Below are 230,686 nucleotides of genomic sequence, written 5' to 3' on the forward strand. Positions count from 1 at the left end.
ATGGCCCGCGCCACCGCCTTGGCCAGCTCGGTCTTGCCGACGCCGGCCGGACCTTCGACGAGCAGCGGCTTGCCGAGCCGGTCGGCGAGGAAGACCGTCGTGGCGATGGCGTCGGAGGGGATGTAGTCGGCCGCGGCGAGGCGGGCGGCCACATCGTCGACCGAGTCGAAGCGGGGTGTCACGGGAGCGTGCACCCGGTCAGTCTGGCATCCCCACCGTCCCCGACTACCGCTGAGGTCTGTACTTCTCGCTGAGGTCGTACGCGCGGAAGGACGACCTCAGCTGAAAGTACAGACCTCAGCCCCGGGATTTGGGGTCGGCGGGATCGGGGGCGGGGCGAGGCCGGGGCGTTCAGGCGCCGGGCCAGCCCTTGGGACCGCCGGAGCCGGCGGCATACGTTTGCATGGGGACCTTGCCGGCGGACCAAGCCTTCAGGACCGGCTCGACGATCCGCCAGCATTGTTCGGCGCCGTCGCCGCGGACGGTGAGCAGTTGGGAGCCGTCGAGGATCTGGCCGAGCACCTCGCCATAGGGCTGCATCCGTGGGGGTGCGAGGACGGCCTCGAGCGTCTTCTGCTCCAAGTCGAGCGGGTCGCCCTCGGCGTTCATCGTCAGCGTCAACGCGACCGCGCCCGGTTTGAGGCCGATGACCAGATGGTCGGCGCCCGAAGCTCCGGCGAAGCCGTTGGGCAGGTGGGCGACGTCCCGGAAGGTGACGATGACTTGTTTGCGCGGCACCCCGAGCGCCTTGCCGCTGCGCAACACAAAAGGCACGCCGGCCCAACGGTTGTTGGCGATTTCGACGGTCAGCTCGGCGAGGGTTTCGGTCATCCGGCTGGCGTCGACGCCGGGCTCCTTGATGTAGTCGGGCACGCGCCGGGTGCCGATCCGGCCGGCCGTGTAGCGCGCACGCCGCGAGGAGGCCACCGGATCATCGCCCCAGATCCGCATCGCGCGCAGGACCTGTCCCTTTTGATCCTGCACTTCCTGGGCATCCAAGGTGGCGATCGATTCGACGGCAAAGAGGGCGAGCACTTGGATCAGGTGGCTTTGAATCATGTCCCGCAACGCGCCGGCCCCGTCGTAATACCCGGCCCGGCCCTCGAGGGCAAGGTCCTCGTCATAGACGATCTCGACCTTCTCGATGTGCTCGGTGTTCCACACCGGCTGGAAGAGGCGGTTGGCGAAGCGCAGACCGATGAGGTTGAGCACGGTATTGACGCCGAGGAAGTGGTCGATGCGATAGATGTCCCGCTCCGGGACGACCCGCGCGAGCAGCCGGTTGAACCGCTGTGCCGCCGCGAGGTCGGTCCCGAACGGCTTCTCCAGCGCCAGCCGGGTCGTGTCCGGCAACTCGATGCGGCGCAGCAACTCACAGCATTTCATCGTGACCGCCGGCGGCAACGCGAAGAAGATGACCAGCGGCCCGTCGCCGCAGGCGGTGATCAGGCTCTGCAGGCTCGCCGCGTCGAGGATGTCGGCCTTGATGTATGCCGTATCCCGCGTTACCTTGCGGGTGATCGCCTTAGGCGTCTCGTATTTCGCGAACGAGTCCTCGACCCGCTCGAGCCACTGCTGCGCCGTCAGGTCGACCCGGTCGGACCCGACGACCCGCACCGTCCGCTCGCGCTCGGCCATCAACAGCGTCGACAGGCCTGGCAGGAGTAGCCGATGGGTCAGGTCACCTCCGGCACCGAGGATAAGCAGGGTTGTCGTCGGCTTGGCCGCCTTCGTGGTTGTCGCCATGGACGTGAGGATGCCAGGTCCGGCGGCCCGTGGCGGGCTGCGACTCCCGCTGATTGCGAAGCCGGCCGGGCTCACGAGCCGTGACCCGGGCTCGACGCTGTGCCCCGGGGCCAACGGCAGCCGAGTCGCTGACCAGGCCCGCCAAGTCGAGAGCTCTCGACCCCGCCGGGCCGAGCCACCTCGCCGAGGTCTTCGAATCAGGGTGCTTTGACGACCAGAACCGGAATCATCGACTCCAGCAACACCTTTTGCACCGTCGAGCCGAGGATGAGCTTGCCGATCGGCCGCCGCCGCCGCGATCCCATCACCAGCAGCGAGGCGTCGAGTTCGTCGGCAAGATCGAGGATAGCTTCGGCCGGGTCGGTGCCCTCGGGGGTGGAATGGACGTCCCACTCCAGGGTGGCATAGCCGGCGAGGGCCCGGCCGAGCTCCTCGCGCAGCGTGGGGTCGTCGTGGGGCTGGTCGACTCCGCCGGTGATGCGCAGCACGGCCAGGGGTTCCCCGCGCAACAAGGCTTCGTCGGCTGCTGCCCGCAGCGCGGCGGTCGTGGCCAAGACGGCAGCCCGCGCCTCGATCTCGTGGTCGACGCCGTGCTGGGTGTAGCGCACGACGACGGAGCTGGGTCGGTGCACGATCTCCTGCACCGCCGCACCGAGCTGCACCCGGTCCCCGAGGGCCACCGAGATCCCCTCGGTCAACGTCGCGGGGCCACCGACGATATTGCGATTCAAGCCCTTTCCAGCGAAGAGCACCAACGCGAAATACCCGACGCCGCAGCCCGCGGAGATCTCGTCCATGTCCCCGGCCGAGCGGGTGACGACGGTCTCGAACAGCTTGGCGGCATCCGGGGGGAGCTGTCCGATGAGATCGGCGAAGGTGCGCTCGTCCTCGAAGTCGTAGACGTATTGCTGCCGGTTGGCCGGAGAGTCGTGCTCGTGCCGGCGGGTCAGCAGGTTGTAGCGCAAGGCGCTGAGACCGAGCTTCGCCCCGGCGGTGAAGATGCCCGCCCGGTCCCGGTTCGACATCGGGATCCGGAACGGATAGCTCGCGATGTGACCCGGGTCAGGAGCACCCCGTTCATCCCCATGCCCTTCAGCGAGCCGGGAACGGTGACCGCGTTGATCCCGACCTCGGTGAACAGGGCGTCGCTGGCGCTTCCGGCGCCGGCGAAGACGTGCCCGCCCCAGTTCATCCAATAGGTCCCGCGGCGCTCGGACTTGATCCGGCCGCCGACCCGGGGACCGGCCTCCAACACGGCGATATCCCAGTGCCGCAGCCGCCACGCGGCCGCAAGTCCGGCGATTCCGCCTCCGACGACGACGACATCCTTCATGACCGACCCCTCGAGTGTGGTGACTACCTCGCTGTGTTATTCATGGTGTCGGGCAGGGGTATCCGGCCGCCTCCGACCATCCGGGGAAAGACCGACGCCGCTTTGCGACGATTGTTCAATCGGCCCGGTCAGAGGGCCTCGACCAGCCGCCGCAGCTTCAGCCCCTGATGCAGGCACAGCCGCTGGGTGCCGTCGCGCAGATCGGCGCCGGCGATCTCCTCGATCCGGCCGAGCCGGTAATACAGGGTGGAACGGTGCAGGTGCAGCGCCTGGGCGGTCCGGGCGGCGTCACCGCCGCAGTCGAGATAGGCGCTCAGGGTCTCGATGAGCACGTCGGCGACCGGCGACGACGCGATGATCGGCCGCGAGCAGCCGCGAGACGAGCTGGTCGGCAACGTCGCGGGCCACGCGGGTGGCGCGGCCGAAGAGCAGCACGACCGCCTCGCCGGAGCGGATCCAGCTCGGGCTGACCTCGCGGAAGCGGTCGCGGGTGGTCAGCTCCACGGCGGAGTGCAGGTCGGTCTGCACGGCATGGGCCGCATTCGGCTCGATCACCCGGACCAGCACGGCGCACGCCGGATCGGTCGCGATCAGCAGCCGGTCGTCCCGAGCCTGCTGCGCCGCCCGCACCTGCGTCCGCGGATCGGGTGAAACAAACTTGCGCACAAGGACTTCCGCGCGCCGCTGGGCATCCTCGTGCAACGCCAGCCGCCGATACATCACCTGCCCAATCTGGACCGTGGCCGCCACGGCCTCCTCGATCTGGGCGTCGGTGACGTCCTCGTCGATGAGGAAGAGGTGGCCGAAGAGGATGTCGTGATCGCGGATCGGGCAGCAGACCCGCGCCTTGAACTGCATTTCGGGGTTCTCCGGAATCCGTCCGGGCTCGGTCCACGAATAGATGCCGTGACCCTTGAAATGCGCCATCACCCGCGGGTCCGAGTAGCGGTGGACGATCGCCCAGACCCGCAGCTCGTCCTCTTCGCCGAAATGCCCGTTCGCCGCGACCAACCGGCCCTGCGCATCGTCGATGGCGACCGAACGCTGCAGCGAGCCGGCCAGCCGGTCGACGATCTGCTGCAGGTCGTCCAGCGCGGCGCTGTTCGAGTGGGCCATGGTCCATCCTCCCGCTATTGCTCTAAGTTCGTCGGATGAGCGCGAGCGGCGACGAGCATTACGACATCCTCGTCCTCGGGGCGGGGTCGGGCCGGATGGTGCTGGACGAGGCTGTGGTGAGCGGGCGGCATACGGCGATCGTCGACCCCGGCCCCTATGGCGGGACCTGCCTCAACCGGGGCTGCATCCCGACCAAGATGTTCCTCCACGTGGCCGGCGCCGCCCACGGCGTGCCCGACCTGGCCCGGCTCGGAGTCGATGCCCACGTCGATGAGGTGCGCTGGGCCGACATCCGCGACCGGGTCTTCGGGCGAATCGATCCGTTTGCTGCCGCCGGCCCCGAGGGCGCGCAGGGCGCCGGCATTGATGCGTATGCCGCTCCGGCCCGGTTCACCGGGCCGCGTCGCGTCGTGATCGGCTCGGGTGACGACCGTGTGGTCGCCACCGCGGATCAGGTCGTCATCGCGACCGGCGCGCATCCGCTTGTCCCCGAGGTGGTTTCGCGCAGCGGGGTTCCGTTCCACACCTCCGACACCGTCATGCGGCTGGACAAATTGCCGCGACGAATGCTCATTCTCGGCGGGGGAGTTGTGGGAGTCGAGATGGCCACCCTGTTTGGCGGTCTCGGCGTCGAGATCACGCTCGTGTCCCGCGGGCCGTCGTTGATCCGCGGGATCGGGCCGGACATCGGGCGCCGGTTCACCGACCTGATGGGTCGGCGCTGGGCCCTCCACCTCGGCTGCGAGCTGACCGCTCTGCACCAGGAGGAGGACGGCATCCATGCCCGCTGCGGGGACGGCACTGTCCTGCTCGCCGACGTGGTCCTGGTTGCGACCGGACGCTGGCCGACGACCGCCGACCTCGGCCTGGAAAGCGCGGGCGTCGACGTCGATCCGGGCACCGGCCGGGTGCTCGTGGACGAATTCGGGCGCACCTCCGCCGAGGGAGTGTGGGCACTCGGCGACGTTTCGTCCGGGCGGCAGCTGAAGCACCTGGCCAACGATCAGGCTCGCACGGTGCGGCACAACCTGCTCCACCCGGACGCATTGGTTCCGTTGCGCACCAAGGCGATTCCGTCGGCGGTCTTCTCCGATCCGCAGCTGGCGCGTGTTGGCGACACGCTCGAGGAGGCGATCGCCGCAGGAACGGACGCGGTGGCGTTCACCCAGCGGCTGAGCGACACGGCAAACGGCTGGGCGTTGGAGGACACCACCTCGGTGTGTACGGTCGTCGCCGAGCGCGACACCGGCCGGGTGCTCGGTGCCCAACTGATGGCCCCGCAGGCCTCCTCGCTCATCCAGCCGCTGATCGACGCCGTCGCGCAGGGCAGGAGTGCCCGCGAGGCGGCGACGACCCAGATGTGGATCCATCCGGCGGCGATGGAGCTGGTCGAGAACGCCCTGCTCGGCGCGGCGGGCGCCGCGGCGACTCGACCGCAGGGGTAGCCGGATCAGGCCCGATCGAGCTTGTTCAGGTCGGCTCGGCAGCGCGATTCAAAGGTGCCCAGCTCGGCCAGGGCGTCGTCGATATCGCGGCGGCGCTGCTCGAGGTCGGCGCGGCGATCGTCGATCTGGCCGAGGACATACTCCAGCTGGCTGCGCTTGCCGCGCGGGGCGTCATACAGGTCCACGATCGTGCGGATCTCTTCGAGGGGGAAGCCGAGGCGCTTGCCGCGCAGGATGAGGTTGAGCCGGGTGCGGTCGCGCCGGTGATAGATCCGGGCGGTGCCGCGCCGCTCGGGGGTGATCAGCCCGAGCTCCTCGTAGTGGCGCACGGTCCGGTGGGTGACGCCGAACTCGTCGGCGATCTGTGCGATCGACCACGTCGGCCCGCTGCCCGTCGCTGCCATGGCATCCAGTATGCTTTACGTTGACGTAAACGGAAAGCTGGCGGGCGAGAGGTATCGAGATGTTCGAGCTGGACAAGCACCACGAGGATTTCCGCGCCACCGTGCGCGACTTCGCCGAGCGCGAGGTCGCGCCGCACGTCGCGCAGTGGGACCGCGACGAGCACTTCCCGGTCGACCTGGTGCCCAAGATGGGCGACCTGGGGCTCTTCGGCCTGGTCGTTCCCGAGGAATACGGCGGCCACCTGCACGACGACTCGGGCCCGTTCACCGCGCTGTGCGTCGCGATCGAAGAACTCGGCCGGGTCGACCAGTCGATCGGCATCACGCTGTCGGCCGGGGTCGGGCTGGGCATCAACCCAATCCTGACCTATGGCAACGAGGAGCAGAAGCAGCGCTGGCTGCCCGACCTGGTGGCCGGCAAGGCGATGGCCGGCTTCGGCCTGACCGAGCCCGAGGCCGGCTCCGACGCCGGCAGCACCCGCACCCGGGCCACGCGTGAGGGCGATGAGTGGGTGATCAACGGCGCCAAGGCATTCATCACCAACAGCGGCACGCCGATCACTTCGGTCAACACCGTCACCGCGCGCACCGGCACCAACCCGGACGGCTCGGCGCAGATCAGCGCAATCATGGTCCCCAATGGCACCCCCGGCTTCACCGTCGAACCGGCCTATCACAAGCTCGGCTGGCACATCTCCGACACCCACGGGTTGACGTTCGAGAACTGCCGGGTGCCGGCGGAGAACCTGCTCGGCAAGGAGGGGGAGGGCTTCAAACAGTTCCTCAAGACCCTCGACGACGGCCGGATCGCGATCTCGGCGCTCGCCCTTGGGCTGTCGCGCGCCTGCCTGGAGCAGGCCACCGACTACGCCAAGACCCGGATGGCGTTCGGCAAGCCGATCGGCGTCAACCAGGGCGTCTCCTTCCACCTCGCCGACCTGGCGACGATGGTCGAGGCCTCGCGCGTGCTGACCTACAAGGCCGCCTGGCTCAAGGACGAGCACGACCAAGGCCGGCGCAGCGTCAAGGAGGTCAAGCAGGCCGCCGCGATCTGCAAGCTCTATGCGACCGAGGCGGCCGTGACCGCTACCCGGATCGCCACCCAGATCTTCGGCGGCAACGGCTTCATGGAGGAGTTCCCTGTGGCGCGCTTCTATCGGGACGCCAAGATCCTCGAGGTCGGCGAGGGCACCTCCGAGGTGCAAAAGATGGTCATCGCCCGTCACCTCGGTCTTCCGCAAGGATGAGCCGTATGCCGAATGCCTCCACCCCCTTTGCCACCGGCGCCGACTCGGGAACCGATGCCAAGGTGACCGACGTGCGCGAGCGGCTCGCCGCGGCGTACACCGCCTCGGAGAAGGCCCCCGAGCCCGCTGCGGCCAAGCTCGCCCAGCAGAACAAGATGTATGTGCGCGACCGGATCGCGCTGCTGCTCGACGAGGGCAGCTTCATCGAGGACGGCCGCTACGCCAACGCCCTGGCCAAGGGACTGCCGGCCGACGGCGTCGTCACCGGGCGCGGACGGGTCGAGGACCGGCCGGTCATCGTCATCGCGAACGACCCGACGGTCAAGGCCGGCTCGTGGGGCTCGCGGACGGTCGAGAAGATCGTCCGCGCCACGGAAATGTCGCTGCGCGAAGAACTTCCGGTCTTCTGGTTCATCGACAGCGCTGGCGCCCGGATCACCGACCAGGTCGAGATGTTCCCCGGACGCCGCGGCGCGGGGCACATCTTCCACAACCAGGTGGCGCTCTCGGGCAAAGTCCCGCAGATCTGCTGCCTGTTCGGACCGTCGGCCGCGGGGGGTGCCTACATCCCGAGCTTCTGCGACATCGTGATCATGGTCGAGGGCAACGCGTCGATGTATCTCGGGAGCCCCCGGATGGCCGAAATGGTTGTGGGGGAGAAGGTTACGCTCGAGGAGATGGGCGGCGCGCGGATGCACTGCACGGTCTCCGGTGTCGGTGACCTGCTCGCCCACGACGATGCCGAGGCGATCGAGCTGGCCCGGCACTATTTCTCCTACGTCCCGCAGAACTGGCAGACCCCGGCGCCGAGCTATCACGCCGAGGAGCCGTCACAGCCGTTGACGCCGCATACGATCCCGGAGCGGGAGAGCCAGCCGTTCGATGTCCACGAGGTCATCGACGGGCTGGTCGACGAGGAGAGCTTCTTCGAGATCAAGCCCCTCTTCGCCGCCGAGCTCGTCGTCGGCTTCGGCCGCCTGAACGGCGAGAGCGTCGGCATCCTCGCCAACAACTCGATGGTCAAGGGCGGGGTGCTGTTCACCGACAGTGCCGACAAGGCAGCCCGGTTCATCTGGCTGTGCGACGCGTTCTCGATCCCGATCATCTATCTCGCCGACGTGCCCGGTTTCATGATCGGCTCCGAGGTCGAGCGCGGCGGCATCATCCGGCACGGCGCCAAGATGGTCTCGGCCGTTTCGTCGGCGACGGTGCCGCAGTTCTGCGTCGTCATCCGCAAGGCCTATGGTGCCGGTCTGTATGCCATGGGCGGGCCCGGCTTCATGCCCGACGCGACGATCGCCTTGCCCACGGCGCGGATCGCGGTCATGGGACCGGAGGCTGCAGTGAATGCGGTCTTCGCCAACAAGATCGCCGAGGTCGAGGCCGCCGAGGGCGCCGCTGCACGGGATGCCTATGTCGCCGAGCGCCGGCGCGAATACGAGGAAGACGTCGACATCGAGCGGCTGGCCGCCGACCTGGTCCTCGATCAGGTCATCGAGGCCGACCAGCTGCGCGCCGAACTCATCGCCCGGCTCGCCTTCGCCTCCCACCGCGACCGCCACTTCGCGACCAAGCGCCGAGACGTGCCTCCAGTTTAGGGGCGTGCCACCGTCTCAGCACCGAGACGCCGGACAAGAGTCGGCACTAGAGTCGCTCCCGAGGGACGGTGTCGGTGCTGATCCGGCGCACAAGCCTAAGGAGGCCGTGGTGACTGAGCGGGAACACGATGATCTGACTCCGCTATCGGCGTTGGGCAGCGGGCGCAAACGCTCCGGCCCGGTGCGCGAGCAGCGACCGGTCTATGTCGACCAGCTGCCGCCGTGCAACGCCGGCTGCCCAGCCGGGGAGAACATCCAGGCCTGGCTCGCGCTGGCCAAAGCGGGCGACACCCACGGCGCCTGGCTGCAGCTGACCGCCGACAATCCGTTCCCCGCCATCCACGGCCGGGTGTGCTACCACCCTTGTGAGACAGCCTGCAACCGGGTCCTCATGGACGGCGCCGTCTCGATTCACGCGGTCGAGCGGCACCTCGGCGACACCGCGATCGAGCAGGACTGGCAGTTCGCCGGATCGGCCTACCCGAGCGGCAAGCGCGTCCTGATCGTCGGCGCCGGCCCAAGCGGGCTGTCCGCGGCATACCACTTGACCCGCCTCGGTCACCAGGTGACGATTCGCGACAACAGCGAGCTGCCCGGCGGGATGATGCGCTACGGCATCCCGTCCTACCGGCTGCCACGCGACGTCATCGACGCCGAGATCGGTCGGTTGGAACGCTACGGGGTGACGTTTGAGCAGAACCACACGGTCCACGATCTGCAGGCCGAGCTTGCCGAGGGCTTCGACGCCGCGTTCGTCGCGGTCGGGGCCCACCTGTCCAAACGGGTCGACATCCCCAATGGCGACGCCGGCCGCGTGCTCGACGCCGTCTCCTTCCTGCGAGGGGTCGAGGAAGGCGAGCGGACCGAACTGAGCGGACGGATCGCCGTCTATGGCGGCGGCAATACCGCGATGGACGCGGCCCGGGTTGCGCGCCGGCTCGGCGCGGACGACACGATCATCGTTTATCGCCGGACCCGCGAGCAGATGCCCGCGCACGAGGAAGAGGCCGAGGACGCCGAGCAAGAGGGCATCCGGATCAACTGGCTGCGCACGATCTCCTCGATGGGCGCCGACGACCTGACCGTCGAGATCCAGGAGCTGGACGAGAACGGCCGCCCGCGGGGCACCGGCCGCTATGAGACCCTCGAGGCGGACACCGTCATTCTGGCGCTTGGCCAGGAGAGCGACACCGGCTTCCTGCGCGGCATACCCGATGTCGAGTTCGACGGCGATGTCGTCCAGGTCAACCCGGTCACGTTGATGACCGGCTCGCCGGGCATCTTCGCCGGCGGCGACGCCGTTCCCAGCGAGCGCACGGTCACCGTCGGCGTCGGGCACGGCAAGAAGGCCGCCAAGGCCATCGACGCCTACCTCGGCGGCGGCGCCTTCTCGCCCGGCAAGAAGCATCCGGTGGCCACCTTCGACAAGCTGCACCTGTGGTATTTCGGTGATCACGGCCGCCGGCAGCAGACCGAGCTCGACCCGTCGGCGCGGGCCAAGGTGTTTACCGAGGTCGTCGCCGGGCTCACCGCGCAGGAGGCGACCTATGAGGCCGGCCGCTGCCTGTCCTGCGGCAACTGTTTCGAATGCGACGGCTGCCTCGGCTCCTGCCCGGATGACGCGATCGTCAAGCTCGGCCGCGGGCACCGCTACCGCTTCGACTACGAGAAATGCACCGGCTGCGGCACCTGCTTTAGGCAATGCCCGGTCCATGCGATCGAGATGATCGGCGAGCACGACCGGCTGCCGAGCAATGTCTTCCTCGCGCCCGGACAGGAGGCATAAAGCCATGCCCACCCGCACCACAATCGACGGCAACGAGGCCACCGTCCACGTCGCCCACCGCCTCAGCGAGCTGTGCGCGATCTATCCGATCACGCCCAGCTCCACGATGGCCGAACTCGCCGACGACTGGTCGGCCAAGGGCCGGACCAACATCTGGGGGACGGTGCCGACCGTCATCGAGATGCAGAGCGAGGGCGGCGCCGCCGGCGCCCTGCACGGGGCGCTGCAGGGCGGGGCGATGAGCACGACGTTCACCGCCTCCCAGGGGCTGCTGCTGATGATCCCCAATATGTACAAGATCGCCGGCGAACTCACGTCTGCGGTCCTGCACGTCGCGGCGAGATCCCTTGCCGCGCAAGGATTGTCGATCTTCGGTGACCACCAGGACGTGATGGCCGTCCGGCAGACCGGCTTCGCGCTGCTCTCCTCCGGCTCGGTCCAGGAAGCGCACGACCTGGCGCTGGTCGCCCACGCCGCGACGTTGCGCACCCGGGTTCCGTTCGTGCATTTCTTCGACGGCTTCCGGACCTCTCACGAGCTCAACACGCTTGACCTGCTCGACGACGACGTGTTGCGGGCGATGGTGCCGGAGAGCCTCGTCCACGAGCACCGCATGCGCTCGCTGTCGCCGGAGCGGCCGTTCGTCCGCGGCACGGCGCAGAACCCCGACGTCTACTTCCAGGCGCGCGAGACGGTCAACCCGTTCTATGCCAAGGTCCCTAGCGTCGTCCAGGAGATGTTGGACGAGCTGGCCGGTCATGTCGGGCGCCACTATCACCTCGTCGACTACGCCGGCGCGCCCGACGCCGAGCGGGTCATCGTGATCATGGGCTCCGGCGGCGAGACCGTCGAGGAGACCGCGGCGCTGCTCAACACCACCGGCGAGCGGGTCGGCGTGTTGCGGGTGCGCCTGTATCGGCCCTTCCCCGCCGAGGCGCTCGTCGCCGCGCTGCCGGCCAGCGCCAAGGTCGTCGGTGTCCTCGACCGCACCAAGGAGCCCGGCAGCGGCGGGGAACCGCTCTATCTCGACGTCGTCAACGCGCTCAGCACCGCATACGCCGATGGCCAACTGGAGTCAATGCCCCGCATCGTCGGTGGCCGGTATGGGCTGTCCAGCAAGGAGTTCACCCCGGCCATGGTGGCTGGGGTCTATGCCGCGCTCGGGCAGGACAAGCCGCCGACCGGGTTCACCGTCGGGATCAACGACGATGTGTCCGGCACCTCGATCGACTACGACCCGGACTTCCACATCGAGGGTGACAAGACGCTGCGAGCGGTCTTCTTCGGGCTCGGCTCTGACGGCACCGTCGGCGCCAACAAGAACACGATCAAGATCCTCGGCGAGGACCCGAACCGGTTCGCCCAGGCCTACTTCGTCTATGACTCCAAGAAGTCCGGTGGCACCACGGTCTCGCACCTGCGCTTCGGGCCGGACCCGATCAAGGCGCCCTATCTCGTCGGCCAGGCCGGGTTCGTCGGCTGCCACCAGTTCACGCTGCTGGACAAGCTCGATGTCGTCGGCCTCGCCCGCCCCGGCGGCACCTTGCTGATCAACGCGCCGATGCCGGCCGAGGAAGTCTGGGACTCCCTCTCCCGGCACGTGCAAGAGCAGATCGTCGCCAAGGGCCTGCGGGTCTTCACGATCGACGCCGGCACGGTCGCCCGGGAGGCGGGCCTGCCCGGGCGCACCAACACCGTGCTGCAGACCTGTTTCTTCGCGATCTCCGGCGTCATGTCCCGCGAGGAGGCAATCGAAGAGATCAAGAAGTACATCCGCAAGTCCTACGGCCGCCGCGGCCAAGAGGTCGTGCGGCGCAACGAGGCCGCGGTCGACGGCTCCCTGGTGCACTTGCACGAGATCGAGGTGCCGCAGGCGGCAACCTCCGAGCGCGCGCCGCGTGCGCTGGTTCCCGACGACGCGCCCGAGTTCGTCAAGACCGTGACCGTGGCGATGATGGCCGGGCGCGGCGACGACCTCCCGGTCAGCGCGATGCCGGTGGACGGGACCTTCCCCAGCGGCACCACGGCATACGAGAAACGGCGCATCTCGGAGTTCGTAGCGCAATGGGATTCCGCCGGCTGCATCCAGTGCGGCAACTGCGCGTTCGTGTGCCCGCACAGCGTGATCCGCTCCAAGTTCTATGACGGCGCCGCGCTGGGGGATGCCCCCGAGGGCTTCGAGTCCGCCCCGCTGAACGCGGCCGGTCTGCCGGAGGCGCGCTACACCCTGCAGGTCTACACCGAGGACTGCACCGGCTGCGGTCTGTGCGTCGAGGCCTGCCCGGTCCACCCGGTTCCCGGCTCGCAACGCAAGGCGATCAACCTGACCGACGACGAAGCGGTGATGGAGCGCGGCGTCGACAATGTGCCGTTCTTCGAGTCGATCCCGGCCAACGAACGGGCCCGGGTCGACTTCGGGACGGTGCGTGGTGCCCAGTTCCTGCAGCCGCTCTTCGAGTTCTCCGGCGCCTGCTCGGGCTGCGGCGAGACGCCCTATGTCAAGCTGCTCAGCCAGCTCTTCGGGGACCGGCTGACCGTCGCCAACGCCACCGGCTGCTCCTCGATCTATGGCGGCAACCTGCCGACGACCCCGTGGACCCGCAATGCCGAGGGCCGCGGTCCGGCCTGGTCCAACAGCCTCTTCGAGGACAACGCCGAGTTCGGGCTCGGCCTGCAACTCGCCGCCGACCTGCACGCCCGGCTGGCCCGCGAGCGCCTCGAGGCGCTGCGCGAGCAGGTGGGTGGGGAGCTGGTCGATGAGATCCTGGGCGCATCCCAGATCCGCGAGTCGGAGTTCGCGGCCCAGCGGGACCGGATCGATGAGCTCATGCGCCGCCTGGAGGGCGTCGAGGGCCGGGTTGCCGAGGACCTGCGCAGCGTCGCCGATCACCTGATCCGGCGCAGCGTGTGGATCGTCGGCGGCGACGGCTGGGCCTATGACATCGGCTCCGGCGGGCTGGACCACGTCCTGGCCAGCGGGCGCAATGTCAACATCCTGGTGATGGACACCGAGGTCTACTCCAACACCGGCGGCCAGTCGTCCAAGGCGACCCCGCTGGCGGCGGTCGCGAAGTTCGCGGCGGCGGGCAAATCGGTGGCCAAGAAGGACCTGGCGCTGCAGGCGACGGCATACGGAAGCGTCTATGTCGCCCGGGTGGCCTTCGGCGCCGACCCGCAGCAGACGCTGCGCGCCTTCCGGGAGGCCGAGGCGCACGACGGCACCTCGATCATCATCGCCTACAGCCATTGCATCGCGCATGGCATCGAGATGAGCAAGGGGTTGGAGCAGCAGAAGCGGGCGGTCAACTCCGGGCACTGGCCGTTGATGCGGTATGACCCGACGGTGCGTGACCGCGGCGAGAACCCGTTCTTCCTCGACTCCCCGCGCCCGACGATGCCGCTCTCGGACTACATCTACAAGGAGCTGCGCTACCGGATGCTCAAGGCCTCGGCTCCCGAGGAGGCCGACCGCCTGCTCGAACTGGCCCAGAACGCCGTCGACCAGCGCTGGGCCGTCTATGAAGAGATGGCCACGCGCCCGGCGAGCCAGTTCATCCCGGACTCCAGGAGGAAGTAGCCATGGACCTCTCGACGAGCTATCTCGGGCTGTCGTTGCGTAGCCCCTTGCTCGCCTCGGCCTCGCCGCTGTCCCAAACGGTCGACGGGGTGCGCGAACTCGCCGACGCCGGGGTCGGCGCGGTGGTGCTCTATTCGCTGTTCGAGGAGCAGATTCGCCGCCAGGAGATCGCCGACTTCGAGGTCATCGCCGAGCACGAGGACACCTTCGGCGAGGCGACGTCCTACTTCCCAGACATCGACGTTCAGGAGGGGGAGCGACGCCCTACCTGCGGCACCTGGAAAGTTGCGTTGCCGCCGTTGACATTCCCGTGATCGGCAGCCTCAACGGCGCCAGCCTGAGCGGGTGGGCCGAGACGGCCCGACGGATGCAGGAAACGGGTGCGGCGGCGCTCGAGGTCAATCCGTATGCCGTGCCGGGCGACCTCGGTGTCCCCGGCTCGGCGATCGAGGAGCGGCACGTCGAGATCGTGCATGCGGTCAAGGACGCGGTTTCGATCCCGGTGGCAATGAAGCTCAGCCCGTTTTTCAGCGCGACCGGAACCGTCTGCCACATGTTGGATGCGGCCGGAATCGACGGGCTCGTGCTGTTCAACCGGTTCCTGCAGCCCGACATCGACATCGAGACGATGCTGGTGCGTCCGGCGGTGACCTTGTCGGCGCCCTACGAGGCCGGCCTGGCCCGCACCTGGATCGCCATCCTGCGCGGCCACGTGCGGGCGTCGCTGGCCGCGACAACGGGCGTGGAGACCGGGGCCGACGTCGCGAAATACCTGCTCGCCGGCGCCGACGTCGTGATGACCGCCTCGGCCCTGTTGCGACACGGACGCAGCTATGCCGCCACCCTGCTCGCCGACCTGTCGGCGTGGATGGAGCGCAAGGACTTCGCCACCATCGATGACTTCCGCGGCTTGCTGGCAATCGGCACGGATGTGCATGCCGGCGACTTCGAGCGCGCCGGCTATGTCGCGGCCCTCAGCCACGCCAAGGAGACCTACGGCGACTTCCTCGTCCGCGCCTAATCTAACGCCACGAAGTTCTTCGCCACCCACGCAGAGCGTGGGCCCCGGCTCACCGCAGGCCCCTAATGCGCTGACGTGCGCAGGTCGCGCCAGTGCAGGCCGAGCTCGGCGAGCAGGGCGCGCAGCAGCGGCAGGGACAGGCCGACGACCGTGGTGTGGTCGCCCTCGATGCGCTCGACGAAAGGCCCGCCGAGGCCATCGATCGTGAACGCCCCGGCAACCCGCAGCGGCTCACCGGTCGCGACATACGCGGCAATCTCCGCATCATCGATGTCGGCGAAATGCACGATCGTCGACGCGGTCGCGCCGATCAGCCCGGCGCTGCCGCCGAGGCGGTTGTCGATCAACCAATGGCCGGTATGCAGCACGCCCCGGTTCCCGCGCATCCGCTGCCACCGGGCAATCGCCGTCGCGGCGTCGGCGGGCTTGCCGTGCACCTCGCCGTCGAGTTCGAGCATCGAGTCGCAGCCCAGCACCAGGGCGTCGGCGGCGTTTGCGGCGACATCCTCGGCCTTGGCCCGGGCCAGCGCGAGCACCTCGTCGGCCGGTTCCAGCTCGCTGACGCTCTCCCGCAGCGTCGACAGCACCGCGTCCTCATCGACGCCGCTGGCCTGGACGCTCGCCTCGATCCCCGCCCGGCGCAGCAGCTCCCGGCGCCCGGGCGAGGCGGAGGCCAAGATCAGGTGCGGCGGCATACGGGCAAATCTAGATCTAGAACCAAGCCCGTCAGCCGAGGGCCTCGTCGACGAAGCACCAGCGCCACGCCTCGCCCGGCTCCAGCGAGCGCATGACCGGGTGCCCGCTAGTCGCGAAGTGCCCGGAGGCGTGCCGGCCAACGGAGGAGTCGCAGCAGCCGACGTGACCGCATTCGGTGCACATCCGCAGGTGCACCCAGCTCTGGCCGATCTCCAGACACGCCGGACAGCCTTCGGGCGTGTCCGGGACGACGCACCCGGCCGGGGCCTGCAGGTGATCGCACGCGGCGAGGACCGCATCGGGTGGCCGTAGCGGTGTTTCGCGCAGGGCGCCGGCGCGGCGCACGCCATAGGTGAGCGCGGCTTCCTCCGCGTCCATCGTGTTGAGGACCTGCTGCAGGACGTGCTGGTCGACCTCGCCGCCGGAGCGCATGCGCAGGACCTCTGCGCGCTCGGCAGCGATCATCTGCAGCCGCAGCCGCCGCAACAGCTCGCTGGGGGTCTCGGCGCTCGCGCCGAGCCGTTCCCAGATCCGGTTGACGCGTACGGTCGCCTGCTCACGCAGGGTCTCGACCGATCCCGGGTCGGCGTCCGGTGCCGATTCGATCTCCCGCAGGCCGGCCCCGATGGCCGCACCGACCACGGTCGCCTCGACCAGGGCGTCCTCGCGCGGATCGGGACCCCGCACGTCGAGTGCGCGGGCGAGCGCGGGCAGGGTCAGCCCCTGCAGCAACAGCGTGCCGACCGTGACCACGAGCGCGATCAACACCAGGACTGACCGGTATGGCGTGTCGTCGGGCAGGGTCAACGCCGCGGCCAGCGTGACGACGCCGCGCATCCCGGCCCAGGAGGTGACGAGCATGGACGGCAGGCGCGCCCGCAGCGGACCGAGATCACGGGTGGTGAGGGTGGCGACCGGAACGACCCACAACGGGCGCAGCAGCAGGCAGGCGAGCAGGACGGCCAGGCCTACCAGGACGCTGTGACCCAGCGTCTGCTCGCTGTCCCGGACGCCGTCGATGATCCGCTGCATCTGCAACCCGATGAGGAGGAAGACGGCGTTCTCGAGGAGGAAGGTGACGCTCGCCCAGTTGATCCGCTCCGATAGCCGGGAGGAGGCACTTTGCAGGCGGGGCGCCTTGTGGGCGAGCAGCAGGCCGGCGGTCACCGCGGCGAGCACGCCGGAGGCGTGGACCTTCTCCGCCGGGATATAGGCCAGATAGGGCACGGCGAAGGACAGCGCGGTGTCGGCCGCGGTCTCGGTCAGCCGGGTGCGCACCGCGGCGACGATCAGGAAGACGAGGAAGCCGATCCCCACCCCGCCCAGGACGGCGCGGGCGAAGTCGACGGCGACGCTGGTGACATCCACCTCGGCGTGCCCCCCGCCGTGCCCGATCGCCAGCCCGGCCGCCCCGACCGCGGTGCGCAGCGACACCAAGGCCGTGGCGTCGTTGAGCAGGGACTCGCCCTCCAAGATCGTGGTCATCCGCCGGGGCAGGCCGATCCGGCGCGCGACCGCGGTGGCCGCGACAGCATCCGGCGGGGCGACGATCGCGCCGAGAGCGAACGCGATCGCGAAGCCGACCGGCAGCAGCCACGAGACCAACAGGCCAACACCGAGCGCGGTGAACAGCACCAGGCCGACCGAGAGGCTCAGGATCGGCCCGAGATGTCGGCGAACGTCGATCAGCGAGGTGCTCAGCGCCGCGGCATACAGCAACGGCGGCAGTAACCCAAAGAGCACGACATCGGGGGACAGCGCGACCTCACGGATGCCGGGAACGAAGGAGGCGGCAATCCCGACGCCGAGCAGCCCGAGCGGGGCCGGTATGCCGGCCGGCTCACACGCTCGGGCGACCAGAATGACGGTGGCGGCGATTGCGACGAGAGTCAGGGCCAGGTCCACGGCGGCATTCTGCCCGGTGGGGCGCGCCGATGGCGGGGGCTTGCGGGTGCGCGGCCTGCCGGCAACCGCCAACCTACCCGCGAGTAGCAATTCGTCGAAGGAGTCCCCCATGCCGCGCTCGCTCCCGTATGCCGTCGCGCTCGCCCTCGCGGCGGCCCTGGCCGCGACCACTACCTTCGCCGAGGTCTGCGTTTCTGGCTGAGGTCGTACGTTTTTTCGTACGACCTCAGCCAGAACCCCAGACCTCAGGGCAGATTGCTGGTCACCGGGGCGAACCAGGTGGTTCCGGCATACGCGAGCGCCTTGTCGAGCCGGAAGGCCGAGGACGGGCGTAGCTGCGGCAGGGCATCCAGCGCGAACCAGCCGACCTGCTCGTTCTCCCCGTCGAGCGGACGCGCCGAGCCGGCCAGATAGGTGCAGGTGAACGTGAAGTCGAGGTAGCAGGCGCGGTCGCCGTTGGGATAGGTGATCTCTCCGGTCGCCGAGACGGCGACCAGCGCATCCACCGTGACGCTCACCCCGGTCTCCTCGGCGATCTCGCGGGCCAGGGCGTGCGCGGGCTGCTCGAACGGTTCGATGATCCCGCTCGGCAGCGCCCAGTCGCCGGTGTCGGCGCGCAGGCCGAGCAGGATCCGGCCCTGCGGGTCGCGCACGACGCCGGTCGCCCCGGCCATCGGCAGCAACTCGTGCCCGACCCGCTCGCGCAGCCGCAGGACGAACTCGGGGACCGGCATACGGCCCATCCTGCCTGCTCCAGACGAGCGCTGGCGCCGCTAACGCGTCGCGGCGGCCAGCGGCACCTCGGCATCCGGTTCGTGAGTGATCCGGTTGCCCAGGTCGCGCCGGACGATCTCGATGCTCCACAACCAGACGATGGGCCCGAAGAACTCGGAGAAGTGCTCACCGAAGGGCTGATGCCACGGCGCCGGGACGATGCCCATCGCCGGCATGACGATGACGTGGAAGAGGACATAGACGACGATCCCGAAGGCGGCGCCCTGCCACAGCTGGCTACACCGATCCGGCGCCGGGCCGGATCGGTGCGCGATGAGGAGCCAACTGCCGTTGTGGTGGACATGAATTCAGCGTATAGAGATTCCTCCCCGGCCCGGCCAGGACCCGTTGTCATGGCGTTGCCCACCCGGCTCGATCCGGCGACCCGCAGCACCCGAGCCGCTCCGCTCCCGCCGACGACGCGAGGACCGGAAGGGCTAGAGTGCCAAGGGTGAACGATCCGCGCGATGCGGCCCGGATCGAGGCTGCCGTCGACCTCGCCGGCCGCCTCCTGTCCGTCGCCGCCGAAGCCATCACCCCCAACGAGCGTCGCCGTCAGGAGCGTCTGGCCCGGCTGATCGACGATGCCGAGGGCCGCGAACTGGTCCAAGCCCTCGCCGACGAGGTGTTGCGCATCGAGCGCCCCAAACGGGCGGCCAATCGCTTCGCCCGCATCGTCGCCGAGCACGGGGTGCCGCATTCCCTGGGGCTGCTTGACCGGGGGTTGATGGCCGTCGGTGCCCGGCTGGCCCCGAACCTGCCGCCGGTGGTCATGCCGCTGGCCACCCGGCGGATCATCGCCGAGACCCACGGGCTGGTCATCCCGGCCGAGGATCCGGCGCTGGAGTCGCACATCGCCGCCCGCCGGGCCACCGGGGTCGACCTGAACATCAACGTCCTCGGCGAGGCGATCCTCAGCGACGCCGAGGCCCAGGCCCGGATGGACCGGGTGCTGGCGACCATGTCGCGCCGCGACGTCGACTATGTGTCGGTGAAGATCTCGGCGCTGTGCGCCCAACTCGACGTCGCCGCCTTCGAGCACAGCGTCGAGCGGATCTGCGCCAAGCTCGAGACGATCTTCCGCGCGGCCATGGACGCCCGTCCGCCGGTCTTTGTCAACCTCGATATGGAGGAGTATGCCGATCTCCACCTGACCGTCGAGGCGTTCACCCGGGTCTTGGATCAGGAGGAGTTCACCGCGGTCCCGGCCGGGATCGTGCTGCAGGCCTACCTGCCCGACTCCCACGCCGTGATGGACCGGCTCGCCGACTGGTCGGCGCGGCGGGTGGCCGCGGGTGGTCCGCCGGTGAAGATCCGCATCGTCAAGGGCGCCAACCTGGCGATGGAGCGGGTCGATGCCGAGCAGCACGGCTGGGTGCAGGCGCCGTATGCGCTGAAGTCCGAGGTCGACGCCAGCTACAAGCGGCTGCTCGACGTCGCTCTGGCGGGGGTTGCCGCGGGCACCTTGCGCCTCGGCGTGGCCAGCCACAACCTGTTCGACATCGCCTGGGCGCTGACCCTGCTCGGTGAGTTGCCCGCCGCCCGCCGCAGCGGCGTCGTCATCGAGATGCTCGAGGGTATGGTGCCGGCCCAGGCGCGCGCGGTGATCGCCGAGGCCGGCTCGCTGCTCTTCTATTGCCCGATCGTGCGGCACGACGAGATCGAGGCGTCGCTCGCCTATCTCGCGCGCCGCTTCGACGAGAACACCGGACGCGACAACTTCCTCCGGGCGATGTTCACGATGACGCCAGGCTCGGCGAGTTTCGACGAGCAGGCCGAGCGGTTCCGTGCGGCGGTGGCCGAGCGGCATACGGTCTCAACGACGCCGCGGCGACCGGCGGTGGCGCACACACCCGAGGGCTTCCACAATCAGGCCGACAGCGACTTCACCGCCGCAGAGGTCCGCGAGCGGCTGGGCGCGGCGATGGCAGATCCACTTCAGGTTGAGGTCGAGGTGCTGACCAGTGTCGAGCAGGTCGACGAGGTGGTCGCCCGGATCGTCGCGGGTCGGTCGGGCTGGGCCGCCCGCTCGCCGCAGGAGCGGGCCGCGCTGCTCGGCCAGGTCGCCGACCGGATGGAGGCCGACCGGTTCGCCACGCTCGCGCTGATGGCCGGCGAGGGCGGCAAGACCGCCCGGGAGGGCGATCCCGAGATCAGCGAGGCGATCGACTTCGCCCGCTATTACGCGAGCGCGACCATGCCGGCGGGGACGACCGAGCTCGGCTCGGTGCTCGTGGCGAGCCCGTGGAACTTCCCGTATGCGATTCCGGCTGGCGGCGTTTTCGCGGCGCTGATGGCGGGCAATACGGTGATCCTCAAACCGGCGCCCGAGGTGCGCCGGATCGCCAAGTGGCTGGTCGAGCAGTGCCACGCCGGCGGCATACCGCAGGATGCGTTGCAGTATCTCGCCTGCAATGACGACGAGGTCGGCCAGCACCTGGTCACCCACGAGGCCTTCGGGACGCTGATCCTGACCGGCAGCTATGACAGCGCCAAGCTGTTCCTGGGCTGGAAGCCGCGGCTGCGGGTGCTCGCCGAGACCAGCGGCAAGAACGCGCTCGTCGTGACCGAGGCGGCCGATCAGGACGCCGCGATCCGTGACATCGTCAAGTCGGCGTTCGGGCATGCGGGCCAGAAGTGCTCGGCCGCCAGCCTGGCGATCATCGAGGCGCCGGTGTATGACGATCCGGACTTCCTCTCCCGGCTGGCCGCGGCGGTGCAGACCGTGCGCGTCGGCTGGGGTGAGGATCCGGCGACGATCATGGGGCCGCTCATCTCGCCGCCGGGCGAGACCCTGCGCCGCGGGCTGACCCGGCTGGATGCGGGCGAACGCTGGCTGGTCGAGCCCAAGCAGCTCGACGAGAGCGGGCGGCTGTGGTCACCGGGCGTGCGCGTTGGCGTCAAGCCGGGGTCGTGGTTCCACCGCACCGAGTGCTTCGGCCCGGTGCTGGGTGTGATGCGGGCGAGCAACCTCGACGAGGCGATCGCCTTCCAGAACGGCACGGCATACGGGCTGACGGCAGGCCTGCACTCGCTCGACAGCAAGGAGATCGACACCTGGCTGGCTCAGGTCCACGCCGGCAACCTCTATGTCAACCGGCATATCACCGGCGCGGTCGTGCGTCGTCAGCCGTTCGGCGGCTGGAAGCGCTCGTCGGTCGGTGGCGGCCCGAAGGCCGGCGGTCCCGACTATGTCACCGCTTTTCGCCGGGTGCCGGCGGAGCCGGTCGACCCGGCTGCTGCGATAACCGCCTACCGGGCGGCTTGGAGCGAGCGGTTCGGGACAGAACTGGACCCGAGCGGGCTGGTCAGCGAGGCCAACGTGCACCGCTACCGCCCGCTGCGCTCGGTGATCATCCGCGTGGGCGAGGACACTCCGGCGGGCGCCCTGGAGGCGGCGCGGGCCGCCGCGGACGTCTGCCAGACGGCCGATGTGCGTGTTTATGGGCTCAGCCACGACGACGGGGCGCTGATCCGGGCGCTGGAGAGCGACCCGCCCGTCCGGTTGCGGCTGCTCACCGAGGCCCGCGACCCCGTCATCTCGGCCTGCCACCGCTTGGACGTCGCCGTGATCACCCAGCCGGTCAGCGCCGACCCCGCCGCCGAACTGCCGCTCTGGCTGCACGAGCAGGCGCTGTCCATCTCGCGCCACCGCTACGGCCGCGTCCCGGGCGTGGAGGTCTAGATCGACACCGGGCGGCCGTGACCAGCCGGCCCGATCAGGCGGCGGCGCGGGCGCGAGCGCCCTTGACCTCGCCCTCGATGTCGGGGCCGTCACCGACGAGGAGCGCATAGGTCGCGCCGGCGATGACCGCGCCGACGATCGGGGCGACCCAAAACAGCCACAGCTGGCCGGGCGCGCCGTCGGCATTGAAGAAGGCGACACCGGTGGAGCGGGCCGGGTTGACCGAGGTGTTGGAGATCGGGATCGAGATGAGGTGGATCAGGGTCAGGCACAGGCCGATCGCGATCGGCGCGAAGCCCACCGGGGCCCGGCCGTCGGTCGAGCCGAGGATGACATAGAGGAAGATCGCGGTCAGCAGCGCCTCGGCGATGAACACGGCCGCCAGCGTGTAGCCGCCCGGGGAGTGGTCGCCATAACCATTGGCGGCCATGTGGCCGACTCGGTCGAAACCGTCCTTGCCAGACGCGATCGCCAACAGCGCGGCGCCGGCGACGAAGCCGGCAACGACCTGGGTGACGATGTAGGCCGGGACATCCTTCCACGGGAAGCGCTTGCCGACGGCCAGGCCGATGGTGACGGCGGGGTTGAAGTGGCCACCCGAGACGTGGCCGACGGCATACGCCATCGTCAGGACGGTCAGACCGAACGCCAGCGCGACACCGACAAAACCGATGCCGAGCTGGACATCGGAGGCGTCGCCGCCGAGGAAGAGCGCGGCGAAGATCGCGCTACCGCAACCGCCGAAGACCAGCCAGAAGGTGCCGATGAATTCGGCGCCCAGCCGCGCAGGCAGCTTGGGGGTGAGCATAGAAAACTCCTTGACAAGGAACTGTGAAATCTCGGCCGAGCCCCTCTGCCCGCCGAGGCGGCACGGTCTGCCGCTGGATGCCCCGCGCCAGATCGGCCGGACTGCACGACTAATTGTATGCCGCCGCGCCCCCGGCACGCCGCAAGCGAGCCCTCGACTTGTGCTCCCGGGCGTGTCGGCGCCGGGTGGGCCCGGCGCGAGTGACCCGTGCCCGGGTCAGTCCCGGTTGGTCAGTCCGGCGAGGACGTCGTTGAAGGTGGCCGACGGCCGCATCACGGCCGTCGTCTTCGCCGCGTCGGGCCGGTAGTAGCCGCCGATGTCGGCGGCAGCTCCCTGGACGGCGAGCAACTCGGCGTCGATCGCGCCCTCGTTGGCCGTCAGCGCCTCGGCGACCGCCGCAAACGCCGCCGCGAGGTCGGCGTCGGCGGTCTGCTTGGCCAGCTCGCGTGCCCAGTACATCGCGAGGTAGAAGTGGCTGCCGCGGTTGTCGATCTGGCCGACCTTGCGCGCCGGCGACTTGTTCTCGTTGAGCAGGGTCTCGGTGGCGGCGTCGAGGGTGTCGGCGAGGATCTCGGCGCGGGCGTTGTCGCTGGTGCGGGCCATGTGCCGCAGGCTCTCGGCGAGCGCGAGGAACTCACCCAGGCTGTCCCAGCGCAGGTAGTTCTCGGCGACCAGCTGCTGGACGTGCTTGGGAGCCGAGCCGCCGGCGCCGGTCTCAAACAGGCCGCCGCCGTTCATCAGCGGGACGACCGAGAGCATCTTGGCGCTGGTGCCGAGTTCGAGGATCGGGAACAGATCGGTGTTGTAGTCCCGGAGCACGTTGCCGGTGACTCCGATCGTGTTCTCGCCCTTGCGGATCCGCTCGACCGAGAAGGTCGCCGCCTCGATCGGGGACAGGATGCGGATGTCGAGCCCGTCGGTGTCATGGTCGCGCAGATAGGTGGTGACCTTGTCGATAAGGACGGCGTCGTGGGCGCGGCCCTCGTCGAGCCAGAACACCGCCGGGTCGCCGGAGAGCCGGGCCCGGCTGACGGCGAGCTTGACCCAGTCCTGGATCGGGGCGTCCTTGGTCTGGCAGGCGCGCCAGATGTCGCCGGCCTCGACCGCGTGCTCCATCAGCACCTCGTCGGCCCGGTTGACGACCTGGACGGTGCCGGCGGCGGACATCTCGAAGGTCTTGTCGTGGCTGCCGTACTCCTCGGCCTTTTGGGCCATCAGCCCGACATTGGGCACCGAGCCCATCGTTGTCGGGTCGTAGGCGCCGTGCGCCTTGCAGTCGTCGATGATCGCCTGGTAGACCCCGGCATAGGAGCTGTCGGGGATGACCGCGAGCGTGTCGGCCTCCTGGCCGTCGGGGCCCCACATGTGGCCCGAGGTGCGGATCATCGCCGGCATGGAGGCATCGACGATGACATCGCTGGGGACGTGCAGGTTGGTGATTCCCTTGTCGGAGTTGACCATCGCCAGGCGCGGCCCGTCCTGGAGGGCTTGCTCGAAGGCGGCCTTGATCTCGGCGCCGTTGTCCAGCTCGTCGAGACCGGCCAGGACGGCGGCGAGGCCGTTGGTGCCGTCGAGCCCGGCGGCGAGCAGCTGCTCGCCGTGAGCGGCATACACCTCCTTGAAATAGGCCCGGACGACGTGGCCGAAAATGATCGGGTCGGACACCTTCATCATCGTCGCCTTGAGGTGGACGGAGAACAGCACGTCGTCGGCGAGCGCCTGGGCGACCTGCTCGGCGAGGAAGTCGTCCAGGTGGGCGGCGCTGATGAAGGTGCCGTCCACGACTTCGCCGGCGAGCACGGTCAGTTCGGGCTTGAGCACGGTCTCGGTGCCGTCGGCCGCGACGTGCTTGATCGTCAGGACATCGTCCGCGGCGAGCACGACCGACTTCTCGTTGCAGCGGAAGTCGTCGTGCCCCATCGTCGCGACCCGGGTCTTGCTGTCCGGGCTCCACGCGCCCATCGAGTGGGGGTGCTTGCGGGCGTAGTTCTTGACCGAGGCCGGGGCGCGGCGGTCGGAGTTGCCTTCGCGCAGAACGGGGTTGACCGCGCTGCCCTTGACCTTGTCGTAGCGGGCCCGCGCCTCCCGCTCGGCGTCCGTCGCCGGCTCGTCGGGGTAGTCCGGCAGCGCGACGCCCTTGCCCTGCAACTCTTTGATGGCGGCGACCAGTTGCGGCAGTGACGCCGAGATATTGGGCAGCTTGATGATGTTCGCCTCGGGCGTGGTTGCGAGCTTGCCCAGCTCGGCGAGCGCGTCGCTCTCGCGCTGCTCGTCGGGCAGCAGGTCGGAGAAGGCCGCCACGATCCGCCCAGCGAGCGAGATGTCCCGGGTCTCCACCTCGACTCCGGCCGTGGAGGCGAATGCCTCGATCACCGGCAGGAACGAGTAGGTCGCCAGCAGCGGAGCCTCATCGGTCAGGGTGTAGATGATCTTGGCCATCTCCGGGACGTCTCCTTCGGGCTGAGCGCGGGCGCGTGGGCTGCCAGGCTATCCAACCCGGCGGCTCGCAGCGTCGCTCAGCCGAGGCCGACGCGCTGCCGGATGGGTCGAGCGGGAACCCCGACATAGGTCTGTCCGCCGGCGAGGGGCCTGGTGACGACCGCCCCGGCGCCGATGATCGCGTCCGCACCGACGACCGCATGCTGGATGAGCGAGGCGCCGATGCCGATCCAACACCGGTCCTCGACGGTGACGAGCCCGCTGATGTGGGAGCCCGGCGAGATCGTGACGAAGGCCCCGATTGTGCAGTCGTGGCTGACGGTGGCGCCGACATTGAGGTGGGTATGCCTCCCGATCGCGACATTGTGGGTCACCCGCGCGCCCGCCGCGAGGATGCTCCCAGCGGGAACCCCGACATAGGTCTGTCCGCCGGCGAGGGGCCTGGTGACGACCGCCCCGGCGCCGATGATCGCGTCCGCACCGACGACCGCATGCTGGATGAGCGAGGCGCCGATGCCGATCCAACACCGGTCCTCGACGGTGACGAGCCCGCTGATGTGGGAGCCCGGCGAGATCGTGACGAAGGCCCCGATTGTGCAGTCGTGGCTGACGGTGGCGCCGACATTGAGGTGGGTATGCCTCCCGATCGCGACATTGTGGGTCACCCGCGCGCCCGCCGCGAGGATGCTCCCTGCTCCCAGCGAAACCACGCTGCCGGTCGTGGCGCTGGGATGCCGCAGGCTGGCATAGCGCACCGAGGGGCGCAGCCGATTGACGATGGCCTCGCGCACCACCGGCGAGCCGATGCCGACCACGACCCAGGCATCGTTCGAATCCAGCCAGTTGGTGCCGCCGAGGACAGGCACGTCGAGGGGCTCGGCCAGCGACCCCGGCTCGCGGCCGTCGTCGAGGAAGCCGAGCATCTCCCATTCACGCGAGTCGGCGTTCATCGCCGAGACGATGTCGTAGGCCTCGCGGCCGTGGCCGCCGACGCCAATGATGACCAGCGGTTTCACCACCGGTTCACCGCTTGGCCGGGCCGTCGTCGAGGCGTTGCGGGAATGATGCTCACGGTCCTTCGTCGGTGTGTCGGGCAGGCGGTCCCTGGATATCGGCTCGGCTCCATGCCACCACGGGCGGGAGCGTTGTCCATGGTGACACGCGGGACGCCCAGGATGCGCGTCGACCGCGACGTTTCGCTGGGCGATCACAGCCGGGCTATGATCGTCGGTCGGCTCAGGAACGGAGAAGTGGTGACTGGATATCGCGGCAAGCGCTGCCTCGATCTCCTGCTCGGCGTCCCCGCCCTCGTCGTTTCGCTTCCGGTTCAAGCGGCGATAGCGCTGGTGGTGCGGGGAAAGCTCGGCGCGCCGGTCCTGTTCCGGCAGCGCCGGCCGGGCCTGCACGGCGAGCCGTTCGAGATGATCAAATTCCGGACCATGCTCCCCGTGGACGCTGATCGCGGGCTCGTTTCCGACGAGTCCCGGATGACCGGTGTCGGCCGCTTCCTGCGGGCGACCAGTTTGGACGAGCTGCCGACGCTGTGGCACCTGCTGACCGGGCGGATGTCCCTCGTGGGTCCCCGGCCCCTGCTGATGCAGTATCTCGATCGCTACTCGCCCGAGCAGGCTCGCCGCCACGACGTGCGTCCCGGGCTGACCGGTCTGGCTCAGATCAACGGCCGCAACGCCATCGCCTGGGAGGACCGGTTGCGCCTGGACGTCGAATACGTCGACACGGTGTCGTTGCGCCTGGATTTGCGCATCCTCGCCCGGACCGTGGGGCAAGTGCTCGCCCGCGAGGGGATCGCTGCCGAGGGATCATCGACGATGCCCGAGTTCACCGGATCTGCAGGTAAGGAGAAATCGTGAGATTATTGGTCACTGGTGGCGCGGGTTTCATCGGATCAAATCTCGCCGTGGCAGCCCTCGCCGAGGGACATGAGGTCACCGTCGTGGACGATCTGTCGACCGGTCGGGCCGATGCCGTCCCGGCCGGCGCGCAGTTCATCGAGGCCTCCATCGAGGATCGGGCGGTCCTGATGGCCGCGATGGACGGCGTCGACGCCGTCGTGCACCTTGCTGCGCTGGGCAGCGTTCCGCGCAGCATCGCCAACCCGGTCCGCTCACACGCGGTCAACGTGGACGGCACGATCAATGTGCTCGAGGCGGCCCGCGCCCAGCAGATCCAGCATCTCGTGTTCAGTTCGTCCAGCTCGGTGTATGGGCTGAATACGAAGCTGCCCAAGAACGAGCGCGACTGGGTGCGCCCGATGTCGCCGTATGCCGCGGGCAAGCTCGCCGCCGAGCAATACGTCTTGGCGTATCAGACGGTCTACAGCCTGCGAGCGCTTGTCTTCCGGCTGTTCAATGTCTACGGCCCCGGCCAGCGCCCCGGGCACGCGTACTCCGCCGTCATCCCGACCTTTGCCGACCGGATTCTGCGCTCCGAGCCGGTGACGATCAACGGGGACCCGCAGATCTCGCGCGACTTCACCTATGTCGGCGATGTTTGCGGCGTGCTGCTCGACGCGCTCCGGCGCCGGGTCACCGCGCCCGAGCCGATCAACCTCGCCTTCGGGAACCCGACGACGCTGACCGACCTGATCGAGTCGCTGGCGGCCATCTCCCGGCGTGAGGCGACGACGATTGTCGGCCCGCCCCGCACCGGAGACATCCAGCACTCGCTGGCCGACGGCCAGCGAGTGCGGGAAGTGTTCCCGGCCATTCGCCCGACGCCCATGGACACCGGGCTCAGCGAGACGCTGGCCTGGGTGGCCAGTGTCCTCTCCAAGGGCTAGGAGATCCCCAGCCTCGCCACGGCGGCGAGGATCTGCTCGGCCAGCTCCGGGCGGCATACAACCAGATCGGGCAGCAGCACATTGGGCTGGTTGTAGAGCAGCGGCGAGCCGTCGACCCGGCTGGTGTGCAGGCCGGCGGCGGAGGCGACGGCAACCGGCGCGGCCGAGTCCCATTCATACTGCCCACCGGCGTGGACATAGGCATCGGTGCTCCCGTCCAGCACCGAGACGGCCTTGACCCCGGCCGAGCCCATCGGGACCACCTCGGCGTCAAGTGCCTCGACGAGCGCTGGCAGCCAGGCCGGCGGGCGCGAACGCGAGACCGCCAGGCGGATCTTCCCGCCGCTCGCGGCCGGGATCGCCGGCGGTGCGTCGGTCGCGAAGACCTGCTCGCGGGCCGGGAGGGCGACGGCGCCGGCGACGAGTTCGCCGCGCTCCCACAGGGCCACGTGCACCGCCCAGTCGTCGCGGGGCCGTTCGGAGAACTCGCGGGTGCCGTCCAACGGGTCGACGATCCACACCCGCTCGGTGGCCAGTCGCGCCGGGTTGTCGGCCCCCTCCTCGCTCAGGACGGCATCGTCGGGGCGCGCCTGGGCGAGCATGGCCATGAGGAAGTCGTGCGAGCCCAGGTCGCCGGCGTTCTTCAACGCCAAGGCATCGCCGTCGGCGGGGTAGTCGCCGCGGATGCGCAGCAACACCCGCCCCGCGTCGACGGCCAAGTCCTTGGCGAGCAGGTCATCAGTGCGTGGGTCGACCACGTCAACTCCGTTTCGGTAGTGCGGTGACGCGCCGAGGATGGCGCAGGCACCAGGGGCGAGCCGGCCGTCAGTGACGCGGCTCGGGTGGGCTGGCGTCGGCACGAGGGTGCTCGGCGGCTGGCTCCTCCCGGATCCCGATCGGGATGTGCAGGAAGGCCGGGCGGCCATGCAAATGCTTGATCACGCCCCACAGGGCCGGCCCGAGGATGACCATTGCCGAGCCGATGATGCCGACCCACACCGGCGGGACCTTGAGCAGCCCGAGACCGGTCAGCGTCAAGACGATCGCGATGCCGCGTCGCAGGATCGATTGCGAGACATAGTTGGCCAGCCGCGCCCCCACCCAGGTGCCCGGGCTCCCGCCGATGATCAGCGGGATCAAGACGGCCCAGTCGATGCCGGTGACCATCATGTGCGAGATGGCGGCGGACAGCACGAGGGGGATGGCCTGGACCAGGTCGGTGCCGACCAGTTTGCGGGCCGACAGGGCGGGATAGAGCAGCAGCAGGCTGATCATGATCAGCGAGCCCGAGCCGACGCTGGTCATGCCGACGAGCAAGCCGCCGAAGGCGCCGACGAGCAGCGTGGGGAGGGCGCGGATGCGGGGGTCGGGACGGTCGGGATCGTCGGGCAGATGCCGGCGCATCTCGAGATAGATCCGCAGCGTGAACGTGGACGCGGTCAGCAGCAGGGCCACGCCGATCGCCCGTTTGAGGAAGGACTGCTGATCGGCGTCGCTGCCGATCAGGTCGATGATGAAGGCACCCGCGAAGGCCATCGGGACCGAGCCGATGATCAACCACTTGGCGAGCTTGAGGTTCGGCGAGCCGTGCTTGTAGTGCACAGCGGCGCCGACCGTCTTGTTGATGGCCGCGGCCATCAGGTCGTTGGAGACGGCCGCCGTCGGCGGGATACCGAGGAAGATCAGCGCCGGGGTCATCAGCGCGCCCCCGCCCATACCGGTCAGGCCGACGACGATGCCGATGAGGAAGGCGACGGCGAGCAGGCCCGGGGTGTCGCCGGTGATCAGATCGCCCATTCGAGCACCTCCTCGTGCTTAAGGTGCCCTCGCGCGCGCAGCAGCGAGACGACCCGCTCGACCGCGGCGTCGATGGTGATCCCGGTCGTGTCCAGGACGAGATCGGCGTCGGCGGGTTCCTCATACGGGGAGGAAATGCCGGTGAACTCGGGGATCTCGCCGCGGCGAGCCTTGGCGTAGAGGCCCTTGCGGTCGCGGCGTTCGCATTCGGCGAGCGGCGTGGCCACGTGGATGAGCAGGAAGTCACCGCCGGCCTCGGTGACCATCTGCCGGACGGTTTCACGGGTGGTGGCAAAGGGCGCGATCGGGCTGCAGATCGCGATGCCGCCGTGCCGGGAGATCTCGGCCCCGACCCACCCGATCCGGCGGATGTTGGTCTCGCGGTCGGCGGCCGAGAAGGTCAATCCGGCGCTCAGGTGCCGGCGGACCAGGTCCCCGTCGAGCAGCGTGACGCTCCGCTCCCCTTCCTCGAGGATCTGGTCGCGCACCGAGCGGGCGATCGTCGATTTGCCTGACCCCGACAGGCCGGTGAAGAACAGGACGAGGCCGTGCCGGCGGGCTTCGCCGGGCATCGGCTCGAGGGAGATGACCTCGCCTGATGCGTATGCCGCGACTGCTCGCTCGCGCTTGGCGCGCGCGGCCCGCGGGTCGATCGGCAGGGCGACGACGTGCCCGCGGCGCAGCCGAGAGACGGCGGTCAGCGCCGAGCGGATGGTCGTGACGGCCGGGGAGTGGGGAGAGTGGCTCGGGCCGGCGAGCACGAGGAATTGCAGGGGACGCTTGCCCGCCGTCGCGACGATGTCGAGCAGGTCGTCGGTCTTGATCGGCCGGTCGACGACGACCGAGACGGTGTCGGCCGCCAGGTCCGCCGCATTGTCCTTCGGGGAGACATAAAAGCGCTCGAAGGTCCGCGGCGAAGGCCGGCCGGTCCACTCGGGTCGGGCCTGCAGGTCGAGGGAACCGTCCTCGCGGGAGGTCCCAGTTGCCGCGAGGCGTGCAAATGGAACGCCCTCCGGGTCGACGATCTCCACGCCGCCGGCTCCTTGGGCGGGGACGGCGACCTCGGCGGGTAGGTGCACCGAGACGGGGCCGCCGGGGGCCACATCGTGCTCGGGGGCGAGGATGCCGCTGCGCAACAACTCCAGATCGTCCAGGACGTCGTGGGGCGGGCAGAACTGCGGCAGGCTCGGGTTGGCTGCAGTCACAACCGACCATTGTGCCATTGCCGCGTGCGTGCCCTGGTCACGTCGCCCGCGTCACAGGGTCAGCCGCGCTCCGGGAGCAATGAATGTCTCGATATTGCGTTCGAAATGACTGAGGACTTCACAGCCGAGGACCGGTTCGTCGCCCGGCTGAGCGGACAGTGGATCGAGCAGGCTGGTGAAGCAGGCCATCGCCCGGACCTTGTCGGCGAGGGCTCCGCGGGCCAGTCGCACGCGGCATACGTCGGGCCAGGGGACATCATCGATCTGGCCCCAGTGCCACAGTTCGACGGGCATCTCCCACAGCATCACGCCGGCGTCGGCGGCGACCTTGGCAGCAATCAATCCGCTCGAGTCGTGGTCTGCCCAGCCGTCCAGCCGATAGGGCGCAAGCAGCAGCGTGTCGTCGCCGCTGCCGCGAAGGGCCGCCGCCAGCAACTCGGTGACGGTGTCGACCTGCTGGGCGATCTGGCCGTCGGGCAGCCCGGCATACGTGGCCCGCGCGGTCGGGGCCAAGATCGCCAACGCTTCCCGCGACTCGTATTCGTGGCGCTCGGCGAGCGCGGCGGGGGAGTGGGTGGGGGAGAAGGGGTGCGACGCCTCGCCCGCCGTGAGAACGAGCAGGTCGATCTGGGCGCCGAAGTGGTGCGCGGTCGCGATGAAGCCGCCCGCGGCAAAGGTCGCATCGCCGGGATGGGCCGCACAGACGACCACCCGACGCAGGCTGCCGCGCTGCTGCCAGCGGACCGCCGGGGTGTGCTGCCACTGCGGCGCGCGACGCCAGACCTGCTCGTCGGTGGTGGGTGGTCCGTCGCGGGGGACTCGCACGGGCGGGCAGGGCGCGCCAACGGCTGTGTTTCCCAACAGCCTGTCGAGGTTGTGCGTGATCTCGTCCTCCTGGAGAACAGCGGGCGTGGCCGGCGCGGCTCGTTCGGGCCGGCCTGGCTACATCCGGTGGCCGGACGACCCGGGCGGGCGCGCCGTTTTCGTACAGTGTAAAACACCGGGAAACGCGATAATGTTCCAGGACCTCGGACGCTGGCGGGAGAGGGCGTCGGATTCAGGTCCGTGGCACCCGGAGCGAGGAGCGGTGGCGTGAGCGGCGGGCAGAAGGCAACGGCGGCTCGACGAGCCGGGCTCTCGCGGGCCAAGATCTTGCACGCGGCGATCGCCTTCGTCGATAAGCACGATCTCGCGGCGTTGAGCATGCGCCGCCTTGGGCAAGAGCTGGGCGTCGAGGCGATGGCGCTCTACTACTACGTCAACGGACGTGACGACCTGCTCGAGGGAATCGTCGAACTGCTCATGGAGGAGGTCCGCGTCCCGCCGCGCACGCCGCTCGGTCCGGCGGATGGCTGGCAGGCCTATGTGATCGCGTTCGCCCAGAGCGTGCGCGAGAGCGCGATCGAGCACCCCAAGCTGTTCCCGCTCGTCGCGACGCGGCCGCCGGAAGCCCCGTGGTTGCGGCCGCCGCTGCGGCACCTGCCGATGGTCGAGGACTTCCTCCAAGCCCTGGTGATCCGCGGCCTCAGCGACGACGCCGCGGCCCAGGTCTACAAGATCTTCGCCGCCTTCCTCCTCGGTCATCTCCTCCTGGAGGTCAGCCTCCGCGGTGCCGAACTCGTCGTTGTCGACGACCTTGATGACGGGCAGGGCCAGGCCCCGGTGAGTGATCTCTTCGCCGACTACCCCACGCTGACGCGTTTGCAGGGACCACTGGCCGCGCACGACCCGGATGCCGAGTTCGGCGATGCCCTGGAGGCCCTCTTGGAGCGCCTCGAGCGCGAGGTCGGGATCTAACCATCGGAGAACTCCCCGCCAACTCCCCGCCAGGGCTCGCGGTGTCCCCAAAAAGGAGGTCTCGAGGCCGCTTCTAACCTGCGCGTCCGCAGGCTAGAGTGCTTACTGCGTGCTTCTGTTGGTCGTTCCGTTGGGTCATTCTGGAAACGCGCTCGGGTGGGGTTGCTGGATTGTGCGCATATCGGAGTACCATTAATGCCAGGATTGAAGACTGCGTTGTCCGTCGGGCAACACGTCTGGAATCACCCTTCGAACCGGGGTCACCGCGGTAGCGCGTTGGCGCGCGCCGTCCGCTACCAGTTAATGTCGCGAGTCAGTCAGCGCCCCGTCCGGGCAACCGTCGGTCGAAGCGGTGTCTTGCTTTGTTACCCACGTTCACATGGCGCGTCCGCCGCGCTTTACGCAAATCCGCCGGACTACGCTGAGATGCTTTTCTGGCGGCGAGTATTGCGACCGGGCGACCAGTTCTTTGATATTGGCAGCAATGTCGGCACCTACGCTTTATGGGCTGGCGACTGCGGTGCCCAGGTGTTGGCGTTCGAGCCAGATCCCGGCGCCTTTCAGCGATTGAGTGAGAATATCGAGCTAAACCACTTCGACATTCAGGCCCGACGCATTGCTCTCGCCGACAAGGTCGGCACGATGAGGCTCACCATGGGGCGCGACACAGTCAATCAGCTGGTGCTCGACCCAGATGCCGGGGATGGCACTCAACATGTGGAGGTTTCCACCCTCGACGCGATCGCCGATGACCGGCCCATTAGGGGAGTGAAGATCGACGTCGAGGGCGCTGAGCGGCTGGTCATCCAGGGCGCCGAGCAGTCGCTGAGAGCACAGCGAATTGACCTCATACAAATGGAATGGAACAGGATGAGCGAGGTGACGCTGGGCGAGTCGCGTGCGCCTGTTGCCGATCTCTTGGCCGGGCACGGATACGCCCTATTCCGCCCGCATCCACAGGGGATAAAGTGCCTGGATTCAATAGATTTCGGCTCTGACGTGTTTGCGGTTAGTCCGAACGCCGCGGAAAGCCTTCGCCTTGACTAGCCACGACGTGCTTCTATGATGAATACGCAGTTACGCCTGGCCTCACAGGATGCGCGTCCACAAATAGCGATGACCCTCATCCATCGCCATTTCTGGCCGGACAAGCCACCCTACGCCTCGATCCTGCGGACACTTGCCGCCCACTTCGTGGCCGACGGGGCCGACGTGGAGGTCCTCACCGCCCGGCCGACCTATACCGAGCAGATGCGGATGCTTGCGGTTCCGCAGGGGGAGACGATCGAGGGGATCTCCGTTGCTCGCCTCCCGGTCTTGACCCGGCCGGCGAGGCTCGCGGCACCGGTCAATTTGCTCGGCTTTCCGGTGCAGGTTGCCTGGCGGGTCCTGACCGGACCGCGCCGGGACCTCGTGATGTGCTCGACCGCGCCGCAGATCTCACTCGGATACGCGGTGTCGCTGGCGGCGCGGGTTCGCCGCACTCCCTTCATCTACCACTGTATGGATCTGCACCCCGAGATCGGTGCCATCTCCGGCGAGTTCGCCACGCCCGTGGTGTATCGCGCACTGTCTCGCCTCGACCTGGCGACCATGCGCCGGTCCGCCCGAGTCGTCGTGCTCTCGGAGGATATGCGTCGCGCGGTGCTTGCTCGGGATTCGGGACTTGCCTCCCGGATCGTCGTCCTCAACAACTTCTCCCTGCCCGATCACGCAGGAGGGCAAACCGAAGCCGCATCGCCTCTCGGCCCGCCGGCCGATGGGGTGCTGCGCATCGTCTTCACCGGCAATGTCGGCCGCTTTCAGGGACTGGACCGCGTGATCCGTGCCCTGAGCGGCGCGACTTCTGCCGAGCCCGTGGAACTCGTCGTGATGGGCGACGGGAGGGCCCGGGAGACGCTCAGCACCGTGACGTCGGCAATCCCCGACGCCAGCGGGTTGACCGTCCGGTTCCTTCCTGCTGGGTCGGTTGCCCAAGCCAAAGCTCTCATGAGAACGGCACACCTCGGCCTGGTCAGCCTGATCCCGGGGGTCATCAAGTACGCCTTCCCGAGCAAGACAATGACCTATCTCGAGGAAGGGCTCCCCCTTCTGGTCGTCTGCGAAGGGGAAAGCTCCCTGGCTCGCGATGTTCGTCGCCACGACCTTGGCTATGCCGTCCCGATGGACGATGCTTCCGGACTGCTCGCAGCGGTGCGAAGGGCCCGGGAGCGAGTCGCGGAGCGGGATGCGGCGCAACGTTGGCGTGATCAGGTGGCGCGGTGGGCGACGTCGCAGGTGAGCGAACAGCTCGCTCTGGACCGATGGGATGACCTCGTGCGCAGCGTGACCACGTCGGCGCCAGTCCAGGCCGCTCGCCTCACGAGCCGGCCCAACTCGCCGGATGAGTCTGCCCCCGGCGCGGCGCCAGTGATCATCGTCGGAGCGCCGCGGTCGGGGACGAACATGCTGCGGGACGTGCTGGCCTCCCTGCCGGGATTCGCGACCTGGCCGTGCGACGAGATCAACCTGATGTGGAAGCACGGCAACCTCGATGTCGCGCACGACGAGCTGCGGCGGCAGGACGCCACTCCCAAGGTGAAAAGGTATCTGCGCAAGGCGTTCTCGCGGTTCGCCCGGCAGGCGGGCGCGGACGTGATAGTGGAGAAGACCTGCGCTACCTCCTTGCGTGTCGATTTCGTCGACGAGGTCTTTCCGCGTGCCCGATTCGTCTTCATCCGGCGCGACGGGATCGACGCTGCCGCCTCATCGGTGCGGCGCTGGAATGCCCACTTCGACCTGCCCTACACCCTCAAGAAGGCCCGCTACGTGCCGCGGGCCGACCTGCCGCGGCATCTGGGCAGCTTCCTCGGCCGACGGGTCCGGCTCAAGCTGAGCAAGGACGCCGGGTCGGTCGCGGGCGAGCGCAATGTGCAGACGTGGTGGGGTCCGAAGCCGTCGAACTTCCTAGACCTGCAACGCGAATACTCGCTGGATGAGATCGCCTTCCTGCAGTGGCAGCGCTGCGTTGCGGCCAGTCGCCGTGGCCTGAGCCGACTGCATCCGGCGAGAGTGCATGAAGTCGCGTATGAGGACTTCGTCACCGATCCGTCCGGCGAACTGCAGCGCATTCTTGCCTTCTTGGGCCGCCCGGATGCGTTTGACCCGCGCGCGGTCGCCTCGGTCAAGGACGGCAACATCGGCAAGGGACGCCAGCAATTTGGCCCTTCCGTCGTCGAGCGGCTGAAACGTCTGTCCGACGGGACGCTTAGTGAGCTCGGCTATGGCTGAGGGGTTGAGCGCGCGGCAGCGGGCCGTCAAACGCGGCCTCGACCTCGTCATCGCGGTGCCGGGCCTGATCGTGGCCTCGCCGGTCATCCTGGTCGCCATCCTGGTCGCGACGGTGGACACCCGGGAGTTCGGCCTCTTCGCGCAGGCGCGAATTGGCCGGGACGGTGTGCCCTTTACGACCTACAAGATCCGCACCATGCGCTCCTCCCGCGACCTGACCACCACCGTCACCCACGCTAACGACACGCGGATCACCCGGTCGGGCAAGGTCATGCGTCGGGCGAAGCTCGACGAGCTGCCGCAACTGATCAATGTGGTGAGGGGTGACATGAGCCTGGTTGGGCCACGGCCGGATGTCCCTGGGTTTGCCGACCAGCTGGTCGGCGAGGACCGCGTGATCCTCACTCTGCGACCGGGCATCACGGGACCGGCCACCTTGGCCTTCCGAGACGAAGAGGCCCTGCTCGCAGCCGCGGCTGACGCCGAGAGATACAACCGGGACATTATCTGGCCACAAAAGGTGGAATTGAACCGGCGATATGTGGTGCACTGGTCGTTGCGCCGAGACGTTCGTTATCTCCTCCGGACCCTTGTGCCCACTCGAGTGCCACGGCGGCCCTTAGAAGCGCATTCGTGCTCGGCACTATCCTCTGCCGAAGCACGCCGAGGGCGGCATCCCAAAACCCTCGACGTTCCCCACACCCGCGCCGCCACTCGTGCGCGGTCCGACTCCTGGAGACTGCATTGAACCCCCGAAGCCTGTTCATCACCACGCGCTCGACCGCCTATCGGACGCTGAAGGGCATCCGGCACCGGCACGCGGACCCGTTCGCGACGCATCTGCCCGTCTTGATGGCGGTGGCGGCGGCTCAGCCCGTGCGGGACATCCTCGAGCTTGGCTCGGGTGTCTTGAGCACGCCGGCCTTCCTGGACCGTTCCTTCTTCCCGGATGTCGAGCGGTTGGTGTCGCACGAGGACGACCCGGCGTGGTTCACTGACGTGAAGTCGGCCGTGGGCGGTGATCCCCGCTGCGAACTTGTCCTCTTGGGCAAGGTGCGCGATAGCGTTCCCGACGACCTGTCCGCGTTCGACTTGGTGTTTATCGACGACTCGCAACGGGTCACTGAGCGATCCCAGACGATCCGTTCGGTGGCCTCGAGGCGTCCCCGCGGCATCGTTGTCATCCACGACTTCGAGCAGCGCTTCTATGGACGGGCGGCCAGGGGGGCCTTTGACCATGTCCGCCGGGTCAAGACCTTCACCCCACAGACGGGCGTGTGCTGGAACGCGACTGTCGCGATGGACACCGATCGGTTGGAGCGTGCACTGGAGATAGTGGAGGCCAACCGCTCCGTTGCTCCTCGTGACCTGTCAGCCTGGGCCGGGCTCCTGCAACCCGTACGCGCCGGCGTGTGAGCGGATGGCGACCGCCTCGATGGCACGTCTGGCGCTGTGGGTTGCCAACCTGGTGTCTGCCAACTCGCCAACCACGCGGCTGTTCGGCCTGCGTTCGCATCTCTACCGTCGTGGGGGGGTGGAGATCGGTGAGGGAACCCGGATCGCCGGGGGTGTGCGCATTCCGTTCGCTCTCGTGGCCATCGGGCGCAACTGCTGGATCGGGCCCGGCTCTCATCTGATAGCTGCCACGGGAGCGCCCGTGCGGATCGGCGACAACTGCGACCTGGCGCCGGAGGTCATGCTGGTTGTCGGCAGCCACGAGTTGGGTTCCGAAGATCGGCGCGCGGGTGCTGGGACAGCCCGTCCGGTCACGATCGGGAGCGGTTGCTGGCTCGGTGCGCGCGCGACGGTTCTCGGTGGGGTCACGCTGGGGTCTGGCAGCGTGGTTGCGGCGGGGGCGCTCGTCGTCGACGATGTGGACCGCAATGTGCTGGTCGGCGGTGTCCCCGCCAAGATGATGCGGAGGCTGTGAACCCGCGTGGTGACGGCATGAGGTGGCCGGTGCGGCCCGGGGCGACGCTACGCCGGGTAGCGATCAACGGGTTGTGGGCCTATCTGTTACAGGCGACGAATCTGCTGGTCTCCCTCGTCACGCTCCCGTATCTGACGCGCGTTTTGGGCAAGGCTGGATTCGGCACCTTCGCTTCGGCCTTGAACCTGGTCACCTATCTGACGATTGTCACCGTTTGGGGCTTCGACATGTGGGGCTCGCGTGAAGTGGCGCGGGCATCGGACCCGGGTGAGATTCGCAGCCTGTTCCGCCGCATCGTGCTTGCCCGAACCTTGCTGCTGGCGGCGTCACTCGTGCCCTTCGCGATCATGGCTGCCACGTCACAGGGCCGGGCTCGAACCGCGCTGCTTGCCATGGGCCTGACGCTCGTCGGGCTCACCTATGGCCAGACGTGGCTCTTCCTGGGGACGCAGCAACTGCGGCTCGCGGCGCTGTCGGCGCTGATCAGCAAGGGCCTTTTCCTGGCCGCGGTGCTGCTGCTCGTCAAGACGCCCGCCGACGCGATCCGCTATTGCGTGCTCTATGGCGCCTCGCTCGTCCTGTCCGCTGGCATTCAGGAGTGGCTGGCGCGCCGGACCTTCCAGGTCAGCCTGGGCTTAGCCTCGCTGGGCGATGTCTGGGGTGTCATCCGGGCGGCGGCACCGCTGTTCCTGGCGAACATCATGAGCACCATCGCCAATGGGATCGGGGTCACCGCGCTGACCGCCCGTGCCAGCGCCGCTCAGGTCGGGGAGTATGCCGGCGTGCTGCGGATCGCGAGCACCCTGCTGCTGCTGTTTGCCCCGATCTGGACCGCGCTGTATCCGCAGGCCTGCCGACGGTATGACGTTTCGCGGGCCGTCGGCAACGGCTTTGCTCTGCGGGTCAGCGCACTGCTGATTCCCACCTTCGCGGTGTTGTCACTCGGCGTCGTCGTGCTGCGCGACCCCCTCGTGCGAACCGTCCTTGGGCGAGACTATGCCGACGCCGGCGGCGTGGTCGTCCCACTGATGGTGTGGGTCTTTGTCGGGATCGTCTGCAATGTGATCGGCACCCAAGTGCTGGTCGCCTCGGGCCGGCAACGGCAGTACACGGTCGGCCTCGTTGTGGCGACGGCCGCGACGGCTGTGTTCACCATCGTCGGTGTGGGTGCCGGGCCGATCGGTGTCGGGTGGGCAACGGCTGCGGGTCAAGTCGTCCTGCTGGCTTGCCTGGTGGGTGCCATCTGGACCACGAGGCGCATGCCGAACGACTCTGGAGGGGCCTACCTCGTGCACGATCCGGACGCGGTAGCCACCACGAGCAGTCCGGCAACCCTCGACCGGTAGCCAGGCACTCGCGCGGCCTGCGCGTGGCACCGACCGCGCGAGGTCAGCCCCAGCTCAGACCGAGCGCGTCTGCGACGCTGCGCCATTCGTCGGTCACGCTCGCCACGCCGAGGACGGGGCGACCACCCGAGGGGAATCCCAGCCCGTCGGCGGTTATCCACGACGGGGAGACACCGAGTCGAGCGGCCATTTCGGCGTGGGGCGGAATGCGTGCGGCGATGACGTCCGGACAGGCCAGTAGCGCCTCCACCAGGCCGAAACCGAGGCTCTCCAGGGCGCTTGGCAACACGCACGCGCCTGCCGACCGATAGAGCGCCGCCATTTGCGCGTGCGGCACCTGCACTCGGCGCACAGTCAATCCGTAGCCGGCCGCGTGGTGTTGCACTACGTCCCAACAGCCGGAGCCGTCATCACCGCCGGCAAAGACGATTTCGCGCAGATGCGGCCGGTGACGATGGATGACATCCAGCGCCAGCCAGGGACGCTTGAACCAGCTCACCGTCCCGACGACCAGCGCGTGCTCGCCGCGGCCGATGTCTTGCTCGGCCGACTGCTCGGCCAGGTCGGCCCAGTCTTGCAGGCCGGCGGTCACCGGAGCGACGATCGGGGTGCGGCCGGTCGTCTGCTCGACCAGGGCCGCTACCGATTCGGTCAGGGTGACCACTCGCCGGGCTCGCCGGATTTGCGCCTGCGCAAGTGCTCGGCGCGCGCTCGCTATCGCTTGCATCCGGGCCGGGTACGGGCGCAGCAGTTGCGCGAAGATCGTCATCGGGACGACGTTCCAGGCGCTTTGCACCAGGATGGCATCCAGAGCCCGGCGGGAGCGCGCGGTCTCCACCAGTGAGACACGGTCTGGCCACGCCGTGACTCCCGCTTCGGCAAGGGATTCTCGGACTACGCCGCCGCCGGCGCTTTCGCGACGCTCGGTCACCGCACTCCTCCTAGGCTGCGCAGGTCGGCGACCATGTCGGCGGTCGGATCGTAGGGGGCGACCGGCACGCGGTGCAGATGGTCGCGGCAGGCAAGCATGGCAGCGGCCCAGGCACTGACGTCGCCTACCGGTAACACCGCCCCCCGCTCGGGGTGCCCCGAGACGAGTTCCGCGGCACCACAGCGTTCGCTCACCAGCACCCGGCAGCCGAAGGCAAGGGCCTCGTTGACGACCAGCCCCCAATTGTCATATTGCGACGGGAGAACGAGCACATCGGCAGCCGAGTAGTGCTGGTCGAGGTTGTCGTACGTCCTTGATCCGCGAAATGCGATCCGCGCATCACCTGAGGCTTGCTCGAGGAGGGTCTCGTAATGTGGCCCGTCTCCGACGATGTCGAAGCGCCAGCCTTGCGCGATGTCGAGAGGAAGGGTGCGGAATGCTCTGATGGCCGTGTCGATCATCTTTAGCGGATCCATCCGGCCCACGAAGAGAAAGCGCAGGCGCGCGGGATCCGACTCTCTGGCTGCGGGATTCAGACCATGTCCACTGGGCAGTTTAGGTGTGCTGTAAGGGATTAGTCGAGTGTTGTGGCGGCCGACATATTCCCGCCAGAAGCGCTCGTTCTCGTGACCGACCGTCCAGACCCGCGTGGCCCTGGGAAAGGCGGCCCGCATGGCCAAGCGACGCACGCTGGTCCGCAGCCGACCGCGATCCGCGACGAGTTGCACGCTCGAATCGGAGCGGGTGACCACCCCAAGGCGGCGAGCGCGCGCGAGCAGGAGCAGCGTGGCTCGCACGGGGCCGCGGTAACCGAACGGAGCGGCGACCTTGAGATCGGACGTCCTGAGGCCATAGCTGGCGAGTGCCCAGGCGGACGCCGGCGAGTCATCGACGAAGTAGTGCGGGTGCGTGATTTCGACCTCTCCCCACCCGTGCACGCGGCTGCGCGGTGCCAGGTAGAGCACTCCCACGTCGCGGGTCTCCCGGGCGATCGCGTTCATCACCGGTGTCCGCTGGGGAGAGGGCAGCGCCAACACGAACAGCGTCCGCGGTCGTGTTGTGCGCAGCCAAGACGACAAGCCAGAAGCTGACGAAGAGCGCGGAGACACCGGCGAAATACCATCCTTCGAAGAGGGAGCTGAAGATCCCGAAGACGGCGCATGCCGTGACCGACGCGCCCGCATGCTGCCCGACGAGCAGAACCACGGCATACGTCAGCAAACACAGGAGCGCGGCGATCCGGCCCTCCTCGGCGAGCCACCGCAGCGGGGTGGACGCCAACTCGACCGGCGATTGGTTGTAGCCCATCCCGCCGAGCCACTTCAGGTCCGAGTCGTGCAGCGCGTAGTCGAGCCCGCCCTGGCGACTGTTGTTAGTCCGCAGGAGCGCGCTCATGGTGTCCCAGGCCCAGAGATAGGCGACCGTTCCGGCGATCGCCGCGAGGACAACCAACCGGCGTGCTCGAGCCGCGTCGGCAGTGTGCAACACCATGAATACGAACACGAGGAACGCGGTGGCCAAGGCCGCAGCGGAGGACCTATTCCCAGACAAGACCAGGGCCGCTAGGGGAAGAACTGACAGCAGTGCCGTGCGCGGGCCGAGCCGGCGCGTCGTCATGGCGTGCAGCAGCCACAGCGCCGCAAAGAAGCCCAGCGTATTCGCACTCACGAAGAAGCCCTGCAGACGCCCACCGACCAGGGCAACCGACGGGCGGGCGAGCATCAGCACGAGGCTGACGACCAGCGTTGCCATCGTGGCAGCCGCGTAGCCGTTGACGAACTGCGCCGCCTGGCCACTTCGGTTGATCCCGGCGAGGGTCAGGACTGCGACCACGAAGGCGAGGCCGGTGACGACCGTCAGCGGCGCGAAGTCATCCATCACGGTGGCCAGCCCATACAACAGCGTGCCGGCGAGCAGGAGCATGCGGATGTCAGCGGGCGGTCCCGGCCGGGTGGGCGCATCCGGCGCCAACGCGCCCGCCTGGCTCTTCCCGGCGCGTCGCAGGCTGACCAGAACGAAGGCGACGGCCACGACCAAACCACCGAAACGCAAGCCGATGGCGGCTTCGGAGTTCCCCCGGAAGGTCGAGTGCCCGGACAGCAACAGCAGCCCCGACCAGAACCCCCACGTGCCGGCCCCGGGGCGAAGCGCGATCAGATGCAGCACAATGGCGAGCAGCACGAGCGAGCCGAGGGCGAGAGAAGAACTCATGCGCCTGCCCGTCGAGCAAGGGCAAGCAGCTTCCCCGCCCAGATCGTGTTGGTCTTGCTGGTGAGGACGAACTCCTTGCCACGCTCGCCGCGGCGGTGCAGTTCCCCCCGGCCCAGCGCGAATGCCCGCTCCAAGGCGCCACGCACACCCGCTGGGGACGATTCGTCGATGAGCATGACGTGCGGGTAGTACTCCGGTGGCATGCCGGGCAAAGGCGTGGTGAGCACTGCGGTTCCGGACGCGAGATACTCCATGTTCTTAGACGGAAACGAGTATTTCGTGAACTCCTGGTTCGCCGGACGTGGGTTGACCAGGACCCATGCGCGTTCTTCGGCCTCGAGAACCACCTCGACCGGAACTGTGCCCGCGAAGGTGATCCGGGTGTCCTCGGCGGCGTGTCGCCGGACCTCCTCGGCATAATCGCCCTGGCCATAGATCTCCAGGCGCGCCTGCGGATCGGGGATCGACCGGAACCCAAGGACCAGGTCTTCAACACCATATTCGCGCCGCAAGGCGCCCGCATAGAGGGCGGTGGGATGGGTATGCCGGTTGGCGAGGGATACCGCGCGCGCCGACTGGTTGACGTCCACCAGCCCCTCCATCACCACCGACGGCTTCGATTCGCGGTTGATCAGCGCATCCATCGCCGAGGTGAGCACGACAACAGCGTCCAGGGAATCGAGACACCGCCGGACAACACGCCTGGAGATCTTGTGCACGGTGTCGACTTGGCGGTCGCTGGCGTCCGCGACATCGGCCATATACGAGTAGAGATCGGCGAAGATCCCAACCCGGGGCGCGCCGGCGCCCCACAGCGCGAGGAGAACGCCCGGCATGGCAGACACATAGGATCCATCCACAAACACGGCGCGGCGCAGTGATTGCCGAGTGTCCCTCCGCCAGCGCCACGTCTGCCTGGCCAGGCCTGCGGCAAGGCCCACTTGCTTAACGACCGGGCGATTGACGAACGCCGGATGAATCACCCGGACGCCGCCGCGTGCAGGTTCCGCGCTCCGTGGCCACCACACCGGGGCGTGGAATCTGGGGGAGACCGGGCGTCCGACCACGGACGTCACGCGTGCGCCCGCCGACGCCATTCCCTCCATGATCAAGGTGTGAAAGCGGAAGCTCGCCGCCGCCATGCCGTAGGAGACCTCTTGGACTCCGGGTTTGAGGGCCGACCGGATTCGGTCGAACTCCGCGCGTGAGGGAACCGAGGAGACATACAAAATGTCCCACGGCTCGTTCGCCGCATCCACACTCATCGGCGTATTCCCGCCCAGGCATGGTGGCGGCCAGCAGTGGACAAGATGTATTTCACAGTCCGCTCACTGGTGTTGTCGATCAGGTAGTCCGCCGGAGCGATGTCGCCGAGACCCGTAGCGCGTCGGGTGGCCATGGCGAGGTCGACGGCAGTGACGATATCGTCCGCGTCCAGTCCGGTCATCATGATCGCGCCGGTGTCGAGCGCCTCGGGCCGCTCGATGGAATCCCGGAGGGTGACCGCGGGAAAGCCGAGGATGGCGGACTCCTCGGCAATCGTCCCCGAGTCGCTCAGGCAGCACGCCGCCGACAACTGGAGCTGGTTGTAGTCGTGGAAGCCCAAGGGCTCGGAGAAAGTCACGCCCTCTGGCGAGGTCCAGCCGGGCAGCGCCTCCAGACGCTTGCGGGTCCGCGGATGGGTGGAGACAAAGACCGGCAGCCCGTGAGCGTCCCGGACCGCAACCAGGCAGTCAAGCAGTGCCCGCAACCGGTCGGGGGAGTCGACATTCTCTTCCCGGTGCGCGCTGACCAGGAAATAGCCTCGCGGAGCCAGGCCCAGGCGGGTCAACACATCGGACGCCTCGATCTGACTCCGGTAGGTGTCGAGCACTTCGCGCATGGGCGAACCGGTCTTGAGAATCCGGCGCGGGTGCAGTCCCTCGGCCAGCAGGTTGCGGCGGGCGTGCTCGGTGTAGACGAGGTTGAAGTCGGCGACGTGGTCAACGAGGCGGCGGTTGGTCTCCTCGGGCACGTTGAGGTCGAAACACCGGTTGCCGGCTTCCATGTGATAGACGGGGATCTTCAACCGCCGGGCCATCAACGCCGCGATGCAGGAGTTGGTGTCGCCCAGGACCAGCACGGCATCCGGTCGCTCGGCGAGCATCACCCGCTCACTCTCGATGAGCGTGCCGCCGAGCACGCTGCCGAGCGAGGAGGTGTCGACCCCGAGCATGTGGTCCGGCTGGCGGATGCCGAGGTCGTGAAAGAACACCTCGTTGAGGGTGTAGTCGTAGTTCTGCCCGGTGTGGACGAGCACGTGGTCGATGCCGGTGGTGGCGTCCAGGCGATGCAACACGCGGGAGAGCCGGATCAGCTCCGGCCGGGTCCCGACGATCGTCATGACCTTGAGCATCAGGACTCCTGCGGGTGTGGCCGAACGCGTTCGGGGAAGGTGTCGGGGGCATCCGGCCGGAACAGCTCGTGACTCCAGAACTGGGTGAGCAGGACCTCGGTGCCGGTGTTGGTGATGTTGTGGACCCAGCCGACCGGCATATCGATCGCCGCCGGCTGGTCGCCGCAGACGTCGAAGTCGACGATCTCGTCCGAGAACATTCGCCGCAGGCTCATCCGCGCCCGGCCGGAGATGACCGCGAACCGTTCGATCTTGCTCAGGTGATAGTGCTCGCCGCGGGTGATCCCGGGAACGGTGGTGGAGAAGGACGTCTGCCCTTCACCGCCGCGGCAGCGCACCGTCTCGACGAAGGTCCCCCGGGGATCGGTATGAGGGGCCAAGGCGATCGGGTAGTGGTCGGGGAAGAGCGCCGCCCGGTAGGTGTTGAACAACTCGATCCGGAACTGGCTGGACAGGTCGGGGAACTCGCCCTGATCGTAGCTGCGCTTGAAGTCGTGGAGCAGGTCGAGCACCTGTTGCACGCCCACCGTGGTGACGGCGGGATCGATGCGGTGAGCATCCGTGGCCAGGCCGTCAATGAGCGCCTGCGCGGCGCCTTGCGCGTGCAGCAGCCCCACCGGGCGATCGGCGACCTGGGGGTCGTGGCCGTCGCGGACGGCGGCGACGAAGGTCGCCACAAAGCTGTTGTAGTTGGGGCGGCCGTGCTCGCCGAAGAGATTGGGCAGGCGGACATCGACGAGCCGGCCACCCCCCGAGGCTGCGGCCCCCTCCAGGATCTCTCGGGCTCCCCTTTTGCCCAATCCGTATGGCGTGCCGTTGCCGTCCTGGACCGAGTTCGCGTAGACGATCCGGGCGGGGTGCCCGGCCGCCGTGACCGCTTCCGCGAGATCGCGGGCGAGCTCGAGATTGCCGGACTCGACATCGGCGGCGTCGCCGCGGTTGACGCCCGCGACATGAATCACGGCATCGGCGCGCGCGACCAACTCGGGCAGCCGGGTCCAGGTGGACCGGTCGACCGCCGCGACGTCATGGTCGGTGAGCGCGTGCAAGCGCAGCCGCGTGTGCCAACCCAGGAAGCCGCCGGCTCCGGTCAGGACGACCTTCATGCGGGCAGCTTGGTGAGCAGCCCCTGGATCTCCGGCAGGGTGCGCAGCAGATCGCAGGTGGAGTCCACGGTCAGTTGTTCGGTGGTGTTGGAGTCGTAGTCACTCACCTCGGCGGCGCCATGCTCGCCCTCTTCGACGTACAGTTCATACTCCAACGACCGGGCGTCGAGCGGCACGCGGAAGAAGTCGCCCTGATCGTCGGCCTTGAGCAGTTCCTCGCGGGTGAGCAGCGTCTCGAACATCTTCTCCCCGTGGCGCATCCCGATCTTGCGGACGGGCGGGTCACCATGGCCCAGGGTGAGAGCGACGGCCCGCGCGAGCGTCTCAACTGTGCTCGCCGGGGCCTTTTTCACGAATAGATCGCCGGCTCGGGCGTGCAGAAAGGCATGCTCGACCAGATCGACGGAGTCGCGCAGCGACATCAGGAAGCGGGTCATGCTCGGCTCGGTGACGGTCAACGGCCGGCCTTGCCCGAGTTGCTTGACGAAGAGGGGGATGACCGATCCGCGCGAATACATGACGTTGCCATAACGCGTCACGGAAACGACGGTCTGGGAATCGGGGTTGTTCCGCGCGAAGGCTTGGGCCGTCTTTTCCATCAACGCCTTCGACATGCCCATGGCGTTCACGGGATAGACGGCCTTGTCGGTGCTGAGACAGACCACCGAGCGGACGCCATTGCGGTGCGCTGCCTCGATGACATTCTGCGAGCCCAGCACATTGGTCTTGACCGCCTGGTCGGGGAAGAACTCGCAGGAGGGGACCTGCTTGAGGGCGGCGGCGTGAAAGACGAAGTCGACGCCGGTGACCGCATTGTCGACGCTCGCGTAGTCGCGCACATCGCCGACGAAGAACCTCACCCGCGAGTCGGAGAGGCGCTGGCGCATGTCGTCCTGCTTCGCCTCGTCCCGGGAGAGGATGTGGACCCGGTCGACGCCGCGGCCGAGCAAGGCGGTGACCATCGTGGACCCGAAGGACCCGGTGCCTCCGGTGATGGTTACACGTGCTCCGGACAAACGGTCGGTCATGGAAGTGCCTTCAGGTAGGTGATGAGCGCGTCGATGACGCGATCGATGTCGGCGTCGGCCAGGCCCGAGCCAGTGGGCAGGGTGATCCCACGGGAGAAGAGGGACTCGCTGACGTTCCCGCCGAACATCCGGCCGTGGGCAAAGAGGGGCTGCAGGTGCATCGGCTTCCACAGGTGGCGAGCCTCGATGCCCGCCGAGTCCAGGTGGCGCAGCACATCATCGGGGGTCGTCGCGATCTCGGGACCGAGGACAAGGCAGGTCAGCCAGCAGTTGTCGCCGCCATCACCGCCGTGCGCGTCCCTGCCGAGGAAGGTGACGCCGGGCCAGTCGGCGAGCGCGGCGGCATACCGATCACGGATGGCCCGGCGCCGGGCGATCATGGCATCGAGCCGGGAGAGCTGACCGACCCCGATGGCGGCCAGGACGTTGGACATCCGGTAGTTGAAGCCCATCTCGGTGTGCTCGTACCACGCGGCGGGTTGGCGCGCCTGGGTGGACAGATAGCGCGCCCGAGTGATCAGGTCCGCGTCGTCCGACAGGAGCATCCCCCCACCGGAGGTCGTCATGATCTTGTTGCCGTTGAAGGACAACGCCGCCGACTGGCCGAAGGATCCCGCGGCACGACCGGCGTGCGTGGCGCCGAGTGCCTCCGCGGCATCCTCGATCAGCGGCACACCGAGGGCGCTCAGGCCCGGCGCCAGTGCCGAGTAGTCGCAGGAGCGGCCGAACAGGTCAACCGACACGGCCGCCGCGACATCGACGCCCTCCTCGCGCAGCGTTCCAACGGCAGCAAGCAGCAGGTCGACGTCCACATTGGCATCGTCGGCGCGGGCGTCGACGAACACCGGGGTGGCGCCGGTATAGAGAACGGCATTGGCGGTGGCGGCAAAGGTCATCGATGGAACGAGCACCGCCCGTCCGGGACCTGCGCCGGAGTGCAAGAGCGCCAGATGCAATGCCGCTGTGCCCGAGGCGAGCGCAAGCGCCCCCGCGACGCCGACCCGGTCGGCGACTTCGCGCTCGAACCGGTCGACCATCGGGCCCAGAGGGGCCACCCACCCGGAGCGGAGGGCCTCCAGAGCCAGCTGCGCCTCGATCTCGCCCACGTCCGCCTTGGACAGCTGGATGCGTTCGCTGCCCGCGTGCGGGAGCGAAGACTCGGCGGAACTCACCAGTCCAGTCCTCGGGGACGGGGGGCGGCGACCTCGGTCGCGAGCGCCACATCGCGCATCCACCCGGTCAGGCCGGCCGCGTCGGCGGCGATCCCCGGCAACTCCTCGGCGGGCAACGCGGGCACATCGACTCGGCTGACCAGCTCATGGCTCGTCGGCTGGGCCTGCTCCGGCCCGCTGAAAAGATCCTCGGCCAGCTTCTCACCGGTGCGAAGCCCGGTGTAGTGGACCTGAACGTCGTGGCGACCGGAGAGTTTGATCAGGGTGTGGGCGACGTCGAGAATGCGCACTTGCTCGCCCATGTCGAGGACGAGCACGTCGCCATCGCGTCCGATCGCGGACGCCTGCAGCACGAGCTGGGCCGCCTCGGGGATCAGCATGAAGAACCGGCGGACTTCGGGGTGGGTGACGGTGACCGGCCCACCCCGCTCGACCTGGGCGCGGAAGGTTTCGAGCACCGAGCCTCGTGAGCCGAGCACGTTGCCGAAGCGCACGCTGACATAGGTGCCGGCGGCCTGCTCGGCGATCCCGGCCGTCAGTCGCTCGGTGATGCGCTTGGAGTAGCCGAGCACGCTCGTCGGCTCGGCCGCCTTGTCGGTGGAGATGTTGACGAAGTTCCCGACGCCGACAGCGCGGGCGGCCGCCAGGACATTGCGTGTGCCCAACACATTCGTCTTGTAGGCCTCAAGCGGGAAGCGCTCGAGCAGCGAGAGATGCTTTAGGGCGGCGGCGTGGAAGACGACATCCGGGCGGCTTTGCCGGAAGGCCGCGAGCAGGGCCTCCTGATCGCGAATGTCTACCAGCGCCATGTCGTCGGACTCCAACAACGCTGTCCCGGTGAGCGAGAGCTGGGTCGCGTGCAGCGCCGACTCGTCCCGATCGAGCAGGATCAGCCGGGCGGGCTGGTATTTCGAGATCTGCCGGCACAGCTCGCTCCCGATGGAGCCACCGGCGCCGGTGACCAGGACGACCTTGCCGCGGATCGAGTCTGCGATGGCGACTTCGTCCAACTGCACCGGCCGTCGACCGAGCAGGTCGGCGAGATTGAGTGATCGCAGGTCGGCAGGACCAACTCGGCCGAGCAGCTCGCGTGCCGACGGCAACACCAGGACCTGCAATCCGAGCGCGTCGGCGCGCGCGGACATGTCGCGGATGAACGGCGAGGACGCCGAGGGAATGGCGATCGCGATGGCGCGCGCGCCGGTGTGTTCGGCGACGTCACGCAACGCCTCCTTGGTGCCGGCGACCTGCATCGGACCGATCCGGCGGCCGAACTTGCGCCGGTCATCATCGAGCAGCGCGACCGGCCGGTAGCCACTAGCCGGGTCGTGCAGCGCCTGGACCAGCATGCGGCCGCCGCTGCCGGCCCCGAAGATGATGATCGGCGTGGCATCCTCGGGCACCGCCCGCGAGCGCTTCCGGATGTGCCAGGCGCGGAAGGTGCTGCGGACCGCCAACATGGCCACGAGGGCGGTGAATCCGCCGATGAAGGGCACCGAGCGCGGCACACCGAGATCGTCGGCCACCACCACCACGATGCCCACGAGCAGCGTGGTCAGCGCCACGGCCTTGGCGAGCCCGGTGATCTCACCGAACGAGCCGCGATCATGGCCCTCTTGGTAGGGACCGACCAGGTGCCCGAAGGCCAGGTGGACCAGGGCGGCGAGGGCACCAACGACCATCACCGACATGGTGAACGTCGGCTCCATGGCGAAGTCGTAGCGCAGGAAGGTCGCGAGCAGGACCGCGCAAACCCACAGGGCGCCGTCAACGAGTGGCCATGGCCCGGCAGGGCCCCAGCGAGAGGTCAACGCGGTCACTGCGCTTCTCCTCGTAGGGTAGGCATCGTGGCGACGAGCGAGCAGGTTCCTCCCGAGGGGGGAAGGATACTCCTGGTGTGCGAAGGCAACATCTGTCGCTCGGCGTTCGCGAGCGCCGTCCTGCGGGATCGGTTGGCCACGCATGGCATCGACGTCACGAGCGCCGGCACCGGGGCGCTGGTCGGCTCGGACGTGGATCCGCTCGCCCGCTTGGCGGCGCAACGGCTCGTCGGTGAGTTCGGCCCGTGGTCGGCGCGCCAGTTGACTTCGGAAATCATCGCCGGCGCGGACCTCATCCTGAGTGCGACCCGGGAGCAGCGCGACCAGGTCGCGGCGCTCGACCCACGAACCCTCTCCCGGGTCTTCGCCCTGCGCGACTTCAGCGCGCTCCTGGAGCAGTGGGACCACCTGACTTCCCCGAGGGGTGGCTCAGCGTCCCTGGTTGCCCAGTTGGTGGCGATCGCCAACGAACACCGGGGAATGTCCGTGATGGCACAGGCAGGCACGATTGACATCGCTGACCCATATCGACGGGGCGAGGCGGCGTTTGACCGCATGCAAGAGGAGATGCTCCCTAGTCTGGAACACATTGAGGCGGCGGTCACGGCACTGAGTGGGTTGCGGGCTCAGCGTTCTGCTCCTCGGGCAGGGCAGCCGGACTAGCAATCGACAACGGGCTCGCGCCTGCGGCCGTGATCGCGATGGTTTTGGCCGGTTCCGGTGCACCGGAACCGAAGGACGACGCCCCCTTACGACGCCGGCGTCGCCGGCCCGGCTTGGGCCGGTAGTCGTAGCGGTAGTACCCGTAGCGATACGACTCCTGCCGGGCGATGCGGTTGATCAAAATGCCGAGGACCTTGCCGTTGACCGACTCCAGCGAGTCCAGCGCGCGGCCGAGCATCGCCGATTGAGCCACGCCGGCACCGACGACGAGAATCACCCCGTCGACGATGGTCGCCAGCACAGCACCGTCGGTCACTGGGAGCAGCGGCGGGGAGTCGATGATCACATAGTCGAAGCGTTGCTCGAGCTCGGCCACCAGCGAGCGCATCGCGTCCGAGCCGAGTAGTTCCGAGGGATTGGGCGGCGTGGCCCCCGCGCCGAGGAGGAATAGGCCATCGCGGAACGGCTGCAAGACGTCGTCAAGCTTGGTGCGGCTGATCAGCACGTCGGTCAACCCGACACTGCCGACCATGCCGAAGTATTCGAGCAGCCTCGGGCGGCGCAGGTCACCCTCGATGATGCACACCGTGGACCCGGCGTCGGCGAGAGTCAGGGCCAGGTTGGCCGCCGACGTGGTCTTGCCCTCACCGGGCACGGACGAGGTGACGACCAGTGATCTGGGGTGGTCGGTGGCGTCGACGAACCGGAGATTGGTGCGCAGGACGCGGAAGGCCTCTGCCCGGATGGACTTGGCGTTCGCCCGCACAACCAGGGGGGACTTGGTCGCCGTGGGGTCGAACGGGATACCCCCGAGAATCGTGGTGTCAGCGACGCGTTTGACGTCCTCCTCGCTCTTGATCGAGGTGTCGAGGACGTCGCGAGCGACGGCCAAAGCGGATCCAACCAGCAGGCCCAGCACCAGCGCGAGGGCCCCATTGCGCGCCGGACGCGGGCTGACGGGTGTCGCTGAGGAGGTGGCCGGTTGCACCACGGTCACCTTCACGGGGCTGCGCTTGCTATCGGAGACGCTCTCCAACTCGGCCACCGTTTTGGGGAACTGCTCGCCCACGGCCGCTGCCACGTCGGTGGCGCTGTCCGGTGACGCGCCGGTGACCCGCACATCGATGAGCACCGTGTCCGTCGGCACGCTCGCGCTCACGCGCCCCGCGAGGGCTTCCGGCGAGGTGTCCAGCCCGAGCTTGTCGACCACTGGGCCGAGAACCTTCGGGGCCTCGATCAGCTGGGAATAGGACTTGACCCGCTGCTGGGTGAAGGTGCTGCCTTGCAACAGCTGCCCGCTGTCGTCGGCGCCCGACGTCGAGACGAAGAACTGCAGCTTCGACTCATAGACGCGCTTGCTGAGCGCGGTCAGCGCTGCGGCGATGGCGAGGGCGATGACAACGGCCGTGAGGATGATCGGCCATCGCTTGCGAAGGATCAGGAGGTAACCCTGCAAGTCCATGGGGAAGCTGCTCGTTTCTGGGTGCCGACGGGAGCCCCCAGAAGTGTAGGCGGTTTGACAACTCCGTCACGAATCTCGGGGGGCCTTCAATGAGGCTAGTCGATGTCTTCTCCGGCCTCATGTCGAAGACTTTGGGGACACGTGGAAAATAGTTCGGTTCTCCTCTCTGCGGATGAAGAGCCCGAGAAGCGCCAGCAAAGGCGATACGAACACAGATGCGTATGTTGCTGCTGTGACGGAGTGCCTAGGCGGCAGGCGTTTGGTGAGCGGACGGTTTCCCTCAGGGAGTGGCGACATCGGCGCGCGCGTGGGACTCGACGGTGATCGTGACCGAACTGCCGACGGCGTCGAGCACCGGGGTCAGGACCGGCAACTCGGCCGTCCCGGTCAGCACGACAACAGCAGTGGTCCCGTCGGGGCTGCCGGTGCCCGAGGCGAGAGACCAGCTGCGCATCCGGTCCGGCAGCGCCCGTGAGCCGAGATAGTTCGACACCGACTCAACGACACTGGCGCTAGAGAGTGGGACAGCGTCGCCGATCCCACTCGAGTAGACACCATCGGTGATGTTGTCCGCGGCATCGAGGGCGGCCGCATCGGCGACATCGAGCAGTCGCATCCGGGTCAGCTGGGCGCTGGTGACCGTGATGCCCCCGAGGATGAGCACCAGGCCGATGACGCAGAGCCCGAGGATGAGCAGCGAAATCGTGCCGTCCTCGTCCGGGCGCCGGGCAGTGAGGAGCATCGACCGGATTCCGGCGCGGCGGGGCGGAACGCGTGCGGCCACGTCACTCACCGCGGAACCGGTCGACGATGACGACGTGGGTCGCGCTCACCGGGACCTCGAGCGGAACCACGTCGCGGGCGAAGCTGGGGATGAACGGCAGTGGGACCGTCACCTGGGTGCTGATGTCGATCCGTTCTTGCGGGGTCAGGCAGGGCGACGCCGAACAGCTGATCCCGAGTGTGCCTTCCCCGCCGCCAAAGCCTTGGTCGGCGAAGGCAATCTCGGCGGCAGCGCGCGCTCGTCCGCTGGCCGAATCCTCGCTTTCGGCGGTGACGAACGCCCGGCCGGCCTCGCGCGCGGCCTGCGTGGCGGCATACGAGCCGGCTTGGACGCGGGCAATCATCATCGTCAGGTAGATCAGTGGCACCAGGAGGATGACGCCGAGGAAGACGAACTCGACGACGGCACTGCCCTCCTCATTCCGTATGCCGCGCCCCCGCCCGCTCATTGCCGCTCCTGGAACGCTCGGCCCACCACGTCCAAGCCTTCGCTCGGCCCGAACGGACCGATCAGCGGCAGCGGCGCCTGGACGCGGATGACGACAACCGCCACCCCGTCGACGGCGCTGGTCGACGCGGTGACGTCCTGGGCGAAGCGGCTGGAGAGCGAGAGACCGATCAGATCTCGGGCCCGAGCCACGCCGTCGCCGGGTTGGGCGTCGGCGCGAGCCCCGAGCCGGGCGCCTTCGGCCGCACACGAGATCAGCGTGTTGCGCACATGCAGCGTCAACCCGAGCTGGAAGACCATCGCGAAGATCAGCATGAGCAGCCCGCTGACCATCGCGAAGTCGGCCACGGCCGCTCCCTGCTCGGCCTGCCTCCACCGCCCGCCCGCGCCCGCGCCAACCGTGCGGGAGCGGAACATCGCCTTAGGACTTCACGCTGTTGATCGCGTCCTCGAACATCTTGGGCAGGTTGGTCACCGCGAAGCCCCACAACGCCGCAACGATCGCCGCGGTCATGATCGTGATCAACACCCAGCCGGGGACGTCGCCGCGCTCGGCGTCGCGGTTGGCTGCGGGCTCGGGGTGAAGGGCTCTGCGGACCGCCGTGGTCATCCGGATGTGCGCCTTGATCAGCTGCGTTGTCATTTCTCCTCCTGGTGGTGTTGTCCGCTCGCACGGTGCGGGCGGGGGCCTACATCGAGAACTTCAGGAACGTGAAACCGGGATAGACGGCAAAGAGGATCGTCACCGGGAGGACGAAGAAGATCACCGGGACCATCATCCCGATCTCCTTCTTGCCGCCCTTTTCCATCAGGGCCCGCCGGCTCTCCTCGCGGACGTCTTGCGCCTGGGCGCGCAGGACTTCGGCGAGCGGGGTGCCGCGCTCGACGGCGATGACGATGCCGTCGACGAATCGGCGTAGCGAGGCCAGCCCGGTGCGCTCGGCCAGACCCTCGAGGGCATTGGGCAGATTGGCGCCGGCCCGGGCATCGGCCAGGCAACGGCCGAGCTCGCCGGCCAACTCGCCGCGGGAGAGTCGGCAGACGCGTTCTAGGGCGCCGACCGCCCCCTCACCGGCGCCCACGGCGAGCGCGAGCAACTCGGCGATGGTGGGGAACTCCTCGAGCATCAGCTGCTCGCGGCGCACCGCCCGACGGGTGAGCCACTGATCCCAGCCGACGACGCCGGCGGCCACGCTGAGCCCGATCAGCAGCAGGAAGGGAACCGGGTTACCGCCCTGGCCGAACATCGCGCTGAGGCCGACGATGGTGCCGAGGGCCCCGGCGAGCGCTCCGGCCAGCACCTGCTCGGCGCGGAAACGGTCGACGTCGGGGGCCTGGCCCGCGCGCAGCAGCCGCCGGCGCACGGAGTCGGCACCACCGAGGACGCGCTCGACCCAGCGGCCCAGGTCGCCCACGACCGGCCGGCCGAGGACGGCGAGAACGCCCGCCGGGCTGGCGATCGGGCGCTCGCGCAGTCGCGAGTAGCGCACGTCTTCGGACAGATAGGGACTCATTCGAGCGGCCAGGGTGGGGCGTCGGCGGGCGGGCACGCGTCGCCAGATCACCCACAGCCCGAGCGCAATGCCGAGGCCGGCTAGGCCGCCGGCGCGGCCGAGGCCGAAGTCGAGCAGGTTGACGGTCATTGCGGTCTCATCCCAGGACCCGGTCTTCCTCGGGCAGCCGCGCGATTCGCACCATCAGCCGATAGGCGATGACCGTGCAGACCCCGCCACCGACGAGGACGAGGGTGCCGGCGCGGGAGGCATAGGCCTGCACCGCCTCGGGACGGGTGCAGAGCATCGCCAGCACAACCCAGGGCGCAGCGACGGCCAGCCGGGCGGCGTTGACCGTCCATGACTGCCGGGTCTCCATCTCGGCACGGATCTTGGCGTCCTCGCGCAAGAAGCCCGAGAGGGTGCGCAGCAGCCGGCCGAGGTCGCTGCCGCCGACCTCACGGGCCATCCGCAGCGACTCGACGAGCCGGTCGCCCACCGGGTCGGCCAATCGAGCCTTGAGCCGGTCAAGGCTGTCGTGGAAACGGCCAGTCGTGCGATAGTCCTCGGCGAACCCGCGGAAGGCAGGCCGCAGCTGGGCGGGGCCGCGCGTCGAGAGTTGGGCGAGCGCCTCGGGCAGGGCGAGCCCTGCGCGCACCCCGGAGGTGATGTTGTCGACGGCATCCGGCCAGGCCTCGCGCAATCCCGCGCGCCGTTTGCGCGCCTTGGCCCGCACCAGCCCGATCGGGGCGATCCCGAGGAGGACGGCGAAGCAGCCGCCGATGGAGGCGACCTTCACAAAGCCGGTGACCACGACGAACGTGAAGGTCGCGAGCAGGACGCACGTGGCGACGAGCGCACGCGGGCCGATCGCGGCATACCCGGCTTGAATCAGGTCATCGCCGATGCGGTCCATCCACGTGCGTTTGGCGCCCGTCGTCTGGGGCGCCTCCTCGGGCACCCAACACGACCACCAGATCAGGAAGAGGCCGAGCCCGAGGATGAAGCCGATCGTGATGCCGCTCATGGCGATTCACGCGGCCGGCCGGAGCAACGCGGCGACGTCGAAGCCAGCGGCCTCGAATCGCTCCAGGTGGGGCGGGAAGCCGTCGGCGCGCTCCAGCTGGCCACCGCGGCGGACATAGATGTCGGCCATCTCCACGACATCGCCTTCGACCCGCCCGGGAACCGCCGCGATCTCGCGCACCCGCCGCACGCCGTCACGTTCCAGCGCTGCGTGCACGACGAGATCAATGGAGGATGCGACGGTCGGCACCACGAAGCGGGCGCCGACGTTCTCCCCGGCCAGCAACGGCAGGGTGCACATCTTGACGATCGCTTCGCGGGCGCTGTTGGCGTGGAGGGTCGCCATCCCGGGCAGGCCAGAATTGAGGGCGATGAGCAGGTCCAGGCTCTCGGCCTGGCGCACTTCGCCGACGATGATCCGCGAGGGGCGCATCCGCAGCGCCTCCTTGACCAGCCGGCGCAGCGGGATCTCGCCGGTCCCCTCGAGGCTGGGTTGGCGGCATTGCATGCTTGCGACATCGCGTTGCGGGATCTTGAGCTCAAACACTTCCTCGCAGGTCACGATCCGCTCGCGCGGGGGGATCGCCGCCGACAGGCAGTTGAGCAGGGTCGTCTTGCCCGCCTGGGTGCCACCGGCGACCAGGATATTGAGGCCCGCTACGACCGCGGCCTCGAGGAAGCGGCTGGACTGCGGAGTCAGGGTGCCGAGCCGCACCAGGTCGTCGAGGGCGTTTGCCTTGACGATGAACTTGCGGATGTTGACCACCCAATGCTGGCGGGTGATGTCGGGGATGACGACGTGCAGTCGAGAGCCGTCGGGCAGGACGGCGTCGACGAAGGGGGAGGACAGGTCGACGCGCCGGCCGGAGGACTTCAGCATCCGCTCGACGAGGTCGCGCACGGCCTCGTCGCTGAGGATCGTCGGGGTCAGCTCGGCCATGCCCCCGCGGGCCACGAACACGCGGCTGGGGGTGTTGATCCAGATCTCCTCGATCTCGACGTCGTCGAAATACTGTTGCAGCGGGCCGAATCCGGCGACGGCGTCGAAAACCGCCTTGGTTGCGGCCTCGGGGTCGCCGACGCGGGGGAGGGAGGAGCCGAGGCAGCGGTCGTCATAGTCGGCCACCTGCTCGCGGATCAGCGTGCGGACCTGCTCGGTGTCGCGGACCGGGTCGAGTTCGGAGGCGCGGATCAGCTCGCGCACCTCGGTCTCGATCGTCGTGATCGCCTGCACGGCCACCCCCGAACCCCGGACCGGCGGCCGACCGACTCGACCGCTCTTGCCCCGGGACACTAGAGCGCGGTTACCGATCCCGCGAGGCGAAACCGGGGTTATCCACAGCCAAACGACGGAATTTACCCTTTGCTGACCAAAAACTTACGCAAACCGGGGGAAACGCGCTCACCTGAGCGGCCAGTTGGCCCCTTGCCCGCCATCCTCCTCCGCTATGTCGCTTCCCGCCACTCCGGGATATCGGCGTGGTCTCGCGCGAAGGTAGCGAACGGGGTCGCCGAGTGCCCAGTAGCTGCCGAGACCCCGTCCGAGACGTAGTCAAGTTCGCCGGCGCGCATGGCCCGATCGAGATAGGTGATCGCGTGGATGGCCTCGGGGTGGTAGCCGAGGTCGGCGAGGTGACGTTGATAGACATCCAGCTCGACCTCGACCGCGGTCACCTCTCGGCCCAGGGCGCTTCCGATCGCCGCCGCGACGTCCGTCATGGTGATCGCTGCCGGCCCGCTGATCGCGTATTCCTTCTCGTCGTGCCCCGGCTCGACGAGGGCCGCCGTCGCGACCGCCCCGATGTCCCGGGCATCCACAAAGGGGCACCGGCCGCCGTCGCTGCAGTGCAGGATCCGCCCCTGCCGGATGCCGTCGGCAAAGTAGCCCGGGGCGGTGAAGTTTTGGGCGAACCAGGCCGGCTGGATGATCGTCCATACCAATGCGCTCTCCCGCACCAGCTGCTCGCGCGCCAACCCGGCTTCCCGGTCGGTGTCGATCCAGTCGCGAGCCGAGAGCAGCACCACGCGCTGCACGCCGCGCTCCCGGCTCAAGGCCAAGAAGGCGCCGAGCCGGTCGACTCCACCGTGGCTCTCGTCCGCGATCACATACACCGCGCCGGCGTCGTGCACCGCGGCCGGCCAGGTCGCGGGGTTCTGCCAGTCGAAGGGGATGGGGGTCGACCGCGACACCGGGCGGACGTCGTAGCCGAGGGCGGTCAGCCTGCTGGTGATATTGCTTCCGGTCTTCCCGGTTCCTCCGAGAACGGTCACGACGGTCATTCGCACTCCCTCATCTGGCAATCTCGGTTGTCGGGCAATGTCGTTGACGGGAATCGCACGACCGCGCCGCCATGCTTCCCGCCGCCGGTCCCAGGTCGATCACCCCGTCCGCTCGGCGGATGACGTCCAGGCCGTGTTCCACGACGATCACGGTGTTTCCCCTGGTCGACCAGCCAGCCGATTGAGCAATGCCAGGAGGAGGTCGACGTCGCAGCCGTGCAGGCCGGTCGTCGGCTCGTCCATGGCATAGACGCCCCCGCGCGCCTCCAGCGCCTCAGCGACCGTCATTGCGAGCACGTCCAAAATCGTGCGGCCGTCCAGCCGGTGGCTCAGCGCTTCCCGGACGGTAGCGTGCACCGACCCCGTTCGCCTTGGCGAACAGGGAGCGGATCCGATCGAAGATGCCGATGTATGTGGCCGGCGTGGACCGCGAGCTGGTCCCGTGCTCTGGTCCGGGCGCGGGTGCTCCTTGATGGGGTATGCCGGTTCAGGTAGTCCGCGGTGGGCGTGTGCTGGCGCAGCAGCTCGGGCAGGGGCCCCTGGAAGATGACCCGGCCACCCTGACGGCCGGCGGCCGGCGGCCGGCCCCATGTCGATCACCTCGTCGGCAATCTCGATGACGCCCTTGTCGTGTTTGACGACGACCGGACCATCTTCAGTCGTTGGGTCTCCCCGCCGGACAGGCTCGTGCTGACCCGGTTCAGGTTGAGGTACTCCAGGCCCAGGTCGGCGATCCGCTTTAGGCCCTGCTGGATCTTCCCGGCGATGGGTGGGTCGACCGTCGGCGATGCTCCGGCCGGCCAGGGTGCTGTCCAGGGCAGCGTGACAAGGAGTAGGCGGACGAGGAGCAGCCGAAGCAGCGGCGCCAGGTCGGCGTCTCGTTCCACTCGGCGCATCGCCTCGGCCGCGATGGTGTCGAAGACAAGGGACGACTTGCCCGATCCGGAGACGCGAGTGAAGACCACCAGCCTCTCCTGGGGGATGCGCACGTCGACGTATTTCAAGTTGTTCTCGTGGGCCCCCACGATCACGATGTCGCTGCTGATGCATCCCCTCGGAGTCGCCGGGGTGTCCTTAGAGGTACTTCTGCCGGGACTTGCCGTAGTCGGTCACGACATAGGTCACATGCAGGTTGCCGGACTGGTCCAGCTCGAGGTTCTCGGCCTTCATGAAGCCCACGCCGAGGAAGGAGTCGAGATACTCCTCCACCTGCTTGCGACTGCACATCTTCTCGGTGCCATATTGGGGGGCCAGCGCGGACATCATCTCGTCCGCGTCGAACCCGGCATCCTTTTGGATCCCGTACTCGAGGATCCGTGTCTTCATGGGCAGCATGGGTCTCTCCTAGTCGACATTTCGCAGGTTGACGAGTTCGGATGGCTTGCTGATGACGAGGAGCAGCCCGAGGACCACGACGATGGCACCCACGATGCCGAACTTCGTCACCGAATAGGCGGCCACGCCCATGGCGGAGAAGAGGTATCCGAGCGGGATGCTCCACACCGGTCGCGAGCTGTCGATCGCCAGCGTCCGCGACGGCCCGGTCCGGTTGAAGGCGAGGTAGGCCGCGTTGTAGTTGATCGCGCCGAGCAGGCCCATGATCGCCACGAACAGCAACAGCTTCGGGCTGGTGAGGACCATGTTCAGGATCGACCCGAAGTCCTCGATATGCCCGGTGGCGGCTGACAGGATGGTCATCGCAGTCAGCCCGATGATGCCCGAGCCGAAGCACCGGTAGATGCCACACCCGACGTTCGGGTCGATCATGTCGCCGGCATACGTGGAGAACTGCGACTCGAGCGTGAAGCCGATCGGCGCCATCAGCGCGAGCATGACTCCGAGAGCGAAGTTCGAGCCCGTCTCCCCTTCCGCCCAGCCGGCGATGATGACCCCGAGAACGGTGATCGTGATCCCGAGATAGACGCGCGGACTGATGTTCTCGTGCAGGAAGAACCGGCTGACGATGACCGTCAGCACGGGCCCGAGCGAGGTGATGACCGCGACCATCGTCAGGCCGGCGAAGGGCGTCGCCGCCATCCATAGCCCGGTGGCCATCGGCCCGGCGACAGCGGCCGCGAGCAGCATCATCCACGAGATCCTCAGCCCGGCCGTGCGCTTGTACTCCGGGATCCCCTTTCCCTTCGAGGCGTTGTAGAGGAAGGAGAACACGCCGGCGAAGAGGTCGGCCATACCGATCAGCGTGATCGAGATAATGACGCTCAGCAGCACCTTCTCCGCGAGGGTGGCGGCGACATCCTCCGTCACCGACACGTTGAAGATGTTCTGCACGATCGCCGTGATCGGCATGAGGATGGCGATCTTCATGCCGCTGGTGGCCAGCTTGATCTTCCTGGCCTGATACGCCTGGGTTGCGGTCAACACCGCGGTGTCGGACATCATTGTCTCCGAATCGATTTCGTTGGATCGGCTACTCGCCGATCAGATCCTCGGCCTGCGGCGCAACCTTGGCCGTGATGAGTTCCTTGGCCAGCTTGGAGACCTCGCCGGTGTAGCGCTCGAAGGCCAGGAAGTCGCCCATGCCGTCCTCGTGCTCGTAGAGGCGCTCCTTGGGCGAGACATCACAGAAACCGTAGGTCTTCATCCGCGAGAACTCGGCGCAGGTGTAGCCGCCGCCCTCGACGCCGATGCCGGTGGCCTTGGTGCCGCCGAAGGGCTGGTCGTTGTGCCGCAGCGCGCTCGACCCGTTGACCCACACGGCCGAGGATTCGATGTTCTCGGTGAAGTAGTAGGCCTTCTTCAGGTCCTTGGTGATCACCGAGGCGCTCAGGCCGAACTTGCTCTGGTTGGCGATCGCGACGGCTTCCTCGTCGGTCGTGAAGGTGATGATGGGGATGACCGGGCCGAAGACCTCCATGTCCTTGGCGATGTCCATGTCCTTGGTGACATTGTCGATGATCGTCACGTCCATCGCGGCGCCTTCGCGGGTGCCGCCGTAGATGAGCTTGGCGCCCTGGGCGACCGTATGCGCGATCTGCTTCTCGACGTTGATCGCCGATTCTTCGTTGCGCAACCGGGTCAGGTCGGCCTTCGGGTCGGTCGCGTGGCCGCGGGTGAGGCCGTCGCAGAACGTGATGAGGCACTTGACGAAGGTGTCCTTGGCCCGCTCGTGGACGATGGTGCGCTTCGGGGAGGCGCAGACCTGCCCGTTGTTCTCGATGATCCGGCCCCAGCCGAGGCACTCGATGGCCTTGACCATCTGCTCGGGGTCATCGGCGACCTCCTCGGTGATGATGAGGGGGTCGTTGCCGCCGAGCTCGAGGTGGATGTTGGTGATGTTCTCGGCGGCGGCGTGCATCATCGCCGTGCCGGACTTCATCCCGCCGGTCAGCGCGATGCACCCGATCCTGGGGTTGGTGAGCAGGGCTGCGGTCGTGTCCTCGTGGGACGCGGTGATGAAGTGGATGCACGCCGCCGGCACACCCGCCTCGTGGGCGAGGTCGACGAGCAACTTGACGCAGTTGGCCGCGTTGGGGTCGGCCTTGACGATGCAGGTGTTGCCCATCAGCAGCGCGGGGACGATCTTCTGCATGGTCAGCTCGACGGGATAATTGAACGGGATGATGCAGGCGATCACGCCGAGGGCCTCGCGCCGGACAAAAACGGAGTGGTTCTCATAGCCCTCGGAGCTGTCCATGAGGACCTGGCCGTAGAGGTGCTTGCCGACCTCGATGTTGGCGCGGCCGATCTCGGCGGCATACGTCGTCTCGGCGCGGGACTGCAGGATCGGCTTGCCCATCTCCTTGGACATGAACATCGCGATGTCCTCGCGGCGCTCGTCCACCAGGTCGCAGAATTTGTAGAGGATCTGGCCGCGCTCAAAGGTCGGGACCCGCTCCCAGCGCGGCTGAATGTCGAAGGCGGCATCGACCATGGCGGAGATCTCGGCGGCGTCGTAGTTGGGCACGGACCCGACCAGTTCGCCGGTGGAGATGTCGATAACGTCCAGTTGCTTCATCGCTGTTCCTGCTCTCTTCGGGGTGGTTTGGCGTCGTCTGGTCAGACGGCGCACATGAAGGTGATTTGCTCGGCGAAGTCGTTGGATGCGCAGATCCCGAGCTCCTTGATCAGGTCGTCGACCTCGACCGGCTCGGTGTGCCCGGGCACGAGGGAGTTGAGCATCCCGCCCATACAGATCCGGTATGTCTTGCCCCGCTGCTCGGCGCTGGCCGCGAGTTGCCGCGCATAGCCGAGGCTTTGACCGTTGTGGACCGAGACGCAGACGATGTCCGCGCCCTCCTCGTCGGCGACGTCCAGCACGAAGGCGGGTTCCATGTTCGTGCCGCAGTTGACGACCTCGGCATCGAGAGCCGACCACACTTGATCGATGAGCAACAGGCCGTAGCTGTGGACGTCCGCGGAGGCGCACACGACCCGCTTGCCCTTGAGCGCGCTGCCGTATCCCTGCTCCGTCAGGCCGTCGATGACACGCTGGCGGGCCTGCATCGTCTCGCGCCCCATGACGGTGGGCACGATGGGTTCGAACTGCTCGCCCGCCCAGGTCGTGGGGTGGAAGGCGTGCTCGAAACGCACGGGGTCGAAGCGGCGCAGCAGCATGATCATCTGCAGCGGATCGCAGGTGTCGACCCCGGCCTCGGTGAAGGCCGCCATGACGTTCTCGTGGAACTTCGTGCCTTCGGCGATCAGCAGATCACGCATCTGCTCGAACTTGCTGAAGTCGATGAACTCCAGCCACTCCTTGGCCTTGCGCTCCGCGCCGACGCCGCACTTGACGATGTTGAACAGCTCGTCCAGCGTCGGCACCCGCTGGGCCTCGGTGATGGAGACCGGATTGATGATCGTCGGCAACTGGTACTTCAGGTTGATCACCGACTGGATCAGCATCTCCGAGGCCGCCAACCCGTAGTTGGCCTCGATGTCGTGGTCCCATTGCTCGTTCGTCGAGCCGTTGTAGTAGGTCGTGAACGGGTGGTCCTCGGTGCCGAAGAGCTTCTCCATCGCCAACGCGAACGACATGCGGGGCAGGATCTCGGAGAGTAATCCCCCGTAGCTCAACGCCATTCGCGCGCCGCACAGGTCCTCGATGATGTAGTGCTCGATCATCTCGTAGCCGACATAGGACACGACATCGAGAAAGAAGCCGGGCAACCCATCCTCGGGATAGGTGATGCAGTCCATGCCCTCGTCGCGTTTGGCGGCCAGGATGCCCATCGAGCGGCACATGTCGGAGAACCGCTGCCGGTCGTCGTGGAAGCCGGGATACTCCCAGATGAAGGTCGAGAAGCAGCCGAGGCGTGAGGTGCCGGCCTTGAGGGCGTATGCCGTCGTCGTCAGGTTGTTGGGACTGGCCAGGTGCCAGTCCTGCCAGCAGACGTCGACCGGGCCGGCCTCGGTATGCGCGAGCCAGTCGGCCTCGTCGGCGAAGAGGTAGGACGTTCCCTTCGGGGCCTCCTCCCAGTACTCGCGCTCCAGGCCGACCAGTTGGCTGGGGATCGACTGCACGGAGCGAACCTCGAAGCCGGTGCGGTCGGCGAACTCGCCCACCTGTCGAATGGCGTCCAGCATCTCCTCCAGCGTGGACAACCCGATCAGCAGTTGATAGGTCTGCTTGCCGTTCGCGAGGTTCGCTTGACGATAGGCGAGGTGGCTCTCGTGCCCGGTCTCCTGAAGAAACCGCGAGCGATTCCACGGGATCTCCTTGGCCAGCTCGCGGCCCTCGGCAACCAACGCGCGCCCATCGGGATAACCCACCGGAATCAGGCTGGCGATGTACTCCCGAAGCTCCTGACTCACCATGGACGACCTCCTCCCGTCTGCCCGGATCGCTGCTGTTCCCGGGCCTGTTCCGATCAACGTAGCGGTTCGTGAAGGACTTGGCAATAGTATTTATATAAGTAATGTAAAAAATCTGTATGGCGACAGTTCAGGCATGGTGGACTCCACCGCTTGTGGGGTATGCCGCTGGGCGCGGCTCGTTGAAGCGGGCCGTGACGTGAACAACGCGCTCCACCAATAGCTTTCGGCCGTGTTCTAAGCTGGCGATCTCGAAGTCCTCGACCCGGGACTCGATGCTCGGAGGTGTGTCACCAGCCAGGCCAAGGATGAAGTCCGCCCCCGACCGGATGGCCTGTGCCGTGGCCTCGTCCAAGGTCTCGCAGGCGAGGCGGCCCATCGGTGAGAAGGCGATGAACTTCCCCGTGACCGTCTCGTGGCGGATGAGGACTTCGACGCTCTCCACAGCGTGGGCGACGGCTGCGCCGATCGCGTTCGCCACCTCCGCGTGTTCAGGGACCTCGGCTTGCAAGAGCGATCCCGCGCGGTCCTCGGCGAGCCACGTCGCCGCTGGGGCGCCGATGCCGACGACGGGCTTGAGCAGGTGATAGTTGGCCCGCAGGGTCGTTGAGGTGGGAGTGAAGCACAGCCGGTTGAGGAAGTAGTCCGCGGCGCCGCCCTCCGTGAGATCGAGGTCCTGGCGATCGACATACGTCGCCGCCCGCACTGCCGCGAGCTCGAGCCGGTCGCGGATGGCGCGTTGCACGTGCTCGCTGAACGCGTGGCTGGTCCCGCCCCACTGCTCGGCCGAGATCTGCAGGGCCAGCTCGGCCGCGCGGACGTCCCAGGCCCGGAACTCGCCCGTCACGTGCCAAAGATCCGTCGGGGTGAGCGAGATCCGCTCGATGACCCCCCAGGTGATCAACTCACCGAGGACCTGCCGCAACCCGGTCATCTTAAGGGTCTGGTCCAGGTGCTGCAGAGTGCGAGGACCGCTTCGCAGCACGTCGGTGATCAGGCGTTCGTCGCTGCTGTATGGCAGTCGCTCGTCCGTCGCGACCAAGACGAAGGCTTCCTGGTCGGTGTTGCGGAAGCCAAGATGCAGGCGTTCGGACCACATCCGTTCGAGGTCGTCGATCAGCTGGGGGTAGCGGGCGCCCGCCAGTGCGTAGCTGACCGACTTGGTGGGGCCAACCTGCAGCCGCTTCTGGCCGTCGAGATAGATGCGACTGTCTCCGCCGAGTCCGACCGTGAAGACTTCCGCCGCGCGCACGTGGGTGGTCCAGCCGCCGACGGTTGCCCCATCCGGGCGCAGCACGAGCCGACCGTTGGTCACGTTGACGACATCGGTCGTGGTGCCACCGATGTCCACCACGAACGAATCGCTCCGGCCCGACAGGTGGACTGCCCCGATCGCACTCGCGGCGGGACCGGAGAGGATGGTCTCGATGGGTTTGCTGCGGGCCCAGGACTCGGCCATCAAGGTGCCGTCGCCACGCACCAGCATCAGCGGGGCGTCGACCCCGCGCTTGGTCAGGACCTCCCTCGCCGAGTCCATCAGGTGACACACCAGCGGGATCAGCTTGGCGTTGAGCACGGCGGTGACGGTGCGGTCGTAATAGCCGAGTCTCGGGGTCAACTCGTGCGCGCATACCACCGGCAGGTCGAGGCGATCCTCGATCACCGCCTTGACGAACAACTCGTGCTCCGGGCAGCGCACGCTGGCATACCCGGACACGGCGACGACGTCCACCTGTCCGCGCAGGGCGTCGACGGCCTCGCGGACCTGCGCCGGGTCGATGTTCTCGACCAGTCGGCCCTTGATATCGAACTTGCCCTTGACCAGCACGGGTCGCGGCGTCGGGAGTTTCCCGCTTGGTGTGCTCCCGATCAGCACCAGCCCGACCCGGCAGCCATGGCCCTCGACGATGGCATTGGTCGCCAACGTCGTCGAGAGGCAGGCCATCGTGATCCGCCCGAGCAGGTCCGCGGGCACCCCCGTGATGCACGCCTGCAGACACTGCGTCAGGTCGTGCTTGGTCGTCAGCGTCTTGGCCTTGTGCAGCACCTGGCTGCCGTCGGCGTCGACGACGACGCAGTCGGTGTAGGTGCCGCCGGCGTCGATGCCCAGGACGAGGTTCACGTGCCTGGGTTAGCTCAGGCCGGCAAAGATGGTGTCCATCTTCGTCAGCGTCTCATCGATGTCGGCGAGCGTGTGAGCCGTCATCAGCGCCCGGTGCGCGGGCGTGATCGCCGTGGATGTGTCGTGGAACCACAGGCCGGCGTCGATCGCCGCCCGGACAAACCGCTTGTCCATCTCGCGGTCGAACTCGGTGGCGATCCGGCGGAAGTCGAAGTCGTCCTCCGGATCCTCCACGCCGAAATAGATCGCCCAGCGCGCGCCGACCCCGCGGACGTGTCCGGGCAGGTTGTGTGTGGCGAAGAGGTCGTTGACGCCGGTGAACAGCCGCGTGCCCAACTGGTCGAAGTGCTCGTAGAAGTCGGGTTCGAGGGACATCGTCAGGCACTCCACGGCGGCGACGACCGCCAGGAGCGAGCCGGTATAGGTGCCGCTCATCACGACGTTGCCGAGCGGGTTGAGCCGGTCCATGATCTCCGCCTTTCCGCCGACCAGGGCGATCGGCAGCCCACCACCGATCGCCTTGGCGGCGGTCGTCAGATCGGGCAGAACGCCGAAACGCCGCTGGGCGCTTCCGGGGCTCATCCGCAATCCGGTGATGACTTCGTCGAAGATCAGCACGATCCGTTCCCGGGTGCAGATCTCCCGAACGTTCGCCAGGAACTTCTCCCGCGCCTCCAGGCAGCCGCAGTTGTAGCTGATCGGCTCGAGGATGACGGCCGCGAGCTGCCCGGAATACTTCTGCACGGCGTGCTCAAGGGCCGCCACGTCGTTGAAGACGACGTTGATCACGCTGGCGCTCGCGTCGGCTGGGAAGCCGGCCGAGTCGGGGACGGTTCTCACCTGACCGAACTCGTCGGCGGGGTTGACGGCGTTGTGGTTGAACCAGATGTTCTCGTGCATCCCGTGGAAGTGACCGTCGAACCGCAGCACCTTGTCCCGGCAGGTGAAGGCGCGGGCCAGTCGGATGGCCGCCTGGGTGGCCTCCGAACCGGTGTTGGCCAGCCGGATCTTCTCGCAACTGGGGAAGATCTGCCGGGTCAGCTTGGCCAGTTGGAGGGTGTCGTAGGTGTCGTAGTTCATGAAGAAGCCACGCTCGATCGCGCCGGCAAGCGCACGCTCGATCCGCGGATGCTTGTGGCCGAAGAGCGCGGCTCCCGACCCGCCGTGGTAGTCGATGTAGGCGTTGCCGTCGATGTCATACAGCCGGGCGCCCTCGGCCCGGTCCAGATAGAGCGGGCGGCCGAGCTGCCCGTTGTACCGCTGGCCGGCCGAGGCCCCGCCGACCAGCCAGTGGGCCGCCTCGGTGTAGAGCTGCTGTTGATGTGACATGACGCCGCCTGTCTTCCACATGAATTGATGCACAACTTACTGTAACTATGCGATTAATTAGTTACGCTAGCCCTGGGCCGATGGTGGCGTCAAGAGGCAGCGCCGCTCTCGTCGCTGGCGCCGCCACCGGGCGTCACTCCCGCAGCTGGAAGAGCAGCTTGTCCAGGCCCACGCGCACCAACCCACTGACGTAATGCTCGGAGATGTCGTTGCTGGCGACCAGCCGGGGTAGATGTGCTTCGGGAACGATGGCGGCGCAGGACTTCCTCACCTCGGCTAGGTCGCTCTCGTCGATGTTGTGGCCCATGAGCATGACCACCTCGGGATCGACGGTGCAACCGATGATGAGGACGACCTTCGCGGCGAGATCTCGGAACGCCGCTCGGTCCTGCAGGGCCTGCCGCTGGGCCGCCCGGCTGATCCCGAACCCGTCGAGGATGTGATACAGCTCGCCGGCAAAACCGGTGTGGCCGCGCACCGCCTGCCCGTCGATGATCAGGCCACAGCCGACGTAGGCATCCTCGGGGAAGAGAACCGTGGCCAGGTTGCCGCCATTGTGCGGGACGGAGTTATAGACGCCCGTGGCAATGAAGTCCATGTCGTTGTGGACCTCGGGCGTGATCGTGAACCTGGCACGCACAAGTGCGGCGACGTCCACGCCGACCAAGGTCTCGACATCACAGTAGTCGATGACGCCGCCCTGAGCGACGCCGGGAAATCCGAAGGCGATGCCGCGAATAAGCGGATCGGCCCGCAATTGCTCGGCGATCAGCTCCTCGATGACCGGATAGGTGATCGACTCCGGATGCTGTCGGCCACGGGAGCGGACCTGCCCGAGTGCGTCCGCTACCGCGAACTCGACGGTGTTCCGGCCACGCTCGCCCAGAACGTAGACGCCGAGGACATGCAGATAGTCGGGATTGTAGGTGAACCGCGTGGCGGGACGCCCGACATAACCGTCCTCCTGCGCCATATACAGGATCTCGCCGTCGGCGCGCATCTCATTGAGAATTGTGTTGCACGTGGACACGCTCAACGACGTCCACTGCGACATCTCTGCCTTGGTGCACGTCTTGCGGGCCTGGACTTGTCTGCGAATCCGCTCCCGGTTGAGCTGCCGCACTTCCGGTGTGCTGCGCACCATTGAGCATTCTCCATGTCAGGGGGTGGCTGCATGTTATCAACGCCGCTGCTCAGCCACGCTGCCGCGGCGGCGGCCGTCGTGTCCCCCTGGGTGCTGCGTGGGTCGGGCGAGCCGCACCTTTTGCCGGTCGCCGGCGGCCGCACCGCGAAACCTGCGGCCGGACGTCTCCTTCCGGTAACGAACTGGTGCGGTGAGGGAGCCACGGTCGAGCGCAGTGACTAGGGTTCAGCCAGCGTTCGGCGTGGAACGCCATCCGGTCGCGGGCTCGCGGCCGGGAGGCACCGGCCGAGGGCATCGCCAAGTCCGTGGCGGCATCCGGCACGGAGATTGATGACCACAGTGAGGTAGCGAATGAAACTCACGCGCATGACGGCTCCGGTCGTCCTCGCAAGCGCGATAGCGCTCGGGCTGGCCGGGTGTGCCCAATCCGAGCGGACGGGCGAGAGCTCCAGCAGCGGCTCGGCGAGCGAGGGAGGCGGCGATGGCGCGACCAGCGACACCTTCACCTTCGGCGCCGCCGGGGCGCCGGAAACCTTCGACCCCTTCTATGCCAGCGACGGCGAGACCTTTCGGGTCACCCGCCAGATGATGCAGGGCCTGCTCGGCATCAAGCCCGGCAGCGCCGACGCCCAGCCTGAGCTCGCCGAGAGCTGGGAGCCGTCCGAGGACGGCCTGACCTGGACCTTCAAGCTGCGTCAGGGCGTCAAGTTCACCGACGGCGAGGCGTTCAACGCCGAAGCCGTCTGCTACAACTTCGAGCGGATGTTCGACCAGAACGAGGTCGCTGCCGCCGGCCCGGCCGAATACTGGGCATACACGATGGGCGGTTTCAAGTCGGGCGAGGACGAGTCGCTCTACAAGAGCTGCACCGCCAAGGACGAGTCCACGGTCGAGCTGGCGCTCACCCGGGTCACCTCCGACTTCCCGGTGCTGCTGACCCTCGACTCCTTCTCCATGCAAAGCCCCAAGGCCCTCAAGGACGGCGACGCCAACAACGTCCAAAAGGAAGGCGAGGGCTTCAAGTATCCGGCCTACGCCTCGGCCCCGGTCGGCACCGGCCCCTACAAGCTGGAGAAGTACGACGAGGCCAACAAGACGATCACCCTGGTGCGCAACGACGACTACTGGGGCGATAAGGCCAAGACGGCCAAGCTGGTCTTCAAGATCGTCCCCGACGAGGCCACCCGCCGCCAAGAACTCGAGGCCAAAAGCATCAACGCCTACGACCTGCCCAACCCGGTGGACTGGAAGGACCTGGAGGGAGCCGGGAACCAGGTGCTCGTCCGGCCGGCGTTCAACATCCTCTACATGGGGCTGAACCCGGAAAAGAACAAGAAGCTGCAGGACCTCAAGGTGCGCCAGGCCATCTATATGGCGCTCAACCGCGAACAGCTGGTCAGCACCCAGCTGCCCGAGGGCGCCAAGGTCGCCACCCAATTCATGCCCGATACCGTCGCCGGCTACAACACCTTGCTGCAGCCGATGGAATACAACGTCGAGAAGGCCAAGGCCCTGCTCAAGGAGGCCGGCGCCGAGGGGATGACGCTGCAGTTCGCCTACCCGTCCGAAGTCTCCCGGCCCTACATGCCGGACCCGCAGAAGATCCACGACGCGCTGCGCACCGACCTCGAGGCGATCGGCATCAAGGTCGACGTTGTCACCAAGCCGTGGAACGGCGGATACCTCGACGGCGTGGACAACGGCCAGTTCGACGCCTGGCTGCTCGGCTGGACCGGCGACTACAACTCGGCCAACAACTTCATCGGCACCTTCTTCTCGGCTCCGAGCAACGACTTCCACACCTACGCGACCGACTTCGGGCAGACTCTCACCAAGGAGCTGCGCGAGGCCGACGGGATCGTCGACGAGGGCGAGCGGACCACGGCATACGAGGCGCTGAACAAGAAGATCATGGAGGAATATCTCCCCGGCCTGCCCATCAGCCACAGCCCGCCGGCTCTGGTTGTCGGCACCGGCGTCGAGGGCGTCGTCCCGAGCCCGCTGACCGCGGAGACGTTCGACACCGTCACCGTCGCCAAGTGAGGATCGCGATCGACCCTCGTGCGGTAACCCGCTAGCGTGCTCGCCCCAGCACCCCGCCGGGTGCTGGGGCGCTCACGCCTCCTCGCCGACCGGACCAAGGAGTGAACGACCGGTGCTGCGCTTCATCGTCAGACGCCTGCTGCAGATGGTCGGTGTCGTCCTCGTGCTCTCCCTGTTGCTGTTCATGTGGCTGCGCTCGCTGCCCGGCGGCACCGTCTCGGCAATGCTCGGGGAGCGGGCAACCCCCGAAAAGCGCGAGGCGCTGACCAAGGCGCTCGGGCTCGACCAGCCGCTGTATGTCCAGTACTGGAGCTACCTCAAGCGGGTCGCCACCGGCAACTTCGGCGCCTCGACCGGGGTGCTGCCCGGCCGGGACGCCTTCGAGATCTTCCTGGCCCGATTCCCGGCGACGATCGAGCTAAGCACCTTCGCGATCCTGCTCGCGGTGCTGCTCGGAATCCCGCTCGGCTATCTCGCCGCTCGCCGCCGCGCCAGCCTCTTTGACAACGCGAGCGTCATTGTCTCGCTCATCGGTGTCGCGGTGCCGGTGTTTTTTTTGGCCTTCCTGCTCAAGTGGGCGTTCGCGGTCAAGCTCGGCTGGCTGCCGGTCTCGGGGCGACAGAGCGGCACCATCGACGCCACCCGAGTGACCGGCTTCTTCGTCCTTGACGGGCTGCTCACCCGCGAATGGGACGCCTCCTGGGACGCGATCAAGCACCTCATCCTGCCGGCGTGCGCGCTGGCGACCATCCCGTTCGCGATCATCTTCCGCATCACCCGGGCCTCGGTGCTGGAAGTGCTCGACGAGGACTTCGTGCGCACCGCGGAGTCCAAGGGCTTGACCAACCGGGTCATCCGCGGCCGGCACATCATGCGCAATGCGCTGCTGCCCGTGGTCACGACGATCGGTCTGCAGGTCGGTGGCCTGCTGGCCGGGGCCGTGCTGACCGAGCGGGTCTTCTCCTTCGGCGGGATCGGGGAGGCCCTCGCGACCAGCTTCGAGTTGCGCGACTTCGCCGTCCTGCAGGTGCTGATCCTCGCGGCCGCGGCCGTTTTCGTCCTCGTCAATCTGCTGGTCGACATCCTGTATGCCGTGATCGACCCGCGCGTGCGGACCCGGTGAGCCCGATGACCCGACCTCCTGCCGACCCGCCGCCCCCGGACACCAAGCCCCGCGGCTTCGGCGCGCGACGCAAGGCCAAGATCGACGACCTCGCTGCGAGCGCCGGCGGCGCGCCGGTCGTCGACGAGGCCGGCGCGGTCGACGACAGCCCCGGCGTCTCGCTCATCGCCAGCGCGTGGCGCCGGCTGCGCCGCGACCGCGTCTTTTTGATCGGTGCCGCGATCACGATCGTCTTCCTGTTGGTCGCCGCGACCGCCCAATGGCTCGCACCGCACGACCCGACCGTGCGCTACCTCATCGATAAGGTTCGGCCACAAAGCAATCCGGTGCCCGGACCGGAGCCGGGATTCCCGCTCGGTGCCGACACCCGGGGTCGGGACCTGCTCTCCCGGCTGATTGTCGGCAGCCAGCAGACGCTGCTCGTCGGGGTCTTTGCGACGCTGTTCTCGTTCATCGGCGGATTGACTCTCGGGACGCTCGCGGGGGCGATCGGCGGCTGGGTGGACTCGCTTGTCATGCGAGCCGTCGATGTCATGCTCTCCATTCCTTCGCTGTTGCTGGCGGTCTCGATCGCCGCGCTCGCCGCTCAGCCCAGCCAGTGGACGGTGATCATCGCCATCGCCGTGACCTATGTCCCCGTCTTTGCCCGGCTGTTGCGTGGCTCGATGCTCGCCCAGCGCGCCAGCGACCACGTGCTCGCCGCCCGGGCACTCGGCGTCAAACCCGCCGCCATCGTCTTTAGGCATATGCTGCCCAACTCGCTGGGTCCGGTGATCGTTCAGGCGACGCTGGTCTTGGCCACGGCGGTCATCGACGCCGCCGCGCTGTCCTTCCTCGGGCTCGGCAATCCCGACGACCGCCGCCCGGAGTGGGGCCAAATGCTCGGCGACGCACAGAAATTCATCGGCTCCTATCCCCATCTGGCCTTCTATCCGGCTGCCTGCATCATCGTCGTCGCGTTCGGCTTCACGCTGATGGGCGAGTCGCTGCGCGAAGCCCTGGACCCCAAGACGCGGAGGTGACCCGATGAGCACCAGCGTCGGCGCACGAACGGCCGGAACGGCATACGACCGAGACACGCGACACAGCGAGCCGCTGCTGTCGGTGACCGACTTGTCGGTCGTTTTCCAGCGGCACGGGGAGAAGCCGTTCACGGCCGTCGACAAGGTCAGCTTCGAGGTCCGCCCCGGCCAGACCGTCGGCCTGGTCGGTGAGTCCGGCAGCGGGAAGTCGGTCACCAACCTCGCGCTGATGGGGCTGCTCCCCGCGCGCGGCAACACGGTGACCGGCACCGCGGTCTTCGAGGGGACCGACCTACTGCGGCTGACCCCGAGTCAAATGCGCGAGCGCCGCGGACGCGACCTCGGGATGATCTTCCAGGACCCGCTGTCGTCGCTGAATCCGGTGGTGCCCATCGGGATCCAGGTGACCGAGGTGCTCGAACGGCACAAGGGAATGTCCCGCAAGGCCGCCATGCCGCGCGCCAAGGAGATGCTGGACAAGGTCGGCATACCCGACCCGAGCCGGCGGCTGAATGAATATCCACATCAGCTGTCCGGGGGCATGCGCCAGCGCGCCCTGATCGCGATGGCCCTGGCCTGCGAGCCGCGACTGCTCATCGCCGACGAGCCGACGACGGCGCTCGACGTGACGATCCAGGCCCAGATCTTGCAACTGCTCAAGGACTTGGTGCGCGACAGCGGGACAGCGCTGATCATGATCACTCACGACCTCGGCGTCGTCGCCGGGCTGTGCGACGAGGTCAACGTCATGTATGGCGGCAAGATCGTCGAGCGGGGCCAGCGACACGAGCTGTTCGCCGCGCCGCGGCATCCCTATACGCACGGGCTGCTCGGCTCGATCCCGCGCCTGGACGGCACTCGCGGCGAGCCGCTGACCCCCATCCCCGGGTCGGTCGCCGACAATCTGCCATGGGATAACGCCTGTGCCTTCGCCCCCCGCTGCAGCCAACCGGTCGACGTATGCCGCAGGCGCACACCGGAATTCGTCGAAGAGGGCGTGGAGGCGTTGCGCTGCCATAACCCGGTGGATCCCCATGCCGCCGGAACCTGGGAGGGGGAGCGATGACCGTCAGCGAGCGCCCGGGCACGGGCGAGGACGTCCTTGTCGACGTCCGCGGGGTCAAGGTCCATTTCCCGATCAAACGGGGCGCGATCTTCGACAAGACGATCGGCTATGTCTATGCCGTCGACGGCGTCGACCTGCAGATCCGGCGCGGCGAAACCTATGGCCTGGTGGGCGAGTCCGGGTGTGGCAAGTCGACGCTCGGCCGGGCGATCCTCAACCTCGAGCCGCCCACGGAGGGCACCGTCTTCTTCGACGGCCTTGACATCGCCTCCCTCAAGGGCGAGGAACTGCGCCGCAAACGCCGCGACATCCAGATGGTCTTCCAAGACCCGATGTCCAGCCTCGACCCCCGCCAATCTGTCGAATCCCTTCTCCTGGAAGGAATGAAGGCGCACGGGCTGACCAAGGACGGCGCCGGAGCCAACAAGCGGCTGCGAGATCTGCTCACCGCGGTCGGCTTGCCGACAACCTCGCTGTCGAAATACCCGCACGAGTTCTCCGGCGGACAGCGGCAACGCATCGGCATCGCCCGCGCCCTGTCCGTGGACCCCAAACTGATTGTTGCCGACGAGCCGGTCTCGGCGCTCGACGTCTCGGTGCAGGCCCAGGTGATCAATCTGCTCGAGGAGCTCCAGGAGCAGTTCGGGCTGACCTATATCGTCGTCGCCCACGACCTCGCCGTGGTCCGGCACATCAGCGACCGGGTCGGGGTCATGTATCTCGGCTCGATCGTCGAGGAAGCCTCCTCCGACGATCTCTATGCCCACCCGCTGCACCCCTACACCCGAGCGCTGATGTCCGCGGTGCCGGTGCCCGATCCCATCGTCGAGGACCGGCGTGAGCGGATCCTGCTTACCGGGGACCTGCCGTCGCCGGCCAACCCGCCCAGTGGCTGCCGCTTCCATACGCGCTGTCCGTGGCGCCAGCCGCAGCGCTGCGACAGCGAGCGACCCGAGCTGCGGGAGATCGGCATCGAGGGTGTCCCCGGAGGGCACCGAGTGGCCTGTCACTTCGTCGAGGACATCGCGAGGGGAGCGATCCGGCCACACGAGGTGACCGCCGAGGCGGTCGATCCGACTCTCGGTGAATCCGACCCGAGCGGCGGCTCGTTCCTCGGCCCGGCATCGACTGTTGACGCCACGATCTGACCGCGCAGGTTAGCGTGGTCGTCATGGCTCGACTGCTCAGCAACGACGAGATCACCCGACAACTGCAGGAGCTGCCCGGTTGGAAGCGCTCCGACGACACGATCACGGCGACGTATGCCGCGCCCACCTTCCCCGACGCCATCCGCCTGGTCGACGAAGTCGCCCTGGAGGCCGAGGACATGAATCACCATCCGGACATCGACATCCGCTGGCGCACCACAACGTGGTCGCTGTTCACGCACGACGCCGGCGGCGTCACCCAGCTCGATATCGAGCTCGCGCATCGGATCGCCGGCCACGCCGAGGCGCTCGGCGCGAGCAGCGAGTGAGCGTCGAGCGGGCCAACTCATCGCCCGATCCCGCGGTTCCGGTTCCCGCCGTCGACCAGATTGCGGCGGCCGACCCGCAGCTGGTGGCCGCGGCCCGTGCCGAGACGGGCGGCCAGCACCACGCCCCCTATTCCCGCAGTGCGGAAACCGGGCGCCTGAACTGGCTGCGCGCCGGTGTCCTCGGCGCCAATGACGGGATCGTCTCGACCGCCGGTCTGGTCATCGGGGTCGCCGCCGCCACGACCAGCCGGGCGGCGATTTTCACCGCGGGGCTGGCGGGGTTGACCGCCGGGGCGATGAGCATGGCGGTCGGTGAGTACGTCTCGGTGAGCACCCAGCGCGACACCGAGAAGGCGTTGCTCGCGGCCGAGCGGGACGCACTCGATGCGATCCCCGCGGCGGAACTGGTCGAACTCGCCGAGATCTACGAAGGCAAAGGCCTGCCGCCCGAGCTGGCGTTGGACGTCGCTCGGGCGTTGACCGACCACAATGCCCTCGCCGCGCACGCCGAGGCCGAGTTGGGCATCGACCCGACCGAGTTGACCAACCCCTGGCAGGCCGCGGTGGCCTCGCTGCTCGCCTTCTCTCTCGGCGCGTTGCTGCCGCTGGTGGCCGCGCTCAACCCCTCTGCCGGATGGCGCATTCCAGGCACGGTGATCACCGTCGTCATCGCGCTGGTGCTGACCGGCTGGGTGAGCGCTCACCTCGGTGACGCGCCCCGGTTGCGAGCGGTCGCTCGGGTGGTCGCCGGTGGGGTCGCGGCGATGGCTGTCACCTATGTGATCGGTGGGCTCTTCGGAGCGGCGGTGAGCTGACATGCCCGATGTGTTCGGCCGGCTCTTCGCAGCGGCGGTGAGCCGGCATGCCGACCGGTTGGGTCAGCACGGCTTGTAGTAGACCCCGCACACTTCTTCACCAGCCCCCGTGCTGCTGCTCGGGCTGGAGGTCGATGTCGGGTTCGAGGTGGTCTGCGTCTCGGTCGGTGTGCGGTCGCTGGTCGAGGTGGCGCTGGGCGCGGTCTCGGCACTTCGGACTAACCGGCTGTCGCGCGCGGGGCAAGCCCGTCAACCGCGCAGCAAATCGCGCACCCACGGGTGAGTCGAGCAGTTGGAACCGCGCGACTGCGCGACTACGTGCGCTCGGTTCGGCCGCAGGTGCCGTTCCGGCCGGAGAAATCCGGGGTCAGCTCAACCAGCGGGTGATTCGCGCGGGGGCGGTGGAAGCGGTCAACGCCTCCATACCGACGATCTCGCCCTGAGGCCCGGACAGCGGCAGCCGCCAGTTGGGGTATTCCTTGTCGGTCCCAGGCTGGTTGATGATCCGCCGGTCACCGACGAGATCGGCGACGCTGACCCCGAGCATCTTGGCCGGGCTCAGACCGAGATAGCGGTGCAACGAGGCGACGAACTGCTCGACCCGAGCGGGGTCGTGCGGCAGGTCGCGCTCGGCCAGCGCGGCGGCAACCTTGGCGATGGCCGTCTGCTCCTCGGCCTGCTCAATCGCCACGGGACGAGTGAGCAGGCCCAGCTGCTCCCGGAGGGCGACATGAGTCAACTCGAGATAACCCGCGGTTGGCGCCAGGTCGTGAGTCGTCACGCTCGCCATGCACAGCTCGCGGTATCTGTTGGGAGGCAACGGCATACCGGCATCCCACTCGAACCACAGGATCGACGTCCCCAGAATGCCGCGCTCGAGCATGAAATCGCGGGCATGCGGCTGCACGACGCCGAGATCCTCACCAATGACGACCGCGCCGGCGCGATGGGCCTCCAGGCAGAGGATCCCGATCAGCGCCTCATGGTCATAGCTGACATAGGTGCCGTGCCTGGGGGTCATCCCATCGGGCACCCACCACAGCCGGAAGAGGCCGATGATGTGGTCGACCCGGATGCCCCCGGCGTCACGCAAGACCGTGCGCAACATGTCGCGGTATGGCGCATAGCCGAGTTCGGCGAGCCGGTCGGGTCGCCAGGGCGGCTGGCTCCAGTTCTGCCCGAGTTGGTTGAACTGGTCCGGCGGTGCCCCCACCTCGATCCCCCGGGCGAGCGCGTCGCCCAGCCCCCAGGAGTCGGCTCCCTCCGGATGGACTCCGACGGCGAGGTCGTGGATGACGCCCAGTCGCATCCCCGCCTCGGTTGCCAGCCGCTGCGTCGTTGCCAACTGCTCGGCGAGGATCCACTGCATCCAGCGAAAGAAGTCGACATCGTCGGGGTGTTCGGCCCGGAATCGGGCGACCTCGGGCGAATCGGGCCGCTGCAGCTCGACCGGCCACTCGGGCCAGATCTGGCCGTGCACATCGGCCAGCGCGCACCAGGTGGCGAAGTCGACGAGGCCCTCGCCCTCCCGGTTGCAAAAGCCGGCGAACGCGCGGTCGCGGCGGGCGCTGCGGCCGGCGTCGAAGACCACCCGCAAGGCCGCGCGCTTGGCTGCCCACGCGGCGTCACGGTCAATGCTGTCGGCGGTGTTGAGCGCCCGTGCCGCTGCCGCGAGTTCGGCGACCTGCCGCCGCGTGCCGGCCGGGAGATAGCCGACCTCGCAGATATCCTCGACCCGGATGTAGATCGGGTTGACAAACCGGCGGGTCGTCGGCAGATAGGGTGAGGCCTCCATCGGCGGGCACGCCTGCGCTGCGTGCAGCGGGTTGACCAGCACCCAGTCGGCGCCGAGAACCGCCGCTCCCCACGTGGCCAGATCGGCGAGATCGGCGAGGTCGCCGATGCCATAAGAGTCCGAGGACCGCAGCTGATAGACCTGCGTCATCAGCCCCCACGTGCGGCCATGGGCGAGGGCCGGGGGCAACGCCAGCCGTTGCGGCGTGACGACCAAGGTGGCCGTCGCCTGGGTGTCCACGTTCTGGTGCTCAATGTGAGCATGCAACCGATGCCAACCGAGCGGGAGGTCGCCGGGCAGCTCGAAGGTCGCCTCGCCGACCTCGCGTCCGCCGATCCGGCGCGGGGTGACCCAGTGGTCGACTTGCCGCGCGGTGACGACGGCGCCGTCCTCGAGCTCGATATCGAGGCGAACCGCGGCACCGTGCGGCACGTGAACCGGCACCCAGGGGGCCCAGCCCTCGCGTGCAACAACGCACGGGGGAAGGGTCCGGCGCCACGACCGCAGCCACAGGTCCGCGCAAGCGCGGGAGGTGTCCTCGGGCGTCGACACATCCAGGCCGAGAGCGGTCAATACCGCCTCGATGGTCTCGCTGCTCACCTGCGTGTGCTGGCCCTGCCAGTCCCAATAGTCGGTGGCGACGCCGAAGGCGCTGGCCAAGGCGGCCAGGTCGGGGGACACGGGCGAACTCATCGGTTGCAACTCCTGGGCGCAGTCGGGGCGCCGGACAGTCTTTCACGCAGCCGCCGCCGGAAGCAGGTTCGCGCGCCCGGCCGGCATACCGTTGGGTTGTGTCGATGGTCATGGAGGCGATGCCGTGGGAGGTTGACGACCTCGCCAGGGCGGGAGCGGCATACGGCCGAGTCACCGTATGCCGCCTGGACGCGCCCCCGGTGTCCGACACCTTCGCGCGAGTGCAGCCGGGGGACTGCCTCGTCCTCGAGGCACCCGGTCCCGACGATGCCCAGGAACTGTGGTCTTGCCCTGGCCAGCCCCGGACGCGGCGGCTGGACCTGGCGGCTGCCCGGGATGTGGCGCTCACTGCCGGACTCACCGTTCACGACTGCGGCCAGTGGCGGACGCGGTACCTGTTCATCGACGCTGCTGCCGCGATCGCCTTTGTCGAGGAGGCGTGGTGGTTGCCCGATCCGTTGCCGAGCCTCGGCACACACCGCGGGCCGATCACCGCGACCGCCAGCCGCTTCTATCTGGTCGCCTCGCGCCCTGCGGAATAGCCCGTTGGACGGTGCCGTTGACGCGGAGGATTCCCTGGCCCGCTTAAAGGAAGGCGACCGTTGTTCGTTCTTCTGCCCGCCTCGCCGATGGCGCCCCAGTTAGGCTGGTCGGCGATGACTGCCACGCCACCTACCGACGATCTGCTGGCCACCGACGTGCCTTCGCATGACGATGTGGACCTCGCCACGGAGACAACCGCCGAGCGACAGGCCCGCTTCGAGGCGCTCGCTCTGCCCCTCTTGGACCAGCTCTATTCGGCGGCCTTGCGCACGACGCGCAATCCCGCCGACGCCGAGGACCTGGTCCAAGAGACCTACGCCAAGGCCTATGGCGCCTTCCATCAGTTCAAGCCGGGCACCAACCTCAAGGCATGGATGTATCGCATCCTGACCAACACCTATATCAACTCCTATCGCAAGAAGCAGCGTGAGCCGCTGCAGTCGGACGCGAGCGAGATCGAGGACTATCAGCTCGCCGCCGCCGAGTCGCACACCTCGCGCGGCCTGCGCAGCGCGGAGCTTGAGGCGCTCGATCACCTGCCCGACAGCGAGGTCAAACGGGCGCTGCAGGAGCTGCCCGAGGAGTTCCGGCTCGCCGTCTACTTCGCCGATGTCGAAGGCTTCGCCTACAAGGAGATCGCCGAGATCATGGGGACGCCGATCGGCACCGTGATGTCGCGCTTGCATCGGGGCCGGCGGCAGTTGCGGGAGTTGTTGTCGTCGTATGCCGCCGAGCGCGGCTACCGGGGCGCGGAGGACGAGTCATGAGCCCCGACATCAACGACGCCGACTGTTCGGAGGCCTTGCATCGTGTGTTCGAATACCTCGATGGCGAGATGGAGGCAGGCGATCACGACAAGATCGCCGCGCACTTGGCGCACTGCGCCGAATGCCTGCGGCAGTACGACATCGACACCATGGTCAAAGGCTTGGTCAAACGCTCGTGTGCGCCCGAGCAGGCTCCGCCGCGGCTGCGGTTGACGATCGTGGAGTCGTTGACGACGATCCAGATCCGCTATACCGACTGACCGCCGCTCGCGCCGAGCGACACTCGCCGAGAACGCGAAAAAGCCGTTGCCTACCTTAGGTCTTCGGTAGGCAACGGCGTTGTCGAGTCTGCTCAGGCGTTGGGCTTGCGGCCGTGGTTGGCGGCCTTCTTCTTGCGGTCGCGGCGCTTGCGGGAACGCTTGCTCATCGGCTCTTCCTCCTAGCTTGGTAAGTGATGATCGCCGGGCACGACGAACGTGCGCCGGCAACCGGTCAACCGAGCTAGTTTCCCACACTGCATCTGGGCGGCCGACACCGTCAACCAGACGGTTTATCCACAGGCGTGCCGACGCCAGCGCGAGCTCGTGCGAAAATGTGTCCAGGCGCAGCGGGTCGGTTGCTGCGCGCCGTTCGAAGGACAGACTATGAAGCGCCTCCCAGCCGCCTTCCTCGCCGTGATCTTCGCCACCTTCGCGTGTCTAGCGGTGCCGGCTGTCGCCGACGAGGGCACAGCCTGTCCGGCCGCGACGCCCGGGGGGACTGTTACCACCCAGGACGTGAACGCCGACGGGTGGGAATGGGATGGTAAAGACATCCCCTAGCCCGTGGTGAGTCAGTCCGCAACGGCCACGACTCGTAGCCCCCGGGCCATTCGCCGCACTCGGATCTATATCGGCGTCGTGTGGGTAGTTGCCATCGTGCTGACCTGGCTTGTGCTGGTGATTTCCTCGGCGCGTCCTCAGGCTCTGGACGTTGCGGCCTTCTTTGGATTGGCGGCCATCGTCGCTCGCGCACCGAAGAGCTGGCTCCGCCCTCCGATCTCGCTCTCCTTCCACGCCGTCTTGCTCCTAGTGGCTGTCCCGGTGATTGGCGCCTCGGGAGCCGTCCTGATCAGTCCGGTCGCAGCCTTGCTTGCCCACCGCCGCGTGCCCCTGCGTGCGACGGTGTTCAACGCCGGGATGCGCATGTGCATGAGCGCCAGTTGCGGGCTGGTCTATCTATCAATAGCGGGTGGTTTGGACGGCAAGCGACCTTCACTTCAGTCCGCGGCTTTGGGCCTGTGCGTGGCCGCCGTCGTGCTTGGGTTGGTCAACGCCTCGCTCCTAGCTGGCGTGGTCACTCTCTGGGAAGGCGCCTCCTTTCGCGGCCAGGTGACGATGCTCATGTCCGAGACCGGTATTGGACTCGCGGCTCAAGCCGTCGTCGCCTACCTCATCTACGTGCTGTGGATCCCCGTCGGCCTCGGCGCGGCCAGCCTGATCTTTGGCACCTCATCGCTGTGGGCATCGCGTTGGGTGCTGCAGCAGTACGGCCATCGCGCGCAGGCACGGGACCGAACTCTCGCTGCCTTGGAGACGGCGATTGCCGTGCGCTCACCCGCGGCGGCCCAACACACCGCACTGGTCGCGCAGCTGTGTGAGAACCTCGCCGAGGAATTGGCGATGAGCGCCGAAGACATCGACACCGCGCGCACCGCGGGGACATTGCACGACCTGGACGTCCTCGTCGCCGACCTGCCCAATGGCGAACGCGCGCACATGCGGCCGCTGGCACCGACCGGGGCGATCAGCCAGGTCACCTTCTTGGCGTCCGCCCTCCCCGCGCTTGGCGCTGAGCGAGCCTACCCCACCCGTGGTGCCCTGCCCACACGGACGGCGGCCATCCTCGCCGTCGCCGACGCCTTCGTGCTCCGTCGTGACGGCGACGGAACCACGCAGCCGGTCGAGGCCGAGGCGGCATACGGGAGCATCCGGCAAGACAGCGGCTCCGGATTTGACCCCGCCGTCGTCGAGGCCCTCGGCCGCTGGCTGCGCCGGAGCCGGACATGATCCGGAGCCGGGCGTGATCCGCACGCGCTCAGGCGCCGCCCTTGTTGGCGTCGCGACAGCGGTCGCCCTGATGGCGAGCGTGCTCACCTGGCGAGGCGGCAGCCGCTTCCTGGCCGGCGACCTCGGCTACCTGATGCTGACCTTCGCGGTGATCGTCCTCGGCGAAGCCTGGCGAGAACGGGTGTCTGGGCGGCCGGTTGCCCCGTTGGCAACCGCAGCCGCGCTGGGGTTGTCGCTCGCCCCGGTGGGAAGCGATGGTGAGGCCCTCCATGCCGGGCAGGTGCTCGTCCTCGTCGCCCTCGCGATGGCGCTCGGCATCGTGATCCGGCGCCTGACCGGCCGGCCAGGGGGGCTGGTGACGTCGGCGGCCCGGCTGATCGGCGTCGCGGTCGCGGTGGCCGTCGCTCGGGTCGTTCCGATCGACGGCAGACCCGTTGTCTCCTGGTGGCAGTCGCCCGGCACCCCGTTGCTGCTCGGCGCGCTCGCGCTGCTCGCCGTGAGCGCGACCGGTGTTCTCGTCGAACTCGGCGTGTGGAGTGCGCTGGCGCGCGATCCCAGCCTGCCGCTGAGCCGGATCGTGGCCGATGACCTCAACCGCGCGGGCGGGATCGGTGCCGCCATGACGAATGCCGCGCCGGTTATGGTCCTTGTCCATGACGTGGCCGGTGCCGCAGCCATTCCCATCGTGTTGTTGCCGCTGGCGATGTCGCAGTATGCGCTTCGTCGCCGCGAATCCATCCTGGCCACCGAACGCGAAACGATCATCGCGCTCTCCCGGCTGACCGACGACACCGGCCACACCAACCCCGGGCACGCCGGCCGCGTCGCCAGGTTGTGCGGAGACATGGGCCGGACCCTCTCCCTTGCGGAGCGGGACATCGCCACCCTGGAGCGGGCCGCGCTCCTGCACGACGTCGGCCAAGTCACCTTAACGATCGCCCTGCCCGACGGGGCGACCGTGCTGGCCGATCCAGACAGTCAGCGACGCATTGTCGCTGACACCGTGCGCATTATCGAACGCGCGGGTGTGCAGGACGCTGTCGTGGCGGCCATTCGGGGCAGCATCGTGCAGTTCCGGATGATGCGCGAGTTCGGCGAGGACATCCCGCTCGCCGGCCGAATCCTCAAGGTCGCCAACGCCTTCGACGATCTGACCCACGGGCATCGCTCCCGCACAGTCCGTTCGGCTGCGCTGGAGCGCATCCAGCTTGGGCTGGGCTACGAATACGACCCCGCGTGTGTTGCCGCGCTCGGGCAGGTCACCAGGACGGGAGGCCGTGCGGCCAGCTCCGCCGTGACCGACCCGAGCGCCTAGTCATCCGCCGCCTCAGCCCTTCTTGCTGTCGGCGAAAATCGTCGCGATCTCGTCGATCTTGGCCAGCAGTTCGTCGGCCTTCGCCTCATCGAAGCTGCCCTTGGTGCCGGTCGCGCCGGCCAGCTTGGTCGCCTCGTTGAACAGGGTGTGCAGGTTCGGGTACTTCTCGAAGTGCGGCGGCTTGAAGTAGTCGGTCCACAGCACCCACAGGTGCTCCTTGACCAGGTGGCTGCGCTGCTCCTTGATGATCATCGCCCGGGTGCGGAAGTCGGGGTCGTTGTTGTCAGCGACCTTTTTGCAGATCGCCTTGATCGACTCGGCCTCGATGCGGGCCTGAGCCGGGTCATAAATCCCGCACGGCAGGTCACAGTGGGCGCTGACGGTGCGGAGGGCAAGGCGTCGGAACATGGCTTTCCTCTCGATGCTCTGCGGTCCCCCAATCGTGGGGGTATGCCGTCCAACCTACCTGGGCAAAGCGGTCCGCGGTCTGCCGGGCCGGGGCCAGATCCGGGTCACCACGCGGCCGAGCACCGCGTCGGCGCCGACGGAGCCGACCAACCAGCTGTCGACACCTTCTCGTGGGTTGTCCCGTTCCAGCCACCACCGCGCCGGATCGGCAGGATCCCGCCCGGTCAGGCGCTTGACCGCTACCGGGCGCGGCGTACCGTCCGGCTGCGGCGGCAGGCGGGCGAGGACGAGCGAGCCCAGGCGCGGGCGCGCGGCATACGCGATCAGCAGCAGGTCGCCGTCGCGCAGGGTCGGGGTCATTGACCGCCCCGAGACGCGCACCACCCCGAGACGGAGGATTCGCGGGCGCATTGGTCCAGCCTAAACAAGCGCCGAGGTCGTCACTTTTGGGTGAGGTCTGATCAGCGGTAGTCCGACCTCACCCAGAAATGACGACCTCGGCGAATGTGGTCCTAAACTGCGCCAATGGCCAACGCCGCCCCGCCCCTGCGCATCCTGATGGTGTGCACCGGCAACATCTGCCGGTCGGCGTATGCCCACCATTACCTCGCGGCGGCCCTCGACCGCCAACACCCTGGAAGCTTTGTCGTCGAGAGCGCCGGCGTCGGCTGGTTTCGCGGCCTGGAGGTCACTCCTGAGCTGTATGCCGCTGCGCCCGGGCTGCACGACCGCCTCGCCGGCCATCGGGGCCGGCTGCTCGATCCGGCGATGGTCCGCGCGGCCGATCTCGTTTTGGCGGTGACGGCGGAACACCGCCAGGAGGTTCTCGCCGAGACGCCGGCCGCCCTCAAGCGCACCTTCACGATCACCGAGTTCAGCCAGGTGCTGGCGCACCTGGGGCTGCGTCCGGGCGCGGACCCGCAGGCCTGGCGCGCGGCGATCACCGAGATCGCGCGGCATCGCGCGGGCGTGCAGGCCGCCGACATCGAGGATCCATACGGCCAGCCGCAGGCGGCATACGACGCGATGATCGTGCAGGTCCGCCCCGCCCTGGACGTCCTCGTCGAGGCGGCCACGGGCAGCGGTCAGTCATCCTCGAAGGGGTCGTCCGCACGTGCCAGCCAGGCAGCCAACCGCTCGACCGGGACCTCGAACTCGGGGAACTCATCGACAAAGGTGCGCAGCTGATCGGCGAGCCAGTCGAGGCTGACCTCCTCCTCGCCGCGCCGTGCTGACAGCTCCTCAATGCCGCGGTCGGTGAAATACACTGCGGCCGCTCAGCGATCGAAGGCGGCCGCGAGCAACGCCGCCTCCTCGACCGCGTGCTTCTTGGAGCTGCCCGTCGCCGGTGAGGCCGAGGCCGGCCGGGAGATGACCCGGATCGGTGCCGTGTGGCCATGCGCGGCGAGCGCGGGCGGCAGGTTGAGCGCGAGGAAGGGCCAGGAGCCCTGGTTCATCGGCTCGTCCTGCACGAGCACGAGCTCGGCGTTCGGGTATTCGGCCAGTGCCCGGGCGAGTTCGGCACCGGCAACCGGGTAAAGCTGCTCCAGGCGCAAGATCGCCGTCCGCTCATCGCCACGCTTGTCTCGCTCGGCCTCCAGCTCATAGACGGCCTTGCCGCTGGCGAGCAGCACCCGGTCGACGGCGTGCTTGTTGAGCATCTTCTTGTCCGGCAGGACCGGCCGGAAGGTGCCGGTCGTGAAGTCCTCGGGCATCGAGGCGGCGGCCTTGAGTCGCAGCATCGACTTCGGGGTGAAGACGACGAGCGGGCGGCGCGGCCGGGCGAACGCCTGGCGGCGCAGCAGGTGGAAGTGGGACCCCGGAGTCGAGGGGTAGGCGACCGTCATATTGTCCTCGGCGCACATTTGCAGATAGCGCTCGATCCGGGCCGAGGAGTGGTCTGGGCCCTGGCCCTCATAGCCATGCGGCAGCAGCAGGACGACCGAGGAGCGCTGGCCCCACTTCTGCTCCGAGGAGGAGATGAACTCATCGAGAATCGTCTGGGCGCCATTGGCGAAGTCGCCGAACTGGGCTTCCCACAACACCAGGGCGTCCGGCCGCTCGACCGAGTAGCCGTATTCGAAGCCCATGGCCGCGAACTCCGACAGCAGCGAGTCATAAACCCAGAACTTCGCCTGGTCGGGAGCGAGGTAGCGCAGCGGGGTCCACTCGCCCGCGTTCTCCTTGTCGATGAGCACGGCGTGCCGCTGGACAAAGGTGCCGCGGCGCGAGTCCTGCCCGGCCAGGCGCACCGGGACACCGTCCATCAATAGCGATCCGAACGCGATCAATTCGCCCATGCCCCAATCGATTCCGCCTTCGCGAACGGACGCGGCGCGGCGTTCCATTGCCTGGAGCAGCTTGGGGTGCACGGTGAAGTTCTGCGGCGGCTGGACGAAGACCTCGCCGATCCGCTGCAAGGTGGCCTCGCTGATCGCGGTGTCGCTCGCGGACCGCTTCGGGGCATCGGCCGACTGGGTGGCCGGCAACGCCAACCCGGTTTGCCCCTCGACGTCGGTCCCTCGCAGGCTGGGGTTGGTTCGCTTGTCGTGATCGCGCAGGGCATCCCGGGTCTCGATGAAGACCCGCTCCAACTGCTGCTGGTAGTCGCGCAGCGCCGCCTCGGCTTCCTCCTGGCCAATGTCGCCGCGACCGATGAGCGCCTCGGTGTAGAGCTTGCGGACGCTGCGCTTGGCCTCAATGAGCTTGTACATCAGCGGCTGGGTCATCGACGGATCATCGCCCTCGTTGTGGCCGCGGCGCCGGTAGCAGACCATGTCGATGACGACGTCCTTGTCGAACTGCTGGCGGAACTCGTAGGCCAGCTCGGCGACCCGCACGCACGCCTCCGGGTCGTCCCCGTTAACGTGGAAGATCGGGGCCTGGACCATCTTGGCGACGTCGGTGGAATACATCGAGCTGCGCGACGACGCCGGCGCAGTGGTGAACCCCACCTGGTTGTTGATCACGACGTGGATGGTGCCGCCGGTGCGATAGCCCCGCAGCTGGGAGAGATTCAGCGTCTCGGCGACCACACCTTGCCCGGCGAAGGCGGCATCGCCGTGCATGAGGATCGGCAAAACCGTGAAGTCCTCGCCGCCGAGGTTGATCCGGTCCTGCTTGGCCCGGGCGATGCCCTCCAGCACCGGGTTGACCGCCTCCAGGTGGGAGGGGTTGGCGGCCAGATAAACCTTTGTTGTCACCCCCGATTCGGCGGTAAAGACGCCCTCGGTGCCGAGGTGATACTTCACATCGCCCGAGCCCTGCACGGAGCGCGGATCTTGCCGGCCTTCGAACTCGCGGAAGATCTGCCCGTAGGACTTGCCGGCGATGTTGGCGAGGACATTGAGGCGGCCGCGGTGCGGCATACCGATGCAGACCTCTTCCATGTTGTCGGCCGCGGCGCGCGAGAGGATCCGGTCGAGCAGCGCGATGACCGACTCGCCGCCCTCCAAGGAGAAGCGCTTCTGGCCGACGAACTTGGTCTGCAGGAAGGTCTCGAACGCCTCGGCCGCGTTGAGCCGCCGCAGGATCCGCAACTGCTCCTCGCGCGAGACCTTGGCATAGCCGACCTCGACCTTGCTCTGGATCCACTGACGCTGCTCGGGATCGGTGATGTGCATGTATTCGATGCCGATCGTGCGGCAGTACGAGTCGCGCAGGATGCCGAGGATCTTGCGCAGCGCCAAGAACGGCTTGCCGCCGAAACCGCCGGTGGCGAAGTGCCGGTCGAGATCCCACAGGGTCAGGTCGTGGCTGGTGACATCCAGGTCAGGGTGGCGCCGCTGACGATATTCGAGCGGGTCGATGTCGGCCATCAGGTGGCCGCGCACGCGGTAGGCGTGGATCAACTCCTGCACCCGGGCGACCTTGTTGATGTCGTCGTCGTGCGAGGCGTCGATGTCCTGGACCCAGCGGACCGGCTCGTAGGGGACGCGCAGGCTCTCGAAGATGTCGTCGTAGAAGCCCTCCTGGCCGAGCAGCAGCCCGTGGATGATCCGCAGCAGGTCGCCGGACTGGGCGCCCTGGATGATCCGGTGGTCATACGTGCTCGTCAGCGTGAGGATCTTGCTGACGCCATTGCGGTTGAGGATCGTGGTGCTCGCGCCCTGCCATTCGGCGGGGTATTCCAGGGCGCCGACGCCGATGATCGTGCCCTGGCCTTGCATCAGCCGGGGCACCGAGTGCACGGTGCCGATCGTGCCCGGGTTGGTCAACGAGATCGTCGTGCCCTGGAAGTCTTCGACCGTCAGCGTGCCGCCGCGCGCCTTGCGGATGATCGTCTCGTATGCCGCCCAGAACCTCCCGAAGTCCATCCCCTCGGCGACCTTGATCGAGGGGACAAGCAGTTGCCGGGTGCCGTCGGGCTTGGCGAGGTCGATCGCGATCCCGAGGTTGACGTGCGCCGGGACCGACAACGCCGGCTTGCCGCCCACCTCGGTGTAGGAGTTGTTCATGACCGGCATCTGGGCCAGCGCCCGGACCAGGGCGAAGCCGATGATGTGGGTGTAGGACACCTTGCCGCCGCGGGAGCGGGCCAGGTGGTTGTTGATGACAACGCGATTGTCGATGAGCAACTTGGCCGGGACGCTGCGGACGCTAGTCGCGGTTGGGACCTCGAGAGAGGCCTCCATGTTGGTCACGACGCGGGCACTGGCGCCACGCAGCGGGTTGATCGTCGGCTCGTCCGTCGGCCCGGTGGCGGGCGCCTTGGCGGCCTCGCGCGGCTTGGGCGTGGCGCGTGGCGCGGAGTGCTTGGGTGCGTCGCCGACGGGCTGGACCGGTGCTGGTTTGGCCGGGGCGGCCGGCGGCGTAGCTGGGGCCACCTGTGCCGGGGCCGCCTGTTCCGGGGCGGGCTGTGCCGGGGCCGGGGGAGTGGCCGGCTTGGCCGGCGAGGGCTGCGCCGAGGCACTGCTCGCCGGGGCGGGCGGCGCCGCAGCAGCAGGCTTGGCCGGCGCGGGGGGTGGGGTTGCCGACGGCGTGGCCGACGCGGCTCGGGAGGCTGGGGGTGCGGAGGGTGCGGGGCCCTCGGCCGGCGAATCGCCGTTGTCGCCATTCGGCGAGTAACTGGCGAAGAAGTCCCACCACGCCCGGTCGACCGAATTGCGGTCCTTCAGGTAGTTCTCGTAGAGTTCGTCAACCAGCCATTCGTTTGGTCCGAATGTCTCGCTCAAGTCTCCGGGAGTCTGGGGGTCAGCCACAGCCGGCGCCTCTTTCACTTTCGTCGTCGATGACGGACACAATCGATCCCGCGAGTTTAGCCCCGATCGTGCGGGCGCGGTTCAGCTTGGGGCAGCCCGCTGCAGCGAACCGTCGCGGTGGCCTAGTTTGCCTCTGCCATCACGCAGCCGCCCCTCTAGGCGACGTCGCGGCGCGAGGTGATAAACGAGCCGATCAACGACAGCAGCAGCCCATAGCCGGTGAGGATGAGCGCCGACTGCCACCAGTTGAAGTAGGGGCTCTCGGCGGCTTGCCCCATGGTCGGGTCGCTCGTGACGAGCATTCCCAGGGTGAGGTTGGAGGGCAGGAACTTGCCGGCCGCATCCCACCCGAGCACCGAGAAGACGATGTTCAGGGCGATCTGGATGATGAACCCGAAGGCGATGGCGACGATCGTGGCCGCAATCTGGTTTCGGATCACGACGCCGAAGCCATAGCCGATCAGCATCCAGCAGATGAACGCGAGCAGGCTCAGGCCGAAGGTCTTGACGACCTCCGGGTCGGTCAGATACGTGTCGAAGCCGCGCGCCGCCATCACCCCGCCACCGCCGGCGCTGGCTGCCAGGTCGTGGATCACGCCATAGATGGCGCCGACCACCCCGACCGCGACGAGCTTGGCGATGACCACCTGCCACCGGCGCGGCGTGCTGAGGAAGGTCGCGCTGATCGTCTTGTGCCGGAACTCGCTGGTGATCAACAGCACCCCGAGGGCGAGCGGGATCAGCGGGCTGAGGAAATAGATGAAGCCAGCGGCATACACCACCTGTGCGGTTCCGACGGTGTGGTGGAGGAAGGGATTCTCCCCGGCGTCACCGCCGCCGCCGAAGTCGTTGCCGACGAGGAAACCGAACAGGGAGGACAGTCCGGCGTCGATGACGATGAGCGCGATCAGCAAACCCCACCACAAGCGGGTGGTGAAGACCTTGAGGATCTCGGCTCGGATGGCGCCGATCACGGCTCGTTCCCCCTGTCGTTGCCGGCGATGGCATCGGCTTCAGCGGGGGCACCAGCGCCCCCGAGATTGCGATTCTGGCCCTCGGTGAGGGCAAAGAAAGTGTCTTCGAGGTCGCTCACTTGGGCCTGCAACTGCCAGATCGGCACTCCGGCGCGCAGCGCGACGTCGCCGATCAGGCGCAAGTCGTCGGTCGCGACAATCAGCGCGCCGCCCTCGCCGGGCGTCGAGGTGACATCGGCGACGCGGAGCGCTCCAGCCAGTCGCTGCGGATCGGAGGTGCGCACCAGCGCGGTTGCGGGACCGTGCAAGTCGGCCATCGGGCCGGATCGGACGAGCCGGCCGTTGGAGATGATCACGACGTCGTCGACGGTCTGCTCGACCTCCTGCAACATATGGCTGGAGACGAGCAGGGTCTTGCCCTGGCCGGCCAGGTGGCGCAGGAACCCGCGCAACCAGCGGATGCCCTCGGGGTCGAGGCCGTTGGCGGGCTCGTCGAGGACGAGGACGTGCGGGTCGCCGAGCATGGCGGCCGCCAACCCGAGCCGTTGGCGCATCCCCATGGAATACCCGCCGGCCCGCTTGCGGGCGGCGGCCGGGATGCCGACGAGTTCGAGCATCTCGTCGACGCGCGTGGTCGGGATTCCCGCCGTGGCGCCGAGCACACGCAGGTGATCACGCCCCGAGCGGCCCGGGTGGAAGTTCGTCGCCTCCAAGGCGGCCCCGACGGCGGTGATCGGATGCGGGATGTCGGCGTACTTGCGGCCGCCGATCGTCGCCTCGCCCCCGCTCGGGTGGACCAGCCCGAGCAGCATCCGAAGTGTTGTCGTCTTGCCGGCCCCATTGGGGCCGAGGAAGCCGGTGATCCGGCCGGGCTCGACGCTAAACGTCAGGTCATCGACGGCGAGCAGGTCGCCGAATCGTTTGGTCAACCCGCGGATCTCGATCTGCGAGCCGGCGTCGCTGTGCGCCACGCTCATGCCGGTGAACCCCCATCGCTTGCCGATTGCTGCGTGACCATTCAATCAGGTCGGCTCAGTAGACTGCGCAGCACTATGACCGAGTGGCTACTCGTCGTGTTCGCGATCGTCCTGACACTCGGGACGGCTGTCTTCGTCGCCGCGGAATTCTCCCTCGTGGCGCTCGACCGCCCGACCGTGCAGCGGGCCGTCGACCAAGGTGACCGGCGCGCCGACACGGTGCTGGCGTCCCTCCGTCACCTGTCGACCCAGCTCTCTGCTGCGCAAGTGGGCATCACGTTGACGACGCTCGTCCTCGGCTTTATCGCGGCGCCCTCGGTGGGGGCCCTGCTCGCCGTCCCCCTGCGGGTCGGTGGCCTGTCCGAGGGGCTGGTGACATCGCTCTCGTCGGCCGGGGCCCTGGTGATCGCGACGGTGTTTTCGATGATCGTCGGCGAATTGGTGCCGCAGTTCCTCGGCATCTCGGCGCCGCTGCGGGTTGCCAAGGTGGTCGCCCGGCCGGTGCGGATCTTCGAGATGGTTGCGCGGCCGCTCATCCTGATCCTCAACGGTTCGGCCAATGCAATGCTGCGCGCGATGGGGATCGAACCGCAGGAGGAACTCTCCGCCGCGCGGACACCGCAAGAACTCGCCTCGCTCGTCTCGACCTCCGCCGCGGCGGGGACCCTCGATGAGGGAACTGCCCGGCTGGTCACCGCCTCGTTGGGCTTCGGAGCCCAGACCGCCGCCGATGTCATGACCCCGAGGTCACGGGCCAGCAGCGTCGAGCGCACCGCCAGCGCCGCCGACGTCGTTGCCCTGGCCCGGGCCACGGGTCATTCCCGGTTCCCGGTGCTCGGCGCCGACTGGGACGACATCGACGGCGTGGTGCACGTCAAGGCGGCCATCGCCGTCCCCTATGAGCGCCGTCCCTCGGTGCCCGTCTCGGCGTTGATGGTCGATCCGGTCGTCGTGCCCGAGACCGTGCGCCTGGATCCCCTGCTCGCCAACCTGCGCGAGTCCGGCCAGCAGTTCGCCGTTGTCGTCGACGAATACGGCGGCACCTCGGGAGTGGTCACCCTCGAGGACGTGATCGAGGAGATCGTCGGCGACGTCGGCGACGAGCACGACCGGGGTCAAACCACCGGCCGGCGGCTGATCGACGGCTCCTGGACCGTGCCCGGCCTGTGGCGACCGGATGAGGTGCGCTCCCGGACCGGAGCCGTCATCCCGGACGGGCCGGCATACGAGACCGTGGGCGGCTATGTGATGGCCAGCTTGGGCCGGGTGCCACAGGTGGGCGACCAGATCGATGCGCTCCCCGGCTGGCGACTCGTGGTAGCCGACATGGACGGCCTGCGCGTCGACCGGTTGCGGTTGATCCCGGTGCCCGTGCCCGACGACACCGACGAACCCGAGGAGCCTGGCGACCCGGAGTGGACGCCATGAGCCCCAGCCTGTGGATCACGATCGCATTATTGCTGCTCAACGCCTTCTTCGTCGGCGCCGAGTTCGCGGCGATGGCCGCGCGGCGCAGCCAGCTCGAGCCGCTCGCCGACGGCGGCAACCGGCGCGCGCGCACGTGCATCGAGGCGAGCGAGCACATGGGCTCGGTTCTCGCGTGCGCCCAAATGGGCATCACGTTGTGCTCGGTGCTGCTCGGCGCGATCTCCGAAGCCGCGCTGCACCATACCCTCGAGGGCCCGATGCACCGGCTCGGTGTGCCCGAAACGATGGTCAGCGCGGCCGCTCTGGCGCTCGCGCTGCTCGTCATCGTCTATCTGCACGTTGTCGTGGGCGAGATGATCCCCAAGAACCTCTCGATCGCCGGGCCCGAGCGGGCGGCGCTGATCCTCGTTCCGCCGCTGTATGCGCTGACCCGGCTGCTGCGACCGGCCATCTCGGTGATGGAGGGGGCAGCCAAGTTCCTCGTTCGCCGGCTCGGGATCGAGCCCAAGGACGAAGTGGCTAGCGCCTACACCGCCGAGGAGGTCCACCACATCGTCGTCGAGTCTCACCGCGAGGGCCTGGTCGAGCAGGAGCAGTTCGGGTTGGTCGGCGCGGCGCTGGAGTTCAGCGACCTGGATGCCGGGCAGGTCGGCATCCCGCTGCAGGATCTGGTGACGGTGACGACCGAGTCGACGCCCGCCGAGATCGAACGGCTGGTCGCCAAGCACGGGTTCTCCCGCTACCCCGTGTGCTCGTCCTCGGGGGAACTGACCGGATACCTGCACCTGAAGGATGTCTTGTATGCCGATCCCACCGAGCGTCACGAGCCGGTCCCGGCCAAGCGCGTCCGCCGGCTGGCCACCGTCGCCCTGACCGACGAGATCGAGGACGTGCTCGCCACCATGCAGCGCACCGGCTCGCACCTCGCCCGGGTCGTCGACCCCGAGGGCGAGGTGCGTGGGGTCGTCTTCCTCGAAGATGTGCTCGAAGAGCTGGTCGGCGAGGTCTCCGACGCCTCGCAGCGCTGAGCTGAGTCCATCGCCCACTTCTACCGGACGGGCATCGTCGCGCCCTGACCCCCCGCCTGCGGACACTCAAACGATCAATAGCGGGCCGATCCGGTGATTGGAACGTGCAAAGCAGCGTGTTGGGGGCCATTGATCGTTTGAATGTCCGGTTTGCCGATTGTCGGTGCCCCCGGCAGGATTCGAACCTGCGCTCCCGCCTCCGGAGGGCGGTGCTCTATCCCCTGAGCTACGGGGGCGCGGGCCGAGAAGGCTGGCGCCGGGGGTCGAGGTTAGCAGGCGCAGGCTGGGGACCGTGAATCGACCTGGCAGCCGCCCGCCTGGCTTGAAACAGCGGCGCGAGCGATCGCGGAGACCTTCGTAGAATCGCCCGGTGACCCCCGAAGAGCTGGCCGCCGCGATCCGTGCTGCCCTCGCCGACCTCGTCGCCAGCGGCGACGTGACGCGTCGACGTTGCCCGAGACGCTTGCGCGTCGAGCGGCCCCGCCAGGCCGGACACGGAGACTGGGCGAGCAATATCGCGATGCAATTGGCCAAGCAGGCCGGTATGCCGCCGCGTGACCTCGCGACCAAGCCTCGCCGCAGCGCTTGGCGCTGGGTCGCCGGAATCGCCGAGGTCGAGGTCGCCGGACCCGGCTTCCTCAACATCACCCTCGACACGGCGAGCGCCGGCGAACTGGCGCGCACCATCGTGGCGTCCGGCGCGGCATACGGAACCAGCGACGACCAACGCCGGGACGCAAGGTCAACCTCGAGTTCGTCTCGGCCAACCCGACCGGCCCGATCCACCTCGGCGGCACCCGCTGGGCCGCCGTGGGTGACGCCCTGGCCCGGGTGATCGAGGCGACCGGCGCCGACGTCACCCGGGAGTACTACTTCAACGATCACGGCGCCCAGATCGACCGGTTCTCCCGCAGCCTCCTCGCGGCGGCCCTGGTGGAGCCGCGCCCCCGAGGACGGCTATGGCGGCGCCTACATCGCCGAGACCGCCGCCCAGATCGTCGCCCGTGAGCCGGGGATCACCACGCTGCCCCGCGCGGAGGCCCAGGAGCGGGTCCGGGCCCTCGGGGTTGAGATGGCCTTCGCCGACATCAAGGCGACCCTGCACGACTTCGGCGTCGACTTCGACGTCTACTTCCACGAGAACGACCTGCACACCAGCGGCGCGGTCGAGCGGGCCGTGGCGCGCTTGCAGGCACCTCGGCGCGATGTACGAGAAGGACGGCGCGCTCTGGCTGCGCACCACCGACTTCGGCGACGACAAGGACCGGGTGGTCATCAAGTCCGACGGGCAGCCGGCCTACATCTCCGGCGACCTGGCCTACTACCTCGACAAGCGCGAGCGTGGGTTCGACGAGTGCCTCATCATGCTCGGCGCCGACCACCACGGCTACGTCGCCCGGATGATGGCGATGTGCGCCTTGTTCGGCGATGTCCCGGGCAAGAACCTGCAGATCCTCATCGGTCAGATGGTCAACCTCGTCAAGGACGGCCAGCCGGTCCGGATGAGCAAGCGGATGGGCACCGTCGTGGTCCTCGACGACCTCGTCGACGCCGTCGGCCGGGACGCCGCCCGTTATGCCCTTGAGCGCAGCTCGACCGATTCCAATATCGACATCGACCTCGACCTGTTGGTCAAGCGCAGCAACGACAACCCGGTCTACTACGTCCAGTACGCCCACGCCCGCACCGCGAATGTCGCGCGGCTCGCAGCGGAGGACGGGGTGCGCCGCGAGGACGGGTTCGACCCCGCCCTGCTCGCCGACCCGACCGAGGCAACCCTGCTGGCGACCCTCGGCGACTATCCGCGTGTCGTCGCCCAGGCCGCGTCGATGCGTGAGCCCCACCGTGTCGCCCGCTACCTCGAAGACCTAGCCGGTCGCGCCCACAAGTGGTACGACACCTGTCGGGTGCGGCCAATAAACGCCGACGAACCGGTCACCGATCTGCACCGCACCCGCCTGTGGCTCAATGAGGCCACGCGCACGGTCCTCGCGAACGGCCTTGGCCTGCTTGGCGTTTCGGCGCCCGAGAGGATGTAGGCTGAATGCGTGCGCACGAGGCCGGCGCCCTGCACGCCGAGGGGTATGGCGGTCCGCCCATCTGGCTGCCCTATCCCCGGGACGTCAACGAGGTGCTTGGCGCAGCTGTGGCCGACCGGGACCCAGTCGCGACGCCGTCGGGCCGGCTGGTGATCGGCGGCGTCGACGTCGAGACCCTGGCCGACGAGCACGGCACCGCGGCATACGTCATCGACGAGGCCGACTTCCGCGACCGCGCCCGGGCATTCCGGGACGCGTTCGCTGCGGCCTTCGACGGGTGGAGGCGACGTCTTCTACGCCGGCAAGGCGTTCCTGTGCACCGAGGTGGCCCGCTGGGTCGACCAGGAGGGCCTGGGCCTGGACGTGTGCACCGGCGGCGAGCTGGCCGTCGCCATTTGCGCCGGCTTCCCCGCCGAGCGAATCGCCTTCCACGGCAACAATAAATCGCGTGCAGAGATCGACATGGCCCTCGACTATGGCGTCGGCCGCATCGTCCTCGACTCCAATACCGAGATCGCCCGGGTCGCGAATTCTGCCCGCGAGCGCGGTGTCATCGCCCCGGTGATGATCCGCGTCACGGTCGGGGTGGAAGCCCACACCCACGAGTTCATCGCCACCGGTCACGAGGACCAGAAGTTCGGCTTCAGCCTTGCCGACGGGCGGGCCCGGCTTGCTGCAGAGCTAGTGCTGGAGCACCGGGACACGTTGGCACTCAAGGGTTTCCATTCCCACATCGGCAGCCAGATCTTCGACACCACCGGCTTCGAGCTGGCGGCCCGGCGGCTGGTCGGCCTGCATGCCGATGTCGTCAACGACTTGGGGGCCGACCTGCCGGAGATCGACCTCGGCGGTGGCTATGGCATCGCCTACACCTCCCAACACACCCCCCTTGGCCCCCGAGAACTCGCCGAACAACTCGCCGACATCGTGCGCCGGGAGTTCAAGGCAATCGGCAATGGCGACAGCGAGACGACGCCGCGGGTCTCGATCGAGCCCGGGCGCGCGATCGCCGGTCCGGCCGGCGTCACTCTCTATCGAGTCGGCACGATCAAGGACGTATCCCTCGGGGACGGCTTCTCCCGCCGTTACGTCTCCGTCGACGGCGGCATGAGCGACAACATCCGCCCCGCGCTGTATGAGGCGGACTACTCCTGCGCGCTCGCCTCCCGCGCGTCCGCCGGTGCGCCCCGCCTGGTCCGCGTGGTCGGCCGGCACTGCGAGAGCGGCGACATCGTCGTGCTCGACGAATACCTACCCGACGATCTCGCCGTCGGTGACCTGATCGCGGTCCCGGGCACCGGGGCCTACTGTCGGAGCATGTCGAATCAGTACAACCACACCCCACGCCCGCCGGTCATCGCCGTCCGGGACGGGTGTTCGCGCGTGCTGATCCGGCGGGAAACCATCGACGACCTCCTCAATCTGGACATGGGGTGACCCCTTCGTGCTGACCTCGGAACCCGGCAAGCCGATCCGCGTTGCGCTCCTCGGCTGCGGTGTTGTCGGCTCCTCCGTTGCCCGGATGCTTGTGGAGCAGGCCGACGACCTGGCCGCCCGCATCGGTGCGCCGCTTGAACTCGTCGGCGTCGCGGTGCGGCGAATCGGCAAGGACCGCAGCGACATCCCGGTCGACCCAGCCCTGTTCACGACGGACGCGGCCACGCTGGTGACCGCTGCCGACATCGTCATCGAGGTGGTTGGCGGGATCGACCCGGCCCGGGAATTGCTGCTCAGCGCCATCGCGAACGGCGCCTCGGTGGTCACCGCCAACAAGGCGCTCCTGGCCGAGGACGGACCCACGCTGTATGCCGCCGCCGACGCCGCCGGCGTCGACCTGTACTTCGAGGCGGCGGTAGCGGGCGCCATACCGATCCTGCGACCGATCCGGGAGTCGCTCGCCGGCGACCGGGTCGCCAAGGTCCTCGGCATCGTCAACGGCACGACGAACTTCGTCCTGGACAAAATGGACACTACCGGAGCGGGTTTCGCCGAGACCGTCGCCCAGGCCCAGGCGCTCGGGTATGCCGAGGCCGACCCCACCGCCGACGTTGAAGGTTTCGACGCCGCCGCCAAGGCGGCCCTGCTCGCCTCGCTCGCCTTCCACACGAGAGTCTCGGGCCGAGACGTCTATCGCGAGGGCATCACCGAGGTCAGCGCGGCCGACATGGCTGCCGCCAAGGAGATGGACTGCGTCGTCAAACTGCTCGCGATCTGTGAGCGCTCGACCACCCCCGACGGCGAGGGGGTCTGCGTCCGGGTCCACCCGGCGATGATCGCTCGCACCCACCCGCTCGCCTCGGTCCGCGATGCCTACAACGCGGTCTTCGTCCAGGCCAGCGCGGCGGGTGAGCTGATGTTCTACGGCAAGGGCGCGGGCGGTGACCCGACCGCGTCCGCCGTGCTCGGTGACCTCGTGGCCGTGGCCCGCCACCGGGTGTCCGGCGGGCGCGGGCCGGGCGAATCGGCATACGCGGACTTGCCGATCCTCGACTTCGGCACCTCCTCGACGCGTTATCACATCAGCCTCGACGTCGATGACCGCCCGGGTGTGCTGGCGGCAGTGGCCACCGAGTTCGCCCGGCATGACGTCTCGATCGACACGGTGCGCCAGCATGTGCTGACCGACCCCGAGACCGGCGAGCAGCGCGCCAACCTCGTTGTCGTCACCCACCGTGCCACCGAGGCCGCCCTCGCGGCGACCGTCGACGCTCTCGCCGGTCTCGACACTGTGGCCGAGGTCGTGTCCGTCATGCGCGTGGAAGGAGCCTGATCAGCCATGGCCCACCAATGGCGCGGCGTCATGCGGGAGTATGCCGACCGCCTCCCCACCCTGGCCGGTGCACCGGTTGTCACGCTGCTCGAGGGCGGCACACCGTTGATCGAGGCCGAGCGGCTGTCCGAGCGAGTCGGTGCGCGGGTCCTGATCAAATATGAGGGCCTAAACCCGACCGGCTCCTTCAAGGACCGCGGCATGACGACGGCGATCTCGATGGCCGCCAAACACGGCGCCAAGGCCGTCATCTGCGCGAGCACGGGGAATACGAGCGCCAGCGCCGCGGCATACGCGACCAAGGCGGGGATGACATGCGCCGTCCTCGTTCCCGACGGCAAGATCGCCATGGGCAAGCTCAGCCAGGCCATCGCCCACGGGGCGGTGCTGCTGCAGGTCGAAGGCAACTTCGACGACTGCCTCAATGTCGCGCGCAAGCTCGCCGAGGCCTATCCGGTGGAGTTGGTCAACTCGGTCAACCCGGCCCGGATCGAGGGCCAAAAGACGGCCTCCTTCGAGATCGTCGACGCGCTCGGCGATGCCCCGGACATTCACTGTCTCCCGGTTGGCAACGCCGGAAATATCACGGCCTACTGGAAGGGTTACCGCGAATACGTCGCCGGCCATGGCATCGCTGGCGTCCCCGACGGGCCGGCCGCCAAACGGCCCCAGATGTGGGGCTTCCAGGCCGCCGGTGCCGCGCCGATCGTCCTCGGCCACCCCGTCGACGAGCCGGAGACGATCGCCACCGCCATCCGCATCGGCAACCCGGCGTCGTGGGTGCAGGCCGAGGAGGCGCGCGACGACTCCGGCGGGCGGATCGAGGCGGTCACCGACGAGCAGATCCTGGACGCCCACCGGCTGCTGTCATCCACCGAAGGCATCTTCGTCGAGCCGGCCTCGGCGGCCTCGGTCGCGGGCCTGCTGCACGTCCACGCGGCCGGGCAGGTGCCTGCTGGGGCCACGATCGTCTGCACTGTCACCGGGCACGGATTGAAGGACCCCGCCTGGGCGCTCAAGACCGCCGATGGCAGTGAGATTGTGCCGCAACGCATCCCGGTCGACGTCTATAGCGCCGCAGTCGCTCTGGAATTGGACGGCTGAGCGTGTCGACCGGGCCGTGGCGAGCCGGTCAGACGGTCACCGTGTCGGTCCCGGCCAGCAGCGCCAATCTCGGTCCCGGGTTCGACTCCATCGGTGTCGGCCTGGAGATCCGAGACCAGTGCACGATCGTGATCCGCGACGAGCCCGGCGTCGCGGTGCACGTCACCGGCGAGGGCACCGGGGCGGTGCCGGTCGACGAGCGTCACCTGGTCGTTCGCTCACTGCTGCGCACCTGGGAGCTGTTGGGCGTATGCCGCCCCGCGGGTCTGGAGCTGACCTGCGTCAACCGCGTCCCCCACGGTCGCGGGCTCGGCTCCTCGGCCACCGCCATCGTCGCCGGGGTCAGCGCGGCCTTCGCGCTTGCTCACGTTGCCAATGCGGGCCATCTCTCCGTCGACCTAGATGCCGTCAACGACATCGCGGCCGAGTTGGAAGGCCATCCGGACAATTCCTCGGCGAGCGTCTTTGGCGGGTTGACCCTGAGCTGGACCGCAGACGCGCCCGCGGCGCGCGAGTTCGCTCGCACTCAAACGGTATTTCTACGCCCGCACCCGAGCATCCGGCCGATTCTCCTGGTCCCGGAAACGGCACTGAGCACCGCCACCGCCCGTGCCGTCCTGCCCGCGCGTGTCCCACTGCGGGACGCGGCGGCCAACGGCGCCCGGGCCGCGTTGCTCGTGCATGCGCTCACCGCCGATCCGTCGCTATTGCTCCCCGGAACCCGCGACTGGCTCCATCAGGAGGCCCGCCGTCCGTCGTATGCCGAGTCGATGGCGATCGTCGACCGGTTGCGCTCCAGCGGGATCGCCGCGGCAATCTCGGGAGCCGGGCCGTCCGTCCTCGCCCTGGTCGTGGGGGAAGGCGCCGGTGAGGTGGCCGCGCAGGCCCCGAGCGAGTGGCGATTGCTCGATCCCGGGTTCGCGCCGCAGGGGGTGCGCGTGCTCGGCGGGAATGACGGCGCACCCCAGTGACGTTGAGTCGAATTGTTACCTGATCTCCCCGGAGACAGGTTGCGCGCAGATCCCGGATGTGGTGCTAGAGTGACGGCGCACGCGCGAACGAATCCAGCTTCTCGCCGACCGCGACAGTGCACACTCCCTGCTCTTCACCCTTTGTCTCCTTCCCTGACGAGCAAAGCGGCGGAGCAGAAAAGTTCTTATCGGCCAAGACAATTGGCCAGATTTCCACCCATGGGGCCCGGCCTTGCCGGCCCGGCCCGCAAGCTAGGGGAGGGTCCTTCGTGACCGAAACCACCACTCTCGACCCGAGCGCCGCAGGCGCCGGCGAGAAGCCGCGTCGCTCCGGCGCGCTCACCGCAATGCGGTTGGCCGAGCTGCAGGGGCTGGCCACCAGCATGGGCATCTCCGGCACGGCCAAGATGCGCAAGAGCGACCTCATCGACGTCATTCGCGCCCAGCAGTCCGGCGAGCGAGGCCCGGCTGCCGCCAGGCGATCGCGGCGGGCGAGCAGTCCGGCCGCGGCGCCGAGCACCGCGACGACGAGCACTTCCGAGCCCGGTGAGGCGTCCACGCACGAGCCGTCGGCCGAGACGACCGCCGCGGACCGCGAGGGCCGCACCGACCGGGAGGGCCACGTTGAGGGCCAGGCGGGCGCCGCTTCGGGTGCCGCCGTGCCAACAACCGAGTCCGTGCGTGACGACCGTGCCGAGCCATTGGCTCGCCAGCGGCACGACGGGCGCCGCCGCGACCACGAAGGTCGCCAGGACAACCGCCAGGACAATCGCCAGGACAACCGCCAGGACCGCCCCGAACGCCACGACGGCCGGCCGGACAATCGCCAAGAGCGGCAAGACAATCGGGGCGAATCCGACGCCGCCCAGGACGGGCGTCAAGGCGGGCAACCGGATCGCGACGGCCGGGGCCAGGACAGCCGCCAAGAGCGTCCCGACAACCGGCAGGGCGGCCAGCAAAACCAGAACTCGCAAAACCAGAACCGCTACGACGACGAGGACGGCTACGGCGGCGGGCGGCGCCGCAACCGCAACCGCAACCGCAACCGCGACAAGCGCCGTGGTCGCCAGGACGGCGCGACCACCGAGACCGAGAATGAGCCGCAGATCGCCGAGGACGACGTCCTCGTCCCGGTGGCCGGCATTCTCGACATCCTCGACAACTACGCCTTCGTGCGCACCTCCGGCTACCTGCCCGGCCCCAACGACGTCTACGTTCCGCTCGGGATGGTCAAGCGGCACGGGCTGCGCAAGGGCGACGCGGTCACCGGCGCGGTCAAGACGCCCAAGGACGGCGAGGAGGGCCAGACCGTCCAAAGCGGTGGCCGCGGGCAGCGCCAGAAGTACAACCCGCTGGTGCGGCTCGACACCGTCAATGGGATGACGCCGGAGCAGGCCAAGACGCGTGCCGAGTTCGGCAAGCTCACCCCGCTCTATCCGCAGCAGCGGCTACGGCTAGAGACCGAGGCCAACATCCTCACCACCAGGATCATCGACCTGGTGGCCCCGATCGGGAAGGGCCAGCGCGGGCTGCTCGTCGCCCCGGCCAAGGCCGGCAAGACCCTCATCCTGCAGGCGATCGCCAACGCGATCACCGCCAACAACCCCGAGTGTCACCTGATGGTGGTTCTCGTCGATGAGCGTCCCGAGGAAGTCACCGACATGCAGCGGGCGGTTAAGGGCGAGGTCATCGCCTCGACCTTCGACCGGCCGGCAGATGACCACACCACGGTCGCCGAGCTGGCGATCGAGCGGGCCAAGCGCCTGGTCGAGATGGGTCACGACGTCGTCGTGCTCCTCGACTCGATCACCCGCCTGGGCCGCGCATACAACCTCGCCGCCCCGGCGAGCGGGCGCATCCTCTCCGGTGGTGTCGACTCGGCGGCGCTCTATCCGCCAAAGCGGTTCTTCGGTGCCGCCCGCAATATCGAGAACGGCGGCTCGCTGACGATTCTGGCCACGGCGCTGGTCGAGACCGGATCCAAGATGGACGAGGTCATTTTCGAGGAGTTCAAGGGCACCGGCAACATGGAGCTCAAGCTCGACCGGCAGCTGGCCAACCGCCGCATCTTCCCCGCCGTCGACATCAACAACTCCGGCACCCGGCGCGAGGAGATCCTCCTGGCCCCGGAGGAGCTGAAGATCATGTGGAAGCTGCGCCGGGTCCTGGCCGCGCTCGACGCCCAGCAGGGCATGGAACTGCTCATCGACCGGCTGAAGAAGACCCGCAGCAACTACGAGTTCCTCATCCAGGTCCAGCAGACCAGCTCGATCCGCATCGACGACGAGGACACCGCCTAAGCCCGTCACCCCCCGGATCCGCTGAGGTCTGCGCTTTTCGCTGAGGTCGGCATACCGGTAGTACGACCTCAGCGAAAACACCAGACCTCGGCGGGTTTCCCGGTCCGCCGCCGGGGTGTCAGCCCGGGCCCGGGGTGCGGTCGATCGTGAGGCGCATCTGGGGGAATTCGTGCTCGGTGAACCCGTACGCCTCGTAGCGCCGCCGCCCGTCGGGGGTGGCGAACAGTTCCACGGACGTCACCGCCGTCGACTCCCGGAACCACTCCATCACGGCATCGACGCAGCCCTGCCCGAGCCCGGTCATCCGGTGCTCGGGGAAGGTCGCGACGTTGCCGAGGACCCCGACCTTCCCCGTCGGGTTGCCGGGGGAGGGCGTGCGGTCGACGACCTCACCGACGGCGCAGGCAACCGCCGTGCCGTTGACTTCGGCCACGGTGACGTTGACCGCCGGGTTCTTGAGGTTGACCTGGAACCAGCGGCGCGCGTTTAGCTGCCACTCGTTGGCCGATACCTTCTCGGTGCTCGTGCCCATCGCGGCAAACATCAACGCGCGCAGGGCAACGACGGGTGCCAGATCGCGCGTCTGCGCCCGGCGAATCAGCGGCCCCGAGGCGCCCGCGGCTGCGTTGTCGGCGGGCTGCTGCCCGGCGTCATCGGACCCGCGCCCGCGCAGGGTCCAAGCGAGGTCCTTGGGCCCGCCACGTCGGGCTCTCCTCGCGGCCCTGCCCTCACCCGCCGGGTTCTCACTTGCCACCTGGCCAGTATGCCGAGCGGCCCTGGAATACCGCCGCAGCCGCGCGCGTTTGGGGGAGAGTGCGCCGCTCTGGCACACTTGAGCGTTGGACCGGTTCACGGCACGCGCCCACCCGCGCAGGGCCTGCATCGCACCAGGCGATGGGCCCGCCGACCCGGACGAGACGAGGAGCAGCAGCAGTGAAAAAAGACATCCACCCGGCGTATGCCGAAACGACCGTGACCTGCACCTGCGGGGCCACGTTCACCACCCGCAGCACCGCCAAGAACGGCATCATCCACGCCGACGTGTGCAGCAACTGCCACCCGTTCTACACCGGCAAGCAGAAGATCCTCGACACCGGTGGCCGCGTGGCCCGCTTCGAGGCCCGCTACGGTAAGAAGGCCGCCAAGTAGCTTCCCCGGCGCGCCGGTCCACCCAGCGGTGGCCCGGCGCGCCGTCGTATTCCGTCAGCCATCCGCCGCCTGAAGGACGTCGATGTTCGAATCCGTGACCGCGTTGCTCGACGAGCACGCCGAGCTGGAGGCCGCGATGGCCGATCCCGCGGTCGTCTCCGATCATGCGCGCTTTCGCGACCTCGGCCGGCGGTATGCCGCGCTCGGGCCGATCGTGGCGGCATACCGGGCCTGGCACGTCGCCAGCGAGGACCTGACGACCGCCCGCGAGCTGGCCACCGAGGACGACGGCTTCGCCGCCGAGTTGCCTGCGATGGCCGCGGCCGAAGAGGCGGCCCGGGAACGGCTGCGCCGTCAGCTGATCCCGCGGGACCCCGACGACGACCGCGACGTCATCCTCGAGATCAAGGCGGGCGAGGGCGGCGAGGAGTCGGCGTTGTTTGCCGGGGACTTGCTGCGCATGTACCTCCGCTATGCCGAACGGCGCGGCTGGCGCACCGAGGTCCTCGACGAGACCGAGTCCGACCTGGGCGGCTACAAGGACGTGCAGGTCGCGGTGAAGGCCAAGGGAAACCCCGGTCAAGGGGAGGCGCCGTGGGCGCGGCTGAAGTTCGAGGGCGGAGTGCACCGTGTTCAACGGGTGCCCGTGACCGAGAGTCAGGGCCGCATCCATACCTCCGCCGCCGGGGTGTGGGTGATGCCCGAGGCCGAGGAGATCGACGTCCAGATCGACCCGAACGACCTGCGCATCGACGTCTATCGCAGCTCCGGTCCGGGCGGGCAGAGCGTCAACACGACCGACTCGGCGGTTCGGATCACCCACCTGCCCACCGGGGTCGTCGTTTCCTGCCAGAACGAGAAATCACAGCTGCAGAACAAGGATTCGGCGATGCGGGTGCTGCGCGCCCGGCTGCACCAAATGGCGATGGACGAGGCCGCGGCGGCGGCATCGGACGCCCGCAAGTCGCAGGTGCGGACCGTCGACCGCTCCGAACGGATCCGGACGTATAACTTCCCCGAGAACCGGGTCAGCGATCACCGCACCGGCTACAAGGCCTACAACCTTGACATCTTCCTCGGCGGCGAGCTGGACCCGGTTGTCGAGTCGGCCATGGTCGCCGACGAGGCCGCCCAGATGGCCGCCCTCAGCGAAACGTGACGCTGCTCCTCGACCTCCACCGGGAGGCGCGAGCCCGGCTCGCGGCGGCGGAGGTCGCCTCGCCCGAGTCCGATGCCGTCGAGCTGGCCTCCTTTGTTCTCGACGTGGAGCCGCGGGAGGTGCGTCGCCGGCTGGCCTTCGGGGTTGACGTGGACCCGGACCGGGCCGACACCTTCCGGGGTCTGGTCGCCGAACGCGCCAACCGGGTGCCGCTGCAACACCTGACCGGGCGGGCCTACTTCCGCCACCTGACCCTCCACGTCGGCCCCGGGGTGTTCATCCCGCGCCCGGAGACCGAGGTGGTCGCCGGGCTGGCGATCGCCGCCGCCCGTGCCGCCGGAGTTGACCAGCCGGTGGTCGTCGACCTGTGCACCGGCTCGGGCGCGATCGCCCTGGCGGTCAAGGACGAGGTGCCGTCCGCCCAGGTGTATGCCGTGGAGACGTCCGACCTCGCGCTCGCCTGGGCGAGGCGCAACCACGAGCGCCTCGGGCTGGACGTCGAGCTGCGGCTGGGCGACGCGGTGACGGCGTTCGGTGATCTCGTCGGCCGCGTCGACGTCGTGGTCAGCAACCCGCCCTACATCCCGGTGGGGCAGGTGCCGGTCGATCCCGAGGTCGCCGAGCACGACCCGCCGATCGCGTTATATGGCGGTTCGGCCGACGGGTTGTCGATCCCGCGGCTGGTCGCCGCGCGCGGCGCCGCCTTGTGCCGTCCGGGCGGCGTCCTGGTCATGGAACACGCCGACACCCAGGGCCCGGCGCTGCTGCGCGCGCTCGCGGCTACGGGGGACTGGGTCGACCTTGACGACCATCTCGACCTGGCCGGCCGGCCGCGCGCGGTCGTCGCCCGCCGCCTGGACTGAGAGCGCTCGCCCGGGCCGGCCTCGCTCGCCGGCCGGCTTCGCGGGGTCAGGCTGATCCCGACGCCCGCGCCGGTGCGCGTGGGGGAGCGCGATGGTGAGTCGATGGCCCTGGTCGACCTGTTGCGCAAGCGTTTGGCCGCCGGCATCGATCATCCCTGATCGAGGATCGCCGCCGCGTGGGAACCTCCCCGAGCCAGATTCGTCGTAGCCTCGCCCTGCCACCCGGACCGTCCGGGCGCGGCACCCGCCCGGAGGTCTCGTATGCCGTGTCGCGCCCGTCATGCGGCGGCTGCCCTGGCCACCCTCGTGGTGGCCGTGCTCGCCGTGGTATCTGGCTGCTCGGCCGCCCGGGAGGAGGCGTTGCTATCCGGTGGCGCGCTGTGGGGGATGGGCCGCAGCGAGAACAGCGAGGCGGAGTCGATCACCGTTCACGAGGGCACCGTGCTCATCGTGCGCTACACCGGTGGGCAATGGGCGCTGGACGCGCTCGACGCCGCGAGCGGCAAGCGCCGCTGGACCCACCGGATCTGGAGCTTCCGGGCGCCGGGTTTCGATGATGGGCGGGCCGAGACCGGCCCGGTGATCGTGGGCGCCGGCGAGCGGAGCCTGGCGCTGGTCAAGGACTTCTCCGAGTGCGACGCCCTCGGCAATTGCGCCCGCAGTTGGCTGCGCTTCGGCGTCACCGCGATCCGGATCGCCGATGGAAGCGTGGCGTGGTCCAGCATGCCCGAGGACCCGCCCGCCGGTGCGTCGGCGCAGCAGCCGTGGCGGCTGGTCGACGCCCGGCTCGTCGGCGCCACCGAGTCGGTCGCCGTAGCCAGCGTCCTGGGGAGCACAGCGGACCCCAACCAGGCGGCGACCGGCGCGACCACGACCACCGACAGCAGCTCCCAACGTCCCTCGCCCGGGCTGGTGGCCTTCGATTCCGCGACCGGGCGGCGGCTGTGGACCAAACCCCAACTGCGCGGCGCCCACGTGGCGGGGCAAACGGTCATCGCCAACGAGGTCAGCGGCCTGGACGAGCGCGGGCAGCCCGTGTTCACCGGCACGATCGTGGCCCTGGATGCCCGCTCCGGCGCCGAGCGCTGGCGGTCGACCAGCCCCAAGCTGATGGCCACCGAGGGCAGCACCGACCTCGTTCTCGCGATGGAACCGGGCACGACCACCAACCCCAACCCGGACGTGGACGCTGTTGTCGGTCAGCGACGGCCAGGTGCGTCGCGCGCAGGAAGAGCTGGGGGAGTGCCGCAGCGCGGCCGCGCTGATTGCCTGCGCGCAGGAGGAGAGCGTCACGGTGTTCGCCGGTGAGAACGGCTCGGCAACGCGCCGGAAGTTCACCTCGATCGGCCCGGGCCTGGGCACGCCGGTGAACGACCGGGTGATCCCCCTCGTTGCCGACTACCACCGTGGCGCGCTAACCGGCGCCTTTGCGATCGACGCCGAGGCCCGGGTGTGGCAGGGCGAGTTGCCCGGCCGGCTGCTCGCCCTGTCCGATCGGTATGCCGTGGTCGATGTGAGCTTCACCCACACCTGGTCGGACCGGATCGCCGTTTATGAGGTGGCCCGATGAGCCGCGCCGCTGCCCGGGCTGCCCTGGCCGTGGGCGTTCTCGTCCTGAGCGCCTGCACGGTCTATCCCCGAGCCGAGACGGTGACCTCCGCGCCGACGGTGTCTTTCTCTACCGTGCCTGACGCGCCCGAGGAGGAGCCCGTCACAAGCCCGACGGGCCCGAGGTGGCGGCTGGAGGAAGTCTGGACCGGTGCCAAGGACGCCCACCGCATCCAGGTGGCCATCGTGGGCGATCTGGTCGTGCTCGTGACGGCGGAGGGCGAGATCGGCCAGGTCGACGTCGTGGACGCCCGCACCGGCGCGACCCGCTGGAGTACCCGTTCGCGCGCGCTTGCCCTGGGCCGCGACGCGACCATCTCGGTGGACTACGAGGACAGCCTCCTCGTCGTGAACCACGGCGGGCAGGACCTGCTGCTGCTGCCCTATAGCGTCGGCCGCTGCGACAACGCGACCGGCTGCGACATCCGCGCGGGCGGGACCGTTGCGATCGACCTGGGGTCCGGGCAGATCGTCTGGAAGCGGGTGCTGCGCACGGTCGGGGACGCCGAGGAGGACTACCTCTATCCCGGCTTCGCCCGGGCGGCCGGGCTGGTCGCGTCCACGCTCGTCGTCGACGTGGCCGCGACGTCACCGTGGCGGCTGGCCGAGGACAATGCGGTGGCTGGGCTCGATGCCGGCAGCGGCCGGGAACGTTGGCGCGCATCGGGAGTCACGCGCCCGGCAGCCGCTGGCGGCGTTGTCGTCGCGGCGACGCTGGCTGCGCCTGAACCGGGGGACCGGGCGGCCGGGCTGAGCGGTCTCGCCGGGCTTGACGCGGCCTCGGGGAAGCGGCTGTGGGCGACGCCGCTGGACGGGGGCCGATGAGCTGGTGTGTCTGAACGGCACCGAGGACCACCTGAAAATCATCGACCTTGCCGACGGGACTCAGGCGAGCGTCCCGACCCCCCGCCTGACCCGCCGCCTGTATGCCGATGACGGGCAGCGATCCTTCCTGGCCGCCGATCGGTCCAGCTTCGTCCTCGACCGCGCCGGCGAGATGGTCGCCGCCGACGACATCCCGTCGGCCGCCGTGCTCGCGATCGCCGGATCGGTTCTGGTGCGTGCGGCCGATCCGTCGGAGCCCACGGGGGAGCCGCTGGGGGGCCCGATCACCATCGCCCGGATCGGCTCAACCGGTAACTGAGTTCAGGACACGGTCAGGGCATAGATCTTCTGGTCGCGGGAGGCGACGACGACCGTGTTTCCGTATGCCGCGGCCGACGATTCGACGGGCGCCCCCGTCGCGAAGGTGTCCAGATCCTGCCCGATCGCCGGGTCGAAGAGCCGGATGACCCCGTCGAAGCCGGCGAAGACTGCGCGGGTGCGTCCGTCGGCGCCGGTGATCAGCGTCGGGGAGGTCCACGAATAGGCCGGCAGGTCGCGCTGCCAAACCGGCGTCCCGGTGGCCCGGTCGAGCGCGAGCAGCCGGCCGGTGAGCTTGGCCGAGGTCATCGACACATTGAAGAGCACGAGCCCGCGGCCGTCGGCCCCGGTCACCAGGTTGGGCGAGCCGAGCAGGCCGGCGTTGGAGTCGGCGTTGTAGACGGCCGGGACGTCGTGTTGCCAAACCACCTCCCCGGTCAAGGCGTTGATCTTGCGCAGGTTGACCGTCGGGTCGCTCGTGCGGTGGTCGATCTCGTTGCCGGTATAGAGGAAGACCCCCTCGGCGGTGTGCTCGATCGCCATCGTCGCATCGCCGTCGTCGTCGACCGTGCGGGCCCAGACGACCATCATCGTGTTGGCGTCCAGGCAGAGCAGGTTGCCGTCGTTGTCGGTCGCATAGAGCAAGTTGCGGTAGGCGACGAACGAACTCTCGATGCCCCGCCGCGAGGAGTTCGTCGTTGTGTAGACGAGCTTGGTCGCTTCCGGGTTGACGCTTGCCGCGGGCTTCGTCGGGTCGTATGCCGCGCCCAGCCTGACCCGGTAGATCACGCCATTCTCGCCGGGCTCGAAGAGCGTATCGGCCGGCCCGAAGACCAGGCCGGAGGAGTCGAACGCCCCCCACCGGCGCGGCGCGATCGGGTCGGCCCCGGGCAGGGAGGCGACCGGGGCGTTGCTGACCAGGTCGAAGAAGCGGTAGTGCATGGGGCCGGCCCCGGGTAGGCCCTCACCGGCATACAACAGCGGGTAACCTCGCGGGTCGATGCTGCCGGTGCCCTTGAAGCCGCCCTCGACCTGGATCGGGTCTCGGGTGGCCTGCCCGGTCTCGAGGTCGAGCCGATAGACCTTGCCCTCGAAGACCGGATAGAGAACTTCGATGAGGTCCTTGGCGGCGACCGCGGCGGGGAAGCCCATGGCGGCGCGGGTCGCCGGCGGCCAATGCACGAGCAACGGCTGGCCGGTCCAGCCGGCGCCCGGCCAGTAGCTGTCGAGGGCCTGCCGCGAGCCGATGCTGACCGTCCACTTCAGGGTTAACTTATTGGCGGTGATCGCCGGGTGACCCCACGAGCCACGGTCGCGGCGCGGCCCGCCCCTGAAAGTGGTGACGCCCTCGAGCGCTGTGTAGGTGGCCGGGTCGAAGTCGACAACGGGGCTGGGCTTTGGGGCCACCGCTAGCGGGACGTTCTGCGAGTCGGCAAGGCTCCAGGTGATGCTGCCCTCGCCGCCGACGAGCGGGCGGCGCCATTGCGCGGGGCCGATCCGTTCCGGTGCGGAATAGCCGGGCAGGGCGCGGATGTCGAGCGTGTCGATTGGGGCGGGCGAGGGCGGCGGCGCCGGCGCGGTGGCCGATTCGGCTCCCGATGTGGTGGCGGCGCCCCCGCCCGATCCGCCGAGTGCGTCGATGGCGGCGCACCCGGCGAGCGTCGATCCTGCCGCCGCGAGCATGACGGCGCTCCTTAGCCTGCGACGCCACCTGACCACCCCGGCACGCTAACGGTCCGGGCTGGACCGCACGTCCCGACACGCCGCGCGCGGCGGGCCGATTAGGCTTGCCGCCCGTGAGTCCGGTCCTCGATGCCACCGCTGCCGAGTCCATTCCCGCCGCCGTCGAGGAGGCGGCGGCCGCCGTGCGCGCCGGCGAGCTTGTCGTGCTGCCGACCGACACCGTCTATGGGATCGGCTGTGACGCCTTCGACCCGTTGGCGGTGACCCGATTGTTGGCGGCCAAGGGCCGGGGGCGGGAGATGCCGCCACCGGTGCTGATCGGTGATGCGCGCACGGTGGACGGGCTGGCCAGCGAGGTGCCGGCCTTTGCCCGCGACCTGATCGAGCAGTTTTGGCCGGGCCCGCTCACGCTGATCTGTTTTGCCCAGCCCTCCCTGCACTGGGATCTCGGCGATACCGACGGCACCGTCGCCCTGCGGATGCCCAACGATCCGGTCGCGCTGGCCCTCCTGCGGGAGGTCGGGCCGATGGCGGTCACCAGCGCCAACCAGAGCGGTGCCGCGCCGGCGACCACGATCTTGGAGGCGGCGACCGCGCTCGGGGCCGCGGTCAGCGTCTATCTCGACGGCGGCCGCCGGGCCGAGCAGGTTCCGTCCACGATCGTCGACTGCACCCGCGAGGAGCCGATGGTCCTGCGGGCCGGAAGCATCACCGCCGAGCAGATCGCGAGCGTCATGGCGATCGAGGCGGTCACCGATGCGGCCGACGCCGAAGCGGGACCAGCCTCCGATCGCTAGAGTTGGGGCCCCACCTCACCTCAGGGAGCATGCGCATGACTGCCTTCTATGGCTCCGATTTCGATGAACTCGACGCCTTCGACCCCGAGATCGCCGCGGTTCTCCTCTCCGAGCTGGAGCGCATCCGCGGTGGACTGCAGCTCATTGCCAGCGAAAACCTCAGCTCTCCGCGCGTGCTCACCGCACTGGGCTCGACGCTGTCCAACAAGTATGCCGAGGGCTACCCGGGCCGGCGCTATTACGGCGGGTGCGCCGAGGTCGACAAGGCCGAGAACCTCGCGATCGAGCGGTGCAAGGCCCTCTTCGGTGCCGACCACGCCAACGTCCAGCCGCACAGCGGCGCCAGCGCCAACCAGGCCGTCTACGGCGCCTTCCTCAAACCGGGCGAGACCCTGCTCGCGATGAGCCTGCCGCATGGCGGCCACCTGACCCACGGCACCAAGGTGTCCTTCTCCGGCAAGTGGTTCAACGCCGTCCATTACGGCGTCCACCAAGAGAGCGAGGACATCGACTACGACCAGGTCGAGGCGCTCGCCAGGGAGCACCGGCCCAAGGTGATCGTCGCGGGCGGCTCGGCGATCCCACGCCTGATCGACTTCGAGCGCTTTCGCGCGATCGCCGACGGGATCGGCGCGATCTTTTGGGTCGATGCCGCGCACTTCATCGGGCTGGTCGCCGGCAAGGCGATCCCCAGCCCGGTCCCGTATGCCGATGTCGTCTCGTTCACCACGCACAAGGTGCTGCGCGGCCCGCGCTCTGGGGCCATCGTCTGCACCGAGGAACACAAGGCCGCGATCGACAAGGCCGTCTTCCCGATGATGCAGGGCGGGCCGCAGATGCATACGGTGGCCGCCAAGGCGGTCAACTTCAAGGAGTGCGCCACGCCGGAGTATGCCGATTACGCCCGGCGCGTCGTCGAGAATGCCGCGGTGCTGGCGACCAGCCTCGGTGAGCGCGGCATCCGCCCGACCACCGGCGGCACCGACACCCACCTGAGCCTGCACGACCTGCAGGGTGTCGGGGTGAGCGGCAAGGACGCGGAGGCCCGCTGCGACGCCGCCGGAATCGTGCTCAACAAGAACGCCATTCCCTATGACCCGGCGCCCCCGAGCGTGGCGTCCGGGATCCGGGTGGGCTCTCCGTGCGTGACCACCCAGGGCATGGGCGCCGAGCAGATGCGCCAGATCGCCGAACTCATCGCGACCGCGATCACCCGCGGCGACGCCGACCCGGAGCACGCGGTGAGTCGGGAGGTCCGGGCGCAGGTGACCGAGCTGGTCACCGCCTTCCCGGCCTACCCGCGCTGATCACGCCCCCGGGTGCGCGAATACGTCTTCGTGATTCTGGTCGCCATGACGGCGACCTACTTGGCGGTTCCCGCGGCATACCGGCTGGCGTTGCGGTTGAACGCCTTCACCCCGGTCCGCGACCGGGACGTGCACGCCGTGCCGATCCCGCGCCTGGGCGGGGTCGCCTTCCTCGTCGGGTATGCCGCGGCGACACTCGTCGCGACCAAGCTGCCCTTCCTGCGCCAGGTGTATGTCACCCCGGAGCTGTGGGGCGTGCTCGTCGGGGCCACGGTGATCTGCCTCGTCGGTGCCGTCGACGATGTCGTCGAGCTGGATCCGCTGACCAAGCTCGCCGGGCAGATCGTCGCTGCCGGGGTGATGGCCTTCAGCGGGGTGCAGTTTTTTTCCGTCCCCTTCCTCGGTGTCACCACGGTGCTGCCCGGCCCCGTGCTCGCCGTGCTGACGATTTTGACCGTCGTCGTCTCCACCAACGCGGTGAACTTCATCGACGGCCTCGACGGCCTGGCCACCGGCGTGGTCGCGATCGCTGCCAGCACCTTTCTCGCGTACAGCTATTGGATCTCGGGTCAGTTCGATCCACCGAACGTGTTCACCTCCTCGACCTTTGTCTCCGCTGCGCTGCTCGGCTGCTGCCTCGGCTTCCTCCCGCATAACTTCTATCCGGCGCGGCTGATCATGGGGGACAGCGGATCCTTGCTCCTCGGTCTGCTGCTCGCGGCGGCGACGATCACGACGACCGGTGGGGTCAGCCCGGCCCAGGTCTCGGACACAGCGCTGGGGGCGACCTTGTTGCCCTTGCTCGTCCCCCTGGCGATCATCCTGCTGCCCCTGCTCGATGTCGTCCTGGCCGTGGTGCGCCGCACCCGGCAGGGCCGCAAGCCGTGGCAGCCGGACGCCCAGCATCTGCACCACCGCATGCTGCGGATCGGGCACGGGCACCGGCGGGCGGTCATGCTGTTGTGGCTGTGGGCGGCCGTCGCGGCGTTCGGGTCGATCGGGTATGTCTTCCTCAACCCGGTGCTCGCCTCGCTTGCCGTCGCCCTGGCCTTCGTCGTGGCGATCGCGTTGACCCGGGTCCTGCCGCGCTTCAGTGTCCCGGGACACCGGCCGGTTTCGGTCCCCGAAAAGCCGGGCGGGCGCTGATGGGGCGGGTCCGGAAACCGGGCCCGATGTGCACCGGCGGGGAGCTTGTGATAGCTTTCACAAGCGCCGGCAGCGCCCCTGGCCCCGGCTCCTCCACCCGATCGACCGCCAAGGATTTCGCCCACCGATGAGCGCACCAGCGAGCGCCGCCCCAGCGGCCGGCGCCCCGTTCGCGGTCATGCTGCGTGGTGCCCTGCTCCCCTCGGCGATCTCGGGACTGCTCACCGTCATCGCGTATGCCGTGCTAAGCGGCCCTGGCGCCGCTGGCTCCGCGGTGCTCGGCGCCGTGGTCGCGCTTGCCTTCTTTGGCAGCGGGATGGTGCTGCTCAGCCGCCTGGTCCGCAGCGCCAACCCGATGGCCTTCATGGCGGTCGGTATGGCCGTTTATCTTGGCCAGGTGTTCGCGCTGTTGCTGTTCATGATCGCCTTCCGCGACCGGGAGTGGATCGACGGGCCGGCCCTCGGCATCGCTGCACTGATCATCACCATCGTGTGGCAGGTGTTCGCGATGCGTGCGTTCAGGTCTGCCCGCTTGCCGGTCTATGACACCCCGCCCGCCTCGCCGGCGGGAGGGGCCTCGTGAGCGTGTGCGCCGCCACGTCCGAGACCGCCCCCAGGGCGCGCCGTTCTCGGCTAACCTACGTCACAGTTCCCCCAGTAGCACCGCGCCTTGCCTTTGGTCGCCAGGGATCCCCTGGGATTCTTGGCTCGGGCGCTGCGGGCAGATTCGAGGAGAGGCAGTGAGCCTGAACGTGTTGTCCGCTCAACTCCTGACCGGGTTGGCTGCCGCGAGCGAGGGCGAGGGGGGGTTCGACACTCCGGGCACGCAGAACTTCTGGTGGCCGTTGATCGGCGGCGACCACGACAACTGGGCATTCACCCGCCCGGCGCTGGTGATGCTGTTAACGGTCGCCTTTCTCGGCTGGTTCTTCGTCTCTTCCACCCGCAAGCTGAGCCTCGTCCCGAGCAAGCGTCAGTGGCTCGTCGAGCAGACCTACGACTTCGTGCGCAACACGATCGCGCGCGATGTGATCGGCACCAAGGATTTCAAGCCGTTCCTGCCGCTGCTGTTCACGCTCTTCACGCTGATCCTGGTCAACAACGTCGCCGGGATCATCCCGTTCATCCAATACCCGACGATGAGCCGGATCGCCTTCCCGATCGTGCTCACCCTGGTCGTCTACATCACCTACCACGCGGTCGCGATCAAGCGGAAGCACGGCGTCGGTAAATACCTCGCCTCGATGGTTCCCCCCGGGCTGCCGGGCTGGCTCAAGCCGATCATGTTCGTGCTGGAGCTGCTGACCTACTTCTTCGTCCGCCCGCTCACCTTGGCCCTGCGGCTCTTCGGCAACATGATGGCCGGCCACCTCATGCTGCTCGTCTTCATTCTCGGCGGCGAATACCTGCTGCTTCACGGCGGCAATATTGGCCTGCAGGGCGCCGGGGTTCTCTCCTTCGCCTTCGCCGTGCTGATGAGCTTCTTCGAGTTGCTGATCGAGTTCCTGCAGGCGTTCATCTTCACGATCTTGACCGCGCTCTATCTCGCCGACGCCGTCTCCGAGCACCACTGACCTCCGGGCACCCCGCCCGAAGCACGCACAACTCCATAACACCACCACCGACACAAACCGCGCAGCGCGGGACGTGCCACCTGAAAGGAACACACCCATGACGGGCTCCATCGCCTACCTCGGCTACGGTCTCGCCGCCATCGGCCCCGGCATCGGGATCGGCCTGATCTTCGCCGCCTACATCAACGGCGTGGCCCGCCAGCCCGAGGCCCGCGGCATGCTGCAGACCATCGCCTTTACCGGTATGGCGCTCACCGAGGCGCTCGCGATTCTTGGTCTCGTTTTCGCGTTCGTCTTCAAGTAAGCCGATCGTCAGCCGACCCTTCCCAGATCGAGAAGATTGGAAGCGATGTGTATCTCGCATCCCTAGCGACCGCCGGTGAGAGTGCGGGGTGGCCCGAGGAACTGCCGCTGCTGCCGCACCCGGCGGAGATCGTCGTCGGCGTCGTGGCCTTCGCCATCCTCTACTGGCTGTTCGCCAAGATGGTCGTGCCCAATATGGAGCGGCTGTATGCCGAGCGATCGGCCGCCATCGAGGGTGGGATGAAGCAGGCCGAGGAGGCCAAGGCGCAGGCGCAGGCCGCGCTCGACAGCTACAACGCCCAGCTGAAGGAGGCCCGCGGCGAGGCGGCGCGCATCCGCGAGGACGCCCGCACCCAGGGCAGCCAGATTGTCGAGGAGATGCGTGGCCAGGCCACGGCCGAGGCCAACCGGATCACCGAGTCGGCCCAGCGGCAGATCGAGGCGGACCGCTCGCAGGCCGCCGCGTCGCTGCGCGGCGAGGTCGGCCGGCTCTCGACCGACCTGGCGAGCAAAATCGTTGGCGAGTCGTTGCACGACGAAGTCCGCCAAAAGGGCATCGTCGAGCGCTTCTTGCAGGAGCTGGAGTCCGGCGCGATCCGACCGGAGAAGGTCGATAGCTGATGCGGGGCAGCTCACGGGCGGCGGCAGCGGCCGGCGGGAACGCCCTCGGGGAGGTCCTCGGCTCGCTCGACTCGGGCGAGATCGCCGAGGGGCTGTTTGCCTCGTTGGGGAGCATCGAGGACAATGCCACGCTGCGCCGGGCGCTGACCGACCCCTCGCGGGAGGGCGGTGCCAAGACCGAGCTGGTGCGCCGTCTCTTCGGCGGCAAGGTCCCCGACCAGGTGGTGCACGTGGTGGCGACCCTCGCCGCCCAGCGCTGGGCCGACGAACGCGACTTCGGTGACGCGCTCGAAACCCTCGCCGTGACCGCGGTCATCGACCGGGCCGAGCGGCGCGGCAAGCTGCAGGACGTCGAAGACGAGCTGTTCCGCTTCGAACGGATCGTGGCCGGCAACCCCGGTCTGCGCGACGCCCTGACCAACCGTCAGGGCAACCCGCAGGGCAAGGCCGACATCGTCGCCCGGCTGCTCGACGGCAAGGCGAGCGTCGAGACGATCCGGCTGGCTCAGCAGGCCGTCCGCGCTCCGCGCGGCCGCCGCCTGGATGCCGTGCTGGAGTCCTATCTACGCCTGGCCGCCGACCGGCGCGGTCAGCTGACCGCCGTCGTCACGTCGGCGACGCCGCTCTCGAACGAGGAGACCCAGCGGCTGGCCCAGGCCCTCGGCGGCATCTATGGCCACGCGATCCAGATCCAGCCGATCGTCGACCCGGCCGTCGTCGGCGGCCTGCGCGTCGCCATCGGCAACGAAGTCATCGACGGGACCATCGCCCGAAAGCTCGAGGGGGCCCGGCGCCACTTGGGCGCCTGACTCCGCCGCCCGCCGCGGCGGGCGACCCGCACCACCAAGCACAGCAGCATACGAACCGACTCACCGCCAGCGGATGCGGTCGCCCGAAGGAGAGAAGAAGACAGATGACGGAGCTTTCGATCCGTCCCGAGGAGATCCGGGACGCGCTGGACGCCTATGTCGCGTCCTATCAGCCCGGGGAGGCCGCGCGCGAAGAGGTCGGCCGCGTCAGCGACGCCGGTGACGGCATCGCCCACGTCGAGGGCCTGCCCTCGTGCATGACCAACGAGCTGCTGCAGTTCGAAGACGGCACCCTCGGGATCGCCCTGAACCTCGACGTCCACGAGATCGGCGTGGTCATCCTCGGTGACTTCTCCAAGATCGAAGAGGGCCAGACCGTCAAGCGGACCGGTGAGGTCCTCTCCGTCCCGGTCGGCGACGCCTATCTCGGCCGGGTGGTCAACCCGCTCGGGCAGCCGATCGACGGCCTCGGCGAGATCCACGCCAGCGAGCGCCGCGCCCTGGAGCTGCAGGCCCCGACGGTAGTTCAGCGCAAGTCGGTGCACGAGCCGCTGCAGACCGGCCTGAAGGCGGTCGACGCGATGACCCCGATCGGGCGCGGCCAGCGCCAGCTGATCATCGGTGACCGGCAGACCGGCAAGACCACCGTCGCCGTCGACACGATCATCAACCAGAAGGAGTTCTGGGAGAGCGGCGACCCCGCCAAGCAGGTGCGCTGCATTTATGTCGGCATCGGCCAGAAGGGCTCGACGATCGCCTCCGTGCGCGGCACCCTCGAGGACGCCGGCGCGATGGAATACACGACGATCGTCGCCGCCCCGGCCTCCGACTCCGCGGGCTTCAAATACCTCGCCCCCTACACCGGCAGCGCCATCGGCCAGCACTGGATGTATGAGGGCCGGCACGTCCTGATCGTCTTCGACGACCTGTCCAAGCAAGCCGAGGCCTACCGCGCCGTCTCCTTGCTGCTGCGCCGCCCGCCGGGCCGCGAGGCCTACCCCGGCGACGTCTTCTACCTGCACAGCCGGCTGCTGGAGCGCTGCGCCAAGCTGTCCGACGACCTCGGCGCCGGCTCGATGACCGGCCTGCCGATCATCGAGACCAAGGCGGGCGACGTCTCGGCCTACATCCCGACCAACGTCATCTCGATCACCGACGGGCAGATCTACCTGCAGTCCGACCTGTTCAACTCCAACGTCCGGCCCGCGATCGACGTGGGTGTCTCGGTCTCCCGGGTCGGTGGCAACGCCCAGATCAAGGCGATGAAGCAGGTCGCTGGCCGGCTCAAGCTCGACCTGGCGCAGTTCCGGGCGCTCGAGGCGTTCGCGATGTTCGCCTCCGACCTCGACCCGGCCTCCCGAGCACAATTGGCGCGCGGCGGTCGCCTCGTCGAGCTGCTCAAGCAGCGTCAGTCCAACCCCTACCCGGTCGAGGAGCAGGTCATCTCGATCTGGCTCGGCACGACCGGCCAGCTCGACGATATTGAGGTCGCGGACGTGCAGCGCTTCGAGGTCGAGTTCCTCGACTACCTGCGCCGCGAGCACAAGGGCATCCTCGACACGATCCGCGAGACGACGAAGTTCGAAGAGGACACCGTCAAGTCCGTCGAGGGAGCGGTCACCGAGTTCAAGAAGCAGTTCGACGGCTCGGGCACTCACCAGGTCCCGGTCGGTCATGAGCCCGATGCCGGTCCGATGGACCAGGACATCGAGCAGGCCCAGATCGTCCGGCAGCGCTGACGCCGCGGGCGCAGCGGCATCCGGACAATCGGTAACAGGGAAGGCGGAACGGTATGGGAGCGCAGATCCGGGTCTACCGGCAGCGCATCCGCTCGGTCTCAGCGACCAAGAAGATCACCCGGGCGATGGAGCTGATGGCGGCCTCGCGGGTGGTCCGGGCGCGCTCGACCGTGCTGGAGTCGGCGCCCTACACGCACGCGCTGCAAAGGGCGCTATCGGCGCTGGCGACCAACAGCAACTACGAGCACGCGCTGACCACCGAGGTCGCCAACGCTCGTCGAGCAGCGGTGGTCATCCTGACGAGCGACCGCGGCCTGGCCGGCGCCTACGCGTCCGGGGCGTTGAAGGAGAGCGAGCGGCTCATCCACGACCTGCGGGCACAGGGCAAAGAAATCGTCGCCTACCTGCACGGCCGCAAGGCAGTCTCCTACTACAAATTCCGCGACCGTCCGTTTGCCGCCGAATGGACTGGGAACACCGAAAAGCCGCAGATCGAGCGGGCCCGCGAGATCGCCGAGCGGATCGTCGAGGACTTCCACCGGCCCACCGACGAGGGTGGCGTCGACGAGGTCCACATCGTCTACACCCGGTTCAACACGATGGTCAACCAGGAAGCCCGGGTGCTGCGGCTGCTGCCCATCGAGGTCGTCGACCCCCCGCCGGGAGATCGCGACGGCGACGGCAAGACGGACATCCTGCCGCTCTACGAGTTCGAGCCGACCGCCGAGGAGGTCATGGCGGCGATGCTGCCGCGGTATGTCACCGCGCGGATCTGGACCTGCCTGCTCAGCGCGGCCGCCTCCGAGCTGGCTGCGCGGCAGCGCGCGATGAAGTCGGCGACCGATAACGCCGAGAACCTCATCAAGAACTACACCCGGCTGGCCAACCAGGCGCGCCAGGCCGAGATCACCCAAGAGATCAGCGAGATCGTCGGTGGCGCCAGCGCCCTCGCCGAGTCCAAGTAGAAGGTAGAGAGACAGATGACTGCCACCCTCCCGGAGACCTCCGAGCAGACCCAGGCCGGCGGTGTCGGGCGCGTCTCGCGCATCATCGGCCCGGTCGTCGACGTCGAGTTCCCCGTCGACGCGATGCCCGACCAATACAACCTGTTGACCACCGAACTCGACCTGACCGGTCAGGGCGAGGGCGAGGGCAAGAAGACCCTCAACCTCGAGGTGGCCCAGCACATCGGTGACAACATGGTCCGGGCCATCTCGTTGCAGCCCACCGACGGCCTGGTGCGCGGCACGCAGGTCCACGACAGCGGCGGCCCGATCTCGGTTCCGGTGGGTGACATCACCTTGGGCCACGTGTTCAACACCACGGGCGTCTGTCTCAACCTCGAGCCCGGCGAGACCCTTGAGGTCAACGAGCGGTGGGGCATCCACCGGCCCGCGCCGGCCTTCGACCAATTGGAGTCCAAGACCCAGATGTTCGACACCGGCATCAAGGTCATCGACCTGCTCACCCCGTATGTCCAAGGCGGCAAGATCGGCCTGTTCGGCGGCGCCGGTGTCGGCAAGACCGTGCTCATCCAGGAAATGATCGCGCGGGTTGCGCGTGACCACGGTGGCGTGTCGGTGTTCGCCGGCGTCGGCGAACGCACCCGGGAAGGCAACGACCTCATCGCCGAAATGGACGAGGCCGGCGTTCTCGGCCAGACCGCGCTCGTGTTCGGCCAGATGGACGAACCGCCGGGCACGCGGCTGCGGGTCGCCCTGTCGGCGCTGACAATGGCCGAATACTTCCGCGACGTCCAAAAGCAGGACGTGCTGCTCTTCATCGACAACATCTTCCGGTTCACCCAGGCCGGCTCCGAGGTCTCCACCCTCCTTGGCCGGATGCCGTCCGCCGTGGGTTATCAGCCGACGCTCGCCGACGAGATGGGTGTGCTCCAGGAGCGGATCACCTCCACCCGTGGTCACTCGATCACCTCGATGCAGGCGATCTATGTGCCGGCCGACGACTACACCGACCCGGCCCCGGCGACCACCTTCGCCCACCTCGACGCGACGACCGAGCTCTCCCGGGAGATCGCTTCGCTCGGCATCTACCCGGCCGTGGACCCGCTGACCTCGACCAGCCGGATCCTCGACCGGCGCTACATCTCCGAGGACCACTACACCACCGCGGTGCGTGTCAAGCAGATCCTGCAGCGCAACAAGGAACTGCAGGACATCATCGCGATCCTCGGTATCGACGAGCTCTCCGAAGAGGACAAGATCCTCGTCAACCGGGCCCGCCGCATCCAGCGCTTTCTGTCGCAGAACACCTACGTCGCCAAGCAGTTCACCGGCATCGAGGGTTCCACGGTTCCGCTGTCGGAGACGATCGAGGCGTTCACCAAGATCTGCGACGGAGAGTACGACCACGTCGGCGAGCAGGCCTTCTTTATGTGCGGTGGCCTGGAGGATGTCGAGCGGCAGTGGGCGGAGATCCAGAAGAACCTGTAGCTCTTTGGTTCGGCTCCGCTCACCGAGCGATCGGGGCCGGTCGGCGCACCACCGTTCCCACCGGCCTCAGGCGTCGTCGTTAGTGGGCAATTTAGCTGGACGGATGGTCAGGGCGGTCAACCGGGCAGGTAGACTCGTCCCGACGGTTGAAAATGATCGATCGAAGGAGAGCTGTGGCCCTGCAGGTTGAACTCGTCGCCGCCGACCGCCAGGTCTGGGAGGGCGAGGCCACGATGGTCTCGGCGCGCTCGACCGAGGGCGAGCTGGGAGTGCTCCCGGGCCACACCCCAACGCTCGTCGCCCTTGCCGAGGGTGAGGTGCGCATTCATCGCAGCTCCGGCGGCCAAGCCTCGGCGCACATCGACGGCGGGTTCATGTCGGTCGATAACGACCGCGTGACCATCGTCTCCGAGATCGTCGACCACGGCCAGCTCGAGGGCTGACGTCCGCAGGGGACGGTTGACGCGATGAGCATTCTGTTGACAAGTGAACTCATCGTGGGCGGGTTGATCGCGGCCGTTCTGGTGCTCATCGGGTTCATGTGGCTGCGACGACAACTGATCTCTACCCGGGGGCCGCTGTTGCTGTGCGCCCTGCGAACCCCAACCTCCGCCGCCTGGAGGATGGGGTTCCTTCGGTTTGGGCCGCGATCCCTGGACTGGTTCTCGATCGTCGGGCCCACGCTGCGCCCGCGGCACTCGTGGATCCGCTCCGCGGTCCGGATCACCGTCCCTGAGCCGACCCGAGAGATGATTCCAGGGCTCAACGACCCGGTCCGGGTGGAGGCTAGCGTGGATGATGCCCGCTTCGAGCTGGCGATGAGCCCGGGCGGGCACACGACGATGCGCTCATGGATGGAGAGCGCACCCCCCGGCTTCAACCTCAATGTGACCTAAGGCAGGATCAGTCCCGCGGCGAGGGGGCGCGCCCACCGCCCGGCTCCCACAGAATGTCGCCGCCGGCGTCGAGGTTGGCGACCCGGGCGAGAATAAACAGCAAGTCGGAGAGCCGGTTGAGGTATTGCGTGGTCAGCGGGTTGATACCGCCCGCGCCGTCCTCGTCGCTGGGCTGGTCGCCATAGGCGGCCCGCGCCGCCCACCCCGCGCGCTCGGCGCGCCGCACGATTGTCGTTGCCAGATGCAAATGGGCCGATCCGGCCGAACCCCCGGGGAGGATGAACGAGCGCAACTTCTCCAGCTCCTCGTTGTAGCGGTCGCAGTCGGCTTCCAGCTCGGCGATCCACTCCTGCTGCACCCGCAGCGGCGGATACCGATAGGTGACCCGCAACGGCGTCGACAGATCCGCCCCCACGTCGAAAAGGTCATTCTGCACCCGGCGCAGGGTGCGGCATACGTCCTCGCGCAGGCCGCCGCAGGCGATCGCGATGCCGATCGCCGCGTTGGCCTCGTTGACATCGGCGTAGGCCGCTAACCGCGCGTCGGTCTTGCTGGTGCGGCTGAAATCGCCGAGACCGGTGCTGCCGTCGTCGCCGGTGCGCGTGTAGATGCGAGTGAGGTTGACCATGACGGCAAGCTTGCCAGGTCACGCGCGCGGGCAGATCCCTACCAATTCTTTACGCGTGTCGCCCAACCCCACAGGCGCCCCAGGCGTTATACAGGGTGACAGCACAGCCTACGCAGGGGATGGCCATGGCACACAGCACACCGAGCGGCCCACCGCGACCTCCCGACGTGGAGGTCAGTGAACAGGGCGGCGGGACCCTCGTGCGGATCGCCGGGCGGATCGATGTCCACTCCGCCACCGACCTGCGCCCGCATCTCCACCGCATCATCGACGAGAGTTCCGCGGCTCTCTATCTCGACCTCGAACACGCGCTGATCGCCGACGCCACCGCCTTGGGTCTGTTGCTGGAGTGTCACCGCCGCGGCCTGCGCCGCGGACACCCGATGCATCTGGTCGCCGCCGATGAGCGCTCTCGGCGGCTGCTGCGCCGGCTCGCCCTGCGGCGGCATTCCGCGGCGGCACGCCAGCTCGCCTAACGTGTGGTGACCCTCACCGCCGCACGCACTGTCCCGCATGCGGGCACCCGGGTAGCGTCGCGAGTATGCCGGACTCTGCCCCCACGCCTGCCCCTGCACCCGAACGCGACCGTCCCTGGGTGATGCGCACGTATGCCGGGCACTCCAGTGCCGCGGCCAGCAACGCCCTCTATCGGCGCAACCTCGCCAAGGGCCAGACCGGTCTGTCGGTCGCCTTTGACTTGCCGACCCAGACCGGCTATGACCCCGACCACGTGTTGGCGCGAGGAGAGGTCGGCAAGGTCGGCGTGCCGATCAGCCACATCGGCGACATGCGCGCGCTCTTCGACCAGATTCCCCTGGTCGAGATGAACACCTCGATGACGATCAACGCCACCGCGATGTGGCTGCTCGCGCTCTATGACGTCGTCGCCGAGGAGCAGGCCGAGGCGGCCGGACAGGATGCCGCGGCGGCGCGGCACAAGCTCGCCGGCACGACGCAGAACGACATCATCAAGGAATACCTCTCCCGCGGGACCTATGTCTTCCCGCCCGGCCCGTCGATGCGGTTGCTCACCGATGTCGTCACCTACACGGTGCGCGAGATCCCGAAGTGGAACCCGACGAACATCTGCAGCTACCACCTGCAGGAAGCCGGCGCGACTCCGGTCCAGGAGATCGCCTTCGCGATGTCGACGGCGATCGCGGTGCTCGACGAGGTCCGCGACTCCGGCGTGGTGGCGCCGGAGGACTTCGGCGAGGTCGTCGCCCGCATCTCGTTCTTCGTCAACGCCGGCGTGCGGTTCGTTGAGGAGATGTGCAAGATGCGCGCCATGGTCGCGCTCTGGGACGAGCTGACCAGGGATCGGTATGCCGTCACCGACGCCAAGCAGCGCCGGTTCCGCTATGGCGTGCAGGTCAACTCGCTCGGGCTGACCGAGGCCCAGCCGGAGAACAACGTTCAGCGGATCGTCCTGGAGATGCTCGCAGTGACGCTGTCCAAGGATGCCCGGGCGCGCGCGGTGCAGTTACCGGCCTGGAACGAGGCGCTCGGGCTGCCGCGGCCGTGGGACCAGCAGTGGTCGCTGCGGATCCAGCAGGTGCTCGCCTACGAGTCCGACCTGCTCGAATACGACGACATCTTCACCGGCTCGACGGTGATCGACGCCAAGGTCGCCGAGCTGATTGCCGGCGCCAAGGAGGAGATGGCGCGGATCGCCGAGATGGGCGGTGCCGTGGCCGCCGTCGAGAGCGGGTATTTGAAGTCGGCGTTGGTCGCCTCCCACGCCCTGCGGCGCCAGCGGATCGAAGCGGGCCAGGACATCGTCGTCGGGGTCAACAAGTTCGACACGACCGAGCCGAGCCCGCTTACCGAAAACCTCGACACGGCCATCCAGACCGTTGACCCCGGTGTGGAAGCCGCGGCGGCAGCGGCGGTTCGGGCCTGGCGGGAGGCGCGGGATGCCGATCCGGCCAAGAAGGAGCGCGCGGTCGCCGCGCTCGAGCGGCTCAAGGCCGACGCCGCCACGGACATTAACTTGATGGACGCGACGCAGGAGTGCGCGCGGGCCGAGGTGACGACGGGGGAGTGGGCAGCGGCGCTGCGGGAGGTGTTCGGCGAATACCGTGCCCCCACCGGGGTCTCCGGGTCGGTGGGCGTCGGTGAACCCGGTGGCGACCTGGCCGCGGTGCGTGACCGCGTGGCGGCGCTGGAGTCTGAACTCGGCGCCAAGGTGCGGCTGTTGGTCGGCAAGCCCGGCCTGGACGGGCACTCCAATGGCGCCGAGCAGATCGCTGTGCGCGCCCGGGACGCCGGTTTCGAGGTGATCTATCAGGGCATCCGGCTGACTCCCGAGCAGATTGTCTCGGCCGCCGTCGCCGAGGACGTCCACCTGGTCGGCCTGTCGATCCTGTCCGGCTCGCACATGGAACTCGTGCCGGACGTGCTGGAGGGATTAAAGGCCCAGGGCGCCGAGGACATTCCGGTGGTCGTCGGCGGGATCATCCCCGACGCCGACGCGGCCCGCCTCAAGGAGATGGGTGTCGCGGCCGTCTTCACCCCGAAAGACTTCGGACTCAACGACATCATGGGTCGCTTCGTCGACATCATCGCCGCCGCCGAGCAGGAGCCGGCTCTGGCCTGACCCCCTCCCTTGGCCGAGTCGATCCCGGCGTCCCGCACCGCGGGGGCGCCGGGATCGTCGCGCCACCCACCCCGTCTCTTGCGCCGGTTCACGCGTGCTCCTATAGTTAGGCATATGCCGAAGTATTTGGATGGGCCGCTCGACCTGGTCTTCCGGGCGCTGAGCGACCCGCTGCGCCGGCAGATGGTGCAGCGCCTGCGCGAGACGCCGGCGACGGTCGGCGAACTCGCGGCCCTCGGGCCGGTGACCCTGCCGACGGCGATGCAGCACCTGGAGGCGCTGGCCAAGGCCGGGCTCGTCTCCAGCAGCAAGGCCGGGCGGGTGCGCTCGTATGCGCTCGTCCCGGGATCGCTCGATGCCGGGATCGCCTGGATGCAGTCGGCCCGCACCCCGGTCGAGCAGCGTCTCGACCGGTTGACCCGACACCTGAAGGAGAACGACTGACATGACTGCGACTGACCTGACCGAGACCTACTCAAGCGTCACCATCACGCGCCCCATCGGCGCCGCACCGGAACGCGTCTGGCGGGCCTTTGGCGAGCCCGCCGAATTCGCCTCGTGGTTCACGGCGCCCGGGGACGAGGTCGCCATGAGCTTTGGGGAGCACGACCTAAGCGTCGGCGGTCGTATCGAGCAGACCGCCGACTTCCACGGCGGGCCCCTCTCCCGTTTCGTCGCGCGCGTCACCGATGTCGTGCCCGGCCGGCGGATCGCCTACGCCTACGACATGTGGCTCGACGACCGGCACATGTCCACGTCGGTCACCGTGATCACGTTGGCGGACAACGGATCGGGGACCGAGCTGACCTGGGTCGAGCAGGGCGCCCACGTCGACGGCATCGACACTCCTGAGCAGCGCGAAGCCGGCACCGTCGGTCTGATCGGCCAACTCGCCCACCACTGTGCGGCTGGCGCGTGAGACGGCCATGACCAGATTCCTGGCCGTGATCAGCGCCGACGGCACCACGATCGCCGTCGAGAGCTATGGCACCGGACCGGCCGTCGCCATCGTCGGCGGCGCCAGCTGCGACCGCTCGGCCGGCCGTGAGCTGGCCGAGGCACTCGGCGGGCTCGGCTTCACGGGGATCACCTACGACCGGCGCGGCCGGGGCGATAGCGGCGACACCCGGCCATGTGCCGTCGAGCGCGAGGTCGAGGATCTCGCGGCGGTCCTCGCTGCCTATCCGGGCCGGGCCTTCGCCCACGGGATCTCCTCCGGCTCGGCAATCGTCCTGCGCGCGCTCGAAGCTGGCGTACCCTCACTGCGGCAAGCGTTTTCGAGCCGCCCTACCGCGGCCCGGAAGCGCCGCTGCCGGCCGGCTATGTCGCCGAGCTGACCCGGCTGCGAGACGCCGGCGACCTCGAAGGCATGCTGCGCTACTTCCATACGGCGGCCGTCGGCCTGCCCGAGGAGATGTTTGCGCAGTTCACGGCGACGCCGCCGTTCGCGCAGGTGCTCCCGATGGCACCCACGCTGATCTATGACGCGCTGTGCACCGGCGGCGACGAATCGCCGCTGCCCGTCGCGATGCTGGCCGGGATCGAGACGCCCGTGCTGGCGGTTTGCAGCTCGGGAACCCAGCTAGCCTGGCTCCACGCCACGGCCGCGCTGGTGGCGCGGGCGTTGCCGCACGGCACGGTGCGCGAGGTTGCCGGTGCCTTCCACGACGTCCCCGCCGACGCTCTCGCCCCGCTGCTGGCAGCGCACTTCCGGGATGCCCTATGACCACGCCGGAGGCACACCCGCCCACGCTGTAGACGGGAAGCACTGGGCTGACGGGTGGGGGGCGGCATACTGGCGGCGTGAGCCTGCACTGTCCTGCGGTCCTGTATGTTGCGCGGCACGGCGACGCGGTCTATGACCAGGGGCACGGCATTCTCTCCGACGCCGGCGGCACGCTGAGCGAGACGGGTCGCGCCCAGGTCGCCACCCTTGCCGCCGCGCTGGCCGAGAAGCGGATCGGGGCGGTCCACACCAGCGTGATGACCCGTGCGGCCGAGTCCGGCGCGCTGGCCGCCGCCGCCCTCGGTGTGCCGCACCGACAACTGGCCGGCCTGGAGGAGTGGCGGGTCGGCGATCTCGCGGGACGCTCGATCAACGACCCAGCGGTGCAAGAGATTTTCGGGGCGTGGCTCAACGGCAACCTCCACGCGCGGATTCCGGGCGCCGAGAGCGGTGCCGAGATCGTCGCCCGGTACCGGGAGGCGTTGGAGGCCATCGCCGACCAGCACCGCGGCGAAAACGTCCTGATCTTCAGTCACGGCGGGGTCATGTCCCTGGTCCTGCCGCTCATCGCCATCAACCTGACCAACGACCACGCTCGCGGCCGCTACCTGCCGAACGCCGTGCCGGCAATCGTCGAGGCGGGCGACGACGGCTGGTTCGTGCGCGAGTGGCCCGGAAAACAGGACAAATCGGTCGTCTGACTCGAAGTGCTCGGTGGGTGCGGGCCGGCGTAACGGTCGGCGATTGCGATCGCGCGGCGATGCATCTCCTCGCGCAGCTCCGGCGGGTCGAGGACCTCCACGGCACTCTCCAGCCGCCACACGGCCCACATCGCATGACGCAGGTCATCGAAGGTCAGGGTCAGTCTCAGCCAGCCTCCGGCGTCGGGCTCCTCGGCAAGAACCGCTCGCGCGGTCGTCGCGAATTCGTCCCGTCGCGCAGCATCGATCCTCACGAGTACCCGAAGGTGATTCTCGGATAGGAAATTCGCGGCCCGGCCTGCCCAGAGCCGGTCGAGATCAGCTCGCTCCGGGCGGACCGCTGGATCGGCAAGCGCCTCCGCGCAAAGCATGCGCGAGAGCCGGTAGGTCCGGTCCCGGCCGTCCTTGGTCGCCAGCAGATACGTGCGGTTGCGGACGGTGACCAGGCCGATGGGGTCGACGGTATGCGACCGTGGTGCCTGGTCCGGGGCGGCGTAGTCGAACCGGAGCCGGCGTCCGGTGATCACCGCCTGGCGGACCGACGGCATCACGTCGTCCGCCACGTTCTCCGGGATCGATCGCCGGGAAAGCAGGTCGACCTGCGGCTCGACGAGGAACCGGCTGGCGGCATCGTCCAGGCCGGCGCGCTGACCCTCGGGCAAGGCGTCGACCACCTTGCGCGTCGCAGCCGCCAGGGCCGAGCCGAGGCCAAAAACCCTGCCACCGGCGGCCGACGCGGCCGTTATCAGGGCCAGGGCTTCGTCGTGATTCAGTCCGGTCAGCTCGGTCCGAAATCCGGGAAGCAGCGAGAATCCACCGTGCCGGCCGCGATCGGCATACACCGGAACGCCGGCGGAGGACAGCGCCTCAATGTCGCGCAGCACCGTGCGCGTGGAGACCTCCAGTTCGCCCGCCAGCTGCGAGGCGGTCAGCCGGCCGCGCCGGCGCAACAGCAGCACCAGCGAGACCAGCCGATCCGCACGCATGCCGCCATTCTCGCCGAAATCATGACAGCTGATGTCGTGATTCGCCGCGAGGCTGGAGCAGGCGCGTCAAGGACGGGGACGGTCCGGTCCCCGGGCGCGCGATTCGGAGGGCCGACGATGCAACGCACCGCAGTCAACCCGGTGACCTGGTCACTGGGGATGGGCTTCAATCAGGGTGAGCTGGTTTCCGGAGCGACCCGGATGCTGTTCGTCTCGGGGCAGACGGCGATGAGCCGGGACGGCAACCCCGAGCACGACGGGGATATCGGCGCCCAGCTGGCCGTGGCCGTGGACAATCTCGAGGCCGTCCTGGACGCGGCCGGCATGACCTTGGCGAACCTCGTCCGCGTCAACGTCTACGCGACCGACGTGGACGCATTGCTGCCGCACTACGGTCTCCTCGCGGGGCGGCTGGGCTCGGCGGGGGTGGCGCCGGCGACGACGCTGTTGGGAGTCGTCCGGCTCGCGATCCCGGGGCAGCTGGTCGAACTCGAGGCCACCGCCGTCGCGTAGGCCGCGGCGGGGGCATCTAGAACAGCCGGTGCTCGCTGGTGTCGATGCCCTTCAGCTCGTCATAGTCGAGCACGACGCAGCGGATGCCGCGGTCCTCGGCCAGGGTCCGTGCCTGTGGCTTGATCTGTTGGGCCGCAAAGACCCCCGTGACGGGCGCCAGCTGCGGGTCGCGGTTCATCAGGTCGAGGTAGCGGGTCAGCTGCTCGACCCCCTCGATCTCGCCGCGCCGTTTGATCTCGACGGCGACGGTGACGCCGGCGCCGTCGCGGCACAGGATGTCGACCGGCCCGATCGGGGTCATGAACTCACGCCGCACCAGCGAGTAGCCCGCGCCGAGGGTGTGGATGTGCTCGGCCAGGAGCTGCTGCAGATGGGCCTCGACACCATCCTTGACCAGGCCGGGATCGACCCCGAGATCGTGGGCGGTGTCGGAGAGCACCTCGTGGATCCGCACGCGCAGGCGGTCGTCGGTCTTGGTATGCCGCACCAGCCACACCGCCGTGACCCCTTCCGCCGCCTCGTCCTCGTCCGGCGCGAGCTCGGCAATCGAGCACGGCGGCGACATCCAGTTCAGCGGCTTGTAGGAGCCGCCGTCGCTGTGCACGAGCACCGAGCCGTCGGCCTTGATCATCAACAGGCGGGTGGCCAGGGGCAGATGGGCGCTGAGCCGGCCGTCGTAGTCGACGCTGCACCGGGCGATCACCACACGCACGGGGCGCAAGCCTACTGCCCGGGGGCTTCACTCCTGCGCGTCGTGGACGAGGATCGCGATCTGCACCCGGTTCTCGACGCCGAGCTTGGTGAAGATCCGCCCGACATGGGCCTTGACCGTCGCCACGCTCATGAACAGCTCGGTCGCGATCTCGGTGTTGGACAGCCCCCGCCCGATCGCGTGGGCGACCTCCATCTCCCGCTCGGTCAGCTGGGTGAGCCGATCCCTCGCGCCGGCGCGTATCTCAGCGGCCGGGCCGGTCGGCGTGGCAACCGCGGCGATCAGCTGGGCGGTGACACTGGGGGAGAGCATCGGCTGGCCCGCGGCGACGCTGCGGACCGCGTCGACGAGTTTGGCCGGTGGGGTGTCCTTGAGCAGGAATCCCGCCGCCCCGCTGCGCAGGGCACGCAGCACGAGGTCGTCGGCATCGAACGTCGTCAACACCAGGATTCGTGGTGGATCCGGTTGGGCGAGAAGGGACTCGGTGGCGCTCAACCCGTCGCGGCGCGGCATCCGGATATCCATGAGCACGACGTCCGGCCGCTCGCGGGCGACCACGGCCAGCGCATCCTCGCCGTCGACGGCCTCGGCAACGACCTCAATTTCCGAGCCGCCCCCGAGGATCAGGCCGAGCCCCGTGCGCACCATCGGGTCGTCGTCGACGATGACGACGCGGATCGTCCCGCTCATGCCGATCTCCTCTGCTCGGCCCCCGGCCAGGGCAGCCACGCGTCCACGGAATAGCCCCCTTCGTGCTGAAACCCGTGGCGCAAGTGGCCACCGGCCAACGCCACGCGCTCCTGCAGGCCGAGCAGACCCAGCCCGGACTGCGGCAGCGCGGAATCGACCGGTTGCAGCGGTCGGGGATTGGTCACCTCGATGTGCAAACCGGCCAAGACGTTGCCGGTGATCGCGACCCGGACCACGGTGCCGGGAGCATGCTTGCGGGCATTGGTCAGGGCCTCCTGGACGATTCGGTATGCCGTGCGGCCCAGCGCCGCCGGCACCTCGCCGCCGACGGCGTCGTCGAAGGTGACCCGAGTTCCGGACATCTCGGTCTCGGCGACCAGCCGGGGCAGGTCCTCGATGCCGGGTTGTGGAGGTTCCGGTGCGGAACCAATCCCCGTCGGATCCCGGAGCACGCCGAGCACCTCGCGCAGGTCGGCCAGTGCCTGGTGGGCATTGCTCTCGATCGTCGCCAGCGCCTCCGACATCTGCTCCCGGGTCAGGTCGGTTCGATAGTTCAGCGCGCCGGCATGCATCGCGACGAGGGAGATGCGGTGGGCTAGAACGTCATGCATCTCCCGGGCGATCCTCGTCCGCTCGCCCGCAGCCGCCTGGGCAATGCGGCGTTCCTGGTCGCGGGCGGCTGATTCGGCCCGTTCCCGCTCCAACTCGCGGCGCCCGCCCACGGCATACCCGACGGCCACCGTGGCCGCCACGAGCAGGGTGATCATGATGATCAGGACGACCCAGCCGAGGGTGTTGGCGTCGGCCGTCGGATAGAACCGCTCGACGACGACGCCGCTGACGATATTGAGCGGGATCAGCCACGCCAGCTCGCGCCACCGCCGCCGCGCCGCGACCGAGGCCAGGACGAGGAGGACCGCACCACCGGCCGTCGACGAGACGATGCCGCCGACCGTCACGACGAAGGCGACCGGCCCGGGCCACCGGCGGCGGCGCAGGGTGAGGATCCCGAGGACGATCCCGAGGATCGGGTCGCCGCTCACCGACCAGACCTTGAGCCACTGCGCGCTGGACTGCGGAATGGCCGAGACCACGGTGATCCACGCGACGAGCCCGCCGATGACGACGAAGGCGACCCGCCAGATCTTGCCCCACATGCCGATCGGCGGCGTCGGCGGCTCGCGCAGGGCCGGCGCACGCACGAGCGGCTCGCGCAGGGTCGGCGCGGGCAGGGTCGGCATACCACCAGCCTAGGCGGGGGAGCAGCCGGTGAGATCGGCCGCGGGTCGGGGGCGGGCGGCATACGCGTAGACCAAAGTCGTAGTGGGAAGCAGCCCGTCGGCCGATGTGGCGACCCGCCGTCGGCGGCGAATCTAGGGACATGATCACCGTCGAGAACCTCACCAAGCGCTACGGCACCTTCACCGCCGTCGACGACATTTCCTTTACGGCCCGCCCAGGCACCGTCACTGGCTTCCTCGGCCCCAATGGCGCCGGCAAGTCGACCGCGATGCGGATGATGACGGCCCTGACCCCGCCGACAAGCGGGCGGGCGACGATCCTCGGCCGCGACTACAAGAGCCTGCCCAATCCCGCTCGCCACGTCGGCGTCATGCTTGACGCCGCGGCCCAGCACCCCGGCCGCACCGGCAAGGAGGTCCTCCACCTGATTGGTATGCAGATCGGTGCTTCCCGCGCCCGCGTCGAGCAGTCGCTCCAGCTCGTCGGACTCACCGACGCCGAGAGCAAGCGGCGGGTGCGCAACTACTCCCTCGGGATGCGCCAGCGGCTCGGTCTTGCGGGGGCGCTCATGGGCGACCCGCAGGTGCTGATCCTCGACGAGCCCGCCAACGGCCTTGACCCCCAAGGGATTCACTGGATGCGCCAACTGCTTCGGGCGTATGCCGATCAGGGCGGCACCGTGCTCCTGTCCAGTCACCTGCTGCACGAGGTCCAGATCATCGCCGACGAGCTGGTGATGATCGGCCGCGGCAAGATCGTCGCCCAGGGCAGCAAGGCCGAACTCCTCGGGGCCTCGGGCACGCGCGTCGCGAGCCTCGACAACGCCGCCCTGGCCGCAGCCCTGCGCCGGCGCGATCTGGAGGTCTCCGCAGACGCGAGTGGACTGGTCGTGCGCGCCGAGGCCGAGACCGTCGGCCGGATCGCCCTCGACGCCGGCGTCGTTCTCACCGATCTGCGCAGCAGCTCCGCCGAAGGGCTGGAGGAGATGTTCCTCGCGCTCACCGCCGACGACGCACGCGTCGCCGCTTGACATTCATCGACTCAACGATTCGCCCAAAGGACAGTGCCATGACCGCCGTACTCGACCCCGTCACTTCCCACTTGACCCATGACCGCCAGTCGGTCGCCCAGGTCCGCGGTATCCCGCTCCCCCGGCTGTGCCGCGTCGAGCTGCGCAAGATGGTCGACACCCGCGCCGGCCGCTGGATGCTCATCGTCATGTCGGCCATCTCGCTGCTCGTCGCCGGCATCAACCTGATCTGGGGCAGTGCCCAGGACCAGGCCTTCGGCACCTATCTCGGGCTGACCTCCCTCCCGCTGATGATCCTGTTGCCGATCGTCGGCATCATGGCGGCCACCGCCGAGTGGTCCCAGCGCACCGGCCTGGTCACCTTCACCCTTGAGCCCCGTCGCGGGCGGGTGGTCGGCGCCAAGGTCGTCGCGGGGGTCGCGCTCGGCCTGGTCGTCGTCGCTGCCGCCTTCGCCGCCGCCGCCCTCGCCCAGCTGATCGCCATCGTCGTGCGGGACGTCTCCGGCGACTGGGAGATGCCGTGGAAGGTCGTTCTCGGCTTTGTGATCGCCATGACGGTCTTCGTCATCCAGGGCCTGGCGTTCGGGTTCTCGCTGCTCAACACCGCGGTGGCGATCGTCGCCTCGATCCTGTTGCCGACCGTCTGGTCGATCGTCAGCGGGCTGAGCGAGCGCCTCAACTCGGTCGCCGCCTGGCTCGACCTCAACCGGACCATCGAGCCGATGATGTCCGGGACGCTGACCGGCGAGCAGTGGGCCCAGCTGGGCACCTCCTCGGCGGTGTGGATCGGCATCCCGCTGGCCATCGGCACCTGGCGGGTGTTGACCCGCGAGGTCAAGTGACGGGTAGCAAGCCGATAAGGGTCGGGCGGTTCGTCGCAGGGGGGCGAGCCGCCCGGCCCCGGCTGTGTGGGGGGGCGCGGCGTGGTGACTCTCACGCGGCGCAGGGCTGCCGCGGCATACGGCCTGGATGAAACACTCGGTTTATGTCGCGTGAGTTCACCAGTGTCGGTGTCGTCGGTCTCGGGACCATGGGTGCGGGAATCGTGGAGGTGTTCGCTCGCAACGGGATCGATGTGGTCGCGGTTGAAGTCGATCAACCGGCGCTCGCCCGCGGCAAGGGCGTGCTGGAGCGCAGCACCGGCCGGGCGGTCGAGCGCGGCAAGCTCTCCGCGGACGATGCCGCCGCGCTGCACGGCCGGGTGACCTACTCGGCCAACCTCGCGGACTGCGCCGACTGCGACCTCGTGGTCGAGGCTGTGCCTGAGGATCTCGCGCTCAAGAAGCAGATCTTCGGCCAGCTCGACCAGATCGTCGGCGACGAGGCGATCCTGGCCACCAACACCTCCTCGCTACCGGTCACCGAGATCGCCGTGTCGACCAAGAACCCCAAGCGGGTCGTCGGGATGCACTTCTTCAACCCGGCGCCGGTCCTGCAATTCGTCGAGGTGGTCCGCACGGTCGTGACCGCCGACGACGTGTTCGAGGACGTCAAGGCGCTCGCCGAGCGGCTGTCCAAGAAGCCGGTCATCGTCGGCGACCGCGCCGGGTTCATCGCCAACGCGCTGCTGTTTGGCTACCTCAACCATGCGGTGTCGATGTACGAGGGCAAGTACGCCACCCGTGAGGACCTCGACGCCGCAATGCGGTTCGGCTGCGGCTACCCGATGGGGCCACTCGCGCTGCTCGACCTGATCGGCCTGGACACGGCCTACGAGATCCTCGACACGATGTACAAGCAGGGCCGCGACCGGCTGCACGCGCCCCGCCCGATCATCAAGCAGATGGTCAGCGCTGGCCTGAAGGGGCGCAAGAGCGGTCGCGGCTTCTATACCTATGCCGCCCCGGCCAGCTCCCAGGTAACCGCCGACTCCCAGACCCCGAGTGACGGGCCCGAGGCGGGCGTGACGCTGCGCCCGGTCGCTACGGTGGGCGTGGTTGGCTCCGGAACGATGGCCACCGGGATCGTCGAGGTCTTCGCCAAGGCCGGCTACCCGGTCGTGGTGATCGCCCGGTCGCAGGACAAGATCGACGGCGTCTTCGCATCGATCGGCAAGTCGCTGGCCAAGGCCGTCGAACGCGGCAAGATGGACCAGATCGCGGCCGACGACGTGGCAGCGCGGATCACCGGCGAAACCACCCGGGAGGCGCTGGGCGAGGTCGACATCGTCGTCGAGGCAATTGCCGAGGACCTGCCGCTCAAGCAGGAACTCTTCCGCGATCTCGACAAGTACTGCAAGCCCGGAGCAATCCTTGCGACGACAACCTCCTCGCTGCCGATCATCGAGCTGGCGGCCGTGACCTCTCGCCCCGGCGATGTCGTCGGCATGCACTTCTTCAACCCGGCCCAGGTGATGAAGCTGGTCGAGGTCGTGCACACCGTCGCCACCTCCCCCGACATCGTGGCCACGGTTGTCGATCTGTGCCGCAAGGTCGGCAAGGCGCCGGTGCAGTGCGGCGACCGGTCCGGGTTCATCGTCAACGCCCTGCTCTTCCCTTATCTCAACGACGCGATCAAGATGCTCGAGGGTCACTACGCCACGGCCGACGACATCGACACGGCGATGAAGACCGGCTGTGGCCTGCCGATGGGCCCCTTCGAGTTGCTCGACGTCGTCGGGCTCGACGTCTCGCTGGCGATCCAGCGCGAGCTCTACCGCGAGTTCCGCGAGCCGGGCTTCGCCCCCGCGCCGCTGCTGGAGCACATGGTCCAGGCCGGCTACCTCGGTCGCAAGAGCAAGCGCGGGTTCCGCACCTACGCCTGAGCGACGGGCCGACGTCGCCCCGCCCCCTACCGGGGTGACGGGTGCGCGAGGATGGACCCGTGCCGTATGACGCCGATCCGGATCGCGCCGACCTGCTCCGCGACATCCCGCTCGCCCAGGCCGGGCTTGACCGGCACGCCGAGCGGCGCACCGATCGGGATCTGATCACCCGGCTGCTCGCCGACCCGGCCACGCGTGTCCTCCCGCTGGCCGCCGGGCGGGCACCCGGGGACCCGGGCCTCGACGGCGGCCAACCGGCGCTGAGGTGGCGGGCCCCCACGGGGGAGGACGCGGCATACGAGAGCATCTATCTCGGCCAGACCGCAGGGAGTGAGCGCCTCGCCGTGCTGCTCCCGCCCGACCAGGCCGGCTCGAGCTGGCTGGGCCTGCGCGGCCACGGCGCCGACTTGGCGCCGGTCGACGCCGAGGCGCTGACCACGGCGGTCGCCCTCGCCAACTGGCATGCGACCCATACGCATTGCCCCCGGTGCGGCACGCCGACCGAGATCGCGAACTCCGGGTGGATCCGGCGCTGCCCGGCCGATCGCAGCGAGCACTTCCCGCGCACCGACCCGGCGGTGATCATGGCCGTCCTGGACGCCGACGACCGGCTGCTGCTCGCCCGTCATCCGAGCTGGCCGCCGGGCCGGCTGTCGGTGCTCGCCGGCTTCGTCGAGCCCGGCGAGTCGCTCACGATGGCCGTATGCCGCGAGGTCCGCGAGGAGGTCGGCGTCACCGTGCGCGACGTGCGCTATCTCGGTGACCAGCCGTGGCCGTTCCCCAACTCGATCATGCTCGGCTTCGAGGCCCGCGCCGAGGACCCGACGCTGCGCCTCGACCCGGCGGAGATCGCCGAGGCCCATTGGGTCAGCCGCGCGGACTACCACGCCAAGGTCGACGATGGCGCCTGGGGCCGGGGCGGCAGCACGGTGTCGATTTCGCGCCGGCTGATCCTGCGCTGGCTGCACCAGGGTGGCCCCGAGGGATCGACTACCGCCGGGTAGCGTGGGTGCGTGACCCCCCCGTCGTTGCCCCAACGTGCCCGTGTCGTCATCCTCGGTGGGGGCGTGATCGGGGCCTCGATCGCCTATCACCTTGCCCATGCCGGCGAGGGCGATGTCGTTCTGCTGGAGCGTGATCGGCTGACTTCGGGGACCACCTGGCATGCCGCCGGGCTGATGACCAGCTTCGGTAGCACGAGCGAGACCAACACCGCGATCCGGCTCTATTCGCGCGAGCTGTTCGCTCGCCTCGAAGCCGAGACCGGGCTGGCCACCGGCTTCAAACCCGTCGGGCTGATCGAGGCCGCCGCCGACCGCGACCGGCTCGAGGAATATCGCCGGGTCGCCGCCTTCCAGCGGATTCTCGGCTTGGAGGTCCACGAGATCGACCCGCGCGAGATGCACGATCTGTTCCCGCTGGCCGTCACCGACGACCTGCTCGCCGGCTTTTATGTTCCCGGCGACGGCCGGGTCAACCCGGTCGACCTGACGATGTCGCTCGCTCGTGGGGCACGGGCCCGGGGCGTGCGAATCATCGAAAACGCCCCCGTCGAGCAGGTCCTCACCCGCCCCCGGGGACGGCTGGAGGAGGTCGTCGGGGTGCGCACGGCATCCGGCGACATCGCCTGCGAGAACGTCGTCAACTGCGCGGGCATGTGGGCGCGCCAGCTGGGGGAGCGCAATGGCGTGGTCATTCCCAATCAGGCTGCGGAGCACTACTACCTGATCACCGAGCACCTCGACGGGATGAGCCCGGACGCGCCGATCTTCGAGGACCCGGCGTCCTACGGCTATTACCGGGAGGAGGGCGGCGGGATGATGATCGGTTTCTTCGAACCCGGCGCCGCCGCCTGGCGGGTCGACGGCATCCCGCCCGACTTCTCCTTCGGCGAGATCACGCCCGACTGGGAGCGGATGGGACCCTATGTCGAACGCACGATGGCCCGGGTCCCCGCCGCGCTGGAGGTCGGCATCCGGAAAATGTTCTGCGGCCCCGAGTCGTTCACGCCCGACCTGCTGCCCGCGGTCGGCGAGGCACCCGGCATCCACGGCTATTTCGTCTGCGCCGGGCTGAACTCGGTCGGCATCCTCTCCTCCGGCGGCCTCGGCCGGGTGCTCGCGCACTGGATCACGACCGGGCGACCCGATGTCGACACGACCGGCTTCGACGTCGCCCGCTTCCATGACTGGCAGCTCGACCCGAGACATCGCCGCGAGCGCACCGCCGAGATCCTCGGCACGGTGTATGCCGCACACACCCCCGGCCTGCAGCTGACCACCAGCCGCGGCATCCATCGCAGCCCAGTGCACGACCGGCTCGCCGCGGCCGGCGCCTTCTTCCGCGACGTCAGTGGCTGGGAGTCGCCCGATTGGTATGCCGGGCCGGGCCAGCCCGCCGTCGCGACCCCCGGCTGGGGCCGGCAGCCGTGGTTCGCCCAGTGGCGCGCCGAACACGAGGCGGTTCGCTCGGCCGTCGGGCTGTTCGACATGTCGTTCATGGCGAAGTTCCGCGTCACCGGCGCCGCTGCCGGGGCCGCCTTGAGCCATCTCTCTGCCGGGGACGTCGACCGCGCGGCCGAGCGGATCACCTATACCCAGTGGCTCGACGACGACGCGCACATCCTCGCCGATCTGACGGTCACCAAGCTGGCCGCCGACGACTTCCTCGTCGTCGCCTCCGACACCGCGCACGGACAGGTCCGCGGGATGCTCGCGCGCGCCTGCGCCGAGGGCGACGCGGACGTGCGTGATGTCACCGCGGACCAGGCCATGCTCTCCCTGCAGGGGCCGCGCTCGCGGGAGGTGCTTGCCGCGTTGTGCCCGGGGGAGGACGTCGATGACGCGGCCTGGCCGTTCCGATCGACCCGCTGGCTCGATCTAGGCGATGCCCGGGTCCTCGCGGCCAGGATCACTTATGTCGGCGAGCTCGGCTGGGAGCTCTTTGTCCCCGCCGACGCTGCCGAAGCGGTATGGGACGCGATCCTCCTCGCCGGCGCGCCCGCCGGGATCCGTCCGGTCGGCCTGAAGGCGCTGTCCAGCCTGCGCCTGGAGATGGCCTACCGCGACTACGGCCACGACATCGACAACACCGACACGGTCTACGAGGCCGGCCTCGGCTTCGCCGTCGACCTCGGCAAGGACAACTTCCGGGGGCGAGCGGCCGCGGCCGCGGCGAAGGCCGCCCCGGCTCGGCGGCGGTTGGTCCAGGTGGTGCTGCGCGAGCCCGAGCCGCTGCTCTTCCACGCCGAGCCGGTATGCCGCGACGGCGTCCCCGTCGGCTACCTCCGATCCGGGTCCTACGGCTGGAGCCTGGGCGGCGCCGTCGGACTGGCCCTGGTCGAGGCGCCGGACGCGGTGACGCGCAGCTGGCTGGAGGGCGGGGAGTGGAGCGTCGACGTTGCCGGGGAAGCAGTGCCCGCGTCGGTCTCGCTGCGTCCCCTCTACGACCCGGCAAGCGCCCGCGTCCGCGGCTGAGCCGGCCGTCAGAACCGCGGGAACCGGCTCTTTCGTCACTTGTGCACCTCCGTCCCCAGGGTGGGGCGGGAACGGGGGTAATGTGATCTAGATCACATCGAGACCGGGCAACTATCGGGGGGATTTGCGCGTCAATTGGTATGCGGGAAGTGCTCGGGGGCACTTCAGCCAAGCAGGTGGCGGCGGGCTCGTCGGGGGACGGGGCCCGCCGCCATCGTGCTTCCTGCGCCGCCCACGTTTCCGCAGGCCAACCCCGGGCCGTCGCCGGTCAGGCCCGCCGTTGCCGGGGCAGCAGAACCTCCTCATAGAGCAACAACAACCCGGCCGCGATCGGCACCGCCAACAGGGCCCCCAACACCCCGAGCAGCGTCCCCCCGGTCATCGCCGCCACCACCGTCACCGACCCCGGCACCGACACCGTCCGGGCCATGATCTTGGGTGCAACCACATAGTTCTCGAGCTGCTGATAGATCAGGTAGTAGACGCCGGCGATGATCGCCTTCTTCGGCTCATCGAAGAACGCCACCGTGGCCACGAGCAACGCCCCGAGCGTCGCCCCCACCATCGGGATCAGCCCGAGGAAGCCGACGACGACGGCCAGCACCGCGGCATACGGAATGCCGACAATCGTCATCATCACATAGGACAGCACCGCGTTGACGGTGGCCACCGCCGCTTGGCCCATCGCATAGGCCCCGGTGCGGCGCATGATCTCCTCCGACAGCGAGGTCACCCGCGCCCGCCGCGACGCCGGAACCATCGCGAACGCCGCCTGCTTGACCCGCGGGAAGGTCGCGAGGAAATACAGCGTCAGGACGAGGATCGTGAACGCCTGGAAGAGAACGTTGACGACCAGCCTCCCCGCGCCCAGGACTCCACCGAACACTCGGGAGACGAACGAGCCATCGGTCAACCGGTCGTTGATCTCCTTCTGTAGCCGGTCGACGATGTCGTAGTTCTTGTCCAGGTCACGCACGACCTTGGAGTTGAGGATCGAATCCACATAGTCCGGCGCATTGTTGAGCAGGGCCGCGCCTTCCCGGATCACCGGCGGCATCACCAGCAGCCCGAGCAGGGCGAAGACGACCAGGACGCCGGCAAAGACGACCGCCACCGCCTGGGACCGCCGCAAGTCCTTCCCGATCAGCCACTCGACCAGCGGGTTGAGCGCGAGGGTCAAGAAGAACGCGACGACGAGGATCGTCAGCGTCGTCGTCAACCGGCCCATCGCCCGCCACAGGCCGACGGCGATCAGCGCGCCCAAGGCGCCGACGAAGCCGACGTAGAACGGCGAATGCCGATTCAGCGGGGCGCCCGCCCGGCCGAACGGGTTCGGTGCGTTCGCGGCCTCCTCCGGGGACGAAAAGGGCACCGTCTGCGGCCCTCCCTCCGCCGGCGGCCCTCCCTCCCGCGGTTGCTCCTCCTCGCCGAGCAGCTGCTCCACCGGTCCCGGCTCATCCGGCGCGTGCCGCTCCGGGTGCGGATGGTTGCTCGCGTGCAGCGCCTCCCGCTGGCGATGGCGGAAATCGCGATAGCGACGCCACGGCACCCCGGCCATACTCACCTCCCTGTCCATCCGACCCTAACGCGGGCCAGCGACAGCGAGGCTCTGCGGCGCGGCGAATTATTGGCAGCCGGGTCCACCGTCGTCCACAGGGGGACGGAGCCAGGACGTCACGTTATCCACAGCAAATTCGTCAGCCGTGGCGGCGGTGCCCTCGGCAGGCCAGGCTGGCGGCCATGGCGGCGGGGCGGATTCTGTGGGTCGACAAGCGACCGGATCTGCCGACGCGCGATGAACTGCCCCTCGTGACACTGGCAGAGGCCAAGAAGCTGGGCCTGACCTCGCGAGTCTTGCGGTGGCGGGTCGACCACGGCCGGTGGCAGCGGCCGCACCGCAGCGTCTATGTCACGCACAACGGACCGATCGATTGGGCGACCAGCGCCGGCGCCGCGCTCTTGGCCGCCGGCCCGGGCGCGGCCCTGGAGGCGTGGAGCGCGGCCTACGTTCTCGGCCTCGCCGAGGAGCCGGAGGGCGAGCATGCGCTCTTGCTCCCGACGGCCCGGCGCATCACGGCGCCGGCCGGGACGAGGGTGCGCTACGCCGACCGCCCCAAGCGCCTGCTTGGGCTCTGGCCACCGCGAACTACCCTCGAATGGACCGTCAATCAGATCACCAAGGACGGGAGCCCCGACGATGCCCTCGCCGTCATCGGCGCCGTGCTGCAGCGGCGCCGGACCACGCCAGCGCGGCTGCAGCAGGTCCTTGTGGCCGAACGACGGCACCCGCACCGGGCCCTGCTGCGCGATGCCCTCACCGATGCTGCCGGGCTGGAGAGCGTGTTGGAGTTCCGGTGGGTTCGGGACGTCGAGCGCCCCCACGGCATACCGCCCGGGCATCGGCAGCTGCGCCAGACCGTCCGCAACTGCGGACGGCGCTACGACATCGGGTATGGCGTCCCGCCAGGTCTCCCGGACGCCACGGACCTGTTGGCTGCCGCCGCGTGCGCGGTCGAACTCGATGGCCTGCTCTTGCACCGTGGCAAGGGCCGGGTCGACCGGGCGAAACAGAATGCCGCCACCACGCGGGGCACGCCCTTGCTGCGTTACGGCTGGCAGGAGACCGCCGAGACGCCCTGCGAGACGGCGGCCGAGATCATCGGCCTCGCCACCTCGCTTGGCCTGACCTGGCCGACTCGCCCCTGCCGCCGCGCCGACTGCGCCGTTCGTTGACTGCCTGACCCCATCAGTTGAGCCGCAGCGACGCCATGACGTCGCTACCGCTCAACTGACCCAATGATGAAAATCAGACGTCGCGGAAGCGGTTGATCTTGTCCACCAGCGCGGCCCGCTTCTCCGGGTTGGTCACGCCCAGGCCCTCCTCCGGCGCCAGCGTCAGCACCCCGACCTTGCCCTGGTGCGCGTTCTTGTGCACGTCCAGCGCGGCCTGGCCGACCTCGGCGAGCGGATAGACCTTGGACAGCGTCGGGTGGATCAAGCCGCGGTCGATGAGCGAATTGGCCTGCCACGCCTCACGATAGTTGGCGAAGTGGCTGGAGACGATCCGCTTGAGGTTCATCCACAGGTAGCGGTTGTCATATTCGTGCATGTAGCCCGAGGTCGAGGCGCAGGTCGTGATGATGCCGCCCTTGCGGGTGACATAGACCGAGGCGCCGAAGGTCTCGCGGCCCGGGTGCTCGAAGACGATGTCGACGTCGTGGCCGCCGGTCAGCTCGCGGATCCGCTTGCCGAGGCGCTGCCACTCCTTGGGGTTTTGCTTGGTCCCCTCCTCGTTCCAGAACTGGTAGCCCTCGCCGCGGCGGTCGATGATGTGCTCGGCGCCCATCTTGCGGCAGATCTCCGCCTTGTCCTCGCTGGAGACCACGCACACCGGCTCGGCGCCCCCGGCGATCGCCATCTGCGTCGCATACGAGCCCAGGCCGCCGCTGGCGCCCCAGATCAGCACGCGATCGCCGAGTTTCATCCCCGCGCCGTTCTTGGAGATCAACTGCCGGTATGCCGTGCTGTTGACCAACCCGGGCGAGGCCGCCTCTTCCCAGGACAGGTGCGCGGGCTTGTGCATCAGTTGGTTGGCCTTGACGATGCACAGCTGCGCCAGGCCGCCGAAGTTGGTCTCGAAGCCCCAGATCCGCTGCTCCGGGTCCATCATCGTGTCGTCGTGACCGTCGTGGTGTTCCAGCTCCACCGACAGGCAGTGGGCGACGACCTCCTGGCCCGGCTTCCACAGGTTGACCGCGGACCCGGTGCGCATGACAACGCCCGCCAGGTCGGAGCCGACGATGTGGTAGGGCAGGTCGTGCCGCTTGGTGTATTCGGACAGCCGGCCGTAGCGCTTGAGGAAACCGAACGTCGGCAGCGGCTCGAAGATCGAGGTCCACACCGTGTTGTAGTTGATCGCGCTCGCCATGACCGCGACGAGCGCCTCGTCCGGAGCCAGCTCGGGGATCGGGACGTCGTCGATGTGCAGCGACTTGCGCGGATCCTTATCCCGCGACGCCTGCCCCTCGAACATCCCGGTCTCGTCCTCGTGGACGGTCGCCGCCCGATAGGTCTCGGGGAGTTGCAGATTGGCGTAGGTCTCCTCGGACCGGTCGCCGGACATGATGGCATCAAGGATCTGCTGCATACCGCCGAACCTAGCCAGCCCCAGGGGGCCTCGATCAGGCTATGAGAGTGCGGTCACCCGTGAGCTTGGTCACCTGCCGGTTCGACGAGTTCGACGAGGATGCCGCCGGCGTCCTTGGGGTGGATGAAGTTGACCCGGGAGTTGGACGTGCCCCGCTTCGGCACGTCATACAGCAACCGCACGCCGCGCTCGCGCAAGGTCGTGCACACGGCGTCGATGTCGCCGACGCGGTAGGCCATCTGCTGGATGCCCGGGCCGTTGCGATCGAGGAATTTGGCGATCGTGCTCTGCGGCGAGAGCGGGGCGAGCAACTGGATGCACGAGCCGGAATCGCCGACGCCCAACATCGCTTCGCGGACGCCCTGTTCCTCGTTGACCTCCTCGTGGAGCATCGCCATCCCAAAGGTGTCGCGATAGAACGCGATCGCCGCGTCGAGGTCGGCGACGGCGACGCCGACGTGGTCGATGGCCGTGAACAATGCGGTGTCACTCATGACGTCGAGCGTATGCCGCCGGCCCGCTGCGCGCCGTCACCCGCGTTACGCTGGGAGGCCAACTGTGGTGAGCGACACCGGCGCACCCGGTGCCGGGGAGCGGCCGCCTGGTTAGCATGGCTGGGAGGCGAATACTGCTCACCCACCGCTGCCGTTGGAGGCCGTCATGTCCGATCGTCCTGTGTCCGTCATCGTCGCGGGAGCCCGCACTCCCATGGGCCGGATGAGCGGCTCCCTCAAGGGTTTCTCCGGTTCTGACCTCGGCGGCTTCGCCATCAAGGGCGCCCTGGAGAAGGCTGGTGTCAAGCCCGAGGATGTCGACTACGTCATCATGGGTCAGGTCCTGACGGCCGGCGAGGGCCAGATCCCCGCCCGCCAGGCCGCGGTCAAGGCCGGCATCCCGATGAGCGTCCCCGCTCTGAGCGTCAACAAGGTCTGCCTCTCCGGCATCGACGCCATCGCCCTGGCCGACCAGCTGATCCGCGCCGGCGAGTTCGAGATCGTCGTCGCCGGGGGCCAGGAGTCGATGACCAATGCCCCACACCTGCTGACCAAGAGCCGCGACGGCTACAAGTACGGCGATGTCGCGGTCAAGGACTCGATGGCCTTCGACGGGCTGCATGACATCCTGACCAACCAGGCGATGGGCGCCCTGACCGAGTCGGCCAATGTGGACGAGAAGCAGTTCACCCGCGAGGAGCAGGACGCCTTTTCCGCCCGCAGCCACCAAAACGCCGCCAAGGCCTGGAAGGACGGCTTCTTCGACGACGAGGTCGTCCCGGTCAGCATCCCGCAGCGCAAGGGCGACCCCATCGAGTTCAAGACCGACGAGGGCGTGCGCGGCGACACCACCGCCGAGTCCCTCGGCGGGCTGCGCGCGGCGTTCAGCAAGACCGGCACGATCACCGCCGGATCGGCCTCGCAGATCTCCGACGGCGCCTGCGCGGTCGTCGTTATGCCCAAGGCCAAGGCCGAGGAGCTGGGCCTGAGCTGGCTGGCCGAGATCGGCGCCCACGGCGTCGTCGCCGGCCCGGACTCGACCCTGCAGTCCCAGCCGGCCAAAGCGATCAAGGCCGCCTGCGCGAAGGACGGGATCACCCCCGCCGACCTCGACGTCATCGAAATCAACGAGGCCTTCGCGGCCGTCGGGCTCGCCTCGACCAAGGAACTCGGCGTCGACCCCGAGATCGTCAACCCCAACGGCGGCGCGATCGCGATGGGGCACCCGCTCGGTATGTCCGGCGCTCGCGTCGTGCTCGCCGTCGCCAACGAACTCAAGCGCCGCGGCGGCGGTGTCGGCGCGGCAGCGCTGTGCGGTGGCGGTGGCCAGGGCGACGCGCTGATCGTGCGCGTGCCGAAGGCCTGAGTTCGCGGATGGCCCGAGCCGCGGACGTTCCCGCTCTCCTGACCGCGGCTCGGTCCGGCTCCGTGCGTGCCCTGGCGCGGCTGATTTCGCGGGTCGAGGCCGGCGACCCGCGGGTGCCCGAGGTGCTGGCGGCAGCCGGGGCGGCGAGCACCGCGGCATACGTCATCGGGATCACCGGCGCACCCGGCGTCGGCAAGTCGACGACGACCAGCGCGCTCGTGCGCGCGCTCCGCGCCCGCGGCAGCCGGGTCGCGGTCCTCGCCGTCGACCCGAGTTCGCCGTTCACCGGCGGGGCGCTGCTGGGCGACCGCATCCGGATGGAGGAACACGGCACCGACTCCGGTGTCTTCATCCGCTCGATGGCGGCGCGCGGTCACCTTGGCGGGCTGGCCGCTGCCACGCCCCAGGCAATCCGGCTCCTCGAAGCCGCCGGGTTCGACGTGGTTCTCGTCGAGACCGTGGGCGTCGGCCAGTCCGAGGTCGAGGTTGCCGCGTCGGCCGACACGACGCTCGTCCTGCTCGCCCCGGGGATGGGCGACGGCATCCAAGCGGCGAAGGCGGGGCTGCTTGAGGTCGCCGACGTCCTGGCGGTCAACAAGGCCGACCGAGGCGGTGCCCGCGAGACCGCTCGCGAGCTGCGCGCCATGCTCCGGCTCGCCGATCGACCGCCCGACGCGTGGCACCCACCGATCCTGTCGATCAGTGCCGCCGACGGCACCGGCGTCGACGACCTCGTCGACGCCCTGACCCAACACCGCGAGCACGCCGCCGCCGACGGCACGCTCGCGGCCCGCCGCGGTGAGCGGGCCCGCGCCGAGCTGGAGGCGCTCGTGCTGAGCGCCCTGCGCGAGCGCATCGCCCCGGCGATCGAGCCGTATGCCGCGGCCATCGCCGCAGGGGAGTTGCCACCGCACACCGCTGCCGCGCAGGTCATCGCCGGCCTCCAATAGGCGCGGCCGTCGAGCCGGCGGGCATGATGGCCGCATGCCGAGATCAACTCGCCTGTCCCACCTACCGCCCCGGGTCCTCGGGATCGTCCAAGCCGGTGGGCAGGGCTCGCGGATGGATGTCCTGACCCGCGAGCGCGCCAAGCCGGCGCTGCCCTGGGGCGGAACGCACCAACTGATCGACTTTGCTCTGAGCAACCTGGCCAACAGCGGCATCGCCGACGTCTGGGTCTCGGTGCAATACCTCGCCGGCAGCCTGGATGAGCACCTGCAGTCCGGCCGTCCCTGGGACCTCGACCGCAACCGCGGCGGCTATCGCCGCCTCGTGCCCGAGGCCGGCCGCGCGCCGGTCAGTGGCGGCTTTTCGACCGGCAACGCCGACGATCTCTTCCGCACTCACGACGAGATCGCTCGGCACGCCCCCGACCTGGTCGTGGTCAGCAGCGCCGATCACGTCTTCGCCTGCGACCTGCGTCCGATCCTCGCCGCCCACCTCGAGGCGGGCGCGGTGACGACGATCCTGACCGCCGAGGTCCCAAAGTCCGAAGCCAGCCACAAGGCCGTGGTGCGCACGTGCGGCCGGGATCGCGCCCTCGCCGATAACGGCGTGCGCGCCCGAGAGGTCGAGGCGCTGGACTACAAGCCGGAGCGGGCTGCCGGGACCACGGTCGCCACGGAGATTTTCATCTATTCGACCGCGGCCCTGCTCGACACCCTCGCCGCGCTGCGCCGCGACCGGGATCAGGCAGGGGCGCTGGACGATCCTGCCGACTCCGGGCTCGGGGACTTCGGGGAGCGGCTGCTGCCGGCGCTCATCGAGTCCGGGCCGGTGCTGGCGGTCGATATCGGCAGCTATTGGCGCGACGTCGGCCGACCCGCGGCCTACGTGCAGTCCCACCGAGACCTCGTGCGCGGACGCGTGGGCCTGCTCGCCGACCCGGCCTGGCCGATCACGACCACCACGCCCCACCCGGCGCCGGCCCGCATCCGCGACGGGGCCCGGCTCGCCGACTGCGCCGTGGCCGGTGGCTGCGATGTCGCCGGTGAGGTTGTCGGCAGCGTCCTCGGCCCTGGCGTGCGTATCGAGCGGGGCGCCCGCGTCGTCGACAGCGTGCTGTTCGCCGCTGTCCACGTCGCGGCGGGGGCGGTGGTCCAAACCAGCGTCATCGACGAGCAGACCCGGATCGGGCGCGGCGCGCGGGTCGGTGCCCACGCCGCGGGCCGGCTGACCGACGGCCGCATCGCGCTCGTCGGGCGCGACTGCATGGTGCGCCCCGGCCAGCAGCTGCCCGCTGGAGCCCGTCTGGAACCGGGAACCCGCTAAGCCGGGCACCACCGGCGCGCTCCCGCCCGGCCGTCCCGGATTTGTGCGTGGCGCCCCTGATGAGTCATCGTGGATGCTTGCCGTGCCGTCGCGCCACCTCGCGACCGGCCACCTCGCTTCTGAAGGACAACTCCCCGTGCATCTGGTCAAGCGGATCGTGGGCGCCGTGCTGCTGCTCGCCGGGCTCGCGCTCATCGGCCTTGGCGGCTGGTTCGCGAACTATCTCGGGTCCGACGGCGCCGCCCGCTTCACGGTCGACCCCGTCGGCGCCACCCCGCTCGTTCTTGAGCCGCGGATCCTCAATCGCACCGACCAGCCGGTGCGCATCGAGATCACCCCGGCCACCGCTTCCACTGCCGTGGTCGCCGTCGGCACTCCCGCCGACGCCCTGTCCGTCATCGAAGGCAAGGCGCTCGATGCCGTCACCGCCGTCGAACTGCCCGCCAAGACCGCCACGGTGACCCGTCGCCCCGGTGCCAGCGGGATCGACCTGACCTCCGTCAACGTCTGGCGCTCAACGACGACGATCACGAGCACCGACACGGTGACCATCCGCCAGGACACCGCCCCTGAAACCGTCGTGATCGCTCCCGTCGGGGACGGAAAGCTGGACGCGGTCACGCTGACCTGGACGCGGTCGGCCTGGTTCAAGCAGGCGATCGCGGTGGTTGCAGCTGGCGTCGTCGTGACCCTGGTCGGGGCCTGGCTGCTCCTGCGCCGTCGCCGCCGACAGCCCCCTGGCCCGACCGACGACGGGCGCGCCGGCGCCGAGGATGCCGTGGAGGTGTCGGCATGAGGACCTCTCCCCGAGCGCTCGCCGCCCTCGCCGTGGCGGCCGCGCTGCCGCTCGCGGGCTGCGGCATACCCGATCGGGTGGCCGGGCTGCGGGCCGCGCCAGTCGAGCAGGCCACCGGCGCCGTCTTCAGCGCCGCCGCCGCCCGGCAAGTGGCCGACCGCGCGCTTGCCGCCGCACGCGCGGCCACGGGTGCGAGTTCCGGCGCCGCTGCCGAGCGCACGACGGCGCTGGCGGGACCGGCGTTGCGTCTGGCCGAGGTGGCCGCCAAGTTCGTTGACACGGGCGCGCCGAACGCGCTCACGATGCCGCCGAAGGTGCAGGTCCTCGGCGTCAGCAAGGGCCGCGGGTGGCCGCGCACGCTGCTCGCGACCGCGCAACAGGACGGCGTGCAAACCCTGTACGTCCTGATCCAGCGGGATGCGACCACCCCCGTCAAGCTGCACACCGCGGTGCCGATGCAGGCCGGCGCCAGCGTGCCCGCCCTCCCGGAGATCGCCGACGGCATCACCCGTGTCGAGGACGGCTCCGGGCTGGTCGATCGCCCCGAGAAGGTGATCGCCGCGTATGCCGCGCTGCTCACCTATCCCGCCAAAGCCACCAAGAGCGCGATCGTCTCGACCAACGACGCCTTCGCCAAGGGCTTGCTCGCCAGCTCGGCCGAGCAGGCCAAGGCACTAGGCAAGCTCGGGACGTTCACGCGCAGTCATACGGTCTATGAGCAGGATCTGGTCGCCTTCCGGCTGGCCGACGGCTCGGCCCTGGCCTTCGTCCAAGCCGCCCGGCACGACCGGCTGCGCCCGACCAAGCGGGCCAAGGAACTCCTCCTGTCCGCCCGGCTGGCCGAACTCGCCGGCAAAAAGAAGGTCAAGAAGGCCGTCGACCTCGACTGGTTGGAGAACTTCGCCGTGGTTATCCCGCGCAGCGGCCCGGCCACGGTCATCGGTGCCAGCGAGCAATTGCGCGACATCGACGCCAGCTAGCTGGCAGCCACCCCAAAAGACACGCTGAGGTCTGCACTTCCGGGTGAAGTCTACTCCCGAGATGCCGACCTCACCGAGAAGTGCAGACCTCGGCGAATCAAGGAGAATGGGCCACATGAGTGACCAGCCCGGTGAACAGACCGTCCCCACTACCGCCACCCGTGGCGCCGTCGACCTGACGAGTCTCGGCGGGGGAGCGTCCCCAGCAACGGGAGCGGCCCAAGCAGGCGCCGGCGCGCCCGCGGAGGCGGGCGGCGATGCGCTGCACGTCCAAGCGAGCGATGCGACCTTCAACGACGCCGTCAACCGCTCGATCCGCGTGCCGGCCGTGCTGGTCGTCGTCTCCACCCGGCTGCCCGAATCCGTCGTCTTCCTCGGCACTGTCGTCGAGGTCGCCCGCACACTCGGCGGGCGGCTGCAGGTCGTCAGCGTCGACGTCGACAGCAACCCCGGTCTGGCGCGCGCCCTGCAGGTGCAATCGGTGCCGATCACCATCGGCCTGGTCCAGGGGCAGGTGCTGCCCATGTTCGCCGGCGCCGTCCCCGCCGACCAGCTCAAGCAGGTATTCGAGGAGTTCCTCGGGCTCGCCGTCCAGCAGAGCGTCACCGGCCGCCTCAACCTGGCCGCCGCCGAGCTCGAGTCCGACGAACTGCCGCCGCTGCACCAGGAGGCGTTCGACGCGATCGAGCGCGGCGACCTCCCAGCCGCGGCGGCGGCATACGAAAAAGCGTTGGCGCAAAACCCGAGCGACACCGACGCCAAGCTTGGACTGGCCCAGGTGCAGTTGCTGACCCGCACCCAAGATGTTGATCCGGCCGCCGCACGGGCAGCGGCGGCTGGCGATCCGAGCGATATCGCCGCGGCGCTCACCGTCGCGGACATCGACCTGCTGGGCGGGCACATCGACGATGCCTTCGCCCGGCTGATCGACCTGGTGCGCAACACGAGCGGGCCGGAGCGAGAGCGGGTCCGCACGCACCTGATCGGGCTCTTCGACGTCGTCGGGAATCACGATGACCGGGTCAAGAAGGCCCGCACCGCGCTGATGTCCGCTCTGTTTTAAGCACGCGGCGGGGTGTCAGTCCCGGTTGGAGAAGGCCTCCACCCGGCGCCGGTCGCCCGCGACGATGACGAGGTCGCCGGCGCGCACCACGGTTTCCGGGGTGGCATGGGTCACATCCTGACCCCGGCCCTTGATCCCGGTCACAGACGGCGCTGGTCGAGGTGAACACGGCGGTGATGAGCGGAGCCGAACCTGGCCCGGCCGTTGCCATCGGCAGCATCAGCAGCACGACCCCGATAGCGTCCGCGACGGCGAAGGCTGCGACCACGACCTGCGAGGGATGCTTCAACACGCGCCGGCGCCGAGTCGGCTGCCCCCAGCCCGCGCCCGTGGTCATGCTCGACAGAATGTCAAAAGCGGATCGTGTTGGATAACCCCATGGGTGAACGCATCGACCTTCCGGTCCCGGGCTGGGATATGTCCTTGGGGGTGGTCCGCCACGGGCATTACGGGCGACCTGTTCTGGTTTTCCCGTCCGAGGCCGGGCGCGCCGAGGACTTCGCCAACAACGGCATGGTGGCGGCGGTCCAAGACCTCGTGGACGCCGGCCGAGTCAGCTTCTTTTGCGTCGACTCCCTTGATGCGTGGACCTGGTCGGCCAAGGAGCACCCGACTGAGGAGCGGGCCCGCCGGCACGGCGCCTACCACGCGTGGTTGGAGCAGCAGGCGCTGCCGTGTATCGCCGAGCAGGTCGGCGGCCGGCAGGAGCTGATCACGCTCGGCGTCTCGATGGGCGCCTACCACGCGGTGCACTTCACGTTGCAGCGCGCCGACATTGCGCCGCTGGCCATCGGGCTGTCGGGCAACTACGACCCGAGCTCGTGGAATGGCTGGGGCGAGATCGGCGACGCGACCTATTTCGCCAACCCGATGTCCTACCTCGCCAACACCAACGGCAGTCACCTCGACTGGCTGCGCGAGCGCGCGTCGATACTGCTCGTGGTCGGTCAGGGCCCCTTCGAGTGGTCGCCCACGAGGTCCTACCCGTCGACGTGCGCCTTTGCCGACGTGCTGCGCGCCAAGGGAATCCGGCACGAACTCGACGTATGGGGCCACGACAGCGCGCACGACTGGCCGTGGTGGCACCGGCAACTCGCCCATCATCTGCCGCGCTTCTGCTAAAGCCCTTCTCTAGCAAATTCCGTCGCTGCCCGTTCAGGAAAGGAACTCGATGCCGACTCAGCGTGACCACCTCATCGGTTTGTTGCTAGGGGCCGAGGAGGATTGGCCGACGGCATTCGAGGCGCTCGCCCGCAGGTTGGGCGTGCTGAGCACTCCCGACGGCGCTCAGCACCGGGTCCGCACCGAGCGCGTGACGATCGAGCCGTTCAACCTGCGCGACCAGCCGCGCCAGGACCTATGCATCGACCGGCTCGCCTACTGGTACTACCACCCCCGGGAGTGGCTGAAGAAGGCCGCACTGTTGGACGACGTCTACCTGCTCAACAGCCCGTTCACCTTCCAGTCGATGGAGAAGCACTCCGCCTATTGCGCCCTGCTGCGGCTGGGGATGAAGGTCCCCGACACCGTGCTGGTTCCCTACAAGAACCCGATCGACAACGCCCGCTGGGCCTACACGTCCTCGAAGTACAACAAGCAATTCGACCTCGCCGCGATCGCCGACGACATGGGGTATCCGCTGTTCATGAAGCCGTTCGACGGCGGCGGCTGGCGCGGGGTCTCCCGGGTGCGAGACCGCGAGGAACTGATGCGCACCTATGACCAATCCGGCGAGATGCTCATGCATCTGCAGGAGTCGATCGACTTCGACGTCTTTGCGCGGGCACTGACGATCGGGCCGGAGACCAAGGTGATGAAGTTCCGGCCCGATGAGCCGATGCACAACCGGTATGAGGTTTCCCACGACTTCCTCAGCCCCGCCGCGGGGCAGGAGGCGATCACGATCTCGCAGACGGTCAACGCCTTCTTCCGCTGGGAGTTCAACTCGTGCGAGATGCTGGTCACGGGGGAGACGATCCACCCGATCGACTACGCCAACGCCTGCCCCGACGTCGCGGTCACCTCGTTGCACTACTACTTCCCGTGGGCGATGACCGCCCTGCTGCGCTGGTCCACCTTCTGCGTTGTCACCGATCGTCTGGCCAAGACCCAGGTCGACACCGCGCCGTGGTTTGCGGTGGCGGACAACGAGGACCTCGACTACGGCGCCAAGCTCGAGGCCTATCAGCGCCTGGCCGACGACCACTTCGAGACCGAGCGCTATCAGGAGTTCTGCGCGACGACTTTGGCGCACGTGGACGAGATGGCCTTCGAGTATGTCTGCTCGACCGAGTTCAAGACGATGCTCGTCTCCACGATCCACCAGACCTACCCGCCGCACGAGTGGGAGCGCTTCGAGGCGCACTTCGGCGGGCTGCTGACCCTGTGGATCGAGGACACCGCCCGGGCGCACCGCGGGTGAGGCGTCCGCTCACGACGTCGGCTTGAGCACCCAATCGAGGACGATCTTGCCGTCCATGCTCGGCTGCGACTCGACGGTGGCATCGCGAGTGAGCATCGTCCAGCCGTGTCCCCCGGCCGCCGCGACATACTTCTTGACCTTGGCGGGGGAGCCCTTGACGGCCTGACGCAGCCGGGCAGGGAAGCTGCCCTGATCGGCCTCGGCGCACATGATCAGCAGGGGGATGGTGGTCGCCTTGGCGGCCTCTTCGGCCTCCGGAACACCCGGCCAGTTCGCTGGCCCGGAGAGATCGACAACGGCGTCGGCCCCCGCCTGCTGGGCCACCCCCAATGCCGTCGACCCGCCGGCAGAGGCACCCATCACGACAACCCGGTCGGCACCCAGCTTCTCCCGTGCCCACGTCACGGCGGCCCCAACCTGCTTCGCAGGATCCTTGGAAACCGTTGGACCACAGCTGGAATCGCCATCTGCGCAGAGGTCCATCGGTGCGGCCGCGATGCCCTTCTCGGCGAGCAGGCGCGCATAGGGCATCGCCCCGCACATGCCGCCCCTCACTTGCGGGAGCATGACGACGACGGTGGGGCCCGTGCCCACGGTCGCAATCGCCAGCGTGCTCTCGGCATCGACTCGGATGCCCTCGATCGTGCCCTCGAAGGGGAAGTGGCAGCGCTCCTCGACGCTGGCTCGGATCTCCTTGATCGGTGGGGTGACAGACGGCCTCGGCGACGTCGCGCTGGCGCTCCCGTCGGACGTGGGGTCATTGGCCGTGCCCCCACATCCGGCGGCGAAGATCACGGCAGTCGCGATGGCGAGGACTCGATGGGGTCGCATATGTCAATAGTGACATATCGGGCTAGGCTGGCGCGATGACGTCGACCCTGGAAGCGGCATTGCTCGGCGTCCTGGCTCGCGGGGAGCACACCGGTTACTCCCTGGCCCGGATGATGGGCCGACCGGTCGGCTACTTCTGGAGCGCCCACCACAGCCAGATCTACGGCGCGCTCGCGTCCTTGGAGGATCGCGCGCTGGTGCGGCATACGGTGATCGAGGGGGCCGGACCACGCCCCACCAAGCGCTATGCGATCACCGCGGCGGGCCTGGATGCGCTGCGTGAGTTCGTCGCCGGCGAGCTGGTCGAGCCGCCCACCCGCGATCTCGAAACCCTCAAAATGTGGTCGATGTGGACGGTCGACCCGGGCAGCGCCCGAGCCCTGGTCGAGCGGGCGTACGCGCGGCACGCCAGCCGGCTCACGGCATACGAAACCGAGCTGGCCGAGGTGAGCGCCGACCCCGACTCGCGGGATCGCACCCACCCGCTCTTTGCCTCCCGCCTGACGCTCGAAGGCGGCGTCCGCAGCCGACGCGCAGCCGTCGACTGGTGCGCCTGGATGCTCGGGGAACTCGCCGTAGCCGAGGGCGCCGAGGCCGATTGAGCCCCGGCCAACCCTAGGGCAGCGCCTGCTCCAGATCGGCGAGCAGGTCGCCGGGGTCCTCCAGGCCGACCGATAGGCGCAGGATGCCGTCATTGGGTTTGGCCTCGTCCGCCACGACGCGGTGGGTCAGGCCGGCCGGATGCTGGATGAGCGAGTCGACGCCCCCGAGGGAGACGGCGTGGGTGATCAGGCGCACCTGTTTGGCGACCGACAGCGCTGCCTCGTAGCCGCCCATCATCTCGAAGGCGACGATCGCACCGGGGCCGGCCAGCTGGCGCCCGATCAAGCCGAGCGGATCCTGGCCCGGCAGCGAGGGGTGCAGGACCCGGCGGATCGCCGGGTGCTCGGCCAGGGCCGCGGCGATCACCGTGGCGCTGTGTTGCTGGCGCTCGACGCGGATCGGCAAGGTGGCCAGGCCGCGGTGGAAGAGATAGGCGGCCAGCGGGTGCAGGATTGCGCCGGTGATCGCCCGGATCGGCCGGACCATCGCGGCAATCTCGGCGTCGCCGACGATCACCCCACCGATCGCATCGCCATGTCCACCAAGGAATTTCGTCGCCGAGTGGAGCACGACCCGGGCGCCGTGCTCGAGCGGGCGCTGCAACACCGGCGTCGCAAAGGTGTTGTCGACGACGACCGGGACATCGCCGGCCGCACGAACCACCGCGGCGATGTCGACCAGGTCCAGCGTCGGGTTGCCGGGGGATTCGAGGATGACCAAGCCGGTGCGTTTGGTGATCGCCTCGGCGACCTCCTCGGCATGGACATAGCTGACCTGCGTCCCGAGCAGGCCGGTGGCAAGCAGGTGGTCGGTGCCGCCGTACAGCGGGCGGATCGCGAGCACGTGCGGCTTGCCCGCCGCCGCCCTGGCGAGCAGCAGCGCCGTGGTCGCCGCCATGCCGCTGGCGAAGGCCACCGCCTCGGCGCCACCCTCGAGCTGCGCGACCCCCTCCTCGAAGCGGGCGACCGTGGGATTCCACAGGCGCGCATAGACCAGCGGGTCACCGGTCTCGGGCCGCCCGCCACCGGCCATCCGGTCGTATGCCGCTCCGCCCGCGACGACATCGGGCAGGGGGTAAGTCGTGGACAGATCGATGGGGAGAGCATGCACCCCGAGGTCGGTCAGGTCCCCCCGTCCCGCATGCACGGCAGTGGTGGCGAGGTGGGGCCGGGACGACGATGTCATTCCGCCAGGGTCGCAGGTGGCGCGGGTGCGGAGGGCGGCTGCGAACATCGTCCCGCGCACACTCCCTCCCGGGGGCCTGAAATCGAAGATACGGGCGGTAAGATCGCTCGATGTCGAAGAATATTCGGGAGTATGCCGAGTTGGACGACGTCGACCGCGCCCTCCTTGCGGCGTTGGTTGCGGACGCCCGGATCGCGAACAACCGTCTTGCCGCGCGCGCCAAGGTGGCACCCTCGACCGCCCTGCTGCGGGTGCGGCAACTGATCGACCGCGGCGTGGTTCGCGGCTTTCACGCCGACCTCGATCCCGAGCGCGTCGGGCGCCCGGTGCAGGCGATCGTCGCCATCCGGCTGCGCGCCCACGATCGCCGGCACATCGACACCTTCACGGCCACCGTCTCCCGGCTACCCGAGGTGATCCAGAGCTTCCACGTCGCCGGGGACGACGACTACCTCTTGCACGTCGCCGTCCCGTCGGCCAGCGCCCTGCGGGACTGGATTCTGGACAAGGTCACGACCAACCCGGCCGTGGCCCACAGCCGCACATCCTTGGTGTTCGGCCACGAGCCGGGACACCCTGGACCGCTGTGAACCTCTAGCCCAGGGCGGCGCCGACCACGTCCTTGGCCTCGGCCTGCACCTGGGCCAGGTGGTCTGGGCCCTTGAAGGACTCGGCATAGATCTTGTAGACGTCCTCGGTGCCGCTCGGACGGGCGGCGAACCAGGCCGACTCGGTGACCACCTTGAGCCCCCCGATCTTGGCGCCATTGCCCGGCGCCTCGGTCAGCTTCGCCGTGATCGGTTCGCCGGCAAGGGTTTCCGCGGCGACGTCCGCGGGGGATAGAGCCCCGAGCTTGGCCTTTTGCTCCCTGTTGGCCGGCGCGTCGATCCGGGCGTATGCCGGGCTGCCGTGCTTGGCGGTCAACTCGGCATACAGCTGGCTGGGGCTCTTGCCGGTCTTGGCCTGGATCTCGGAGGCAAGCAAGGCCAAGATGATGCCGTCCTTGTCGGTCGTCCACACGGTCCCATCGAAGCGCAGGAAGGACGCGCCCGCGGACTCCTCCCCACCGAAGGGTCCGGAGCCGTCGAGCAGGCCGGGCACGAACCACTTGAACCCGACCGGCACTTCGACGAGCCGCCGGCCGAGATCCTCGGCGACCCGGTCGATCATCGAACTGGAGACGAGGGTCTTGCCAATGAACCCGTCCCCTCGCCAGCCCGCCCGTGCGCCGCCATAGAGATACTGAATCGCCACCGCGAGATAGTGATTCGGGTTCATCAAGCCGGCGTCCGGGGTGACGATGCCATGGCGGTCGGAGTCGGCGTCATTGCCGGTGGCGATCTGATACGTCTCCCGCTGGGCGATCAGGCTCGCCATCGCATTGGGCGAGGAGCAGTCCATCCGGATCTTGCCGTCCCAGTCGAGCGTCATGAACCGCCAGGTCGCATCGACGAGCGGGTTGACGACGGACAGGTCCAACCCGTGGGCTTCGGCGATCGCTCCCCAGTAGTCGACGGCGGCGCCGCCGAGCGGATCGGCGCCGATGCGGATACCGGCGTCCTTGATCGCGGCCAGATCGACGACATTGGGCAGATCGGCGACATAGATGCCCATGAAGTCGTAGGACTGCGCGGCCTGCCGGGCCCGGGCAAATGGGATTCGCTTGACCCCAGCAAGGCCCGCCTTGATGTAGGCATTGGCCGCCGCGGCAATGGTCTTGGTGGCGTCGGTGTCGGCGGGGCCACCGTGCGGCGGGTTGTACTTGAAGCCGCCGTCGGTCGGCGGGTTGTGCGACGGCGTGACGACGATCCCGTCGGCGAGACCGATGCCCGCGGGAAGGTCGTCAACGCCGCCGATCTTGCCGCGGTTGGCGGTCAAAATCGCATGCGAGACAGCGGGAGTCGGCGTGTAGCGGTCGGCCGAGTCGACGAGGACCGTGACATCATTGGCGGCGAGCACCTCCAAGGCCGACGCCCACGCCGGCTCGGACAAGCCGTGCGTGTCCCGCCCGATGAACAGGGGTCCGTCGAAGCCCTGCTCGCGCCGGTAGTCCACGATCGCCTGGGTCGTGGCCAGGATGTGGTCCTCGTTGAACGACGTCTTGAGCGAGGACCCGCGATGGCCCGAGGTTCCGAAGGCGACCTGCTGGTCGATGTTCTCGGGGTCGGGCTTGTCCACGTAATACGAGGTGATCAGGTGGGGGACATCGACGAGATCGGACGGCTGGGCGGGCTGACCGGCGCGAGGGTTGTTCATGCGTGTCATCCTTGCACTGACCGCTCTCGAACGGGACCCCGAGTCGGATCTGCCTGCTCTCTGCCAAAGCTCGGGCCGATGTCGCCGCTGCGCACCGGGCCCGGCGTGGCGCGTCAGCCGCTGCGGGGTGCGTCCTTCGACGAGGCGACGATCTCCGGCGGGGCAACGGACACGGCCGCTGGCGCCTCGACCGATGCCGGTTCGTCGCGCTTGGGCGCGAGATAGATCGCCGAGAGCTTTTGGACGAAAATCGTTGCGCTGTAGGGCTGATTGTCCCAGGGTTGGCCCTGCGCGGTGATCGTGACCCCGGCCTGGCTGGGAGAGCCGTACTCGTCGAAGCCCGAGGTGTCGAGGACAACGTCCCACTCTCCGGCATACGGCAAGCCGATGCGCATCCCGTCGCGCGGGTCGCCGCCGAAGTTGATCACCGCCACCACCGCACTATTGCCACCGCGATCCTGTTGCCCGAACCGGACATAGGACAAGGTGTTGCCGCCATGGTCGTGCGGGTTGAGCCACTCGAACCCGGCCGGGCTGCTGTCTTGCGCCCACAGCGCCTCGTGGCTGCGGTAGATCTCGTTGAGTTCCTTGACGAGGTTGTGCACCCGGTAGTGCGCCGCGTGATCGAGCAGCCACCAGTCCAGCGAGCGCCCATCGGCCCACTCGCTCGGCTGGGCGAACTCGCACCCCATGAACAGCAGCTGCTTGCCGGGGTGGCTCCAGATGTAGGCGAGATAGGCGCGCAGGGTCGCCAGCTGGTCATAGCGGTGGCCGGGGATCTTGCCGAGCAGCGAGCCCTTGCCGTGCACGACCTCGTCGTGGCTGATCGGCAGGATGTAGTTCTCGCTGTAGGCGTACATGAGGGAGAACGTCAGCAGGTTGTGGTGGTACTGCCGATAGATCGGGTCGCGCTGCAGATAGCGCAGCGTGTCGTTCATCCACCCCATATTCCACTTGAAGCCGAAGCCGAGACCCCCGGTCGAGGTCGCCTTGGTGACCCCGGGCCAGGAGGTTGACTCCTCGGCGACCGTGACGACGCCCGCAGACCGCTTGTAGGCCGTCGCGTTCGCCTCCTGCAGCATGCCGATCGCTTCGATGTTCTCCCGGCCGCCGTATTGGTTGGGCAGCCACTCGCCGCTGCGCCGGGAGTAGTCGAGATAGAGCATGGAGGCGACCGCGTCGACGCGCAAGCCGTCGATGTGGAACTCCTCCAGCCAGTAGGAGGCGTTGGCGACCAGGAAGTTGCGCACCTCCTTGCGGCCGAAGTCGAAAATGTGTGTGCCCCAGTCGGGCTGGTCGCCCCGGCGCGGGTCGGCGTGTTCATAGAGCGCCAGCCCGTCGAAGCGGGCCAAGGCCCATTCGTCGCGGGGGAAGTGGGCCGGCACCCAGTCGAGGATGACGCCGATCCCGGCCTGATGGAGCTTGTCGACGAGATACTTGAAGTCATCGGGGGTGCCGAAGCGCGCCGTCGGCGCAAAGTAGCCGGTCACCTGATAGCCCCACGACGGACCGAACGGGTGCTCCATGACCGGCAAGAACTCGACATGCGTGAAGCCGAGATCGGCGACGTAGTTGACCAGGTGCTCGGCCAACTCGACATACGAGAGCCCGTGCCGCCAGGAGCCAAGATGGACCTCGTAGATGCTCATCGGCCCGGTATGCGGGTTGTGGGTGTGCTTCTTCTCCTCCCACTCCGCGTCCTGCCACGCGTACTTGCTGTCGTGGACGACCGACCCGGACCGCGGGGGGGTCTCGGTGCGCCGGGCCATCGGGTCGGCCTTGTCGCGCTCGACGTCGTCGGCGCCGCGGATGCGGAACTTGTAGGTGGCTCCCGGGCCGACGTCGGGGACGAACAGCTCCCAGATTCCGGAGTTGCCGAGCAACCGCATCGGGTGGGCACGGTTATCCCACCCGTTGAAATCGCCCACCACATATACCGACTTGGCCCGAGGAGCCCACACCGAGAAGGATGTTCCGGTCACCGAGCCAAGCGGACCGTCGTAGGTGCGCACGTGCGCGCCGAGCACCTGCCACAGCTGCTCGTGCCGACCCTCGTTGAACAGGAACCGGTCGATCTCACCGACGGTCGGCGCGAAGCGATACGGATCGTCGGCCTCGTGAACGACACCATCACCCCAGGCGGTCCGCACTCGGTAGTCCATCGCTGCCGTCGTCCCGGGGCGCAAACCACTCCAGACGCCGTCGGACTCGTGCACCAGGTCGAGGAGTTCGCCGTCCTCGAAACGCACCTGGACCGACTCGGCCAACGGACGTAGCACGCGGATCCGCAGGCCGTCCTCTTCCAGGTGCTGGCCGAGCAGGTCATGCGGCTGCTGATGGCGGCCATTGGCCAACGACCATCGTGCTCCTGGCAGGGCGCTGGGGGGAGTGGGGCTCACGGGAGTTCCTCCTTGGTGGCATCCGTGTGGGGCAGGAGCCGATCGAGTGCGGCGAGTGGAATCCCGACCCACGTCGGGCGATTACGGGTCTCATAGACAACTTCGTACAGAGCCTTGTCCACGAGATAGGCGCCGAGCAAGGGACCCGCGGTGCGCGGATCCGAGCCGGCGCGAGCGGCATACCCGGCGACGAAGGCGTCTTGGGCGGCGGCCACCCAGGCGCGCGCCGAGAAGCCGCGAGTCTCCTGCTCCAGCGAACCGCCCGCGTAGTCGAAGGACCGCAGCATTCCGGCGACATCGCGCATCGTCTGGTCGGTGCGGTTGCGCTCGGCGAGCGGCCGCAACGGCTCGCCCTCGAAGTCGAGCAGCACCCAGCCGCGGCCCGGGACCAACAACACCTGGCCGAGGTGGAAGTCGCCGTGAATGCGTTGGAAGGGTGGCCAATCGGCCTGCTCCGCCGCCGTGAAAATCGCTTCCACCGCGTCCGTATGCCGCGCCAGCTGCGGGCACTCGGCCAGCGCCGCGGCCAGCCGCGCCCGCATGCCGGCCAGGGTTTCGCCGATGCGGCCGGCGTCGGCCGGCTCGGTCGGCAACTGGGCCGCGAGCACCTCGTGCACCTCCGCGGTGGCGTCGCCCAGCAACCGAGCCTGGTCGGTGAAATCGCTTCCGGTCCGAGCGGCGAGCAGCGCCTCCCGCCAGGCGTCCTGGGCTCCGGGAAGGAACTCCTGGGCCAAGGCGAAATGCCCATGGGCGCTCGGCCCGCCGTCGGGCGCCGGCCAGGACCCACTGATCGAGCCCAGGCTCGCGGGGACCCGCGTGCTTCCCGCCGCCGCCAGCGTCCCTTGGACCACGACATCCGGGTTGTCACCGTCGGCCAGTGTGCGAAAGACCTTGATGATCACTGGCCGTTCGCCACCCGCGCCGTCGGCGGCAACCGCGATGATCGAGGTGTTGGACTGCTCGCCGGTCAACACCCGCGAGCTGATCAGCCGCAGGGTCTCGCCCGTTGTCGCGATCCCGGCGATGTCCGGGTCCACGGCATCCGATTCGGCGCTGGATGCCGCCCGGACCTGACCGGTCGCCAGCGCGAACAGCTCGCCGGCATAGACCGGGTCGTGCGGAGCGTCATAGACCCAGCGGGTGCCGAGGACCGAGTGCTCGACGACGCCGATCAGCGCAGGTTCGAGGGTCGGCTCCGGTGCGCCGCGATAGGTGAGCGGCACCTGATAGACCGTCGGCGGCGTGCTCGCGTCGTCGGCGACGATAACCGTCTCGATCCCGACCTGCCCGCCCCGATCGTCCAACCGCCAGGACGAGAGCCGGCGCAGCCTCGGGGAGCGGCCCTTTGCGGCATACCAGCGCTGCTCGGCGATCCAGCCGGAGATCACCTCCAGCTTGCTGGGGATGATCGTGGCGTCGGGATGGAGGATGGCCAAGGTTCAAGGCCTCCGCACCGCGACGATGTGCACCGGCTCCCATTCCGGGCCGAGGCGCACGTAGTTGTGCTCCCACCACGTCCAGGTCTCGCCGGTGATCAGGTCGTGGGCCTCGAAGCTGTCCGGCCAGTCCATGCCGAGCACCGGCATGTCAAGCCGGACCATCGAGCTGCGGGTGCTGTGCGGGTCGAGGTTGGCGACGACGATGATGATGTCCTCGCTGCCGTCGGGCAGCCGGCGTGCCTTGGAGAAGCACAGCATGTTCTCGTCGTCGACATGGTGGAAGCGCAGGTTGCGCAGCCAGCGCAGTGCCGGGTGCGCCTTGCGGATGGCATTGATCGTGGTGAGGTAGCCGGCGAGGGACTGCCCCTCCTTCGGCCCGCCCGGCTCGTAGTCCGCCCAGCGGCGGTCCTTAAACTGGTACTTCTCGTTGTCGATCTGCTCCTCGGCGCCGGGACGGGCGACGTGCTCCATGAGTTCGTAGCCGGCGTAGATGCCGTAGGTGGGCACGAGCGTCGCGGCCAGAGCGGCCCGCAGCTTCCACGCCGCCAGCCCGCCGAACTGCATATAGGGCGTGAGGATGTCGTGCGTGGTCGGCCAGAACGACGGCCGCATGTATGCCGCGCTCTCCCCGGCGAGTTCGGTGCAGTAGTCCCGGAGTTCGCCCGCGCCATTGCGCCAGGCGTAGTAGGTGTAGCTCTGTTGGAAGCCGACCTTGGCGAGCAGGTGCATCATCGCCGGCTTGGTGAACGCCTCGGCGAGCCAGATGACGTCCGGGTGCTCCTTGGCTACGTCCTGAATCAGCCACTGCCAGAACTGAACCGGCTTGGTGTGCGGGTTGTCGACGCGGAAGATCTTGATGCCGTGGTCGATCCACACCTGGATGACGCGACGCACCTCCGCATAGGCCCCGCTCGGGTCGTTGTCGAAGTTCAGCGGATAGATGTCCTGATACTTCTTCGGCGGGTTCTCGGCATACGCGATCGTGCCGTCGGCGCGCCGGGTGAAGAACTCGGGATGGCTGCTCACCCAGGGGTGATCGGGGGAGGCCTGCAAGGCGATGTCGATCGCCACCTCCAGTCCGTTGCGCTCGGCCTCGGCGACGAACTCATCGAGGTCGTCGAAGGTCCCGAGTTCGGGGTGGATCGCGTCGTGGCCACCGTCGGGCGAGCCGATGGCATACGGGCTGCCCGGGTCGTGCGGGCCGGCGCCCAGGGTGTTGTTGGGGCCCTTGCGTGCAGCCCGGCCGATCGGGTGGATCGGGGTCAGATAGATGACGTCGAAACCCATCGCCGCGATGGCCGGCAGTCGTTTGGCCGCGGTCACCAAGGTCCCCGACACCCACGCCTCGGTGTTAGTGTCGTAGTAGCAGCCCTCGGAGCGGGGGAAGAACTCATACCACGCGCCATATAGCGCGCGCTCGCGCTCGACGAGCAGGGGGTAGTCGGGGCTCGGGCTGACCATGTCGCGCAGCGGCAGCCGCGACATTTCCTCCCGCACTGCCCGGTCTAGCCCGGCGCTCAGGCGGGTGGTCACCGACCGGTCGGTGTCGGCGAGCACGCTGGCGGCGTCATCGAGCAGCAGGCGGCCGTCACCGCTTCGCCCCGGCTGCTCGGCCGCGCGTTCGAGCAACAGCGCGCCCTCGGTGAGCATGAGTTCGACATCGACGCCGGCGGCGACCTTGATGCTCGCGTCGTGTTCCCACGTGCCGTAGGGGTCCGACCACCCCTCGACCCGATAGGTCCAATTCCCCGGGTAGCTCGCCGTCACCTCGGCGACCCAATGGTTGAGGCCGGGGTTGATGCACTCCATCGGGATGAGCGTCTGCTGGCCGTCGGGTGCGGTGAGCACGACGGTGGCGTTGACCGCGTCGTGGCCCTCACGCAAGACCGTCGCATCGAGCGTGAACGTTTCGTCGACGACGGCCTTGGCCGGGCGCAGGCCGTGGTCGATGACCGGGCGGACATCCTGGACGGGTATCCGGCCGACCGGCACCTGCGGCGGCGTTGACACCGGGAGGGTGGGGGCCGGAGCGGGCGGCCGCTTGTCGTGCGGGCGGTCGGACAGTGGGGGCGACGCAGTCACGGTTCCACGCTATCGCTTGGGCTCCCGAGGCGAGGAGCCGACGGACGGGGGAGCAGGGTCACGCTGGGGGATCGCATCCCCAGACCTGGATGCTGCAGGCAGCGACGTGGACCGGGCCCGGATCGCGCATCTCCACGTCGCTGACCGGGGATTCGAGCGCGCTGTCCCACAGCAGGTGGTAGGCGGGCCCGTTGGGGGGTGGCGGCAGGACGACCATCCGCTCGGTGACTGCGCCGTTGAAGACGAGCAGGACACTGGTCCGATCCCGCTGCGGGCCGCTCAACAGCATTTGCAGCACCGTGCCAGACGGATCCTCCCAATGGGCCGCCGTCATCGGCTCGCCGTCCCCGCCATACCAGGAAACATCCGCCGGCCCACCGTCGGTGACCGACTCGCCGGTAAGGAAGTGCCGCTGCCGAAGGACCGGCAGTTGCCGGCGCAGCGACGTCAAGTGCTCGACGGTGGCGAGCAAGGCCCGCTGCCACGGCTTGTGCTGCCAGTTCAACCAGGTCAGCTCGTTGTCCTGACAATAGGGGTTGTTGTTGCCCCGCTGGGTGCGCCCGAACTCATCGCCGGCGTTGATCATCGGCACCCCGTGGGCCAGCAGGAGCGTGCCGAGCAGGTTGCGGATCGTCTGGCGGCGCCGGTCGAGGATGTGCTGATCGTCGGTGGGGCCTTCGATGCCGTGGTTCCACGACCGATTGTGCGAGCTGCCGTCACGATTGCCCTCGCCGTTGGCCTCGTTGTGTTTTTCGTTGTAGGCCGTCAGGTCGGCCATCGTGAAGCCGTCGTGCGCGGTCACGAAGTTGACCGAGGCGATCGGTCCCCGGCCAGAGAAGAAATCCTCCGAGCCGGCCAGGCGGGTTGCCAGGTGCCGGACGCCGTGACCGCGATGGTGGTGGGCCCGCGCCGCGACATCGGTCAGCCAGAAGGTGCGCACGTCGTCGCGGAATCGATCGTTCCACTCGGCGAACGGCGGCGGGAACTGCCCGGTGCGCCAGCCGTGTGGGCCGACGTCCCATGGCTCGGCGATCAACTTGCACGTGGATAGCACAGGGTCGGTGCGGACGGCGACGAGGAAGGGATGGTCGCGGTCAAAGGCGTGGTCCTTGCCGCGGGCCAGGGCGACCGCCAGGTCGAAGCGGAATCCGTCGACGTGGCAGTCCTGCACCCAATAGCGCAGCGAGTCCAGGACGAGCCGGATCACCTCGGGATGACTGAGGTCGAGGGTATTGCCGCAGCCGGAGAAGTCGACGTCGCGCCCGGCGCCGTCGAGCCGGTAGTAGGTGCGATTGTCCAGCCCGCGCCAGGACAGCGTCCGCCCGTCCCGCACCCCCTGCTCGGCGGTGTGGTTGTAGACAACATCGAGCAGCACCTCGATGCCGGCACGGTGCAGCAGCTTGACCATGCCCTTGAACTCATCGACCACGCCCTGGGGGTCGCGCGCGGCGGCCAAGCGGGGCTCCGGGGCAAAAAAGCCGAGCGTGTTGTAACCCCAGTAGTTGCCCAGCCCGCGGCTGGTGAGGTGCTCCTCACTCGCGCTCGCGTGAACCGGAAGGAACTCGACCGCGGTGACACCGAGCCGGCGCAAGTGCTCGACGACCACGGGGTGAGCCAGACCGGCATACGTGCCGCGCAGGTGAGGCGGAACGTCCGGGTGGCGCATCGTCATCCCCCGCACGTGCATCTCGTAGATCACCGTGTCGGACCACGAGCGGTGCAGGCGCTGGTCGCCCTCCCAGTCGAAGGCCTCCGAGATCACGACCCCGAGGCCGCGCTCGTCGATCGCGCGGGCATAGGGATCCAGCAGCGGAATGTCCGGGTCGTAATGCAGGCCACTGGCGGGGTTGTGCGGTCCGGAGGCGTGCACGGCATACCGCTGACCGGGCAGGACTCCGTCGAGCAACCCCCACCACCAGCCGTGGGCGCGATCGGTCAGCGGATAGCGGCGCTCGCCAGGCATCCCGTCGCCGTTCTGGACAACCACCGTGACGGCGTCGGCGTTCTCGGCGAAGACAGCGAACTGCGCGCCACCCGCGACCAGATGCATGCCCGGCGACGGCGGCAGGTCGCGAGACAACGCAGACATGAGGGGTAGCCTACGCAGAGGTAGCGTTGGCCGTATGACAGATCCCACAGCCCTACCCAATCTCCCCGGTTTTGGCGGCAACCCGCCGCCCACCGCCCCGGAGCAACCGCCCTTGCGTGACCGGGTCGTGGCGGCCCTGAAGGAACTGGACCTGACGCCCGACGTCGACCAGGACGGCGATGTGGCCTTCGTCTTCCAGGACCAGCAGATGTTTATCAGGGCCACCGAGGAGGACGCCGAGATCGTTCGCGTCTTCGGGCAGTGGCGCCTGGTCGCGCCCGTCCCCGAGGACCGCCTGGAGCGCCTTGAGGTCTGCAATGACGTCAACGTCGCCTTCAACGTCGTCAAGACGGCCCTGGCCGACGAGACGCTGCTCGTGACCTCCGAGCATCTGCTGCCCCAGGGTGCCGATCTGCGGGGACTCTTCAGCATCACGATCCCGCTCGTTCTGCACGCTGTTGGCCTGTGGCACCAGCGCGCCCTCGGCGAGGCCGGCCCGGATATGCCGCTGGCCGACGACTCCGGTCCGCAGCCCCTCTCGGGCCAGCCCGGATCGGCGTTCGGACTCAATGGCGGCCAGCAGGGGGCGGGATCATGAGCGAATTCGTGCGCGTCGAGGTCGAGGACGGCATCGGCACCATCCGGTTGGACCGGCCCAAGATGAACGCGCTCAACCTGCAGGTGCAGGCCGAGCTGGGCCAGGCCGCCGCCGAGGTGAGCGAGCGTGACGACATCGCCGCCGTCATCGTCTATGGCGGCGAACGCGTCTTCGCCGCCGGCGCGGACATCAAGGAAATGGAGGCGATGTCCTTCGTCGACATGGCCAAGGCTTCGGTCGGGTTGCAGGCGTTCACGCGAGCGCTGGCCGCCATCCCCAAGCCCACGGTTGCGGCGATCACCGGGTATGCCCTCGGCGGCGGCTGCGAGGTCGCCCTGGCGTGCGACTTCCGCATCGCGGCCAACGACGCCACCCTCGGCCAGCCCGAGATCCTCCTCGGCATCATCCCCGGTGCAGGCGGCACCCAGCGCCTGGCCCGGCTCGTCGGGCCGGCCAAGGCCAAGGACCTCGTGTTCAGCGGCCGGTTCGTCAGCGCCCAGGAGGCCCTCGACATCGGCCTGGTCGACGAACTCGCCGAACCCGACCAGGTCTACGCCGTCGCCCGCGAGCGGATGTCCCGCTATGTCGGCGGCGCCGCGATCGCGTTGCGCGCGGCCAAGGAAGCCATCGACAAGGGCCTGGACGTCGACCTGCAGACCGGCCTGGACATCGAACGCATGCTGTTCGCCTCGCTGTTCGCGACGCAGGACCGGGCCGAGGGGATGGCCTCGTTCGTCGCGAACGGGCCTGGGAAGGCGAGGTTTAGCGGACGCTAGGACCCGCGGTCTTCGGTGGGCTTGCAGCTCGCGCGGCAGGTATGCCGCGCTCGCTCGTGCGTCGCACTCGCTTCGTGTGTCTCACTCCGCTTTCACGTGGTGCGTTTCTGCTTCGACCTGGAGACAACTCGCATTGCCGTCCCGTCGTGCACTCACTCGTGAGGGTGGGGTTCGTGGGCTGCGGCGCGCGTGGGTCGGGCGGGAAAGGGGGCGTGTTGGGTATCACGTTGGAGGGCCGGGATGGGGCCCGGTGGGGCTGAGAGGATGGTTCGAGCCATAAGCGCCCCGATGCGGGTGCCCGAAGGGACAGGATGAGAACAGCGATATGAACATCGTGGTTTGTGTCAAGTACGTGCCGGACGCACAGGCCGAGCGCGGCTTCGAGGACGACTTCACGACCGACCGGGTGGGCGTGGACGGGCTGCTGTCCGAGCTCGATGAGTACGCCGTGGAGGAGGCGCTCAAGCTCGCCGAGGGCAGCGACGGCGGCGAGGTGACGGTCTTAACGATCGGGCCCGAGGCCGCTGCGGACGCCATCAAGAAGGCCCTGCAGATGGGCGCCGACAAGGGCATCCACGTCAGCGACGAGGCGATCGCCGGCAGCGATGCCTTCGGCACGTCACTTGTGCTGGCCGAGGCGATCAAGAAGGTCGGCACCCCCGACCTGGTGCTCGCCGGCATGTCGTCCACCGACGGCTCGATGGGCGTCCTGCCGGCCATGCTCGCCGAACGGCTTGGTCTGCCGCAGGTGACGATGGCGGCCGAGATCACCGTCGCCGACGGCAAGATCACCGCCCGCCGCGACGGCGACGCGGCCAGCGAGACGATCGCCGCCTCGCTGCCCGCCCTGGTTTCGGTCACCGACCAGATCAACGAGCCGCGCTACCCCTCGTTCAAGGGGATCATGGCCGCCAAGAAGAAGCCGGTCGAGACGTGGAGCCTGGCCGACCTGGGCGTCGACCCGGGCAGCGTCGGGCTCGCCGGCGCCTACACCGCGGTTGTCGGTGTCACCAAGCGGCCCCCGCGTGAGCAGGGCGAGATCGTCACCGACGAGGGTGACGGTGGCACCAAGCTCGCCGCGTTCCTGTCCGCCCGCAAGTTCATCTGATCCGGCCGATCCGACACGAAAGGAATACCCACTATGTCTGATGTCTTCGTGCTGGTCGACCACGCCAATGGTCAGGTCCGCAAGACCACGTCCGAGTTGCTCACCATGGCCGCCCGTCTGGGCACCCCGGTGGCCGTCTATGTCGGCTCCGGGGTCGAGGACGCCAAGGAGAGCCTGGCCAAGTTCGGTGCCGGTCGCATCTTTGTGATGGACAACGCCGATATCACCGGTCACCTCGTGGCCCCGCAGGCCGAGTTCCTCGCCGCCTTGGCCAAGAAGTTCCAGCCCGCCGCCATCCTCATTCCGGCCAACCCCGCCGGCAAGGAGATCGCTGCCCGCTTGGCGATCAAGCTCGATTCCGGGCTGATCACCGACGCCGTCGACGTCCAGCCGGGCGAGGGCGGGGTCGAGACCACACAGTCGGTCTTCGCCGGCAGCTACACCGTGACGGCCAAGGTCACCAAGGGCACACCGATCATCGCGGTCAAGCCCAACTCGGCTGCGCCCCAGGAAAACCCGGCCGACGCCCAGGTTGTTCCGGTCAACTTGACGATCAGCGACGGCGCCAAGGGCGCCCAGATCACCGACTCCAAGGAGAAGGTCGCCAGCGGGCGGCCGGAGCTCAACGAGGCGGCGATCATCGTGTCCGGCGGTCGTGGCACGGGCGGTGACTTCTCACCTGTCGAGGCACTCGCCGACTCGCTCGGCGCCGCCGTCGGCGCCTCCCGGGCCGCGGTCGACGCCGGCTGGTATCCGCATACGACCCAGATCGGCCAGACCGGCAAGCAGGTCAGCCCGCAGCTGTATGTCGCCGCCGGGATCTCCGGCGCGATCCAGCACCGCGCCGGCATGCAGACGTCCAAGACGATCGTCGCGATCAACAAGGACCCCGAGGCCCCGATCTTCGAGTTGGTCGACTTCGGCGTCGTCGGCGACCTCTTCCAGGTGCTGCCGCAGACCACGGACGCGGTCCAGGCCGCCAAGCACTGAGCCCGGCCGGCGAGGAACTTCTGCTAGCAGAGGTTCCTCGCTGGGCTACAGGGTGCTAGTTAGGTGGACCTTGACGACCCTGCGCTAAGTCGACCCTTTCCCAACTTCCTTAGACTCGTCCTGTGAGCGTCTATCTCGACCACGCGGCGACGACCCCGATGCTGCCTGCCGCTCGCGAGGCGTTCACCGATCAGCTGGCCATCACCGGCAACGCCTCGGCGTTGCATACGCCCGGCCGTGCAGCCCGGCGCGTGGTCGAGGAGGCCCGCGAGCGCATCGCCGCGGCCCTCGGCGCGCAGCCGAGCGAGGTGATCTTCACCTCCGGCGGCACCGAGTCGGACAATCTCGCGATCAAGGGCACGTATGCCGCTCGCTCCGACCCCGCTCGCCCGGGCCCCGATCCCGCTCGCCGGCGCGTGGTGATCAGCGGGGTCGAGCACCACGCGGTTCTCGACCCGGTGGAGTTCCTTGTCTCCACTGGGGCGTGGGCCAGCTTCGCCGAGCCGGACGCCCAGGGCGTGATCACACCGGACGCGCTGCTGGCCGCGCTGGGTGACGACCCGAGCGACGTCGCGGTGGTGAGCATCCTGTGGGCCAACAACGAGATCGGCACGATCTCTCCGATTGCCGAATTGGCCGCGATCGCGAGGGAGCACGGCATACCGATGCACAGCGACGGCGTCCAAGCGGTCGGGCACCTGCCGGTCGACTTCGCCGCGAGCGGTCTCGACCTGCTGTCGCTGACCGGGCACAAGCTCGGCGGCCCGCTCGGTGTCGGCGCGCTGCTGGCGCGCCGTGATGCTCAGTTGGTCCCGCAACTGCACGGCGGCGGTCAGGAACGGCAGGTGCGCTCGGGCACTCTCGACGTGCCGGCGATCCACGCTCTCGCCGCGGCCGTCGAGGCCGCCGTCACCGGGCTCGAGGACGAGATGGCTCGCCAAATCGCCTTGCGCGACAGCCTGATCGACCAGATCCTCGGGCTCGGCCTGGGCCTCGTGCTGACCGGCGCCTGGACTCGGGGGTCGGCGGCCGACCGGCTCCCCGGGAATGTCCACTTCCGAGTACCTGGGGCCGACGGAGATTCGCTGCTCTACCTGCTTGATGCCGCCGGGATCGCCTGCGCCACAGGCTCGGCCTGCACGGCGGGGGTGCCACGCGCCAGCCATGTCGTCCTCGCTCTCGGCGTCCCTGAGCAGGACGCGCGCGGGTCGATCCGGATGACGTTGGGCCACAGCTCGACCGGCACCGACGTTGCCGCCGCGGTCGCTGCCCTGCCCGGCGCGGTCGAGCGCGCCCGCCGTGCCCGGGGGGCTGCGTGACGCGGGTCGTCGCCGCGATGAGCGGGGGCGTCGACTCGGCGGTCGCCGCGGCGCGAATGCTCGACGCCGGGCACGACGTCGTCGGGGTCCACCTCGCCCTCTCCCGCAGCGCCGCCACCTTGCGCGAGTCCGCCCGCGGGTGCTGCACGATCGAGGACGCGGGCGACGCGCGGCGGGTCGCCGACCGCCTCGGCATCCCCTTTTATGTCTGGGACCTCGCCGACCGGTTCGAACACGATGTCGTCGAGGACTTCCTCGCCGAGTATGCCGCCGGCCGCACCCCGAACCCCTGCCTGCGCTGCAACGAGAAGATCAAGTTCGCCGCGCTGCTCGACAAGGCGCTCGCGCTCGGCTTCGACGCCGTCGCCACCGGCCACTACGCCCGCAAGGTGAGCGGCCAGAACGGATCCGAGCTGCATCGCGCGATCGATCCCGAGAAGGACCAGTCCTATGTGCTCGGGGTGTTGACCCAGCCGCAGCTTGAGCGCGCCTTCTTCCCGCTCGGCGACTCGACCAAGACGCAGGTGCGCGCCGAGGCCGCCGAGCGCGGCTTTGCCGTGGCCCGCAAGCCCGACAGCCACGACATCTGCTTCATCCCCGACGGCGACACCCAGGGCTGGCTGCGGGCGCGGTTAGGCGAGCGCCCGGGCGATATCCGCGACGCCGCCGGGCAGGTGATCGGCCGGCATCGGGGTGCCTACGCCTTCACGGTCGGGCAGCGCAAGGGCCTCGGCCTCGACCGCTCCAGCCTGGACGGGCAGGCGCGTTATGTCGTCAACATCGACGGCCCGCACAACACCGTGACGATTGGCACCGCCGACCTGCTCGGAGTCGACATCCTGCACGGCGAGCACGCCCTGTGGTGCGGACCGCCACCGGCGGGCGAGGTGCGCCTGGGTGCCCAGGTGCGCGCCCACGGCGAGGAGGTCCCTGCCCGGGCTCGCGCTGGTGGTGCGCAGGTCGTCGTCCGGCTCGACCGGTCGCTGCGCGGGGTTGCACCCGGCCAGTCGGTCGTCCTGTATGCCGGCACTCGCGTCGTCGGTTCCGCGACGATTAGCGCGACCGCGCGTTCGCCGCGATGACTTGGGCGATCATCGCGACCACCTGCTCGGCCCGGGTCTCGGGGAGGCGGGCATAGCCGAGGACGAGGCCGCTTAAGCGGCGCTCCACGCAAAAGCTCGACAGCGGCCGCAGCAGGACGCCGGCGTCGGCCAGCGTCGCCGCCAGCGCGTGATCGTCGCTGTCGTCGGGCAGCCGGACAACGAGGTGCAGACCCGCGTCGATTCCGGCCAAGGGGGCCAGCGGCAGGCGGCGGCGAAACGCGGCGACGACCGCGGCGCGGCGCGCGGCATACGTCCTGCTGGCCCGCGCGTGATGGGCAACGAGCGCGCCGGAGGTGAGCAGCCGGGTGAGCGCCTCACCGGTGGGCAGGTTGACGACGACCGAGGCTTCGGCGAGCGCCTGTCGCAGCGGTGCCAGCAGCCACGGGGGAGGCAGCACCCACGCGACGCGGAGCGCGGGGCTGAGCAGCTTGGAGGTGGTCCCGAGATAGATGACCCGATCGGGAGCCCCGTCGAGAGAGTGCAACGCGGGCAGTGGCGAGACGTCATAGCGGAACTCGCCGTCGTAGTCGTCCTCGATGATCAGGCCGTCGGTGCGCTCGGCCCAGCTGATCAGATCGGCCCGGCGGTCGACGGGCATCCGCGCGCCGAGTGGATACTGGTGTGCCGGAGTGACATAGACGCAGCGATCGGCGCTGCCCAAGTGCGCTGGGTCGAGCCCGTCGCTGTCGATCGCGATGGGTCGCAGCCGCAGCCCACCTCGTTCGAGCAAGGGCCGGCCCTCGAGATATCCGGGATCCTCGATCGCCACATTCGCCCGATCCAGGGCGCAAAGAACCGCGGCCAGGACGGGCAGGCAGGCGGCGATGCCCGGAACCACGAGAACGCCGTCCGGATCGCAGATGACCGCGCGTGTGCGCCGCAAGTGATCGGCCAGCGCCGTGCGCAGCGGCCGGTGTTCCGGGACATAGCGGGCCAACTCCGCGACGTCCAGCCGGCTGCTGGGCCGCCAGGCCCGCCGCCAGGCGACGGGATCGATCAGCGCCGGGTCCGGTCGTCCCGTGCGCAGGTCCCAACGGATTGGGGATACGCGCGGCACCGGGTGGGCCGGCCCGGTATGGGCCGGGGCCACGACGTGAGGTCGGGCGCCACCGAGCGCGGCCCGGTCGGCGCCGTGCGCCACCAAAGTGGCTGAGCCTGCGGTGCTTTCGACAAAGCCCGCGGCGCGCAATTCGTCGTATGCCGCCAGCGCCGCCGACCGCGCCACACCCAGTTCGCGGGCGAGGACGCGAGTGGGTGGCAGCTGATCCCCGGGGCGTAACCGGCCGCTCTTGATCCGTTCGACGACCACGTCGGCGATGCGATGCCGAATTGGTCCGGGTCCGTCCGGTAGGCGCCAGGTGCTGGTCACCAGATGCGGGCGGCGCGGCATGCCCTCGAGAATACTGGCCTTCTCAATGGGATGGAACTGGTCGGCATCTCCGAGCCAGTTAGGGGAGAGAATGAGTCTCGTGACCATGCCGATCCGCCGCCACGCCGAGCGCGGCCGCACCTGCCGAGCCGACCTCGACGCCGTCCTGGACGACGGCCTCGTCGCGACCTTGGCCACGGTGCTCGACGGGCAGCCGTGGGTCGTGCCAATGCTCTATGCCCGCGACGGCGACCGGATCGTCGTGCACGGTTCCACGGGCGCCGGCGCCTTGCGGCATGTCGCCGGCGGGGTGCCGCTGGCGCTGTGCGTGACCCACCTCGACGCAATTGTCGTGGCCTACAACACCTTCAACTCCTCGGCCAACTATCGGTCAGCGGTGGTGACCGGCATTCCGGAGCGACTCGACGGGGCCGACAAGGAGAGAGCCTTGCACCTGCTCAGCGACCGCATCATCCCCGGTCGCACGGCCGAGGTCGTCCCCACCACCGCCAAGGAGTATGCCGCGACGCTCGCCCTGGCGCTGCCGATCACGGCCGACAACTGGACGGTCAAGGTCCGGACCGGCGGACCGGGGGCGCCGGATCAGCCCAGCGACGCCTGGACCGGTGTCGTGCCGCTGCATACGGCATACGGGCCGGCGCTGCCCGAGCCGGGAACGACCGCCGAGCTGCCTGCGTCGGTCGCCGGCTTGCTCGCGCGGAGCCAGGCATGACCCGAGCAAGCGGAGTCGGGTCGTGGCCGGGCACCGACCCGGGAGAGGCCAATGGGACCATCCGCAATCTGTTGGCCGAGAACGGACTTCCCTTCCTCCCAGAGCTGCCGGCCCGGGGGCCGGGTGCGGAGTTGATCGGCCGCGGCGCGGCACTCCTGCTCGACCTGCCGGTCGAGTTGACGCCCAGTGGATGGCGCCACACGGACGCACCCGGGCGCGACCTCTCCCGCGCCCGCGGCTATCTCGCCAACGATCTCGACGCGCTCGCCGAAGCCTATGACGGCTACGGCGGCGACCTGAAGGTCCAGGTGACCGGGCCGTGGACCCTTGCCGCGAGCGTCGAATTGCCGCGTGGCGAGCGAACGCTCACCGACCCCGGAGCCACGGCGGACATCATTGCCTCACTGGCTGAGGGTGTTCGCCGGCACTGCGCCGACGTGGAGCGGCTGCTCCCCGGGGTCAAGCTCGTCGTCCAGATCGACGAACCCTGGCTGCCCGCGGTGCTGGCCGGGCGGCTTCCGACGGCGTCGGGCTATGGCCGGGTCCGGTCGGTCGATCCGGCGATCGTCGAATCGGGTTTGCGCACTGTGGTTTCCAGCGTGGAGGATACGAGGCCGGTGGTCCACTGCTGCGACCGCGCCATCCCCTTGCCGTTGCTGCGGCGGGCGGGCGTCACGGGGGTAAGCATGGCTATAACCGGCCTGTCGGCCACGGTGTGGGAATCGATCGCCGCCGGCGTCGAGGACGGGCTGACGCTCTATGCCGGGGCGCTGCCCACCGACGAGGTCGGCGATTATCAAACCGCAACCACGGCGTTGACGCGCGCCTGGCAGGCCGTCGGTCTTGAGCGGGCGCGGCTGGACGACCTCGTCATCACCGCGGCGTGCGGCATACCCGGGCTGACGATCGCGCAAGCTCGCCGGGCGCTGCAGGTCGCGGTCGATGTGGCGACGGCACTCGGTGAGCAGGCGCACGCGTGACGTCTGGCGGCCCCCGGGTGGCTTGGCCGGTGAAATTCGCTGCACTGGTGCTTATTTGGGGATCGAGCTTCCTGCTCATGAAGGTTGGGCTGGAGTCGATGCAGCCGATGCAGATCGCCGGCCTGCGCATCCTGAGCGGGGCCATTGTCGTCCTCGCCCTGCTCCTGACCACCGGGGGAGCGCTGCCCACCGAAGCGCGCGTCTGGGGACACCTGCTCGTCTGCGGGTTCTTCTTGGCGGCCTTCCCGTTCGCCATGTTCGCGACATCCGAGACGCGGATCGCCTCGGCGCTGGCGGGAATCGGCAACGCCACGACGCCGATCGCCACCGTCGTCGCCACCCTTGCCATCTTGCCGGGGGAACGGGCCACGGGCAGGCGATTGGCCGCCATCGGCATCGGCTTCCTGGGTGTCGTCGTCATCATGCAGCCGTGGTCGCTGGACGGTCGACCCGATCTGCTCGGCTTCGGCATGGCCCTGGCCGGGGGCGCGAGCTACGGCGTCGGCTGGACCTACAACCGCCGCTTCCTGGCCGGAAGTGATATCGGTGGGCTGTCGCAACCGGCGGCCACGCTGCTCTGCGGGCTCGCCCTCATGGTGCCGGCCGAAGTGCTCTGGGCAATCTCGACGCCGGGTGGGCTGGCTTCGTTGGTGGCCTACTCGCCCAACGACTCCGGCCCGGTCTGGCTGCCCCTCCTGGCGGTCCTCGCGCTCGGGGTCATCGGGACCGGTCTGGCCTATATGTTGCAGTTCGACGTCGTGCGCGCCGCCGGCCCGGTCGTGGGCTCGACGATCACCTATCTGATCCCCATCGTGTCGGTCCTGCTCGGTGTCCTCGTCCTCGGCGAACGCCTGACGCTCGGCACGCTCGCCGGGTTCCTCATCGTGCTCGGTGCCGCGGCGGTGGTCAACGGCGTGCGCCTGCGGCGGACACCGGCGCTGGCAGCAGATTCTCCGGTGGACGACGAATCCGTTTTAGGGCAGGGTGGGTGAGGGCCACGCGGTGGTGACCCGTCCTTCTCGGAGAGGCAGCCGATGGTCGCGAATGTGATGGTCATCGTTGAACGCCAGTTCGACGTGCCCCGACAGCGGGTCTTCCGCGCCTGGGTCGAGCCGCAGGAACTCAAACGCTGGCGAGGCAGCCCGGGCTGGCATGTGGAGGAGGAGACGCTCTCGGGAGAGACCAAACTCGGCGGGCGGCATACCCACGTCAAGGTCAGGGACAACGATCCCGACACGCGGGTGCGAACCGACGGGGTCTACACCGAATACTTCGACCCCGAGGTTTTTGTCTCCCGCGAACGGATCACCGGCGACCCCGGCATCGACCCCAATATCCCGTTGGAACTGCGGGTCGAATTCACCAAATATGGCAAGAACGGCACGCTGCTGCGGATCATTCAGGGGCCCTATGATCCGGATGTCGCGGGCTGGCACGGCGAGGGTTGGGAAAAGGAGTTGACCCGCCTGCAGAACTACCTGGCCGGCACTGGCGAGTATGCCGCGGACGGCGGTGTGCAATGAGCGCCGAGGCGGCCAAGACCCAGGGTGACCTGACCCGCACGACGATCGTGCGGCAAAAGCCGCTGATGACGATGCCGCAGATCTTGTTGATGAACTTCGGGTTCTTCGGCATTCAATACAGCTTCGGTATGCAGCAGACCGCGGTGAACCCGATCTTCCAGTTCCTCGACGCCAAGCCCGAAGAACTACCGATCCTCAACATTGCCGGCCCGATCACGGGTCTGCTGATCCAACCGATGATCGGGGCGCTGTCGGACCGCACGTGGAGCCCGAGGTGGGGTCGGCGCAAGCCGTTCTTCCTCATCGGCGCCATCGGGTGCGCCATCTGCCTATTCCTCTTCCCCTTCGTCTCGGCGATCTGGATGGCCGTCTTGCTGCTGTGGCTGCTGGACGCGAGCAACAACACGGCGATGGAGCCCTACCGCGCGTTCATCGCGGACAAGCTGCCCCCGTCGCAGCTGGGAAAGGGCTTTCTCGCCCAGTCGTTCTTCACCGGCTTTGGCATCACGCTCGCCAATATCTCCCTGTTCGTCTTCCAGAAGATTCTCGACGGGACGACCGCGGCCGGGATTCCCTACTGGGTCTTCGGCGCGTTCATGCTCGGATCGGTCTGCTCGATCGGCAGCGTCCTGGTCTCGGTGCTGACGACGCCCGAAATCCCGCCCACACCCGAAGAGCTCGCCGCCCTGAAGGCCAAGAAGGAATCCGGCGGTGGCGGCTTCGGGGCCATCAAGGAGATTGGGGAAGCTCTCGTCGACATGCCGACAGAGCTACGGAAACTGGCGCTCGTCTACCTGTTTCAGTGGTACGGGATGGTCTGCTACTGGCAATTCGTCACCGCCTCGATGGCGAAATCGGTCTGGGACACCACCGACACCAAGTCCGCGGGCTTCGAGGAGGCCACCGGCTGGACCGGGTTGGTCAACGGGTGGTACAACATCGTCACCTTCTCGGTGGCCTTCTCGCTGGTCGCCTTCGCTCGGAGGCGGGGAGCGAAGATGGTGCATTGCGCGTGCCTGCTGCTCGCCGCGGTCGGGTTGATCATCTTCCCGCACCTGAGCAACAAGTACCTGTTGTTCCTCCCGATCATCGGGCTTGGCATCGCCTGGGCCTCGATCATGGGCGTGCCCTACATCATGGCCGTCCGGATGATTCCGTCCACCCGCTATGGCGTCTACATGGGCATCATGAACATGATGATCGTCATCCCGATGCTCATCCAGTCGCTGAGCTTCGGCAAGATCTACACCGCCCTCCTCGGCGACAACCCCAACAACGCGATCATGGCCGCGGGCGTGCTGCTTGGCCTGGCCGGGCTCGCCATGCTGTGGATCAAGGAGCCGCCGATCGTGCGGGATGTCGACGCCATGAACGAGATGCCGGAGGCGGCATCGGCCAGCAGCCAGTGAACGGAGTCGCGAGATGACCAAGACGCAATACCGCACGATCATCGTCGGCACCGACGGCTCCGACTTGGCCGGCCCCACCGTGGGCCGGGCGGCCTGGCTGGCGGCCCGGGAGGACGCCGACCTCGTGATCGTGTGCGCCTACACCAGATTGAGTGGGCGCGTCGAGGCCAAGAACGTCGCCACGCTCGGGGGCGATCCCCGCACCGGCATGGTGCTGGGTCGCGAGGCGGCCAATGCCGCCCTGCAGGCCGCCGTCGACGTGGCCGGCGCTCAGGGCGCCACGATCGCCGCCGCCTTGCTGGTCGAAGGCGAAGCCGATGCGGCGCTGCTGGAGATCGCCGCCGACCGGCGGGCCGAATTGATCGTGCTCGGCGCCATCCAGGACCGCACGCTCGTCGATCGCCTCCTCGGCACCGTCGCCGAGCAGGTCACCAAGCGGGCGCCGTGCGACGTCCTCATCGTGCGGCCGCCGGCGTCCCAAGGAGCGCCGGCGGCAGACTGAGCGCCGGACTCAGTCCGGGGCGTGGACCTCGCGGCGCAGGATCTTGCCCGTCGGGCCCTTGGGAAGTTCGTCGACCAACCAGACCCGGCGCGGGTACTTGTAGGCGGCGATCCGGTCCTTGGACCACGCCTGGACATCCTCGACCGTTGACTGCGCGCCCGGCTTGAGCACGATCGCGGCGCCGACGTTCTCGCCGAGGAGGTCGTCGGGGATCGCGACGACCGCCACCTCCAACACATCCGGGTGGGTATAGAGCAGCTCCTCGACCTCGCGCGGGTAGACGTTCATGCCGCCGCGCAGGATCAGGTCCTTCTTGCGGTCGACGATCGTGTAGTAGCCCTCGTCGTCGACGGTGGCCATGTCCCCGGTGCGGAACCAGCCGTCCGGGATCGCCTCGGCGGTCGCCTCTGGGTTGTTCCAATACCCCTTCATGACGTTGTCGCCGCGGATGGCGATCTCGCCGACTTCGCCCGGGCCGACCTCGACGCCGTTCTCGTCCAGTAGCTTCATCTCGCACCCGGGGATCGCCACCCCGATCGTGCCGGACTTGGTCGGCAGGTGCGGCATATTGAACGAGGCGGCGGGCGAGGTCTCGGACAAACCGTATCCCTCGAGGATCTGGCAGCTGAACTTCTCCTCGAACGCCCGCTGGACCTCGGCCGGCATCGCCGACCCGCCGGACACGCAGGTGCGCAGGCCCGAGGCGTCCAGGCTGTCGGAGTCGGGATGGTGGAGGATCGCGGCATACATCGTCGGCACGCCGAGCATCACCGTCACGCCCTCGTTGGCGATCGTCTTGATCGCCTCCCCCGGGTCGAAGCGGGGAATCAATGCCAGCGACGCGCCGGCGGAGACCGCGGCCTGCAAGCCGACGACGAGCCCGAAGACGTGGAAGAGCGGAAGGCAACCCATCAGCACGTCCTCGGGCTGGATGAGCATGATGTCGTTGGCGGCGCGCTGGGCATTCAAGCGGATATTGCTCTGCGTCAGCTCGGCGCCCTTGGGTCGCCCGGTGGTGCCGGAGGTGTAGAGGATGATCGCCGTGTCGTCGTCCTCGCGCGCGACCGGCTCGGCAATCGGCTCGCCCGGCTCCAACTCGCCGGCGACCGGCCCCATCGGGTCGCACGGGATGATCCGGGTGCCCGAGTTCGCCGCGCCCTTGGTGGCTTCGTCGACGAAGTCCGGCCAGACGAAAGCGATCTTGGCGCCGGAGTTGGTGAAGAAGTAGTCGATCTCGCCGGCACGCAGGAGGGGGTTCATCGGGACGACGGTGCCGCCGGCCAGGAGAACCCCGTAAAACGCGACCGGGAAGGCGGGGACATTGGGCAGGATCAGCGCGACCCGATCACCCGGTCCGATGCCTGCCGCCCGCAGCTCGCCGGCGAGCTTGGCCGCCGCGCCGTGGAGCGCGGCATACGGAATGTGCTTGCCGTGAATGGCGATCGCCGTGTGGTCGGGATATTCGCGTGCCGTGGTCGTGAGCGTCGACGCGAGGTTGGTCATCGGCTGGCCCCTCCTGGGATGTGCGGTGGCTGATGGCCGCCATTGTGCCTCGTGGCCGCCCTCCGGCGGGAGTGCCCGGCGCGCGACGTGCGCCAGCGCAGGTCACCCGGCGTCAACGCGCGTCCGGGACACCTTTGTAGCTGGCATACCACGCGTCGATTTCCTCGTGGCTGTCCACCTCGAGGATCCGGAAGACCTCTCGGCTGAACTCCAGCGGCGCCTCCCCGATCGCGGTGATCACCGGGCCGTCGTGCGCCACCGAGGCGTGCACGCGGTACTTGCTTCCGGGGTAGTCCGGTTCGTCGGCGTCCGCATCGACGACATGAGCGTGGTGGTCGAGCAGCCCGGCGCGCGCCATCGCCCGGGTCGCCCCGCAGATGCCCGCCACGGGTGTTCCGGCGGCCAGCAATCCCCTCGCCAGATCGAGCGCCGCGCCATGGTCCTCGGTGAGCCAGGTGTTCCCGCCCGGCAGAACCAGCATCGCGATGTCGGCAGCGGTGAGCTCATCGAGCGTGATATCGGGCAGGACAGTCAGGCCGCCGAGGGTGCGGACGGGGTAGCCGCCTGCCCCAGCGACCACGAGGCGGAAGCGATCGTCGCCCCCGCGGATCTGCATTTGCAGCACCGTCGTGACATAGGCGTACTCCCAGTCCGCCATGGTGTCGAAGGCATACAGCACAACATCGCCCATCCGTGCAGGCTATCGAGTCGCAAAGACCGGCGCCACGGGGGCGGCTATCGTCGGCTCATGAGGCGCGTCCGGCACGAGAATGTCGCCCCGGCGCGCTAGACTGGGGTCTCCGGCGTGGGTGATGACCCGCGCGCCGAGAGCGGCGGCGCCGGCCACCACACGGCATACGGCCGTGCTGTTCCCAGCAGATCACACGCAAAGGGTGACTTTCGCATGTCTTTCGACTACACGGTGGCCGACCTCGCTCTCGCCGAGGCCGGCCGCCATCAGATCCGGCTCGCCGAGCACGAGATGCCCGGCCTAATGGCGCTGCGCGAGGAGTATGCCGCCAGCCAGCCGCTCGCCGGCGCGCGCATCGCCGGCTCGCTGCACATGACCGTCCAGACCGCCGTCCTCATCGAGACGCTCGTCGCTCTTGGCGCCCAGGTGCGCTGGGCGAGCTGCAACATCTTCTCCACCCAGGACGAGGCCGCCGCGGCCGTCGTCGTCGGCCCCACGGGCAGCGTCGCCGACCCGCAGGGAGTGCCCGTCTTCGCCTGGAAGGGCGAGAGCCTGCCGGAATATTGGGAGTGCACCGACGCCATCCTCACCTGGCCGGGCGACGAGGGCCCAAACATGATCCTCGACGACGGTGGCGACGCGACGATGCTCGTGCACAAGGGCGCCGAGTGGGAGCAGGCCGGGCAGGTCCCGCCGACCACCGCAGAGGACTCCGAGGAGTTCGGGGTCTTCAAGGAACTCGTGCGGCGGACGATGGCGGCCGACCCGCAGAAGTGGACCCGGGTCGCGGCCGGTATCAAGGGCGTGACCGAGGAGACGACCACCGGCGTGCACCGCCTCTACCAGCTCGCCGAGGCCGGCGAGCTGCTCTTCCCGGCGATCAACGTCAACGACTCGGTCACCAAGTCCAAGTTCGACAACAAGTACGGCTGCCGCCACTCCTTGATCGACGGGTTGAACCGGGCCACCGACGTGCTGATCGGCGGCAAGGTCGCGGTCGTCGCCGGCTACGGCGATGTCGGCAAGGGCTGCGCCGAGTCGCTGCGCGGCCAGGGCGCCCGCGTCATCGTCACCGAGATCGACCCGATCTGCGCGCTGCAGGCGGCGATGGAGGGCTACCAGGTCGCCCCGCTCGACGAGGTCATCGAGGCGGCCGACATCGTCATCACCGCCACCGGCTGTTTCGACGTGGTGAGCGCCGAGCAGATGGAGCGGATGAAGAACAAGGCGATCGTCGCCAACATCGGCCACTTCGACAACGAGATCGACATGGCCGGGCTCGCCACGGTTCCGGGCGTCACCAAGACCGAGATCAAGCCGCAGGTCCACGAGTGGACCTTTGCCGACGGCCACTCGATCATCGTCTTGTCCGAGGGACGGCTGATGAACCTCGGCAATGCCACCGGCCACCCGAGCTTCGTGATGTCCAACAGCTTCTCCAACCAGACGATCGCCCAGATCGAGCTGTTCGCCTCGGCCGGCGCCTACCGCGACGAGCAGGGCCGCCCCACCGTCACCACGCTGCCCAAGCACCTGGATGAGAAGGTCGCCCGCCTGCACCTCGACGCCCTCGGTGCCGAGCTGACCGAGTTGCGCAAGGACCAGGCCGAATACCTCGGCGTCGACGTCGCCGGCCCCTACAAGCCGGAGCACTACCGCTACTGATCGCCAACTCCACGCCGAGGTCTGCGCTATTTGGTGAGGTCTGCTGTGCGGTAGTACGACCTCACCGAAAAGTGCAGACCTCGGCGCAGCAGGGGGGGCGACGCGCGGGATTTCCCGGCTTGCCCGGGTCGCTGTGTGAGAATTGGGCGATTCGATGCCCGGGGACGGAAAGGCAGCGCTGTCGGTGAAGGCTCGCGTACTCATCGTCGATGACGATCTGGCCCTGGCCGAGATGCTCGGCATCGTCCTGCGCGGCGAAGGCCTCGACGTCGTCCACGTCAGCGACGGCACCGCGGCGCTCGCCGCCTTCCGCGAGCACCGGCCCGATCTCGTCCTGCTCGACGTCATGCTGCCTGGCATGGACGGCATTCAGGTATGCCGCCGCATCCGCGCCGAGTCCGGCGTCCCGATCGTCATGCTCACCGCACGCACGGACACCGTCGATGTCGTGGTCGGCCTCGAGTCCGGCGCCGATGACTATGTCGTCAAACCGTTCAAGCCCGCGGAGCTGGTCGCGCGCGTGCGCGCTCGGCTGCGGCGGGCCGATGAGGCCGAGCCGGAAAAGCTGACGATCGGTGACCTGGCGATCGACGTCGCCGGTCACTCGGTGCGCCGCGGCGAGCAGACGATCGCCTTGACCCCGCTCGAGTTCGACCTGCTGCTCGCTTTGGCCCGCAAGCCGTGGATGGTCTACACCCGCGAGGTGTTGTTGGAGCAGGTGTGGGGCTATCGGCACGCCGGCGATACCCGGCTGGTCAACGTCCACGTCCAGCGGCTGCGCTCCAAGATCGAGCACGACCCGGAGAACCCGCAGATCGTCGTGACCGTGCGCGGGGTCGGCTACAAGGCCGGTTCCGGCTGAGTTCGGTGCCCGCGCGGATCCGCCCGCACCCGCTGCGCCGGCTGACCCAGTTGTGGCGCTCCTCGCTGCAGCGGCGCGTCGTCTTGTCCACCGTGCTCTTCGGGCTGCTCAGCGTGAGCCTGCTGGGCACCTACCTGTATCAGCAGGTGGCCGACGGCCTGATGTCAGACCGGCTGCGAACCGCGCGGATCGAGGCCCGCTCGTTGGCCCGCCAGGCCCAGGAGAACTTCGATAACACCAACCAGACCGAGTCCCTCGACCAGCTCAACCAATTCGCCAACAAGACCATCAACGAGCTCGCGCCGCCACCGACCGACCTGACCCGGTTCGTCGTCTTCGTTCCGGCGCTGGACAACACGACGCCGGCTCGGGTCGACCTCGTCCTGACCGGGGGTTTGGTGTCCTCGCCGATTCCGTTGGCGCTGCGCAGCGCGGTCGATGCCGACGAGACCCACCAGCAGACGACGATCATCGATCTCGACCGCGGGGGGTTGCTCGCCGAGAGTGCGGCCGACACCTCCGGTCAGGCGATCATCCCTGCCGTCGTGGTCGGCTCCCGGATCGTCGTGCCCACCGCGGGCGCGCACGAATTGTTCTTCGTCTATCCGATGGATCGCGAGGAGAACACCCTCGCCCTCATCCGTCGGGTGTTGCTGTATGGCGCCGGCGCCATCGTCCTCGTCCTCGCTGGGAGTGCGTGGCTGGCCACTCGGCAGGTGGTGCGGCCGGTCGTGATCGCTGCCCAAGTCGCCGAGCGGCTCGCGGCCGGCGAACTCAACGAGCGCATGCCGAGCCGTGGCGCCGACGAGCTGGCGTTGCTCGGCCGCTCGTTCAACGACATGGCCGACCATCTGCAGAGCCAGATCCGGCAGTTGGAGGAGCTCTCGCAGGTCCAGCAGATCTTTGTCTCCGACGTCTCTCATGAGCTGCGCACGCCGCTGACGACGATCCGGATGGCGACCGATGTGCTGCATGACCGGCGGGAGGAATTCGCTCCCGACCTAAGGCGCAGCGCGGAGCTGCTGATGACCGAACTGGATCGCTTCGAGACCCTCCTCGCCGACCTTCTCGAGATCAGCCGCTTCGACGCCAAGGCTGCCAGCCTGGAGGCCGAGCAGGTCGACGTCGGCGCAGTCGTGCGCCGCGCGGTGCACAGCGTGACGGCGCTGGCCGACGCCAAGGGCAGTGCGATCGAGGTGATCATCCCCCGCGGCGAGGTTGCCGCCGAGGTCGATGCCCGGCGGGTCGAGCGAATCCTGCGCAACCTGCTCGTCAACGCCATCGAGCACGGGGAGGGGCGCCCGATCGTCGTGCGGGTCGGGATCAACCGGTCCGCGATTGCCGTCACCGTCCGTGATCACGGTGTCGGCCTGCGGCCGGGGGACGCCGCCCTCGTGTTCAACCGGTTCTGGCGAGCAGACCCCGCGCGAGCCCGCACCACCGGTGGAACCGGTCTGGGCCTGGCCATCTCGCTCGAGGACGCCCGGCTCCATGACGGCTGGCTGGAGGCGTGGGGCAGACCGGGAGAGGGATCGGTTTTCCGGCTCACGCTGCCTCGTGCCACGAGGATGCCGATCGCTGAATCGCCGCTGCTGCTGGCGCCAACCCCGGAGACTGACGGCGAGGTCACCGCCAAGCTGCGCCGCGTCCAGGGGGCGTCTGCGGCGAGCCGGGAGCAAGCCCCGTGAGCGCGCGCCGGGCGCTGCTCGCAGCCGCGCTCTGCGCGGTGGTCCTGCTCACCGGGTGTCTCGGTATCCGCGCCGATGACGCGATCCGGGTCGGCCTCGATGTGCAAGAACCCGCCGCGGCACCCGTCTATTACCTCCCGGCAGGGCCGCGCGAGGGCGCCTCGCCCGAGGAAATCATCGCCGGTTTCCTCCACGCCGACGAAGTGAGTGGCGAGCGGTTGACCATCGCGCAGTCCTATTTGACTCGCCGACTCGTCGGCTCGTGGGACCCGAGCATCCGCACCGACGTCATCGACGCGGCGGGTCGCCCCGACATCCACGCCCAATCCGGTGGGTGGTATGAGATTTCGGCCGATCTGGTCGCCACCATCGACGGCGCCGGCCGCATGCAGGCCTCGGCTCCGGGCTCGCGCGCCCGGCTGTCGGTGCAGCTGAAGCGGGTCGGGGGGGAGTATCGCATCGACGCGACCTCCGCCGGTTTTGGTCGCTGGGTGCGCGCCAACGTCCTCGACCAAGTGCTCCGGCCGGTGAGCCTCAACTACCCGGCCGTCGGGATGCGCACGCTCATCCCCGACATTCGCTGGCTGCCGGTGACGGGCTTGGCCACCGGGCTGGCCCGGGCCCAGTTCGGTCCGCCGCCGAGCTATCTCGACGGTGCCGTCGAGACCGGCCTGGCCTCGGCTCGGCTGAGCGTGGATGCGGTGCCGGTGCGCGCCGGGGTGGCGACCGTGACCCTCGCCTCTCGGCCTGCGTATGCCGATCCGCGCACCCGCGCGATGGTGTGGGCCCAGCTGGCGGCAACCTTGTCTCAGGCCGCCGCCATCACCGGGGTCGAGGTGAGCGTCGAGGGCGCCGCCCTCGACGCGCCCGGCGTCACACCCCCACTCGCCTCGGCGAGCGTCTTGGGCTTCGAGCCGGTGATGGTTGCCGCGGGAGTCAAGCCGCTGGTGCGCATCGGTGGTCAGCTGCACCCCGTCGACGTCGCGGCCCTAACCAGCCCGGGCCTGGATGCGGCCGTCACCGCATCACCATTTCCACGCATCCTGCCGGCGTGGAACCGAGTCGCGCTGTCGGCCGACGGCCGCGAGGTCGCCGCGGTGGGCACCAACGGCGACGGGCTGGCCCGTTATCGCCAGGACGTCAGCGTTGAGGTCGCTGGCTTCGCCGATCGACTGACCGGCCCGACGTATGACCGGTTCGGGATGCTGTGGGTGGGCGGTCGACCGTTGGATCCGGCCACGGTGGGGCGGCTGTGGTGGCTAGACGCGTCGGCGGCATCGCTGGCGGCCGGAGACAACGCCGCCGCCCAACCGATCGCCGCGTCCTGGCTCGTCGATCGTCTTGCGGTGGCGGTGGCCTTCCCGGCCGACGGCGCGCGGATCGCGGTGATCTCCACCCGCGCGGATGGTAGCGACTCCCGCCTGGACGTCGCCGGCGTCACCCGTAACGCCGCCGGGGCCCCGACGGCGATCACGGGCACGTCGCTGCGGCTCGGTGCGCCCCTGGTCGAACTGCGCGACCTCGTGTGGATTTCCGATCGCGAACTCGCTGTGCTCGCTGGTGCCGAGGACCGCGTCCGACCCTTCGAGGTCACCCTCGGCGACGAGATCCGCGAGCTGCCACCGCTGGCCGGGGCCACATCGATCACCACCATCGGTGGTGGACGTGGTCTGGTGATCGGCACGGCGGACGGCCCTTATGTGCGTGCGGGGAACCGGTGGCAGGCCCTGCCCGAGGCCGCCGAGGAACTGGTCGCGGCGGCGCGCTGAACTCATCCACAGCCCGCATGGTCGACGATTCCCCGCTGTGCACAGGCCAGGCGGGCGGGCCCGACACTCGGAGGCGGAGGCGGACATGATGGGTGGATGGGGACACCACCAACGCGATCCGCGGGCAGGCTGCTGCGGGCGGCCGCTGATCTGGCGCTACCGATGGCGTGCGCGGCCTGCGGAGCGGGCGGCGCGAGCGTGTGCCCGGGCTGCCTGGCGGAGGTGGTGGCTGCGCTCTTTGTCGGCGGGCCACGCCAGGTGCGGCCCGATCCCTCGCCGCCCGGCCTGGTCCCGGTCTGGGCCGGTGGCGCCTACGCCGGGGCGTTAGCGAGGCTGATCGCGGCATACAAGGACGGTGACCGACGCGACCTGCGGCCGTTGCTCGTGCGGCTGCATCAGGTGGTGCTGGCGGCCGCCGTGCGCAGCGTCGGCCCCGAGGTCGTCGCAGTCCCGTTGCCCAGTTCGAGGCGGGCGCGGCGGATGCGCGGAGACGCGCCGGTGGGCGACCTCGTCGGCGGCTCCGCTCAGGCCTGCGACGTGCGTTGCGTCGATTCGCTGATGGTTTGCGGTCAGCCGGCCGACCAGGCTCGACTAAGCGCCACCGAGCGGGCCGTGAACCTGGCCGGGCGAATCCAGCTTCGACCCGGCCGCCGGGTCGCGGTGGCGCGCACTGCCGCGGTGATCTTGGCCGACGACGTGATCACGACCGGCGCCACGATCCATGAAGCGAGCCGGGCGATTCGGAGCGAAGGCGGCCAGGTGGTGGCTGCGGCCGTGCTAGCGGCCACACCACGTCAGGAGTAACCAGGACACCGCCGGCCCGCGGTCAGCGGCAAGGTATAACGTCTGTATATGAAGCCATCGGCGAGGGCGACGGTGCCCGCTGGGAGGTGGTTGCCTGGGCGCGGTAGGTAGCGCAATCCGCCTGGTCTTTGGTCGTGACCTCTCATGCACGCAGTTAGGAGAACCGATGGACGTTGTCGTCACCGGTCGCCATATTCAGCTCGGTGATCGCTTCCGGCAGCATGTGCTGGATCGGATGGGCAAGGTCGAGCAACTCGCGCCCCGCACGATGCGGGTCGATGTGTTGGTGACCCACGAGCCCAACCATCGGCAAGCCAAGTCGACCGAGCGGGTGGAGGTCACCTGCCACGCGCGCGGGCCGGTGATCCGGGCCGAAGCCAGCCACGACGACAAGTACGCCGCCTTCGAGATGGCGATGGACCGGCTGGCCGAACGGCTGCGGCGCGCCGCGGACAAACGCCGCGTCAGCCGCGGACGGCGAACGCCCGAGTCGGTCGCCGAGCACACCGGCCGGCTCGTCCAGGAGCCGGCTGGCCTCCCGGCGATGACCGACGCCGAGCAGGCATCACACGACGGCGACGGTGCCTTCGCCGACTCGCCGATCGAGGTCCGGGAGAAGGTTCACTCCAGCGCCCCGATGACGTTGAGCGACGCGCTGTACCAAATGGAGCTAGTCGGCCACGACTTCTTCCTCTTCCACGACCTCGACACCGACAAACCGAGCGTCGTCTATCGTCGCCGCGGCTGGAGCTACGGCGTCATCCACCTTGAGGTGGCCGACGCTGAGTCCGCTGCGTCTTAGCCGCACGCAGGCGCGCCGGATCGCGCTGGCCGCCCAAGGGTTTGGGCGGCCACGTGCTCTCTCGGCGTCCCCCGTGCGCGACCTGCAGCGGGTGATCGACACGGTCGGGGTCGTGCAGATCGACAGTGTCAACGTGCTCTGCCGCAGCCACTATCTGCCGTTCTTCTCCCGGCTCGGCGCTTATGATCCGGCCCTGCTCGACCGGGCCCGTGACCGCGCACCTCGACGGCTGGTCGAATACTGGGCCCACGAGGCGAGCCTGATCCCGCCGGCCACCTGGCCGCTACTGGATTTCCGGATGCGGCGCGCCCACGCCGAGTCGTGGGGCGGCATGCAGCGGGTTGCTCGTGACCACCCGGAGCTCGTCTCGGCGGTGCGCGCCGAGATCGAGGCGCGGGGCCCGCTCACCTCTCGCCAGACCGAGGCGGCGCTTCAGCACGATGCACCCCGCTCCCGGGAGGACTGGGGCTGGAACTGGTCCTTGGTAAAGAACGCCCTGGAGCATCTCTTCTGGGGTGGTGAGATCGGATCCTCCGGTCGCACAATGCAGTTCGAGCGCAAATACGATTCCCTGGAGCGGATGCTGCCGCCCGCTGTCCATCCTCACGCGATCGACCCGGCCACCCGGCCGGACGCGGACGCGGCATACGTGAAACTCGTGGAGATCGCGGCCCGGGCCCACGGCGTCGCGACGGCGCAGTGCCTGCGCGACTACTTCCGGCTTAGCGTTTCGGCGACGGCGAAGGCGGTGGAATCCCTTGTCGCCCAAGGGACTCTCCTGCCTGCCACCATCGAGGGCTGGAACCGGCCGGCCTATCTGCACCGCAACGCCCGCAAGCCGCGCCGCATCGATGCCCGCGTCGTGCTCAGCCCCTTCGACTCACTCGTCTGGACCCGCGACCGGATCGCCGCGCTCTTCGGCTTCGACTACCGGCTGGAGATCTACGTGCCGGCCCCGAAGCGTGTCCACGGCTACTACGTCCTGCCCTTTCTCCTCGGAGAGGACTTGATCGGCCGCATCGACCTCAAGGCCGACCGCGCCGCCGGCGCGCTGCGCATCCAGCGCCTGACGTGGGAGCCGGGTCGAGGGGGACCTGAGGACCGGGCCGAACTCGACGCCGAGCTGGACCTGCTCACCGCGTTTCTGTTCCCGGCGCGCCCGGGGGTCCATAACTGATTTCGGCCGCGCCCCTGCGCGGGTGCCAGGTGGCGCCATAGCGGCAGCCGGCCCCCTCGGGGTCGAGCACCGGCGAGGTCACCGTTCCACCGACCGCGACGAACCGCAGCCCGTCACCGGCGCATCCGGTGACGCGCGCGAGATCGCGCGTGCCGGGGCCGGAGAGTTCGACGGTGACCGCGGTTGGAGCCTCGATCGGCGCCCCACCTAGGCGGGTAAGAGCGACCAGCCCACCGAGGCCGAGAGCGGCGATCGCCGCGACGAAAACCCGCACGAACCGCCGAAAGCTCCGTCGCATCTCCGAAAAGATCGACCAGTCGCGCACGGCGGCAACGCCATTGGCCAAGGCGGTCGACTCCGCCTCGGTGAGGTTCTCGTTGGCGTTGCGGCGGACCATCAGCGCCTCGAACTCCGCTTGGTCGAAGAAGTGCGGCAAGAGAGCGCCCGCGCCAATGGCACCGGCCAAATCGGCGCTTGTCCGTGGATCGTCCATGAGCGCCCCGAGTTCGTGAGCTTCCACACTGAGCACGGCTGCGGCGCTCCACAAGATCGCTGCAATCGCCGCAACGACCATGGTGAGGGCCAGGGCGACGATCCAGTTCGCGGCCAACCAGGTTCCCAGCCCGTCCTGCCCGATGCCGCTGAGGACACGGGGTCCAAGCAGGAGGCCGGCGCTCGCCAGGGCGGCAACCGGGACGAAGGCAGCCAACCACTTCGTGGTGTCGCGGTAGCCGTCGGCCGCCGCCGAGTAGATGGTCACCGAGCCTCCCGTAAACTACCGATGCTTAACGGTAGCCGATCACCGTACTATCACGGTAGTATGGTCGGAGAAGTTCCCGGGGGTCACGACCGTGGGAGCATGGAGGTGCGACATGAGTGAACCCGACTTCGGACCTATTCCGGTCTCACGCCTGAAGGGCGAGAGCGGGCACATCTTCGCCGCGCTAGGCCAAGGGCGCCGAGTTCTGATCTCCCGTCGCGGGCAAGTCGTAGCGGCCATCGACCCGGCGACCGTTGAGCGTTACCCAGAGGAGTTGGCGCGCTTTGCGCTGCCGGGAGAGCAGCACATGGACGAGCTCACCGCAAGTGACCTGAGTCAAGGATCACCGTCCGAAGCGGTGCGCGCAGCCGCTGAGGACGGCGTCTCGTCCTATGTCACCCGCAATAGCAAGGTTTATGGTGTGCTCTCCGGCCTGCCGGTGGCCTCACCGGAGGATGCTGCCGGCTATACCTACTGGGTGGATGAGCGGGAGCGGGCGATGACCTCGTTCGAGGCGGACCATCCCGACGCAACGGCTGAGCAGTTCGCGGCCTTCGTGGCTGCCTATCCCGAGTTTCAGAACTCCGCGCAGGCGGCCGACGCCTTCGATCACGCTCGCCCGTCGGCTGGCGAACTCAACCTGGCACCCGCCCGGGCCCGACAGGACGTCCTCTACGAAGCGATGAACCCCGGCCCCCCGCCGAGCGACCGGGTGCTGCGGACTCTGCTCGATCGTAGCGAGAGCCTGCAGCAGGAGCTGCGCGAGATCACCGCCGATCTGGCGGCCGTCCTGGCGCGGTCGGCGCTCAGCAGCGCGGTGGCCGCCCCGGAGAGCCGACGGTGACCCAGCGGCCGCGAATCGGTAAGTAGCCGGAGCCCATGGGCCACGGAATCGTCAACGTCCAAGGCCGAGACCCGGTGCTCGCCTGGGCTGCTCGCCTGCAGTTCCTCGGGTCGCCCGCGTTGACCGAGGACCTGCAGGCATTGCTGAGCGGGGAGCCGCTCTACAGCCGCACAGGTGAGGTCGAAGTGAGCTGGATGCCTCAGCCCGACAATCGGATCCGCATCACGGTCCGCCGGCCGTCGGCACCCATGGTGGTCGATCTCGATGTGTCGGCCCTAACGCGCCGGGAGATCGCGTCACAAGGAGATGCGGGACTCGGCTCGGCAGATCCGGTGCCCCAACAGTGGCAGCGCGAAGTCGGTGCCCGCGTCACCCGCTGGCAACTGTTCAACGCCAGGGCGCACTCCCTCGCGATCCGGTCCAACAAACCATGAGCGCGCTGACGCTCCCCCGAGTCAGCCGATCCGCTCCCAGTGGTGAGCCGGGCCGAAGCTGCCGTCTGGGGCCACCGCTTCAGCCTCCCGCCCCCAGATGGTGAATCCAGCGACCTCCAGCACGCGGTTGCTCGCGACATTGTCGGCCGCCGTCTCCGCGATCACCCGGCGCAGCCCCAGCCCGTCTGCGGCGAAGGCGAAGGCCATGGCGCCTTCGACACCGGCCCGCGCCACTGCGCGCCCGCGGGCGCTCGGGGAGACCCAGTAGCCGAGTTCGGCGACCCCGCCGGCTGCGAACGGGGAATCATTGGCGAAAAGGCAGACATCCCCCAGCGGTCGATCGGTCTCGGCGTCGGCGAGGCACCAGCCGCACGCCATCCCACGCGCCTCGTAGAGCCGGCGCCGCGACAGCCAGGCAGAAAAGCTATCGGGAGTCGGGATGCCGCGGCTCGGCAGCCAGTGGGCGCGATGGTCGTGCTCCTCCAGGAACTGCCCGTCCTCGGGTCGCCAGTCCCGAAAGCGGATCCCGGCGTGAGCGGCGCGGACACTCGCCGCCGCGGGGGCGCGATGCCACGGGGTCCGTGCGTGCGCGGGCGTCCCGGCATCGCGCGAGCCCTGCCATTCGTCGACGATCTCCCCGGTCCGCAGCGCGGTGCACGACGGCACCACGACGTCGAAGGTGAAGCCGGCCGATCGGGCCACCGCCCACGACCCGAGGTTGCCTCCAATGGCCGTCCACGTCAGCCGCGCGCCACCGCACTGCTCGAACCAGTACCGCCCGACCAGCCGCAGCGCCCCGGACATCAGGTGGCGCCCTCGGCCCTCGGGATGCAGCCCATAGCCGACGGCGGCCAGGCCGCTGCCGGAGCGCGGGCGCAGGTCGATCGTGCCTTGGTATAACTCGTGCGGATCGGCGGCGGCGCAGATCGCCCAGTACCTGACGCCGCCCGCAGCGTTCCACCCTGCTTCGATCTCCGTGAGGAAGTCCTGGGCCTGAATTAGCCCATATGGAGCGGGCACCGTCGTCCAGCGCAGGCTGTCTGGATCGGTGGACTGCTCGACGATGCGTTGCGCGTCGCCCTGGCGGTGGGCGCGCAAGCGCGTCACGCCGTCGGTGAGTTCGGGCACGCACTCGGGGAACGGCATACGAGCATCTAAGTCGAAGCCACCGGCGAGCCGCCACCGGATTCCCGGCCCACGGAACCCCGCCGCCGGCTCACGCGTTGGGGGGCGGGTGGAGCCTCGATTAGGCTAGTGCGGTTCCCGTTGACACGGTCAGGAGTCTTGCGTGCCCAAGTTCGTCGAGCGGTTGCTGCGAGCCGGTGAAGGCCGCACCGTCAAGCGCCTGGAGAATCTCGCCGCCCAGGTCAACGCCATCGAGGAGGACTTCGAGGCGTTGACCGATGCCGAGTTGCGCGCTGAGACCGACAAATTCAAGGCGCGGTATGCCGATGGCCAAAGCCTCGATCAGCTTCTCCCGGAGGCCTTCGCGGCCGTGCGGGAAGCGGCCAAGCGGACCGTGGGCCAGCGCCACTTCGACGTCCAGCTCATGGGTGGCGCAGCACTGCATCTCGGCAATGTTGCCGAGATGAAGACCGGCGAGGGCAAGACCCTCGTCGCGACGCTGCCGTCCTATCTCAACGCGCTCTCCGGCAAGGGCGTGCACATCGTCACGGTCAACGACTATCTTGCCGGCTACCAGTCCGAGCTGATGGGGCGCGTCCATCGCCTGCTCGGCATGGAGACCGGCTGCATCCTCGCGCACATGACGCCCGAGCAGCGGCGCGTCGAATACGCCAAGGACATCACCTATGGCACCAACAACGAGTTCGGTTTCGACTACCTGCGCGACAACATGGCCTGGACCATGGACGAGCTGGTGCAGCGCGGCCACAACTTCGCGATCGTCGACGAGGTCGACTCCATCCTCATCGACGAGGCCCGCACCCCGCTGATCATCTCCGGCCCGGCCGACCAGCCGACGAAGTGGTACACCCAGTTCGCCAAGATGGTCACCCGCCTGCAGCGCGGCGAGTTCGAGTCCGGCGAGGGCGACTACGAGGTGGACGAGAAGAAGAAGACCGTCGGTGTGCTCGAGTCGGGCATCGACAAGGTCGAGGACTACCTCGGGATCGACAACCTTTACGAGTCGGTCAACACCCCGCTCATTGGCTACCTCAACAACGCGATCAAGGCCAAGGAGCTGTTCAAACGCGACAAGGACTACGTCGTCATGAACGGCGAGATCCTTATCGTCGACGAGCACACCGGGCGTATCCTCGCCGGCCGGCGCTACAACGACGGCATGCACCAGGCCATCGAGGCCAAGGAAGCCGTCGAGATCAAGAACGAGAACCAGACCCTCGCGACGATCACCTTGCAGAACTACTTCCGGATGTACGACAAGCTCTCCGGCATGACCGGCACCGCCCAGACCGAGGCCGCCGAGCTGCACTCGATCTACAAGCTCGGGGTGGTGCCGATCCCGACCAATAAGCCGATGATCCGCGCGGATCAGGGCGACCTCGTCTACCGGACCGAGGAGGCCAAGTATGCCGCCGTGGTCGACGACATCGCCGAGCGTCACGAGAAGGGCCAGCCGGTCCTCGTCGGCACGGTCAGCGTCGAGAAGAGCGAATACCTCTCCGAGCAACTGCGTCGTCGCGGGGTCCGGCACAACGTCTTGAACGCCAAGCAACACGAACGCGAGGCGTCCGTCGTCGCTGAGGCGGGCCGCAAGGCGGCGGTCACCGTGGCCACCAACATGGCCGGCCGCGGCACGGACATCATGCTCGGCGGCAACCCGGAGTTCCGGGCCGTGGCCGCGTTGAAAGCCAAGGGCCTGGACCCGGAGGAAACCCCGGAAGAGTATGAAGCGGCCTGGGATGCCGCGTTGGCGACCGCCGAGGCCGACGTGGCCGCCGAGCACGACGAGGTCACCGAGTTGGGCGGGCTCTATGTGCTGGGCACCGAGCGGCACGAGTCGCGCCGGATCGACAACCAGTTGCGGGGGCGCTCCGGGCGCCAGGGCGACCCCGGCGAATCGCGGTTCTATCTCTCGCTGCAGGACAACCTGATGCGGTTGTTCAACGCCGGCTTCGTCGACCGGGTGATGACCTCGGCGAAGCTGGATGACAACACGCCGATCGAGGGCAAGCTGTTGTCGCGCTCGATTGAGAGCGCGCAAAGCCAGCTCGAGGGACAGAACTACGAGATCCGCAAGAACGTGCTCAAGTACGACGACGTCCTCAACCGGCAGCGCACGGTGGTCTACGACGAACGCCGGCGGGTCTTGGAGGGGGAGAACCTCGAAGAACAGATCCGCTACTTCATGACCGATGTCGTCGAGGGTTATGTCGATGCCGAGACCGGCGAGGGCTTTGCCGAGAACTGGGATGTCGATCGGCTGTGGAGCGCGCTGAAGGCGCTGTATCCGGTCGGCGTCACCTGGGAACAGGTCGAGGACGCCGCCGGCGGCCGCGACCGCGTGAGCAACGAGGCCTTGCGAGAGGAACTCGTCTCCGATGTCCACCACGCCTACGACGCGCGGGAGGAGGACCTCGGGGAGGCCGCGGTGCGGGAGTTGGAGCGCCGGGTCGTCCTGTCGGTGCTGGATCGCAAGTGGCGCGAACACCTCTACGAGATGGACTACCTCAAGGAGGGCATCGGCCTGCGGGCGATGGCCCAGCGCGATCCGCTGGTCGAGTACCAACGCGAGGGTTACCAGCTGTTCGAGGCGATGAATGAGGCGATCAAGGAGGAGGTTGTCGGCTTCCTGTTCAACACCGAGGTTCAAGTCACGCCCGCGCCTGCGCCACCACCTCAGCCGGTGGCGATCGGCGACATGCTCCGCGGCCTCGAAACCCAAGACGCACCAGCGCCTGCCGCCGTGGGTGCGGCGGTCGCGGGATCTGGTGAACCGGCACCCCAGGTGAGCGCCAAGGGGCTGGACGAGCGGCCGGCCCACCAGCAGCTGCATTACTCGGCGCCGACCGAGGACGGCGGCGTCGAAGAGCGCGACGAGGGCCCGGCCACGCGGGAACTGAGCGCCGAGCAGCTGAGCACGGCGCGGCGCAACGACCCATGCCCGTGCGGCTCGGGCAAGAAGTTCAAGATGTGCCACGGCCGCGGGGCCTAATCGCGACGCATCGGAGCCGGGCCGGGTGACTTCGTGGGGTAGTTAGGCGATTTCGAGGGCGCTGACCCGCCAACCCCCGGCGAGCGCGGTCAGTTCGAGCGCCATCGCGCGCACGCGACTTCCGTCGACGAGGACGACGGCGACCTCGGCAGTGTCCGCCCTGGTGCAGGAGCAATGGATTCGCAGGACCGCCAGGCGCCGAGATCCCCGTCCGGTCGGTGTCGCAACGGCTGGGCCCGTCCCCGCCGGCGACCGAGTCGCGGCTCGGCGCACTGTCGCGCCGTAACGCCGAGCGACGGCGACATAGACCGGCGGGGTGGTCAGTCGCACCACGCTCGCCGGCGGTCGTATCCCCGCCATGACCTCGATGAGGGCTTGGGCAACGCCTCGCACCCACGGGGCGGGATCGGGCAGTGGGGTCGAGGGCGCGTTGTCCACGAGATCGCGGTCGCCGTGGAAGCCGAGGGCCAGGGCGTCCTGGACGAACATCGGTCGCAGGCCGCTCCCGCGACCACCGCCTGGCGGGAGGGCGGGCGGCTGGTGAGGGGGTATGGGCAGGACGCGGATAGGCCCCGGGCGGGTGGTCATGACCCTGCGCCACCGGGGGCCTGCAGTTGCTGACCCGGGCGCAGCAGGTCGGGATCGGCTCCGATGACATCACGATTGGCGGCATACCAGTGCGGCCATGCCCGGTCGATCTCCACCCAGGTCGCGTGTGGCCCGAGGGCTCGGGCGACGATATCCCAGAGGCAATCGCCGCGCCGGACCACGATCGTCGTGAGGTCGCTGTCCGCCGTCTGCCGGGTGTGTCCGCCGACCAGCCGGATCTCGGGCTGGCGAGTGGGTGCGGCGGCGTCCGGAGGTGACGCCGTGGGTTGCCACAGGGGATCAGGGGCCGTCTGTGGCGACCCGCCGCGGGTGGCGAGACTGACGCCCACACCGGGCCGGTCGGCGGCTGCCGAGCTCGACGTCGAGGCCGCCGTGAGCCCGACGAGACCGGTGGCGACATAGGCGACCAGCCGTCGCGGGCCTGGCCGAGGCTCTCGCCACGGCGCCGGTTGCCCGCGGAGCAGACGAGCGCTTGTCACAGCCACGGCCACGACGAATGCGTCGGAGCTCGCGAGAGCCAGCAGCAAACTCGCCTGCTGCACGACGCTCGCTGGGTCGGCGTGGGCGGAATCGGCGATCGTGGCGGCGACCTGAGCGGCGCACAACGTCAACACCACGGCGATGACCCCCAAGCCGCCCAGCAGCAGATGGCGCCATTTCATCGTGATCACCTCAATTAATGACCGATTGCCTATGTTTGCCTATAGTTGCCTGTGATTACTGCGTTCGTCAAGGGGGCCAGGGCGGTGCCGGTCACTAGGCTCGGAGAATGTCGCCGGATGAGCGCTGGGCGCGGCTGTTTGCCGACCTGGAGATGGCCTTCGAGGCTGAGGAGCGGCGTCGTCGAGACAGCGAGGTCGCCGACCGGACGCGCCGGGAACGAGCCGGCGTGACCCTTGCCGCCCGGCTCACTGCTCACCGCGGTCAGCCGCTCCAGGCGCGGCTGCTTGGCGGCCTGCGGGTGGAGGGACAGCTGATCGATGTCGGCCGCGATTGGTGCGCGATCACCGCTGGGGCTTCCCGGGCCCTCGTAGTGCCGTTGCCTGCCATCGCCTCGGTCACGGGTCTAACCCATCGGGGCGACTTCGCGCCGCGTCGCTTCGCGTTGGGTTATGCGTTGCGGGGAATCAGCCGCGATCGGGCGCCGGCGTTGGTCACCGATGTCCTGGGGACGGGTTTTCAGGGAACGATCGACGTCGTTGGCAAGGACTTCCTCGACCTGGCCGAGCACCCGATCGACGAAGCGCGCCGCAGCCGCAATGTGCGCAATGTGCGTACGATCCCGTTTGCGTGCATCACCAGCATCCAGACCGGCTGAGCGGCTAGCCGAGGCCACGGGTCAGGACGGTGCGCCGTCCGTGCTCGATCCCAGGGGGTGGGCGTCGACGAAGGTGCGCGTCTCGGAGTACATGCGTTGGATGTAGACCTCGAGTTCACTGATCTCCACCCGCCATTGCCCACGCCCGCCGACCTTGATCGCCGGCAAGTCACCCGAGCGCACGAGCGCATAGGCCTGAGCGGAGGAGATGTCGAGGATCTCGGCCACCTCTGCCAACTGGATGAAGCGCTTGGCCATGTCCGCAGTCTGCCTCATGACCCGCGTGCGAGATGGTCACGGCACGTCCCGTGCTGTGGATAACTCCATGCCGGTGGACGGTCGAGATGCCGACCCGGGCAACTTGGGGCAAGATTTCGGCAGGTTTCGTTGGGAGGGATGTCCGATGACCGCTCTTGCTGCCCCGGTCGCCAAACGGCTGCGCAAACCATCCTGGAAGGACGCCCGGCTGCTCATCGGTCTGCTGCTCGTGCTGCTGTCCACGAGTTTGGGTGCGGCAGCACTGCGCGCGGCGGACGACCGCGTGCCGGTGTTCGTCGCCCGGCAAACCCTGGTGCCGGGCCAACGCCTGGACCCGGGGACGTTGGGCACGGTGGCTGTGCAGGTCGATCGCACCGGCGAGGCCTATCTCCGGGCGGCACAATCGCTGCCACCCGACGGCTATGTGCTGCGCGAGGTCCGGTCGGGCGAGCTGCTTCCCGCGTCCGCGGTCGGGACGGCCGCCCAGATCGCCGTGCAGCCGCTGGCCGTGGGCATCGACCAGGTCTCCGCGGCCACGCTGGTCGACGGGTCGGTCGTCGACGTCTATGCCAACAAGCGCCTGGCCAGCTCCGGGCCACAGGAGTTCGGTGATCCCGTCCGAGTGCTCGAGGCGGTCTCGGTCGCGACGGTCTCCACGAGCGGGTCCGGACTTGGCTCGTCGGGCCGCTCCTTCGTGCAGCTGCTCGTGCCGACCGGACGGGTCGCCCAACTCATCGGCTTGATCGACGCCGGCGCCAAGGTGACGCTGGTCGCCGTCCCCGGCTCGTTGCGGGCGAGCGGGTCATGAGCCTACGTGTGCTGACCGCTCTCGACCATCGCGTCGAGGACGGCATCGCCGCCCTGCTCGCTGACGAGCGCGGTGTCCAGCTGGTGCGTCGCTGCCCCGACCTGGCCGATCTCCTGGCAGCGGCAGCGGCCGGTCTCGGCGATCTCGCGATCGTCTCGACCGTCCGTGGACTCGATCGCGATGCGCTGGCCCAGCTCGTCGAGGCGGGGCTGCAGGTCGTCGGCATCACCGCCACCGAGGACGATGACGTCCGGCTGCGTCAGCTCGGCGTGGTGGACGTCGTCGTCGCCGAGCGTGCCCCCGGTGAGCTTCCTGCCCTGCTGCAACGCCTCGCCGATCCGAGGGTGCGAGGCGCCCTCGGTGGCGAGCCAGTGCCGGAGCCCGGCGGCCGGCCGGTGGCAGCGCTGTGCCCAACCGCGCCGGACGAGTACCTCGACCAGGACGACTCCGCTGCGAGCCGGATCGTGGCCGTATGGGGCCCGGCCGGCGCCCCGGGACGAACGACGGTCGCGGTCAACCTGGCCGCCGAGCTCGCGGCCGGCGGCGCCTCCGTGCTGCTCATCGACGCCGACACGTATGCATCGTGCGTCGCCCAGGTGCTCGGTCTGCTCGATGAGTCACCGGGAGTCGCGGCCGCCGCCCGGGCCGCCGAGCTGGGCACCTTGGACGTGCCGACCCTGGCCCGGCTCACCCCGTCCGTGGCAACCGGCTTCCGGGTCCTGACCGGGTTGCCGACGTCCGCGCGATGGAGCGAGCTGCGGGCCGAGTCGATGCGCAACATCCTGGAGGTTGCCCGTCGGCTCGTTCAGGTCGTCGTGGTGGACTGCGCCTTTTGCCTCGATGACGACGAGGAGTTGAGCTACGACACGCGCGCCCCCCGGCGCAATGGCGCCACGCTCGTGACCGTGGAGGCAGCCGATGAGCTGGTGGTTGTCGGCAGCGCCGACCCCGTTGGTCTGCATCGGCTGGTGCGTGGTTTGCAGGATCTGTCCGCGGTGGCAGGCAGCGACCCCGTCGTTGTCGTCAACCGCCTACGCAGCGGTGCGGTCGGATCGGCTCCGGAGCGCCGCGTCGCCGAGGCACTCGACCGGTTTGCCGGTGTGGAGGTTCGCGCCTTTCTCCCCGACGACCGCGCCAGCGCCGATCGGTGCCTGCTCGCCGGACGCGTGCTGGCCGAGGAGGCGCCGGGATCGGTACTGCGCGAGCGCGTGCGCCAGCTCGCCCGCTCCTTGGATGCGACGGACCAGGGTCCCAAAAGCACTCGCATCCGACGCTGGTGGCCGCGGTCTGTCACGATGGGCCGGTGGTCGACCGCCTAACCGCCCTGGACGCCTCCTTCCTCACCTTTGAGGACTCTCGAACGCCGATGCACGTGGGGCAGGTGCTCATCTTCCGCGCGCCCGCCGGGTTTGACCCAAACGTCATCCGGCGACGCATCGAGCTTCGCCTTGATGACGACCCACGGTTTCGCCGTCGGTTGTTGTCCGTCCCCGGCCACCTCGCAAACCCGGTGTGGGTTGACGACGGCGCATTCGACCTGGCAGATCACGTCCATCGCTCGGCCCTGCCGTCACCCGGAAACCGTGAGCAACTCGGCGAGTTCGTCGCGCGGGTGACCTCTCGTCAGCTCGATCGGGCGCATCCGTTGTGGGAGGTCGATATCGTCGAGGGACTGCAGGACGGCCGGTTGGCGGTGGTGACTAAGACCCACCAGGCAATGATCGACGAGGCGCATGCCCTCGAACTGGCCGGACTGGTCATCGACGCGGGCGGGGAGCAGGAAGAACGAGCGCCGAAGGAATGGAGTGCACAACCAGAGCCCAGCCGGACCGAACTTGTGGGCCGAGCCCTGGTCGATGCCATGCGCAGTCCCCGAAACCTGATCGAGACCGTGCGTGCCGGCGCCGGGGATCTGCGTGAGAACGGTCGGCGGGTGCTATCGGTCGCTTCCGCGCTGGCCCGGGCCTGGACCCGGCCCCAGACCGGCCCCCTGGATGTCCGTGCCGGAACCTCGCGACGTTTCGCGATGGTGGACACAGATCTCGACGAGTATCGCCAAGTGCGTCGCCAGGTCACCGCTGGGGGGAGCGATATCGATGTCCACGACGTCGCGCTCGCGGTCGTTACGGGGGCGCTGCGCTCGTGGTTGCAGACCCGCGGGGAAAGCATCCAGGGCAATAGCACGATGCGGGCGATGGTGCCGGTTTCGCTGGACGGCGGGGCCGGCGTCGGATCACGCGTGCATCCGCTCTTTGTCGACCTGCCCATCGGGGAAGGCTCTCCGATCGTCCGGCTGCTCCAGGTGGCCCACTCGATGCGTCGCGAACTCGGTGGCGGCACCGCCGTCAAGGCCGCCACCTTGGCTGGACTTGGCGGGTTCGCGGCGCCGCGGCTGCACTCGCTGGGGGCCCGCGTGGGTGCAGCGGTCGGCCGCCGCCTGTTCGCGCTGACCGTGACCAACGTGCCGGGGCCAACCGCGCAGTTGCATTGCGGTCGAGCCGTCCTCGAAGCCACCTACCCGGTCATGCCGATTGGCCCGGGGCAGTCACTGTCGGTCGGTATGACGAGCTATCACGGGCAAGTTCATTACGGCCTGCTCGGTGACCGGATCGCCCTATCCGATCTCGATGTCCTGGCAGGTCTGATTGATGACTCCCTAGCCGAACTCCTGGCGGCAACCAGGCGATACCCCCGATGAGCGTGATCCGGGTGTATCTGCCGGGCCGCGCGGCAGATCTGTCCACCCTGGTGACCGCTCGCCAGGTCGATATCACCGGCCGGATCGCGTATGCCGTCACGCCAGACCTGATCGCGTCGACCCCGCGCGCTGATCGGGACGAGCGCGAGCACGTCGCCTTCAGCGAGGCCGTGGGCCTCGCCGCGGACCTGGCCGACGGAACGCGCAGCCTGGTCATCGCCGCGGACGTGCCGGAGGTTGACGCGACGCAGCGGGGGGCGTTGACGGTGGAGTTGACCGGCGTTCTCCAGCTTCGCCAGATCGCCTCCTTCCACGTCGGCGAGGACGACGGGGACTCGGAGCCCGACATGCTCTGGTATGACGCAACCGAACTGGCGAGCGTGCAGGCGCTCCTTGTGGCCGGCTCCCATTAGGGTGCTCCCATGCGCATTGCGACGTCGGTCGAACTGGTCGGCAACCCCGACGATGTGTTCGAGATGCGGATCACCGAGGAGTTTCAGAACGCCAAATGCGCTGCCAGCCGCGCGTTGAGTTACACCGTTGCGATCAGCGAGCGGGGTGACCGCACGATTATCCAGACCTCCCGGGTCATGTCCACCCAGGGCTTCCCCGAGACGGCGCGCTCGATCGTCGGCACGGAGCTGACCATCAACGAAACCCAGGACTGGGGTCCGCCGGGCGCCGACGGCAGCTATGTCGCCAAGCTCACCGCCGACATCACCGGCGTCCCGATGTCGATGACCGGCTCGGTGCGGGTCGATCCGACCGAAACGGGCAGCCGCCAGATCCTCGAAGCCGACCTGAAGGCCAATATTCCGCTCATCGGAGGCAAGATCGAGAAGCTCGCCATGCCGGTGGTCGAAGCCGGCTTCGACGTCGAGGCCCTGATCCTCAGCGAGTGGCTCTTCGACTGATCGCCCTCGTCTCGGCGGGGGTGTGGATAACTCTCGGTCGCGGGTCGCCACCTTCGTTACAGTTGCTGGTATGGGGCGCGAACCGGCACTGGGCCTGTCCAGGCGGGCCGTGGCAGACACCGAGCTGGTGGCTGCGCGCCTCGGCGAGGACCTGCTGATGGCCACGCCGGTCGTCGGCGACCGGGGCACGCAGCGGGTGCTCGACGCCGCGATCGACGCCCTTGCCGACGCGTTGCGGATGGTGAGCGCACAGGCGGGTTATGTCCGGGCCGGCTGGCCCGAGCCGCGTCCGGAGAGGCGGGCGAGCGAGCGGGTCTGGGAGTCACGGTGATCCCGGCCGATGTTCCCTCGGTCAATGCGCTTGCCGCGCAGTTGCGTTCGGCTGCGGCGCAGGTGGCCAACGCTGTGGCGACAGCGTCGGATGAGCACGAACAGGCGTGCCCACGCCACCTGCGTGGCGAGGCGGCGAGGGCACTGGGGTCGGCCGAAGCCTTGGCGCCGATCATCGACGGCACCGCCGACGCCCTGGTGGTCTATGCCCAGGCGATGGCCGAGTTGGCGGTCGAGCGGCGCGCGGTGCAGGCCGAGATCGACCGGCAAGGCCTGGCCGTGACGCCGGACCGGGTACTGCCCGGCCCCGGGCCGCGAGCCGTCGGCGATCCGCGCGCCGAGGCCGCCTTCGCCGAGGCCGTGGCCCGGCTCAATCGTCGCCGCCTCGTGGCGACGGAGCGGGCGGCCGCCGCCGAAGAACGGTTGGCGTCGGCGCTCGCCCGGCACATCGAACGAGCCGGCGCCGTGGCCAACCAGCTGCGCTGATCGGCGCCCCGGGACTCGCGGGCGCGGCAGGAGCGACTACCCTCAAGAGAGGTGGGGCAGCGTTGCCCGCCATGTTGTCGAAGGGATCGATTTTCCGTGCCTGACATTGCCGAGGCCCGAACCGAACGACTGCGCGAGGCCGCAGAACACGGCCGGTCGAAAGATGGCCCGGTGCTCCTGGATTTCCTGATCGACTACTACCAGCACGTGCCGGCCGAAGAGGTCTTGGCCCGCGGTAGCGAGGACCTCTTGGCAGCCGCGTTATGTCATCGCGAGATCGCTCAACACCGGCCCGCGGGAACGGCGACGGTCGTGTGCTTCAACCCGACCATCGATGGCGAGGGCTGGTCCAGCCCGCACACCATTATCCAGATCGTCACCGACGACATGCCCTTCCTCGTCGACTCGGTCTCGGCCCAGCTCGAGCAGATGGACCGGGCGATCCATGTCCTGATCCACCCGCAGCTGCTCGTCCGGCGCGACGCCGAAGGCAATCTGGAGGAGCTGATCGAGGGGGCCGACCCGGCCACGTTCGACCGCGGCCGAGCCAATTCCTACGGGGAGATCCGCGAATCGTGGATGCATGTCGAGATCGACCGGGAGAGCGACGCACCCGATCGGGAGGCGATCGTCCATGCGCTGCGGCGGGTCCTGTCCGATGTCCGGGAGTCGGTGGAGGACTGGCCCAAGATGCGGGCTCTCGCCACCAGCTTGGCGACCAAGCTCACGCAGTCGCCGCCCCCCGGGATCACCGCGGCCGAGAGCGACCAGGCGGCCGAATTCCTCAATTGGCTCGCGGACAATCAGTTCACCTTCCTCGGCGCTCGGCAATACCAGATCGCGCCCGGCCGCTCCGGCGCGACGCTCAAGCCGATGTCCGGCACCGGCCTCGGTCTGCTGCGCTCCGATCCGGCGATGTCGCGCGCCTTGACGACGCTGTCGGGACGGGCGCTGGAAAAGGCGCTCGAGCGGCACGTCATCTTTGTCTCCAAGGCCAATTCGCGTGCGACAGTGCACCGGCCCGTCTACTTGGACTACGTCGGCGTGCGCACTTTCGATGCCGACGGCGCGGTCAACGGCGAGCACCGGTTCCTCGGCCTGTTCACCGCGAGCGCCTACGCCGAATCGGTCTTGCGGATCCCCTATGTCAAGGACAAGGTCGCCGAAGTCATGGCCCGGTCGGGGTATGCCGCCGAGTCCCACTCCGGGAAGGACCTGCTCGGAATCCTCGAATCCTATCCGCGAGAAGAGCTTTTTCAGGCGAGCGGGGCGCAGCTGACCGAGACCGCCACCTCGATCGTGCACCTGAAGGAGAAGCGGCGCTGTCGCCTGTTTGCCCGGCTGGATGATTTCGGGCGCTTCGTCTCTGCCCTGGTCTTCATTCCGCGCGACCGCTATAACACCGCGGTTCGGTTGCGGATCGAGGCGATCCTGGTCGACGCCTACGGCGCCAGCAGCGTCGACTACACGACGCGGGTCTCCGAATCCGTTCTCGCCCAAGTGCATTTCGTGCTCCGGCTGCCGTCTCAATCGCAGGCGCTGGATGTCGACGTCGTGGCTTTGGAAGCCAAGATCACTGACGCGACCCGCACCTGGGAAGAGGACCTGCTCGAGGCGTCCTTGCGCGAATTCGGTGAGGAGGAGACCGCCCGCGTGGCCGGGTTGTACGGGCAGGCGTTCCCCGCGGCATACAAGGAGGATTTTGCGGTCCGCCAGGGCGTGGCCGACATCCGCAACCTGGAGGCGCTGGAGGACGACGAGTCCACTCGCCTGGTGCTCTACAAACCGCGGTGGAACCCCGAGACGATCCGCCGCTTCAAGCTTTTCCGGCGGGCGCCGCTCTCGCTGACCCGCGTCCTGCCGGTCTTCACCCACATGGGTGTCGAGGTCGTCGACGAGCGGCCGTACGAGCTGACCCGCAAGGACGGGCAGGCCCTCTTCGTCTACGACTTCGGCCTGCGGGTGCGCGACGACCAGCTGTGGGGGTCTTTGTCGCACGCCCGGCTGCGGGAGCTCTTTGAGGGCGCCGTCGACGCCGTCTGGAACGGCCACGCCGAATCAGACGGCTTCAATGCGCTTGTGCTGCAAGCGCAATTGACGTGGCGGCAGGTGGTCATCCTGCGTGCGATCGCGAAGTACCTGCGCCAGGCACGCTCGGCGTTCAGCCAGCTCTATGTCGAAGATGCACTGCTGCACAACTGGCGTATCGCGGCGACCTTGGTGGAACTTTTCGAAGCCCGCTTCGACCCCGACCTCGTCGATGACCAGCGCGCGCAGCGCGAGGCCGACCTCGCCGCCAAGGTCATCGACGTCCTCGATGACGTCGCCAGCCTCGATGAGGACCGGATCATCCGGGCCTTCCTCGGTGTCGTCCGGGCCACCTTGCGCACCAACTACTTCCAGCGTGGTGCCGACGGCCAACCAAAGGACTATCTCTCGCTGAAGCTCGACCCGCACAAGGTGCCGGACCTGCCGGCTCCGCGGCCGGCGTTCGAGATCTGGGTCTACAGCCCGCGCGTGGAAGGCGTCCACCTTCGCTTCGGGCCGGTCGCCCGCGGCGGTTTGCGGTGGAGCGACCGGCGCGAGGACTTCCGCACCGAGACCCTCGGGCTCGTCAAGGCGCAAATGGTCAAGAACGCCGTCATCGTCCCGACCGGATCCAAGGGTGGCTTTTATCCCAAGCAACTTCCCGATGACCCGAAGCGGCGTCGCGAGGAAGGAGTCGCGGCATACGAGATCTTCATCTCGGGTTTGCTCGACCTGACCGACAACCGCGACGGCACCGAGATCATCCCCCCCGAGCGCGTCGTGCGCCACGACGAGGACGACCCCTATCTCGTGGTCGCCGCCGACAAGGGGACGGCAACCTTCTCCGACACGGCCAACGCCGTTTCCCAGAAGTACGGCTTCTGGCTCGATGACGCCTTTGCCTCGGGCGGGTCGAGCGGCTATGACCACAAGGGGATGGGCATCACCGCGCGCGGCGCGTGGGAGTCGGTCAAGCGGCACTTCCGCGAACTCGGGCTCGACACGCAGAGCGAGGACTTCACGGCTGTCGGCGTCGGCGATATGAGCGGTGACGTTTTCGGCAACGGGATGCTGTTGTCTCGGCACATCCGCCTGGTCGCGGCATTCGATCACCGGCACGTCCTCGTCGACCCCGACCCGGACGCCGAGCGGTCGTTCACCGAACGCGAGCGCCTCTACAACCTGCCCGGCTCCTCGTGGGGCGACTACGACAGATCGCTGATCAGCGCGGGTGGCGGTGTCTTTGCCCGTTCCTTGAAGTCCATCCCGGTGTCGGAGCCGATGCGGGCGGCGCTTGGCCTGCCCGACGCCACCGCGTCGATGACACCGAGTGAACTCATTCACGCCATCCTGCTCGCCCCGGTCGACCTGCTGTGGAATGGCGGGATCGGCACCTATGTCAAGGCCGCGGAGGAAACCAACGACGCCGTCGGCGACCGCGCGAACGACGCCATCCGAGTCGACGGTGGCCAGTTGCGCGTCAAGGTGATCGGCGAGGGAGGCAACCTCGGGCTGAGCCAACTCGGGCGGATCGAAGCGGCCAGGGCAGGGGTGCGGGTCAACACCGATGCGATCGACAATTCGGCCGGTGTCGACACCTCCGATCACGAGGTCAACATCAAGATCCTGCTGCGGGAGTTGGTGCGCCAAGAGGATCTGACCCTCAAGCAGCGCAACGCCCTGCTGGCGTCGATGACCGACGACGTCGCAGCCCAGGTGCTGCGCGACAACTACGAGCAGAACGTCCTGCTGGGCAACGCCCGGGCACAGCAGTTCATCATGCTCAACGTCCATCAGCGCCTGATCCACTGGCTGGAAGAGCGCGGCTACCTCGACCGGGAGCTGGAGTTCTTGCCGTCCGATCCCGAACTCGTCGAGCGCGGTGACGCGGGCCAGGGGTTGACCTCGCCGGAGTTCTCGGTGCTCGTCGCCTTCTCCAAGCTCGCCCTGAAGAACGACCTGCTGCCCACGAGCCTCCCGGACGACCCGTGGTTCCAGGTCACCCTCAACGAGTACTTCCCGGCCCCGATCCGCGAGCAGTTCCCCGAGGCGATCACCGCGCACCCGTTGTCGCGGGAGATCATCACCAACTCCGTGGCGAACTCGCTCGTCAACCGCGGCGGGATCACCTTCGTCTATCGCGCCATGGAGGAGACCGGAGCCACGGCCGAGCAGATCGCGCGAGTCTTCGTCATCGCTCGGGAGGTGTTCGGGCTGGCCAGTTATGTTCACGCGGTCGAGGCGCTGGACAATCAGGTTCCGACGACCGTGCAAAACCGGCTCTACCTCGAGTTCCGGCGCCTGCTCGATCGGTCGGCCCGCTGGTTCCTCGCCAACCGGCCGGCCGCCATCGAGGTCGCCACCGAGATCGATCGGTATGCCGCGCTCGTCCAGCAGTGGGAGCCACGCATCCCCGAACTGCTCGTCGGATCGGAGCTGGAGCGGATGCGCGGCCAAGCCGACGAACTAGAGGCGAAGGGGGTGCCGGCGCCACTGGCGCTGCGATCCGCGGGCCTGCTCGACGTCTTTTCGCTGCTTGACGTCGTCGATCTCTGCGCCGCCACCGGCGCGGAGGCGGGCGATGTCGTGCCGCTCTATTTCACGGTCTCCGAGCGTTTCGGGGTCGATGAGATGCTTCACCGGATCAGCGAACTTCCGCGCGGCGACCGCTGGGATGCGCTGGCCCGCGGAGCGCTGCGCGACGACCTCTATGGCGTGCTCAAGGCGCTGGTCCACGGCGTCTTGGCGGCCACTCCCGCGGGCGGCTCACCCGCGGAGCGGATCGAGGCCTGGTCGGACGAGAACTCCGAGGCCGTCGGTCGGGCGCGACGCTCGCTGGTCAGCATCGAGCGGCTGGAGAAGCCGACGATCGCCGCGATGTCGGTTGCCCTGCGCACCTTGCGTTCGCTGGTGCCCAGCAGCTGAGTCATCCCGCCGACGTGGGGGTGATTTAGGCTGCCCCTCGTGGTGGGCACCCTGGGCGAACAACTGCGCGCGGAGACCTCGCTTGACGAGCCCAGCATCGAGTGGCTGCATCTGCTCATGGGCGACTGGCAGTTGCTCGCGGACCTGTCCTTCGCCGATCTCGTCCTGTGGGTGCGCGTCCTCGACGATCGCTGGTGTGCCGTGGGGCACGTGCGTCCCACGACCGGACAGATGGTGTTCATCGAGGATGTCGTCGGCTCGTATGCCGCCGGCGACCGGGCCACCCTCCTGCGGCGAACCTTCGTCGACGGCGAGGTGCTGCGCCGCGGCGGACCGGTCCTCGACCGGGATCACCCCATCCGCGAGGAGGCCATCCCCGTGCGGACCCAGCGCGGGATCATCGGCGTGGTCACGCGGCATACCAACCTGGCGGCGATGCCGACTCCGAGCCGGCTGGAGCTGAGCTTCCAAGCCCTGGCGGGGTCGTTGGTGCGGATGATCAGCGCGGGCGAGTGGCCACACGTCGGTGCGCCGACCGGCTTTCGCCGCGGCGCCCCGCGGATCAGCGATGGCGTGATCCACCTCAACACCGACGGGCTCGTGCTCTATGCGACCCCGAACGCCCTGAGCGCCATCCACCGCCTCGGCCACGAGGGGGATGTGATCGGCGAATTCTTTGCCCAGGTTATCCTCGGCCTGCTGACCGATCGGACCGCGGGGGATGAGTCGCTCGCCATCGTCCTGACCGGCCGCGCGGCCTGGCGCTCGGACATCGGCAACCGCCACGGCGCCGTGGCGTTGCGGGCGATTCCGCTCACCGAGAACCGGGAGCGGACCGGGGCGATCATCCTGATTCGCGATGTCTCGGAGTTGCGTCGACGAGAGCACGAGATGCTCTCGAAGGAGGCGACGATCCGAGAGATCCACCATCGCGTGAAGAACAACCTGCAGACCGTGGCCGCCTTGCTGCGCCTGCAGGCGCGCCGGCTGTCCGACGGTGCGGGCAAGGTTGCGCTCGACGAGGCGGTGCGTCGGGTCGGCACGATTGCCTTGGTCCACGAGACGCTTAGCCAGGGGTTCGACGAGACCGTCGACTTCGACGACATCGTGCGGCGCAGCCTGCGGGTTGTCGTTGAGGTCGCCACGAGCGAGCATCCGATTGCCTCGGAGTTCGCGGGCAGCTTCGGGCGGATGCGTGCCGAGGACGCCATGGCCCTCGCGCTGATCATCTCCGAGCTGATCCAAAATGCTGCCGAGCATGCCCTCGCCGAGGATGGCGGCACGATCGTTGTCGGGTGCAATCGGGAGCCGGATCCCGAAGGAGATGTGCTTGAGGTGACGATTTGCGATGATGGTGCGGGCCTGCCCACCGGCTTCCGGCCGGGCCGGGCGGGGCTGGGCACCCAGATCGTTAACTCCCTGGTGCAAGACCTGCGCGGCGCCATCCGGTGGGAGGACAACCAGCCGCATGGAACCCGGGTGCGGTTCTATGCCCGGTTGCGCCCGCTCGGCAAGGATGACGGCTAGCGGCGGGCTGTGCCTAATCGGCGCGGCGGGCTGTGCCTAACCGGCGCGGCGGGTTGTGCTCAACCGGCGCGGCGAGCGCGGGCGTTGCGGCGCTTGAGCGCGCGCCGCTCGTCCTCGGAGAGCCCACCCCACACGCCGGAGTCCTGACCGGTCTCGATCGCCCACTTCAGGCACGTCTCGACGACATCGCAGCGGCGGCAGACCGCCTTGGCCTCTTCGATCTGCAGGATCGCGGGACCGGTGTTCCCGATCGGGAAGAACAGTTCCGGGTCCTCATCGAGGCAGGCAGCGCGATCGCGCCAGTCCATGGGGCAGGGCTCCTTCTGACAATCTGGGTCCGTGGTAGGGCAGGCGCACGTGGCCTCTTGGATGGTGGAAAGCGGGCACGCGCCAAGGCTCTGCGTGACAGGCAACCTCCATTCTCTCGGAGAACGCCCGCAATGCCAATGCTTTAGCGTGCAATTCTCTTCCCGAGTTCCCGCCTACGCTTGCGTATCGTGACGACAACCACACCCTCGGGCAACTCGACGGCGCCCCTCGTGGCCGCGATGGTTTGCACGATCGAAGCGCTGGCGCTCCTCGCCCTGACCCTGGCGTATGCCGTCGGCATGGCGCGCGACGCGGAGGAGAGCCTGGTCCGCAGCCTCGCGTCGGCGGCCCTGTTCGTCGTTGCTGCCGCGCTGCTGGTGGCGATGGCGCGAGCCTGGCGAGCCGGAGCGGGGTGGCAGCGGATGGCGACGCTCGTCGTCAACGCGCTGCTGGTGCCGGTCTCCTTCTCGGTCATCCGCGGCAATGGCGTCCTGATCGGCGCTCCCGTGCTGCTGGTCGCGGTGTGCGGCATCGTGGCCGCGATCGCGGCAGGAGAGCAGCGCTGAAACCCACGATGTCGCACACCCTAGACCGAAGTTGCGAGTGGTTTGAGGGCTGATCCCCGTTTTGACCTGCAGTGATGCGGCTTCTAACCCCTCGGTGTGTCGTCACTAAAGTGGATCGATCGATCCGGCACGGTGTGATATTTTGGCGGTATGGCGAAACGTGGTGGAGCGGTTCATGTGACCACGCACCGTCGTCACTATGTTGGTAAGGACGGGGTGGCCCGGGACTACGAGACCCACCTGTTGCGGCGTTCCTGGCGGGAGAACGGCAAGGTGCGCAACGAGACGGTCGCGAACCTCTCCCACCTGCCGGCCGAGCTGATCGAGGTGATCCGGGCCTGCCTGGCCGGGCAGGCGTTCATCCCGGCCGACCAGGCCGCCACCATCACCCGCTCCCTGCCGCACGGGCATGTGGCCGCGGTGTGGGCCCAAGCCCGGGCCCTGGGCCTACCCGGGCTACTCGGGCCGCCCGGGCGGGCCCGGGACCTGGCGATGGGGCTGATCATCGCCCGAGTGCTGGCACCCGGCTCGAAGCTGGCGACCATCTCCTGGTGGGCCGACACCACCCTGGGCGTCGACCTCGACCTGGCCGGTGCCTCCACCGACGAGGTCTACGCGGCGATGGACTGGCTACTCGGGCGCCAGGACGCGATCGAGAAGCAGCTGGCCCGGCGCCACCTGGCCGCCGACGCCAACCCCGCCCGGATGGCGCTGTTCGACCTATCGTCCTCGTGGATGGAAGGCAGCCACTGCCCACTGGCCCGGCGCGGCTACTCCCGCGACGGGAAGAAGAACCGCACCCAGATCGAGTACGGGCTGCTGACCGACCCGGCCGGTCGCCCGGTCGCGATCCGGGTCTTCCCCGGCAACACCGCCGACCCCACCGCGTTCATCGAGGCCGTCACCCTGGTGCGGGACACCTTCAAACTCACCGAGATGGTCATGGTCGGCGACCGCGGCATGATCACCACCGCCCGGATCACCGCGATCCGCCACACCAACACCGACCCGGCCACCCGAGCCGACCTCGGCTGGATCACCGCGCTGCGCGCCCCCGCGATCAAAACCCTTGCCGCCGAGGGCGGCCCGCTTCAACCAACCCTGTTCGATGAACACAACCTGGCCGAAATCAGCCACCCCGACTACCCCGGGGAACGGCTGATCGCCTGCCGCAACCCGTTCCTGGCCACCGAACGCGCCCGCAAACGCGAGGACCTGCTCACCGCCACCGAAACCGCCCTGGCCCCCACCCAGCGAGCAGTGGCCGAGGGCCGGCTAGCCGGCGCCGACACGATCGGCCTGCGGGTCGGCAAACTCCTCAACAAATACCGGATGGCCAAACACTTCGACCTGACCATCACCGACACCACCGTGGTGATCACCCGCAAAACCAGCCAGATCGCCGCCGAAGCCGCCCTCGACGGCATCTACGTGCTACGCACCCCAACGCCCGCCGAGACCCTCACCCCCGCCAGCATCGTCCAGGCCTACAAAAACCTCGCCCACGTCGAACGCGACTTCCGCAGCATCAAAGCCACCGACCTCGACCTGCGCCCGATCTACCACCGCCTCGAAGACCGCGTCCGCGCCCACGTCCTGATTGTGATGCTCGCCGCCTACCTGACCTGGCACCTACGCGCCACCCTAGCCCCCCTGACCTACACCGACGAACACCCGCCAACACCCGCCGACCCGGTCGCCCCCGCCCACCGCTCCCCAGCCGCGGACCGCAAAGCCTCCCGACACACCGACGACCACGACCAGCCCGTGCGGTCCTTCCCGGCCCTGCTCAAACACCTCGCCACCCTGACCCGCAACGACCTGCGCTACGGCACCGACCACACCACACCCCTCGTGCCCACCCTGGCCGAACCCACCCCCACCCAACGCCACACCTTCGCCCTCCTAAACGCCCCCATCCCCCTAACCATCAACGGCAAGTAGACAGAACCACCAACACCCAAACCAGCGAACCCCCTGCCCAGCAGGGGGTTCGCCACGTCAACCAGCCGTAACTTCGGCCTAGATGTCGCAGCCGGGGGCGTCGCAGCCGTCGCACCCACCGCAGCCATCCCCGAAGTCGAGCAGCCCGCTCGCTGAAGAGGCGAAGTCGCCGACGCCGTCGGCCACCCCGTCCAGGGCATCAGCGATGTCGAGGCCGTCGGCGAGATCACCGACCCCGGCGGCGAGATCGCCGATTCCGGAGACGAGGTCCGGCCCATAGAACAGCAGGTCGGTCGCCAGGTCCAGCCCGTCGACCCAGGTCAAATCGACGTAGGCCGCGCCGAGCCCCTGAGCGTGGGCCGCGCGGGCCACCTCGCCGAACGTCTGTGCCCAGCGGTGCGCCACGCCGAAGACCATGGCGTAGGGCAGGTAGCGGCTGAACAAGTCGCGGGCCTCTTCGAAACGGATCTGATTGGCCTCGGCCTTCGTGAGATATTCCTTGAAGCCGAGGGCCTGGATCCGCACGGCGCTGCCCTCGGCGGTGCGGGGAGTGCGCCCGCGCCCGCCCCACAACAGGATCAGCGCCGCGACGAGGAGTCCGGCGCCGAGCGCCGTGAGCAGCAGCCCGGGGAAGCGCTCGATCTGGTAACGCTCCATGGCCGCCCAGGCGCCCGCGGCGAGAATCAGCCCGACGAGCGCCAGCGGCACCCCAAGGCAGCCGAGCCGGCGGTTGCGGTCGCGCGGATGCTTGGTGTAGTAGCCGCGGTCGACGACTTCGCGGTAGAGCCCCACCTGCGCTTCGCGCATGGTCAGGTCGAAGCCGCGACGCTTCAGTTCGCCGATCGTCACCACCTCGCCGTCGGCGAACACCTTGTCGAGCAGGGCGCGCTCGAAGGCCAGCAAGGCTCCGTCCGGCTCGTGCCGGATCCGGGTCAGGCGCCACTCGTGTTTCTGGGGCGCGGCGGGCTGGGTGCGCTCGGGGCCGCGTTGCGGCGGTGGGCGAGCTTCGGGGTCAAGGGGCTCGGCGTGCAGGTGCAGGTAGCCGCGCACCGCAAGGTCGACCAGGGTCGCCGACACGTCGACGACATCGGCCGAGCCGTCGACAACCGTGCCCATCAGCCCCGGCGTCATGCCGTCCGGCGGGGTGAACCGGACCGCGATCGGGCCGCTCCACTCGCTGCGACCACCTCCGACTCGACGGCGGGTGGTCTGCTGCCCCAGCGCCGGCAGCTCACCCGGCGTGACCCCGTCGAAGACCTCGTCGCGGCGGCGTCGACGGAACCACACCACGGTCACCAGCACGATAAGCAACGGCAGCAGGGCCGCGGCGACGATCTCGCCGAGTTGGGCCGATGTCACGCTGGGTCCCTTCGCCGCTTCGTGGACAGCGGCCACGCTAGCCCACGCTGCTCGGTCGCGGGGGACCCGATCGAGCACCGTGGGCGGGTGTGGTGCCCCTAGCCCAACTCGGCGAGGATCGCCGGGATCACCTCGTGCATGTCACCGACGATCGCGTATGCCGCCTTGGTCACCATCGGTGCCTCGGCGTCGGTGTTGATCGCGATGATCGTCTTGGACGAGGCGCACCCGGCCCAATGCTGGATGGCGCCGGAGATCCCGCACGGCACATACAGGTCGGGGTTGATGCGGGTGCCGGTCTGGCCGATCTGCTCGTGGTGGGGGCGCCAGCCGAGCGAGGTGACCACGCGCGAGACGCCGACCACCCCGCCGAGCCGGGCGGCGAGCGCATCGACGTCGCCGAAACCCTCGGGGCTGCCCGCTCCGCGGCCGGCGCCGATGACGACCTTGGCCTTGGCCAGGCCAGCGCTGTCGCCGCCCTCGCGGGGGGACACCGAGGCCACCTGGGCGCGCAGGTCGTCCGCCGGGATCTGTGGGGAGAACTCGACGACCGTCGCGGCGCCCGCAGTCGCGGCCGGGGATGGCTCAACTGCGTGCCCGGCGAGGGTGAGGATCGCCGGCTCCGCCGGGATGCTCATCGTCTCGATGACCGCCCCACCGACGACCTGACGCCGCACCGTTGCCAGCGCGCCATCGATCGTGGCCGCGACGGCATTGGCCGCCATCGGCAGGTCGCGCCGCGCCGCGACGTGGGCGAGGATTTCGCAACCGCGATTCGAGCCACCGGCGAGCACGACCCTAGCCTCGGTTCCGGCGATCGCATCCACGACACCGGCCCAGGCGGCCGCGGCATACGAACTCAGGCTCGGGCTCTGCGCGACGTGCACCGTGGTAACGCCCTGGCTGGCGCAGTCGGCGACCGTCCCGGCCAGATCGCTGCCCGGGGCGGCGAGCACGACGGCCCGGACGTCGCCTCCCAGGGTGCGGGCGAAGGTCAACGCTTCCTGCGAGACGAGCGCGGCATGGCCCGCCGTCGACCTCGACCAGAACGAGGATCATCGCAGCACTCCCAACTCGGTGATGGTGGCGACGAACGCCGGCGCGGCCGCGGGACCGGCGCCGAGGATGGTGACCTGGTTGGGCGGTGGCGGGGGGACCTCGAGCGCCTGGCGTCCCGCGCCGTCGGGGGTCGCGGCGGGGCCGCGGTGTTCCACCGGAGCCTTCTTGGCCTTCATCCGGCCCATGACGCTCGGGTAGCGCGGTTCGACACCGCCCTCGAGGACGCTGGCGACAGCCGGCAGTCGACACGAGGTAGGTCTCGGTGCCCTCCGGGCCCTCACCGACGAGCGTGGCCTGGTCGCCGTCCACCGAGGCCTTCTGGATGCCGGCGACGACGGGGCGGTCGAGCGCGTGCGCGAGCCGGACACCGACCTGGAAGTCGCCGGTGTCGCCGGCGTCATTGCCGAGCAGGATCAGGTCGTATGCCGTTCCGCTCGCCGCGCGCGCCCTGACTGCTGCGGCGATCTCTCGGGCGACGTCGGCTCGGGCCGAACGCGTCGGAGTCGGCCTCGATGTGGATCGCGTCGTTGATGCCGACGGCGAGGGCACCCCGGAGCTGGTCGAGCGCGTCCGCCGGACCGAGCGTCAAGACGGTGGCCTGCCCGCCGGATGCGCCGGCGATCTGGACGGCGAGTTCGACCGCGCACTCCTCGTTGGGGCTCGTCGTGTAGCCGGAGTGGGAGCCGTCGATGCCAAGTCCGTTGCCCGTCAACGAGATCTCTCCCGTCGCCTCGGGCACACGCTTGATGCAGACGAGGACGTTCGCCATCTAGTTGCCCTTGATCCGGTCGTTGGCGGGGTCGAACAGCGGCGTCGCGTCGTTGGCGGCGACCGTGACCGGGAAGAGTTCGTCCATGTAGGAGACGGCCAACTGCTCCCCGATCTGGGCGTGGTCCGGCGGGAGGTAGGCCATCAGGACGTGCTTGCCGAGGCTCGGGGCGGAACCGGCGGTGGTGACATAGGGATGCCACCCGTGGGTGCCCTCCAACTCGCCGCCGTCGCGGGTCATGATCGGCTCGCCACCGAGCATGTAGCGCTTGACGCCGGACTTGCTCGTGTGATCGTCGACCGTGAGGGAGCACAAGATCGCCTTGGGGGCCTCGGCCGCCTGGGCGGTGATGGCCTCCTTGCCGATGAAGTCCTGGTCCTTGATCTTGGCCCGCTGCATGCCGGCCTCGGCCAGGGTGCGCTCGGTGTCGAGCTCGTATCCGTAAGCGCGGTAACCCTTTTCGATGCGGCCGGTGGTCGCGTAGACGCCGATCCCGGCGGGGATCAGGCCCTTGTCCTTGCCGGCCTCGAGGAGCTTGGCCCACAGGGCGGCACCGTTCTCGATCGGGGTGTAGAGCTCCCAGCCGTACTCGCCGACATACGAGATGCGGGAGGCGAGGACCGAGAGGTTGCCGATCTCGATGTCGCGGCAGGTGCCGAAGGCGAAGCCCTCACGGGAGACGTCGTCGCGGGTGATGCTCGCGAGGATGTCGCGGGCGTTGGGACCCCACAGGCCGATGGTGGTGAAGGAGGAGGTGAGGTCGACGGCAACCGCGCCCTCGGGGAGCCGGTCGCGGAACCACTTCAGGTCGGCCATACCGTGCGCACCGCCGGTGACGACGCGGAACTGGTTCTTGGCCAGGCGCATCACGGTCAGGTCGGAGCGGAAGCCGCCCCGCTCGTCGAGCACCGGGGTGTAGATGACCCGGCCGACCTTGACATCGGCCTGCGCGACGATGATCTGCTGGACCGCCTCGAGGGCCTGCGGCCCGACGATGTCGAAGATGCAGAAGGCGGACAGGTCGACCACGGCGGCCGACTCGCGCATCTGCAGGTGCTCGGCGTTGATGATCGGGGACCACCAGCGGGCATCCCACTCGTGCTCACGCGGCATACAGGCGTCGCCGAACTTCTCGACCAGGTGGGCGTTCGACTCATACCACTGCGGCCGCTCCCAGCCGGCGGCCTCGAAGAAGACGGCGCCGAGTTCCTTCTCGCAGGCGTGCATCGGGGCCAGCCGGATGTCGCGGGAGGAGGCGTACTGCTCGCTCGGGTGGACGATGCCGTAGGTCTTGTTGAACGCCTCGGAGGTGCGGGCGCGGATGTGCTCGCGGGTCCGCTGGTGGGGGTAGAACCGCGAAATGTCGCTGTGGCCCAGGTCGATCTCGGGATTGCCGTGGACCATCCACTCGGCGACCGCGCGGGAGGTGCCTGGCCCCTCCTTGATCCAGACGGCGTTGGCGCTCCACAGGCCCTTGACCTCGGGGATCTCGCCGAGGACGGGGAACCCGTCCGGGGTCAGGGAGAGCAATCCGTTGATGGCATAACGGATTTCGGCGCGCTCGTCGCCGAGCAGCTCGGGCATCAGCTCGAGGGCCTGCTCCAGCTGCGGGTCGAAGTCGTCGTCGGTGAACGGCAGCTCGGTGGGGGAGAGCTTGGCCTGCTCGATGCTCGGGATGTCCTCGGCGTCCATGAGGATCGGCCGGTGGGCGTAGGAGCCGACCTCCATGTCGGAGCCGTGCTGACGCTCGTAGCAGAAGGTATCCATGTCGCGCACGATCGGGAAGGAGATCTCACCCGGGCGCTCGGCGAGCACCTCGCACGGGCCGACCGAGATCATCTGGTGCACGGCCGGGGTCAACGGGATGTGGGCGCCGGCCATTGCGGCCAGCTTCGGGGCCCACACGCCGCAACAGATGACGACATACTCGGCCTCGATCGTGCCCGCGGTGGTCTCGACGGCCGTGATCCGCCCGTCCTCGACCACCATGCCGGTCACCTCGACATTGGGGGCGAGGGTCAGGGCGCCGAGCTCCTGGGCCCTTTCCCGGAAGATCGTGCCGGCGCGCAGGGAGTCGACGACCCCGACGGTGGGGTAGTAGGCCGCGCCGATGATGACCGACGGATCGAGGAAGGGCACCTTCTCGACGACCTGCTCCGGGGTATGCAGCTCGGCCGGGATGCTCCACGCCTTGGCGCTGCTCATCCGCCGGCGCAGCTCCTCCATCCGCTCCTCGGTGCGGGCCACCTCATAGCCACCGGACTCGGTGAAGACGCCCATCTCCTTGTATTGCTTGACCGAATCGGCGGTGATGTCGGCGAACTCACGGGAGTGGTCGACCGGGAAGATGAAGTTGCTCGCGTGGCCGGTCGAGCCGCCGGGGTTGGGCAGCGGGCCCTTGTCAATCTGGACGATGTCGCGCCAACCGAGGTTGGCGAGGTGGTAGACGAGGCCATTGCCGACGATGCCGGCGCCGATGACGACGCACTTCGCGGTGGCGGGGACGGTAGCCATGAGTGCTCACTCCCTGTTGCGCATTATGCAACCTGTTCCGTATTGCGCACCCAGAGTAGCGCGATTGTGGCCCGTGCGCCAGCAACCGCACGGTGGCATCGGGCTCCGGGTGGCCGGAGTGGATCAGGACTCGTCGGCTGCGGCGGCCCGGCGACCGCGGACGATCTCCTCCAGCTCGTCCAGCTCCACTTCCAGGTCTTCGATCTCCTTGTCCTGGCTGCGCAACGTCGTGCGCAGCCGCCCGCGCAGCGTCGACTCGAAGGGCTCCAAGCGCAGCGACTTCCACAGCGAGACGCACAACCCGATGAGGATGAACATGAACGGGAAGCCGACGATGATCACCCCCGTCTGGAGGGCTTGGAGGCCGTTTTCCGGGTCGGCGAGCAGCAGGACGGTGGCGATGGCGCCGGTGGCCACACCCCAAAAGACGACCATCAGCCGGTTGGGTTCCTCGTTGCCCTTCTGGCTGAGCATCCCCATGACGATCGAGGCCGAGTCGGCGCCGGTGACGAAGAAGATCGCGATCAGGAAAACCGTCAGCCCGACGGTCATCCCGGACAGCGGGAAGTCGCGCAGTGTCCCGAAGAGGGTGTTCTCCAGCCCGGAGTCGACCAGGGCCTTCATGTCCTTGCCCTGGTTGAGCTGCAGGTTGAAGGCCGCCCCGCCGAGGATCGAGAACCACATGAACGAGACCAGGCTCGGAATGAGGATGACATAGATGACGAACTGGCGGATCGTGCGGCCCTTGGAGATCCGCGCGATGAACATGCCGACGAAGGGAGTCCAGGAGACCCACCACGCCCAATAGAAGATCGTCCACCCCGACAGCCAGGCACTGCCGCCGAAGACGCCGGTGCGGAAGCTCATCGCCGGCAACTGGGTCAAATAGACCCCGATCGACTCGGTGAAGGTTCCGAGGATGAAGACGGTGGGGCCGACGACGAAGAGGAACAGCACCAGCAAGGCGGCGGCCACGGCGTTGGCGTTGGAGAGGATCTTGACCCCCTTGTCGATGCCCGAGACCGCCGAGACGACGAAGCACGCGGTCAGGACGGCGATCACGAGGACCGCCGCGGTGCTGCCGTACTTCGCGTGACCAAAAGCGTTCGCGAGCCCCCCGGTGATCTGCAGCGCTCCGAGACCGAGCGAGGTCGCCGAACCGAAGAGCGTCGCCAAGATGGCGACGACGTCGATTCCCTTACCCGCCGGGCCATTTGCCCGAGCGCCAATGAGGGGATAGAAGGCCGCGCTGATCAGATTCCCTTTGCCCTTGCGGTAGGCGAAGTAGGCGATCGTCAGGCCTATGACGGCATACATCGCCCAGGGGTGGAAGCCCCAGTGGAAGAAGGTGTATTGCATGGCCAGATGCGCGGCTGCGTCGCTGCCCGGCTGCGCCATCCCCATCGGAGGTGTGTTGAGGTGGGTGAGGGGCTCGGCCACGCCATAGAACATCAGCCCGATGCCCATCCCCGTCGCGAACATCATCGAGACCCAGGAGAACGTCGAGAACTCCGGCTCCTGATCATCGGTGCCGAGCTTGATATTGCCGTAGCGGGTAAAGGCCAAGACCATCGAGAAGATGACGAAGGCGGCGCTGGTCAGGACAAAGAACCACCCGAAGTTGTTGGTGATCCACCCGAGGACACTGCCCCCGTGCTTGTTGAAGCCCTTGGGATCGATCGCGCCATAAAGCAGGAAGATCAGCGCGAGGGCCGCGGCGATCCCGAAAACCGCCCTGTCGGTCTTCGGTTTGGCTGCTTCGTGCGATTCGTGAACCTGCTCCTGGACTGCCGCCATCTGGATCCTCATCCCTGTCGGTTGCGCATCTCGCAACATCATCGCGGTCGACGCAACGTCAGTGTGACCCCGGTCATGCCAAGCGTCAAGGGACAGCGTGGCGGATGCCGATCACCCTCGCCACCCGAGGCGGCGGGAAATCTCGGCAGCAGCCGGCACAATCAGCCGCCGCAGGGCGCCGATGCGGGCGTGGTCGAGCCGGAAGCTCGGGCCGGAAACGCTGATCGATGCGGTGATCTCGCCGTGGGCATTGCGCACCGGGGCGGCCACCGCGGTCAAGCCGTCCTCGAGCTCGTCGACGGCGACGGCAAAACCGTCGGTGCGGACCGCGTCGAGCTGGGCCCGCAGCGCTCGCGGGTCGGTGATGGTCGCCGGGGTGTGGGCTACCGGCTGCCCGAGCAACTCGCTCACCCGGCGAGGATCCAACTCGCTCAGCAAAACCTTGCCATTCGACGTGGCGTGCAGGGGGATGCGCTGGCCGACCCAGTTGTAGGACTGCAGGGCGGAGGTGCCGGCGACCTGGTCGAGGTAGAGCGCCTGGTCGCCGGACAGGACGGCGAGGTTGACCGTCAGGCCGGTCTCCTGGGCGAGCCGGCGGCATACCGGCCGGGCCTGCTCGACCAGGTCGAGACCGGCGGCGGCGGTGCCGGCCAGCCGCAACAGCCCGACCCCGAGGCGATAGCCGCCGCGGGCATCGACCTGCTCGACGAGCTCCCACTTCTCCAGCGCTGCCACCAGGCGCGACGCGGTCGACTTGTGGACATCGAGGCGCCGGGCAAGTTCGGTGACGCCGAGTTCGCCGGCACCGGCGAGCAGGTCGAGGATGGAGACCGCCCGGTCCACCGACTGGACCGGGGTGTCCTTGGTGTTGCGCATGGCGAGACCGTAGCGCGTGATCGGCGCGTTCAATCCAGCCAGGCCGCGACCTTCTCCGGATTCGCCTCGACCCACCGCTGCGCTGCCGCGTCGGGCGTCAGGCTCTGGTTGGCGATCATCTCGGAGACCGCGTTCTGGTCGTCGTTGGTCCAGGAGAACTTCTTGACCAGGCCGACCGCGGGCGAGCCGGAGGCGGCGAACTTGGCCGAGATCAGCTTGTTGAGTTTGTAGGCCGGGTAGTCGCACGCTATCGTCTTCGGGTCGGCGTCGCAGCCGTCGGTATAGGGCGGCAGGTTGACCTTGACCAGCGTCATCTCGGAGAAGAACCATTGCGGCTCATAGAAATAGGCCAGCAGCGGGGTGCGCTTCTTCTCGGCCTGACGATAGCTGGTGATCAACGCCGCCTCGGAGCCACCGGTGACCACCTTGTAGTTGAGTTTGAGGTTGGTCACCAGGGCCTCGTCGTTGGTGACATAGCTCGGGTCACCGTCGAGCAGCTGCCCCTTGTCCCCGGACTCGCTCGTCTTGAACAGGCTCGCGTACTTGTTCAGGTTCTTCCAGTCGGTGATGTCCGGGTACTGCTGGGCCATCCACGGCGGGACATACCAGCCGATGATCCCGTCGTTGCCGGTCAGGCCGGCGTCCAGGACCGTCTTCTGCTCGGTGACATATTTCTCGATCAGGTCCGGGTGGCCCCAGTTCTCCACGACCGTGTCCACCGACCCGGAGGACATGCCCTGCCAGCTGACCTCCTCCTTCAGCTCGGGATAGGTGACCTTGCAGCCGAGCCGGGAGGCGGCGACATACCCGATGACGTGGGCATTGGAGACATAGCCGGTCCACGGGTTGACCGCGATCCGCAGCTTGCCGCACCGGCTGGCCCCCTCGGCGCGAGCCGATCGGTCGATGTTGCCCCCGAGGCAGCCGGAGATCACCAGCACCGCCGCCAGCCCCAGGCCGACGGGCGCCGTCCGCGAGATTCGTCGGGTCATCACCGGCCGTACCTCTCTGCTGCGTAGCGGGCGATCCGGTCGAGCATCACACCCATCGCGGTGATCGCGATGCCAGCCGCCAGGCCCTTGCCGAACAACTGCCCCTGGGAGAAACCCTGGACGATGATGTAACCGAGGCTGCCGCCACCGACCATGCCGCCGATCACGACCATGGACAGGACATAGAGCAGACCCTGGTTGGTCGCCAGCACGAGGGCTTCGCGCGCCATCGGCAGCTGCACCTTCGAGATCATCTGCCAGGTGGTGCTTCCCGTCGAGCGGGCCGCTTCGACGGTGCTCGGCGAGACCCCGCGGATGCCGTCGGCGACCAGCTTCGTCGCGATCGGAACGGCATACGCCATCGCCGCGACGATGGCGGTGAAGCGGGTCGCCGCGAACAGGGCCAGCGCCGGAACGAGGTAGACGAAGGCGGGAATGGTCTGGAAGCCGTCGAGGAAGGGGCGCACGATGACGTCCACCCGGCGACTGCGCCCCATGCCGACCCCGAGGATCACGGCGGCGACCATGACGATCGCCGTGGCGACCAGGGTCATGGTCAGCGTGACCATCGCGTCGTTCCACAACCCGGTGCCGAAGATGACCGCCTCGCACACCGCGCTGATGGCCAGCGGCCGCCAGCCCCCAAGGAGGTAGGCGACGGCGAGAATGACGATCGCCATCGTCCACCAGGGACAATTGGCCATGAGCGACTGCAGCGGGTTGAGCAGCCCATAGGTGACGGCGTTCTTGAACCCTGTGCAGGCGCCGGTGAGGGCATTGACGGCGGTGTCGGTGACGGCGTTGATATGCCGCGCCAAGGGGCCGCCGGAGATCTCCTTGAGCACCGGCACCCCGGAGACGTCGGGGAAGACCGCCAACTGCATCCAGCGGGTCGAATAGAGGCACGCGGCGAGCGTCGGCAACAGCAGCAAGCCGAGCACGAGCCGGGCGGCCCGCGGCGGTCAGATAGGGACCCCGCGGGGGATGGCCGACCTCTTCGGAGGCCCACCGGGGCAGCCGCTCGAGGACGAGCTTGCTCGACAGGCCGGGGTAGCCGACGCTCGCGACCCGGCCCTCGGTGGACTTCTCGGTGCGCTCGCTCGCGGCCGTGGTGGTCCGGTCGAGCATGATGGCGATCATCACGATGGCGATGCCGGCGACCGAGGCCTGCCCGACGTTGAGCGTCTGCAGGGCATCGACGACATTGCGTCCCAGGCCGGGACCGTTCACGAGCGCCGCGATGGTAGCCATCGACAGCGCGGCCATCGTGCATTGGTTGATGCCGACGACGATCGTCCGCTTGGCCATCGGCAACTGGATATGCCGCAGCAGTTGGCCGCGCGTCACTCCCAGGGAGCGGGCCGCCTCGATCGTGTTCCCCGAGACCGCCCGGATGCCGTGCTCGGTGATGCGGATCAGCGGCGGGAGCGCGTAGATGAGGGTCAGGACAACCGCTGTCGCGGGACCGATGCCGAAGAAGAGCGCGACGGGGGAGAGGTAGGCGAAGGCCGGCATCGTCTGCATGATGTCGAGCACCGGGGTGACGAACGCCGAGACTCTCGAGCTGCGCGCCATCGCGATGCCGACCGGCAGCCCGATCAGGCACGAGATGATGACGGCGACGAAGGTGATGATCAGGGTGTCGATGCTCGGGCTCCACAGGCCGAATACGCCAAAGAGCAGCAGGGAGATCCCCACCATGATCGCGGGGCGCAGTCCCGCGAAAGCATAGGTCAGCCAGACGAGCACGGCGAAGACCCCGAGCCAGCCGATCCAGTCACCCGGGAGGATCAAGCTTGAGTGAGCTTGAAGGAAGCCGACGACATTGTTGAACACCGTGCCGAGGCCACCGAGGACCCCGTGGAAGAACCAGTTGTCCTGGGCCAGGAGCTGGAAGTTGTCGCGGACCCGGTTGAGCCATTCGTGCAGGGCGTTGGTGTCGGCATTCGGCAGCGCGAGTGTCTGCTTGCCACGCAGGAGCGCCCAGCAGACCAGCCAGAAAGCCAACACCCCCAACAACTTCTTGCCCGTATGCCGCTCGCCCACCGGGTCGACATAGGGCTGCTGCTCCTTGACCACCGTCCGCGGCGGAGCGGTTGCGGTCGTCATGGGGTGGCCCCGGTGCTCGCCGTCGTGCCGTCGGATTCGGCGACGACGATCCGCAGGATGTCCTGGTCGTCGACGACGCCGACGACGTTGCCTTCGGCGTCGACGACGCGGCATACCCCTTGGTGGCCCAGGACCGTTCGCGCTGCGTCCCGGACGATCTCGGTGTCTCGCAAGGCCGGCGCGCCCACCGCCTCGGTGTCGCTGGACGGCGGACGCATCACCCACTTCAGGGTGAGCACATGGGCCTTGGGCACCTCGGAGACGAAGTCCTTGACATAGTCGTCGGCCGGGGCGCCGATGATCTCGTCCGGGGTCCCGATCTGGATGATCGCGCCGTCGCGCATGATCAGGATGCGGTCGCCGAGCTTGAGGGCCTCCTGCAGGTCGTGGGTGATGAAGACCATCGTCTTGCCCACCTCCTCGTGCAGCCGGATGACCTCGTTCTGCATGTCGCGGCGGATCAGCGGGTCGAGCGCGGAGAAGGGCTCGTCGAACATCAGGATGTCCGGGTTCGCCGCGAGCGCCCGCGCCAGGCCGACCCGCTGCTGCATCCCGCCGGAGAGCTGGTCGGGGTAGTTGTTCTCGTAGCCGCTCAGACCGACCAGGTCGACCATCTGCTGCGCCTGCGAGCGACGGGCCTTCTTCTCCTCGCCGCGCACCTCGAGGCCGAACGCCACATTGTCGATCACCTTGCGGTGGGGCAGCAGGCCGAAGTGCTGGAAGACCATCGAGACGCGCTTGCGGCGGATCTCGCGCAGCGCGTCGTCGGACAACGCGGTGATGTCCTCGCCCTGCAGTTTGACCGTGCCGGACGTCGGTTCGATCAGCCGGGTGATCAGGCGGACCAGCGTGGACTTGCCCGACCCGGACAGCCCCATGACGACGAACACCTCCCCGGGGGCGACGTCGAAGGAGACGTCACGCACCCCGATGACGTGCCCGGTCTTGGCCTGCAACTCCTGGCGCGAGAGCTGCAGGTCCGGTGAACCGATGAGGCGTTCGGCCTTCTCCCCGAAGATCTTCCAGAGGTCTTGCACGGACAGGGCGGGCTGCGTCATTTGGTGCTCCGATCAGGTCGGCCCCGCGTTGCGAGGATCCTCCGGCGGCCACAGGGGGCTTCCCTGGCGGCAGTTGTACCAAGGTGCGCCCGAGGGCGCGAGGGGAGTTGCTCCGGCGATGAGATCGGCGGCCTTCTCGGCGAGCATGATCACGGGGGCATAGATATTCCCGTTGGTGACATAGGGCATCGCGCTTGCGTCGACGACGCGCAGGCCGTCGGTGCCGTGGACGCGCATGGTCAGCGGGTCGAGGACCGACTCGCCGTCGACGCCCATGCGGGCGGTGCAGCTGGGGTGCAGCGCGGTTTCGGCGTCCGCCCGGACCCAGTCGAGGATCTGCTCGTCGGTTTCGACCCGTGGGCCGGGGGAGATCTCCCCGTTGTTGTATGCCGCCAGGGCCGGCTGCCCGAGGATGGTCCGGGCCACGTTGATCGCCTCGACCCATTCGCGCCGGTCCTGCTCGGTAGACAGATAGTTGAAGAGGAGGCGCGGTTTGGCCTTCGGGTTCCGACTCCGCAGGGTCAGGCTCCCGCGGGCGTCGGAATACATCGGCCCGATGTGCACCTGGTAGCCGTGGCCCTTGATCGGGCTGGTCCCGTCGTAGCGGATGGCGATCGGCAGGAAGTGAAACATCAGGTTGGGGTAGTCGACGTCGTCGTTGCTGCGGACGAAGCCGCCGCCCTCGAAGTGGTTGGTGGCCCCGAGCCCGCGGCGGAAGAGCAGCCAGTCGGTGGCGAGTTTGGGCCGGTTGCGGTATTTCAGTCCCGGTGCGATGGAGACCGGCTGCTTGCTGGCGTGCTGGATGTAGACCTCGAGGTGGTCTTGCAGGTGCCTGCCCACGCCGGGAAGGTCGGCGACAACATCGATGTCCAGGGCGCGCAGGTCCGTGGCGGGCCCAATGCCGGAAAGCAGGAGCAGCTGTGGGGAGTTGATCGCGCCGCCGCACAAGATCACCTCTCCCGCCTCGACGGTATGCCGCCGGCCCAAGGCCGTGTAGTCCACCCCGACGGCGCGGGCGCCGTCGAAGCGGATGCCGGTGGTGAACGCGAGCGTGCGCACGTGGAGGTTGGGCCGGTGCATCACCGGATGGAGGTAGGCGCGGGCAGCCGACAGCCGCCGGCCGCGGTGGATATTGCGGTCGAAGCGAGCGAAGCCTTCCTGGCGGTAGCCGTTGACGTCGTCGGTCATCGGGTAGCCGGCCTCCACGGCCGCGGCGAAGAACGCGCCGAAGAGGGGATTGGTCGCCGGGCCGCGTTCTAGAACGAGGGGTCCGGACCCGCCGCGCCACTCATCGGCGCCGGCGAGGCAGGTCTCCATCTTCTTGAAGTAGGGCAGGCAGTGGGCGTAGTCCCACGATTCCATCCCCGGATCGGCGGCCCAGCGTTCGTAGTCCAGGGGATTGCCGCGTTGGAAGATCATTCCGTTGATCGAACTCGACCCGCCAAGCACCTTGCCGCGGGCGTGGTAGATCTTGCGCCCGTTCATGAACGGCTCGGGCTCCGACTCGTATTTCCAGTCGTACAGGCGACTGCCGATCGGGAACGGGAGGGCGGCAGGCATGTGCACGAACGGGTCGATCTTCAGGTCCGCCCGGCCGGCCTCGAGAACGAGCACGCTGGTCGAGGAATCGTCCGAGAGGCGGTTTGCGAGCACGCAGCCGGCGCTGCCGCCACCGATGATGACGACGTCGGCACGGCGTGGTGGGTCGGCCAGGCTCGATCGCGCGAGGGCCTCTTGGGCGCGCTGGGACAGGGTCCGGGCGGACCGGTCGATGCTCACGAGAACCATCCCGATGGGGCGGGGGAGCAGTTGCGCCAGATGTGCTTGATCTCCTGATACTCGGCGAGCCCGTGGTCACCGAGTTCGCGGCCAATCCCCGACTGTTTGTAGCCGCCCCATTCGGCCTGAGCGACATAGGGGTGGTAGTCGTTGATCCACACCGTGCCCAGGCGCAGGCGCGCGGCGACGCGGTCGGCCATGGCTTGGTTGCTCGTCCAGACCGCTCCGGCGAGCCCGTAGATCGAGTCGTTGGCGAGCGCGATGGCCTCCTGCTCGGTCGCGAACGTCTCGGCCGTGAGCACCGGGCCGAACGACTCCTCCTGGACGATGTGCATCTCGGCGCGGCAGTTGTCAAAGACCGTCGGCAGGTAGAAGAACCCATTTTCCAGACCCGGGTTTTCGGGCCGCCTTCCGCCGCAACGCAATCGAGCCCCTTCCTCAATCCCGCGCTGCACATAGGCCTCGACCTTGGCCAGGTGGCCCGCGCTGGTCAGCGAGCCGATCTGTGCGGCCGGGTCGAGAGGCGTGCCTGGCCGGATGGAGCGCGCCCGGTCGACGAGGGCGTCGACGAACTCCTCGGCGATGCTTTGCTGGACCAGCAGTCGCGCTCCCGCACTGCATACCTGCCCGGAATGGAGAAAGACGGCGGTGAGCGCGTTGTCCAGGGCCGCGTCGCGGTCGGCGTCGGCAAAGACGATGTTGGGGTTCTTTCCACCGAGTTCGAGGGCGACCCGTTTGACCGTCGTCGCGGCATTCGCCATCAGCTGCCGGCCGACGGCCAGGCTTCCGGTGAAGGAGACCAGATCGACCCGCGGGTCGGTGGACAGCGGCTCACCGCAACCGCTGCCGGTTCCGAGGACCAGGTTGCCGACGCCCGCTGGCAGGCCGGCTTCCTGGAGCAGGCGGATGAGGTGGATCGTCGAGTGCGGTGTGATCTCGCTGGGCTTGAGGACGAAGGTGTTGCCGGCCAGCAGGCACGGAGCGACCTTCCAGCTGGCTTGCAGCAGGGGATAGTTCCACGGGGTGATAAGCGAACAGACGCCCACCGGCTCCGTCACGATGCGGCTGTCGATGCCAGCGCGGCCGGTGTCGACGATGCGTCCGGACGCCGGCTCCTGCCCGACCGCGGCGTAGTGGGCGAAGACCGACGCGACGTCGTCGATATCGCATTCGGCCTCGACGAGACGCTTCCCGGTGTCCAGCGCCTCGGCGAGGGCGATCTGGTCCTTGTCGCGGCGCAACCCTGCGGCGACCCGGTCGAGCCGCACCGCACGCTCCATGATCGCGGTCGTCGGCCAGTCTCCCGCCCCGTCGGCGAAGGCGGCCGCCGCTGCGGCAATCGCTCGGCGGGTGTCGGCGTCGCTCGCTTCGTCGACCTCGCCCACGGTCTCGCCAGTAGCCGGGCAGGTGATCCGCCGTCGGCCACCCGCGGTCGCGGCGGACCAGGCGCCGTCGATGAAGAGATCGGGCACGGTCGCAGACCTCCCCTTCGGTTGCGAATGGCGCAACCGAAGGTTGCGTCGCGAGACAGCATCCTCGCCCACCCGGCCGCGGTCAAGCGCTACGCCACTCCGCCCGCCGCGGCTACGATCCGCAGTCATGACCCCGGAGTGCGTGCTGACGCTGTCCTGTCCCGACCGCCCGGGGATCGTGGCGGCGGTGGCGAGCTATCTGGCCGGCGCCGAGTGCAATATCGTCGAAAGCCAGCAGTTCGACGACCGGCGCACCGGCCGGTTCTTCATGCGCGTCCACGTCGAGGGCCTCGGCGCCGGCATGAGCACCGACTCGCTGCGCGACGGATTCGCGCCGGTGGCAACCGAATTCGCAATGGACTGGCACATTTGGGACGCCGCCGCCCCCTATCGGACGCTGCTGATGGTCAGCAAGTTCGGGCACTGCCTGAACGACATCCTGTATCGGTGGAAGGCCGGCGGGCTCAACATGGAGATCCCGGCCATCGTCTCCAACCACCCCGACATGGAGCCGCTCGCCCGCTCCTACGGGATCCCCTACCATCACATCCCGGTCACGGCGGCGACCAAGCCGCAGGCGGAGGCGGCCCTGCTGCGCTTGGTCGACGACCTGGATGTGCACTTGGTCGTTCTCGCCCGCTACATGCAGGTGCTGTCCGACCCGCTCGCCGCGCGGATGTCCGGGCGGATCATCAACATCCACCACTCGTTCCTGCCGTCGTTCAAGGGTGCCAAGCCCTATCACCAGGCCTTCGCCAGAGGCGTCAAACTAGTTGGCGCCACAGCACATTTCGTCACAGCCGATCTCGACGAGGGGCCGATCATCGAGCAGGACGTGATCCGAGTCGACCACCGGATGTCGGCCGAGCAGATCGTCCAGGCCGGGGAGGAAGTCGAGTCGCGGGTCCTCGTGCGCGCCCTGCGCTGGCATTGCGATTCCCGCGTTTTCCTCGCCGGGGACCGCACGGTGGTCTTTTCCTGAACATGCCCCCTCCCGCCTGGCCCCGCTCGGTTGCCGTTGGCTGCAACCGCCCAGTGACGCCCCCGCCGTACTTTGTCCGGCCGTCGTATTCGACCGCCACGATCCCCTCGATAAGGAAGTCGACCCGGGCCACGAAGTTCCCGGCGGCGTCCTCGTGCACCCGGACTCCGGCCCTCCGGCGCACTCGCGTGGTCTCGTTGGCGAGATCGACGATCGTCGGATCGACCCCGTGGAGGGGGAGCCAGCGCATCTGCGCGAGTCCACAGGGCTGTGGATAACCAACTCCGAGGGCAGGTTTGGCCCATGGCGGTCGCGGCGGCCTGGGGCCTTTTGCGTCCGCTCGGGACCGGGTGTGTGGTGGGGGTCGGACGTGATGGGGCCCGGGTCAGTCGCCGAGTTCGGCGCGGCGGCGGGCGACATACTCCTGCAGCTGGGCCTTGACCGCCTCATCCATCGGCGGCTCGGCATACTCCTCCAGGCGCCGCCGCCAGATCTCGCCGGCGCGGACGGCGGTGTCCTTGCCGCCGCCGCGCATCCACCGCTCGTAGTTCTCCGAGCTGGACAGGAACGGGCGGTAGAAGCAGGTGCGGAAGCGCTCCATCGTGTGCATGGCACCCAGGAAGTGGCCACCGTGACCGACCTCGACATGGGCGTCGAAGGCCAGCGCGGCCTCGTCGATCTCCAGCGGCGTGAACTCGTGCTGGAGCATCTCCAGCAGTTGTGCGTCGATGACGAACTTCTCGAAGCCCGCGACCAAGCCACCCTCGAGCCACCCCGCGGAGTGCATGACGACGTTGGTGCCGGCGAGGAAGGTCGGCAAGAGCGTCATCAGCGCTTCATACCCCGCCTGGGCATCGGGAACCTGGGAGGAGGTCAGGCCGCCGCCGGTGCGGAAGGGCAGCCCGAAGTGGCGGGCGATCTGGCCCGTGCACAGCAGCCCGATGCCGGACTCGGGAGTGCCGAAGGTCGGGGATCCGGACTGCATGTCGATGTTGGACAGGAACGAGCCGAAGACGACCGGGCAACCAGGCCGGATCAGTTGGGCCAGAGCGATTCCCGAGAGCGCCTCGGTGATCTGCTGCACGAGCGCGGCGGGGATCGTCACCGGCGACATCGCGCCCATGAGGATGAACGGGGTGAGGATCACCGGCTGGGCCGCGCGGCAATACTCGAACAGCGCCTCGAGCATCCGGTCATCCCAGCGCAGCGGGGAATTGCAGTTGATCAGCGAAATCGACACCGGGGTCTGCTCGATCGCCTCCCGGCCGCCAAAGACGATCTCTCCCATAGCGATCGTGTCGCGGGCGTTGACACCGGAGACGACATTGCCCATGTAGATCTTGTCGGTCAACGTCTGCAAGGCATAGGTCATGTCGAGGTGCCGGGAGTCCAACGGGGCATCGTTGGGCTCGCACACCACGCCCCCGGCGGAGTCGAGCACGGCGAAAGACTGGGCGAGGCGGGCGAAGTTGTGGAAGTCCGCCAGCGTGCCGTCGCGTCGCACGGCTCCCTCCCGGACGAACGGCGGTCCATAAACCGCGCCGAAGACCATCGCGTCCCCGCCGATGTGGACGTTGTTGGCCGGGTTGCGCGCCTGCATGTCGAACTCGCGCGGCGCCTTGGCGACCTGCTCCAACACGAACTCGGGGTCGAGGAAGGCCGTGTTGTCCTCGACCTTCTGCCCGGCCTCGCGGAAGAGCCGCAGCGCCTCATCGCTCATGAACTCGACGCCGACCTCGGTGATCAGTCGCCGCCAGCCGCCGTCGAGCGCGGCCAGGGCGTCACCGCTGAGGATCTCGTAGCGCGGCATCGTGTTGCGGAACATCGGCGTCCTTTCGAAGACGTGCGTCGCGTCGCTGGGCGCGCCTTGACTGCGGCCAGGATCACATCCTAACCTCACTATATGGAATCAGGGTTCCACATTATGGGAAGTGGCGACGTGGCTCGCGTGCGGCCCCGGTGAGCCGGGACCCCACGACGGGCACCCAGGCCGTCGACCGCGCTGGCGACCTCGTCGGGCTCGTCGTCGAGTCGCTCAAACCGTTGTCGTTCAGCGAGATCCAGTCGCGCAGCGGCCTGCCGCGGTCGACGACCTC

At 68.6% G+C, this 230,686-nt stretch carries 210 protein-coding genes, 1 tRNA gene and 5 pseudogenes (2 of these 216 only partly in view); 121 read left to right on the forward strand and 95 right to left on the reverse strand.

Annotated features, from left to right (window positions below; all coding sequences use genetic code 11):
- The 6 genes from V9G19_RS13855 to V9G19_RS13880 form a co-directional block, all read right to left on the reverse strand.
- A protein-coding gene (locus V9G19_RS13855) for an AAA family ATPase (RefSeq protein ID WP_462285989.1) crosses the window boundary here: on the reverse strand, window positions 1-194 show its 5' end (the start). The gene continues 676 nt to the left of window position 1, outside the view; only the first 194 of its 870 coding nucleotides appear in the window; its start codon is at window positions 192-194; its stop codon lies off the left edge, out of view.
- A gap of 157 nt (window positions 195-351) precedes the next feature.
- Window positions 352-1,746, reverse strand: coding sequence for a glucose-6-phosphate dehydrogenase (locus V9G19_RS13860; protein WP_462285990.1), 1,395 nt, complete (start codon window positions 1,744-1,746; stop codon window positions 352-354).
- A gap of 197 nt (window positions 1,747-1,943) precedes the next feature.
- Complete coding sequence (locus V9G19_RS13865) at window positions 1,944-2,771, reverse strand: universal stress protein (RefSeq protein WP_462285991.1); 828 nt, start codon at window positions 2,769-2,771, stop codon at window positions 1,944-1,946.
- A complete protein-coding gene (locus V9G19_RS13870; protein ID WP_462285992.1) occupies window positions 2,693-3,079 on the reverse strand; it encodes an FAD-dependent oxidoreductase in 387 nt (128 codons plus the stop codon). The genes V9G19_RS13865 and V9G19_RS13870 overlap by 79 nt, the downstream gene beginning before the upstream one ends.
- Before the next feature lie 128 nt (window positions 3,080-3,207).
- Entirely contained in the window at window positions 3,208-3,411 is a 204-nt protein-coding gene (locus tag V9G19_RS13875) for a PucR family transcriptional regulator (RefSeq protein ID WP_462285993.1), read from the reverse strand.
- Window positions 3,368-4,195, reverse strand: coding sequence for a hypothetical protein (locus V9G19_RS13880; RefSeq protein WP_462285994.1), 828 nt, complete (start codon window positions 4,193-4,195; stop codon window positions 3,368-3,370). The genes V9G19_RS13875 and V9G19_RS13880 overlap by 44 nt, the downstream gene beginning before the upstream one ends.
- A 35-nt stretch (window positions 4,196-4,230) precedes the next feature.
- Here V9G19_RS13880 and V9G19_RS13885 point away from each other — a divergent pair, with 35 nt between their 5' ends.
- Complete coding sequence (locus tag V9G19_RS13885; protein WP_462285995.1) at window positions 4,231-5,640, forward strand: mycothione reductase; 1,410 nt, start codon at window positions 4,231-4,233, stop codon at window positions 5,638-5,640.
- Window positions 5,641-5,645: 5 nt separating this feature from the next.
- On the opposite strand, the gene V9G19_RS13890 is transcribed toward V9G19_RS13885, so the two are convergent.
- Window positions 5,646-6,044, reverse strand: a complete 399-nt coding sequence (locus V9G19_RS13890; protein ID WP_462285996.1) for a MerR family transcriptional regulator — start codon at window positions 6,042-6,044, stop codon at window positions 5,646-5,648.
- Between the two features lie 59 nt (window positions 6,045-6,103).
- Between V9G19_RS13890 and V9G19_RS13895 the strand changes: the two genes are divergently transcribed.
- The 6 genes from V9G19_RS13895 (at window position 6,104) to V9G19_RS13920 (ending at window position 15,273) form a co-directional block, all read left to right on the forward strand.
- On the forward strand, window positions 6,104-7,291 hold the full coding sequence (locus V9G19_RS13895) for an acyl-CoA dehydrogenase family protein (RefSeq protein WP_462285997.1): 1,188 nt from the start codon (window positions 6,104-6,106) through the stop codon (window positions 7,289-7,291).
- A 5-nt stretch (window positions 7,292-7,296) separates the two neighbouring features.
- Window positions 7,297-8,889 carry an acyl-CoA carboxylase subunit beta gene (locus V9G19_RS13900; RefSeq protein ID WP_462285998.1) on the forward strand — a complete coding sequence of 531 codons (1,593 nt, stop codon included), beginning with the start codon at window positions 7,297-7,299 and terminating at the stop codon, window positions 8,887-8,889.
- 109 nt (window positions 8,890-8,998) lie between these two features.
- The gene (locus V9G19_RS13905; RefSeq protein ID WP_462285999.1) at window positions 8,999-10,675 is read left to right on the forward strand and encodes an NAD(P)-binding protein; all 1,677 of its coding nucleotides are present in this window, start codon (window positions 8,999-9,001) and stop codon (window positions 10,673-10,675) included.
- Between the two features lie 4 nt (window positions 10,676-10,679).
- Window positions 10,680-14,252 carry a pyruvate:ferredoxin (flavodoxin) oxidoreductase gene (nifJ, locus tag V9G19_RS13910; RefSeq protein WP_462286000.1) on the forward strand — a complete coding sequence of 1,191 codons (3,573 nt, stop codon included), beginning with the start codon at window positions 10,680-10,682 and terminating at the stop codon, window positions 14,250-14,252.
- Between the two features lie 2 nt (window positions 14,253-14,254).
- The gene (locus V9G19_RS13915; protein ID WP_462286001.1) at window positions 14,255-14,566 is read left to right on the forward strand and encodes a hypothetical protein; all 312 of its coding nucleotides are present in this window, start codon (window positions 14,255-14,257) and stop codon (window positions 14,564-14,566) included.
- Window positions 14,530-15,273, forward strand: a complete 744-nt coding sequence (locus V9G19_RS13920; RefSeq protein WP_462286245.1) for a dihydroorotate dehydrogenase-like protein — start codon at window positions 14,530-14,532, stop codon at window positions 15,271-15,273. The genes V9G19_RS13915 and V9G19_RS13920 overlap by 37 nt, the downstream gene beginning before the upstream one ends.
- Before the next feature lie 62 nt (window positions 15,274-15,335).
- Here the strand turns inward: V9G19_RS13920 and V9G19_RS13925 are convergent, their stop codons facing one another.
- The 4 genes from V9G19_RS13925 to V9G19_RS13940 all read right to left on the reverse strand — a co-directional run bounded on the left by V9G19_RS13925 (window position 15,336) and on the right by V9G19_RS13940 (window position 18,956).
- Window positions 15,336-15,968: a Maf family protein gene (locus V9G19_RS13925; RefSeq protein ID WP_462286002.1), complete on the reverse strand. Its 633-nt coding sequence runs from the start codon at window positions 15,966-15,968 to the stop codon at window positions 15,336-15,338.
- A gap of 31 nt (window positions 15,969-15,999) precedes the next feature.
- Window positions 16,000-17,985 (reverse strand): Na+/H+ antiporter, encoded by a 1,986-nt coding sequence (locus V9G19_RS13930; protein WP_462286003.1) that lies wholly within the window; start codon window positions 17,983-17,985, stop codon window positions 16,000-16,002.
- 134 nt (window positions 17,986-18,119) lie between these two features.
- A complete protein-coding gene (locus V9G19_RS13935; protein ID WP_462286004.1) occupies window positions 18,120-18,608 on the reverse strand; it encodes an NUDIX hydrolase in 489 nt (162 codons plus the stop codon).
- A gap of 39 nt (window positions 18,609-18,647) precedes the next feature.
- Window positions 18,648-18,956, reverse strand: coding sequence for a DUF1440 domain-containing protein (locus tag V9G19_RS13940; protein ID WP_462286246.1), 309 nt, complete (start codon window positions 18,954-18,956; stop codon window positions 18,648-18,650).
- 143 nt (window positions 18,957-19,099) lie between these two features.
- Here V9G19_RS13940 and V9G19_RS13945 point away from each other — a divergent pair, with 143 nt between their 5' ends.
- On the forward strand, window positions 19,100-22,333 hold the full coding sequence (locus V9G19_RS13945) for a bifunctional proline dehydrogenase/L-glutamate gamma-semialdehyde dehydrogenase (RefSeq protein ID WP_462286005.1): 3,234 nt from the start codon (window positions 19,100-19,102) through the stop codon (window positions 22,331-22,333).
- A 34-nt stretch (window positions 22,334-22,367) separates the two neighbouring features.
- On the opposite strand, the gene aqpZ is transcribed toward V9G19_RS13945, so the two are convergent.
- The 3 genes from aqpZ to V9G19_RS13960 all read right to left on the reverse strand — a co-directional run bounded on the left by aqpZ (window position 22,368) and on the right by V9G19_RS13960 (window position 26,599).
- Window positions 22,368-23,141, reverse strand: a complete 774-nt coding sequence (gene aqpZ, locus V9G19_RS13950; RefSeq protein WP_462286006.1) for an aquaporin Z — start codon at window positions 23,139-23,141, stop codon at window positions 22,368-22,370.
- A 216-nt stretch (window positions 23,142-23,357) separates the two neighbouring features.
- Window positions 23,358-25,580, reverse strand: a complete 2,223-nt coding sequence (locus tag V9G19_RS13955; protein ID WP_462286007.1) for an NADP-dependent isocitrate dehydrogenase — start codon at window positions 25,578-25,580, stop codon at window positions 23,358-23,360.
- 77 nt (window positions 25,581-25,657) lie between these two features.
- Window positions 25,658-26,599 (reverse strand): NeuD/PglB/VioB family sugar acetyltransferase, encoded by a 942-nt coding sequence (locus V9G19_RS13960; protein WP_462286008.1) that lies wholly within the window; start codon window positions 26,597-26,599, stop codon window positions 25,658-25,660.
- A gap of 234 nt (window positions 26,600-26,833) precedes the next feature.
- Between V9G19_RS13960 and V9G19_RS13965 the strand changes: the two genes are divergently transcribed.
- Together V9G19_RS13965 and V9G19_RS13970 are read left to right on the forward strand one after the other, a co-directional pair.
- Window positions 26,834-27,451 (forward strand): sugar transferase, encoded by a 618-nt coding sequence (locus V9G19_RS13965; RefSeq protein ID WP_462286009.1) that lies wholly within the window; start codon window positions 26,834-26,836, stop codon window positions 27,449-27,451.
- The gene (locus V9G19_RS13970; protein WP_462286010.1) at window positions 27,448-28,380 is read left to right on the forward strand and encodes an NAD-dependent epimerase/dehydratase family protein; all 933 of its coding nucleotides are present in this window, start codon (window positions 27,448-27,450) and stop codon (window positions 28,378-28,380) included. Before V9G19_RS13965 ends, V9G19_RS13970 begins: the two co-directional genes overlap by 4 nt.
- Here the strand turns inward: V9G19_RS13970 and V9G19_RS13975 are convergent.
- The 4 genes from V9G19_RS13975 to V9G19_RS13990 all read right to left on the reverse strand — a co-directional run bounded on the left by V9G19_RS13975 (window position 28,377) and on the right by V9G19_RS13990 (window position 32,207).
- On the reverse strand, window positions 28,377-29,138 hold the full coding sequence (locus tag V9G19_RS13975; protein WP_462286011.1) for a 3'(2'),5'-bisphosphate nucleotidase CysQ: 762 nt from the start codon (window positions 29,136-29,138) through the stop codon (window positions 28,377-28,379). The genes V9G19_RS13970 and V9G19_RS13975 overlap by 4 nt on opposite strands.
- 67 nt (window positions 29,139-29,205) lie before the next feature.
- Window positions 29,206-30,177 (reverse strand): sulfite exporter TauE/SafE family protein, encoded by a 972-nt coding sequence (locus V9G19_RS13980; RefSeq protein WP_462286012.1) that lies wholly within the window; start codon window positions 30,175-30,177, stop codon window positions 29,206-29,208.
- Window positions 30,165-31,382, reverse strand: a complete 1,218-nt coding sequence (gene cysC, locus V9G19_RS13985) for an adenylyl-sulfate kinase (RefSeq protein ID WP_462286013.1) — start codon at window positions 31,380-31,382, stop codon at window positions 30,165-30,167. Before cysC ends, V9G19_RS13980 begins: the two co-directional genes overlap by 13 nt.
- Window positions 31,383-31,433: 51 nt before the next feature.
- Window positions 31,434-32,207 (reverse strand): PIG-L deacetylase family protein, encoded by a 774-nt coding sequence (locus tag V9G19_RS13990; protein WP_462286014.1) that lies wholly within the window; start codon window positions 32,205-32,207, stop codon window positions 31,434-31,436.
- A 267-nt stretch (window positions 32,208-32,474) separates the two neighbouring features.
- On the opposite strand from V9G19_RS13990, the gene V9G19_RS13995 reads away from it, so the two are divergent.
- The 7 genes from V9G19_RS13995 (at window position 32,475) to V9G19_RS14025 (ending at window position 39,725) form a co-directional block, all read left to right on the forward strand.
- Window positions 32,475-33,179, forward strand: a complete 705-nt coding sequence (locus V9G19_RS13995; RefSeq protein WP_462286015.1) for a TetR/AcrR family transcriptional regulator — start codon at window positions 32,475-32,477, stop codon at window positions 33,177-33,179.
- A gap of 426 nt (window positions 33,180-33,605) precedes the next feature.
- Window positions 33,606-34,226, forward strand: a complete 621-nt coding sequence (locus V9G19_RS14000; protein ID WP_462286016.1) for an FkbM family methyltransferase — start codon at window positions 33,606-33,608, stop codon at window positions 34,224-34,226.
- Window positions 34,227-34,295: 69 nt separating this feature from the next.
- Window positions 34,296-36,449 carry a sulfotransferase gene (locus V9G19_RS14005; RefSeq protein ID WP_462286017.1) on the forward strand — a complete coding sequence of 718 codons (2,154 nt, stop codon included), beginning with the start codon at window positions 34,296-34,298 and terminating at the stop codon, window positions 36,447-36,449.
- Entirely contained in the window at window positions 36,442-37,197 is a 756-nt protein-coding gene (locus V9G19_RS14010) for a sugar transferase (protein ID WP_462286018.1), read from the forward strand. Before V9G19_RS14005 ends, V9G19_RS14010 begins: the two co-directional genes overlap by 8 nt.
- A complete protein-coding gene (locus V9G19_RS14015) occupies window positions 37,194-37,865 on the forward strand; it encodes an O-methyltransferase (protein ID WP_462286019.1) in 672 nt (223 codons plus the stop codon). Before V9G19_RS14010 ends, V9G19_RS14015 begins: the two co-directional genes overlap by 4 nt.
- A 19-nt stretch (window positions 37,866-37,884) precedes the next feature.
- Entirely contained in the window at window positions 37,885-38,379 is a 495-nt protein-coding gene (locus tag V9G19_RS14020; protein WP_462286020.1) for an acyltransferase, read from the forward strand.
- Between the two features lie 17 nt (window positions 38,380-38,396).
- Window positions 38,397-39,725 carry an oligosaccharide flippase family protein gene (locus V9G19_RS14025; RefSeq protein ID WP_462286021.1) on the forward strand — a complete coding sequence of 443 codons (1,329 nt, stop codon included), beginning with the start codon at window positions 38,397-38,399 and terminating at the stop codon, window positions 39,723-39,725.
- Between the two features lie 43 nt (window positions 39,726-39,768).
- Here the strand turns inward: V9G19_RS14025 and V9G19_RS14030 are convergent, their stop codons facing one another.
- The 9 genes from V9G19_RS14030 to V9G19_RS14070 form a co-directional block, all read right to left on the reverse strand.
- A complete protein-coding gene (locus V9G19_RS14030) occupies window positions 39,769-40,656 on the reverse strand; it encodes a glycosyltransferase family protein (protein WP_462286022.1) in 888 nt (295 codons plus the stop codon).
- Complete coding sequence (locus tag V9G19_RS14035) at window positions 40,653-41,657, reverse strand: glycosyltransferase (protein ID WP_462286023.1); 1,005 nt, start codon at window positions 41,655-41,657, stop codon at window positions 40,653-40,655. The genes V9G19_RS14030 and V9G19_RS14035 overlap by 4 nt, the downstream gene beginning before the upstream one ends.
- Complete coding sequence (locus V9G19_RS14040; protein ID WP_462286024.1) at window positions 41,542-42,867, reverse strand: hypothetical protein; 1,326 nt, start codon at window positions 42,865-42,867, stop codon at window positions 41,542-41,544. Before V9G19_RS14040 ends, V9G19_RS14035 begins: the two co-directional genes overlap by 116 nt.
- Window positions 42,864-43,703, reverse strand: coding sequence for a glycosyltransferase (locus tag V9G19_RS14045; protein WP_462286025.1), 840 nt, complete (start codon window positions 43,701-43,703; stop codon window positions 42,864-42,866). The genes V9G19_RS14040 and V9G19_RS14045 overlap by 4 nt, the downstream gene beginning before the upstream one ends.
- A gap of 425 nt (window positions 43,704-44,128) precedes the next feature.
- Entirely contained in the window at window positions 44,129-45,262 is a 1,134-nt protein-coding gene (gene wecB, locus V9G19_RS14050) for a non-hydrolyzing UDP-N-acetylglucosamine 2-epimerase (protein WP_462286026.1), read from the reverse strand.
- Complete coding sequence (locus V9G19_RS14055; RefSeq protein ID WP_462286027.1) at window positions 45,262-46,368, reverse strand: polysaccharide biosynthesis C-terminal domain-containing protein; 1,107 nt, start codon at window positions 46,366-46,368, stop codon at window positions 45,262-45,264. The genes wecB and V9G19_RS14055 overlap by 1 nt, the downstream gene beginning before the upstream one ends.
- Window positions 46,365-47,396 carry a polysaccharide biosynthesis protein gene (locus V9G19_RS14060; protein WP_462286028.1) on the reverse strand — a complete coding sequence of 344 codons (1,032 nt, stop codon included), beginning with the start codon at window positions 47,394-47,396 and terminating at the stop codon, window positions 46,365-46,367. Before V9G19_RS14060 ends, V9G19_RS14055 begins: the two co-directional genes overlap by 4 nt.
- Window positions 47,393-48,568 (reverse strand): DegT/DnrJ/EryC1/StrS family aminotransferase, encoded by a 1,176-nt coding sequence (locus V9G19_RS14065; RefSeq protein WP_462286029.1) that lies wholly within the window; start codon window positions 48,566-48,568, stop codon window positions 47,393-47,395. Before V9G19_RS14065 ends, V9G19_RS14060 begins: the two co-directional genes overlap by 4 nt.
- Window positions 48,565-50,388 (reverse strand): SDR family NAD(P)-dependent oxidoreductase, encoded by a 1,824-nt coding sequence (locus V9G19_RS14070; protein ID WP_462286030.1) that lies wholly within the window; start codon window positions 50,386-50,388, stop codon window positions 48,565-48,567. The genes V9G19_RS14065 and V9G19_RS14070 overlap by 4 nt, the downstream gene beginning before the upstream one ends.
- Window positions 50,389-50,463: 75 nt before the next feature.
- Between V9G19_RS14070 and V9G19_RS14075 the strand changes: the two genes are divergently transcribed.
- Window positions 50,464-51,051, forward strand: a complete 588-nt coding sequence (locus tag V9G19_RS14075) for an arsenate reductase/protein-tyrosine-phosphatase family protein (RefSeq protein ID WP_462286031.1) — start codon at window positions 50,464-50,466, stop codon at window positions 51,049-51,051.
- On the opposite strand, the gene V9G19_RS14080 is transcribed toward V9G19_RS14075, so the two are convergent.
- The 18 genes and pseudogenes from V9G19_RS14080 to V9G19_RS14165 all read right to left on the reverse strand — a co-directional run bounded on the left by V9G19_RS14080 (window position 50,990) and on the right by V9G19_RS14165 (window position 68,910).
- Window positions 50,990-52,513 (reverse strand): tyrosine-protein kinase domain-containing protein, encoded by a 1,524-nt coding sequence (locus V9G19_RS14080; protein WP_462286032.1) that lies wholly within the window; start codon window positions 52,511-52,513, stop codon window positions 50,990-50,992. The genes V9G19_RS14075 and V9G19_RS14080 overlap by 62 nt on opposite strands.
- Window positions 52,514-52,793: 280 nt before the next feature.
- On the reverse strand, window positions 52,794-53,297 hold the full coding sequence (locus V9G19_RS14085) for a pilus assembly protein TadG-related protein (protein ID WP_462286033.1): 504 nt from the start codon (window positions 53,295-53,297) through the stop codon (window positions 52,794-52,796).
- A gap of 1 nt (window position 53,298) precedes the next feature.
- Window positions 53,299-53,745 (reverse strand): TadE/TadG family type IV pilus assembly protein, encoded by a 447-nt coding sequence (locus V9G19_RS14090; RefSeq protein WP_462286034.1) that lies wholly within the window; start codon window positions 53,743-53,745, stop codon window positions 53,299-53,301.
- Window positions 53,742-54,092, reverse strand: coding sequence for a TadE family protein (locus V9G19_RS14095; protein WP_462286035.1), 351 nt, complete (start codon window positions 54,090-54,092; stop codon window positions 53,742-53,744). Before V9G19_RS14095 ends, V9G19_RS14090 begins: the two co-directional genes overlap by 4 nt.
- Window positions 54,093-54,165: 73 nt before the next feature.
- Window positions 54,166-54,387 carry a hypothetical protein gene (locus V9G19_RS14100; protein WP_462286036.1) on the reverse strand — a complete coding sequence of 74 codons (222 nt, stop codon included), beginning with the start codon at window positions 54,385-54,387 and terminating at the stop codon, window positions 54,166-54,168.
- 46 nt (window positions 54,388-54,433) lie between these two features.
- Entirely contained in the window at window positions 54,434-55,387 is a 954-nt protein-coding gene (locus tag V9G19_RS14105) for a type II secretion system F family protein (protein ID WP_462286037.1), read from the reverse strand.
- 7 nt (window positions 55,388-55,394) lie between these two features.
- Entirely contained in the window at window positions 55,395-56,264 is an 870-nt protein-coding gene (locus V9G19_RS14110; RefSeq protein WP_462286038.1) for a type II secretion system F family protein, read from the reverse strand.
- A gap of 6 nt (window positions 56,265-56,270) precedes the next feature.
- Window positions 56,271-57,503 carry a CpaF family protein gene (locus tag V9G19_RS14115; RefSeq protein WP_462286039.1) on the reverse strand — a complete coding sequence of 411 codons (1,233 nt, stop codon included), beginning with the start codon at window positions 57,501-57,503 and terminating at the stop codon, window positions 56,271-56,273.
- A 206-nt stretch (window positions 57,504-57,709) separates the two neighbouring features.
- Window positions 57,710-58,543 (reverse strand): NAD(P)H-binding protein, encoded by an 834-nt coding sequence (locus V9G19_RS14120; RefSeq protein WP_462286040.1) that lies wholly within the window; start codon window positions 58,541-58,543, stop codon window positions 57,710-57,712.
- A 147-nt stretch (window positions 58,544-58,690) separates the two neighbouring features.
- Window positions 58,691-58,900, reverse strand: a complete 210-nt coding sequence (locus V9G19_RS14125) for a hypothetical protein (RefSeq protein ID WP_462286041.1) — start codon at window positions 58,898-58,900, stop codon at window positions 58,691-58,693.
- 527 nt (window positions 58,901-59,427) lie between these two features.
- Window positions 59,428-59,589: pseudogene (locus V9G19_RS14130) on the reverse strand (DNA excisionase); the annotation flags it as partial.
- 28 nt (window positions 59,590-59,617) lie between these two features.
- Window positions 59,618-59,878, reverse strand: coding sequence for a hypothetical protein (locus tag V9G19_RS14135; protein ID WP_462286042.1), 261 nt, complete (start codon window positions 59,876-59,878; stop codon window positions 59,618-59,620).
- A 9-nt stretch (window positions 59,879-59,887) separates the two neighbouring features.
- Entirely contained in the window at window positions 59,888-60,940 is a 1,053-nt protein-coding gene (locus V9G19_RS14140; RefSeq protein ID WP_462286043.1) for a DMT family transporter, read from the reverse strand.
- A 31-nt stretch (window positions 60,941-60,971) separates the two neighbouring features.
- Window positions 60,972-62,519, reverse strand: coding sequence for an aldehyde dehydrogenase family protein (locus V9G19_RS14145; protein WP_462286044.1), 1,548 nt, complete (start codon window positions 62,517-62,519; stop codon window positions 60,972-60,974).
- A 41-nt stretch (window positions 62,520-62,560) separates the two neighbouring features.
- Window positions 62,561-64,318: a cobalamin B12-binding domain-containing protein gene (locus V9G19_RS14150; protein WP_462286045.1), complete on the reverse strand. Its 1,758-nt coding sequence runs from the start codon at window positions 64,316-64,318 to the stop codon at window positions 62,561-62,563.
- A gap of 127 nt (window positions 64,319-64,445) precedes the next feature.
- Entirely contained in the window at window positions 64,446-66,437 is a 1,992-nt protein-coding gene (locus tag V9G19_RS14155) for a hydantoinase/oxoprolinase family protein (RefSeq protein WP_462286046.1), read from the reverse strand.
- A 9-nt stretch (window positions 66,438-66,446) separates the two neighbouring features.
- Entirely contained in the window at window positions 66,447-67,766 is a 1,320-nt protein-coding gene (locus V9G19_RS14160; RefSeq protein WP_462286047.1) for an aspartate aminotransferase family protein, read from the reverse strand.
- Window positions 67,767-67,899: 133 nt separating this feature from the next.
- The gene (locus tag V9G19_RS14165; RefSeq protein WP_462286048.1) at window positions 67,900-68,910 is read right to left on the reverse strand and encodes an ROK family protein; all 1,011 of its coding nucleotides are present in this window, start codon (window positions 68,908-68,910) and stop codon (window positions 67,900-67,902) included.
- A 351-nt stretch (window positions 68,911-69,261) separates the two neighbouring features.
- Here V9G19_RS14165 and V9G19_RS14170 point away from each other — a divergent pair, with 351 nt between their 5' ends.
- The 8 genes from V9G19_RS14170 to V9G19_RS14205 all read left to right on the forward strand — a co-directional run bounded on the left by V9G19_RS14170 (window position 69,262) and on the right by V9G19_RS14205 (window position 76,739).
- Entirely contained in the window at window positions 69,262-70,953 is a 1,692-nt protein-coding gene (locus V9G19_RS14170; protein ID WP_462286049.1) for an ABC transporter substrate-binding protein, read from the forward strand.
- 112 nt (window positions 70,954-71,065) lie between these two features.
- Window positions 71,066-72,076, forward strand: coding sequence for an ABC transporter permease (locus tag V9G19_RS14175; RefSeq protein ID WP_462286050.1), 1,011 nt, complete (start codon window positions 71,066-71,068; stop codon window positions 72,074-72,076).
- A 5-nt stretch (window positions 72,077-72,081) separates the two neighbouring features.
- Window positions 72,082-73,098 (forward strand): ABC transporter permease, encoded by a 1,017-nt coding sequence (locus V9G19_RS14180; RefSeq protein ID WP_462286051.1) that lies wholly within the window; start codon window positions 72,082-72,084, stop codon window positions 73,096-73,098.
- A gap of 4 nt (window positions 73,099-73,102) precedes the next feature.
- Complete coding sequence (locus V9G19_RS14185; RefSeq protein ID WP_462286052.1) at window positions 73,103-74,164, forward strand: ABC transporter ATP-binding protein; 1,062 nt, start codon at window positions 73,103-73,105, stop codon at window positions 74,162-74,164.
- A complete protein-coding gene (locus V9G19_RS14190; protein WP_462286053.1) occupies window positions 74,161-75,312 on the forward strand; it encodes an ABC transporter ATP-binding protein in 1,152 nt (383 codons plus the stop codon). Before V9G19_RS14185 ends, V9G19_RS14190 begins: the two co-directional genes overlap by 4 nt.
- 23 nt (window positions 75,313-75,335) lie before the next feature.
- Complete coding sequence (locus V9G19_RS14195; RefSeq protein ID WP_462286054.1) at window positions 75,336-75,641, forward strand: 4a-hydroxytetrahydrobiopterin dehydratase; 306 nt, start codon at window positions 75,336-75,338, stop codon at window positions 75,639-75,641.
- Window positions 75,642-75,700: 59 nt separating this feature from the next.
- Complete coding sequence (locus V9G19_RS14200; RefSeq protein ID WP_462286247.1) at window positions 75,701-76,456, forward strand: VIT1/CCC1 transporter family protein; 756 nt, start codon at window positions 75,701-75,703, stop codon at window positions 76,454-76,456.
- A 109-nt stretch (window positions 76,457-76,565) separates the two neighbouring features.
- The gene (locus V9G19_RS14205; protein ID WP_462286055.1) at window positions 76,566-76,739 is read left to right on the forward strand and encodes a hypothetical protein; all 174 of its coding nucleotides are present in this window, start codon (window positions 76,566-76,568) and stop codon (window positions 76,737-76,739) included.
- 84 nt (window positions 76,740-76,823) lie between these two features.
- Here the strand turns inward: V9G19_RS14205 and malQ are convergent, their stop codons facing one another.
- Entirely contained in the window at window positions 76,824-78,944 is a 2,121-nt protein-coding gene (malQ, locus tag V9G19_RS14210) for a 4-alpha-glucanotransferase (RefSeq protein ID WP_462286056.1), read from the reverse strand.
- Window positions 78,945-79,042: 98 nt separating this feature from the next.
- On the opposite strand from malQ, the gene V9G19_RS14215 reads away from it, so the two are divergent.
- The 3 genes from V9G19_RS14215 (at window position 79,043) to rsrA (ending at window position 80,514) form a co-directional block, all read left to right on the forward strand.
- A complete protein-coding gene (locus V9G19_RS14215; protein WP_462286057.1) occupies window positions 79,043-79,486 on the forward strand; it encodes a hypothetical protein in 444 nt (147 codons plus the stop codon).
- An 87-nt stretch (window positions 79,487-79,573) separates the two neighbouring features.
- Complete coding sequence (locus tag V9G19_RS14220) at window positions 79,574-80,254, forward strand: sigma-70 family RNA polymerase sigma factor (RefSeq protein ID WP_462286058.1); 681 nt, start codon at window positions 79,574-79,576, stop codon at window positions 80,252-80,254.
- A complete protein-coding gene (gene rsrA / locus V9G19_RS14225) occupies window positions 80,251-80,514 on the forward strand; it encodes a mycothiol system anti-sigma-R factor (protein ID WP_462286059.1) in 264 nt (87 codons plus the stop codon). The genes V9G19_RS14220 and rsrA overlap by 4 nt, the downstream gene beginning before the upstream one ends.
- Before the next feature lie 92 nt (window positions 80,515-80,606).
- Here the strand turns inward: rsrA and V9G19_RS14230 are convergent, their stop codons facing one another.
- Entirely contained in the window at window positions 80,607-80,681 is a 75-nt protein-coding gene (locus V9G19_RS14230) for a 50S ribosomal protein bL37 (RefSeq protein WP_370584119.1), read from the reverse strand.
- Between the two features lie 217 nt (window positions 80,682-80,898).
- Here V9G19_RS14230 and V9G19_RS14235 point away from each other — a divergent pair, with 217 nt between their 5' ends.
- From V9G19_RS14235 to V9G19_RS14245, 3 genes are read left to right on the forward strand one after another with little or no spacing between them, the layout of a single operon-like run.
- Window positions 80,899-81,075, forward strand: a complete 177-nt coding sequence (locus V9G19_RS14235) for a hypothetical protein (protein ID WP_462286060.1) — start codon at window positions 80,899-80,901, stop codon at window positions 81,073-81,075.
- 6 nt (window positions 81,076-81,081) lie between these two features.
- The gene (locus V9G19_RS14240) at window positions 81,082-82,302 is read left to right on the forward strand and encodes an HD-GYP domain-containing protein (RefSeq protein ID WP_462286061.1); all 1,221 of its coding nucleotides are present in this window, start codon (window positions 81,082-81,084) and stop codon (window positions 82,300-82,302) included.
- A 13-nt stretch (window positions 82,303-82,315) separates the two neighbouring features.
- Window positions 82,316-83,617, forward strand: coding sequence for an HD-GYP domain-containing protein (locus V9G19_RS14245; RefSeq protein ID WP_462286062.1), 1,302 nt, complete (start codon window positions 82,316-82,318; stop codon window positions 83,615-83,617).
- Window positions 83,618-83,629: 12 nt separating this feature from the next.
- Here V9G19_RS14245 and sodN read toward each other — a convergent pair whose 3' ends face one another.
- Both sodN and V9G19_RS14255 read right to left on the reverse strand, forming a co-directional pair.
- Window positions 83,630-84,025, reverse strand: coding sequence for a superoxide dismutase, Ni (gene sodN, locus V9G19_RS14250; RefSeq protein ID WP_462286063.1), 396 nt, complete (start codon window positions 84,023-84,025; stop codon window positions 83,630-83,632).
- A 54-nt stretch (window positions 84,026-84,079) separates the two neighbouring features.
- Window positions 84,080-84,436, reverse strand: a complete 357-nt coding sequence (locus V9G19_RS14255) for a S24 family peptidase (RefSeq protein WP_462286064.1) — start codon at window positions 84,434-84,436, stop codon at window positions 84,080-84,082.
- Between the two features lie 147 nt (window positions 84,437-84,583).
- Between V9G19_RS14255 and V9G19_RS14260 the strand changes: the two are divergent.
- A pseudogene (locus V9G19_RS14260) lies at window positions 84,584-84,892 on the forward strand (arsenate reductase/protein-tyrosine-phosphatase family protein); the annotation flags it as partial.
- Between the two features lie 218 nt (window positions 84,893-85,110).
- On the opposite strand, the gene V9G19_RS14265 reads toward V9G19_RS14260, so the two are convergent.
- From V9G19_RS14265 to V9G19_RS14280, 4 genes are all read right to left on the reverse strand, one after another.
- Window positions 85,111-85,293: a DUF6104 family protein gene (locus V9G19_RS14265; protein ID WP_462286065.1), complete on the reverse strand. Its 183-nt coding sequence runs from the start codon at window positions 85,291-85,293 to the stop codon at window positions 85,111-85,113.
- 9 nt (window positions 85,294-85,302) lie between these two features.
- Complete coding sequence (locus V9G19_RS14270; protein ID WP_462286066.1) at window positions 85,303-89,226, reverse strand: multifunctional oxoglutarate decarboxylase/oxoglutarate dehydrogenase thiamine pyrophosphate-binding subunit/dihydrolipoyllysine-residue succinyltransferase subunit; 3,924 nt, start codon at window positions 89,224-89,226, stop codon at window positions 85,303-85,305.
- A gap of 155 nt (window positions 89,227-89,381) precedes the next feature.
- Complete coding sequence (locus V9G19_RS14275) at window positions 89,382-90,200, reverse strand: ABC transporter permease (protein ID WP_462286067.1); 819 nt, start codon at window positions 90,198-90,200, stop codon at window positions 89,382-89,384.
- The gene (locus tag V9G19_RS14280; protein WP_462286068.1) at window positions 90,197-91,177 is read right to left on the reverse strand and encodes an ABC transporter ATP-binding protein; all 981 of its coding nucleotides are present in this window, start codon (window positions 91,175-91,177) and stop codon (window positions 90,197-90,199) included. The genes V9G19_RS14275 and V9G19_RS14280 overlap by 4 nt, the downstream gene beginning before the upstream one ends.
- Before the next feature lie 75 nt (window positions 91,178-91,252).
- On the opposite strand from V9G19_RS14280, the gene V9G19_RS14285 reads away from it, so the two are divergent.
- Together V9G19_RS14285 and V9G19_RS14290 are read left to right on the forward strand one after the other, a co-directional pair.
- Window positions 91,253-92,605 carry a hemolysin family protein gene (locus tag V9G19_RS14285; RefSeq protein ID WP_462286069.1) on the forward strand — a complete coding sequence of 451 codons (1,353 nt, stop codon included), beginning with the start codon at window positions 91,253-91,255 and terminating at the stop codon, window positions 92,603-92,605.
- Window positions 92,602-93,633: a hemolysin family protein gene (locus V9G19_RS14290; protein ID WP_462286070.1), complete on the forward strand. Its 1,032-nt coding sequence runs from the start codon at window positions 92,602-92,604 to the stop codon at window positions 93,631-93,633. Before V9G19_RS14285 ends, V9G19_RS14290 begins: the two co-directional genes overlap by 4 nt.
- 164 nt (window positions 93,634-93,797) lie before the next feature.
- On the opposite strand, the gene V9G19_RS14295 is transcribed toward V9G19_RS14290, so the two are convergent.
- Window positions 93,798-93,869: transfer RNA gene (locus tag V9G19_RS14295), tRNA-Arg, on the reverse strand.
- Window positions 93,870-94,003: 134 nt separating this feature from the next.
- On the opposite strand from V9G19_RS14295, the pseudogene argS reads away from it, so the two are divergent.
- The 6 genes and pseudogenes from argS (at window position 94,004) to rho (ending at window position 102,817) form a co-directional block, all read left to right on the forward strand.
- Window positions 94,004-95,672 (forward strand): annotated as a pseudogene (argS, locus tag V9G19_RS14300) (arginine--tRNA ligase).
- 5 nt (window positions 95,673-95,677) lie between these two features.
- Window positions 95,678-97,109, forward strand: a pseudogene (gene lysA / locus V9G19_RS14305) (diaminopimelate decarboxylase).
- Between the two features lie 7 nt (window positions 97,110-97,116).
- Entirely contained in the window at window positions 97,117-98,442 is a 1,326-nt protein-coding gene (locus tag V9G19_RS14310) for a homoserine dehydrogenase (RefSeq protein ID WP_462286071.1), read from the forward strand.
- A gap of 6 nt (window positions 98,443-98,448) precedes the next feature.
- A complete protein-coding gene (gene thrC / locus V9G19_RS14315; RefSeq protein ID WP_462286072.1) occupies window positions 98,449-99,546 on the forward strand; it encodes a threonine synthase in 1,098 nt (365 codons plus the stop codon).
- Between the two features lie 2 nt (window positions 99,547-99,548).
- A complete protein-coding gene (gene thrB / locus V9G19_RS14320; RefSeq protein WP_462286073.1) occupies window positions 99,549-100,517 on the forward strand; it encodes a homoserine kinase in 969 nt (322 codons plus the stop codon).
- Between the two features lie 269 nt (window positions 100,518-100,786).
- Entirely contained in the window at window positions 100,787-102,817 is a 2,031-nt protein-coding gene (gene rho / locus V9G19_RS14325) for a transcription termination factor Rho (protein ID WP_462286074.1), read from the forward strand.
- A gap of 118 nt (window positions 102,818-102,935) precedes the next feature.
- Here rho and V9G19_RS14330 read toward each other — a convergent pair whose 3' ends face one another.
- Window positions 102,936-103,571 (reverse strand): GNAT family N-acetyltransferase, encoded by a 636-nt coding sequence (locus tag V9G19_RS14330; RefSeq protein ID WP_462286075.1) that lies wholly within the window; start codon window positions 103,569-103,571, stop codon window positions 102,936-102,938.
- A 179-nt stretch (window positions 103,572-103,750) separates the two neighbouring features.
- On the opposite strand from V9G19_RS14330, the gene rpmE reads away from it, so the two are divergent.
- The 7 genes from rpmE to V9G19_RS14365 all read left to right on the forward strand — a co-directional run bounded on the left by rpmE (window position 103,751) and on the right by V9G19_RS14365 (window position 108,740).
- Window positions 103,751-103,966 carry a 50S ribosomal protein L31 gene (rpmE, locus tag V9G19_RS14335; protein ID WP_462286076.1) on the forward strand — a complete coding sequence of 72 codons (216 nt, stop codon included), beginning with the start codon at window positions 103,751-103,753 and terminating at the stop codon, window positions 103,964-103,966.
- Between the two features lie 82 nt (window positions 103,967-104,048).
- Window positions 104,049-105,125, forward strand: a complete 1,077-nt coding sequence (gene prfA / locus V9G19_RS14340) for a peptide chain release factor 1 (protein WP_462286077.1) — start codon at window positions 104,049-104,051, stop codon at window positions 105,123-105,125.
- A complete protein-coding gene (gene prmC / locus V9G19_RS14345) occupies window positions 105,122-105,988 on the forward strand; it encodes a peptide chain release factor N(5)-glutamine methyltransferase (protein ID WP_462286078.1) in 867 nt (288 codons plus the stop codon). Before prfA ends, prmC begins: the two co-directional genes overlap by 4 nt.
- A 261-nt stretch (window positions 105,989-106,249) precedes the next feature.
- Window positions 106,250-107,296: an outer membrane protein assembly factor BamB family protein gene (locus V9G19_RS14350; RefSeq protein WP_462286079.1), complete on the forward strand. Its 1,047-nt coding sequence runs from the start codon at window positions 106,250-106,252 to the stop codon at window positions 107,294-107,296.
- Window positions 107,283-107,558, forward strand: a complete 276-nt coding sequence (locus V9G19_RS14355; protein WP_462286080.1) for a hypothetical protein — start codon at window positions 107,283-107,285, stop codon at window positions 107,556-107,558. The genes V9G19_RS14350 and V9G19_RS14355 overlap by 14 nt, the downstream gene beginning before the upstream one ends.
- Window positions 107,555-108,421: an outer membrane protein assembly factor BamB family protein gene (locus V9G19_RS14360; RefSeq protein ID WP_462286081.1), complete on the forward strand. Its 867-nt coding sequence runs from the start codon at window positions 107,555-107,557 to the stop codon at window positions 108,419-108,421. The genes V9G19_RS14355 and V9G19_RS14360 overlap by 4 nt, the downstream gene beginning before the upstream one ends.
- A gap of 4 nt (window positions 108,422-108,425) precedes the next feature.
- Window positions 108,426-108,740, forward strand: a complete 315-nt coding sequence (locus tag V9G19_RS14365; RefSeq protein WP_462286082.1) for a hypothetical protein — start codon at window positions 108,426-108,428, stop codon at window positions 108,738-108,740.
- Window positions 108,741-108,742: 2 nt separating this feature from the next.
- Here the strand turns inward: V9G19_RS14365 and V9G19_RS14370 are convergent, their stop codons facing one another.
- Window positions 108,743-110,422 (reverse strand): outer membrane protein assembly factor BamB family protein, encoded by a 1,680-nt coding sequence (locus V9G19_RS14370; RefSeq protein WP_462286083.1) that lies wholly within the window; start codon window positions 110,420-110,422, stop codon window positions 108,743-108,745.
- 113 nt (window positions 110,423-110,535) lie between these two features.
- Here V9G19_RS14370 and V9G19_RS14375 point away from each other — a divergent pair, with 113 nt between their 5' ends.
- From V9G19_RS14375 to V9G19_RS14435, 13 genes are all read left to right on the forward strand, one after another.
- Complete coding sequence (locus V9G19_RS14375; RefSeq protein ID WP_462286084.1) at window positions 110,536-111,219, forward strand: L-threonylcarbamoyladenylate synthase; 684 nt, start codon at window positions 110,536-110,538, stop codon at window positions 111,217-111,219.
- Between the two features lie 29 nt (window positions 111,220-111,248).
- A complete protein-coding gene (locus V9G19_RS14380) occupies window positions 111,249-112,526 on the forward strand; it encodes a serine hydroxymethyltransferase (protein WP_462286085.1) in 1,278 nt (425 codons plus the stop codon).
- A gap of 12 nt (window positions 112,527-112,538) precedes the next feature.
- Window positions 112,539-113,672 carry an MraY family glycosyltransferase gene (locus V9G19_RS14385; protein WP_462286086.1) on the forward strand — a complete coding sequence of 378 codons (1,134 nt, stop codon included), beginning with the start codon at window positions 112,539-112,541 and terminating at the stop codon, window positions 113,670-113,672.
- Between the two features lie 127 nt (window positions 113,673-113,799).
- Entirely contained in the window at window positions 113,800-114,255 is a 456-nt protein-coding gene (locus V9G19_RS14390) for a hypothetical protein (protein ID WP_462286087.1), read from the forward strand.
- A gap of 157 nt (window positions 114,256-114,412) precedes the next feature.
- On the forward strand, window positions 114,413-115,246 hold the full coding sequence (gene atpB, locus V9G19_RS14395; RefSeq protein ID WP_462286088.1) for a F0F1 ATP synthase subunit A: 834 nt from the start codon (window positions 114,413-114,415) through the stop codon (window positions 115,244-115,246).
- A gap of 97 nt (window positions 115,247-115,343) precedes the next feature.
- Window positions 115,344-115,550 carry an ATP synthase F0 subunit C gene (gene atpE / locus V9G19_RS14400; RefSeq protein ID WP_048545393.1) on the forward strand — a complete coding sequence of 69 codons (207 nt, stop codon included), beginning with the start codon at window positions 115,344-115,346 and terminating at the stop codon, window positions 115,548-115,550.
- A 47-nt stretch (window positions 115,551-115,597) separates the two neighbouring features.
- On the forward strand, window positions 115,598-116,170 hold the full coding sequence (locus tag V9G19_RS14405) for a F0F1 ATP synthase subunit B (RefSeq protein ID WP_462286089.1): 573 nt from the start codon (window positions 115,598-115,600) through the stop codon (window positions 116,168-116,170).
- Window positions 116,170-116,979, forward strand: coding sequence for a F0F1 ATP synthase subunit delta (locus V9G19_RS14410; RefSeq protein WP_462286090.1), 810 nt, complete (start codon window positions 116,170-116,172; stop codon window positions 116,977-116,979). The genes V9G19_RS14405 and V9G19_RS14410 overlap by 1 nt, the downstream gene beginning before the upstream one ends.
- A gap of 104 nt (window positions 116,980-117,083) precedes the next feature.
- Window positions 117,084-118,718, forward strand: a complete 1,635-nt coding sequence (atpA, locus tag V9G19_RS14415) for a F0F1 ATP synthase subunit alpha (protein ID WP_462286091.1) — start codon at window positions 117,084-117,086, stop codon at window positions 118,716-118,718.
- A gap of 53 nt (window positions 118,719-118,771) precedes the next feature.
- The gene (locus V9G19_RS14420) at window positions 118,772-119,683 is read left to right on the forward strand and encodes a F0F1 ATP synthase subunit gamma (protein ID WP_462286092.1); all 912 of its coding nucleotides are present in this window, start codon (window positions 118,772-118,774) and stop codon (window positions 119,681-119,683) included.
- A gap of 15 nt (window positions 119,684-119,698) precedes the next feature.
- Window positions 119,699-121,171 carry a F0F1 ATP synthase subunit beta gene (atpD, locus tag V9G19_RS14425; RefSeq protein WP_462286093.1) on the forward strand — a complete coding sequence of 491 codons (1,473 nt, stop codon included), beginning with the start codon at window positions 119,699-119,701 and terminating at the stop codon, window positions 121,169-121,171.
- Window positions 121,172-121,344: 173 nt separating this feature from the next.
- Window positions 121,345-121,614 (forward strand): F0F1 ATP synthase subunit epsilon, encoded by a 270-nt coding sequence (locus V9G19_RS14430; protein WP_462286094.1) that lies wholly within the window; start codon window positions 121,345-121,347, stop codon window positions 121,612-121,614.
- A 24-nt stretch (window positions 121,615-121,638) separates the two neighbouring features.
- A complete protein-coding gene (locus tag V9G19_RS14435) occupies window positions 121,639-122,067 on the forward strand; it encodes a DUF2550 family protein (protein WP_462286095.1) in 429 nt (142 codons plus the stop codon).
- A 7-nt stretch (window positions 122,068-122,074) separates the two neighbouring features.
- On the opposite strand, the gene V9G19_RS14440 is transcribed toward V9G19_RS14435, so the two are convergent.
- Complete coding sequence (locus V9G19_RS14440) at window positions 122,075-122,695, reverse strand: cob(I)yrinic acid a,c-diamide adenosyltransferase (RefSeq protein WP_462286096.1); 621 nt, start codon at window positions 122,693-122,695, stop codon at window positions 122,075-122,077.
- Window positions 122,696-122,820: 125 nt separating this feature from the next.
- Here V9G19_RS14440 and V9G19_RS14445 point away from each other — a divergent pair, with 125 nt between their 5' ends.
- The 7 genes from V9G19_RS14445 to V9G19_RS14475 all read left to right on the forward strand — a co-directional run bounded on the left by V9G19_RS14445 (window position 122,821) and on the right by V9G19_RS14475 (window position 127,721).
- Window positions 122,821-123,171, forward strand: a complete 351-nt coding sequence (locus tag V9G19_RS14445; protein WP_462286097.1) for an STAS domain-containing protein — start codon at window positions 122,821-122,823, stop codon at window positions 123,169-123,171.
- Between the two features lie 65 nt (window positions 123,172-123,236).
- The gene (locus V9G19_RS14450; protein ID WP_462286098.1) at window positions 123,237-125,294 is read left to right on the forward strand and encodes a protein meaA; all 2,058 of its coding nucleotides are present in this window, start codon (window positions 123,237-123,239) and stop codon (window positions 125,292-125,294) included.
- A gap of 114 nt (window positions 125,295-125,408) precedes the next feature.
- Entirely contained in the window at window positions 125,409-125,738 is a 330-nt protein-coding gene (locus V9G19_RS14455; RefSeq protein ID WP_462286099.1) for an ArsR/SmtB family transcription factor, read from the forward strand.
- 1 nt (window position 125,739) lies between these two features.
- Window positions 125,740-126,213, forward strand: coding sequence for an SRPBCC domain-containing protein (locus V9G19_RS14460; RefSeq protein ID WP_462286100.1), 474 nt, complete (start codon window positions 125,740-125,742; stop codon window positions 126,211-126,213).
- A 7-nt stretch (window positions 126,214-126,220) separates the two neighbouring features.
- Complete coding sequence (locus tag V9G19_RS14465; protein ID WP_462286101.1) at window positions 126,221-126,631, forward strand: alpha/beta fold hydrolase; 411 nt, start codon at window positions 126,221-126,223, stop codon at window positions 126,629-126,631.
- A gap of 32 nt (window positions 126,632-126,663) precedes the next feature.
- Window positions 126,664-127,020 (forward strand): hypothetical protein, encoded by a 357-nt coding sequence (locus V9G19_RS14470; RefSeq protein WP_462286102.1) that lies wholly within the window; start codon window positions 126,664-126,666, stop codon window positions 127,018-127,020.
- A 77-nt stretch (window positions 127,021-127,097) separates the two neighbouring features.
- Entirely contained in the window at window positions 127,098-127,721 is a 624-nt protein-coding gene (locus V9G19_RS14475) for a histidine phosphatase family protein (RefSeq protein ID WP_462286103.1), read from the forward strand.
- Here the strand turns inward: V9G19_RS14475 and V9G19_RS14480 are convergent.
- A complete protein-coding gene (locus V9G19_RS14480; protein ID WP_462286104.1) occupies window positions 127,625-128,707 on the reverse strand; it encodes a helix-turn-helix transcriptional regulator in 1,083 nt (360 codons plus the stop codon). The two genes, V9G19_RS14475 and V9G19_RS14480, sit on opposite strands and share 97 nt — an antisense overlap.
- A 117-nt stretch (window positions 128,708-128,824) precedes the next feature.
- Here V9G19_RS14480 and V9G19_RS14485 point away from each other — a divergent pair, with 117 nt between their 5' ends.
- A complete protein-coding gene (locus V9G19_RS14485; protein WP_462286105.1) occupies window positions 128,825-129,220 on the forward strand; it encodes a RidA family protein in 396 nt (131 codons plus the stop codon).
- Between the two features lie 16 nt (window positions 129,221-129,236).
- On the opposite strand, the gene nucS is transcribed toward V9G19_RS14485, so the two are convergent.
- Genes nucS through V9G19_RS14500 form a run of 3 tightly spaced genes read right to left on the reverse strand, consistent with a single transcriptional unit; the run spans window position 129,237 to window position 131,863 of the window.
- Window positions 129,237-129,932 carry an endonuclease NucS gene (nucS, locus tag V9G19_RS14490; protein ID WP_462286106.1) on the reverse strand — a complete coding sequence of 232 codons (696 nt, stop codon included), beginning with the start codon at window positions 129,930-129,932 and terminating at the stop codon, window positions 129,237-129,239.
- A gap of 27 nt (window positions 129,933-129,959) precedes the next feature.
- Entirely contained in the window at window positions 129,960-130,622 is a 663-nt protein-coding gene (locus V9G19_RS14495; RefSeq protein ID WP_462286107.1) for a response regulator, read from the reverse strand.
- Complete coding sequence (locus V9G19_RS14500; protein ID WP_462286108.1) at window positions 130,619-131,863, reverse strand: sensor histidine kinase; 1,245 nt, start codon at window positions 131,861-131,863, stop codon at window positions 130,619-130,621. Before V9G19_RS14500 ends, V9G19_RS14495 begins: the two co-directional genes overlap by 4 nt.
- A gap of 140 nt (window positions 131,864-132,003) precedes the next feature.
- Between V9G19_RS14500 and V9G19_RS14505 the strand changes: the two genes are divergently transcribed.
- The 5 genes from V9G19_RS14505 to V9G19_RS14525 all read left to right on the forward strand — a co-directional run bounded on the left by V9G19_RS14505 (window position 132,004) and on the right by V9G19_RS14525 (window position 139,134).
- Entirely contained in the window at window positions 132,004-132,894 is an 891-nt protein-coding gene (locus V9G19_RS14505; protein ID WP_462286109.1) for an ABC transporter ATP-binding protein, read from the forward strand.
- 38 nt (window positions 132,895-132,932) lie between these two features.
- Window positions 132,933-133,736, forward strand: coding sequence for an ABC transporter permease (locus V9G19_RS14510; RefSeq protein ID WP_462286110.1), 804 nt, complete (start codon window positions 132,933-132,935; stop codon window positions 133,734-133,736).
- A 143-nt stretch (window positions 133,737-133,879) separates the two neighbouring features.
- A complete protein-coding gene (locus V9G19_RS14515; RefSeq protein ID WP_462286111.1) occupies window positions 133,880-135,658 on the forward strand; it encodes a 3-hydroxyacyl-CoA dehydrogenase family protein in 1,779 nt (592 codons plus the stop codon).
- A gap of 59 nt (window positions 135,659-135,717) precedes the next feature.
- The gene (gene nudC, locus V9G19_RS14520; protein WP_462286112.1) at window positions 135,718-136,662 is read left to right on the forward strand and encodes an NAD(+) diphosphatase; all 945 of its coding nucleotides are present in this window, start codon (window positions 135,718-135,720) and stop codon (window positions 136,660-136,662) included.
- A 9-nt stretch (window positions 136,663-136,671) separates the two neighbouring features.
- Entirely contained in the window at window positions 136,672-139,134 is a 2,463-nt protein-coding gene (locus V9G19_RS14525) for a GcvT family protein (protein WP_462286113.1), read from the forward strand.
- Window positions 139,135-139,402: 268 nt separating this feature from the next.
- Here the strand turns inward: V9G19_RS14525 and V9G19_RS14530 are convergent, their stop codons facing one another.
- Window positions 139,403-140,692, reverse strand: coding sequence for an AI-2E family transporter (locus tag V9G19_RS14530; RefSeq protein ID WP_462286114.1), 1,290 nt, complete (start codon window positions 140,690-140,692; stop codon window positions 139,403-139,405).
- A 182-nt stretch (window positions 140,693-140,874) separates the two neighbouring features.
- Between V9G19_RS14530 and V9G19_RS14535 the strand changes: the two genes are divergently transcribed.
- The gene (locus V9G19_RS14535) at window positions 140,875-141,867 is read left to right on the forward strand and encodes a type IV toxin-antitoxin system AbiEi family antitoxin domain-containing protein (RefSeq protein WP_462286115.1); all 993 of its coding nucleotides are present in this window, start codon (window positions 140,875-140,877) and stop codon (window positions 141,865-141,867) included.
- A 73-nt stretch (window positions 141,868-141,940) separates the two neighbouring features.
- Here the strand turns inward: V9G19_RS14535 and ccrA are convergent, their stop codons facing one another.
- Both ccrA and mce read right to left on the reverse strand, forming a co-directional pair.
- Window positions 141,941-143,281: a crotonyl-CoA carboxylase/reductase gene (ccrA, locus tag V9G19_RS14540; protein ID WP_462286116.1), complete on the reverse strand. Its 1,341-nt coding sequence runs from the start codon at window positions 143,279-143,281 to the stop codon at window positions 141,941-141,943.
- 53 nt (window positions 143,282-143,334) lie between these two features.
- Complete coding sequence (gene mce / locus V9G19_RS14545) at window positions 143,335-143,775, reverse strand: methylmalonyl-CoA epimerase (protein WP_462286117.1); 441 nt, start codon at window positions 143,773-143,775, stop codon at window positions 143,335-143,337.
- Window positions 143,776-143,941: 166 nt separating this feature from the next.
- Between mce and V9G19_RS14550 the strand changes: the two genes are divergently transcribed.
- From V9G19_RS14550 to V9G19_RS14575, 6 genes are all read left to right on the forward strand, one after another.
- Complete coding sequence (locus tag V9G19_RS14550) at window positions 143,942-145,141, forward strand: acetyl-CoA C-acetyltransferase (RefSeq protein WP_462286118.1); 1,200 nt, start codon at window positions 143,942-143,944, stop codon at window positions 145,139-145,141.
- Window positions 145,142-145,149: 8 nt separating this feature from the next.
- Complete coding sequence (meaB, locus tag V9G19_RS14555) at window positions 145,150-146,091, forward strand: methylmalonyl Co-A mutase-associated GTPase MeaB (RefSeq protein WP_462286119.1); 942 nt, start codon at window positions 145,150-145,152, stop codon at window positions 146,089-146,091.
- 34 nt (window positions 146,092-146,125) lie between these two features.
- Entirely contained in the window at window positions 146,126-147,412 is a 1,287-nt protein-coding gene (locus V9G19_RS14560) for a glucose-1-phosphate adenylyltransferase family protein (protein WP_462286120.1), read from the forward strand.
- An 82-nt stretch (window positions 147,413-147,494) separates the two neighbouring features.
- Window positions 147,495-148,208 (forward strand): hypothetical protein, encoded by a 714-nt coding sequence (locus tag V9G19_RS14565; RefSeq protein WP_462286121.1) that lies wholly within the window; start codon window positions 147,495-147,497, stop codon window positions 148,206-148,208.
- On the forward strand, window positions 148,205-149,188 hold the full coding sequence (locus V9G19_RS14570; RefSeq protein ID WP_462286122.1) for a hypothetical protein: 984 nt from the start codon (window positions 148,205-148,207) through the stop codon (window positions 149,186-149,188). Before V9G19_RS14565 ends, V9G19_RS14570 begins: the two co-directional genes overlap by 4 nt.
- Before the next feature lie 115 nt (window positions 149,189-149,303).
- Window positions 149,304-150,251, forward strand: coding sequence for a tetratricopeptide repeat protein (locus V9G19_RS14575; RefSeq protein WP_462286123.1), 948 nt, complete (start codon window positions 149,304-149,306; stop codon window positions 150,249-150,251).
- A gap of 15 nt (window positions 150,252-150,266) precedes the next feature.
- On the opposite strand, the gene V9G19_RS14580 is transcribed toward V9G19_RS14575, so the two are convergent.
- Complete coding sequence (locus V9G19_RS14580) at window positions 150,267-150,395, reverse strand: TrkA C-terminal domain-containing protein (protein WP_462286124.1); 129 nt, start codon at window positions 150,393-150,395, stop codon at window positions 150,267-150,269.
- A gap of 234 nt (window positions 150,396-150,629) precedes the next feature.
- Here V9G19_RS14580 and V9G19_RS14585 point away from each other — a divergent pair, with 234 nt between their 5' ends.
- Window positions 150,630-151,373, forward strand: a complete 744-nt coding sequence (locus tag V9G19_RS14585) for an esterase family protein (RefSeq protein ID WP_462286125.1) — start codon at window positions 150,630-150,632, stop codon at window positions 151,371-151,373.
- Between the two features lie 49 nt (window positions 151,374-151,422).
- The gene (locus V9G19_RS14590) at window positions 151,423-152,673 is read left to right on the forward strand and encodes an ATP-grasp domain-containing protein (RefSeq protein WP_462286126.1); all 1,251 of its coding nucleotides are present in this window, start codon (window positions 151,423-151,425) and stop codon (window positions 152,671-152,673) included.
- Between the two features lie 9 nt (window positions 152,674-152,682).
- On the opposite strand, the gene V9G19_RS14595 is transcribed toward V9G19_RS14590, so the two are convergent.
- Window positions 152,683-153,504: an alpha/beta hydrolase family protein gene (locus tag V9G19_RS14595; RefSeq protein ID WP_462286127.1), complete on the reverse strand. Its 822-nt coding sequence runs from the start codon at window positions 153,502-153,504 to the stop codon at window positions 152,683-152,685.
- 35 nt (window positions 153,505-153,539) lie between these two features.
- On the opposite strand from V9G19_RS14595, the gene V9G19_RS14600 reads away from it, so the two are divergent.
- The gene (locus V9G19_RS14600; RefSeq protein ID WP_462286128.1) at window positions 153,540-154,106 is read left to right on the forward strand and encodes a PadR family transcriptional regulator; all 567 of its coding nucleotides are present in this window, start codon (window positions 153,540-153,542) and stop codon (window positions 154,104-154,106) included.
- Window positions 154,107-154,119: 13 nt separating this feature from the next.
- On the opposite strand, the gene V9G19_RS14605 is transcribed toward V9G19_RS14600, so the two are convergent.
- Complete coding sequence (locus V9G19_RS14605; protein WP_462286129.1) at window positions 154,120-155,292, reverse strand: trans-sulfuration enzyme family protein; 1,173 nt, start codon at window positions 155,290-155,292, stop codon at window positions 154,120-154,122.
- 110 nt (window positions 155,293-155,402) lie between these two features.
- Between V9G19_RS14605 and V9G19_RS14610 the strand changes: the two genes are divergently transcribed.
- Entirely contained in the window at window positions 155,403-155,882 is a 480-nt protein-coding gene (locus V9G19_RS14610) for an Lrp/AsnC family transcriptional regulator (RefSeq protein ID WP_462286130.1), read from the forward strand.
- A 4-nt stretch (window positions 155,883-155,886) separates the two neighbouring features.
- On the opposite strand, the gene pgm is transcribed toward V9G19_RS14610, so the two are convergent.
- The 5 genes from pgm to glgX form a co-directional block, all read right to left on the reverse strand.
- Window positions 155,887-157,548, reverse strand: coding sequence for a phosphoglucomutase (alpha-D-glucose-1,6-bisphosphate-dependent) (gene pgm, locus V9G19_RS14615; protein WP_462286131.1), 1,662 nt, complete (start codon window positions 157,546-157,548; stop codon window positions 155,887-155,889).
- 113 nt (window positions 157,549-157,661) lie between these two features.
- Entirely contained in the window at window positions 157,662-159,947 is a 2,286-nt protein-coding gene (glgB, locus tag V9G19_RS14620) for a 1,4-alpha-glucan branching protein GlgB (protein ID WP_462286132.1), read from the reverse strand.
- Window positions 159,944-161,383 carry a maltokinase N-terminal cap-like domain-containing protein gene (locus V9G19_RS14625; protein ID WP_462286133.1) on the reverse strand — a complete coding sequence of 480 codons (1,440 nt, stop codon included), beginning with the start codon at window positions 161,381-161,383 and terminating at the stop codon, window positions 159,944-159,946. The genes glgB and V9G19_RS14625 overlap by 4 nt, the downstream gene beginning before the upstream one ends.
- 3 nt (window positions 161,384-161,386) lie before the next feature.
- A complete protein-coding gene (locus tag V9G19_RS14630) occupies window positions 161,387-163,468 on the reverse strand; it encodes an alpha-1,4-glucan--maltose-1-phosphate maltosyltransferase (RefSeq protein WP_462286134.1) in 2,082 nt (693 codons plus the stop codon).
- Between the two features lie 58 nt (window positions 163,469-163,526).
- On the reverse strand, window positions 163,527-165,557 hold the full coding sequence (glgX, locus tag V9G19_RS14635; RefSeq protein WP_462286135.1) for a glycogen debranching protein GlgX: 2,031 nt from the start codon (window positions 165,555-165,557) through the stop codon (window positions 163,527-163,529).
- A 34-nt stretch (window positions 165,558-165,591) separates the two neighbouring features.
- On the opposite strand from glgX, the gene V9G19_RS14640 reads away from it, so the two are divergent.
- The 6 genes from V9G19_RS14640 (at window position 165,592) to mnmA (ending at window position 171,430) form a co-directional block, all read left to right on the forward strand.
- On the forward strand, window positions 165,592-166,155 hold the full coding sequence (locus V9G19_RS14640) for a T3SS (YopN, CesT) and YbjN peptide-binding chaperone 1 (RefSeq protein ID WP_462286136.1): 564 nt from the start codon (window positions 165,592-165,594) through the stop codon (window positions 166,153-166,155).
- Complete coding sequence (locus tag V9G19_RS14645; protein WP_462286137.1) at window positions 166,152-166,931, forward strand: enoyl-CoA hydratase/isomerase family protein; 780 nt, start codon at window positions 166,152-166,154, stop codon at window positions 166,929-166,931. The genes V9G19_RS14640 and V9G19_RS14645 overlap by 4 nt, the downstream gene beginning before the upstream one ends.
- A 325-nt stretch (window positions 166,932-167,256) precedes the next feature.
- Entirely contained in the window at window positions 167,257-168,039 is a 783-nt protein-coding gene (locus V9G19_RS14650; RefSeq protein ID WP_462286138.1) for an electron transfer flavoprotein subunit beta/FixA family protein, read from the forward strand.
- A gap of 33 nt (window positions 168,040-168,072) precedes the next feature.
- Window positions 168,073-169,029, forward strand: a complete 957-nt coding sequence (locus V9G19_RS14655; protein WP_462286139.1) for an electron transfer flavoprotein subunit alpha/FixB family protein — start codon at window positions 168,073-168,075, stop codon at window positions 169,027-169,029.
- Between the two features lie 122 nt (window positions 169,030-169,151).
- On the forward strand, window positions 169,152-170,348 hold the full coding sequence (locus V9G19_RS14660) for a cysteine desulfurase family protein (RefSeq protein ID WP_462286140.1): 1,197 nt from the start codon (window positions 169,152-169,154) through the stop codon (window positions 170,346-170,348).
- Window positions 170,349-170,365: 17 nt separating this feature from the next.
- Window positions 170,366-171,430, forward strand: a complete 1,065-nt coding sequence (gene mnmA, locus V9G19_RS14665; protein WP_462286248.1) for a tRNA 2-thiouridine(34) synthase MnmA — start codon at window positions 170,366-170,368, stop codon at window positions 171,428-171,430.
- Here mnmA and pdxR read toward each other — a convergent pair.
- Window positions 171,402-172,841, reverse strand: coding sequence for a MocR-like pyridoxine biosynthesis transcription factor PdxR (gene pdxR / locus V9G19_RS14670; RefSeq protein WP_462286141.1), 1,440 nt, complete (start codon window positions 172,839-172,841; stop codon window positions 171,402-171,404). The genes mnmA and pdxR overlap by 29 nt on opposite strands.
- 85 nt (window positions 172,842-172,926) lie before the next feature.
- Here pdxR and V9G19_RS14675 point away from each other — a divergent pair, with 85 nt between their 5' ends.
- Genes V9G19_RS14675 through V9G19_RS14700 form a run of 6 tightly spaced genes read left to right on the forward strand, consistent with a single transcriptional unit; the run spans window position 172,927 to window position 177,967 of the window.
- Window positions 172,927-173,553: a pyridoxamine 5'-phosphate oxidase family protein gene (locus tag V9G19_RS14675; RefSeq protein WP_462286249.1), complete on the forward strand. Its 627-nt coding sequence runs from the start codon at window positions 172,927-172,929 to the stop codon at window positions 173,551-173,553.
- Window positions 173,550-174,533: a uroporphyrinogen decarboxylase/cobalamine-independent methonine synthase family protein gene (locus tag V9G19_RS14680; protein ID WP_462286142.1), complete on the forward strand. Its 984-nt coding sequence runs from the start codon at window positions 173,550-173,552 to the stop codon at window positions 174,531-174,533. Before V9G19_RS14675 ends, V9G19_RS14680 begins: the two co-directional genes overlap by 4 nt.
- A 29-nt stretch (window positions 174,534-174,562) precedes the next feature.
- The gene (locus V9G19_RS14685) at window positions 174,563-175,525 is read left to right on the forward strand and encodes a DMT family transporter (protein WP_462286143.1); all 963 of its coding nucleotides are present in this window, start codon (window positions 174,563-174,565) and stop codon (window positions 175,523-175,525) included.
- 42 nt (window positions 175,526-175,567) lie between these two features.
- Window positions 175,568-176,056 carry an SRPBCC family protein gene (locus V9G19_RS14690; protein WP_462286144.1) on the forward strand — a complete coding sequence of 163 codons (489 nt, stop codon included), beginning with the start codon at window positions 175,568-175,570 and terminating at the stop codon, window positions 176,054-176,056.
- Window positions 176,053-177,465 (forward strand): MFS transporter, encoded by a 1,413-nt coding sequence (locus V9G19_RS14695; RefSeq protein ID WP_462286145.1) that lies wholly within the window; start codon window positions 176,053-176,055, stop codon window positions 177,463-177,465. The genes V9G19_RS14690 and V9G19_RS14695 overlap by 4 nt, the downstream gene beginning before the upstream one ends.
- 13 nt (window positions 177,466-177,478) lie before the next feature.
- On the forward strand, window positions 177,479-177,967 hold the full coding sequence (locus V9G19_RS14700; RefSeq protein WP_462286146.1) for a universal stress protein: 489 nt from the start codon (window positions 177,479-177,481) through the stop codon (window positions 177,965-177,967).
- A 9-nt stretch (window positions 177,968-177,976) separates the two neighbouring features.
- Here V9G19_RS14700 and V9G19_RS14705 read toward each other — a convergent pair whose 3' ends face one another.
- Together V9G19_RS14705 and V9G19_RS14710 are read right to left on the reverse strand one after the other, a co-directional pair.
- Complete coding sequence (locus V9G19_RS14705; protein WP_462286147.1) at window positions 177,977-179,470, reverse strand: long-chain-fatty-acid--CoA ligase; 1,494 nt, start codon at window positions 179,468-179,470, stop codon at window positions 177,977-177,979.
- Window positions 179,471-179,582: 112 nt separating this feature from the next.
- A complete protein-coding gene (locus V9G19_RS14710; protein ID WP_462286148.1) occupies window positions 179,583-180,161 on the reverse strand; it encodes a DJ-1/PfpI family protein in 579 nt (192 codons plus the stop codon).
- A gap of 213 nt (window positions 180,162-180,374) precedes the next feature.
- Between V9G19_RS14710 and ahcY the strand changes: the two genes are divergently transcribed.
- The 7 genes from ahcY to V9G19_RS14745 all read left to right on the forward strand — a co-directional run bounded on the left by ahcY (window position 180,375) and on the right by V9G19_RS14745 (window position 188,928).
- Complete coding sequence (ahcY, locus tag V9G19_RS14715) at window positions 180,375-181,826, forward strand: adenosylhomocysteinase (RefSeq protein ID WP_462286250.1); 1,452 nt, start codon at window positions 180,375-180,377, stop codon at window positions 181,824-181,826.
- A gap of 184 nt (window positions 181,827-182,010) precedes the next feature.
- A complete protein-coding gene (gene mtrA, locus V9G19_RS14720; RefSeq protein ID WP_462286149.1) occupies window positions 182,011-182,688 on the forward strand; it encodes an MtrAB system response regulator MtrA in 678 nt (225 codons plus the stop codon).
- Window positions 182,689-182,693: 5 nt separating this feature from the next.
- On the forward strand, window positions 182,694-184,376 hold the full coding sequence (mtrB, locus tag V9G19_RS14725; RefSeq protein WP_462286150.1) for an MtrAB system histidine kinase MtrB: 1,683 nt from the start codon (window positions 182,694-182,696) through the stop codon (window positions 184,374-184,376).
- A complete protein-coding gene (locus V9G19_RS14730) occupies window positions 184,373-186,145 on the forward strand; it encodes a hypothetical protein (protein WP_462286151.1) in 1,773 nt (590 codons plus the stop codon). The genes mtrB and V9G19_RS14730 overlap by 4 nt, the downstream gene beginning before the upstream one ends.
- 96 nt (window positions 186,146-186,241) lie before the next feature.
- Window positions 186,242-186,949 carry a ComF family protein gene (locus V9G19_RS14735; RefSeq protein ID WP_462286152.1) on the forward strand — a complete coding sequence of 236 codons (708 nt, stop codon included), beginning with the start codon at window positions 186,242-186,244 and terminating at the stop codon, window positions 186,947-186,949.
- 166 nt (window positions 186,950-187,115) lie between these two features.
- Complete coding sequence (gene hpf, locus V9G19_RS14740; RefSeq protein ID WP_462286153.1) at window positions 187,116-187,751, forward strand: ribosome hibernation-promoting factor, HPF/YfiA family; 636 nt, start codon at window positions 187,116-187,118, stop codon at window positions 187,749-187,751.
- On the forward strand, window positions 187,741-188,928 hold the full coding sequence (locus V9G19_RS14745) for a winged helix-turn-helix domain-containing protein (RefSeq protein ID WP_462286251.1): 1,188 nt from the start codon (window positions 187,741-187,743) through the stop codon (window positions 188,926-188,928). Before hpf ends, V9G19_RS14745 begins: the two co-directional genes overlap by 11 nt.
- On the opposite strand, the gene V9G19_RS14750 is transcribed toward V9G19_RS14745, so the two are convergent.
- A complete protein-coding gene (locus tag V9G19_RS14750; protein ID WP_462286154.1) occupies window positions 188,885-189,688 on the reverse strand; it encodes a hypothetical protein in 804 nt (267 codons plus the stop codon). The genes V9G19_RS14745 and V9G19_RS14750 overlap by 44 nt on opposite strands.
- 112 nt (window positions 189,689-189,800) lie before the next feature.
- On the opposite strand from V9G19_RS14750, the gene V9G19_RS14755 reads away from it, so the two are divergent.
- Together V9G19_RS14755 and V9G19_RS14760 are read left to right on the forward strand one after the other, a co-directional pair.
- Window positions 189,801-190,532: a hypothetical protein gene (locus tag V9G19_RS14755; RefSeq protein ID WP_462286155.1), complete on the forward strand. Its 732-nt coding sequence runs from the start codon at window positions 189,801-189,803 to the stop codon at window positions 190,530-190,532.
- A gap of 35 nt (window positions 190,533-190,567) precedes the next feature.
- Window positions 190,568-190,966, forward strand: a complete 399-nt coding sequence (locus V9G19_RS14760) for a hypothetical protein (protein WP_462286156.1) — start codon at window positions 190,568-190,570, stop codon at window positions 190,964-190,966.
- A gap of 21 nt (window positions 190,967-190,987) precedes the next feature.
- Here V9G19_RS14760 and V9G19_RS14765 read toward each other — a convergent pair whose 3' ends face one another.
- Entirely contained in the window at window positions 190,988-192,112 is a 1,125-nt protein-coding gene (locus tag V9G19_RS14765) for a GNAT family N-acetyltransferase (RefSeq protein ID WP_462286157.1), read from the reverse strand.
- Between the two features lie 142 nt (window positions 192,113-192,254).
- Here V9G19_RS14765 and secA point away from each other — a divergent pair, with 142 nt between their 5' ends.
- A complete protein-coding gene (gene secA, locus V9G19_RS14770) occupies window positions 192,255-195,104 on the forward strand; it encodes a preprotein translocase subunit SecA (protein WP_462286158.1) in 2,850 nt (949 codons plus the stop codon).
- A 42-nt stretch (window positions 195,105-195,146) separates the two neighbouring features.
- Here secA and V9G19_RS14775 read toward each other — a convergent pair whose 3' ends face one another.
- Window positions 195,147-195,593 carry an Rv3235 family protein gene (locus V9G19_RS14775; RefSeq protein ID WP_462286159.1) on the reverse strand — a complete coding sequence of 149 codons (447 nt, stop codon included), beginning with the start codon at window positions 195,591-195,593 and terminating at the stop codon, window positions 195,147-195,149.
- Window positions 195,594-195,688: 95 nt separating this feature from the next.
- Window positions 195,689-196,375 carry a LysM peptidoglycan-binding domain-containing protein gene (locus V9G19_RS14780; protein ID WP_462286160.1) on the reverse strand — a complete coding sequence of 229 codons (687 nt, stop codon included), beginning with the start codon at window positions 196,373-196,375 and terminating at the stop codon, window positions 195,689-195,691.
- 107 nt (window positions 196,376-196,482) lie between these two features.
- On the opposite strand from V9G19_RS14780, the gene V9G19_RS14785 reads away from it, so the two are divergent.
- Entirely contained in the window at window positions 196,483-197,031 is a 549-nt protein-coding gene (locus V9G19_RS14785; protein WP_462286161.1) for a hypothetical protein, read from the forward strand.
- Between the two features lie 21 nt (window positions 197,032-197,052).
- Here V9G19_RS14785 and V9G19_RS14790 read toward each other — a convergent pair whose 3' ends face one another.
- Window positions 197,053-197,289, reverse strand: coding sequence for a helix-turn-helix domain-containing protein (locus tag V9G19_RS14790; RefSeq protein ID WP_462286162.1), 237 nt, complete (start codon window positions 197,287-197,289; stop codon window positions 197,053-197,055).
- Window positions 197,290-197,434: 145 nt separating this feature from the next.
- On the opposite strand from V9G19_RS14790, the gene V9G19_RS14795 reads away from it, so the two are divergent.
- The 9 genes from V9G19_RS14795 to V9G19_RS14835 all read left to right on the forward strand — a co-directional run bounded on the left by V9G19_RS14795 (window position 197,435) and on the right by V9G19_RS14835 (window position 209,005).
- Window positions 197,435-198,097, forward strand: a complete 663-nt coding sequence (locus V9G19_RS14795) for a hypothetical protein (protein ID WP_462286163.1) — start codon at window positions 197,435-197,437, stop codon at window positions 198,095-198,097.
- Window positions 198,094-199,416, forward strand: coding sequence for an AAA family ATPase (locus V9G19_RS14800; RefSeq protein ID WP_462286164.1), 1,323 nt, complete (start codon window positions 198,094-198,096; stop codon window positions 199,414-199,416). Before V9G19_RS14795 ends, V9G19_RS14800 begins: the two co-directional genes overlap by 4 nt.
- On the forward strand, window positions 199,401-200,795 hold the full coding sequence (locus tag V9G19_RS14805) for a wax ester/triacylglycerol synthase family O-acyltransferase (protein WP_462286165.1): 1,395 nt from the start codon (window positions 199,401-199,403) through the stop codon (window positions 200,793-200,795). Before V9G19_RS14800 ends, V9G19_RS14805 begins: the two co-directional genes overlap by 16 nt.
- Window positions 200,792-201,208 (forward strand): DUF6912 family protein, encoded by a 417-nt coding sequence (locus tag V9G19_RS14810; RefSeq protein WP_462286166.1) that lies wholly within the window; start codon window positions 200,792-200,794, stop codon window positions 201,206-201,208. Before V9G19_RS14805 ends, V9G19_RS14810 begins: the two co-directional genes overlap by 4 nt.
- 9 nt (window positions 201,209-201,217) lie before the next feature.
- Window positions 201,218-201,709: a DUF2505 domain-containing protein gene (locus V9G19_RS14815; protein ID WP_462286167.1), complete on the forward strand. Its 492-nt coding sequence runs from the start codon at window positions 201,218-201,220 to the stop codon at window positions 201,707-201,709.
- A 70-nt stretch (window positions 201,710-201,779) separates the two neighbouring features.
- Entirely contained in the window at window positions 201,780-202,040 is a 261-nt protein-coding gene (locus V9G19_RS14820; RefSeq protein ID WP_462286168.1) for a hypothetical protein, read from the forward strand.
- The gene (locus V9G19_RS14825; RefSeq protein ID WP_462286169.1) at window positions 202,037-202,525 is read left to right on the forward strand and encodes a hypothetical protein; all 489 of its coding nucleotides are present in this window, start codon (window positions 202,037-202,039) and stop codon (window positions 202,523-202,525) included. Before V9G19_RS14820 ends, V9G19_RS14825 begins: the two co-directional genes overlap by 4 nt.
- 96 nt (window positions 202,526-202,621) lie before the next feature.
- Window positions 202,622-207,478, forward strand: coding sequence for an NAD-glutamate dehydrogenase (locus tag V9G19_RS14830; protein WP_462286170.1), 4,857 nt, complete (start codon window positions 202,622-202,624; stop codon window positions 207,476-207,478).
- A gap of 39 nt (window positions 207,479-207,517) precedes the next feature.
- Entirely contained in the window at window positions 207,518-209,005 is a 1,488-nt protein-coding gene (locus tag V9G19_RS14835) for a sensor histidine kinase (RefSeq protein ID WP_462286171.1), read from the forward strand.
- Window positions 209,006-209,064: 59 nt separating this feature from the next.
- Here V9G19_RS14835 and V9G19_RS14840 read toward each other — a convergent pair whose 3' ends face one another.
- Window positions 209,065-209,313, reverse strand: a complete 249-nt coding sequence (locus V9G19_RS14840) for a WhiB family transcriptional regulator (protein WP_462286172.1) — start codon at window positions 209,311-209,313, stop codon at window positions 209,065-209,067.
- 189 nt (window positions 209,314-209,502) lie between these two features.
- Here V9G19_RS14840 and V9G19_RS14845 point away from each other — a divergent pair, with 189 nt between their 5' ends.
- Window positions 209,503-209,880, forward strand: a complete 378-nt coding sequence (locus tag V9G19_RS14845; RefSeq protein ID WP_462286173.1) for a hypothetical protein — start codon at window positions 209,503-209,505, stop codon at window positions 209,878-209,880.
- Between the two features lie 150 nt (window positions 209,881-210,030).
- On the forward strand, window positions 210,031-211,824 hold the full coding sequence (locus tag V9G19_RS14850; RefSeq protein ID WP_462284342.1) for an IS1634 family transposase: 1,794 nt from the start codon (window positions 210,031-210,033) through the stop codon (window positions 211,822-211,824).
- 78 nt (window positions 211,825-211,902) lie between these two features.
- Here the strand turns inward: V9G19_RS14850 and V9G19_RS14855 are convergent, their stop codons facing one another.
- The 13 genes and pseudogenes from V9G19_RS14855 to V9G19_RS14915 form a co-directional block, all read right to left on the reverse strand.
- Window positions 211,903-213,183 carry a DUF2207 domain-containing protein gene (locus tag V9G19_RS14855; RefSeq protein ID WP_462286174.1) on the reverse strand — a complete coding sequence of 427 codons (1,281 nt, stop codon included), beginning with the start codon at window positions 213,181-213,183 and terminating at the stop codon, window positions 211,903-211,905.
- Between the two features lie 98 nt (window positions 213,184-213,281).
- A complete protein-coding gene (locus tag V9G19_RS14860) occupies window positions 213,282-214,181 on the reverse strand; it encodes an electron transfer flavoprotein subunit alpha/FixB family protein (RefSeq protein WP_462286175.1) in 900 nt (299 codons plus the stop codon).
- A gap of 57 nt (window positions 214,182-214,238) precedes the next feature.
- Window positions 214,239-214,427 (reverse strand): hypothetical protein, encoded by a 189-nt coding sequence (locus tag V9G19_RS14865; RefSeq protein WP_462286176.1) that lies wholly within the window; start codon window positions 214,425-214,427, stop codon window positions 214,239-214,241.
- A 212-nt stretch (window positions 214,428-214,639) separates the two neighbouring features.
- Window positions 214,640-215,011 (reverse strand): hypothetical protein, encoded by a 372-nt coding sequence (locus tag V9G19_RS14870; protein ID WP_462286177.1) that lies wholly within the window; start codon window positions 215,009-215,011, stop codon window positions 214,640-214,642.
- Complete coding sequence (locus tag V9G19_RS14875) at window positions 215,012-217,525, reverse strand: GcvT family protein (RefSeq protein WP_462286178.1); 2,514 nt, start codon at window positions 217,523-217,525, stop codon at window positions 215,012-215,014. It lies immediately after the preceding gene.
- A 123-nt stretch (window positions 217,526-217,648) separates the two neighbouring features.
- Window positions 217,649-219,322: a BCCT family transporter gene (locus tag V9G19_RS14880; protein WP_462286179.1), complete on the reverse strand. Its 1,674-nt coding sequence runs from the start codon at window positions 219,320-219,322 to the stop codon at window positions 217,649-217,651.
- 111 nt (window positions 219,323-219,433) lie between these two features.
- Entirely contained in the window at window positions 219,434-220,198 is a 765-nt protein-coding gene (locus tag V9G19_RS14885) for an IclR family transcriptional regulator (RefSeq protein ID WP_462286180.1), read from the reverse strand.
- Between the two features lie 29 nt (window positions 220,199-220,227).
- On the reverse strand, window positions 220,228-221,190 hold the full coding sequence (locus tag V9G19_RS14890) for an ABC transporter substrate-binding protein (protein ID WP_462286252.1): 963 nt from the start codon (window positions 221,188-221,190) through the stop codon (window positions 220,228-220,230).
- Window positions 221,190-222,131 (reverse strand): ABC transporter permease, encoded by a 942-nt coding sequence (locus tag V9G19_RS14895; protein WP_462286253.1) that lies wholly within the window; start codon window positions 222,129-222,131, stop codon window positions 221,190-221,192. Before V9G19_RS14895 ends, V9G19_RS14890 begins: the two co-directional genes overlap by 1 nt.
- A 247-nt stretch (window positions 222,132-222,378) precedes the next feature.
- Window positions 222,379-223,413 (reverse strand): annotated as a pseudogene (locus tag V9G19_RS14900) (ABC transporter permease); the annotation flags it as partial.
- Complete coding sequence (locus V9G19_RS14905) at window positions 223,296-224,357, reverse strand: quaternary amine ABC transporter ATP-binding protein (protein ID WP_462286181.1); 1,062 nt, start codon at window positions 224,355-224,357, stop codon at window positions 223,296-223,298. The pseudogene V9G19_RS14900 and the gene V9G19_RS14905, both read right to left, overlap by 118 nt.
- A 12-nt stretch (window positions 224,358-224,369) precedes the next feature.
- Window positions 224,370-226,070 (reverse strand): choline dehydrogenase, encoded by a 1,701-nt coding sequence (betA, locus tag V9G19_RS14910; protein ID WP_462286254.1) that lies wholly within the window; start codon window positions 226,068-226,070, stop codon window positions 224,370-224,372.
- A gap of 62 nt (window positions 226,071-226,132) precedes the next feature.
- Entirely contained in the window at window positions 226,133-227,608 is a 1,476-nt protein-coding gene (locus V9G19_RS14915; protein ID WP_462286182.1) for an aldehyde dehydrogenase family protein, read from the reverse strand.
- Window positions 227,609-227,735: 127 nt separating this feature from the next.
- On the opposite strand from V9G19_RS14915, the gene purU reads away from it, so the two are divergent.
- Window positions 227,736-228,590, forward strand: coding sequence for a formyltetrahydrofolate deformylase (gene purU, locus V9G19_RS14920; protein ID WP_462286183.1), 855 nt, complete (start codon window positions 227,736-227,738; stop codon window positions 228,588-228,590).
- Between the two features lie 385 nt (window positions 228,591-228,975).
- Here the strand turns inward: purU and V9G19_RS14925 are convergent, their stop codons facing one another.
- Window positions 228,976-230,490 carry a trimethylamine methyltransferase family protein gene (locus V9G19_RS14925; protein ID WP_462286184.1) on the reverse strand — a complete coding sequence of 505 codons (1,515 nt, stop codon included), beginning with the start codon at window positions 230,488-230,490 and terminating at the stop codon, window positions 228,976-228,978.
- 59 nt (window positions 230,491-230,549) lie between these two features.
- Here V9G19_RS14925 and V9G19_RS14930 point away from each other — a divergent pair, with 59 nt between their 5' ends.
- Window positions 230,550-230,686, forward strand: partial view of an IclR family transcriptional regulator gene (locus V9G19_RS14930; RefSeq protein ID WP_462286185.1) — the beginning only. 628 nt of this gene lie beyond the right edge of the window; only the first 137 of its 765 coding nucleotides appear in the window; its start codon is at window positions 230,550-230,552; the stop codon falls past the right edge of the window.

The organism is Nostocoides sp., assembly GCF_037045025.1.
Taxonomy (GTDB): Bacteria; Actinomycetota; Actinomycetes; order Actinomycetales; family Dermatophilaceae; genus Nostocoides_A.

Coding starts and splice junctions, on each gene's coding strand:
- V9G19_RS13860 (WP_462285990.1), bottom strand. CDS start 1,746: ATGGCGACAACCACGAAGGCGGCCAAGCCGACGACAACCCTGCTTATC.
- V9G19_RS13865 (WP_462285991.1), bottom strand. CDS start 2,771: ATGTCGAACCGGGACCGGGCGGGCATCTTCACCGCCGGGGCGAAGCTC.
- V9G19_RS13870 (WP_462285992.1), bottom strand. CDS start 3,079: ATGAAGGATGTCGTCGTCGTCGGAGGCGGAATCGCCGGACTTGCGGCC.
- V9G19_RS13880 (WP_462285994.1), bottom strand. CDS start 4,195: ATGGCCCACTCGAACAGCGCCGCGCTGGACGACCTGCAGCAGATCGTC.
- V9G19_RS13885 (WP_462285995.1), top strand. CDS start 4,231: ATGAGCGCGAGCGGCGACGAGCATTACGACATCCTCGTCCTCGGGGCG.
- V9G19_RS13890 (WP_462285996.1), bottom strand. CDS start 6,044: ATGGCAGCGACGGGCAGCGGGCCGACGTGGTCGATCGCACAGATCGCC.
- V9G19_RS13895 (WP_462285997.1), top strand. CDS start 6,104: ATGTTCGAGCTGGACAAGCACCACGAGGATTTCCGCGCCACCGTGCGC.
- V9G19_RS13900 (WP_462285998.1), top strand. CDS start 7,297: ATGCCGAATGCCTCCACCCCCTTTGCCACCGGCGCCGACTCGGGAACC.
- nifJ (WP_462286000.1), top strand. CDS start 10,680: ATGCCCACCCGCACCACAATCGACGGCAACGAGGCCACCGTCCACGTC.
- V9G19_RS13915 (WP_462286001.1), top strand. CDS start 14,255: ATGGACCTCTCGACGAGCTATCTCGGGCTGTCGTTGCGTAGCCCCTTG.
- V9G19_RS13925 (WP_462286002.1), bottom strand. CDS start 15,968: ATGCCGCCGCACCTGATCTTGGCCTCCGCCTCGCCCGGGCGCCGGGAG.
- V9G19_RS13930 (WP_462286003.1), bottom strand. CDS start 17,985: ATGGGGGACTCCTTCGACGAATTGCTACTCGCGGGTAGGTTGGCGGTT.
- V9G19_RS13935 (WP_462286004.1), bottom strand. CDS start 18,608: ATGCCGGTCCCCGAGTTCGTCCTGCGGCTGCGCGAGCGGGTCGGGCAC.
- aqpZ (WP_462286006.1), bottom strand. CDS start 23,141: ATGCTCACCCCCAAGCTGCCTGCGCGGCTGGGCGCCGAATTCATCGGC.
- V9G19_RS13955 (WP_462286007.1), bottom strand. CDS start 25,580: ATGGCCAAGATCATCTACACCCTGACCGATGAGGCTCCGCTGCTGGCG.
- V9G19_RS13980 (WP_462286012.1), bottom strand. CDS start 30,177: ATGGGCGATCTGATCACCGGCGACACCCCGGGCCTGCTCGCCGTCGCC.
- V9G19_RS14000 (WP_462286016.1), top strand. CDS start 33,606: ATGCTTTTCTGGCGGCGAGTATTGCGACCGGGCGACCAGTTCTTTGAT.
- V9G19_RS14005 (WP_462286017.1), top strand. CDS start 34,296: ATGACCCTCATCCATCGCCATTTCTGGCCGGACAAGCCACCCTACGCC.
- V9G19_RS14010 (WP_462286018.1), top strand. CDS start 36,442: ATGGCTGAGGGGTTGAGCGCGCGGCAGCGGGCCGTCAAACGCGGCCTC.
- V9G19_RS14020 (WP_462286020.1), top strand. CDS start 37,885: ATGGCACGTCTGGCGCTGTGGGTTGCCAACCTGGTGTCTGCCAACTCG.
- V9G19_RS14025 (WP_462286021.1), top strand. CDS start 38,397: ATGAGGTGGCCGGTGCGGCCCGGGGCGACGCTACGCCGGGTAGCGATC.
- V9G19_RS14035 (WP_462286023.1), bottom strand. CDS start 41,657: ATGAACGCGATCGCCCGGGAGACCCGCGACGTGGGAGTGCTCTACCTG.
- V9G19_RS14040 (WP_462286024.1), bottom strand. CDS start 42,867: ATGAGTTCTTCTCTCGCCCTCGGCTCGCTCGTGCTGCTCGCCATTGTG.
- V9G19_RS14045 (WP_462286025.1), bottom strand. CDS start 43,703: ATGCCGGGCGTTCTCCTCGCGCTGTGGGGCGCCGGCGCGCCCCGGGTT.
- wecB (WP_462286026.1), bottom strand. CDS start 45,262: ATGCTCAAGGTCATGACGATCGTCGGGACCCGGCCGGAGCTGATCCGG.
- V9G19_RS14055 (WP_462286027.1), bottom strand. CDS start 46,368: ATGAAGGTCGTCCTGACCGGAGCCGGCGGCTTCCTGGGTTGGCACACG.
- V9G19_RS14060 (WP_462286028.1), bottom strand. CDS start 47,396: ATGACCGACCGTTTGTCCGGAGCACGTGTAACCATCACCGGAGGCACC.
- V9G19_RS14080 (WP_462286032.1), bottom strand. CDS start 52,513: ATGGACTTGCAGGGTTACCTCCTGATCCTTCGCAAGCGATGGCCGATC.
- V9G19_RS14090 (WP_462286034.1), bottom strand. CDS start 53,745: ATGAGCGGGCGGGGGCGCGGCATACGGAATGAGGAGGGCAGTGCCGTC.
- V9G19_RS14100 (WP_462286036.1), bottom strand. CDS start 54,387: ATGACAACGCAGCTGATCAAGGCGCACATCCGGATGACCACGGCGGTC.
- V9G19_RS14105 (WP_462286037.1), bottom strand. CDS start 55,387: ATGACCGTCAACCTGCTCGACTTCGGCCTCGGCCGCGCCGGCGGCCTA.
- V9G19_RS14110 (WP_462286038.1), bottom strand. CDS start 56,264: ATGAGCGGCATCACGATCGGCTTCATCCTCGGGCTCGGCCTCTTCCTG.
- V9G19_RS14120 (WP_462286040.1), bottom strand. CDS start 58,543: ATGACCGTCGTGACCGTTCTCGGAGGAACCGGGAAGACCGGAAGCAAT.
- V9G19_RS14135 (WP_462286042.1), bottom strand. CDS start 59,878: ATGCTGCCCATGAAGACACGGATCCTCGAGTACGGGATCCAAAAGGAT.
- V9G19_RS14140 (WP_462286043.1), bottom strand. CDS start 60,940: ATGTCCGACACCGCGGTGTTGACCGCAACCCAGGCGTATCAGGCCAGG.
- V9G19_RS14145 (WP_462286044.1), bottom strand. CDS start 62,519: ATGAAGCAACTGGACGTTATCGACATCTCCACCGGCGAACTGGTCGGG.
- V9G19_RS14150 (WP_462286045.1), bottom strand. CDS start 64,318: ATGGTGAGTCAGGAGCTTCGGGAGTACATCGCCAGCCTGATTCCGGTG.
- V9G19_RS14160 (WP_462286047.1), bottom strand. CDS start 67,766: ATGTCACATCAACAGCAGCTCTACACCGAGGCGGCCCACTGGCTGGTC.
- V9G19_RS14165 (WP_462286048.1), bottom strand. CDS start 68,910: ATGGTGCGCAGCACACCGGAAGTGCGGCAGCTCAACCGGGAGCGGATT.
- V9G19_RS14170 (WP_462286049.1), top strand. CDS start 69,262: ATGAAACTCACGCGCATGACGGCTCCGGTCGTCCTCGCAAGCGCGATA.
- V9G19_RS14180 (WP_462286051.1), top strand. CDS start 72,082: ATGACCCGACCTCCTGCCGACCCGCCGCCCCCGGACACCAAGCCCCGC.
- V9G19_RS14185 (WP_462286052.1), top strand. CDS start 73,103: ATGAGCACCAGCGTCGGCGCACGAACGGCCGGAACGGCATACGACCGA.
- V9G19_RS14190 (WP_462286053.1), top strand. CDS start 74,161: ATGACCGTCAGCGAGCGCCCGGGCACGGGCGAGGACGTCCTTGTCGAC.
- V9G19_RS14195 (WP_462286054.1), top strand. CDS start 75,336: ATGGCTCGACTGCTCAGCAACGACGAGATCACCCGACAACTGCAGGAG.
- malQ (WP_462286056.1), bottom strand. CDS start 78,944: ATGAGTTCGCCCGTGTCCCCCGACCTGGCCGCCTTGGCCAGCGCCTTC.
- V9G19_RS14220 (WP_462286058.1), top strand. CDS start 79,574: ATGGCGCCCCAGTTAGGCTGGTCGGCGATGACTGCCACGCCACCTACC.
- rsrA (WP_462286059.1), top strand. CDS start 80,251: ATGAGCCCCGACATCAACGACGCCGACTGTTCGGAGGCCTTGCATCGT.
- V9G19_RS14235 (WP_462286060.1), top strand. CDS start 80,899: ATGAAGCGCCTCCCAGCCGCCTTCCTCGCCGTGATCTTCGCCACCTTC.
- sodN (WP_462286063.1), bottom strand. CDS start 84,025: ATGTTCCGACGCCTTGCCCTCCGCACCGTCAGCGCCCACTGTGACCTG.
- V9G19_RS14255 (WP_462286064.1), bottom strand. CDS start 84,436: ATGCGCCCGCGAATCCTCCGTCTCGGGGTGGTGCGCGTCTCGGGGCGG.
- V9G19_RS14280 (WP_462286068.1), bottom strand. CDS start 91,177: ATGAGCGTGGCGCACAGCGACGCCGGCTCGCAGATCGAGATCCGCGGG.
- V9G19_RS14285 (WP_462286069.1), top strand. CDS start 91,253: ATGACCGAGTGGCTACTCGTCGTGTTCGCGATCGTCCTGACACTCGGG.
- V9G19_RS14290 (WP_462286070.1), top strand. CDS start 92,602: ATGAGCCCCAGCCTGTGGATCACGATCGCATTATTGCTGCTCAACGCC.
- thrC (WP_462286072.1), top strand. CDS start 98,449: ATGGCCCACCAATGGCGCGGCGTCATGCGGGAGTATGCCGACCGCCTC.
- prfA (WP_462286077.1), top strand. CDS start 104,049: ATGTTCGAATCCGTGACCGCGTTGCTCGACGAGCACGCCGAGCTGGAG.
- V9G19_RS14350 (WP_462286079.1), top strand. CDS start 106,250: ATGCCGTGTCGCGCCCGTCATGCGGCGGCTGCCCTGGCCACCCTCGTG.
- V9G19_RS14360 (WP_462286081.1), top strand. CDS start 107,555: ATGAGCCGCGCCGCTGCCCGGGCTGCCCTGGCCGTGGGCGTTCTCGTC.
- V9G19_RS14370 (WP_462286083.1), bottom strand. CDS start 110,422: ATGCTCGCGGCGGCAGGATCGACGCTCGCCGGGTGCGCCGCCATCGAC.
- V9G19_RS14380 (WP_462286085.1), top strand. CDS start 111,249: ATGCGCATGACTGCCTTCTATGGCTCCGATTTCGATGAACTCGACGCC.
- V9G19_RS14390 (WP_462286087.1), top strand. CDS start 113,800: ATGAGCGCACCAGCGAGCGCCGCCCCAGCGGCCGGCGCCCCGTTCGCG.
- atpE (WP_048545393.1), top strand. CDS start 115,344: ATGACGGGCTCCATCGCCTACCTCGGCTACGGTCTCGCCGCCATCGGC.
- V9G19_RS14410 (WP_462286090.1), top strand. CDS start 116,170: ATGCGGGGCAGCTCACGGGCGGCGGCAGCGGCCGGCGGGAACGCCCTC.
- atpA (WP_462286091.1), top strand. CDS start 117,084: ATGACGGAGCTTTCGATCCGTCCCGAGGAGATCCGGGACGCGCTGGAC.
- V9G19_RS14420 (WP_462286092.1), top strand. CDS start 118,772: ATGGGAGCGCAGATCCGGGTCTACCGGCAGCGCATCCGCTCGGTCTCA.
- atpD (WP_462286093.1), top strand. CDS start 119,699: ATGACTGCCACCCTCCCGGAGACCTCCGAGCAGACCCAGGCCGGCGGT.
- V9G19_RS14435 (WP_462286095.1), top strand. CDS start 121,639: ATGAGCATTCTGTTGACAAGTGAACTCATCGTGGGCGGGTTGATCGCG.
- V9G19_RS14440 (WP_462286096.1), bottom strand. CDS start 122,695: ATGGTCAACCTCACTCGCATCTACACGCGCACCGGCGACGACGGCAGC.
- V9G19_RS14445 (WP_462286097.1), top strand. CDS start 122,821: ATGGCACACAGCACACCGAGCGGCCCACCGCGACCTCCCGACGTGGAG.
- V9G19_RS14450 (WP_462286098.1), top strand. CDS start 123,237: ATGCCGGACTCTGCCCCCACGCCTGCCCCTGCACCCGAACGCGACCGT.
- V9G19_RS14455 (WP_462286099.1), top strand. CDS start 125,409: ATGCCGAAGTATTTGGATGGGCCGCTCGACCTGGTCTTCCGGGCGCTG.
- V9G19_RS14460 (WP_462286100.1), top strand. CDS start 125,740: ATGACTGCGACTGACCTGACCGAGACCTACTCAAGCGTCACCATCACG.
- V9G19_RS14465 (WP_462286101.1), top strand. CDS start 126,221: ATGACCAGATTCCTGGCCGTGATCAGCGCCGACGGCACCACGATCGCC.
- V9G19_RS14470 (WP_462286102.1), top strand. CDS start 126,664: ATGCTGCGCTACTTCCATACGGCGGCCGTCGGCCTGCCCGAGGAGATG.
- V9G19_RS14480 (WP_462286104.1), bottom strand. CDS start 128,707: ATGCGTGCGGATCGGCTGGTCTCGCTGGTGCTGCTGTTGCGCCGGCGC.
- V9G19_RS14485 (WP_462286105.1), top strand. CDS start 128,825: ATGCAACGCACCGCAGTCAACCCGGTGACCTGGTCACTGGGGATGGGC.
- V9G19_RS14495 (WP_462286107.1), bottom strand. CDS start 130,622: ATGAGCGGGACGATCCGCGTCGTCATCGTCGACGACGACCCGATGGTG.
- V9G19_RS14500 (WP_462286108.1), bottom strand. CDS start 131,863: ATGCCGACCCTGCCCGCGCCGACCCTGCGCGAGCCGCTCGTGCGTGCG.
- V9G19_RS14505 (WP_462286109.1), top strand. CDS start 132,004: ATGATCACCGTCGAGAACCTCACCAAGCGCTACGGCACCTTCACCGCC.
- V9G19_RS14510 (WP_462286110.1), top strand. CDS start 132,933: ATGACCGCCGTACTCGACCCCGTCACTTCCCACTTGACCCATGACCGC.
- V9G19_RS14515 (WP_462286111.1), top strand. CDS start 133,880: ATGTCGCGTGAGTTCACCAGTGTCGGTGTCGTCGGTCTCGGGACCATG.
- V9G19_RS14530 (WP_462286114.1), bottom strand. CDS start 140,692: ATGGCCGGGGTGCCGTGGCGTCGCTATCGCGATTTCCGCCATCGCCAG.
- V9G19_RS14535 (WP_462286115.1), top strand. CDS start 140,875: ATGGCGGCGGGGCGGATTCTGTGGGTCGACAAGCGACCGGATCTGCCG.
- ccrA (WP_462286116.1), bottom strand. CDS start 143,281: ATGCAGCAGATCCTTGATGCCATCATGTCCGGCGACCGGTCCGAGGAG.
- mce (WP_462286117.1), bottom strand. CDS start 143,775: ATGAGTGACACCGCATTGTTCACGGCCATCGACCACGTCGGCGTCGCC.
- V9G19_RS14550 (WP_462286118.1), top strand. CDS start 143,942: ATGTCCGATCGTCCTGTGTCCGTCATCGTCGCGGGAGCCCGCACTCCC.
- meaB (WP_462286119.1), top strand. CDS start 145,150: ATGGCCCGAGCCGCGGACGTTCCCGCTCTCCTGACCGCGGCTCGGTCC.
- V9G19_RS14560 (WP_462286120.1), top strand. CDS start 146,126: ATGCCGAGATCAACTCGCCTGTCCCACCTACCGCCCCGGGTCCTCGGG.
- V9G19_RS14570 (WP_462286122.1), top strand. CDS start 148,205: ATGAGGACCTCTCCCCGAGCGCTCGCCGCCCTCGCCGTGGCGGCCGCG.
- V9G19_RS14575 (WP_462286123.1), top strand. CDS start 149,304: ATGAGTGACCAGCCCGGTGAACAGACCGTCCCCACTACCGCCACCCGT.
- V9G19_RS14585 (WP_462286125.1), top strand. CDS start 150,630: ATGGGTGAACGCATCGACCTTCCGGTCCCGGGCTGGGATATGTCCTTG.
- V9G19_RS14590 (WP_462286126.1), top strand. CDS start 151,423: ATGCCGACTCAGCGTGACCACCTCATCGGTTTGTTGCTAGGGGCCGAG.
- V9G19_RS14595 (WP_462286127.1), bottom strand. CDS start 153,504: ATGCGACCCCATCGAGTCCTCGCCATCGCGACTGCCGTGATCTTCGCC.
- V9G19_RS14600 (WP_462286128.1), top strand. CDS start 153,540: ATGACGTCGACCCTGGAAGCGGCATTGCTCGGCGTCCTGGCTCGCGGG.
- V9G19_RS14605 (WP_462286129.1), bottom strand. CDS start 155,292: ATGACATCGTCGTCCCGGCCCCACCTCGCCACCACTGCCGTGCATGCG.
- V9G19_RS14610 (WP_462286130.1), top strand. CDS start 155,403: ATGTCGAAGAATATTCGGGAGTATGCCGAGTTGGACGACGTCGACCGC.
- pgm (WP_462286131.1), bottom strand. CDS start 157,548: ATGAACAACCCTCGCGCCGGTCAGCCCGCCCAGCCGTCCGATCTCGTC.
- glgX (WP_462286135.1), bottom strand. CDS start 165,557: ATGTCTGCGTTGTCTCGCGACCTGCCGCCGTCGCCGGGCATGCATCTG.
- V9G19_RS14640 (WP_462286136.1), top strand. CDS start 165,592: ATGACAGATCCCACAGCCCTACCCAATCTCCCCGGTTTTGGCGGCAAC.
- V9G19_RS14645 (WP_462286137.1), top strand. CDS start 166,152: ATGAGCGAATTCGTGCGCGTCGAGGTCGAGGACGGCATCGGCACCATC.
- V9G19_RS14650 (WP_462286138.1), top strand. CDS start 167,257: ATGAACATCGTGGTTTGTGTCAAGTACGTGCCGGACGCACAGGCCGAG.
- V9G19_RS14655 (WP_462286139.1), top strand. CDS start 168,073: ATGTCTGATGTCTTCGTGCTGGTCGACCACGCCAATGGTCAGGTCCGC.
- mnmA (WP_462286248.1), top strand. CDS start 170,366: ATGAGCGGGGGCGTCGACTCGGCGGTCGCCGCGGCGCGAATGCTCGAC.
- pdxR (WP_462286141.1), bottom strand. CDS start 172,841: ATGCCGCGCCGCCCGCATCTGGTGACCAGCACCTGGCGCCTACCGGAC.
- V9G19_RS14675 (WP_462286249.1), top strand. CDS start 172,927: ATGCCGATCCGCCGCCACGCCGAGCGCGGCCGCACCTGCCGAGCCGAC.
- V9G19_RS14680 (WP_462286142.1), top strand. CDS start 173,550: ATGACCCGAGCAAGCGGAGTCGGGTCGTGGCCGGGCACCGACCCGGGA.
- V9G19_RS14690 (WP_462286144.1), top strand. CDS start 175,568: ATGGTCGCGAATGTGATGGTCATCGTTGAACGCCAGTTCGACGTGCCC.
- V9G19_RS14695 (WP_462286145.1), top strand. CDS start 176,053: ATGAGCGCCGAGGCGGCCAAGACCCAGGGTGACCTGACCCGCACGACG.
- V9G19_RS14700 (WP_462286146.1), top strand. CDS start 177,479: ATGACCAAGACGCAATACCGCACGATCATCGTCGGCACCGACGGCTCC.
- V9G19_RS14705 (WP_462286147.1), bottom strand. CDS start 179,470: ATGACCAACCTCGCGTCGACGCTCACGACCACGGCACGCGAATATCCC.
- V9G19_RS14710 (WP_462286148.1), bottom strand. CDS start 180,161: ATGGGCGATGTTGTGCTGTATGCCTTCGACACCATGGCGGACTGGGAG.
- ahcY (WP_462286250.1), top strand. CDS start 180,375: ATGTCTTTCGACTACACGGTGGCCGACCTCGCTCTCGCCGAGGCCGGC.
- V9G19_RS14735 (WP_462286152.1), top strand. CDS start 186,242: ATGGGGACACCACCAACGCGATCCGCGGGCAGGCTGCTGCGGGCGGCC.
- hpf (WP_462286153.1), top strand. CDS start 187,116: ATGGACGTTGTCGTCACCGGTCGCCATATTCAGCTCGGTGATCGCTTC.
- V9G19_RS14755 (WP_462286155.1), top strand. CDS start 189,801: ATGAGTGAACCCGACTTCGGACCTATTCCGGTCTCACGCCTGAAGGGC.
- V9G19_RS14760 (WP_462286156.1), top strand. CDS start 190,568: ATGGGCCACGGAATCGTCAACGTCCAAGGCCGAGACCCGGTGCTCGCC.
- V9G19_RS14765 (WP_462286157.1), bottom strand. CDS start 192,112: ATGCCGTTCCCCGAGTGCGTGCCCGAACTCACCGACGGCGTGACGCGC.
- V9G19_RS14775 (WP_462286159.1), bottom strand. CDS start 195,593: ATGTTCGTCCAGGACGCCCTGGCCCTCGGCTTCCACGGCGACCGCGAT.
- V9G19_RS14780 (WP_462286160.1), bottom strand. CDS start 196,375: ATGAAATGGCGCCATCTGCTGCTGGGCGGCTTGGGGGTCATCGCCGTG.
- V9G19_RS14785 (WP_462286161.1), top strand. CDS start 196,483: ATGTCGCCGGATGAGCGCTGGGCGCGGCTGTTTGCCGACCTGGAGATG.
- V9G19_RS14790 (WP_462286162.1), bottom strand. CDS start 197,289: ATGGCCAAGCGCTTCATCCAGTTGGCAGAGGTGGCCGAGATCCTCGAC.
- V9G19_RS14795 (WP_462286163.1), top strand. CDS start 197,435: ATGACCGCTCTTGCTGCCCCGGTCGCCAAACGGCTGCGCAAACCATCC.
- V9G19_RS14800 (WP_462286164.1), top strand. CDS start 198,094: ATGAGCCTACGTGTGCTGACCGCTCTCGACCATCGCGTCGAGGACGGC.
- V9G19_RS14810 (WP_462286166.1), top strand. CDS start 200,792: ATGAGCGTGATCCGGGTGTATCTGCCGGGCCGCGCGGCAGATCTGTCC.
- V9G19_RS14815 (WP_462286167.1), top strand. CDS start 201,218: ATGCGCATTGCGACGTCGGTCGAACTGGTCGGCAACCCCGACGATGTG.
- V9G19_RS14820 (WP_462286168.1), top strand. CDS start 201,780: ATGGGGCGCGAACCGGCACTGGGCCTGTCCAGGCGGGCCGTGGCAGAC.
- V9G19_RS14840 (WP_462286172.1), bottom strand. CDS start 209,313: ATGGACTGGCGCGATCGCGCTGCCTGCCTCGATGAGGACCCGGAACTG.
- V9G19_RS14850 (WP_462284342.1), top strand. CDS start 210,031: ATGGCGAAACGTGGTGGAGCGGTTCATGTGACCACGCACCGTCGTCAC.
- V9G19_RS14865 (WP_462286176.1), bottom strand. CDS start 214,427: ATGGGCCGGATGAAGGCCAAGAAGGCTCCGGTGGAACACCGCGGCCCC.
- V9G19_RS14870 (WP_462286177.1), bottom strand. CDS start 215,011: ATGGCGAACGTCCTCGTCTGCATCAAGCGTGTGCCCGAGGCGACGGGA.
- V9G19_RS14875 (WP_462286178.1), bottom strand. CDS start 217,525: ATGGCTACCGTCCCCGCCACCGCGAAGTGCGTCGTCATCGGCGCCGGC.
- V9G19_RS14880 (WP_462286179.1), bottom strand. CDS start 219,322: ATGGCGGCAGTCCAGGAGCAGGTTCACGAATCGCACGAAGCAGCCAAA.
- V9G19_RS14885 (WP_462286180.1), bottom strand. CDS start 220,198: ATGCGCAACACCAAGGACACCCCGGTCCAGTCGGTGGACCGGGCGGTC.
- V9G19_RS14890 (WP_462286252.1), bottom strand. CDS start 221,190: ATGACCCGACGAATCTCGCGGACGGCGCCCGTCGGCCTGGGGCTGGCG.
- V9G19_RS14905 (WP_462286181.1), bottom strand. CDS start 224,357: ATGACGCAGCCCGCCCTGTCCGTGCAAGACCTCTGGAAGATCTTCGGG.
- purU (WP_462286183.1), top strand. CDS start 227,736: ATGACCCCGGAGTGCGTGCTGACGCTGTCCTGTCCCGACCGCCCGGGG.